Source organism: Bacillus sp. S2(2019), assembly GCF_005144805.1.
GTDB classification, from domain to species: Bacteria; Bacillota; Bacilli; order Bacillales; family Bacillaceae; genus Bacillus; species Bacillus altitudinis.
In genome coordinates this window covers 461,374-692,059 of sequence record NZ_SWFL01000001.1, presented here as the reverse complement: position 1 = coordinate 692,059, position 230,686 = coordinate 461,374, and the positions used below count along the sequence as shown (strand labels likewise).

Here is a 230,686-nt window from a genome sequence, read left to right as displayed (position 1 = left end):
GAGGGGGAGAAAAATATGAAGTCATTTTTACTAATTGGACAATCTAATATGGCGGGTCGAGGCTTTAAGCATGAAGTGCCGCCAATTTATAATGAAAGAATCATGATGCTGCGAAATGGAAGATGGCAAATGATGACTGAACCTATTCATTTTGATAGGTCGGTAGCTGGTGTAGGACTGGCGGCTTCCTTCGCGGAGACTTGGTGTAAGGATCATGAGGGAGAAAAAATTGGTCTTATTCCATGTGCCGAAGGTGGCAGTACCATTGATGAATGGTCACGAGATGGGGCATTATTTCGTCATGCAATAAATGAAGCTACATTTGCAAGGGAAGATAGCGAATTGGCCGGAATATTATGGCATCAAGGAGAAAGTGACAGCCAAGATGGGAAATACAAAGAATACGATGAAAAAATACGAAGATTATTTCATGAACTGAGAACTGAATTATCTGTACCTAACATTCCGCTTGTGATAGGTGGTTTGGGCGATTTCTTAGGAAAGACAGCATTTGGCGCAGGATGTGTGGAACATCAACTGATCAATGAGATGCTACAAAAATATGCAAATCATCATGAAAATTGTTATTATGTTACTGCGAAAAGCCTTATACCTAATCCGGACGGAATTCACATCAATGCGATGTCCCAAAGAATATTTGGTATAAGATACTATGAAGCATTTCGAAAAACAGAACATATACATGAACCATTACCAAATGAACATGAGCTAGTGAATGACTGTCATAATAGAATGAATACCTCAGCGGAGAATACATATATAGCACTAGAAAAATTCACGTTGGGCAAGATGACTTATGAAGAGTTGCTGGAGGCTTTAACGTAGGCAAAGCTCATAGTAGTCTTTGAATAAACAGAAACATGATATATCTTGTGAAAGGATGATTGTGGTGGTAAAAACAGATAAAGCTTCCTCCTGAATACAAGCAATTACATTCAGGAGGAGATAGAAAATGTTTAAACAAATAGATGAAAATTATCCGAGAAAAGAGCACTTTCATCATTATATGAAGGTAACCCGATGCACATATAGTCTGGTGATCGATCTAGACATCACGAAATTGTATGCAATATTAAAAGAAAAAAGGCTAAAAGTATATCCTGTGCAAATTTATTTGTTAGCAAGAGCTGTGCAAAAAATACCGGAATTTCGGATGGATCAAGTGAACGATGCACTTGGTTACTGGGAGATTCTCCATCCAAGTTATACGATTTTAAATAAAGAAACAAAGACGTTTTCAAGTATTTGGACGCCTTATGACGAAAACTTTGCTCGGTTTTATAAAAGCTGTGTAGCGGACATGGACACTTACAGCAAAAGTAACAACCTATTTCCGAAACCTCATATGCCAGAGAACATATTCAATATTTCAAGTCTGCCATGGATTGATTTTACTTCTTTTAACCTTAATGTATCTACAGATATAACTTATTTACTGCCAATATTTACGTTAGGTCAATTTAAGATGAAAGAAGGAAAAATCACCTTGCCAGTCGCCATTCAAGTCCATCATGCTGTTTGTGACGGCTATCATGCCGGCCAATATGTGGAATATTTGAGGTGGCTTATAGAACATTGTGAAGAGTGGTTAAGCGAGTCATTGTATAATTAATTTTCAAAAGGTGTAGTCATTTGATTTTTAGAAAAAGGCAGACTTTGCAGAGTCTGCTTTTTCTGTTGTGAGAAGAAATGTGTAAAATCGCGGTTACTCAATTGTTTTTTTTGCGGTTTCTTTTCGGTGCCTTGTAAACTCATACATGTGATAATAAATGTAATATAAGGGAAATTAGTGGAAGGGGAATAAGGGATGGAGAAAGTTCTTTCTTCACATGTTGGTGTGAAAATAAATGAATGGTATAAAATGATTCGGCAATTCAGTGTACCCGATGCAGAAATTTTGAAAGCGGAAGTTGAATGGGAAATAGATAGGATGGAAGAAGATCAGGATCTTCTTATCTATTATCAATTAATGTGTTTTCGACATCAACTTATGCTTGATTATATAAAACCTTCATTCGATCAATCAATTTCCGCGCTAGTCGATAAAATAGAGAATTCTAACCATCAACTGTCTGGAATGTTGCAATACTATAATGCCTTTTTTAGAGGCATGCATGAATTCAGTAAGAAAGAGTATGTACAAGCCATTCAATATTATAAGATTGCTGAGAGGCAGCTGGCACTTGTTGTAGATGAAATTGAACAAGCAGAATTCCATTTTAAAGTTGCTGAAGCATATTACATCATGAAACAAACCCATGTTTCTATGCACCATATTATAAAAGCCCTAGAGATTTATGATCGTTATGATCTTTATAAGGTGAGAAAAATTCAAAGTTTATTTGTGATCGCAGGAAATTATGATGATTTTAAACGATATGAGAAGTCGCTCCCCCACTTACATAAAGCACTAGATCTTGCTGAAGAAATAAATGATCAAAGATTAATCGCTAAAACTTATTTGAATCTTGGAAATACGTATGACAGGCAACAGGATTATATTAAAGCTGCTTCCTTCTATAAAAAAGGGTTGGATAAGATGACTGAAAACAATGAAGATATTAAACCAAGATTATTTTTTAGTTTAAGTTGGACTTTGTTTAAAAGTGATAAAACAAAAGAAGCACTTGAATATATTGCTAAAGGAATAAAAAGTGCAACAGCAGAAAATAATCTGTTTTATAAAACATTGCTCAATTCATTAAAGACAATTTATGTAGATGAAGGTATTGAAAATGTACGAAAAATGTTTAAAGGGTTAGAGGAAAAGAAGTTGTATCCTTATATTGAAGAGTTTGCTTTAAGCCTTGCAAATCTTTATGAAAAAAGGAATGATTCGGAGAGGGTAGCAGATTATTATAGAACTGCCATAAAAGCTCAAACCGAAATCCAAAAAGGGGAGTGTTTATATGAATATTAAAATGAAGATATTGATTAGCGCCACTTTATTGGTAGGTGCTGCTTTCCTAGGTTCTTTTAATTTCTCACAAGAATCAACTGATCGAAATACCACTGTATTTCCTCAAAAAACTGATCGAAACACGACGATGATCGATCCAAATTCAACATCTGAAAACTAATAGGCAAAATTAAAACAGACCCTGTATGGTCTGTTTTTTAAAATGAGGACGAACGGGGTTAGAACTTTTTATCCTCCAGGTAGTTTTTGAGTATTTTTAGAATTCTAATTATTATGGTGTTTTGCAGTGTTATGTTCTAATTTGTTTGTGGCATGAACTTAAATATCTTATGTTGTTTTAGCACTCTTTTCTAAGTAGCGTTAATGCTCTCATAAGTTTATATAAGGAGTGCGACCTTAAAAAGTAACTGAATCTGACTCTTCACGTTGGATTAAACTGGTTATTGGATGCAATTTTTATGAAAATCTAATTAAGAAAAAACGGGGGAGAATTTATGGACTTATTTTTGAAATTTTTTGCAGGACCATTGATTGCTGCTGCACTTACAACCTTCTTTGTTATGTTTAAGGAGAATAAGAGTGAAAAGAAAAAACACTTACAAAATATAACTTTTGAGCAACTTACTAAGGTATATAATAAATTGTTTATTCTTTATTACAAATATGATCATGTATTAGAGATAACAGAGGTTGAGGAAGTTTATGACGTTACTCCGGATGGGAAGGAACATACATATATTGTTCCTTCAATTGATAATTTTGATACTTGGGATAAAGTCATTAAAGAAGTGGAAGATATTGTTTATCCCAATATACACTTATTAATGAGAAAAGACGTACATTTATGGAACGAGTTTCTTGATTATAGCTTAAAAGAGCCCGAAAGAGATTATGAAATAATAGAACCGTATCTTAAGTTCAAAAAATTCTTCAAAGAAATCACCTTAAGTTACATTAAGTTGTACAATGTTTATCATATGGAAATCAAAAGTGTAAAAAGAGCAAGACATAAAGAATACAAAAAGAAGCTAAAAGACATAAAAAAGAACCTATTTTTATCTAAGAAACAAAAAAAATCCAAATTAAAAAAATTAAAAAATAAAGAAAAAGAAACACTAGAAAAAATAATTTAATTTAGTAAGAGAGGAAGTTTTTTGTGAAAGACATTCTGATCACGATTTTGACAAGTGGTTTTACAACCACAATTATTTTGGCATTATACAGGCACTTTTTAAATAGAAATATTGAGGCATTCAAGAATAATTTGTTATTTGACTCACAAAGGAAAGTTCATGACTTCCAACTATTTACTGAAAAGAAACATGAAACTTATCCTAAGTTATATGGCTTGTTTTACAAAGCTACAGATTCAATTTTCGCTGTTACAAATTGGTATCAACAATTTCCTAATTTTATGGAACACACAAAGACAGATTTAGAAAACTATCTAAGTAATCACGATCTATTAGAAAAAGATAAAGGTAGGATTTTTTACTTGTGGGAAACGGATAAAAGAGAAATGCAAAAAGAATTACATAATCTTATTCAGCACAAAAAGTTTTTTGAAGCAGATACTTTAAGATTAGAGGTTTACCAACTGTTTAGTGAAACATTATTATATCAATCGGAGATAGTGGCTGAACTCTGCGAGAAAATAGTTGGAGAACAAAGACAGTTGTTATTAGAACATGATTGGTACAAAGAAGTTGAACCAGCAGAGAAAAAAGAAATTAGAGAGAAAATAAAATTTCATAGAGAAATGCTTGAATCATTGAGAAAAGAATTGTTGGAGATAATGAAGAAAGAATTGACTGTTGGATACTATAAAAAATCGTGAAAGGAAATAGTCGTAACAAGCAAGGAGGAACCTTATCTGGCTCCTCTTTTTTATTTGGCTACTTCTTTAATTGGTAAGTGTTTTTCAAGCACCTCAAATGTGGCCTCAATACTTTTCAGTAATCCAATCATTGCTGCTTTAATTTCACTTGAAGTTGTGTACTTTCCCACACCAACAGTAACCATTCCATGTAATTTTCTTATTCCAGAATCTATACGGTAAGGAGGGTGATTGTGAGCAATATCATGCCTCATTTGCACACCAATTTGGAAATCATTGGAGTATTTTACTTTGTTTAAGTCTTTGTACAATGGACGGTTCACATTTTTTAATCTGTAAATTGCAGAATTAAAACTTACTAAGTCATCTTCTTTGATTTCAAAGTTATAAAGTTTGAACAACAAATGTCCAATCGTTTCATACAATGTGTAAGCCTTTAGAAAGAATGTGTCTACAAAGTATGTGAAATTGTAAAAGTTGCTGTAATGTTGTTCTTCAAAGTGAGGATAATATTGAACTGACTGACCGTTTTTCCCAGGAGACATATACCACTCATCATCTGGAATGCCTTTGTAATAGTAAAACATTGTGTAACCAAAATTTCGATTCACTGAGAGCAATCTATTCTCCAAAATAGCTTCCCAATGTTGTGTGTCCCAATTACCTATGTTCATAAAATGATCGTCTTTTTTTTGAAACATTCCCTTGGGGAGTTCAAATTCTTTCAACGGACTTTCTTTTGTACATTCATTTATATTTACTTCTGTAATTTCTTCAAATGGATTGATATTGATTTTTCTCTCCATCTTTTTCCCCGCTTCTTTTAAATTTATTAATTTAATGATAAGGGAACAAATTAATTTATTCCATGAGAAGTTACACAATCTCAAAATGTTTTTATCCCAAATATGAAGGAACCTTCGATAATGACAGGAGGATTTACGTAAAGCAATCTGAATTAAACTATCGGATACTCTGAGAAGTTAAAAGATAAAGCAGGATTAAAATATGGAAAAAGAATAATTTAATTAGACAGTGTGAATAGTGATATTAATGAAACCTTTTATAAAGCAAGTAATCAATGTGTCTTGCTTTCTTAATTTGAATTGTTCACTTCCAAATGTCTCATTTGGGATGCGTAATGAAATTTACTGTCCAATCCTTAATATTATGTTTTCATTCTCTCAAATGTGTTCCAGATTTATGAATATTCTCAAATGACAATTTAATTAACTCATCTAGTTGCTCAACATTCGTTCTCACTAGGAGATTATTGATCAAGTTTTTTAAGGCTCAAAATGATATTCAAAAAGGAGAATGTCTATATGATTATTAAAAGCTTACTATTCATAGTAAGCTTTGTATTATTGAGTGTATCAACTGTAGAAACGAGGGAGTTCATTGAAACAAAATCGATTCGAAATACTACAATGGAAGAACAACAAAAACTGACCGAAACACGACTTTAATTGACCGAAATGCAATATCACAAAACGTATAGATAAAAAGAAAACAGACCTTAAGGGGGTCTGTTTTTTCATTGCGAAGGATTTATAGTTGTCAATTTGTATTCATTATTAAAGTTCATGTACAGTGGTCAATGATATACTGATCTCATTAGAAACTAGGAGGTCCCCACTTTGAAACCATTTTGGGAGAAAGAAGAAGAGAGTCCTTTCACGTTAGAAAAGATAGATGAGGAAAAAATTCTTGAGGCAGAGGGAAGACTTGGTGTCACTTTACCTGATACATATAAAAAGCTCATTTTAGAATGGAACGGTGGTTTTACAGTTCGTAATGCTTTTCCAACGGAACAGCCGAATTCATGGGCAGAGGATCATGTTCAATTTGACCATCTAAGAGGAATCGCCAAAGGTGATGGAATTATGACTAGCCCTCAGTTAAGTGATGAATTGGAGCTGCCTGAAGGACTTATTTTCATCAGCGGAGAAGAAGATACATGGATCGCAATGGATTATCGACAAACGAAAGAGCACCCTCCTATTCACTATTTTGATTTAGAGATGGGAGTCGATTTTAAGCTGGCGGATACTTTCGATGATTTTATTGAGCAGTTATATACAGCTGAAGATGCGATGATCGAGGTAGTAGAAATTGATGAGGAATGCTCGGATTTGTATATCAGTAAAGAAGAGCTTGAACAAATTTTTGAGAGACAAGACCTTCGTCAGCAGAATCTCTTTAAAATGGCACATTATCCGATGGAAGAAATTGAAGAGATTGAATGGTTTTTCGATCGTATGAAACAATGCATCAAACAGATAAAAGATCAACATGTTTTGTATGAAGCAGCGACAACGATTCACTCCATCCTTCTGTTAAACCCGGATATGCAAAGAAATGACCTTATCAATCAAGAGCTGAAAGAAATAGCGGAGTTTCTAGAAAATAGTGGTGAGCCTAATACCGCTTTTTTGGGAGAAGATATTCATCCAGGGAATAAACGATGGTGAAAGACGAAAAGCCCCTGAAAAGGGCTTCTTTTTGTCATCTTATTGAAAGCCATATTTAAATAAAGTATAGTAAATTTATATGATAAAGAGGAGGATGGTTAAAGATGATGCATTCAGGAAGATTACGCCAGAAAACTTTGAACAATCAGTAATTTCATATGTTCAAAGGCTCTGTTTTCATCAAACGGAGTAAACGGGGTAGTCTGCACATTTTTAATGATCTTCAGCGGGAAAGTATGCAATTTCACTAGAAAAGAGGCAGCTAATCGATCTGTCTTTTTTTTGTATGTTTTTTTATGATGCAAAGAAAGGCATATGTCTAGCTTTGTTTACTCTGACCACATAAAGTAGCCTGTTTGTGGGTTTTGTGATGATATTCTTGATGCCTATTGATCATGACTAAATGAACAATTGGAGGATTGGATATGAATAGACTGGAATTAAAGCAGTTAGTCAAACATCACGGATTAGAGATTTTAGAGAATACCATCAAAATAAATGAATCAGGTGTGGATTTCCGTGTCGCTCACGTCGAAGATTTACATGGTGATCAATGGATAATAAGAATGCCTCGCAGACCTGAATCAATGAAACATACCTTACAAGAAAAAAAGACATTAGATTACATTAGTAATCAGGTTCACTTTCAGGTTCCTAAGTGGTCTATCTTTACAGAAAGTCTGATTGCTTATAAACAATTAGAGGGGGTACCGGCGGCTAGTATTGATGTGGAACAGCAATCTTATGAGTGGAGATTTGACCAAACGAATGTACCGCAAGCTTATTATGAATCATTAGGAAGAGTTTTAGCGAATGTACATTCCTTAGATCAACAGCCTTTTAAAACGATCGGTGTGGACATGCTCAGTGCTCATGAATTAAGAGGATCAATGAAACAGCGAATGGAACGTGTCAAATCGCAATACACCATTAACAGCGGTTTATGGGAGCGCTGGCAAGAATGGCTAGCTAAAGATTCTTTATGGCCGCCTTTTGTAGGAGTGAAGCATGGAGATTTGCATCCTGGTCACATTCTGATTGATGAAAATCAATGTGTTACCGGTGTGATTGATTGGTCTGAAGTGGGGGTTGGTGATGTATCTGCAGACTTTTTGTCGCATCAACTTCTCTTTGGGAAAGAAGGATTAACGAAACTTATCCATGCGTATGAAAAAGCAGGCGGGAGAACTTGGTCAGGAATGGATGAACATATAATAGAACTTCTGACGACAAGTGCGATCACTGTGGCCGAGTACGCACAGAGATCAGGATTGAAAGATATGTATGAAACGGCAGCATACATGTTGGCAAACGAAAGCTAATCAATCAGAACAAATCCAAAAAAAGCCCCTAAAAAGGGCTTTTTTTAATCTAATTCATGAAAAAACTGTTTGAGTTGATCAATGAAAACGGATTTGGATTTTCCTTTTTTATAAATGAACTCGATATTGATGTTGAAATTGATAGATGGCTCGATTGAAATTTGTTTTAATGTTCCTTGTTTTACTTCATTTCTAACACAATGATGAGGAAGAAACGATAGTCCCATTCCTTGTAGCACTAAATTTTTTGCAGTTTCCATATGATCAACCTCAATGGAAATGTTCGGTGTGATGTTGTTTTTTTGAAATAATCGGTGGAGCATCAACCAATCAAATGACCCATAGTCAAAGAAAATAAAAGGTTGTTCTTCTAGTTCATTCATATTGATGTTGCCTAGGCTGGCAAGCGGGTGATGAGTTGGGACGAACAGCCCGATTGGATCGCTGAAAATCGGGATTGATTCAATTTGAGGATGTGTTTCAGTCCTGACAATGCCAAAGTCTACTTGGTTGTTAATCACTTTTTGGACAACATCCTTTGAATGTCCTGTTACAATTTTCACTTTCAGGTTTTCGTATTTTTCTTTTAGGGCGGGCAATATGTTAGGCAATAGATTATTGGAAATAGAGGATGCGCATCCAATCGTCAATTCATAAGGGATCATCGTTTGTTTGAGACTATGCTTTGCTTCTTGATAAGAATGGAGAATCTTTTTGGCATGCGGGTAAAACTGTTCACCTTTTTCCGTCAGAGATAGTTTATTTCTCTGTCTATCAAATAATTTCAGGTCTAATTCTTTTTCTAACGATTGAATACGTGCCGAAACAGAAGGCTGGGTTAAATACAGTGCTTCTGCAGCTTTATTGATACTGCCTAGCTGGCATACATAAATAAACGCTTCTATATTCTCAATATTCATGTTATCCCCTTATATGACGTTCTTTAAATGTTTAGCTTCTCAAGCTCATACACTAATTTTACAGCTTCTTTCGCTAAAATGACAGTAGGGTCAATCACTTTCACAGCTTTGGTTGACCTTAGAACTAAAGGAATTTCTGTACAGCCGGCAATGATGGCTTCTGCTCCTTGATTGATTAAAATTTCTGCAGCTAACGCCAGTTCACTTTCGCCTTTACTCAATTTCCCTGCTTTCACGGCATAAATCCCATTCATCACGTTTTTCTGAAGATTTTCACTAGGAGTCATGACATCAATCTTGTGATGGGCACAAGCCTTTTGATAGAGCTGGGTTTTTAATGTGCCATCAGTACATAGTAAGCCCACAGACGTATAGTGATGTTTGTTCAGATGCTTTGCGGTTTCTAATGGCATATTCATGATAGGGATATGAGTGGATTGTTGTACGTTTTCTAAAAAGAAGTGAGCGGTATTGCATGCAATCAGAATAAAGTCCGCTCCTGCGCGTTCTAATCTTTTAGCTGATGCAATCATATATTCTGTAGGATCTTCGCCTTTCCCAAATATGGCATTGGTTCTATCAGGGATTTGCGGATCATTATCAGCAATTACATGGAGATGATCCTGATCTTTTATCGCTGGTGTATGAGAAATGATTTTTTTCATCAGATCAATCGTCGCTAAAGGGCCCATACCACCCATAATACCAATTGTTGTAGATATGCATATCACCACATTTCATTTTTTTCTATTATAAAAAAAGAAAGGATGGTGAGTGTTATAGAAAAGTTCTATTTGTATATAGAAGGTTGATCAAAAGCACCTTTCATTTTCTTCTGTATCTGTTTTACGGTATGAGTTGCAATCTAATCAAAAAACATTAGAATAAAGAAAAATTGATAAAGGAGCAACCATATGAATTTCAATTTGGATGAAGCTTTAGATATGTTGAGTCGAACTCCTCGTACATTAGAAAGTCTTTTGTCAGGTTTATCGAAGGATTGGCTTCACAGTCGTGAAGGGGAGGGAACGTGGAATCCCGTTGAAGTCATTGAACATTTGATTGAAGCAGAGAAATCCAACTGGATTCCTCGATTAAGTGTCATTCTTGCTGATGGAGAGAATACCCCATTTCCTGCATTTGACCGCTACGCCCATTTGAATCAAACTGAAAGACAGATAGAACAAGCACTAGCGGAGTTTCATCATGTGCGGATGGAGAATGTGGCATACATTCAGCGTATGACACATTCAAGTCTTGATCTAGAGAAAAAGGGCGTCCATCCAGAATTCGGCGTCGTGCAAGTGAGCGAATTACTTTCTGCGTGGGTTGTCCATGATTTCACCCATATCTCCCAAATTGTTCGGGTCATGGCTGAACGATATCGAACCGATGTAGGACCGTGGAGCGCTTATTTAGGGATTTTGAATAGGAAATAAATGTTTAATGACGCTTCGCGGCCCACTCAGATTGAAGAATGGCATATTGATACTCATCGACCCAATGTCCTTTTGACATATAATTTTGCAGCAAATGTCCTTCGCGTCTCATGTCTAAACGTTCCAGTACTCGAATAGATTTTTCGTTTCGTACATCTGTAAAGGCAATGATTTTATGCTTGTTCAGTGTAGTGAAAATATATTCGATCATTGAATTCAAGGCTTCATGAATATAGCCCTTTCCTTGAAATTCAGGCGCGAGTGTAAATCCTATTTCAACGATTCTAGGCTCGCTGCCGAGTGTATGAATGGCGCAATCTCCTATCAGCTGATTGGATTCAGATAAGGCAATCGCGTATTGAAACCACGTCCCTGGTTGATTAGGTTGTTGCGTCATTTGGTGTTGAACAAATGATTCAGCGTCTTCGTGCGTGTAGTTTTCCCAGGATTGAAATGTGGCAATAGAGGGGTTTGATCGGTATTGATAAAATGCTTCAATATCCTGCTGATCAAACTGACGAATCACGACCCGGTTTGTTCTTGTAAATATGCTGTTTGCATTCTTCATGTGTTACCCTCACTTTTTAGTTTGTTCTTGATTTGAAAAAGTCTATTAGCCATTCAGATAGCTGTTTTTGCGCTTTGGTCACAAATCGATCGGCATAATACGTTAATTCAAGATGCCGAACAGGAGCAGGGGCAGAAATAGGGATAGAGACAATATTAGGCCATGCTGAATGTTGCTTTAACAGCCCTCTTGGCTGGATGGTGGCGCCGATCCCGGCTTCAACCAACTGCAATAGTGAAGTGGCAGACCCAACATCCATGACCGTGTCCAATTCAAAACCGTGTTCTTTACATACGTCATCGACCAAATCTCTTCCTAGATAGCCTTTTGGATACATGACCAGTGCATGCTTTGTCAGCTCTTTTAGCGTCACTTCACGCCTTTTTGCCAGTTCACTGTCTGAATGAACAAACAATTCGTAGGGCTCATCGCCAAGTGGTATTTGAATCAGTCGTTTATCCGCAGGCCCGCGCAGCCCAATTCCGATATCGACTTTATGTGAGAGCACCTCGTCACGAACAAAGATGGTCGAAAAAGCCTTTAGGTTGATCTCTGGATACAGCGTTTTAAATTCTACAAAAAGCGGAACAAGCTGAAAGTCAAGATCAGAGGGAAGGACGGCAAGCCGAACGGTACCCCGCTGTTCAGATAACAGTTCTTTCATGGCATTTTTTGCATCTCGTTCAGCCTGAAGCATTTTCATGCCATATTGATAAAGAAGCGTACCAGCTTCAGTTGCAACTACTTTTTTACCGATTCGGTCAAAGAGCGGCATCCCAACTTCAGCCTCAAGCAGCTGAATCTGTTGGCTTAATGTAGGCTGTGATATACCTAGTTGCTCTGCAGCCTTTGTGAAATGTAAATGATCGAATACAGCCATAAAATAGGTAATGTGACGAGTATCCATATGCCATCCTTTCATTAATGATAGTATTTTCCTATCATCATAATACGAATTATTGTATTGATCAATGAATGAAGCGGATTTATACTCATAGTAACCTCAACAAGATGAGAGAGGAAGAAGAGTATTGATAAAAAAAATATTTTATTTAGCTGCTTTATTTTTAGCTGCCTTAAACTTGCGCCCAATCATTACATCCGTGGCTTCTATGATGAGCATGATTCAATCAGACCTTGGCGTTAGTGCACTCACGGCAAGTCTTTTAACCACTTTGCCGGTCTTGTGCATGGGAGTGTTTGCCCCTGTAGCAACGAAACTAAGCCGCCGGTTTGGATTAGAGAGAACTCTTTTTTTCTCGATTTTTCTTATCACAATTGCGACTGGACTGCGTGGTACAAGTCAAACGGTTACCATCCTTCTCGTGACTGCTTTTGCAGGAGGAGTTGGAATAAGTTTTGCCGGACCATTGTTGTCTAGTTTTATTAAAAAGTATTTCCCGAAAAGTCCTGGGATTGTCAGTGTGTACTCTATATCGATGACAGTTGGAGCTGCACTTGCTTCGGGCTTGACCATTCCGATTTACCTTCGCAGTGAGCATAACCTTCCACTTGCGTTATCTTGCTGGGCGGTTTTAGGCGTTATTGCACTGATTTTATGGCTCGGTCTAGCTCGTCAAAACCAACAAGCGGATCATGCAGATGTGCCGCTGAGATTACCGCTGCGAAACAAAAAAGCCATTCAATTCACCTTGTTCTTTGGCTTTATGTCTAGCATGTTCTATTCGTTAACAGCGTGGATTTCACCCATTGCGCTTGATTTTGGGAATAGTCCGCAGTATGCCGCCATGCTGCTTACGATATTTACGCTCATTCAGATTCCGGTGGCATTACTCGTTCCAAACATCGTCAATCGTCTAGGAAAGCCGAAATTATTTCTGATTTTATGCAGTTTGTCAGAGCTGATTGGCCTCATATTCCTTCTACTGCCAATGCCGATCCTGCCAGCTGTTATTTTTCTGGGGATTGGAGCAGGTGGATTATTTCCTTTAGCGCTTATGCTGCCTATTATTGAAACGCGTACACCAGAAGAAGCCGGTACATGGTCAGCGATGTCACAGATGGGCGGGTACATCATGGGAGGATTTGGTCCATTTTTAATCGGTTTGATTTTCGATATCAGCGGACATTTTCAAGCTGCTATTGTCGCAATGCTCGCCATCGTGATGCTGATGATTGGCGTGCAGTTATCGATGAAGTTAGGGAAAAAACGTGATGAGGTATCCAATTAAAGATCAATATACCGCTGCTTTTATATCATGACTCAATTGAAATCGCCATAGCCTATTCCTAAGTAGCTATGGCGATTATTTTACTCAATTTTTAAAAGATGCACCTGAATGAATTATCGTGCCAGATTTTTTTCAACTTTACGAGTGGCCATTTCTGCAGCCTCCATGATCATTTCACCTAATGTTGGGTGAGGATGAATCGTCATGGCTAAATCTTCTACTGTAGCACCAATTTCAATAGAGAGAGAAAGTTCTGATATAAGAGTAGATGCCTCTGCACCTACGATTTGTGCTCCTAAAATAAGGCCAGATTCAGCATGGGCCACAATCTTCACAAATCCTTCTGGTTCTTTTAATGCCAGTGCTCGACCATTAATAGAGAACATTGTTTTTCCAGTAACAGTCGGAATGGATTGCTGCTTGCAATCCGTTTCGCTCAGTCCAACACTCGTCAATTCTGGGCTGGAAAACACAACGAGAGGGATCGCTTTATAATCGATCATCGAAGGTTTCCCGGCGATTGCTTCTGCTGCCACCTTCGCTTCATAGGAAGCTTTATGAGCCAGAGCAGGACCCTCGGTGATATCACCAATTGCATAAATGTGCGGAATGGAAGTTCTGCATTGTTCATCAATTTTAACTAGTCCGTTAGGGGTAATGGACAAACCGATAGAATGGAGACCTAATGTTCCATCTGTATTCGGTTTTCTTCCGACAGTAATCAGTGCATAATCTGCTTTCAACGTGTAACTTTCTTTCTGTTTCTCATAATGAAGATCAATTCCGCTCATATGCTGCTCGGCACCTATGACGTTTGCTCCTGTAATCACGGTGATGTTATCTTCTTTCAATTGTCGAACAACAGGTGAGACAAGTTCACTTTCAAAACCAGGCAATACTTGATTGCCGCCTTCTAGAATGGTGACTTTTGATCCAAACCTTGCAAACATCTGTCCGAGTTCAACACCAATATATCCACCCCCAACTACGACAAGGCTTTTAGGGATTTCGGGAAGGGATAGTGCTTCAGTGGAAGACAATATACGACCTCCGAAAGGGAGTGATTTAATTTCAATTGGACGAGAGCCGGTTGCTAATATAAGGTGTTTGAAGTTGATTCGTTTTTCACCTTTTTCGGCATGTTGAATCACCGCTGTATGCTGATCGAACAAGCTTGCCTCGCCTTCCAAAATAGTAACTCCCGCTGACTTTAACAAAAATTGGACGCCTCCAGCTTGTTTTTCCACAACAGCTTTTTTGAACGCTTGAGCTTCATTGAAAGAACCGCCTTCTTGAAAACCACCCCATTGTGTGCTGAGTTTGAACCGCTCTGCTTCTGCTATTAGCGCTTTAGAAGGGATACAGCCTACATGGGTGCATACGCCACCTAACTGATCACGTTCTACTATCGCTGTCTTCATGCCGAGATGAGCTGAACGTAATGCCGCCACGTAGCCCCCTGGACCTGATCCAATCACTAATGTATCTACTGTTTCTAAATGAATCATTTCTTGCACCTCCAATTTCAAAATATGATGATCATAATATATTATAGTCATCATATTTTAGTGAAGTCAATCCCATTTGAGTGAGGAAAGATGGATTTTAGTCAATTGACACAAGATAATATGATAATTATAATATTTTAATAAATACACTTAGATGAGTTAAAAGGAAGGAGAAAAGAGGATGCCTTATCCGAAAGGTCATAAGTCAAAAGTGAGAGAGCAGATCATCGCTAGTGCTGCACGAGCATTTCGAACAAATGGCGTCCGTAGTATCAGTTTGCCATACATTATGAAAGGGGCAGGTCTAACTCATGGAGGGTTTTACGCTCACTTTAAGAACAAGGATCAGTTGGTGATAGAGACTTTTCATTTTGCTATTACTGATACGATCAAGCTGCTGCAAAGTGTTGCAGACAAGAAAACAGACCAGCCTCGAATTCAGACGATCATTGACTTTTATTTAAGTTCCGTTCACCGTGATCAGACGGAGATCGGCTGTATATTGCCTGCACTGGCAGGGGAGATTGCTCAATTATCGCAAGAGGTACGTAAAGCCTATACAGATGAATTGAAACGGTTTATGGCGTTTACAGCTGATACGGGACACATAGATCTCTCTACCAGTTACGCACTAGTAAGCAGCATGATTGGTACAATTGCTCTTGCACGAGCTGTCAATGATTCGCAGTTCAGTGATCAATTGTTAATGACAGGTAGAACACAGGCAAAACACATTTTAAATTCAAATTAAAAAACATAGGGGATGTTGCGATGTTGATTAGAGAAGCAAGCATAGAAGATTATCCACAATTAAGACAAATCTATTTAGAATCCCGACGTCAGAGCTTTCACTGGCTCAATACAGAAGAAATCAAACTGCAAGATTTTGATCAAGATACGCAGGAAGAGCAAATTTTCTTAGCTGAGGAGAGCAATAAAATCCTTGGATTCATCTCATTATATGTACCAGATCGTTTTATTCATCTCTTGTTTGTACATCCAGAAGCTGCTGGTCAAGGGGCTGGCGATCTGTTGCTGAAACATGCGATCAAAGTGCTCGGAACACCAGTCACCCTCAAATGTGTATCCGAAAATCACAAAGCTTTGTCTTTTTATCAAAAAAGAGGATGGAAGGCTGTTGTAGAGGAAGGGGAACCTGGGGCGAAATACTGGGTGCTTATTTATGAATAGAAGTCATGTTATCTATCATTCACACGGCCCTTTATAGGGCTTTTTTGCGGTTTATTTTCGGTGTCGAATGATTCATAAAATGATAATATATGTCATTGTAGGGAAAATAGAGGAAGGGGTAAGAGCTGATGGAGAAAGTGCTTTCTTCTCACGTCGGTTTGAAAATCAATGAATGGTATTATCATATTCAACGATTTAATGTACCGGACGCCGAAGCATATAAAGAAGAAATCAAATCAATGATTGATCATATGGAAGAGAATCAAGATTTATTATTGTATTTCTCACTCATGGAGTTCAGACATAAATTAATGCTAGATTACTTGAATCCTTTAGAAAATGGGAAAGAACGAGCGAACTTCAGGGAACTTGCAGTGAAGATAAAAAAAGATCAAGAGAAATTAACAGGATTGCTTGAGTATTACTTTAATTTTTTCTATGGGATGTATGAATTTGAAAACTACGAATACCTCAATGCGATTACCTTCTATAAGCGAGCAGAAAAAAAGCTGTCTCTTGTCAGCGACGATATTGAACGTGCCGAGTTCAATTACAAGATGGCGGAAATCTATTACCACATGAAACAAACCCACATGTCCATGCACCATATCGCACAGGCGATAGAATGTTACCGAGAAAAAGATACATACACAGTCAGAGAAATCCAGTGTTCTTTTGTCATTGGATTAAACTATATTGATATGGGCTGCCCCGAAAAAGCCATTCCACATTTTGAACGTGCGCTTGAACAAGCTGCCGATCACTCAACAAAAAGACTAAAAGGGTCAGCGCTCTATAATTTAGGGTTGAGTTATTTCCATCATGGTGACCTAGCACAAGCAATTGTTCACTTTAATGACTCGATTCGAGCATTTAAAGAGCAGGGGTACGAGCATTTAAATCGAATTTTAGACCCTCTCGTTATGTTATCAAAATCCTATTTTAAAAAGAACGAACAAGATCTAGGTACGTATGCATTACATAACGGTATAGAACTATCTGAAAAGCTGAAAGATCATGTGTTGTTACGTATCTTTACGTTTTTAAAATCACTATACGTTGACAACAATTTTGAACAACTAGAAAAAATTTCAGATTGGTTAGAGATGAAGTCCATGTATCCTGACCTTGAAGACTTAGCAAAAGATGCTGCAAAATATTATAATGAGATGGGAGATAAAGACAATGCGATGCATTTCTATGAAAAAATTCTTTATTTCCAAACTCAAGTAAAGCGGGGTGACTGTCAGTATGAAATTTAAAACGTTATCAGTAGTATGTGCAGTGATCAGTGTCATCAGTATTGTTAGTTATTTTACATCTGAAGTGACAGCAAGTCATGATGAAGCTAGGAGAGGTCATACGGCAAGTATCGGTTATACTGCTTAAATAAAAAGCCCCTTAAGGGCTTTTTATTTTAAGACGGTATATATGCTATGAATAAAGAATATTTTTCCCATAGAAAAGATATTGAGGAGGAAGTAAAATGACAATGTTAAAATCCAAATTATTTCGAAGGATTTTCATTATATTCTTTGCTTTAACCTTTATGATTAGCCTGTTTAATATGGCTGTATTTCCAGGGACGCCAGTGTCTTATTATGTTGGTCTGATTTGTAAGATGTTGTTAATCAGTTTGTTAAATGGTATGTTTTTCGGAATAATAATCTATTTGATTGTCAGTTTTCTTAAAGCCATTTCTTCAAAGGAAAACCAATAACAAGTGAGCGGCTAAAATCCGTTCTTTTTTTATGATTAAAAATTGGACATCTTATGAATGAGAATATGAGATTCAATTATTTTTAATATCCTAATGCATTATATTTTAAAGGGTGTTACCGTTGGATGTAAGGAATGATTGGCCAATCTTCCAATAAGAGTTGGAGGGGAATCATGAATTACAAAATTGAAATGTTAACGAATATGAGAATGGTGTATATGAGAAATGTAGGACCGTATGGCAGTAAAGAGAACGTGGAGATGATGAAGAAATTTAAAAAATGGATCAACGAACATCAATTCAATGATGAATTAAAGAAACATGGCATATACGGTGTCTCTCAAGATGATCCTGCCAGAACTTTATCTGAAAATTGCAGATATGACCTCATGTTCATGACAAATAGAGATTTCTCCAAAGATCAACTGGTTCAGACTGGTCATGTTGAAGGAGGAAAGTATGCTGTGTTCACGGTGACACATACAGCCGAAAAAGTGAATTTGTTTTGGAGACAATTACCTCAAATGATCCAACACAATCAATTGAACATACGCCAGGCACCTATTATGGAGAGATATAGAGAAGAAGAAGGCGAAGATAAGGTGTGTGAATTCTTACTGCCTATCTTTTAAACATTTTATCTAACTTCAATGAAAACAGACCTCTTGTGGTCTGTTTTCATGAATATAAAATCTACACGTTTAAATAATTTAGGACTCGTTCCTTTAAATAACGATATTGATCCTTATTCGTATCTTGAAATGCTTCTTCCCGATTTGAAGGTACATCCATATAAAAAATTTCTTCAGAGAATTGTGAAGAAGTAAAGTCAATTCTTGTTCCATTCACTACGTTGTAAAAGTGCCATCCGCTTTGTAATAAGGTCTTGTTTATTTTTCCGCCTAAAAGATCATGGACAACTAAAGAAGTGACGCCACATTGTCCGTTTGCTGGGTTGTCTTTACTCAATTTTGAACTAGATTGAGAGGACCAGGCTTTATATAAAGCATCAATGATTTCGTCTGTCGAGTAGAGGTTCATCCTAAAGATCCTTTCTATTTAAAGAGTGAGATAAATATAGCATCTGTTTAGTCTATAGTAGATTTTTTTCAATTAAAAACCAATAAAATCTTTTCGTTGAAGCACTTGATCCAAATGATATACTATGGCTAAAACAATGAAAGGTTATGTCAGGAGGAGCATGGTGTGATATTCATCATAGGAATTGTAATCGCTTTTATTGTTGCTATTTTAGGCTTTACTGTTTTCGTAGATGTAGGTAATGGGTTGGGAACAGCTTTTAGCATTATTGGGGGAATGGTCATTTTATTCATAGCGGGAAGGCTGCAAAGACAAAAAGAAAAGAATGATCCAAACATCTTATTAGATAAGATGATGATGCTCTTTCACGAAGACGGGTTTCAGTCCTCAACATACATCTTTTCGCAAAATGTTGATAAAGGATTTGCGATTGATGACGAGCGAAAGAAAATGCGCTTTATTACATATCAACCTGGCAGCTCATCTCAGAAATTCAGGTTTGAAGTCACTGAACTTTCCTTGCAAGAGTTGAAACAAGTTGACGTGTTAGAAGATGGTAAACCCATTGAACATTCTACTGAGAGTGATAATAATGAAGAGATTTCTACACTTCAATTAAGATTAACGATGAATGATCAAGTAGCATCAACGATTACGATCACCTTCCTGCAATTTGATGTGCCAGTTCGTAAGAGCACCGCTGAATATTTGATTGAACGAGAAAATCTGGAAGAGATTTATCATCAAATTGATTCAATGATGAAATCTGTATATTAACTAAATTCCTGTTCATAAAGAAGAAATCACATTTTGATGTGGTTTCTTTTTTTATCTCAATCAAGTCAAAGCCAGTCCAGTCATTGTAGTTGAATGTTTTTCACAAAAATGAATAAAGATAGACTAGACACGAAAACGAACATTGATATTGAAATGACTTATGTGATGAGGAGGAAGCATACATGCAAAAACTTTGCAGGGAAGTCTGGATCGAAGTCAATCTTGATGCGATTAAAAGAAATATCGAAGCCATTCAAGCGCATATTCCAAGAAAAAGTAAGATCATGGCTGTCGTGAAGGCGAATGCTTATGGACACGGTTCAGTGGAGGTAGCGCGGCAGGCACTAGAAAGCGGTGCGACGGAGCTCGCAGTTGCTAGCTTAGAGGAAGGCATTGTGCTGCGAAGAGCAAAAATTGAAGCACCGATTTTGGTTCTTGGATTTACACCGCTCGACTGTGTGAAAAGGGCCGCAGCCTGGAGAATTGATCTATCTGGCCTTCGTGAAGATTGGATTGCTCAAGCAAATGAGATCTTAGCGGAAGAAGAAAGCCAGCGCCAGCTTGGGATTCATGTCAATGTTGACACAGGGATGGGGCGATTAGGTGTACGGACAAAGGAAGAGCTGTTAGCGGTTGTGAAGGCGCTTGAAAAGAGTGAAAACCTGAGGTGGGATGGAATATTTACGCATTTCTCTACTGCGGATGAGCCTGATCCTGATTTTACGTTGCTTCAGCACAGCATCTTCATTGATTTTCTTCGGTTTTTGAAAGAAGAAGGGATCAAACTGCCGACCGTACATATGAACAATACAGCTGCTTCGATTGCGTTTCCTGAATTTAGCGCCGATATGATCCGGCTTGGTATCGGACTTTATGGATTGTATCCCTCGCAGTACATTGAAAGCTTAGACGCTGTTCAGCTAGAGCCCGCTCTTAGTTTAAAAGCAAGAATTGCGTTCGTGAAGAAAATGGTGACAAAACCAAGAACCGTCAGCTATGGGGCAACCTATGTAGCAAAGCCTGACGAAGTCATTGCGACCATACCGATTGGCTATGCAGATGGGTACTCACGTGCTTTATCCAATCGAGGGTTTATGCTTTTTCGCGGAGAACGAATGCCAATTGCGGGCCGAGTCACAATGGATATGACCATGATCAGCTTAGGAGAGATGAAAGCAAAGCAAGGCGAGGAAGTCGTCATTTATGGCCGTCAAAAGGGCGGAGAAATTTCTGTTGATGAAATTGCTGAAATGCTCAATACGATCAACTACGAAGTTGTCGCGACCTTAAGCCGCCGAGTCCCAAGGTTTTATCGTCGAGGCGGGAAGATTATTAAAATATCGACACCGGTGATGTATGTGTGAAGGTAAGGACAGCATGAAAGTCCAAAAATCCCCCTTTATATGGAAAGGGGGATTTTGAGTTTCATGTCTCATTACGACTTAAGCTCGATACTCTTTATCTAAAATAAGAATTGGTTTAATCGTAGATCCATTTTTAGAATCTTCAAAGGCTTGTTCAATCTCTTCTAATTCGTAGAATTTTGCTAGTTTCTCAACTGGGAATTGTCCATTTTTAAAGAACTTGACTAGTTTAGGAATGAATAGTTGAGGAACGGCATCTCCTTCTATCACACCTTTTAACGTGAGCGCATTGAGCATGAGATCATTGGTCACATTAAACGTTAAATCGCGTTTTCCTACTGCTACTGTTGCACAAGTTCCTTTGACACGCAGGCAGTGAAGGGCAGCTAGTGTGACTTCTGGTACTCCAGTTGTTTCAAATGAGTAATGTGCCCCTTTTCCTTCTGTGATCTCCTTAACTTTTTCAGCTGGATTCTCATGTTTACTGTTGATGACATGTGTTGCACCTAATTCTTTTGCTAGCTCAAGGCGGCTATCATGGATATCAACGGCAATAATCGGATCACAGCCTGCAATTTTTGCTGCCATTAACCCACTTAAACCGACAGCGCCTGTACCGAACACAACAAAGCTTGTACCTGGAGCTGGAGCAAGTGAATTTAAGACAGTACCGCTCCCAGTCATTAAGCCGCAACCGAATGGTCCTAAATAGCGTAAATCAGTTTCTTTGTCTACTTTCACCACATTTTTCTCATCAACCGTTGCATATGTACCAAATGACGATTGACCAAAAAATTGTGATACATCTTGATGATCATGTGTATGGATAGGCGTTTCATTATGTTTATTACGACCAGAAAAATTTAGTGGAATCATGTTTTCACATCCACCAGCGTTCCCGTCAAGACAATTATGGCAATGACCGCAATAAGCGAAACCAAGTACAACGTGGTCTCCTTCTTGAACGGTTGTGACATTAGAACCTGCTTTCACGACTATGCCAGAGCCTTCATGTCCTAATAAAGCAGGACGTGGAACAGGGAGCGTGCCATCTAATACAGTGGCATCCGTATGACAAACGCCAGATGCAACGATTTTGACAAGCACTTCATCTGCTTTTGGATCATCTAGTAATAGTGTTTGTTTCTCGAAATCTTTTTCATTTGTTGTGACCATCGCTTGAATTTCCATATCATGTGCCCTCTCTTTTTGTATAGTATGATATTCTGAAGAAAGGTTAGATCAAATGTCACAAAAAATTCATTTCTTTATGACTAAGTTGATTGTAGGACGAAAGATTTTTCGTTTCAATCAGCAAAAAAACTTTTTTGTATAGGTTTTCAACACAAATGAAATTATGTATCTCTAATCAACATTTTTTAAAAAGTGTCTAAAGGAGGGGCCCATGATCAAAAAAGAGGATCGCCGTGTTGAGCGAACAAAAGAAACACTTCGTCAAACATTCAAAATACTAGTAAAAGAAAAAGGATATTCGCACGTAAAAGTGAAGGATATTGTGGAAAAGGCAAACTATAATCGGACGACGTTTTATGTGCATTATGAAAGTAAAGATGAATTAGCAGCAGATGTTATTCACCGGGAAATGGTCGATTTCGAATATGAATTTTGTAAGCCGACTCGTGAAAATCCACTGTTGGATTTAACTCGCATGAAACCAGAAGGCACTGATGTATTTCAATATATCGTTGAAAATCGCGACTATTATGATTTATTAGTGATGGAAGACCGAATTCCACACATACAAGAACAATTGCTTAAGAAAATACAATATATTTTCCAAAATAGAATGTCGTTTGTGAGTGATCAGTATGCAGAAATCAACGACAGTTATTTTGTCCAGTATCGTTCATACGGCATCTTTGGTTTTATCATTGAATGGATCAGAAATGACTACAATGCATCTCCCTCAGAAATGGCACGCCGCATTATCAATTTATTATATATTCAGTCCTCACTTATGATTCAGTTGAAAGATGAAGAAGCGATTATGAAAAGGTAATGCTTAGGACGTATCTCTAGCGCACAACATTTTGAATGTATATAAAGTTTTGTTTAAAACTTCTTTAAATTGTAAACTTTGTAAAAAATAGCACGATAAAAGGAGGGAACATAACGAGTTGGAGGAATAGAAAATGAAAAAACGGTTTTTATTATTTATCACGGTACTCCTATTAATTAGTACTCTTAGTCCATTTAAAGTAAATGCAGAAAATTCAATTGGATGGACGAAACGAGCTGATTTACCAGAAGAACGTATTAATGCTGGTGTGGGAGTCGTTGATGGGAAGATTTATGTATTTGGTGGAGCAAGTGAAAAAAATAAGTTGAATAACCAAACATTTATGTATGATCCAAAAAAAGATGTTTGGGAAGAGAAAGCCAGTATGCCAAGAAATAGAACAGGTGGTACTTACGCTACTGTAGGTAAAAAAATCTATCTAATAGGTGGAATTAATGAAGAGACAGAAGTAGCTTATAACACTATAGATATTTATGATGCAGAACTTGATCAGTGGGCTGAAGAGCCGATTCGAATTCCAAGAGAGCCGGTTTTTTCAGCTTATAGTAAAGGAACTTTACAAGCAGTTGCAGTGAAAGAGAAGATATATATTGTATCTTCAAAAAACTCATATAAGAATAATGTCTATGAATACAATACAGTCTCTGATGAATGGAAGAGCTTGAACTCATCGGGTTTACCATCTCGGAATGGGAGAGCCATTTCTGCAATTGACGGAAAAATATATGTTGCAGGTGGCGAAAATTCGATAGGGCATAGTAGAGAAAAGTATTTGTTTCAGTATGATATTTCAACAGATACTTGGAAGAGATTAATTGATGTTCAGTTAACATCTTATATATATGAACCCTCCTATGAAACTTACAACGGCAAGTTCTTTATTATTGGTGGGCAATTATATGGTGATAGTTCAAAAAATATGGTAAACAAAGTTCAGATTTTCAATCCAAAAGATGGCCAATTTAAAAATTCAGCATATGATTTACCAGAAGGTAGAGTATCAGCTGTCGCAGCAATTGTTGATGACCAATTGTATGTCATTGGCGGACGTAACTATTCGGAATCTATGAGACATCTTTCTGTGAAAAGTGAATACAGATCCGTGATTTCTATTTCATTAAAAGACTTACAAGTGACTGAGGATGAAACAAAGCCGGATGATGGGATAGCAGAAGACCCAAAGGATCAAGATGGAACAAGACCAGATGATGGCACAACGGAAGATCCAAAAGACCACGATGGAACAAATCCCGGTGACGGAACAACGGAAGATCCAAAAGATCAAGATGGAACAAATCCCGGTGATGGGTCAACGGGAGAACCAAAAGATCAGGACGGAACAAAGCCAGATGACGGAACAACGGAAGAACCAAAAGATCAAGACGGAACAAAACCCGGAGAAGAAACTTCGAAAGGTATACTTTCTATTACCATGATCAATGGGTTACAAAAGGATTATCTGCTCTCAATGAAAGAAATCAACGATTTTCTTAACTGGTACAAAGAAAGAAGCTTTGGAATTGGGATGAACTTTTATGAGATCAATGATGAACACAATAAAGGACCTTTCACAAGTAAGAAGGATTACGTGGTGTACCAAAATATATTAATGTTTGATATCAAGCAATATTGATAAAATGAAAGCTGCTGATAATAGATTAGCAGCTTTTTATATTTTGTATTATTGTTAAAATTAGGATGAACATCATAAAAAAATAAGATATTTTTTTAAAAATCTGCTAAACATCCCATAACCACGTCCGATAATACAATTGTCAGGGTTGATAAGCCCTAGAATAAAGGACTTTTTTCAGACAAGGACGTCTGTCAGGTCCCACATACATGGAGGTAATAGGAAATGAGAATTAACCACAATATCGCAGCACTTAACACATTAAACCGTTTGTCTGCAAACAACGGTGCGAGCCAAAAGAACATGGAGAAACTTTCTTCTGGTCTTAAAATCAACCGTGCAGGAGATGACGCAGCAGGTCTTGCAATCTCTGAAAAAATGCGTGGACAAATCCGTGGATTAGAAATGGCTTCTAAAAACGCACAAGACGGTATTTCTCTTATCCAAACAGCTGAAGGTGCATTAACTGAAACTCATGCAATCCTTCAACGTATGCGTGAACTAACTGTTCAAGCAGGTAACACTGGTACTCAACAAACTGAAGATTTAACTGCTATTAAAGAGGAAATGGATGCGCTTATCGAAGAAATCGATGGAATTGGTGACCGTACTCAATTTAATGGTAAAAAGTTATTAGATGGTACTGGAGGAACATTTACTTTCCAAATCGGTGCTAACAAAGGTCAGTCTTTAGGAATCACAATTGACAGCATGAAATCCGCTGATTTAGGAACTACTGTAGCAATTAGTGCTATTGATGTAACTGATTTTGCTACTACATCTTTTGATAATCAACTTGATGGAATTGATGAAGCAATTACAGCTGTTTCTGCACAACGTTCTAAACTTGGTGCAGTTCAAAACCGTCTAGAGCACACAATCAACAACCTTGGTGCTTCTGGTGAAAACTTAACAGCTGCTGAGTCTCGTATCCGTGACGTTGATATGGCGAAAGAAATGAGTGAGTTCACTAAGAACAACATTCTTTCTCAAGCGTCTCAAGCTATGCTTGCACAAGCGAACCAACAGCCACAAAACGTACTTCAATTACTACGTTAATGAAAGGCCCCTTGATGGGGCTTTTTTTAATGCCGTTTTTTCTTCGTTTTTTCTCCTTAATTATGATTCTTAAACCCCTCTGATAAATCATGAAAAATGACCTTTAAATTTGGCATACTCTAGCGAAACAATCATAATGAATAAGACTTTTTCCTTATTTATTCCTTTTTTGTTAAACATATTCCATTAAAGTTCGATAAATGGATTGTAAGGCTTACAAAAAAATTCTAATTTAGAACTTTTGGACATGGATGTCTAATTGGTTCAAACACATGGAGGTCATTTAATATGAGAATTAACCACAATATCGCAGCACTTAACACACTGAACCGTTTGTCTGCAAATAATGGAGCAGGGCAAAAGAACATGGAGAAGCTTTCTTCTGGTCTTCGTATCAACCGTGCAGGAGATGACGCAGCAGGTCTTGCGATCTCTGAAAAAATGCGTGGACAAATCCGGGGGTTAGAAATGGCGTCTAAAAACGCACAAGATGGTATTTCTCTTATTCAAACAGCTGAAGGTGCATTAACTGAAACACATGCGATTCTCCAACGTATGCGTGAGTTGACAGTTCAAGCGGGTAACGTAGGTACACAGCAGACTGAGGATTTAACGGCGATTCAAGATGAGATTAAAGCACTTGTTGAAGAGATTGATGGTATCTCAAGCCGCACAGCATTTAACGGAAAGAACCTTTTAAATGGAGATGTTACAGACGGATTCCAATTCCAAATTGGTGCGAACAAGGAACAACATATTATTGTTGAAATTGGTAAAATGGATGCAGAAACATTAACAGTTAAAGATATTGATGTAAGTGTTGATGGCTTCAATTTTGATACTGAAATTGAAAAAATCGATGCGGCAATCGGCGCTGTATCTAAACAACGTTCATCACTTGGGGCGGTCCAAAACCGTCTAGAGCACACAATCAACAACCTTGGTGCTTCTGCTGAAAACTTAACAGCTGCTGAGTCTCGTATTCGCGACGTTGACATGGCGAAAGAAATGAGTGAGTTCACTAAGAACAACATTCTTTCTCAAGCTTCACAAGCAATGCTTGCACAAGCGAACCAACAGCCACAAAACGTACTTCAATTATTACGTTAATTAAAAGCCCCCGTTGAGGGGCTTTTTTTATGTTGATTTTAGCAACAGATGTAATTGAAAGTCAGGAACAGCTTCATAGAAGAAAGCTCGATTTAATTCATCATTCTTTTGATCCCACCTATGCCACCAGTGGCCGACCTCACCAGTGAAGTCAGCTTGAATCATGTCTTGCAGCTGCTCTAGGTTGATGATTTTTCTTGGTTCTATTAAGAATGAATGCATACGATGATATGCCTCAAGGTATTTAGTTTGTTTTGTTTGAACGGCATATTGTACATAATAATTGAAAAATTCTTGTACAAATGTCAGATGGGGAATGGGGGTTCCTTTTAACTCGACGCCTTCCCATGCCATATCCGCAATTGCACAAAGCCACCAGCCAAGCTCATTGGCGTGCTGCATTTGTTGTAAGGTATGCCGTTCAAAAGAAATAAGCTCATTTTCTTGTGCTTGTTTGAGCATACGCTCAAGTGTCTGTGCCTCAAGAGCTGCCTTTGTCATTCCCTGACCATGTATGGGATCTAATGTGCATAAGGCATCACCCATGACCAATAAGCCGCTTGGCCAATCTTCCATTTGTTCATAGTGGTTTCTGACACAAGCCGGAACTCTAAATCCTTTTGGTTTCGTATAGGGAATTAAATGAGTGATGGCTTCTGCTATCGAGGGATTGGTCAGCCTAGCGGTCTCTGCATCAAACTGATCAGCGTCTGTTGTTGGATAATGAGAATCGCCAGCTGCTGAGAGAAGAACCGCTACTAAATCATGATCTACTCGTTCAAACAGTCCTGTTGGAATTTTCTTCTTTGGCTGTCCAACGATGACCATTGGTTCCAGATTCGGTGCCTCAGGTGGTATTTGGTAGTATCTTGTGCTATAGCCAAGAGACACGATTAGCTCATCTGTCTGCGGCAAGGTTCGCCCTGCGCTTTTCAGCCATTTTGGCAATTTAGACATTCTTCCAGACGTATCAATGACTAAGTCCGCACTCATCTTGTTGATGATTCCAGGCTTTATTCTCCGATCTTTGACCTGTAATCCACTCACTTTAGTCGTTTCTTCTTCAAAAAAAAGAGCGATCGCTTCATGTTTTTCTAAAAATTGAACACGTTCCTCACGTAATATTCTTTGCATCAGCACCCACTCTAGCATGGCACGTCGTGTGACAGCTGTTTCTTCAGTATCCGTAAGTACTAACTCGCCATCTTTTGTCAAAAATCGAGATGTCTGATGCCATGTGTTGTACCCGCCCATTTCGAGTAATTCTTTTGTATAACCAGGAAATAGACGTTCCACTATTTGTTTGCCTAGTGGCAGCATTCTATGTGGATGAAAGGCTTGAGGCGTGCCAAGACGATTTTCAGGAGCGTCGGGCAATTCGTCCTTTTCAATAATCAATACTTCAAGGTAAAAACTTGATAAAACCTTTGCAGCGAGCATTCCCGTTATTCCGCCTCCGATGACGATCGCCCGCTCATACTTCATGGGTTGTGTCACAACATGCGCCTCCAGTGAATATATAAAATGGTTACATGACCATTTCATCATATGTTGATTTTATAAGTATAGCAAATTCTCGTTTTTTTGAATATAGAAAGGAATTGGCATACTTTTTACTCGTAAATATGAAAAAAACTTCAATCATGATCATTATTTTTAAAAAATAATGATCAAATTTAAGAGGAATGACCGATAAATACATTAAGGGGGTAGAGAGAATGGATATACTACAGAGTATTGTAACAGCAGCACCTTATATGATGAAGATTTTAAAAGATGAAGTGACGATGGGGGTCATTGATCGAGAAAAATTCTTGCTGTATTTGCCATCAAAAGATGTGGATTTTCAAATACGGACAGGAGATCCCATTAAACCAGATGATCAGAATATGAAAAATGCGCTTAGAGGCGAAACATCAAGTACATTTGTACCTGAATCGGTGTATGGGACGCCTTTAAATGCAATGGGATTGCCGATTTTCGATGAAAATCAACAAGTCATTGGTGCAATCGCTTTAGGTTTTCCGCTTAAAAATCAAATAGAGCTTGAGGCGTATATGGAGTCATTGAACGACATCATTCAAAGTATTCAAGAAAAAGTGCATGTGGTGGCGGCTCATTCAGAAGAGCTCTCTGCGACAAGTGAGGAAATGACATTCCAAACACAGCAAACACTTGAAAGCTCGAAAAAAACTTCAGATATTACAAAAATGATCAAAGGTATCTCTAAACAAACGAGTTTGCTAGGATTGAATGCTTCAATTGAAGCGGCCAGGGCAGGGAAAGAGGGGGCGGGTTTTAGTGTGGTAGCGAGCGAGGTTCAAAAACTCTCAAGCGAAACCTCACGTGCAACAGAAAACATAGAAAGCTCATTGCAAGGGATTTCCTCTAATATACATACGTTACTTGAGAGTATGGGCCATATGAAAGGGTCATCTTCAGAACAGGCTTTATTAGTGACGGAGTTTAGTGAAATTGTAGACAGGTTGACGACGGTTAGCAAAGAAATGAAAGAATTTATGCAAAAGGTGATGTCAACGTAAAAAACGAATCCAAAAAGGGTTCGTTTTTTTGCTGGCTCGTTATTTTCTATTTTTCTGATCAAAGCGATAATCGTATGTTTCACCTTTGACCACATTTAAAAACTCATGTCCAATTTGAACGAGCTGTGCATTTTCCCATTTGATCAGAGGATCTTTATCAGGGTACTTCCAGTAGATTGTTTTCTTGTGATGGGTGAGTTTGTTTTCAATTTCTGCTCTGACCGCATTCTCTTTTAGCTTTCCTCCGCTATGTCGATACGTGTTAATGGTATAGGTTCCATCAGGTGATGATATCGAGCGGATGAATGTTCCGTGAGACACGCCTTGAAGAGAGAAGCATTTCCAGTAAATAATTCCGGCGAAGCTAAGACATAAGATGGCAAGGATGATGGTGGTTTTCTTTTTAAACATGAATTCCTCCAGGTGTAGATCGCAATATTCTAATATATGAGAGAGATTACAAAAAGATTCATATAGTTCAAAAGTTCTATTCATTTCAATTATCGGTCATTTTTTCTCAACATTCAACAGTTAGCCCGTAAAGATAAGGAAAATTTAAGGATGCATTCAGATCACACTGGTGAATCGAAAACACTTTACAAAAGAATTTGCGATCAGTAGACTTATGCTCATATAGAGAAATGGGGCAGATGGAATGAATCAAATCATAGATACGTATCAAAATTATGAAGAGCTTTCCGCTCATGAAAGAAAAGGGATCGACTATCAGATTCTTCATCAGCGGAAAGGGGATCAGCTTCTCGTCCTGTCACCTCATGCGGGAGGAATTGAATCTGGCGTGAGCGAGCTGGTCCATGAAGTGGCAACAGATTATTCTATGTATTTATTCGAGGGCCTTAAAGTGAAAGGCAATCATGTTCTTCATATTACGAGCACACGTTTTGATGAGCCGATTTGTCTTTCTCAAGTGCATACACATCATTATACGTTTGCACTCCACGGCTATGGAGAAACAGACGTCCTACAAACTTTAGTTGGCGGTACCGACAGGGAAAAAGCTGCTGAAACAGTGAAGTGTCTCACACAAAATGGCTTCCATGCCTTACTTTTATCTGAATCGGATCAATTTGCTGGAACACATCCTCAAAATATTAATAATCAATGCCTCACAGGAAAAAGTGTTCAAATTGAAATTAGCCAAGCTCAGAGAAGAGCTTTCTTTCAAGACTTTAGGCGGAGCCGTAGGCGTGATACACAAACCGAACAATTTTATCAATACACAAATGTACTGAAACAAGTGTTAAGTCTTTATGAATAAACTTCTGACGTCACGTGTGCAGACGCTTTTGTTTGATACGCAGCTTCATTTTCTGCGACCTTGCCTGCTCTCATTAAATAAGAAGTGAATTCTTTTTGAAATTGAATGCCGGCTCTTCGCTGTTCAAATAGAGCAAGCCGTTTTTCAGCAAAAGCCCGAGTGACATGAAATGTTTGAGCAATATGCAAAATGGCTTGCTGCCTAAGGTTTGGGAGCGTCATTTGCAGCAGCATAAAAGTCGGAACACAAAAGTGATACATGAATTGTTTTGCTTGAAACTCTTGCAGTTCTCGAAAGAGCTTGTGCATGTTAAAGTGGTTGCCTGTATGCTTCAGCACATGACAAAGCTCGTGGGCGAAATCCTGCCACTGTTCTTCTGACGATAAGGCTCTGTTTAAAATAATACTGTAAAGACCTTGATGTTTGATCATCATGCTGCCAGTATCCTCGTAGTGTACCCATACATGAAATTCAGCTGCGATCCTATGCATGTCTACATAGGCAGGACCGCTTATTTGCAGTTGAGTGTATAACCGTTTAATATCTTCTTCTAAATGGGTTAAAAAATAAGTCATGTCAAAACCTCCATACAAACGTATGTTCTATTTTTGCCGTAAAAGAAAAGTCCATATAGGACTAAATGGCTAATAAAGCTATCGCTTACTTTTTATATCGGCTTATTTTTAACAATTTTAACATAAAATCAAAGAAAATTGGAAGTTTTTCCTGTTTTTTTGTTCTATTTTTTACAAAGATAAAACGGCGATTGAATTCAAATTTTACCATAGTCTTATGACGAAAACAAACAAATTTGTCTTACGTTTGCCACCGATTGATGAACAAGGTCAAACATCAATTTAACAAAAAGGAGTGCAAAACATGGTACAAATTTATCAAGATTTTATTCCAGTTGGAAACGGAAATCGGCCAGGATATGCTATGATGCCGCTTTATGTAACTGTGCATAACACAGCCAATACATCTAAGGGAGCTGACGCAAAAAGTCATGCGGCATATGTCAAACGCTCAACAACAGAGGTAAGCTGGCACTTCACAGTGGATGACAAGGAAATTTTTCAGCATCTCCCTTTAAATGAAAATGGGTGGCATGCTGGGGATGGGCATGGAGATGGCAACCGAAAATCGATTGGCATTGAAATTTGTGAAAATGAGGATGGAAACTTTCAACAAGCTGTCAAACATGCCCAGTGGCTTATTCAAAAGCTTTTAAAAGAACATGGCATTCCATTAGCAAATGTGGTGACGCATCAGCATTGGTCAGGAAAAACATGTCCACGTCTGCTGCTAGCTACATGGGATGAATTTAAAAGAGGAATTGAGACTGCAGATGATCCGGAAACGGTGATCACATATGTGGTGAAAAGCGGGGATACGCTAACGAGTATTGCTAAAGCCCATGGTGTCACAGTGAGTGATTTACAGACATGGAATCAGATTAGTGACCCGAACATGATTCGAGTTGGACAAGTTCTCAAAATTTATCATGCAGAAGAAAAGCTCAGTTATGAACTGCCGGATGGGGTGTTAAAGGTGACATCACCTCTGACAAAGGGGGAGCATGTACGTCTCGTCCAAAAAGCGCTTGCTGCTGTGTATTTTTATCCTGACAAAACAGCCGTAGATAAGGGCATTGATGGCGTTTATGGAGAAAAAACAGCCAATGCCGTCGCGCGATTTCAACTGATGAATGGTCTAACAAGTGATGGGGTATACGGTCCTAAAACAAAAGTGAAGTTGCTTCAACTATTAAATCAGTGAGTCTTTCTTTTTGGCCGCTTGAATGACGGCTTCACTTTTTTCATGTAATCGGCAGATATAAGGGGATGGCTTAAATTCAGCAAACTGAACATACCTCAATTGTTTAAGTTTCTTTTTCATATTGGCACCTCAATCGTTGCAGCAGTTGGTTTTATTGTATGCAAGTAGATGTGAAAACGGAAGTAGGACGCGGATGAAGTTCCGCGTCCTTTAGTGTAATCAAGCTTTTTTATTTTTATACTCATCTAGGAGCTGTTCATTCTTTTTAAAAATACGCTCCGTATGGGGACTTACTTTGTAATCAGCCATACTAATATGGCGCTTTTTCTTTAAAATCTTAAATGGGTTTTTCTTGCGATTGTTATTATCCCCTTGAAGTGCGTGTTCCATCTTCATCACCTTCCTCTTCGTCAGGCAAGATTAGGTCATAAATCGTTGTAAGTGAAGTCATTAATAAATAGTCGAATTCAGTGACAATATCCTCAGAGGTCAGCTTAATCACAAAGTGTGCATCCGCTACTGAAAACGGGATGAGAACCAATTTGCCGAAATCATCGTAATACACTTCCTGCCTGTCAAGCTTTGCTTGAATAAGCGCTCTCTGATCAAGTGTCCGCAGCAGGTCATTTTTTTGCTCCTGCGTATCATAAGGACAAAGAACTGCTTGAATATTCATTTTTTCTGCAAAAGAATAGATCAGTCGTTCAATTCCCTCTATATATGCTTCTATACTTCCATAATATACATGGATCGGTTCGTTTTTCAATAGGTATTGGTACGTTTTTAGTTTATTGAGGTAAGAATGAAGCAGGTCGTTATTTTGTTCTAGGAGTTGATGGGTGTCGGTTTCAAGTTCATGATTTCCGAGTTTTTTAATATAGGAGCTGAGGAAAATAAAGGCATCAGTTAATGCGAAAAAAACAGCAATAATCAGGTAGTGCATCCAATCGGTGAAGATTGAAGCAGGGTCATTTGTCCAGTACACAACAGCACCCGCTACATAAATCCAATACCACGTTTTACGAATCGCAAACATCTTTTCTTTTACTTTTTGTTCAAAGCGCCATACCGCAAATACATATACAGCAAGAGCACCTAGCAATAACCAAACAGTCAATTGAAAAAATAATAGCATGTTCTTCTCTCCCATAGACAGATGGATACTTATTTATTTCTATGGATATGATTGGAAACCCTGCTTCATGAAAAAATGGCTTGCAGAAAAAGAGCATTTGAGCATGCAAACAAATAAAAAAAGACCTGTCTAACAGGTCTTTGATATTAAAGAATCGCATTTAACACAAAGTATATAAGTGCCCCTAGAGTTCCCGAAATCGGTAATGTGATCACCCAAGTGACAAGCATACGTTTTGCCGTACCCCAGTTGACTCCTTTTACTCTATGTGCAGAACCTACACCTAGAATAGAAGATGAGATCACGTGAGTGGTACTAACCGGTAAGTGAATAAATGTTGCACCGAAGATAATAGCTGCACCCGTTAAGTCTGCAGATACTCCGTTTACTGGACGAATCTTCATGATTTTACCGCCGACTGTTTTAATAATCTTCCAGCCGCCAATAGACGTACCTAGTCCCATTGCAAGCGCACAAGAGAATTGTACCCAGAAAGGAATGTCGTCTGTTGTATGCAAATTACCTGCAATTAAAGCCATCGTAATAATTCCCATCGCTTTTTGCGCATCGTTTGTTCCGTGGGTATACGATTGCAGTGCAGCCGTTAAAATTTGAACACGTCGGAATTGTTTATTTGTTTTTGCGAGATTGTTATTTCGGAATATAATTTTGATAATGGTATACACGATATATCCTAAAACAAAAGCCAGGATAGGTGAAAGCAAAAGTGCTTGAATGATTTTAATGAATCCCGAATAGTTTAAAGCGCCAAAACCAGCAGAGGCAATAACAGCTCCTGCAATTGATCCGATCAGTGCGTGTGAAGAACTACTCGGAATCCCGTAATACCAAGTAAGCAAGTTCCAAGTTATCGCTGCAATTAAAGCAGCCAAAATGACGACAGATCCGTTTTGAAGTGTAAAAGGATCTGCGATGTCTTTTGTAATGGACTTTGCCACACCTGTAAATGTCATTGCTCCTAAGAAGTTCATAAACGCTGCCATAATAATAGCATGTCTAGGCTTTAACGCCTTTGTTGAAACAGAAGTAGCAATGGCATTTGCTGTATCGTGGAATCCGTTAATGAAATCAAAAGCAAGTGCACAAATGACAATAAGTATGGTAAGGATGAGTAATGTATCCATGTTTAACTAACCCCGTTACGCATTCTTCATAATGATTGTTTCTAGATTGTTGGCAACACTTTGACAGGAATCTGCGATTTCTTCAAGTGTTTCGTAAATTTCTTTGTATTGAATGACCTTAATTGGATCTGTTTCTTTTCCAAACAAGTTCTTTAGTGATTTGCGGTGAAGATTGTCACAATTATGCTCAATCTCTTTAATTTTGATTGCGTGCGGATGAATATCTTTCAAGCGATTATCAGCCAGTAATTCAATAGTCGTTAAAATTTCTTTCGCACATTCTCTGATGTAGTGGCTGAATTTGTCGATATGTTCGTCAGAGCTTGTAATTGAATAAATTTCTAAAGTTGCTGAAAAATGCTCAATGCCGTCTAAAACATCGTCGAGGCTATTCGTCAATTGAAGAATGTCTTCACGTTCAATCGGTGTAATAAAGGCTTTATTCAGCTCTTTAATCATGGTATGAACATGATTATCACCTTTTGTCTCATATTCCTTCAATGTGTCAGAAAATTCTTTCAGAGTGGTTTGATTTGTTACTTTATAGCTAACAAAATACTCAGCAGTTTCATCTAAATTTTTAGCAATTTCCGTTAACAAGACGGAAAACTTGTCTTTTTTCCTTTTTAACATGTAAAAACCCTCCATTGTATAAATGAGACAATGCACACATCAAATAATTATATATTCTTTTGTCGAAAAAAAACAGGTGTAGTCGAAAATTTCTTCACTTTTTCTATTTGATCTTATTCTGACCTAAAGATGTGATCTCAACTCACCTTTTTCAGAAAGGGGAAAAGAAAGCAAAAAAGCGGACCATTTTTGGCACCGCTTAAAAGTTAAGAAGCTGAATAAACAAGCTTAAACCGCTCACAAACAAGAAGCATATCTTCCTTAAATGTTAATCCGTACGGCTTAAGGGCTTCTGTGAAAAATTCTTCATGTTCTTTGTACCAATAGTCATATGAAAGATCGCCTTCACCTTCTGCTTTTGCAAATGATTCAGGAACCTCATTCATTGGCATGATATCTACTTGTGTGATCTCTATGATGGCTTTTGGTTCCTCCTGGCTGTCCAAAATGACCGCATATTGACCGGGTTTTGGAAGAGGCTCTTGTTCTTTTTCGTAAAAAAGGTATCCAGAACAAGTGGCTGTTTTTTTTCCTTGTTGTACAAGGTCAAGCAAGTGATCTGGATCTGCGCCAAATGCCCAAGCAGAAACAGAGGCGTGATCAGGAGTTTTTTCTGATTTTTCTTCCCAATAAGATTCCCAAAATAAAGTGCTTTTGTGGTTCATCCTTTTTCCCCCTTTGTTATGAGTTTATTATATCGTGAAGTTTCCTACTTGGAAATCGTATGTCTTTATTACTACGAACTGTGCATGTCATATGTTTTGAAAACATGCGTTTTGTTTGGCAGATATAGGATGATAGAATGAAAAATTTTGAAATTTTAGAATAATCTATTGTATTCTGGTCAAGAAGTCGGTAAGGTCAAAGTAAGAATATGGAAGGGGTGTTGTTCATGAAACGCATTTCTCTAACTGTTTTGTCCATATGTCTGTTTGTTTTCTCGTTTTTCCTGCCGGTCAGCCAAGTCACTGCAAACGAAACTCATGGGAATAAAGTAGCTGTTGGCAAAGATGGGATGGTGGCTACTGCACATCCGCTTGCATCGGAGATTGGTGCTGACGTATTGAAAAAAGGTGGGAACGCAGTGGATGCTGCTGTTGCCATTCAGTACGCACTTAATGTAACAGAGCCAATGATGTCTGGAATTGGCGGCGGCGGATTTATGATGGTTTATGATGGGAAGACAAAGGAAACATCCATCATCAATAGCAGAGAGCGAGCACCACAGGGCGCAACACCTGACATGTTTTTAACAGATGATGGAAAAGTGATTCCGTTTGCTGAGCGATCTACACATGGAAATGCGGTAGGTGTTCCAGGGACTGTAAAAGGTCTTGAAGCTGCATTAGATAAGTGGGGTACTCGTTCTATGAAGGAATTGATTGAGCCCTCCATTCAACTTGCAGAAGATGGTTTTGAAATTGATTCTGTCTTGGCAAAAGCGATTGATGATCATCAAGCAAAATTGAAAAAAACGGCCGCAGCGCCAATTTTTCTTCCAAATGATCAGCCGCTCGAAGAAGGAGATCTGCTTGTCCAGCCAGGTCTTGCAAAAACATTTAAACTTATTGCGAAAAAAGGAAGCAAAGCGTTTTATGAAGGAAAAGTAGCAAAGGCACTTGCAAATACAGTTCAAGATTTTGGCGGGACGATGACTTCAAAAGATATCAAACGTTATGAAGTCAAGACTGACAAGCCAATCTGGGGAGACTATAAAGGATATCAGCTTGCAAGCATGCCACCACCAAGCTCAGGCGGGGTGTTTATGCTACAAATTCTCAAAATACTTGACCATTTTAACCTGTCTCAGTATGACCCCAAATCATTCGAAAAATATCAGCTGCTTGCTGAAACAATGCACCTCTCCTATGCTGACAGAGCCGCATATGCCGGCGACCCCGAATTCGTAGATGTTCCACTAAAAGGACTACTAGACGATGATTACATTTCAGAAAGAGCCTCTCTCATTCAATTAGATCAAATGAATCGCAGCCCGAAAGAAGGAGATCCTTGGGCATATGAGGATGAAAAAAATCCATCCCCAATTGTTCCTCAGCCAGAAGATAAAACCATTGGTGAGACGACCCATTTTACTGTTGCAGATCAGTGGGGAAATGTTGTGTCATTCACCACTACCATTGAACAATTATTTGGTACAGGGATTCTTGTTCCAGAGTATGGATTTTTCTTAAATAATGAACTAACTGATTTTGATGCACGACCTGGCGGTGCAAATGAAGTCCAGCCAAATAAACGTCCATTATCAAGTATGACTCCGACGATCATTTTTAAAGATGGAGAGCCTGTCATGACTGTTGGATCTCCTGGTGGAACGACGATCATTGCTTCTGTTTCACAGACGATTCTCAATTTACTTGAATATGACATGGAGCTTCAGGATGCGGTAGAAGAGCCAAGAATCTACACAAACAGCTTAACTTCGTATCGTTATGAAGTAGGTGTCCCTCTAGATGTAAGAACAAAGTTAAATGATATGGGTCACCAGTTTGGCAGTTCACCTATTGATATAGGGAATGTGCAAGCTTTACTGATTGATCGAAAAGCAGGGACATTTACTGGAGTAGCTGATTCAACGAGAAATGGAACTGCTGTTGGTGTCAATCTAAAGGTAGCTGCAGATCAATAGCATTTCCCGGGAAAAGAAGCGCCTCATCAGGAAGGCGTTTCTTTTTTTCATTAAAATAAAAACACAGTTGACACCTGTGAATAGTTTGAATAATATATAGACTAACATCAATCATACATAGCTGATCGGACAACCGAAGGCTCTTGGCATTGACGTACAGGACTTTTTTGTACTTCAATCGCTGAGGGCCTTTTTTGCGTATAGAACTGAAAACGGCAAGGTTGGTGTCACTATTCAATGTGAAAGGGAGCGGATAACGTGAAAAAATGGATATGGATGTCTATTGCGATCACACTTTTCATCATCACAAGTGCTGCATGCTCAAATGCGAATGAAGCCTCAAATCAAAAGGGAAAGGTTGAGCTGTTGAATGTGTCATACGATCCTACCCGTGAATTGTATCAGGAATACAATCAAGCCTTTCAGACTTATTGGAAAGAAAAAACCGGTGAAGATGTGACAATACAGCAGTCTCATGGAGGGTCAGGTAAGCAGGGGAGATCGATTATTGATGGACTCGAAGCAGACGTGGCTACACTTGCTCTTGGGTACGACATTGATGCCATTGCAGATCGAGGGCTACTTTCAAAGGATTGGCAAAAAGAATTTCCGAATCAGTCCACACCTTACACGTCTACGATTGTGTTTCTTGTGAAGAAAGGGAACCCCAAAAATATTAAAGACTGGGATGACTTGCTTCAGCCAGGTGTATCTATCATCACACCAAATCCAAAAACGTCAGGCGGTGCAAGATGGAATTATTTAGCCGCATGGGCATATGCCGATAAAACCTTTCATGGGGATGAAGAAAAAACGAAGGATTTTGTGAAAAAGTTATATGAGCATGTTGAGGTACTCGATTCAGGTGCTCGTGGCGCCACAACAACTTTTGTCGAGCGCGGTCTTGGTGACGTGTTAATTGCTTGGGAAAATGAAGCCTATTTAACACTGCATGAATTAGGCAAAGACAAATTTGAGATTGTCAGTCCCTCCATTAGTATTTTAGCAGAGCCGCCCGTTGCCGTTGTCGACCAAAATGTGAAACGAAAAGGAACAGAGAAAGTGGCAAAGGCTTATTTAGATTATTTGTATTCTAAAAAAGGACAGGAAATTGCGGCGAAAAACTATTATCGACCAAGAAATCAAGAAGTGCTAAACAAATATAAAGATCAATTTAAAGAAATTGATATGGTGACCATTGATCAGGCATTTGGCGGATGGCGAAAGGCGCAGAAAAGATTTTTTGATGATGGCGGATTATTTGATCAAATATATAGCGGACAAAAATAGGGGGCGACGTGATGAAGAAAGGCTATGCTGCCGCCAATAAAAGAAAACGTGTATTGCCTGGATTCGGGCTGAGTCTCGGAGTGACACTTGTTTATGTCAGTGCGATTGTCGTGATTCCTTTATCTATGGTATTTATTTGGACGGCTTCATTAGGAGCAGAAGGAATTTGGAATGTCTTTAGTGATGCGCGGGTGCTAAAGTCGCTGCAGCTTACGGTTACGACTTCTTTTGCAGCTGCACTCATCAATGCAGGTTTCGGTGTACTGATCGCATGGGTTCTCACGCGGTACTCGTTTCCAGGAAAGAACATCCTGGATGCCCTCATCGATTTGCCGTTTGCTCTTCCAACGGCAGTGGCTGGCATCGCTTTGACGACTCTATATTCTCCGAATGGGTGGATTGGGCAATTTTTGCATGTGAAGGTGGCTTACACCCCGCTCGGTATTATTTTGGCACTGATTTTTATTGGCATTCCATTTGTCATAAGAACGGTTCAACCGGTCATTGAGGGGCTTGAGCAGGAAGTGGAAGAGGCTGCAGCCATACTTGGTGCTACAAGAAAACAGACCTTTTTTCATGTACTGCTGCCTGCCTTGTTTCCAGCGGTAATGACTGGATTTTCTCTTGCATTTGCAAGAGCACTCGGTGAATATGGCTCCGTTGTGTTTATAGCGGGAAATATTCCGTTTAAAACAGAGATTACACCACTGATGATCATGTCTAAGCTTGAGCAGTATGATTATCAAGGTGCCGCAGCCATTGCTTGTTTCATGCTGCTCTTATCATTTGTCATTTTGTTATTGATTCACGGATTGCAGTGGTTTGTCGAGCGGAAAAAACAAGTGGAAGTGAGGTGAGACGATTGGAAAGGGAGCTTCTTAAAGAGCACCGCATCAAGTACAGGAGTCCTGTGACGGAATCAAAAGCGGTGAAGAGTATGTTGATTGGTGTGGTGTATGCTTTTTTGATTTTGTTTTTACTCATGCCGTTGATTGCTGTGTTTTCAAAGGCTTTTGAGAAAGGATGGAGTTCTTATCTTCTTGCCATCTCACATCCAGACACGCTTGCGGCAATTAAATTGACTGTTTTCATTGTGATGATCACATTGCCGCTTCAAATGATTTTTGGGGTCAGTGCTGCTTGGCTCATCACAAAATTTCATTTCCCGGGAAAACGTTTGTTAACGACTGTCATTGATCTTCCGTTTGCGGTGTCACCTGTCATTGCAGGACTTGTATTTGTACTTTTATTTGGTTCAAATGGATTTTTAGGACCGTGGCTTTTAGCAAATGGATGGAAAGTGATTTACTCTGTACCGGGGATGATTCTTGCGACCATCTTTGTGACATTTCCTTTTGTTGCGAGAGAGTTAATTCCGTTTATGCAAAATGAAGGCATTCATGAGGAAGAAGCATCGCTTACGCTTGGTGCCAGTGGGTGGAAGACCTTTTTCCTTGTGACACTTCCAAATATAAAATGGGCCCTTTTTTACGGCGCCATTTTAGCAGGGGCAAGGGCGATTGGTGAATTTGGTGCAGTGTCAGTTGTATCCGGTCATATCCGCGGAATGACAAATACAATGCCGCTTCATATAGAAATTCTATACAACGAGTATCAATTCCAAGCGGCTTTTGCCGTGGCCTCTCTCATGGCGTTTGTTGCGGTCATCACATTAATCATCAAGCAGATCATTCAGCAGAGAGATCACAGGCTTGGCAAGCGTTCAAAATAAATGGAGGGATCATCCTTGGGGATTACAGCGAAACAAATATCAAAGCAATTTGGGCAGACGAAGGTTTTGCAAAACGTGGATTTGACGATCGGAAATGGGGAATTAATATCCTTACTAGGACCATCTGGATCAGGTAAGACGACTTTATTAAGAATTATTGCAGGGCTTGATGATGCGAATACAGGGCAGATCTTATTTGGAGAACAGGATTATACTCACATCCCAGTGCGAAAACGGAAAATTGGTTTTGTCTTTCAGCAATATGCGCTTTTTCGAAATATGACGGTATTTGATAATGTGGCTTTTGGATTGAAGATGAAACCTAGAGGTGAAAGGCTGCCTAAAAAAGACATCAAAGAGCGGGTGCATGAGCTGCTGAAAGTCGTTCAATTAACGCAGTATGCTCACCGTTATCCAGAGCAGCTGTCAGGTGGACAAAAGCAGCGTGTAGCACTTGCACGTGCGCTAGCCGTTAAACCGAAAGCTCTTCTCTTAGATGAACCTTTTGGTGCACTAGATTCAAAGGTGAGAAAAGAATTAAGACATTGGCTGAAAAAAGTTCATCAAGAATTTCAAATGACGACCATCTTTGTGACGCATGATCAAGAAGAAGCGTTTGATATCGCTGATCGTGTTGTGGTGATGAATGAGGGCAGAATCGAAAAAATCGGCACAAAAAAAGAAATGACAGAGCAGACAGACAACCTTTTTGTAGCTGAATTTTTAGATATAGGAAGCCATATTTAACAAGAAGTTGATGCGATGTAATGAAAGAGATGCGGCAAAAAGCTGCATCTTTTTTTATAAAAATTTTCCTAGGAACATTGACTTATAATTTCGAATATTATAATATCTTTACAAAGGTAACAGTATTGAACATTTTATAAAACATTTATTTGTAAGCGCTTCACAAAAGGTTCTATTTTAAAATGTTCATTCTTTTTGTTACATGTGTTCATATTTATACCAAATGAAAGGGGTGATTGTTTGAACAGCTTGTTTGAGTTAGATCAACAGCTGATTGAGCTGCAATACGAAGCATCTTCAAGTGAGGAGGTGACTGCCTATTTAGCAGAAAGGTTAGAAACTGGAGGGTATATTAAATCGAGCTTTTTACCAGCAGTGCTTGAAAGAGAAAAAACATATCCGACCGGTCTTCCTCTTGCGACCTTTGGGGTGGCCATTCCCCATACAGATCCTGAACATGTAAACAAACCGGCAATCAGTGTAGCGACATTAAAGGAACCTGTTATTTTTCATAAGATGGGAAGCCCTAATGAGACAGTTCAAGCCAAAATTGTGTTCGTTCTGGCAATCTCTGAACCTAGTAAGCAGCTCGTGATGTTAGAGAAACTGATGACGCTTTTCAGAAAAGAAGAAGTGATGACAAGTTTATCTCACATGACATCGTATGAAGAAGCCGTTGATGTACTTCAAAAAGAATTAAACCAATAGTTATTCAAGACATAATGTAAGCGCTTTATTTAAAATCAGGAGGTGGATGTATGATCAAGCAAGCCGTCGATTTCATCTTAGACTTAGGGCCAACAATTATGCTCCCAATTATTATGACGTTATTCGGTATGATTTTAAGGCAAGGATTTAAAAAATCCTTCCGTGCAGGTATTACGATCGGAATTGGATTTGTCGGGGTCAATCTGGTCATTAATTTACTTGTAAGCGGTCTTGGACCAGCAGCTAAAGCCATGGTCAATTCTCTTGGATTAAAGCTTGATATTTTAGATGTCGGTTGGCCGATTGGAGCCGCCATTTCATTTGGTACACCTGTTGCCCCTTTGATGATTCCTCTTGTGCTCTTGTTAAATGTCATTTTGCTGTCTGTTAACTTTACGAAAACATTGAATGTGGATATTTGGAATTTCTGGCATTTGATTTTCGCTGCTTCTGTTACTTACTACGCATATCATAATATGTTCTTAGCTCTTGCCGTTGGTTTAATCGTTTCTGCGATTACACTAAAACTAGCCGATTGGACGGCACCGACGATTGAACACCATTTCGGATTAAAAGGCGTATCGATGGCTCATGCTGAAACGGTCAACTTCGCTCCGCTCATGTATGCGTCAAACCGCGTGATTGATAAAATCCCTGGTTTAAACAAAATTCATGCGGATCCAGAAACTTTGAAAAAACGTTTTGGCATCTTTGGTGAACCGCTTGTGATGGGTCTTATACTTGGTATCATTATTGGTCTTCTTGGTGGCTATGATGCAAAAGGTGTCATGACCCTTGGAATTCAAATGGCTGCAGTGCTTGTGTTAATGCCAAGAATGGTTGCTTTATTAATGGAAGGACTTATTCCAATCTCTGAGGGTGCTCGTTCTTATATTCAAAAGCGTTTCCCTGGAAAAAATGTCTATATTGGTTTGGATACAGCGATTGTCATTGGTCATCCAGCGAATATGGCTGTAGCCCTTTTGATGGTGCCAATCACCATTTTGCTCGCTGTCGTCCTTCCTTACAATGGTATGCTGCCGTTTGCAGACTTATCGGTTCTGCCATTTACAGTCGTATGGGCAGTAGCAGCCGCTCGTGGGAATATTATTCGCGGCCTCATTAACAGTATTTTTACTTTAATGATTGTTTTCTTCATTGCAACGAACCTTGCACCACTCGCCACAACAATGGGGAAAGCAGTTGGTTTCGACTTCCCAGAAGGGGCAAATATGATCTCTGGTATTGATCTTGGTTCACACGTCATTCCTTGGATCATGGTGAGACTTCTTGATCCGAGCAACCCTTACTTCATTGCAGCGATTGTCTGTGCACTGGCATATGCGCTTCTTTGGTACTGGGTGCGAAATGATATTAAAAAGCAGTATGCAAAAGAAATGGGCTTAGATCAGAAAGATCAATAAACGAGCTGGAGGGATTCTCATGGCAAAAAAAATATTAGTATCTTGCGGAACGGCAGTTGCTACATCAACGGTTGTGGCAAAAAAGGTAGAAGAGACATTAAAGGAAAAAGGATACGATGTCATCGTTGAACAATGTAAGGCATCTGAGGTTCCGCAGAAAGCGGAGGGTGCTGATTTAATTGTGACGACAACGCCTGTTAGTGATACAAAAGGAACGCCTGTGATTCAAACGTTATCTTTTTTAACGGGATTTGGCATTGAAGAAGATATTGAAAAAATTATCGATCATATTAAGTGAACGATGATTGCGTGGAGGAGCTGCGAAAGCTCCTTCCATGTCATTTGAAAGGAGGAGCTCTCATGCAGCAGCATGCTTATAGCCGAACGTCTGCCATGTTTTCTATTTTCCTTCCGGCTTTGTTAATATGTGTGTTTTTTCTCTGGTCTCTTTATACGTTGATGTCGGCAGGACCTGAGCCATTAGCTGTGTTAGGTGTCTATACGCTGCCTATCCTTATGCTTTCTAGCATCACTGGCCTGAATCAGCCAACGAATATCATGATTAGTGAAGATGAGCTGAAAATAGGTGCTTTTGGCAGGTGGCACACATATGCCGTGTCCGATATTAAAGGGAAATTGTTTTTAAAACCATATCCTCATATCGGGAAAGTATATGTCAGAGTGGGACCTGCGCGAATATTTGGAGGACGCTACTGGATTTCAAGTGAGATGAGTGAGTACAAGCAGCTCGTTCAATCCTTGCAGAGTCTTGCGACATGTGATGAAAAGGAGGATGCGGCTAAATGAAATCAGCTGTCTTTTATTCTTCAGAGGACATTCGTTACGAGGAGCGGAAGCGGCCAGTCATTGGTGATGATGAAGTATTATTAAAAATGCGTGCCTGCGGGTTATGTGGGACGGATATTTATAAAGCGACACATGAGACGGTACCTCCTGGCACAGTGCTAGGGCATGAAATCGCTGGTGACATTATCGAAACAGGCCGTCATGTCACACATGTTCAAACGGGAGACAGGGTGTATGTAGCGCATCATGTCCCTTGTTTTACTTGTGACTTTTGTCAAAGAGGATTTTATACAATGTGCCCGCAATTTGCAGCCACAAATGTAGAGCCGGGCGGTTTTTCGGAATATATTCGTGTTCCTGCTTTACATGTGAAGCATACAATGGGCAAGCTCCCACATGACGTCTCATATGAACAAGGAGCGATGGTCGAACCGGTTGCCTGCTGTCTTCACGGCTTTGAAAGGGCGCCCGTTCATCCTGGAGATTCGGTCTTGATTCTTGGAGCGGGGCAAATAGGCTGCATTCAATTACAGCTTGCCAAATATTATTTGGCTGGAAAAGTGATGATCACAGACGTAAATGAGAACAGGCTCCTTCAAGCAAGAAATCTTGGGGCGGACGTCGCTTTTCATCCAGCATCTGAGCCAGTAGAAAACCGCGTCATGAAAGAAACAGATGGAAAGGGAGCGGACCTTGTCATTATTTCTGTGGGGAGCAGTGCGCTTTTAAAAGAAGCATTTCAAGCTGTTGCAAGAGGCGGAACGATTTTGGTCTTTGCTCACTTTCCGAAAGGGGATGTCTCCATTCCAGCAGAACGTTTCTTCCATGATGAAGTGAAAGTAGTCGGAGCTTATTCCTCGCATCCATATCATTATCGTGAAGCGCTGGAGCTCTTAAAAGCAAAGGTCGTTCATACAGAAAAAATGGTGACGCATCGATATCCATTAAGTCAGCTTCGTCAGGCGATAGAATGCGCTAGGCATCCAGAAGGTGAAAGCGTCAAAATCATGATGTATCCAGATGAATGAGAATGTACGAGATGGAGAGAAAGAGAAGGTCTTTGGAAAAGGGCTTTGCCTTTCTCTTTTTTTCTGAAAAAAGATGAAAACGCTTAAAAAATAAACGGAAATGCTTGACTTCAATGAGAGTTAAACGTATGATAATTACAAATGTAACACATAAGAACAAATGTAAAGGGGAGAGAAGAAATGCAAAAACAAATCACTGTGCCTGAACAGATTAGTCATGAGAAATTAGCAGATTTATATAAACAAATGTGGTTAGTTAGATATTTTGATGAAAAGGTCGATCAATTCTTTGCTAAAGGATTAATCCATGGAACGACCCATTTATGTGTTGGACAGGAAGCATCGGCTGTTGGATCTATTGCTGTGTTAAAGGATGAAGATAAGATTGTCAGTACACACCGCGGACATGGTCACTGTATTGCAAAAGGTGCAGAGGTCAATAAAATGATGGCTGAACTATTCGGACGTGAAACAGGTTACTGCAAAGGAAAAGGCGGTTCCATGCATATTGCCGACTTAGAAAAAGGAAACCTTGGGGCAAATGGAATTGTTGGCGGCGGTATTCCGCTTGCAACAGGTGCGGCGCTCACGTCCAAGATGAAAAAGGAAGGCTTTGTGGTCCTTTGTTTCTTCGGAGACGGCGCCACAAATGAAGGCAGCTTCCACGAAGCGCTGAACCTTGCTTCCATTTGGGATTTACCTGTTGTGTTTATTTGTGAAAACAACCAATACGGCATGTCTGGTCCTGTGAAAGAAATGATCAACATTGAAGACATCTCAACAAGAGCAGAAAGCTACGGAATGCCAGGGAAAACAGTTGATGGAAATGACATGGTTGAGATCATGAATACAGTAGATGAAGCGGTAAGCCGTGCAAGAGCTGGAGAAGGGCCATCACTCATTGAAATGAAAACGTATCGCTGGAAGGGTCACTCAAAGAGTGATGCGAAAAAATACCGTACACGTGAAGAAGAGACAGAATGGAGACAAAAAGACGGAATTAAACGCTTTAAGTCACTCTTAATGGAGCTAGATGTTCTGACAGAAGAGCAGGCTGCTCGTTTACAAGAAGAAGCGAAGCAAGAGATCGAGGCATCTGTTGAATTTGCGAAAAATAGTAAAGAACCATCAATTGACACACTATTAGAGGATGTATACGCCTAATTAGGAGGGGAATCACGTGACAAACACGACAGTGAGAGAGATTTCATATTTAGAAGCCGTTCGAGAAGCAATGAGTCAGGAAATGAGAAAAAATCAAGATGTCTTCATTTTAGGTGAAGATATCGGCGTATACGGTGGCGCATTTGGTGTCACGCGCGGGATGATCGAGGAATTCGGTCCAGAACGCGTCCGCAATACGCCGATTTCAGAGGCTGCCATCGCAGGAGGCGCAGTCGGAGCGGCTTTGACAGGGATGCGTCCGATTTTAGAACTACAATTCTCTGACTTTATTACAATTGCAATGGATCAGCTTGTAAACCAAGCAGCGAAAACACGTTACATGTTTGGCGGAAAAGGGAAGGTGCCACTTGTTGTCAGAACACCAGCAGGTTCTGGGACAGGTGCCGCAGCGCAGCACTCCCAAAGCTTAGAAGCGTGGATGGCTCATATTCCTGGACTAAAGGTGGTTCAGCCTTCAACAGCTTATGATGCAAAAGGACTTTTAAAAGCAGCAATGGATGATGACAACCCTGTCATTTTCTATGAACACAAGCTTTTATATAAAACAATTGGTGAAGTACCAGAAGAGCAGTACTCGATTCCTTTAGGGAAAGCGGATGTGAAGAGAAGCGGAAAGGACGTCACAATTGTCGCAACAGCCATTATGGTGCACAAAGCGCTCGAAGCAGCGAAGGAACTAGAAGCGGAAGGAATCGATGTCGAGATCATTGATCCGAGAACGCTCGTCCCATTAGATGAAGAAACCATTATTGAATCTGTGAAAAAAACAGGCAAATGTATCGTTGTGCATGAGGCAGTGAAACGAGGCGGCTACGGCGGAGAGATTGCGAGTATGATAGCGGAAAGTGAAGCCTTCGACTATTTAGATGCACCTATTAAACGACTTGGCGGTCTTGCCGTCCCAATACCGTACAACCCAACGCTGGAAAAAGCAGTCATTCCACAAGTGCCAGATATTATTGAAGCAGCAAAAGAGCTCGTGCGCTCTTAAGTAAAGGGGAGAAGATCATGCCAAAAGAGATATTTATGCCGAAGCTAAGCAGTACGATGGAGATCGGTACCTTGCTTCAATGGTTTAAAGAAGAAGGAGATTCGGTTGAAATCGGTGAGCCTCTATTTGAGATTATGACAGACAAAATCAATATCGAGGTTGAAGCCTATGATGATGGCGTTTTTCTAAAGAAATATTATGAAGCAGATGATCAGATTCCAGTTAATGCTGTCATTGGATATATCGGAGAGGCTAATGAGCAGGTACCGAGCGAGCCGCCAGCGCAGTCAGATGAAGCGTCTTCTGAAGACAGCGGAACGTCATCACCATCTGAACCATCTGTTTCGACTGACGTTGAACCAACGGTGAATGAGAAAGTACGCGCAACACCTGCAGCGAGAAAAACGGCAAAAGATCACCAAGTAGCCATTCACGAAGTATCTGGTACAGGACCAAAAGGCAGAATTCAAAAACGGGATGTCGAAGCGTCCCTTCATACGAACGAGGAAGGCCAGCGCATATCACCACTTGCAGGAAAAGTGGCTGCTCGTGAAGGGATCGACTTAGCGAATGTTGCTGGTTCTGGCGCCCACGGGAAAATCATGAAGAGTGACGTGACAGCAGCAGGGGCACAAAAAGCAGACGCTGCTCCAGTGAGAACACAAAAACTAGCCGGGATGAGAAAAGTGATTGCAGATCGCATGTCACAAAGTGCCTTTACAGCGCCGCACGTCACATTAACAAGTGAAATTGATATGACAAAAGCAAAAGAAGTGCGCAAACAGTTGCTCCCAGCGATTGAAAAAGAGACAGGCTACAGATTGTCGTTTACAGAAATCATCATCCATGCGGTCAGCAGTGTCCTCACGCGCCACCCGCAAATCAATATGACGTTTGAACAAAATGAGCTCCATTTCCATGAGGATGTGCACATTGGTCTCGCGGTTGCTGTGAAAGACGGCTTAATGGTTCCGGTCATCTCTCATGCAAATCAAAAAGGGCTGAAACAGCTCACAAAAGAAGCAAAAGAAATTGGTCGAAATGCTCGCGATCAAAAGCTGCTACCAGACCAGTTGAAAGGGTCTACATTTACCATTAGTAACTTAGGGATGTATGCCATTGACACGTTTACCCCAATTATTAATCAGCCGGAAGTGGCGATTTTAGGTGTTGGACGCATTCAAGAAAAACCTGTAGTGATCGATGGAGAAATTCAGGTGCGGCCAATGATGGGCGTCAGTTTATCATTTGATCATCGAGTGGTAGATGGTGCACCAGCAGCAGCCTTTTTAACAGACCTTAAAAAAGTGCTTGAACAACCATTTGAATTGCTAATGTAGGAGATGAATCGGATGACAAAAACGTATGATCTGACAGTCATTGGCGGAGGGCCTGGCGGATATACTGCCGCCCTTCAAGCCGCTGAACGTGGACACAAGGTTGCATTGATTGAAGAGGATTTTCTAGGGGGGACTTGTTTAAATCGAGGCTGTATCCCTTCAAAGACACTGCTCAAACATGCAGAAGTCATTGAATCCATTGAGAAAGCAAAAAGCTGGGGAATCGAAACAGGTGAGATGGTTCTTTCTTTCGATAAAATGAGAAAACGTAAAGATGATGTCATCGAAAAACTCAGGGGCGGAATCGCCTTTTTATTAAAGCAAGGAAAGATTGATGTATATAACGGCAGAGGGACAGCTGTGACAAAAAATCGCATTGACATTGAAAAACAAGATGGGTCAGAAACGATTGAAACAAAAGAGCTGATCATTGCCACTGGCTCATCACCTGCTATTCCGCCTATTCCAGGGCTCAAAGAGATTCAATTTGACACAAGTGATACGATCTTTGACATCCCAGATATTCCTGCATCTGTCGTCATCATTGGTGGAGGTGTAATTGGTCTTGAGCTGGCCTGTATCTTCCAGAGTCTCCAATCAAAAGTCACCATTATAGAAGCCGCTCCGTCGATTATTCCGCAGGAAGATGAAGAAGCGTCGAAATTACTAGAAAAAGAATTGAAGAAAAAAGGCATCCATATCGCAAAGAAAACGACGGTGACAGAGGTAACAGAAAGCGAAGGAGTCAAAGCGATTCATGCGACAGACGATAAAGGAGAGACGCACATCTTTACGGCTGAAAGACTGTTAGTTTGTGTCGGAAGAAGACCAAATGTATCTGCTGTCAGTCAGCTCGATCTTCAGCTGGATGGCCCTTTTATTAAAGTAAACGACGAGATGAAGACAAGTGCTGAAGGTGTATATGCAATTGGCGATGTAGCCGGCGGCTATCAGCTCGCTCATGCGGCGATGGCAGAGGCAGCCGTTGCAGTTAGCAATATATGCGGCGAGCCTGAAAGAATGAATCACGACATCGTTCCTAGATGTATTTATACATTGCCAGAGGTAGCGAGTGTTGGGCTGACTGAGAAAGAGGCGAAAGCGAAAGGGCTGAACGTGCGGGCAGAGCGATTTGATTTAGCTGCAAGCGGAAAAGCGTTGGCAGCAGGTGTTCAAACAGGTTTTATTAAACTCGTGTACGATACCGTTTATGGTGAAGTCATTGGCGCTACAATGGTTGGTCCGCATGTAACGGAGATGATATCAGAGGCTTCCTCATTTATGTATTTAGAAGGAACAGCTGAAGAGATGGCCAAAATGATTCACCCGCATCCTACCATCTCAGAAGGCTTTTATGAAGCAGCTCTTGATATTGTGAGTAAGCTGAGAAAATAAATGCCAAACAAGGGATAGGGAGGAGATCCGTGTGCACGTCCAGCTTCATCAGAAAGTGGCACTTGTGACAGATAGCACAGATGGATTTGGAGAAGCCATCTGCCTGGCTTTGGCCCGGGCAGGTGCACATGTTTTCATACACGCTTTTCGTGATGAATCAAAAGCAAAGTCGATTAGCAAAGACATTGAAAAATTAGGCGGCCAATCAACTGTTGTCATCAATCCGCTTGAGACACCGCGTGATGCTACGCTTATGCTAAGACAAGTCATCGATACATGCGGCAAGCTTGATATTTTAGTCAATCAAGCCGAGCAAAAAGCAGATGGGGGGATTGATGACGTAAGTCCTGAGATATGGGTCGATGAAGTGGAAAGATCCGTAAATACAGTCTTTCTTTCCAGTCAAGCCGCTGTGTGGCATATGGTGGATCAGAAGCAGGGCTGCATTATTAATATTTCCTCATCAGGGAGCATAACAGGTGACGGTGGGATCTCACATGCTACATCAAATAGTATGTTGAATGCCATGACAAAAGGATTAGCGCGCGAATTTAAAGACAAAGGCATTCGGGTATTGGCTCTACTTCCGCCGCCTCTCCATTTGCTTCCTGACAAAGAGCAAATCAAGGAGACGGTGGCTCATATGACGGTTTTCTTAAGTACATCGTACGGTGCATTTACAGATGGAGCAGCGATTATGCTTGATGGGGGTGAGAGCGCTGGCTAATCAACAAAAACCAGTTCTCATCGTAGGTGGTGCCCAAGGGATCGGCAAAGAAATTGCTCAGCGTTTTTTAAAAGAAGGGCATCGTGTAGCTGTGTCAGATATAGATGAACAGGGACTTTCGCTTTTAAAACAACAGCATCCTCAGCTGCTGACGTTCCAAGCTGATGTTTCATCGTGGGAAAGTGTTCAGCAGATGACGTCAGCAGCTGAAAGGGAGCTGGGTGGCATTGGGCATCTTGTCTATTCAGCAGGAATGACGAAATCCCTTCCTTTTTTAGAAGTTGATTTTTCACTTTGGAAAAAAACACTGGCTGTGAATCTATATGGTCTTTTCTACTGTATCAAAGCATTAGCACCCTATCTATGTGAGCGGAAAGAAGGCAGCGTCGTCATTATTGGATCAGGATCTGCGATAACAGGCTCTGGCGGCGGCATCCAGTATTACGCGTCAAAAGCCGGGGCATTTGGTCTCATGCGTTCGCTTGTAAAGGAATTGGGTTCCCATCATGTCCGCATCAATGTCATTGCACCACGCGTCATTGAATCTCAGATGCTTGATACGCTCTATCCGACTGAGCTTGAGAAAAGTCAGCTTCGATCACTTATTCCTATCGGGAGATTAGGAAAACCAGAAGATATTGCTGGAGTCACTTTATTTCTCGCAAGTGACGAGGGAAGCTATTTGCACGGACAGATACTCTTATTAGATGGCGGGAGAACGTATCAGCCTAAATATAGCGAGGGAAAAAGAGCGGAGAGTTGATCGCTCTTTTTGTCATTTTCATAACAATTGTTCCAATTAGAAACGAATGTTTGGTATACTGGTAATCATAGTATATTAAAAGGATGATGTCACATGCTGAATTGGGAAGAAAGACGACAGCTCGTCAAGGTTGCTCATCTTTATTATACAGACGGGTGGACGCAGCAGGAGATTGCAAAAAAACTCAATGTCTCAAGACCAGTCATTTCAAAGCTCTTACAAAAAGCAAAAGATGTGGGAATCGTTGAAGTGTACATTAAAGACGAAAGTATTCATACAGTGGAACTTGAAAAACAGCTGGAAACGACCTTTCAATTAACGGATGCTGTCGTTGTTCCAAGTGTCGGGACAATGTCTGAGATGGTCAAACGGGCAGTCGGTCAAGCGGGCGCCTATTATCTTTCTAAAAACATGAAAGGCGCTGAGAAAATCGGTATTTCATGGGGGACCACACTTGCCGAGCTAGTGAAGGAATATCCATTTGAACGAAGAAACGATGTCAAAGTCATTCCTTTAGAAGGCGGAATGGGCAGGCAGGCAGTCGACATTCATGCGAATCAGCTGGCATATGAGCTGGCAAAAAAGATGAATGGTACGTGCTCCTATTTATATGCACCTGCGATCTTAGAAACAGAAGAATTAAAAGAGCGGTTGATGGCGATGCAGGACATAGAAGCTGTGCTTGAAGAAGGCAGAAATGTTGATATTGCCCTGATCGGTATTGGGAATCCGCATAAAGGCTCTACATTAAAAACAGTCGGTTATTTAAAAGAAGAGGATTTGTCTGGTTTAAGGCAATCAGGAGCTGTTGGTGATATTGGTTTTCGTTTCTTTGATGGGGAAGGGAAACCAGTCCAAGATGAGCTTAACCAAAAGGTGATTGGATTATCGTTAGAACAATTAAAGAGCGTGAAAAAAGTCATCGCAGTTGTGGAAGGAACCCATAAGGCTGAAAGTATTTTAGGGGCCTTAAACGGCGGCTTTATTCAGGTGCTCGTCACCGATGAATTGACTGCGGCAGCTATTTTAAAGGAAGCATCTGTCCAATAAAAAGCTGACAGCCATCGTATTGTATAAAAAGAGCAACATCAAACGAGAAAGGAGCTGTGTATCTTGAAGAAAACCGAAATGGAAGCAAACCTACACTGTACTCGGTGCCAAGAAGAGACCCTCCACAGCATCGTTTATGTGAATGATCAGATGAAAAGCGTTGAGTGTACAGAGTGTCATCAGAAAATCAGTGTGCAAGTCGACATCATGAAGGAATTTTACAAAGAAGTATATGAAAAAATTGCCACAAAGCCGAAGCGGATGACGCAGGAGTATAAGGCGAATCTGAATGGATTTATTTCAAGACTCCCCATCCGGGTTTTAAGTAAGCCATACCGGCTGATGAGATATTTAAACGAATCTTATAAGGTCATTAAGCAATATAAAAAATAAAGCAGAGGCTATTTTAGCGCTCTGCTTTATTTTGTGTTTTTTTCATATAGTAATAAATCGGCAGTCCGGCAATGCCGATCAGCATGGAGATCAGGCAGCTTTGCCAATCGGTGATCATGGTGCTGATTAAGACAAAGAAAGAGCCGATAATCGCAATGATCGGTGTGAGCGGGTAAAGTGGTACGCTATAAGCGCGCTTCATTCCCTTGTTTTGTTTTCTTAGCTTAAAGACAGCGAAAAAGGCCATCACATAAAAGATGTAAATCATGAAAATTGAAACCTCTGACAGCTTCTCGGGATTACTGACGATCATAAACACAATGGCAATCAAAATCTGTACAAATACAGCGATCCAAGGTGTTTGAAAAGTAGGATGAATGCGTGAAATGGCTTTGGCAAATGGAATTTGTTTTCGTTCTGCCATCGCAAAAATGACACGCGGGAACGAAAGAACCTTTCCATTCAAACAGCCAAAGATACTAATGATGATTCCGATACTAATAATTTTACCGCCAATGGGACCAAAGAGCATTGTAGCAGCTGTGCTTGTTGCATTTTCACCTAGTTGAACGATTTGATCAGCTGGTAACACATGCAAAAGGGCGATGTTAATAAAGAGATAACATGCTGTGACAATTAAAATACCGCCTGCCATCGCGCGAGGAAGCAGTTTCTCTGGATTTTTCATTTCACCGCCAAGCGCTGCAAGCAAAATCCAGCCATCATAGGCGAATAATGTTGCCAAAATTGCTGCACCGAAGTTCATTTGTGCGATACTCTCATTGACGGCTGTGAAAATATGTTCATTTCCTTTCCATAAGCCAAACACAATAATTGCTGCAATTGGAACAAGCTTTCCGATCGTGGTCAGTCCTTGGACAAAACCACCGTATTTCGTTCCCATGATGTTGATCACACATAAAAAAAGAACGGTGATAATGCCAATGGTTGTAGCCCATAAAGAAGAAAGAGAAAATAAATTAGCTAATAATGAACCAAAATAAAGACCAAGAGCACCAATAATCGCTGGTCCGTAAATAATAATTTGCACCCAGCCACATAAGTAGCCCCAAAATTCACCGTATACTTCTTCTAGGTAGGCATATAAACCACCAGTACGTGGGATTTGTGTACCAATTTCAGCGACTGTGAGTCCGCCTGCAAGGGTTAAGATCCCGCCTAACAGCCATGCGGATAAGGCGATGCCTGAGCTTCCTGAATAAGAAAGGACGTTGCCAGGCTTCATAAAAACGCCAGATCCAATAATTGTTCCGATGACAAGAGATAGGGCAAAAAATAAGCCGATGTCTTGTTTTAACGCTGGTTGTTCTTTGTTCATTACACACGACCTCCTGCATCACTTTCGTACGTTACTGTGACATGTATTTTGTTCATTGTAATACGATTTTAGGAAAACAAGAATTAAAAAAATTTTCTGATTTTCGTATTTGTATTTAAAAGTGTTCGTTTATTGGAGATATTAGGATGAATGTTATCTTAAAAGCGAACAATATAAGAATATTTTTGATGTAATGTTAATTTAATAGGCGAAAGCCGAACGTCCAATAAAGATGCAGCCGAATGGTTGACTTTTCTTCTAAAATGACCTATTTTATTCATAAGGATATTATCTCGAATTCGAGATATTTTATAATAGGAGTGAACACGATGAAAATAAATGGGATTCACCACGTATCAGCACTAACAGCAAATGCTCAGAAAAACGTTGATTTCTACCGCCAAATCCTTGGCTTAAAACTGGTGAAAAAAACAGTCAATCAAGATGATCCATCGATGTATCATCTATTTTATGGAGATGAGGTCGCCTCACCTGGTACAGAGCTGACGTTTTTTGAAATACCGATGCTCGCCCGCCGGCTGGACGGAACAAATGCGATCTCACGCACAGGTCTGATTGTCACTTCAGAAGAAGCACTCACCTTTTGGGAAAAGCGCTTTGAAGAAAAAGGTGTAAAGAAAGAAACAGCTTCTTTAAGAGGCGGCAGACCTGCCTTGAAATTTACAGATCCAGAAGGACAGCAGCTGTTTTTGACTGTAGAACCAAGCGTGCAAGATGGAGCGAAGCCGCCAGTGCATGATGAGATTCCTGCTGATTTTGCGATCAGAGGTTTGGGACCAGTAGAATTAACAGTCGCAGAAGCAGATAAAACGATCAGTGTGTTAACGAGCATCCTTGGTTTCACAGAAAAAGCACGTGAACAATCAAATGATGGGGAAATCGTGACGATTTTTGAATCAGGACAAGGCGGAGCTGGAACAGAGATTCATGTCATTGAAAAAGCAGAAGGACCTGTTGAGCGATCTGGCAGAGGGAGTGTTCATCACGTAGCCTTTCGTGTAGCGGACGCAGAAGAGCTTGAAAAATGGCATGATAAAATAGCCAAAGCCGGTTTCACCAACTCTGGTGTTGTAGAACGTTTTTATTTTAAAGCCTTATATTTTAGAGAGCCAAACGGCATTTTGTTTGAAATCTCAACAGATGGTCCGGGATTCACAGTGGATGAAAGCGTGGATGAACTTGGTGATCAATTAGCACTTCCACCATTTTTAGAGCACAAACGAGCAGAAATTGAACAAAGATTGGTCCCAATCAAGTGAACATGAAAAAAGCAGCTCATAAAAATTGAGCTGCTTTTTTCGTTAAGAGCTGACTTGCTTTGATTCAGATTGTGTTAATGTCACTTGTTTTGTTTCTTCTGTTCCATTACGAACGAGTGTGATGCTGATGGTATCTCCTACTTTTGCATTCGTGTAAAGCTCGTGGCGTAATTCACTGCCGGTTGTCACTTTTTTGCCATTGATGGCGGTGATGACATCCTCTGCCTTTAATCCAGCTTTGGCAGCAGGTGAGCCAGCAGCGATTTCTTTTACGTACACGCCTTTATCGAGCTGACTGCTTGTCAGTCCAAGCGTTTCCTTCTGATAAGCATCTGGAACTTGTTCGAGATCCAGCATGCTGATACCGATATAAGGTCGTTCGATTTTTCCTTTTGTGAGAAGCTGCTCTGCAATTGGTTTGACATCATTGATTGGGAGCGCAAACCCGATACCTTCCACACCTGTTTCAGAAATTTTCATACTGGTGATCCCCACAACCTTTCCGTCTGTTGTTAACAGCGGCCCGCCGCTGTTGCCGGGGTTAATGGCGGCATCTGTTTGAATGACATTAATACTGCTTTCGCCAGCTGATGTATCCATAGACACTGTTCGATCGACACCGCTGACAATTCCTTGCGTCACTGTTCTTGATAAATCTTCACCAAGCGGGTTTCCGATTGCGATGACGGTTTCTCCTGCACGAAGGGATGAGGAGTCTCCAAGTTCAGCGACTTTTGTAACGCCACTGCTACTAATTTCCACGACAGCAAGATCAGTCAGCGGATCAGAGCCGACTACTTTTCCTTCCACCGTCTTGCCATTATGCAAGGAGACTGTTAATTTACTTGCTCCTTCAATCACATGGTTGTTTGTTAATACATAGGCTTTACTGCCCGATTTTTTGAAAATAACCCCTGATCCGGTACCGCTTTCTTGCTCTTGACTGCTACTGTTTTGATTTTGCTGTGATCCATCAAAAGGTGTGTTCATATCGCCAAAATCTGTGCTTGTTTGACTTTGTGTTTGATAGTTTGTAATGCCGACGATGGATGGTGATACGTTTTCGACCATACTGGAAATACTGCTGGTCGAATTGGATGTTTGTGACGCTGTTGTTTTTGACGAATTTGTACTTGTATCATTTGTCGATACAGCGGCTGTTTTCGTTGACGAATCAGTTGAATGATTTTCTGAATGCTGAGCATATGGAGTCAGAACGTAAACACCTAACGCTAACGTACCGCCTACAACCCCGCTGACAAATGGCTTTAGCCAGCCACTTGGCTTCTTCTGCTGTTTTTTCGGCTGTTCAATTGTTTGTAATTCATAAGAAGTGTGTTTTTCATCTTTGTGTTGTGTCATTAAGATCACTCTCTTTCATCGATTTTTACATGTATGTGTTCAAGATGTTTGACTGTATGTGGTGGATACTGACTTTATCGTAAGAAAAAAGTGTGGGATAAAAATGAAAACATTGTGGGAAATTGTTAAAATAAGTAGTGAATCTAAGCAAAATAGAGGAGATTAAACTGTGGAGACTATTGGAATCATTGGATATGGAAGCATGGCAGATATGATGGTACAAAAATGGCTGGACAAAGGAGTACTTCATGCCAGTCAGTTTATGATCCATACAAGAAGTGAAACGGAGCGTCTGCAACAGCTGAAAGAGAAGAACCAGCATGTCAACATTTGCTCTTTAGATGACATCTCTGCATCATGTGATGTCGTGTTTGTTTGTGTACCACCGCTTGCTGTACTTGATGTCTTAGATCAACTGAGCCTCGCAAAGACATCTCTTCATATCGTATCAGTGGCAGCGGCTGTCACGTTAGACAAATTAATGCAACATACGAATCAGCCGGTGTCTAGATACATTCCCACTTTGACATCAGCCGTAGGGACGGGTGTATCCCTTGTGGCGCATGGTGAAACCGCTGGGCAGGAGGCGCAAGAACGGCTCCACCGCCTGCTTTCAGCTTTTAGTATTGTCAGGGAAGTGGAAGAGGACCGGTTTGATGCGGCGAGTAATTTGACAAGCTCTTCTCCGGGCTTTATTGCAGCAATCTTTGAAGAAATGGCGAGAGCCGCTGTTCGGAATAGTGAGCTTTCTTTAGAAGAAGCCTATGAATTTTTAACATATGCGCTGCTAGGAACAGGTCAAGTTCTTGTTGAACGCGGACTGACATTTGCTGAAACGGTGAACAGGGTCGCAACAAAAGGCGGGATTACAGGAGAGGGCGCTGCAGTCATTCAGCAGCAGGCACCGCAAATGTTCGATGACTTATTTACACAAACGATGAAAAAATATGCGCAGCTAAAATCGCAAATCGATGAAGCAGACAAACACCACTAAAGACATAGCTAGTGGTGTTTTTTCTGTAAAATAAATCCTTTCGCATCAATGCTTTTGACCTGTATTACCTGAGTCTAATTTCCTTATTTTCAGACATTGTATTGAAAAATCAATCAAGTTCTCATATAATTTTTTAGAAAATTTAGAAAAATATACACAAATTTTAAGTTTAATTAAAGGGGGATGGGGATGAAGCTCTATTTATCAGTCGATATGGAGGGAATTACTGGTCTAGCTGATCATACATTTGTTGATAGCCGCCAGCACAATTATGAGCGCGGGAGAAAAATCATGACAGGTGAAGTGAACGCCTGTGTAGAAGCTCTTCTTACACATGGGGCGACCGATATTTTAGTGAATGATAGCCATTCTAAAATGAATAATCTGTTGATTGAAGAATTGCATGAGGAAGCATCTCTCATATCAGGTGATGTAAAGCCTTATTCAATGGTCCAAGGATTAGATCAAACGTATGATGCCGCTGTTTTTTTAGGCTACCATGCGAGGGCATCAATGAAAGGTGTGATGTCTCACAGTATGATTTTTGGTGTCAGACATTTTTACATAAATGATCATCCGATTGGTGAAATGGGCTTTAATGCGTATGTCGCAGGCTATTATGGTGTTCCGGTCATTCTTGTATGCGGAGACGATCAAGCGGCACTTGAAGCAGAAAAGCTAATGCCTGGCGTGAAAACAGTGGCGGTGAAAGAAACCATTTCAAGATCTGCTGTGAAATGCTTAACACCAGCGAAAGTGAGCACCCTCATCTCGCAGCAAGTTGAAGCTGCCATGAAACAAATTCATCAAATGAAGCCGCTCACGCCTCCTGAGCAGCCAGTGCTGAAAATCGAGTTTGCCAATTATGGACAAGCCGAATGGGCGAATTTAATGCCGGGTACGGCCATCATCGAAGGGACAACAACGGTGACGTACCAAGCAGAGAATATATTAGAAGCCTACCAAGCGATGCTTGTCATGACAGAGCTTGCCGCACGTACAACATTTTGTTAAGCGAGGGGGAGACAGCAGATGGCCAGCTTTTTGCTCAAGCGTTTGATTGCCATGATTGCCACGATTTTAACCATCACAACTTTAACGTTTATTTTAATGAAGGTCATCCCAGGATCGCCCTTCAATGAAGAACGAAATACAAACGAAACTGTCCAGCGAAACCTCGAAAGCTACTATCACTTAGACGAGCCACTCTATGTTCAATATATGATCTATTTAAAATCCATCGTTACTTTTGATTTTGGTCCTTCCATTAAAAAGCCTTCTGAAAGTGTCAATGATTTATTGGCGAGAGGTTTTCCAGTCTCATTAGAACTTGGTCTTATCTCTATTTTGATTGCTGTCATCTCCGGCATCTTGCTCGGAATCATGGCTGCCCTCCGGCATAATGGCTTGATTGATTATATCGCCATGACGATTGCTGTTTTCGGTATATCCATACCAAACTTTATCTTTGCTACCTTATTAATTCAGCAGCTTGCTGTGAATGTAAAGCTCTTTCCTACAGCGATGTGGACAAGTCCAATGCATATGGTGCTTCCTACCATTGCACTGGCGGTAGGTCCAATGGCGATCATTGCCCGGTTAACGAGATCGAGCATGATTGAAGTGCTGTCGCAGGACTATATTCGAACTGCAAAAGCGAAAGGACTTTCCCCTTATAAAATTGTGTTTAAACATGCCCTGCGGAATGCACTTTTACCTGTTGTCACGATCCTTGGCACACTTGTCGCAAGTATTTTAACAGGCAGCTTTGTCATTGAAAAAATCTTTGCGATCCCTGGAATGGGAAAATACTTTGTCGAGAGTATTAACAACCGTGACTATCCTGTCATCATGGGAACTACTGTTTTTTACAGCATCATCTTAATTACCCTTCTTTTCATTGTAGATGTGACATATCGTCTGCTTGATCCAAGGATCCAGCTGCATCAGAAAGGAGGAAAGGCATGAGCATACACCTTCAGCATGATCAAACGAATCAAGCGCATGAAGTGCCAGATGAATGGTTTGCTCCTAAAGAACAAAAGACATCTGAAGTCCATGCCATTAAAAGACCCTCACTTTCGTATTGGGCAGATACTTGGCGACGGTTAAAACAAAATAAACTCGCTATGTTTAGTTTATCGGTGCTGATTTTTCTTTTCCTCATGGCTGTATTAGGTCCACTTCTTGCGCCGAATAGTGTGACAGAACAGCGGCTTTCTATGCAAAACTTGCCACCGTCAGCTGCTCACTGGTTTGGAACAGATGAGCTTGGACGTGATGTGTTTACACGTACTTGGTACGGCGCACGCATTTCATTATTTGTGGGCGTGATGGCCGCTCTCATTGATTTTGCAATCGGTGTCATCTATGGCGGTATTGCAGGCTATAAAGGCGGGAAGTATGACCATGTCATGATGCGGATCGTCGAGGTGCTTTACGGTCTGCCGTATTTACTCGTCGTCATTTTATTGATGGTCCTGATGGGGCCTGGGCTTGTCACTATTATTGTGGCGCTCACTGTCACAGGCTGGATCGGGATGGCAAGAATCGTGAGAGGTCAAGTCCTTCAGCTGAAAAGCCAAGAATATGTCCTTGCCTCGAAAACCTTTGGCGCAAAAAGCTTGCGCATCATCCGCAGAAATTTACTGCCGAATACGATGGGACCGATTATTGTCCAGATGACGCTAACTGTACCGACAGCGATTTTTGCTGAAGCATTCTTAAGTTTTCTCGGTTTAGGGATTCAAGCCCCGTTTGCAAGCTGGGGTGTGATGGCCAATGACGCCTTGCCGACAGTGCTGTCAGATAATGGTCACTGGTGGCGTTTATTCTTTCCGGCATTTTTTATTTCGCTGACGATGTTTTGTTTTAATAATTTAGGTGATGGCTTGCAAGATGCGCTTGATCCGAAGATGAAGAGGTGATGGCGTGATGAAAAAAATGCTTCGGATTATCGATCTGCATGTTAGCTTTCGGACATATGGCGGTTCTGTTCAAGCGGTACGCGGAGTGAATGTGGATGTGTATGAAAAAGAAACCCTCGCCATTGTCGGAGAATCAGGCTGCGGAAAAAGTGTGACGTCTCAAAGTATCATGCGGCTTCTCCCTGCATACAGCGCACAAGTCGATCAAGGGGAAATTTGGTTTCGTGATCGCAACTTGCTGTCATTATCTGAAAAAGACATGCGCAGCATACGTGGTGTCGATATCTCCATGATTTTTCAAGATCCTATGACGGCACTCAACCCGACGCTGACAATTGGAGATCAGCTGATGGAGGCTGCAAAAGTGCATCAGAAGCTGACAAAAAAAGAAGTGAAAGAAGAGGCGCTTCGTATGCTTGATTTGGTGGGGATACCGCAGCCGAAAGAGAGGCTGAAGCAATATCCGCATCAATTCAGCGGCGGCATGAGACAACGGCTCATGATTGCAATGGCTCTTATTTGTGAGCCGAAGGTGCTGATTGCAGATGAACCGACAACTGCACTAGATGTCACCATACAGGCGCAGATTTTAGAACTATTTAAGGAGATTCAGAAAAAAACAGGCGTGACGATTATTTTAATCACACATGACCTAGGGGTCGTAGCACAAGTCGCTGATCGAGTGGCTGTCATGTACGGGGGGAAAATCGTTGAAGTTGGGACAAGGCGAGATATCTTTTACAGTCCGCAGCATCCCTATACAAAAGGGCTGCTGCAATCCGTTCCAAGGCTGGATATGAAAGATGAACTCATTCCTATTGAAGGAAGCCCGCCAGATTTATTTGCCCCGCCAAAAGGATGTCCATATACCGATCGATGTCCGTCTGCGATGAAAGTGTGTGATCATATTATGCCGCATGAAACGCAGCGTTCACCTACACATACAGTACATTGCTGGCTCCAAGATGAACGAGCGAAGCAAACGGTTTTATCTTCAACACAAAGGGGGAGTTTTTCATGAGAAAAACAGGTTGGATTCTCAGTATGTGCTTTATCGCAGTGATGCTGCTTGCAGGATGTACAGCCAATGAGCAAGCAGGCAAAGGATCTTCAAGCAAGGGCGAAGAGAAAGTTTTGACATTAAATAACGAAAACGAACCGACATCATTTGATCCGCCCATTGGTTTTAATAATGTGTCCTGGCAAGGGCTCAATAACTTAATGGAAGGATTAACGAGACTGAATGAGAAGCACGAACCATCTGCTGCCATGGCGGAAAAATGGGACATTTCAAAGGACGGAAAAACGTACACGTTCCATTTAAGGGATGGGATTAAGTGGTCAAATGGTGACCCAGTCAAAGCAAGTGACTTTGAATATGCGTGGAAGCGGCTGCTAGATCCAAAGACGGGCTCTTCTGCGGCATTCTTAGCTTATATGATTGAAGGGGGCGAAGCGTTTAACAGCGGAAAAGGGAAGAAAGAAGATGTAAAAGTCAAGGCTGTTAATGATCAAACGCTAGAGGTCAAGCTAGCATACCCGCAGAAATCTTTCTTAAATATGACGGCAAACCCTGCCTTTTTCCCAGTGAATGAGAAGGTAGCGGAAAAGGACCCGAACTGGGCCAAGGATGCGAAAACCTTTGTCGGCAATGGACCGTTTAAGCTGACAGAGTGGAAGCATGATGAAAGCTTTACAATGGAAAAAAGTGACACGTATTGGGGCAAACAAACGGTCAAGCTAGATCAAGTGAAATGGCTCATGATCAGTGATCGAAATACAGATTACCAAATGTATCAATCAGGAGATTTAGATACGGCCTTCGTTCCGGCAGAACAAAGTGAAGACCTGTTAAAAAGCAAAGATGTGCAAATTGAGGATCAAGCAGGGCTGTTTTTTTATCGTCTAAATGTCAACATGGAGCCTTTTCAAAATAAGAACATTCGCAAAGCCTTTCAAATGGCGATCAATCCTCAAGATATTGTAGAGTATGTGACGAAAAATGAAGAGAAGCCAGCACGTGCCTTCGTTTCACCAGGAATTTTAGATTCAAAGGGTGAAGATTTCAGAGAAGCTGGCGGCGACCTTGTCAAACATGATACGAGTGAAGCTGTAAAACTATTAGAAAAAGGGTTGAAAGAAGAGAACTATTCAAAGCTACCAGCCGTCACATTAACATATAGTACAAAGCCTGAAAATAAGAAAAAAGCAGAAGCCATTCAGCAGCAATTAAAAGAAGCGCTAGGGATAGACGTGAAGCTTGCCAACATGGAAGCAAATGTGTTTGCAGAAGATCAAAAGGCACTCAAATTCCAATTCTCGCAAAGTTCATTTCTAGCTGACTATGCAGACCCAATCAATTTCTTAGAGAGCTTCCAAACAGGAAATGCGATGAACCGGACAGGTTGGTCAAATGATACGTATGACCAGCTGATCAAAAAGGCGAGTCAAGAAGCAGATGAACAAAAGAGAAATCGTATGCTGCATGATGCCGAGGCACTTCTGATGGAAGAAGCACCGATCATTCCCATTCATTTTTATAACCAAGTCTATTTACAAAAAGAAGGCGTAAAGGGCATTGTCCGTCATCCTGTTGGTTACATTGATTTGAAATGGGCACAGGTAGATGGAGAGTAAATGAAAAGAATGAGAGAACGGGACGCTTTGAAAAAAGCGTCTCAGCGTGTAGACAAACCCTCGCATTCGGTGTCAGTCCTGCGCTTCGGTGCTCACGAATGTCAAATTCGCTCCGCGCCGATGCTCGTCCTTCCTAGGGCTGCAAAGGTTTTCTATCACGCTGAAAAGAAGACAAAGGGTTAAAATAAAGTTCATTTTAACCCTTCGTCAACAATCTGGGACGCTTTGAAAAAAGCGTCTGTTCCTTTATTTGTTCATCTTATGAAGAAGATGCCCATAGATTGAAAGAAACGAAGAGAAAGAGGGGATTGGCATGAACCATCTGCCAGTGGCACTTCAAACAGGAGATACAGTGGGAATCATTGCGCCAGCAAGCCCGCCTGATGAGCTGAAATTAGCAAGAGGTATTTCTTTTTTAGAAAGCTTAGGGCTAAAGGTGAAAAAGGGGAAGTATATCGACTCCCGGTATGGTTATTTAGCAGGTCATGATCATGAACGAGTGGAAGATATTCATCACATGTTTCAAGATCCAGACGTGAAGGCAGTGATTTGTGCTTGCGGAGGATACGGAACAGGAAGAATTGCAGAAGCCATTGATTATGACCTCATTCGCCGGAACCCAAAAATCTTTTGGGGATACAGTGATATTACGTTTTTACATACAGCGATTCAGCAGCAGACGGGTCTTGTGACCTTTCATGGTCCAATGCTCTCCTCTGATGTGGGACTTGAAGGGGTTCACCCGTATACAAAGGATACCTTTTTACAGCTATTCACTCCGAAAGCCATTTCGTATACGAACCACCTGTCACCTCTTCACACTTTTTATCATGGCACGGCTTCAGGCGAAATCACCGGAGGAAATCTTGCCCTTATTGTCACGACACTTGGTACACCTTTTGAAATTGATACAAAGGGGAAGCTTTTATTGATAGAAGATATTGACGAAGAACCATATAAAATCGATCGAATGATGCAGCACCTAGCCTCTGCAGGAAAATTACGTGATGCGGCTGGATTTATCATTGGTGATTTTCATCAATGTGAGCCGAAAAAGAAAGAGCAGTCGTTAACGCTCGATCAGTTATGGGAGACGTATATTGTTCCGCAACAGAAACCTGCACTTGGTGGTTTTCGGATCGGTCATTCATCTCCAAACTTCGCCATTCCAATCGGCGTGCACGCAACATTAGATGCTACAGGGAAAAAACTTCATATTTCCCCAGGTGTTGCAGCGAAAGAGGCGATCAAATGAAAATCGTAGATGTTCGCACATGCAGAACGAATGTACCGCTAAAGAAGCCTTTCAAAACAGCATTAAGAACGGTGTATGACGCCGCATCTCTTATTGTGATCATCACCTATGATCAAGGTGATGTCAGCTATGGAGAGGCAGTGCCGACATCGGTCATTACAGGTGAAACACTGGAAAGCATCGACTATGCTATTTGCGCTGTGATGAGGCCGATCTTGATTGGGGCCTCATTGTCACAATATGAACAAATCTTTTCAGCGATCGACCGTGTACTTGTAGGCAACACGAGTGCAAAGGCTGCAATAGATATGGCGATTTACGATGGTTTAGCGAAGCAGGCTGGCCTGCCGCTTTATCAATATCTTGGTGGTTATCGCGATCAGCTGGAAACGGATTACACGGTTAGTGTCAACCGTCCGCTAGAAATGGCAGAGGATGCGAAGCAATATGCAGCTGAAGGCTTTCGTACCTTAAAGATCAAAGTGGGAAAAGATGATATAGATACGGATATTCAGCGGATCAAACGGATTCGAGAAAAAGTCGGGTCGGATATTCAAATCAGGCTTGACGCCAACCAAGGCTGGACATGGAAGGAAGCGATTGTCGCCATTCGAAAAATGGAGGCACTCGATATTGAACTAGTCGAGCAGCCAGTGCCTAAAGAAGACATCGAGGGTCTGCGCCGGGTGACGGAAGCAACAGACACATTGATTATGGCAGATGAAAGTATTTTTAGCCTCCATGATGCCATCAAGGTGTTAGAAACGAGAAGCTGTGATCTCATCAACTTAAAATTAATGAAAACAGGGGGTATCAAAAAAGCGCTGAAAATCAATAGTTTAGCAGAAGCATACGGCGTCAAGTGCATGGTTGGCAGTATGATCGAGTCAAAACTAGGGATTACCGCAGCCGCTCATCTTGCTGCAAGCCAGCCGAATATTACCCGTTATGATTTTGATGCGCCGCTTATGCTCAAAGAGGACTTAATAGACGGAGGAATTGTCTATCAAGGAAAAGATATTCTCTTTCCACCGCATCATGGATTAGGCATTCAAGGAGTGAAAGGGGTCTTATGATGTTATATGAATCAAAGGTTCCAGTCGCAAATATATGGACAGCACCGCAGTCGCCGAGAGATATGGATCGACACGTTCTTCAAAGTTCCGTCCAGATCAAAGAATGGATTGATCAGCAAACATATGAACAGAAATTGGCCTTATGTGAAGAAAACCTTATTCAAACCCAAGTACTGCTTGGCGAACGAGTCATTGGGCTGGAGGAGACAGATGGCTGGATGAAAGTTGTCATCCCGCAGCAGGCAAGCCGGAAACACCCGCAAGGCTACCCAGGTTATATCCCTGTAGAGCAATTAAATGAAGTATCAGAGAGTGAACCAGCTGCTAGTCCCTTGATTGTTTGTCAGAAAAAAGCGGTTTTATATCAAAATGGAACACCGGATATGGAGGTTAGTTTTTTAACAGAACTAGCACCTGTTGAAGAAATGAGCGATTCCTTTGATGTTCTGACTCCAGTAGGAAGAAGAGAAATCAAAAAAGAAGATGTGCGCCGCGCTTCATCACCTTCTTCTATGAGCGGTAAGGATGCCTTAGCCATAGGAAAACAATTTATTGGACTGTCGTATTTGTGGGGCGGCATGAGCAGCTATGGCTACGACTGTTCGGGTTTTGTTTACAGCATGTACAAAGCGTGTGGATGTTTATTACCGAGAGACGCAAGTGACCAAGCAGTTCAAGGAACTCCAGTCGCATCAAATCATTTGGCGCCAGGTGATCTCATGTTTTTTGCCAATGACAATGGGAAGGGAGCAGTTCGCCATGTAGGGATGTATGCTGGAGATGGCATGATGCTTCATTCGCCTAAAACGGGCAGACAGATTGAACTTCTTACTCTTGCTGGTACTTCATATGAACAGGAATGGGCAGGAACAAGGCGGTATTTGAAAGCTGAGAGGGGGAGATGTGATGGGAAGTGAACCACTTCTGCAAGTCAACAACTTAAAAAAGCATTTTCATCTATCGAAAGGAAGAACGTTAAAAGCATTAGATGGTGTCACCTTTCAGCTGAAACATGGCGAAACCTTTGGTCTTGTTGGTGAGTCAGGCTGCGGTAAATCTACACTTGGAAAAGTGCTCATGCGGCTTTATGACCCGACAGAAGGTGAAGCTTTGTATGAAGGGAAAAGTCTCCATCACTTATCGAACCGTGAATCATTTGATTTCAATAGACAAATTCAAATGGTGTTTCAAGATCCGTATTCTTCTTTAAATCCTAGGCTCTCTGTAAAAGATATTATGCTAGAACCGATGGAGATCCACCAATTGTATGGCAGTCAAAAGAAAAGGCTCGCACGTGTGAAGGAACTGCTTGAAGCGGTGGGGCTAAGTCATGATTTTGCTACACGCTATCCTCACGAATTCAGCGGAGGACAAAGGCAAAGAATAGGGATTGCTAGGGCACTCGCCTTATCGCCAAAGTTTATTGTGGCAGATGAACCGATTTCTGCACTAGATGTATCCGTTCAAGCTCAGGTCGTGAATTTGCTGAAAAAACTGCAAAAAGAAGAAGGATTGACGTTTTTATTTATTGCCCATGATTTATCGATGGTCAAATATATCAGCGATCGAATCGGTGTCATGTACTTAGGACATCTTGTGGAAATGACTAGCAGTGATGCTTTATATAAAACACCGCTTCATCCATATACACAAGCATTGCTGTCTGCTATCCCGATTCCAGATCCTGATGTGGAAGATAAACGCAAGCGGTTTATTTTAAAGGGAGAAATTCCAAGTCCAGTGAATCCGCCAAGCGGCTGCGTATTTCGGACAAGATGTCCTGCTGCAATGGATGTATGTGCGGACAAAAAGCCAGTATTACAAGCAGTCGAAGATGGACATGAAGTGGCCTGTCATTTATATGATAGGAAATAGATAGAGGGAAGAAGACAAGCGTTTAAAAAGCCAGCGAGTAAACAAGCTGGCTTTTTGGCTTTTATGAACGCCTAATAGGTAATGTACAGCATCTAAAAGAGCCGCCGGATTTAATGATTTCTGAAAAATCTACTTCAATGACGGTGTAGCCGCGGGCTGTTAATGCAGCATTTGTTTCTTGGTTGATTGGTAAGCTGATGACTTTTTTCTGACCAATGGACAACACATTTGGTCCAAGTGTGAACTGCTCTTGCTCACTTATTTCAATGAGATCATAATGCTTTGTGAGCATCTGAAGATCCTTTTCCGTAAAAGCTTCAGGGTAAATCAAGATCTCATGATGAGAAAGAATATTCATCACACAATCAAGATGCAAAATGTGAGAAGGAAGATGAATAGGAATGATGTCGTGATTCGGCAGTTCTTTTTTGAGCTGCTGGATGGCGACTAGATTTGTTCTTTTGCTGATCCCCACAAATACACGGGTTTGGTCTATAAGCACATCGCCGCCTTCAATCGTTCCATCATCCAGCGTGATGGTTGTCCATCCTTTTGTCTGTGCCCATTCTTTTAAGGAATGTTCTTCTCCTTGTCTGACAGGGGCTGCCATGTTTGAAACAAATAAAGTCTGTCCAATTGTAAATCCAATATCCCGAGTGAAGACTTGTTCAGGGAAACGTTCATTTGCAGGAAGAAGGACAGGCCGGACATGATGGTTTTTCAGCGTTTGGATGAATTGCTTATGCTGCGTGAGGGCTTTGATTTGAGAAATATTTTCTCTTGCAAAATGCTTTTGGGTTTCATTGATGATCTGTTTAATTTCCATATAAATTGGACTGCATAAGAGGACTTCTTGTAAATCATCATATTCACTCATACATTGCGGCGTTTTGTACACTTTCTCTGATTTCATAGAATCCATCAAAGGGCCTCCTTGTTTATCGATAGTTATATTATTCCTCCTTCTAGTAAATGTTGAAACATTTCCGAAAGAAAATCTCTCATGAGAGACTAAAGCAAAAAGTTTAGACAAACCTAATAGAATAGTGTTTAATAAAAGTCGTTCCGCATCAACGAAAACAGCAAGAAGGAGCTATGACGATGAGTGAAGAAAATTTCAAATACTGCAAGGAATCAAAAGTTGTGAAAACCAGCAGGGTATTCCCCCTCGATACGAATAACCACCAAACGTTATTTGGCGGGAAATTAATGAGTTATATAGATGACATTGCTTCCATCTCGGCAGCAAGACACAGCCGTAGTGAAACAGTCACCGCATCAATGGATTCAGTTGATTTTTTAGAGCCGATTGGACAGAAAGAGTCCGTCTGCTTAGAATCTTATGTGACATGGGTCGGCACATCTTCTATGGAAGTATTCGTCAAAGTCATTAAGGAAAACTTGATGTCTGGAGAGCGCAGACTCGCAGCAACTTCATTTCTTACATTTGTCTCGCTTGATGAAAACGGGAAGCCAAAACGAGTTCCACAAGTCATGCCGGAAACAGAGGAAGAAATCATGCTTCATCAAACAGCGAAGCAGCGGGCAGAGGAAAGAAAAAGCCGCCGAAAGCATAGTAAAGCTTTGGCTGACGCACTTGGGACGGATAAGCCTTGGGCGTAAAAATCACCCTTTAAGCGGTGATTTTTTTCTATGTCGGTATCTTGCATGGCAAGATAGTGTGTGGTAAGATCAAACTATCTTGTCATGCAAGGTACTGAAAGCGGAGGATTGATGATGACGCAATCAACACAAATGCTAAAAGGAATTTTAGAGGGATGCCTACTGTCCATTATTTCTGAAGGTGAAATTTATGGATATGAAATGACAAAGAAGCTTGCGCACTATGGATTTGATCAGATTAGTGAAGGAAGTATTTATCCGATCTTGCTGCGTATGCAAAAAGAACAGCTGGTCAGTACGTCCACAAAAGCATCGGCGAGCGGGCCGAAAAGGAAATACTATACGCTCACACAAAGAGGCGAAGAAGCGCTGACAGATTTTATCATGCGATGGAAAGAGCTGTCAGAGAATGTAGAGCGATTATTACATAAAGGGAAGTGAGAAGTTGGTAACAAAAGAAACGAGACACATCTTATTAGAGCTGCAACTCTATCTCATATCAAAAGGGAAAAATCAGGACGAGATCGACGAAGTGATGGATGAATTAACGACACATGCTGTCGAAGCTGAGAAAGATGGGAAAACAGGGGAAGATGTATTTGGCGGAGATCCACGGGGCTTTGCTGACGAGCTAGCGAAAGAGCTCTCTAGAAATCATAAAGACTGGGTTCCGTTTGTCAGTGCTTTTTTAATTGGATCTCTTTTTTACATGATGTTAGCAGATGCCATTAGTCAAAGTTTATCGTATTCTTGGTATGCACTCATTGGTTATCCGCTCATCATAGTGGCCAATGTGATCATGACCATTGTGATGTTTAGAGCTTCTGCCTTTCAAACAAGCAGGAGGGCATTCTTTTACTTTTGGATATTAGGTGTTTTTCAGATGACAGCCTTGATCACAGTGAAATTATTGGACCAAAAACTTGGTACTCCTTTACTTGTGCTGACCTCGAGCCAAAGATGGGGCGTCATTCTTCTGTTGCTGCTGTGTATTGTCTTATTAAATGCCATATTAAAGGCGAATATGGTGTCGCTCATTCCGGTGATCTTCTTTGGACCGCAACTCCTATTCGAATGGCTTGGATGGACATCACCTCTCATGCTTCTTTTCACAAGTCTGGTATCCATTGTGATTTTAGTCTTGCTCACAATTGCTTTTTTACGGAAAACAAACAAGAAAAATGAACATTTAATGTAAATAGAGCACATCACTTGCGATGTGCTTTTCTTTTTCTAAAAAAATGTAGATATGGGATCACATTTTTCTTTACAATGAGAAGAGGACAAAAATGAAAAGGGGTTCTGTGATTGGATATTGTATGGGGGTATGTACTCGTTTTTATATTGGCTGCTTTACCTTTCTTTGAAGTGGTTGGTGTCGTTCCGCTGGGGATTTTAAGTGGTCTGCATCCTGTGACAACGGCAGTTATTGGATTCGTCGGCAACTTTCTTACCGTCTTGCTACTCATCGTCTTCGTGGACCGATTTAAAGCGTGGTGGCTGAAGAGGAAAGAGGAGAAACATGATGAAAAAGGAGAGAAAAAACAGCTGAAAGCCAGAAAGGTTTGGGAACGGTATGGTCTCCCTGGTCTGGCACTTATTGGTCCTTTTATTATTGGCAGTCATTTAGCGGCTTTTATGTGTATGAGCTTCGGTACGAAAAGAAAACAAGTCGCTGTGTGGATGACGGTCAGTTTAATCATGTGGACCGTATTAGCAGCTAGTTTAACGGGTGCGGGCTTCCATTACTTTGCCCCAGATTCAAATGGGTTGTTCGGGGATATTTTTAGCAAGTAAGCAGGGGGGATAAAAAATGGCACATCAAACACGGATCGTGCTTGAAACAGAGCGCCTCAGACTGAGAACAATGGATGAAGACGATGCGCCTTTTTTATATGAAAAGCTGTTCCAAGATGAAGAGGTCATGAAGTATTATCCTTCACTAAAGGATGAAAAGCAGACAAAAGAGTGGGTTGCTTGGAATCAAAAGAATGACCGCACGTACCATACATCCCTGTGGATCATTGAAGAAAAAGAAACGAAAGAACCACTTGGACAAAGCGGAATTGTTCTCCAAAACGTCGAAGGACAAACAGAGCTTGAAATTGGCTATATGCTAAAGAGATCGGCATGGGGAAAAGGATATGCTGTTGAGGCTGCAAAAGGCTGTCTTGCGTATGGTTTTGACGATATGAAGGTGAGGCGAATGGTCAGCTTAATTCGCCCTGACAATGAAGCGTCAGTCAAGGTCGCAATGAAAATGGGGATGAAAAAAGAAAAAACCATTTCAAAATGGGATCAAATGATTGATGTTTACAGTGTTACTCGTGACGGAAAAAGCGGCTCGCTTGAATCATAAGGAGAGCCGCTTTTTCTTTTGTTCTAACTGAAGTAAATATTTCTTTCGTTCGATTCCCCCGCCATATCCGCCAAGTTCACCGCTTGTTTGAATGACTCGGTGACAAGGAATGATGATGGCCAACTGATTGGCACCATTTGCATTTCCAACTGCCCGAACCAAATGGGGATCGCCAAGCATGATGGCAAGATCTCGATACGATCTCGTTTCGCCTGGTGGAATCTGTAAGAGAAGATCCCATACCTTTTTCTGAAAAGGGGTGCCATGTATAGCAAGTGGTACAGTAAACTGCGTGAGTTTCTTTTCAAAATATAAGGCCAATTCCTTAGCTAATTGCTGATGGACGTTTGTTTCTCCAACTAAAATACGGGCATGATGTTTTTTTCTGATGTTCTCAATTTCTCTTTCTAATCCTCGCCTGTCCATAAATTCAAGCAAATACACATGGGTTGCATCTGAAATGCTCATCATCCGCCCAATCGGAGTGGAAATAAAATTCGCATGCAAAATATTGACTTGCGCCTTTTTGGGTGGATTCCCCATGATTTTCGTAAAGGCATCATTGAAGGCACTGGAAGACTCGTAACCGAAGGTGACTTGCTGATCAATGACTTTTTTTCCGTTCAGAATCTCTTTAAACGCTAGTCCCATTCGGCGTGATCTAGCATATTGAACAAAGGTCATTCCATAGATTTCTTTGAATTTTCTCCGAGCTGTTGCAGAGTGAATACCTAATTGGCGAAAATCTTCTTCTTTCCACCGTTTCTCAGGACTCTCTTCAACTGCTGATACAAGTGTTTTGACTTCTTCTGGAATGCTGTTAGGATATGTTAAAGGCGTGCATCGCTTACACGGCCGATACCCTGCAAGCAGCGCCTCCTCTGCTGTAAAGAAAAACTCGCAGTTCTCATATTTTGGTTTTCTAGCAGTACATGTGGCATGGCAGAAGATGCCGGTTGTTTTAATACCAGCAAAAAACGTGCCGTCATATTGTGGATTCTTATCAACAAGTGCTTGATAAAATTCGTGTTTTTGTTCGTCGGTCATCATCATTTGATCCACCTCTTGTTTTATTATATCAGTGATGTGGTCGTTCCTCTTTCTAACATTTAGTATACTTCGCTTTCATCCACTTTCTTTCGAAAAATGAACAAGTATATTTGAAGGGGAAAAGCAAAGTGGTAGACCGGCATATCAGGGTGTGATACACTTTTTCATACAGAATCGGCTTTACGCTAGATCTGCTTATCATGAATTGGTTTTCTAGGGTTCCGTGCGGCAGCGCAGTCTGGACCGAGAGAAAACACATAGGGTCCTCTAAGAATGGGCCGTATGGACACGGAGGGATAAAAGCCCGGGAGATTTGATCAAACGATCGATTTCCGGGCTTTTTTTATTGCTTGGAATCGGTAAGAAAGGAAGAGATCGAATGAAATGGGGAAATGTTTTGATTGCAGCCGTATTTGAAGTCGGCTGGGTAATGGGGTTGAAATATGCTGACTCTATATTGGAATGGAGCGCAACCATCGTTTGTATTGTCGTCAGCTTTTATCTACTCCTGAAAGCCACGACTGTACTTCCAGTTGGCACACTTTACGCCGTTTTCACTGGACTTGGAACAGCAGGTACGGTCATAGTAGGGATGGTCATGGGTGAGCAGGTACAGCTAGTAAAATTACTTTTGATTATGGTCCTTTTAAGCGGTGTATTAGGACTCAAATTGACCACAGGTGAAAAGAAAGGGGAGGCTGAATCGTGAGCTGGCTTTTACTCATTGGGGCAGGCATCTTAGAAATGCTTTGTGTCACCATGATGAATCAATTCCAGAAAGATCGCCATGTCAAATGGATTTTCTTCATAGCAGCTGGCTTTTCGCTATCTTTTTTGATGCTGTCTCTTGCGATGAATACAATTCCGATGGGAACGGCGTATGCGATTTGGACAGGAATCGGAGCAGCTGGAGGAGCGATTGTTGGGATGCTGTTTTATGGTGAGTCGAAAGACGCAAAACGTATTTTATTTATCGCACTCATTTTATCAGCAGCGGTCGGGTTAAAAATCATTGAATAAGAAAAGGCTGGCAAACATGTGCCAACCTTTTTGCTACATCGAATGATGATTGGAATCGTTTTCATTTTTGCGGTAAAGCTGACTCACAAGCAGAAAACATACACCAAATGTAAGTAAAGGAATGAGTCTTTCTCCGGTCATAAATAGATAAATGCCCGTGATGAGACATACGATGCCGAGCCAAAAGCTCACTTTACCAAACAAAGTCATGTTTTTCATCTCCATCACTCCTTTTGTGATAAAAGGTCTATTCATATTATATCACGCTAGGTGCAGAATTGAATGAATATTCAATAAAAAACACGACGCTTAATTGCTTTTTCTCTTTCCAGTCCAGTATAATATTTCATTAGAATGAAAAATGTAAATGAGGTCATAAGACATGAGAACATTGATTACAGAGAAACTTGAATTACACAGACAAAAGCATGAGCAAAAAGGAAGGCTTTTAGTCAGCTGCCCGGATCAGCCTGGTATTGTGTCAGCTGTTTCTACTTTTTTATTTGAACATGGAGCAAACATCATTGAATCTAGTCAATACACAACAGATCATGAGAGCGGCCGGTTCTTTTTAAGAATTGAATTTGATTGGAAAGACATTTCTGCCAACTTAGATCAACTGAAAAGCAGCTTTGAGCCAATTGCGCAATCATTTCACATGACGTGGAGCATGTCGCGTGCAAGTGATCTGAAAAAACTAGCGATCTTTGTGTCCAAAGAGCTTCATTGTTTACATGAACTTTTATGGGAATGGCAAAGCGGTAATTTAATGGCTGAAATAGCGGTTGTCATCAGCAATCATGAAACGGCAAAAGATACAGTCGAAGCACTCGGCATTCCATTCCACTTCGTGAAAGCAAATAAAGACATTCGCCAAGATGCAGAAAAACAGCAACTTGCATTATTAGAAGAGTATGATATTGATGCGGTTGTGCTTGCTAGATACATGCAAATTTTGACGCCAGCCTTTATTGAACAGCACCCGAACAAAATCATTAATATTCATCATTCCTTCCTGCCGGCTTTTATAGGGGCTAACCCTTACAAGCGTGCATATGAGCGAGGGGTTAAACTGATTGGCGCGACTTCCCATTATGTCACCAATGATTTAGACGAAGGACCAATCATTGAACAGGATATTGAGCGGGTAGATCATAGAGATGATGCAGAGGCATTAAAAAATATCGGCCGCACGATTGAGCGCAGCGTGCTTGCCCGTGCTGTCAAATGGCATCTAGAAGATCGAATCATTGTCCATGAGAATAAAACGATTGTGTTTAATTGACCGCTTGACTTTTCTGAAGCAATTGGTGATAATATAAAAAAATTAACGAGCGTTGAGAAGGAATAGTAAGCAGGACCTGCTGTGTAAAGAGAGCAAATGACACGCTGAAACATTTGCCGCAGACAGCTGCTGAACCTACCCTTTGAGCCTTAGAGGAAAAATCTAAGCGCATGCCTGGCGTTACAGGAGTTGAGTGGAATAAGCAAACGTATGCTTATTCAATGAAGGTGGTACCACGGAAAATCCCTTTTTCGTCCTTTACATAAGGAGAAAAAGGGATTTTTTATGTGGTGAAAGGTATAGCGGAGGGAATCAATGATGAAAAAGCAAAGGATCGTCATAAAAATTGGTAGCAGTTCATTAACAGAGCAAAAGGGAGCCATTGATGAACAAAAAATGCAGGATCATGTCAAAGCCATCGCAAAGCTAAAAGAGGCAGGGCATGAAATCATCCTCATTTCGTCAGGTGCCGTTGCGGCGGGATTTGGCAGTTTAGGATATCCGTCAAGACCTGTGACCTTAAAAGGGAAGCAGGCTGCTGCTGCTGTTGGTCAAGGCTTGTTAATGCAGAAATATACAGAACTATTTTCACAGTTTCAGATGACGCCTGCACAAATGCTTTTAACACGTAATGACTTTTCAGATCGTACAAGATATCGAAATGCTTACGCAACGATGATGGAGCTGCTCGAAAGAAAAATTTTACCGATCATTAATGAAAATGATTCTGTGTCCATCGAGGAGCTTACCTTTGGTGATAATGACATGTTATCAGCACTGGTCAGTGGCTTAATTCATGCAGACCAATTGATCATTTTAACAGATATCAACGGAATTTATGATGCCAATCCAAGTGAGAATCCTGATGCGAAGCGGTTTGATGTGCTGACTCACATTTCAGATGAATTGTTCTCATATGCGAAGAGTACGGGTTCAAAGGTTGGAACAGGCGGGATGAAATCTAAGCTTTCAGCTGCACAAACAGCTCTCTCCCTTGGCGTTAAAGTCTTCATTGGCACAGGTACAGGGGAAGACAAGCTTCTTCACATTCTCGCTGGTCAAGGGGACGGCACATATATTGGTGAACAAGACTTATCATCAGTCAATAACCGTCGCCAATGGATTCAATTCCACTCACCAGTCTCTGGGAAGATCATGATTGATGCGGGGGCAGAGGCGGCGATTTTGCATAATGGAAGAAGTCTTCTTCCAGCTGGTGTCATTGATGTAGCTGGTGAATTTTCTAAAGGAGAGGTCGTCGAAGTTGTTGGTCCAAACGGGTTAGTCGGTAAAGGACAAACATTGTATGATTCAGATGAGCTTCTTGGCATTAAAGGGATGCGAAGTCATGAGCTTTCTCATGAAAAACCTGAAGTCATTCACCGAGATCACTGGGTTCAGCACATACAAAACTGAGGAGGGAAAACGATGAATGAAGTTCTAGAAAAAGCAAAAAAGGCAAGTGCAGCCAAAGATCAGCTGCTATTAAAAACAACTGAACAAAAGAATGCTGCATTAGACGCTATTGCAAAAGCATTAAAAGCATCTTCAGCTTATTTAATTGCCGAGAACCAAAAGGACGTTCAGGCGGCTATAGACAAAGAGTTCACGCCATCTGTGATCGACAGAATTACATTAACAGAAGAGAGAATTGAAGCGATTGCAGACGCTACGCATCAACTCATTCAGCTCAAAGACCCAATTGGTGAAACATTAGAAACCATTCAAAAAGAAAACGGGCTTTTCATTGAAAAAGTACGTGTACCTCTTGGAACGGTTGGGATGATTTACGAAGCAAGACCAAACGTGACAGTCGATGCGGCCACTCTTTGCTTGAAAACTGGAAATGCTGTGATTCTTCGAGGAAGTTCATCGGCCATTCATAGTAATAAAGCGATTGTGAAAGTCATTCATGAAGCGCTGCAACCAACGGATATTCCAGTAGACAGTGTACAATTGATTGAAGATACAGGCCGTGAGACAGCTAAAACCCTGTTCACTTTAAATGACTATCTAGATGTCCTTATTCCACGCGGTGGGAAACATTTAATTGATCTTGTTGTGAGAGAGTCTACTGTTCCAGTACTTGAGACGGGTGCAGGGAATTGTCATATTTACATTGATGAAACAGCCCAAAAAGAAATGGCTGAACAAATTGTTCTGAATGCGAAAACACAAAGACCATCTGTTTGTAATGCCATTGAGAGCATTGTCATTCATGAAACATGGGCAAAAGAACATGGCGCTTCGCTCTTTGAAGCACTTCAGACACATGGTGTAGAGATACGGGGCGATGAAGCAGTATGTGCACTTGCACCGAGTGCCACATTAGCTAAGGCCACTGATTTTGAAACGGAATTTTTAGCGCCGATTGTCAGTATTAAAACCGTCAAGACCATGGAAGAGGCGATACAGCATATTCAAATGTATAGCTCTAAGCATTCTGAAGCGATCATTACGGAAAACGAGCAGCATGCGGCACTTTTCTTAACAGCCGTTGACGCAGCCGCTGTGTATCATAATGCATCTACCCGGTTTACAGATGGCTTTGAATTTGGCTACGGAGCGGAAATCGGCATTAGCACACAAAAATTGCATGCTAGAGGACCAATGGGTCTGCCAGCCTTAACCTCTGAAAAATTTGTCATTCGTGGTCAAGGACAAATAAGAGAATAACCACTCCAAAAAGAGAGTCTTATCGCACAAGGCTCTCTTTTTCCTTTCATTTTTGTATTTCTCCGGTCAAGTATGATAAAATATGGTAATGTTTTATATTTTGAGAAGATTGGAGAAGGCAACGTATGGCGAAAATCATTCCCTCTTCGGATATTGGAGTGAAAATCAACAAGTGGTATGAATTAATCCGCAGATTTGATTCAGAACAAGCAGAACAGTTAAAGCAGGAAATTCGCACCTCTCTTGATTCAATGGAAGAAGATCAGAATTTGCTTCTCTATTTTTCTTTAATGGAATTCAGGCATGAGGTCATGCTCGATTATTTAAAGCCATTAAAGGAAGGAAAGCTTCGCGCCAACTTTTCCGAGCTTTCGAAAGAAATAGATGAGCATCAAACGCATGTCACAGGCATGCTTGAATATTACTATCATTTCTTCAGAGGCATGTATGAGTTCGGCCGGAGAGAGTACATTGCTGCCATATCGTCCTATCAAAAGGCAGAGCACAAGCTTTCTTTTGTATCCGACGATATTGAACGTGCAGAATTTCATTTTAAAATGTCAGAAATATATTATCACATGAAACAAACACACATTTCGATGCACCATGCCAAACTAGCGCTGGATGTCTATATTCAGCACGAACTATATGCGCTTCGTACCATTCAGTGTGAATTTATTGTAGCCGGTAATTATGATGATATGAGAAGGCATGAAAAGGCATTGCCACATCTCGAAAGAGCACTTGCAAGGTCAAGAGACTTTCAGAATGTGCGTTTTATTGCTTCTTCTTTGTTTAATATGGGCAACAGCTATTACAGAATGGGAGACTTGAACCGCGCACTCGACTTAATGAAAGAATCCATCTCATTATTTGATCAAAACCAATCTGATCATCTTCGTCGATCGATAGACCCTCTTTATACAGCCGCTCAGATCTTATACAAACAAGGTAAAAACAATGAAGCATTATATTACAGAGAAGAATGTATGAAACGAGCAGAAGCTCTGCAGGATGACATTCATATTCAGAAGACCATTTTTTTAGAAGCGTTGTACTTACGACAAGATGCAGAGCATATTAAACGAATTTTCCATTTTTTAGAATCTTCCTATGCATATCCAGATATAGAAGAGCTGGCTTTAGACACCGCAAAGTATTATAATGAAATGGAGGATTATGAAAAATCTTCCATGTTCTATGGGGAAGCGGAACATGCTCGTATCTATATTCAGAGAGGGGATTGTTTATATGAATTTTAAAAAATGGGCAGTCGTCTGTACAAGCATCACGATCTTGGCATTATGGATCACATCACCTAATGCCGACCCCGATAACAGAAACCATACGCTAGAAAAACCGAATCCGCAGCATAGCACGATCTAAAAAGCCCTTTTTAAAGGGCTTTTTTTATTGACCGCTTCAATCATCGTAGGTTGCACATTCATAAAAATAAAAAATGGAGGAAAGATGAAAGTGAGTGTTTTTCATTGACTCTTGAATTTAGATTGTGTACAATTTAATTGTAGAAAATATTAATAGAGCGAAAGAGGGTTATATTCATGTCAGAAGTTTTATTTACTGCAACAGTATCAGCTGTAGGAGGAAGAGAAGGTAAGGTTGTGTCAACAGATGGTGTACTAGAGCATGATGTAGCAATGCCAGGAACGCCAAGAGCGAAAAAGCTTGAGAAAGCAACGAATCCAGAGCAATTATTCGCAGCGGGCTATTCTGCATGTTTTGATTCAGCCCTTCAAATGGTCGCAAGACAAGAGCGTATCCGTTTTGAAAGTGAAGTAACGGCACATGTAAGCTTAATCAAAGACAGTTCAGACGGCGGTTTCAAACTAGGTGTTAAATTAGAAGTAAAAGGAACTGGAATTGAGCAATCTGCACTTGATGAACTTGTTCATAAAGCACACGGCGTTTGCCCATACTCAAAAGCAACGCAAGGAAACATTGAAGTAGAATTAGTAGCTGTCGCTCAATAATAGACATCAAAAAAAGGCTGAGGGAATATTCCCTCAGCCTTTTGATTGTGTTAATTTTTGCAGAAGCTCATGTAAAGAAGCGCGAAGTGTTTTCAGCTCTTCTTCTGATCTGCCTGTTCCAGACAGCATTTGAAATGGAATCGAAGTGGCCTTCTCTTGTAAAGCTTCTCCGTATTCTGTTAAACGAATTTGGACCGAACGCTCATCCTCTTTTGAACGTTCACGGATGATGAGTCCATTTTGTTCCATTCGTTTTAGCATAGGTGTGAGTGTACCGGAGTCTAAATATAAAAGCTCTCCCATTGTTTTCACATTTAATGTCCCATGCTCCCATAACAAAAGCAGTGCCAAATATTGCGGGTATGTGATATTTAACTCTTCTAATAATGGTTTATACTGCTTCGTCATTTCTCTTGAACTTGCATATAACAAGAAACAAAGCTGATTTTCCAGCTTCATATGTTCAAATTCATTTGTCATATCTGTCACCAACTATTTTTTGTCATACTTATCATTGTATAAGATTTTCTTCCTTTTTAAAATATATACAGACTAAAAATGAAAAATTCTTCAATGTGCCAAAAATGTTTGAGCAACGAATAGAACGTGAAAGGTATAAGTAGAAGAAGGAGGAGATCAAGATGAAACCATTATTTACTGCAAAAGTAAAAGCACAACACGGAAGAGCAGGACATGTTCGTTCTGATGATGGTGTGCTTGACCACAACATTGTGATGCCAAACGCAAAGAAAGATGGAGAAACTGGTACGAATCCTGAACAATTATTTGCAGCGGGTTATGCGGCCTGCTTCGGAGGGGCGCTTGAACAAGTCGCCAAGAAGCAAGGTGTCGAAATTGAATCAGAAGTAGAAGGACATGTCAGTCTATTAAAAGATGAAAGTGATGGCGGTTTTAAACTTGGCGTGAAGCTGATTGTTTCCGCTAAAGGGCTCGACCATGACAAAGCGAAAGAGCTTGTTGAGGCTGCACATGAATTCTGTCCATATTCAAAAGCAACAAGAGGAAACATCGAAGTAGAGCTCGAAGTGGCGGAATCATGAAAAGAAAAAAGGGCTAAAATTTAGCCCTTTCTCATTGACACCTGCTGTGGAGCAGGTGTCTTTTTTTAGTATTCTTTCTTTTTGTCGTATGTGTCCCATGCTTCAAATGGAGCAAGGGTTTTTTGAAGGGTCAGCTGGTAAAATGGAATGTTTCTTGATTCGTATTCTTTATTGATTTCTTCATAAATAAAGGAGTCATCAAAACCAGAAGTCGCTGCATCCTTGTGTCCAGCGGCAAAATATACGGCCTTTGGTCTAGCCCAATAGATAGCACCAAGACACATTGGACAAGGCTCACAGCTTGTATACAAAATACAGTCTTCTAATTGGTATGTATGTAGTGTTTGGCACGCCTTTCGAATAGCTGTCACTTCTGCATGTGCAGTTGGATCATTACTTGTTGTGACATTGTTGCTTCCCTCTGCAATAATCTGACCGTCTTTGACAATGACCGCTCCAAAAGGGCCGCCTGTGCCACTATTTACTCCTTCTACTGCAAGATCAATTGCGCGTTGTAAAAAAGCTTCGTGATTCATTGTCTTCCTCCCTTTGTTCGACTGACTTCTCTAGTATAAACGAATCATGATAGAAAAGGAATCATTGTAGGAGGAGATCGAACAGGACAATTTGCACATAAAAAACCCCTGCCAAATGTTCAGCAGGGGAAGAGTGAGTCCATTATGCGTGCTGCGCTAGCTTTTTACGAGCGACTTCAGCAGCTGTCACCATGTTTTTCAAAGCAGCAATGGTTTCAGGTTCTTGTCTTGTTTTCAGTCCACAGTCAGGGTTGACCCAGAAGCGATCTGTCGGACAGACGTTCAGTGCATCATCAATGATTTTACTCATTTCTTCAACAGATGGAACGCGCGGGCTGTGAATGTCATATACCCCAAGTCCAAGGCCTTTCAAATACGGGTGTTTTTCTAAATAATCGAGGAACCCGCCATGACTGCGTGAATGTTCAATCGTAATCACGTCTGCATCAAGGTCTTCAATCGTATCAACAATATCCTCGAAGTTGCTGTAGCACATATGTGTATGAATTTGCGTTTCATTTTGAACAGACGATGTCGATAGACGGAATGACTCTGCTGCCCAGTTTAAGTATGCTGCCCAATCACTCTCTTTTAAAGGAAGACCTTCTCTTAGCGCAGGTTCATCCACTTGAATCACTTGAATACCCGCTGCTTCTAACGCTTCTACCTCTTTGCGTAAAGCAAAAGCGATTTGGAAGGCAATGTCTTTACGAGAGATATCTGTTCTTGGGAAAGACCAGTTTAAGATCGTGACAGGCCCTGTCAGCATTCCTTTGACTTTTTTCTCCGTTAAGCTTTGAGCGTAAACCGTTTCTTTCACTGTCATTGGCTCTGTAAATTCTACATCTCCATAAATGATCGGCGGCTTCACGCAGCGTGATCCATAAGATTGAACCCAAGCGAATTTTGTAAAGGCAAATCCAGCGAGTTTTTCACCGAAGTATTCAACCATGTCTGTACGTTCAAATTCTCCATGAACGAGTACATCTAGGCCAATCTCTTCTTGAATATCAATCCATCTTTTTGTTTCTTTTTTAATAAATTCATCATACTCTGCATCTGTCCACTCATTTTTGCGCCATTTTTGACGAGCACTGCGCACCTCAGCTGACTGAGGGAAGCTTCCGATTGTTGTGGTTGGAAGAAGCGGCAGTTCAAGAGATTCATTTTGAATGCGTAGTCGTTCTTCAAAAGCAACTGGACGTTTAAAATCTTTTGATGAAAGATTATTGCGTTCTGCTGTCAGGTCCGCATTCGTTCCTTTCGCGAATTCTTTTAACGTCAGAAGTGCTTCATTTGCTGCATGGATGTCTGCATCAATGGCAGCCGCTCCTTTTGATAAGCCTTCTTTTAATAGCGTTAATTCAGCCAGTTTTTCAGTGGCATAAGAAAGTCCGTTTAATAGTTTTTCTTCAAGCTGTTCGCTTGGATGTTTTCCAACTGGGACATGTAGCAGGCTGCTTGAAGGCTGCAGCCATACTTCTTTTGGCTGCACGTCAGCAATCACTTCAGAAATAAACGATAATCTTTCTCCTAGATCTGATCTCCAAATATTTCTGCCGTCGATGATACCGGCTGCTAAAATTTTATCTTTTGGGAAGCCGTGTTTTTTCAATTGTTCAAGGTTTCGTCCTTGATCATGGACAAAATCAAGACCGATGGCTTCAACAGGATACGTCACAAGCTCTTCATAGGCATCTACTGAGTCAAAGTATGTTTGAAGGAGAACGTTTAAGGCAGGTACAGCTTCTTTAATCGTTTGATAGATGGCTTTTACTGCTTTCACGTCTTCACTTGAAGCTGTGACTAAAGCAGGCTCATCAATTTGAACCCATTTTACACCGGCTTCTTCAAGCTCTTTTAACAACTGAGTATAAAGCGGCACTAGGCGCTGCTGAATCTCTTTCACTTCATTGGCTTCATAGCCTTTAGAAAGAGAAACAAATGTATAAAGACCAAGAACGACAGGTTTTGTTTCAACACCAAACGCTTTTTTCACCTTTTCGTATGCTTCAAGCGGTTTGTTATGTGTGAGTTTGAATTCTGTGCTTTTTTCGTATTCTGGAACGATGTAGTGATAGTTTGTATTAAACCATTTTGTCATTTCACTTGAGACAGCATCTTTTGTTCCTCTTGCCATCGCAAAGTATGTATCTAGCGGGTCTTTCAAGCTGCGGAAGCGCTCTGGAATCCAATTGAACATAACGGCAGTATCCAGCACGTGATCATAGAAGGTGAAGTCGCCAGAAGGAACAACGTCAATTTGTTGATCAATTTGAGTTTTAATAGCGGCTAAAAATTGTTCATCGAGTGTGCTTAAGAGGGTTTCTCGGTCAGTTTGACCTTTCCAATAAGACTCAAGTGCTTTTTTCCATTCTCTGTTTAAACCAATTCGCGGGAAACCTAGATTACTTGTTTTAACAATTGTCAATTCCAATTCCTCCTCTAAATATAAAAAGACACTCACACTCATGATCAAGATTGATGAGGGCAAATGTCTGGTTTAAAAAGACAAAATGTGTGTGCGAAAGAAGGCGTAAGTATCAATGACGAACGCTTTTCCGACATCTCCTATCAACCGTAGGGGGTTTGATGTGATAGAGCGGCTGGTATCCTGGCTCGTGAATCTGCAAGCTTTTCATCCTTCCCATCCTCACGACAGTGGATTATTAACGAAAAGCTCTCCTCACTTACAGTGGCGGGACCGCGCCGGATTTTCACCGGTCTTCCCAATTAAAATTCGACGTGTGATCGAATTACCGACTCTCAAACTATGAATTTATTGTGTTCGATTATATAACGTTCACTTCATTTCGTCAAAGTAAATTTTGAATAATTTTAATTAAAAAAATCCTGAGAAAATTCTATCTTTTCTCAGGACCTAACATGTACCTATAGAGACAAAAGTTCTGCTTCTAATGTTTTCTCAAGAAGCACATCTGGTGCAGTTAAATATAAAAAACCATTTCCTACAAGGGTTTTCGATTGTTTTAGCGGAAGGGTTCTCCTTACGAGCTGAGCATATACCTCAGGTTCTGTCAGCTTACGCTGGAACGCTTCTTCTTCGGCATTTTTAATAATGGCGAGTGCACCGCTCACATGAGGGGCAGCCATGGAAGTGCCTGTTAGTCTTCCGTATTTATGGTTAGGGAGAGTAGATAAAATGTCTTCACCTGGAGCGACGAGGTCGATTTCTTTATTCGCATTGGAGAATTCAGAGGATTCTCTTGCAAGAGAGACAGAGCCGACGGCAATGACCTCGTTGTATGCAGCTGGGTAGGAGAACTCTTCAGTACGCTCGTCTCCGTCACCTTCATTTCCTGCTGCGCAGACAACAAGCACACCGCTGCTTACCGCATGTTGGATGGCCTTTTGCAGTTCTGGTTCATTGCTTGGCCCACCGAGAGACATGGAAATAATATCAACCTTCTGCTCAACCGCATAGTTAATGCCATTGATAATCCATTCGTATTTCCCGCTGCCATTTTTCCCTCCAAGAACTTTCACGATCAACAGCTTGGCTTCAGGGGCAACACCTAAAATGCCGCCATTTTGATCCGTTGCTGCAATCGTTCCTGATACATGGGTACCATGCCCGTTGTAGTCTTTTACATTCTCAGCATCTCCATTGTCATCATCGGTAAAGTTTTTTCCTCCGATAATCTGATCTTTTAAATCGGGATGCTCCGTGTCGCAACCTGTATCAAGGACAGCAATGGTTATGCCTTTTCCTTTGAAGCCACTTGACCAAAGTTCGGGTGCTTTAATCTCCTGAATACTTTCCGGCGTCTCTTTCGCTTCCATCACATTGGCTTTTACTTCATACGGAATTAAGCGAATTTCACCTTTCATAAGAAAGCCCTCCTTATTTTGTTTTCAAAGTAGATTCAGGTTGCGTAATGTTATTGTATAAAACAAATGTTTGATCGGAAAGGGTCAATTGTAATAATTTTTCAAATAATCAAATAATTATTCATTGTGCAGTTCTCCTCATATCTTGCCGAAAGAAGTCACCTTTTGAGGAAAACTCTTAGTATCATATGAAAAAGAAGGAAATGCTGCATAGTGAGCTTGCACCTGTATAGATGAAAATGGGTGAAAAGAACTAAAAAAGGCAGAGCGAAAAAGCAATCATATAAAAAGATAGATGATGACAGAAAAGAAAAAGGTACATGCCATGTGCGGATGATTGTTTTTCCATTATAATGATCGAAAGAATTTAGAATGTAAAAAGTATTTGACATTTTTTAAGTGGATGATATGATTGAAATGTAAAAAGTATTTGACATTTTGATTGGGAGGGGACTAACCGTTGGATGTTGTAAAAGTCGTGTATTCAGTCATCTTATTAGTGGTCGGATTGTTTATCTTTATCGCGCCTATGATTCAAAAGGGTGATGAAAGAAAGAGATTTATCTACTCAAAAGCGCAATCGTATGCATTTATGGTGGTCATCGGTATGCTTTTATTAGAAGTCGCAAAGTCTATATTTTTAACGACCCAGGGGAACAATTCTGATAAGGGGTTTGGGATTTCTCCCATCATGTTCCTAACTGTGATTTCGGTCATATATTTAGTTACATTACTCATATACAGAAAAAAATATGGTGATTAAATTGCAAAATCATATAAGAGAACTAAGGAAATCCATTAAATTATCCCAAGAAGAACTTGCTAAACGGTGTAAGGTCTCGAGACAAACCATCAATGCCATTGAAAACGATAAGTACGACCCTACTTTACAATTAGCCTTTGACATCGCCTCTGTTTTGAATACGACTGTAGATGAGCTTTTTGTCAGTCAACCTAAAAAGAAGTAAGGGACCAGCCTCAGAAAAGAGGCTTTTTTTGTTGATTTGTGTAATGTGAAAGGATCAGCTGAAAATAAAAATCAACCATATTACATAACAATTCCTCATTCATGAAAAATAAGATATGAAGATTGTGACTGTTCCAATGGAGAAAGGCAACATATAATAATGGAAAGACAAGCTTGCCTTTTAGATAGGAGAGATAGAGATGAACAAAGGGAAGATACTCGTGGTCGAAGATGAAAAGAAAATTGCAAGAGTGCTGTCATTAGAACTTGAATATGAAGGATATGAGGTCACAGTCCAAGATACAGGGATGAAAGGGCTCCAGGCGCTCGAGGAGGAGAGTTTTGATTTAGTGCTTCTAGATGTCATGCTTCCAGAATTAAGCGGACTTGAAGTGCTTAGAAGGGTTCGAAAGACAAATACGGCAACACCGATCATTTTGATTACCGCAAGAGGAAGTGTTCCCGATAAGGTCAGCGGTCTTGATCTTGGGGCAAACGATTATATTACAAAACCCTTTGACATAGAAGAATTATTAGCGCGAATTCGTGCACAGCTGAGGTTCAATCACAATGCGCAAGAGGAAAAGGAAATTGAGCTAAGTATTGCAGATTTAACGGTGAATGAGAAAACAAGAGAAATTCAAAGAGGCGGTCAGACGCTTGAGCTGACACCGAGAGAATATGACCTGCTTGTTCATTTATTGAAACATCAACAGCAAGTGCTCACAAGAGATCAGCTTTTAACAGCTGTTTGGGGTTTTGACTATTTTGGTGACACGAACGTGGTTGATGTCTATATTCGCTATTTAAGGAAAAAAATCGATTACCCGTTTGAAAAACAATTGATTCACACAGTGAGAGGTGTGGGTTATGTGATGAAAGGATAAAGCATGAGATTAAAAAATAAGATCCAGCTTTATACATCGTTGTCCTTGTTTTTAATGGTGCTGCTGTTTCATACAGCGATTTATTTTATTTTTTCGATGACCTTGACGCAAAAAGATATGTCCAGACTGTCGGAAGTAGCTGAAAATATTGCGATTGCACTAAAGAAGTCAGAAGAAGAGGGCCTTCCATCTTCAGAGCTTCTGAAAGCGTATCTGCCTCAAAATGGTATGATCCGTGTCGTCACAGAGAAAGGTGAATCAAAGCTGACCGTCACGAAGGATTCTACGTTTAGCTCACTTCCTTTTACATACGAATCTGGTCAGACAGCAGAAATTCAAGAATACAATAAGCAGTTGATTGCGTTTGCGGCTATCCCTGTCATTTGGACAAATGGGGACATTGTGTCGCTGCAAGTATATGAAGAAATTGAAAATACAGAAGAGAACTTGGCGTTATTAAAAATGATTTTAATCGCTACTGGCGTTTTGTTTATTGTGCTTTCTTATTTTGCAGGCCACATTTTAACAAAACAAATTGTCCGCCCAATTAGTCGAATGACCAATACGATGAAAGCAAGTATGAGAGAAAAGGCATTTAAACGAATTGAATTAACAGGCGATTCAAAGGATGAACTGTATCAAATGGGTCAAACCTTTAATGAAATGGCCGAAATTCTCGAGAAGCATTATGAGAAAGAGCAGCAATTTTTACACGATGCTTCTCATGAATTGAAAACACCCATTACCGTCATCATGAGCTACAGCAATTTACTAAAACGCTGGGGGCAAAGCCGGCCAGAGGTCGTAGAAGAATCCTCTCAAGCCATTCATGATGAGGCGAAAAAAATGAAAAGGCTGACAGATCAACTACTCACACTGGCGAAAAATGGGCAGCCGCTTTACTTGGACATGAAGCCGGTTGATCTTGGTCAATTGTGCAGCCAAGTCGGCCATACACTTGAAGTGGCAACCAATCGAACCATCCTTACTCATATACAAACAGATCAGCCTGTGATTGCTGAAGGGGACGAAGAGAAGATCAAACAGCTTTTGACCATCTTGATTGATAATGCGGTTAAATATAGTGCAGAGCCAGTTGATGTGAACTGCGGACGAGCAGGAGAGAAACCGTTTATTTCGGTTGTTGACAAAGGAATTGGCATAAAAGAAGAGGATCTGCCGAAAATCTTTGACCGCTTTTTCCGTGTGGATGAAGCGAGAAACAGTGAGACGGGCGGTACTGGACTTGGCCTGTCAATTGCGAAGCAAATTGCTGAAGAGCATGGGGCTGAGCTAAAGGTAGACAGCCGTATCGGTGAAGGAACCGTGATGACCATTCTTTTTCAGAAATAAGTAGGTCTTTTCTCATCAATTTCTCATTTCCTCCTTATAAAATAGGAAATAGGAAGGAGGCGCTGCATGTCTAGAAAACTGAAAATGCTGCTTACGCTCGCAGGATGTCTTTTCATTCTTGTGGCTTTTGCAATGCTGATGATTCAAACCATTGACAAAAAAATATTAAGCGAAGCAGACATTAAAAAAATCATCGCAAAAGACTACAATGGAAACATCACAAATATTGATCTGATCAACCATAAACAGGACTATACATTGACGCTTGAAAATTCAAATGGCATCTATCAAATCATTGCATCTTCCTCAAGCGGTCAAATGAAAGAGATGAAACAGTTAAAGAGCTATCAAAAACCAAATGAGAAAAATGCCGAACTCCAAGCAGAAGAGGTGGCAGTGAAAAAAGTGAAGGGTACCGTGATTCAAAAGAAAGAAAAATCGGATCGCTTTATCTTTACGATTCAATCAAAAAAAGAACTGTATCAAGTGGATGTTGAGAAAGACACGTTCAAGGTGATTGAAGCAGAAAAGAAAAAGCCAACCTCTAAAGAAAAGAAGCTCACAAAAATAACGGTAGAAGAAGCCATTCAGATTGCCGTAAAAGAAGTGGGCGGCACAGTGGATGATGCAGATCTTGAAACTTTTAGTGGAATGCTGGTGTTTGAGGTAGAGCTCGATTTGCCGGATGGAAGAGAGGCAGAGGTGTTAGTGAATGCCTATACAGGAGATATTGAAGGCATTACGTACGAAAACTAATCATTTTCTCATGATTTTCTCATGTTCCTTTCCTTCCTTTATCATCTTGTTTTTTTAAGATAAAGGAGAAATCAAACAGAGGAGGAATGAAACATGATAAAAAAAGTACTAGTAGCTACAGCATTCACAGGAGCACTTGTTGCAGGTGGTTTCACCCTTCAAGCGCAAAATACAAATCAAACGGCAAATGCCGAACAAGTGGTGCAAAAGAAATCTTCATTTGTCTCAAAGAAACAGGCTGAAAAAGCAGCATTAAAAGTTGTGAAAGGCTATGTAGATGATGTAGATCTTGAGCGTAAAAAAGGAAAATGGGTATATGAGGTCGAGATTAAAAAAGGCGGCTTTGAATATAAAGTATATGTCGATGCCAAAACAGGCAAAGCGCTCAATGATCCAGTCAAAGAAAAGAAACAAAATGTAAAAATCACCAAAAAACAGGCTGAACAAATTGCCCTTGCAAAAGTAAAAGGAACAGTCACAGATTCAGAATTAGATAAAGAAAATGGTGTGTACTTGTATGAAATTGAAATTACGACACCAAGCGGCGAAGAAGTTGATTTTGAGATTTCCGCTAAAACAGGCAAAATCCTCAAGCAAGAATGGGACGATTAAAATTTAGTTACTTTTACCGATAAGACAGTATGCGGTTGAGCCTTTAACATGAGAAAGGTTCAACCGCATATTTTATGCTCTAAATTCAATCTACTTGAGACTTTCACATAATGTTTTATGTATTTGTTCAATCAGTTTGTATATGTTCTAGCTTCGAAATTCGGATGGCTAAAGCTAAAGCAAGGATAAGCATGAAAAGAATCATGCCTATAACACCATTCCAACCGAAAAGTCCCCAAAAAACGCCTCCTATCGTCCCTCCAATACTTGATCCTAAATAGTAAAAGAATAGATATAGTGAAGATGCTTGAGCTCTATTTTTTTTGGCCTTTCTTCCCACCCAACTACTAGCGATAGAATGAGCTCCAAAAAAACCAAAGATAAAAATGGAAACACCAATTATTTTTAACGAAAGAGAACTGCATAAAGTCAGAACTGTGCCAAACATAAACAAAATTAAATTTAAGCTGATAATCCGTTGATAACTGTACCGATCTACAAGCCTTCCATTAAAGGAAGAGCTAATTGTTCCAACTAACATGACTATAAAGATCCAGCTCGTAACGGATGACTTTAGTCTATAGGGTGCCTCAGATAATACATAGGTGAAGTAGTTAAATAGAGCAACATTGCTTCCTAATAGTAAAAAACCAATGATAAACAATCCTAGCAACTGTTTATCTTTTAATTGTGACAAAAGGGAAACACCTAATTGTTTCAATTCCAATTCCCGCGGGGTGAAATGACCTGAAGGAGGTAAAAAACGAACAAAAACAAGGCTTGCAATAAAGCTAATGATTCCAATACCTCCTATGGCCATATGCCAATCCCAAAAATCAGTTAAAATTCCGGAAACAACTCTTCCGAAAACAGCTCCAATGGCATTTCCGCTTATATAGAGACCCATTGCAGCTCCAAGACTTGAAGATTCGATTTCTTCACCTAAATAGGCCATTGCAATAGATGGTAATCCCGCTAAAGCAATTCCTTGGAGCGCCCTTAAAATGAGTAAGGTATGATAATTGGGGCTAAAAGCGGTCATTAAACAGCAGATAGACGCTGCGATCATTGATATGGACATAATCCCCTTTCTTCCCCAGACTTCAGATAATGTTCCAATTACAATCATACTAAATGCTAAAAGCATTGTTGTAACAGAAAGGGAAAGACTTGCAACAGTAGGTGTGATATGAAATTTTTTTGTAAATTCGCTCATTAACGGTTGGACACAATAAAGAATAGCGAAAGTGTTAAAACCCGCTACAAAAAATGAAAGTGTTACTTTACGATAGGCGGTTGTATGATGTTGAATATAGCTCATTTAGCACACCATACTTTCCTGGATATTTGCATAGTGTAAGACCTTCTTTTTATCAAATTCACTTTCTCCGGAGAATGTTTGTATAAACAGACTAACATGGTGTGTTTATGTTGTATAATGCATTATGTATATGATATCCATGTTTATTAGTAATAGAATGGAGTGACAGCTTTTGGAATGGGAACAGCTCGAATATTTTCAGACATTGGCTAAATTAGAACATGTAACAAAAGCTGCTGTAGAGCTTTCGATATCACAACCGGCTTTGTCTAGATCTATTGCCAGATTAGAAAATCACTTAGGGGTTCAATTATTTGATCGTTATAAACGTTCAATAAAATTAAATGCGTACGGACGACGGTTTTTAATAAGAGTAGAAACAATTTTATATGAGTATCAAGAAGGGAAAAATGAAATCCAGTCAATCCTCAATCCATTTAAAGGGGAGGTATCACTTGGTTTTCTTCATACATTAGGGACGACAGTTGTTCCTCTTGCTATAAAAGACTTCCAATCTCAATATCCAGACATACATTTTCAATTAAAGCAAAACCATTCCTATTGGCTATTAGATCAATTAAAAAAAGGAGAGCTGGATCTATGTTTACTTGCTTCTGTTGAGATAGATGATACTCTACAGTGGATGCCCCTGTGGACAGAAGATTTATATCTTTTCGTATCAAACACACACCCGCTCTCAGCGGTGGAAGAGGTCAGATTAGAAGCGTTAGCAAACGAACCATTCATTGTTCTTAAACACGGTTACGCACTTCGTCGCACAGTAGAGGACCTTTTTTCATCGGCGCAAATTCAACCGGAAATTGTTTTTGAAAGTGAAGAAGTTGCAACAGCTGCGGGTTTTATTTCTGCTGGACTAGGGATATCAATCTTGCCGGATTTAAAAGGGTTGGATCAAACGAATATGACCAAAATACGTATTCAATCCTCTGGATGTAAACGTACCATTGGTTTAGCTTGGATAAAAGACAGATCTGTGTCCCCTGTTGTCCACACATTTAAGCAATATCTTCATGAAACTTATAAATAGAAATGAATGTAATCATGCCCTGATTCAAATCTTACCTTACACTTTTATGTGTAAGGTTTTTTCATTGGGACAAACTACTGGAAAGGAGGCGAGAGAATATGATGAAGAAAAAAGAAGAAGAACAGACGATGGATCGTGCGGAATATGTTCCCCATCCCGATGGAGAAGGATATGCTTTGTTTTTGCATGATTCCTTTCATCTCCTCTCCCAAGAGGATATGAATCAGCCAGAAGAGGAATAAAAGACATGAAAGGGCGATGGTCAACTTGTCTATCGCTCTTTTTTTGAAAAGTAAGCGAATACATCAGGAAACTTGGCATCTTGCTTATTGACATCATTGCGCTTTTTCTGTAATCTCAGTGTGTCAACAATATGAGACTTCGTTAGGTGAGGCTCCTGTATGGAGATACGCTGCTGCCCAAAAATGTCCAAAGACGCCAATGGGTCAACAGGAATCATCGACATAAGGTGATTTTTAATGCAGCTGGATGAATCCTATGCCATACAGTGCTAAAGCTCTACGATTGAAGGAGCAAGTGTTTATTTGTCATGCTTACAAAGCGCCTTCATTCGGTTGAAGGTGCTTTTTTATGAGAAAAGGAGGTGTGGGGATGGATCATCCCGATTCGAGACACATAGAGAGTATGTCAAAAGATCAGATTGACACATCAGATAGAGGAGATCCTGACCCCCGCACAATCTAAGGGATTCGGGTATCTCCTGATTTTGGGGAGGTAACAGCGATGATACAGAACATTACGTACGATGAACTCATTTTACGCATCATTATTTTACTAAGAGATGGAAAACGTAAAGAATTTAAAAACATTATGGAAGAACTTCAGCCTTATGATATGGCCTACTTATTCAAGGAGCTTCCAGAAAAACACCGCGGCCGCTTTCTCAGCTTTTTAACAGTCGATGACGTGACGGAAATGATGGGTGAACTGGAGCGGGAATATCAAGAGATTGTTCTTGAAAAAGTAGGGAAAGACAAAGCCACCTTCGTCACAAACAAAATGGATAACGATGATCTAGCCAACTTGTTTGATGAGATGGAGGATGAGCTGAAGGATCAGCTTTTATCTAACATGGAAGCAGAGGAATCCAAGGCCGTCCAGCTTCTCATGAATTACCCTGCTGAGACAGCAGGCCGGATCATGACCAATCGGTACGTTTGGATTCCGCAGCATTATACGGTTCAGGATGCCGTGGTGAAGCTGAAAAGCTTTGCTGAAATTGCAGAATCGATCAACTACTTATATGTCATAAATGATCAAAAACAGCTTGTAGGGGTACTCTCATACAGGGATCTTATTTTAGGTGAGCCGGATGAAAAAGTGCAGGATCTTATGTTTACAAGAGTCATTGCCGTTGGTGCCTTTCAAGACCAGGAAGAAATCGCAAAGCTCATTGAGCGATATGATTTCCTTGCCATCCCTGTTGTAGAAGAGAACAATGTCTTAGTCGGAATTGTGACAGTCGATGATATCATTGATGTTGTGATTCAAGAGGCAGGAGAAGACTATGAAAAGTTTGCTGCCTCTGGTAAAGATATCACATTCGACACACCGGCATTTGTGGCGGCATACCGCCGTCTTCCATGGCTCATTTTGCTTCTATTCATTGGGCTGATTTCAGGCAGTATCTTGAATTATTTTGAAGATACCTTGCAGCAAGTCGTTGCTTTAGCATTCTTCATGCCGATGATTGCAGGTATGACAGGGAATACAGGGACACAGTCTCTAGCGGTTGTCATTAGAGGATTGTCAAAAGAAGAATTAACGAAAAAAACCATTATGCGCTTGATTTTCAGAGAGCTGAGAACAAGTATTTATATTGGGATTGTTTGTTCAATCATTATTACGGTCGTTGCCATGGTATGGCAGGGCAATATGATTTTAGGTTTTGTTGTTGGTTCCTCGCTTCTTGCAACACTGATTATTGGGACAATGGCAGGTACGGTCGTGCCGATTATTTTACACAGATTAAACGTCGACCCAGCCATTGCATCTGGACCGCTGATCACAACATTGAATGATATTTTATCCTTACTCATCTATTTTGGAATTGCAACAGCATTTCTTCATACACTGATGTAGTCAAAAGACTGTAAAATGTAACGTTTTACAGTCTTTTTTGAATAAAGATTGCATATAGCGCTTCCATCCTTTACATTTTAAGGAGAAGGTGGGAGAGAAAAATGAAGAAGTTTTTATTCATTTTCATGTGCATTGTTTTGCTAAGTGCATGTTCAAGAGAAGACGAGGGGAAAGACAGAAGACTTGTGGCATCAGAGCATATGCTAGAAGCGATAACTGAAGGAAATAAACGAAAAATGGAAAATGTCTATGTCGAAGGCGCAGTCCCAAGCCCAAGTGACATTCTTAAATCGAAAAAGGAATGGGGAATTGAGACGCTTTCTTATGAAGATTTTCAATTGGAAGAAGCCAGCATCCACGTCTTTCATGCGAATTATAAAGATGCAAACACTGGAGAAAAAAAGGCGCTTGCCTTTCGGGTGAAAGAAGATCCTGAAAAAGGCGGCGTACGGATTGACTTTGTAGGGGTTGTTGAAGGAACTGATGCTTCATCTAAATAAAAAGAATCGTTCATATGCTTGGCATAAGTTGAGATAATGTAAAAGGATAGAAGAGCTGAAAGAATGTCGCTCTATCTATCCTCTTTTTTTATCACACATGATCTTATTTATGAAACAATGATCTGTCTCAGATCACTTATTCGTGATGCCCATTAACTCCATAAATTGTGACAGGGCACTGGTCATGTACGAATCACGTCGCCTGATCAACACAGTGGGCACGATTCGATGTGGTTCTGGTAATGGATGACAGGTAAATTTACCTTGTCCCCGAGATTCAACCATAGATTTTGGTAATACGGTCACTCCCAGCCCGCTTTCAACACATTTAAGAACGCCCTCTAACGTACCATATTCCATGACCTTCATAGGAGGATAGCCGTTGTTCTCTAGCCACTTTTGCCATCGTCCTAAATAAATACAATGGGCGAATGACGAGAGCAACGGCTCATGTAAAATAGATTCTACCTGGAATTGCTCCGTGGAGTAGCTTGTAATGAGAACGAGGGATTCTTCCAATACAGGATACTCGATGATTTCTGGATGAAGAATTGGCCCATCTACCAAGGCGCCGTCTACTTTGTAGTTGAGGATAGCGCTAACTTGATCGACTGTAGGTGCCATATACAAGCTCAATTCTACTTGTGGAAATTTTTTGTGATATTCTGTGAAAATGCTGGGCAATCTTGTAGATGCGGTGGACTCTATAGATCCAATGTGTAAAGATCCCCGCGGAGTAGAGGAAAGCTTTACTGCTTCTATCGCTTCTTCGTAATCGTATAGTAATTTATTTACATAGGGCAGCAGTTCACGTCCTGCAGGCGTTAAAGATATTTTTTTATGATATCGATAGAGAAGAGGTACACCTAACTCTTGTTCAAGACGTTGGATTCTTGCGGTGACATTGGACTGCACATAATTTAATTTTTGAGCAGCTTTTGTGATGCTTTGTTCAATGGCAACGGCTTTAAATACTTCCAAAGATTTAATATCCAAACTAACTCTCCTTTTTTGCATCACAAATTGTGATGATCTATATGCTATTTTTTGATTTTACGTGATCCAATGAAGTATGTAAACTGAATGATAGAAGAGGTTGATGCTCATTGCGTCCCTTTTATCTGATCGAGAGGAGAAAATGAGAATTTTTTAGCTGTGGCAATTAAAACAGACGTTTCCATTTAATAAGGAGGGGAATCGATTGATTTCAAAGGTAAATATCGAAGAAAAATTTTCGCAAATAAATGATTATTGGAATCCTAGAATAAGTGGAGAGTTGAACGACTCATACATGAAAATGGTGAAAATTAAGGGTGAATTCATTTGGCATCACCATGATGATGAGGATGAAATGTTTTTTGTGTGGAAAGGCAATCTAGTCATCCGTTTTAGGGATAGGGAAATAACGCTTAATGAAGGAGAATTTCTTGTGATTCCAAAAGGAGTTGAACATCAGCCAATTGCTGAAGAAGAAGTTCACTTGCTCTTAATTGAACCCAAAACGACGCTAAACACGGGGAATGTGCTCAATAAACGAACTGTTTCGATTCCTGAACAAATTTGAAAAACTAAATCGTTAAAGATCAAGTATCTTAGGTGATAAATAGTTGAATGGTTGTTTTAGCTAATAACGAGGCTGCAATTGCTGCCTCGTTTTGCTGTTTCAATGATTCATTGGTTTTCGTTGTCTGAAATAGACTCTTCTGCAAGAATCGGTCTTTGGGTAAGTTCGTGCTTTCATCGTTTCATATTCAGGTCGATCAGATGCTAAGTCTATTTTGCCAAGTAAGCGATTTTTATTTAGTTCATCGATTTTTGTACCGGAAGTGTGCATTAATTTGACCTTCCAGCATTTTTTTCTTATATTGTCCGCTTTTTAATGCCTGTTCTTTTTTCTTCATGTCTTTTAAAATTTCCGCTGTCTGCACACCATCTTCCCGTTTATTGGCGATATCCATTAAACGTTCTACATCAGAAAAAGAATATTTTCGTGTGCCTCTTGTTGAGCGCTGGGGGTAGATGAGTTTCCGTTCCTCATAATATCGGATTTGCCTGACGGAAAGCCCTGTTAATTCACTGACAATCCCGATTGAAATGACTTTTTTATCTTTATAAGATACATCTTCCTGCGTCATATCCTCACCCCTGCAAGTCTTTTCTTCATATTATATCGAACAGTCAGTAAAAAAACCTAACGTTTGTTAGATAATATAACACAAAAATGAAAAAAGTGAAAAACAATGGGAGGAAAATTAACATATAACGTGAAAATCATGTCACGTGAACATATGATAATAAAAAGAAAAAATGAGGAGGAGGCGCACTTGATGGAGAAAACACAGATCATCCGTATGGCAAAAGAAATCATCGCATTAGATGTGAAGAGGGATGAACTGCTGGAGCAGTTTATGCAGGCTGCGGGTCAGAATGCACATGCTCTTCTTAGAGCCGTACAAAATGATTTGTATAAAAAGTCCTCATAAGCACCCGATCCATATCCATTGATAGGAGGGGAGATGTCGTGCGGCGTATATTAAAAGAAGCTTTAGCGAAAGAAAGACATTATTATACGAAGCAGCTTTGCTCACTTGGGGTGTATAGCCCTGATATGACCAAGAACATGACAATTAGTGACTTAAAAAAAGAGTATCATTTCTTTTTCAACAAAACAGACCGCTATCTTTAACATCCCTTATCATGTGCACTGTCACATGAAGGGTTCTTTTTTTGCGTGTTTAATATTATAGCAATATTGAATTTTGTAGAAATTTGACGAATCAAATGTAAGAAAATATAGAGCCTTTACAGATTATGTTAAAATTTGTCGTAACTTGATGGTTTGCTGGAAAAGCTTTTTTTCGAGATGATTGTGAAAAATAAGAAGGATTTTAAAAGTTTATATCGAAATCTTATACATAACACGAATGGAGTCACTTATGTGGTTGAAAGGGTTTTCAAAAACGTACTTCTATTTTTTACGAAAGGCTCCAACTGCACCGCAAGAAAGCCTTGAAGTTAAAAAAATATTATAAGAGGTAGATATGTGATGAGACTATCGTTTAATGAAGAAGAAGTAGAACGTTCAATGACGCTTTACAAAGTTTTTGCAAGAGCATTTAAAAGCGTTTCCGAACACAGTATTAGAGACAGCAAGGAGCATGGATTCAATCCAACTGAATTTGCCGTTCTCGAATTACTGTATACGAGAGGTGCTCAAAAACTTCAGCAAATCGGCTCAAGACTCCTGCTTGTCAGCGGGAATGTGACGTACGTAATTGACAAGTTAGAACGAAATGGTTTCATTGAAAGAGAACAGGACCCAAAGGATAAACGGTCAGTTTATGCCCATTTAACGGATAAAGGGCGCAGTTATCTAGATAAAATTTATCCAATCCATTCTCTTCGAATTGCGCGGGCGTTTTCTGGTCTTTCGCGTGAAGAACAGGAGCAATTAATTAGTCTGCTGAAAAAAGCAGGTATTCACAGTCAGCATTTGTTATTTAGATAAAACGAAAAGGTGCCATGGTTGGCACCTTTTTTATGTATCCAGCTGATGAGCAGGATAGGCGATAAATTTTTCAATATCACTAGCTGGAAGTGGCTTGGCATAATAAAAGCCTTGTAGATCGTCACAGCCCTGCGTAGATAAAAGTTGTGCTTGTGCAAAAGTTTCAACACCTTCAGCAATGACTTCTAGAGATAGCTGGTGCCCCATTGCAATAATAGCCCCTGTGATTTGCTCAGACTTTGAATCACTCAAAATATCCTCGATAAATGATTTATCAATTTTCAGACGGTGAATCGGCAAATCCTTCAAATAGCTTAAAGAGCTATGGCCTGTACCAAAATCATCAATACTAATACGGACGCCAAGTTGTTTTAGAGATGTCAGTACTTGTTTTGACTGCTTGATGTTATCCATTGTCATGCTTTCTGTCACTTCAAGCTCAAGAAGTGATGGTTGAAGGTCGTATTTTTTTAGCGTTAGTTTGATCAAATCAATTAAGTCTTCAGAGTTAAACTGCTTAGCAGATAAATTGACCGCTACAGGGATTTTCAATTGCTTGTCATACCACAATTTTGCCTGCTGACATGCCGTGTCAATGACCCACCTTCCAATATCGATAATCAGGCCGGATTCTTCAGCAAGTTCAATGAAAGCCTCGGGTGATTTTAGAGAACCGTCTGGTGCTTTCATTCTTAAAAGGGCTTCAACACCTGTCATTTGTCTTGTTTTGGCGCTGATTTGCGGCTGATAATGAAGCACAAACTGCTTTCTTTGAATGGCATCTCGTAGCTCCAGTTCGCGATTGAGTCTGTCCTCACTCAATCTCTCCATAGATTCAGTAAAGAATTCATAGCGGCTTTGTTTATGTTTCTTTGATAAATACATGGCCATATCTGCTTTTCTCATCAATTCCATGCCATTCTTTCCGTTTTGCGGAGAGATGGCGATTCCAATACTAATGGATGTAATGAGCTGATGGTTTTGAATGAAAAAAGGTCGTTCAAATTGGCGAATGATGTTTTTCGAAAGCTGTTCAATTTTATGTGTACCATGCTCCAGGTGAGGGAAGATCATTAAAAATTCATCACCGCCAATTCTTGCAATAAAGCCATTGTCAGGCAAACATTTGGTTAGTCTGTTTGCGGCGGCTTTCAACAGCAGATCGCCTATGTTATGACCAAGGGCATCATTAATAATTTTAAACCGATTTAAATCAAGAAAAAGAACTGCCGTTGACGTTTTTGTCTCTTCTTGAGCGGATAAAACATCATTTAAATGATTAATTCCGTGACGACGGTTCGGAAGTTCAGTTAATGCATCATAATGTGCCATCACATGAATTTCTTTTTCAGCAATCTTCTGCTGGGTTAAATCCTTTAAAACGAGATAAATGCTGTCAAGTGTATGGTTGACGTGTACGGGTATGTATGTAACATGATAATAATAAAAACGATCTGCTGCTTTCAGTTCTGCTTCACGCGTAATTGCTTTTTTAGATTGATCAATAAAGTCTTCCCACATCTCAGTCGGCATGACATATTGACTCACATCATCACCAATCCAGGAATTGCACATTTTCAAAATGTGTTTGCCTGGATCATTCGCAGATATCACTTTTCGATCAACAGATAACACGATAATCCCATCTATATTATGTTTGATCAGTGATTGGAACCGCTGTTCATTTTCTTTTAGCTGATCGGATTGTGACATAATCCGGTGATCAATATAGGCGCCGAAAATCATAAGTGATTGGACGATAAGCGTCATCAGGCCGATGAAAATGGACAGGCTAAATGGTGACATTTCAAGAGAACCACCCGCAGCGGCATGACCATCTGAATGAAAAAACATCGTCGAAGACGCCATGCCTGTGTAATGCATGCCCGCAACAGCACCGCCCATCATCAGTGCACCCGCTATTTTTAACAGCTGATCTCCCCGCCTTTTCTCAGAGCGATGGAGCCGGAAAAAAAGGTGTAATGAAAAGAATGAAGCGAGCGCACCAATAAAAAACGAAAGAAAAAAGAGAACAGGGTCATAGCTGATGGTGACATTCGCCATTGATTCCAATCCGAGGTAGTGCATGCTGCAAATAGCTGAGCCCATCGTGATCGAACTAATCAAAAGTCGTCTTGTAGAAAGTTGTTGCTGAATACATATTGAAAATGCAATGAAAGAACCGATAAAAGAGGCCAAAATCGATAAAATGAGTAAGGGTGTTTCATATGTGATACCAGAGCGTAGGTGAAACGCCATCATGCCAATAAAATGCATTGACCATATTCCCATCCCCATGATCATCGCACCAATGATCAACCATACTCTTTTCTTTGCGCCGCTCGACTGGATCACCCGGCTGGCTAATTGAAGAGCTGAGTAGGAGGCGACAGCGGCGACAGCGACTGACAGAAAGACAAGCCATCCGTTGTAGCTTCCTGTTAAATGTGTCATGTAAGAAAACCTCCTGTATCTAAAAACAGACATATACTTAATATATCGGATCAAGTGGCGCCTGTGTTCACTTTTCCTTTACTTAAAAAGGGCATTCAGCATTTTTTTTGACCATTTTTTATAGTAAAATCAAATTTAATGTAAAAAAACGAAGAAAAGTGAATCATTTTTGGTTTTTTATTCGTTTAATAGGTGGCACGGTACGATTTGCAAGCATAGCCTGTCAAACTGATTATGTGTGAAAGGGATTGATAAACATCGAAGATTTTATTATTTCATTAGCTGATGCCTTTAAGAATTTGTCGTACTTCGGCATCTTTCTTGCATTATGCATTGAATTTGTTCCTGCTGAAGTGGTGTTGCCTCTTGCAGGTTACTGGGTTTCAAAAGGGGACATGGCCTTCATCGGTGTTGTGGCTGCCGGTTCTATTGGCGGTGTGGCAGGCCCCTTGACCTTGTACTGGTTAGGGCGTTACGGAGGCAGACCCTTTTTAAATAAATATGGGAAGTATTTCTTTGTGAAACCTGAGTCACTTGATAAATCGGATGCCTTTTTTGAAAAGCATGGCGGATTTGTTGCGTTTAGCGGCCGGTTTATTCCAGGGGTCAGAACCCTTATTTCCATTCCGTGTGGGATTGCGAAGATGAATGTGTGGGTTTTTTGCCTGTATACGTTTTTGGCGATTACGCCAATTACATTTGTATATGTGTATCTAGGATTTGTCCTTGGGGAGAACTGGCAAGAGGTTGGAACCATTTTAGAACCATATGTATTGCCGATTGGAATTGGTATGCTCTTATTGTTTGTTCTCTACGTGTGGCTGAAACGAAGAAAAAGAAAAACAGAAACACCAACGGCTTAATCAATGGGTGGAGATAAAAAGTCACCTGTTGACAATCCGGGGTCTGTTGATTATGATATAAGTAATCTAAATATTCTTAATCCCACCAAAGGGGAGTAGCGTCCGGTTTTTACCGGAAACAAAGTCGTCATTACATGGAACCTCATTCCATCGGCTTTGTTGGCATGATTATTTACATATCACATGTCTAGCAAGACCTTTGCCATTACAGGCAAAGGTCTTTTTTGCATTCATAAGCCTTTGTCTGTTGTGGGACAATAGATAAAAAATAAGGAGGAATGATGATGGATGCAGCAATTATTTTAGAGTACGGGTGGGTTCTTCTCGTATTGATTGGATTAGAAGGGATTTTAGCAGCTGATAATGCGCTGGTTATGGCTGTGATGGTCAAACACCTTCCTGAAAAACAAAGAAAAAAGGCATTGTTTTACGGACTTGCGGGAGCATTTGTCATGCGATTTGGTTCTCTTTTTCTTATTTCGTTTTTAGTAGATGTGTGGCAAGTTCAAGCCATTGGCGCAATTTATCTTCTATATATTTCGATTCACCATATTTTAAAATCGCACGTATTTAAGAAAAAGGAAGCAGACACAAACATGAAACAAAGCGGCTTTTGGGCAACCGTCGTGAAAGTTGAGCTTGCTGACATTGCATTTGCAGTAGATTCTATTTTAGCAGCCGTTGCATTAGCTGTGACTCTGCCAGTAACAAACCTTCCACAAATTGGTGGGCTTGATGGCGGTCAATTTATTGTCATTCTATTAGGCGGTATCATTGGTCTAGTGATCATGAGGTTTGCGGCGACTGTATTTGTGAAACTGCTTAAAACGAGACCAAGCCTAGAAACAGCAGCATTTGTCATTGTTGGATGGGTTGGCGTGAAGCTGACGCTCTATACACTTTCTCATCCAGCTATTGGGGTCGTGTCCTCTCATTTCATTCATTCAACATTATGGAAAATCATTTTCTGGACGGTCCTTCTCGCAATTGCAGCATTTGGTTGGTTTTTATCAAGTCCATCAAGAAAAGGCAGCCAGCAAAACGAGGAAAAACAAGAGATGCGGCTGGAAGAGTAGGTTTTTTGAAAGAAATATCATTTCATTTTCATAACACGTATATTACAAAAAAGGGGGGGATACCCCCTTATTTCTTTGCTTTTAAACGAAACGTTGTAAAGTAGATAAAGAAATACATGTCACAATTGAGTAACAGGAAATGAATTCCTCATTTCTTCCTTTGCGCTTCCCTCATAAATTAGCTATCATAAATGAGTAATATAGGGAGAACTGAGGTGAAACCATTGCTTAGCCTTTTGTTTAAAAAGGGAAAGAAAAAGCAAACATTAGAGCAGTCGGCAATCAACATCCAACAGGGTGATACCGAGCTGCAAAATGCATTAATAGAGCAATACAAACCATTTGTCGCTAAGACGGTTTCATCCGTTTGTAAACGATATATAGATGAAAAAGATGATGAATTTAGCGTAGGCTTAATTGCCTTTAATGAAGCGATAGAAAAATACTCTGCCGAAAAAGGCAACTCACTCCTTGCATTTGCGGAGTTAATTATTAAAAGAAAAGTAATCGACTATATTCGAAAAGAAGCAAGAAACGCGCCAACGGTTCAAATGGACCTTCAAGAAAGTGAGAATGGCGAGTACTCGCAAAGCATGATTGAAGCAGAGCTTTCTGCAAATGAATATAGGCGTTTAATTGAACAAGAACATAGAAGAGAAGAGATTGAACATTTTAAAGAACGATTGAAAGTATATGGTCTTACGTTTCAAGAACTGCTTGAGCATTCACCAAAGCATGCGGATGCGAGACAAAATGCCATTAAAGTGGCCCATACACTCGTTAAGCACGATGAACTGAGAACCATTTTATTTCAGAAAAAACAATTGCCAGTCAAACAGCTGGAAAAGCTAGTGGAAGTCAGCCGCAAAACGATTGAGAGAAATAGAAAATATATTATTGCGATGGCGATCATTATGACAGGTGATTATGTGTATTTGAAAGATTACCTTAAAGGGGTGCTTAATTCATGAGAAGAGGCATTATAGTAGAGAAAAACAAAAAATATGTCACACTGCTGACCCCTGATGGACAATTTCTGCGGACAAAGTATGAACAGCAAGACTATGAAATCGGTCAAGAAGTGACGTTTCCGAATGAATCACGTCTCGAAAGAAAAAGAGCCGGTTTTTTTGACCTGCTTCGTTTACGTCCGTTAAATGCAGGAATTCTATCAATTGCAGCAATTATTGTCGTGATTTTCACTATGATGCCATCTTTCTCAAGTCAAAAAGCATATGCATATATGACGATTGACATTAACCCAAGCTTTGAGCTGAAACTCGATCACAATTATCAAGTGATCGGTGTCACTCCGCTGAATAAAGATGCGAAGCAAGTACTGGCCAGTATGAAAGATTTAGAAAAAAACGACATGACCAAAGTCGTGCAGGAAATCATCGATGATTGTGATAAAAAGGGATACGTGAACCACTCTAAAAGCATTTATATTTCAACTGTTTATGAAAACAAGCAGGATCATACATACAAAACAAACGTAAAAAGTAAAATCAGCACCATCTCGGGGGAATATCAAAAGCGCAATTATAAGCTGGAAACTGTGGAAGGTGACCTGGAAACAAGAGAAAAGGCACAAAAAGCAGGCATTTCAACAGGAACTTATATTAGAAATCAAGAAATGCAAGACAACGAACAAGAGGACGTTAAAAAAGAAGATGAAGATCCAGCAGATGACGAGGCTGTCAAAGAAGAAGAGCCGAAAAATGCTGATGAAGATCAAAAAGACGAAGACAAAAAAGAAGACATCAAGACAGACGATAGCGATGAGATGCAGCCTGATAAAGAAGCTCCTGAAGGCGAAGACAAAGAGCAGAAGGAAGTTGAGAGGGAAGAGCAAGGAGCTGTTCAAAAGCCTCACCAAACAAGCCCTAATCTTGACAACAAAGAGAAAAAGGGAAAAGAAGAAAAGGATCGCTCTTTTGAAAAAGACAAAGAGCAAAAAAAAAATCACTCGACTGATCCAGATGAAAAAAAACATCCAAACGGCACATCACGTGGTGATACTGAAAAGCATGTAAAAAAAAACGACAGTGGTCAGAATCGTCCGTACGGCGAACGTAACAGAAATGACGTCAAACAAAAAGGAAAAAACACACCGCCCTCATACCGTGGAAACCGGGATGAACCTACATATGAACAGTAAAAAAACGCCAGAATAGATCCGGCGTATTTCACCATGTCTTTATTTAGTTGAATGGCCCATTTGAGATTGCGCCTGCTGTACGAGTCTTTTTGTCATCTCGCCGCCAACAGAACCGTTTGAACGTGCGACTGTATCTGAACCGAGATTCACGCCAAATTCTTGAGCGATCTCGTATTTAAATTGATCTAAAGCTTGTTCTACTCCAGGAACAAGAAGTTGATTTCGATTTGCCATCACATATTCCTCCTTTCACCTCATGTTTGTTGCGCCTTCTTATTTTGAAAAAAACAGCCTGCAATTATGCTGGCAATTGCTGCACAAAAAAGCCGAGGTGATGAAGGTCACCTCGGGCTCAGTTTTAAGCCTTTTTCAGCTGAAGCGTATTCAACATCATTTCTTGCGCTGTGCTTTGCAAGTGAGAAGTGAAAACGGAGAACACGGTAGAACTGATAATGCCTTTAATCAAATGCCATTGCGGCTTCGTCAATTCTGTGAACTCTTCGTGGAGTTTGTCCGTCTGCTCTTCTGTCATTTCTCGTAAATTTGTTTCCTTTAATGGAAAATGTGTATGGTGATAAATAAAATCAAGGACGTGCGCATATGCTTCATAAAAACGGATGGGGCTGATAATATCATCCGTTCGATCTGTGATCGTATTAAATAAGGCAGATAAGATCGTGCGAATAGAATCAAAATCAAATACTGATTTTAAATCCCGGACAATTAATAAAATAACGACTTGATCAATGGAGTACTTCTTGCCAAGCTCTGGATGGCCGATCATATCTTTAATATCGCGCTTGATCCAGTTTTGAATGGCTGTCGATTTAAGAGAAGTCAGCTCACACAAGTTGCCAAGCTCAACGATTTCGTTCGTTGAAAGCCCGTGCTCTGATTTTTGCTTCCGCCGTTCGAGTTTTTCAAAAAACGAAGGGATTCTTAATTCATCATATTCATGTTCCTTATCGCTTTTTACAGATAAATTCAAAAGCTGAAGCGGAGTCAGATCTCCCTCGCCTTTTAGAGAATACAGAAGTCTCGTCATGTCAATTCTCGTTAATTTAAAAGTCACCATGTTCCACCTCATTTTGTACGTCAAAAACGTGATTATTGATCTAATTCAACATCATAATCTCTTTTTAATGAAAATGCAAAATAAACTAAAATAGGACCGGTGCGTCACAATTTGTTCACTTGTTTGCGGATGCAAGTAGCGTAATCATTGAAATGACGAGGTTTTAGCCAGTATGATAAACATAGAAAACGATTCCTTTTTCCTTGCAATTTGAGACGTTTATTTTTATAATTTTATTAATAAGTTCAAATGAACTTAATATGACAGCGGAGGTTATGTATGGGTAAAAGAATATTTCTGTTTATATTAACGAACATTCTTGTTATCACTACGATTGGTATTGTCCTATCGGTTATTAGTGCAGCAACTGGTGTTGGTTCTTATATAGGAGCAGACGGAAGACTTAATATCCTTTATCTTCTTGTATTCAGTGCAGTTGTTGGTTTTGTAGGCTCGTTTATGTCACTAGCGATGTCTCGCTGGATGGCAAAAATGATGATGGGTGTGCGTGTGTTAAATCCAGAAAAGGATTCTTTAACATATGATGAGCAGCAGCTTGTTGACCGCGTTCACAGACTATCAAGAGCAGCAGGCCTTTCTAAAATGCCTGAGGTCGGTATTTACCAATCATCTGAAGTAAATGCATTTGCGACAGGTCCTTCTAAAAGAAGATCGCTTGTTGCCGTATCAACTGGATTGCTTCATGAAATGGATGATGCAGCAGTTGAAGGGGTTATCGCTCACGAAGTCGCTCACGTAGCGAACGGTGACATGGTTACAATGACGTTACTTCAAGGAATCGTCAACACGTTTGTTGTCTTCCTTTCAAGAATTGCGGCATGGATTGCAAGCCGTTTCGTTCCACGTGAAGAGCTTGTGCCGATTGTTCACTTTATCGCTGTGATCGTCTTCCAAATTATTTTCTCTATCTTAGGAAGCCTTGTCGTATTTGCTTACTCTAGACATCGCGAATTCCATGCAGACCGCGGCGGTGCGGACCTTGCAGGAAAAGATAAAATGATTCATGCGCTTCGTTCACTAGAGGCGTATACATCAAGAATTAAAGATGATGATCAAACAGCTGTTGCTACACTGAAAATCAGTGGTAAAAGAAAAGCTTCTCTTTTCTCAACACACCCTGATTTAAACGAAAGAATTAGAAGACTCGAAGCAAAATAAGAAAGATCAAAAGACATTCTGCGTAAGGATGTCTTTTTCTTTTTGATGAAAAAGTAAATAAAGCACAAAATACCTTTAAAATCTTCTCTCTTTTCATTAAAATGATAAAGTATTCGAAAAGAAAGATAAAAGAAGGAATAACCATGAATCCAATGAAAAAACTAATTGACCGGCTGTCGGCTTTTCAGCTGATTGCCCTTTACTATTTTCTTGCTGTGACCGTGTCGTTCATTCTACTCAGTCTGCCAGTGGCTCACCAAGAAGGAGTCAAATGGACATTTATTGATGCGCTGTTTACAGCTGTGAGTGCTGTCAGTGTCACGGGTCTGACTGTTGTCGATACGTCACAAACATTTAGTGTGACCGGGATGTGGATCCTTGCATTTGTTTTGCAAATCGGGGGTATCGGCATTATGACACTTGGTACATTCGTCTGGCTGGTTATGCGAAAAAGGATCGGCATTAAAGAAAGAAAATTAATTATGGCAGACCAAAACCAGAGCAACTTATCAGGAATTGTGAAACTCATGAAGCAGGTCTTATATTTAATCTTGCTGATTGAGTTTGTAGGCGGTCTGATTTTAAGTATGTATTTTCTAAAGTATTACGATGTGCAAGGCGCTTTTTTACACGGGTTTTTCTCTAGTATCAGTGCAACAACCAATGGAGGCTTTGATATTACAGGGAATTCGTTAATTCCTTATAAAGATGACTATTTCGTCCAATTTATCACGATGCTGCTCATCATTTTTGGCGCTATTGGCTTTCCAGTACTTGTCGAAGTAAAGGATTATTTATTCAATCAAGACCGAAAACATGCATCGTTTTCATTGTTTACGAAAATTACAACGATTACGTTTGGTCTCCTTGTTGTCGTTGGGGCAATTGGGATTTATGCACTTGAAGCCCGGTTTACTTTTCTAGGGAAGAGCTGGCATGAAATCTTGTTTTATTCTTTGTTTCAATCAACAGCTACCAGAAGTGGCGGGCTTTCGACATTAGATATTACGCAATTGACAGAGCCGACACTGTTATTTTTATGTTTGCTGATGTTTATCGGGGCATCTCCAAGCTCGGTAGGGGGCGGAATTCGGACAACTACGTTTGCCCTTAATTTACTTGCTTTGTTTCACTTTGCGAGAGGAAATAAGTCCATTAAAATCTTTAAAAGAGAGCTTCATCAAGCGGATATTAATAAATCCCTCATGGTGACGATGATGGCCTTTATTTTAGTGTTTGGTGCTACGTTTCTGTTAACTTTATCAGACCATCATACACTTCTTGAAACTTTATTTGAAGTTTGTTCTGCCTTTGGAACAACGGGACTGTCGCTCGGAATTACGTCTGACTTGTCGGTATTTGGTAAGTGTATTATTATGGTGGTCATGTTTATAGGACGGATTGGAATTCCAAGCTTCTTGTATTTAATTGGTCGCCGGGAAAGTGAAGCGAATTATCATTATCCGAAAGAGCGTGTGATCATCGGCTAACCAGCATTCCTACTGAATGCTGGTTTTTTTATTTCCATTATATAACTGGCTAAATCACAAAGGATGTTCGCAATCTATAGGTAAGAGGTGAAAGAGACGTGCTGGATGTGTTATGGAAAGCAATTGTAATGCTGCTCGTTGGTACTTTGCTGCTGAGAATAGCAGGGCCCAAATCCATTAGTCAATTAACGGTTCAACAGACAGTCATCATGATTTCGATTGGATCGATTATTATCCAACCCTTTATTGAGCATAATTTACTTGAAACCATTTATGCGGCCGCCATTTTTATTGTGGCGCTTGTGATTATGGAAAAGCTGTCGATCCAATTTGATTTTTTTGAAAAGTTGGTTTCAGGGAAGTCTGTGGTGATTTTAGAGGATGGAGAAATGCTTGATCACAAGCTAAAAAAAACGCGGCTGACAAGGGACCAATTCAAAATGCGCTTAAAGCAGCAGGGCATCACAGACATCAGCAGTCTCAAAAAAGCAACGCTAGAAGCGAATGGGCAAATTGGATATGAGTTAAAGCCTGAGGAAAAACCAGTGACAGTCAAACAAATGAAAGAGCTATTTGATCAATTGAGCGAAGAACTAAACATGTTAAAAAGGAATGATGACAGATGAAAAGAAAAACAGCAAAAAATGAAGCACTCACGAATAATATGACGCCTACAGAAAGCATGGCACACGATCAAGGACAAACACAATTTGACGAGCAATCAGAAGACCGCCAGGCGAACCGAAATTCTCATCAAGGTAAACAAGGGGGGGCATCTCGTGACTAAAAAACATGTGAAAAGTAAAGATATGAAAGACCATAAAAAACCGATGAACCCCGATATCTTGGAAGAGGAATTTGGCAGCGAGCTGGGAGATATAAACAGCAGTAAATGGATTGATACCTTAATGAAGCCTAAAAAAAACGATGTATGTCATACTGAACAGAAAAACAAAAAATAAATAGAAAAAAACGATCCTGAGAGATCGTTTTTTCTATTTAATATAACTGTTTTGTCTGCCAGTAATGGTTCGCATCAGACTGGTCATTTTGAGCTCGATGACTGGTTGTGCAACAGTTTTAACAAATGTACTAGATAGGGTAAAGGTTAAGAGGACCGTAAGTAGCAATAGAATCAATACACTTGCCGTATTTAGAGCCCAATCATCAAACCAAGTCGTTCTTAAAAGCTTAATCACAAAGCCATGAAGTAAATAGACATATAAAGTTCTTGTGCCCCATTTGGTAAAAAAGAACCGGCGGGTTGGGACTAATGCAAAGAAACTAAAGGTAGCAGCAAATGCAAGTAAATACCATGCCATTCGTTTCATCGCTGCAATGAGTCCTTCATCTCCAAGAGAAGCGTACGATTGTGACCCAAATAAAAAGGAATAATCGAATTCATAAAAATAGCAAAACATGAACACGGCCATCAGTACAAGAAGTGCAGTCAGTTTCCCTTTGCTTGTTCGGATAAATTCAAAGTGCTGCTTTTTTAAATAAAAGCCAGCTAAAAACATCGGCAAAAAGACAAACGTACGAGATAGGCTGAGCGTATCACTAATGCTGTCCACGTAACCGACAAGTAACGCCATCGATAAACTAACGATCATTGCCCAGTGGAATGGCAGTTTTGAAAAAGGAATGAGTAGTAAGTTCCAAAAGAATAAACTGATTAAAAACCATAAAGACCATTGTGGATCAATCGGATTTAAGTTAGAGATGCTTTGATCCTGTAAGAAATAATAATACACAGAATAGATGACCTGAAAAATCAAATATGGGATGATCAGCTTAACTGCGACTTTTTTCATAAAACCTGGTTTTCTAAAACCTTTGGCAAAGAAGCCAGACACCAATATAAAAGCGGGCATATGGAATGTATAAATAAATTTATATAAGTAGAGTATCCAGTCATTATCATGTATGAATGACCGTAACAAATGACCAAAAACAACTAGAAAAATCAGAAGAAATTTTGCATTATCGAAATAACTGTCTCTCGTTGACGTCATAACATCACCTTTCCTGCTTCATTTCGAACATAAACGTTCTAAGTGCACTGTTCCCTCATTTGCCCCATTTTAAAATACAAATTGGCTCATTTCGCTATTTGATGTGAAATTGTAGAACGGTTGTAAAAGAAGCGTAAGAAAAGAGAATCGTTATACAATCGTGTCATCCAAATGAAACAAATGAAGCAAGCCTCGTGTAAAAAGTTCTCTTTTTTTATGAGTCGAATGAAGGAACAATGAAAATCTTGTAGAAATATTGTAGAGGAATGAGGCTGGAAAAGGAGTGTAAGAGAATGACTGAAACGCTCGATGGCGCGAAAAATATCAGAAAATTAGAAAAAGAGAACGAATATTTGCGAAATGAATTGATACAGCACAAAATGCTGTTAAATAAGACGTTAGATGCCATTTTTATATTTGATCAGCACCTCAACATTATTCAAGCCAATGAAGCGACATGCCGGCTTGTGCAAACACCGAAAGAAGACCTCCTCAATAAATCCGTTCTAGATTTCCTATACGGCATCCCGAAAAACAAAATTGACTGCTCGCTTGAGATTTTTTTTCGAAAAGGAACGTTAAAAAGAGAGATCTCCATTCAACTTGAAAATGGAGAGACAAAATATATTGAATTTGTGGCGGAGCACGACGTGGTGAATCAACAATATATTGTCGTCATGCGTGATATTTCTTCAAAGAAAATATTAGAGCGAGAACGTTCGATGAATGAGCAGCTGTTTAAAGATTTATTTGATCGAGCGATTGACGGTATGGTCATTTTTGATCAGGATGGTTGTATGATTGACGCCAATCACTCTTTTTGCCAGAGCTTTGAACTTCAAAAAACAGATTTAACAGACCGCTACTTAAATGAATTTGTTGAAGAAGAAAACCTTCCAGCGCTCCAGCAGCTCTTAACTTCATTGAAAGAAACAGGGAAAGCAAAGGGAGAACTTCCTGTTACCCTTCAATCTGGGCAGCACAAATTATTCGAACTGACCATCACATCCAATGTGATGAGCGGTTTTTACATGTCCATCATGCGTGATATTACAGAAAAAAGATTAATGGAAGAAAAGCTGCTAAAAAGTGAAGAACGTTTTAGAGAAATATTCGAAAATGCGATGGATGCCATCATCATTTGGGCGGATGATGGAGAAATTGTCAGGGCAAATGAATCAGCCTGCCGAATTTTTGAATTACCGATGCATCAGCTGATTGGCAAGAAACTCATGGATTTTCTAGTCAAATCTGATCGCAGATACCGGCCGACAAGAAGACGGTATATCAGGAATCTTGAAATCAGAGAAGAACTCCTCTTTAGAATGGCGAATGGCCAATTCAAAGAGCTTGAGTTCACCTCTAAGCATGCGGTATTAGAAGGGCAGCACTTAACCATTTTACGGAATGTCAGTGACAGAAAGCGAATGGAAGAGGAGCTGCGAGAAAGTGAGCTCAAATTTCGTAAAGTATTTAATGGCTCTATGGATGGCATTGTTCTTTTCGATAATCAATACCGGATTATAGATGTGAATCCTTCCGCAAGTGAACTGCTTGGCCTCAAAGATGATCACTTAACGGAAATGAACCTTTTTCATATCCTTGCGCCATATCAAATTGAAAATTTGGCGCAGCCAGCTCAGGCGATGTCATTAGACGAGATGGACAATGAAGTTCCATTTGTGCTGAACCATCCAGATCAACGTATTTTGGAGTTTTCTTTTAAACGAAATATTATTCATAACATGAATTTGGCCATCTTTAGAGATGTGACTGAACGCAAGGAATTAGAGGAGCGGGTAAGAAAATCGGATACGCTTCATGTTGTCGGAGAGCTTGCCGCAGGAATTGCTCATGAAATTAGAAATCCAATGACGGCTTTAAAAGGCTTCATTCAGCTGCTCAAAGGAAACATTGAAGGGGAGTATTCGCTCTATTTTAATGTCATCACATCAGAGCTAAAAAGAATCGAATCCATCATTACAGAATTTTTGATTTTAGCGAAACCGCAGGCCATCATCTATGAAGAAAAAAATGTCGTGCAAATTGTCAAAGACACGATGGACCTTCTTCACGCACAGGCCAATCTTGGCAATGTACAAATGCATTTAGATGTGCTGGATGATATTCCGCTCATCTACTGTGAACAAAATCAATTGAAGCAAGTCTTTATTAACATTTTAAAAAATGCGATTGAAGTAATGCCTCAGAAAGGAAATGTATACGTGAGCATTCAAAGGAAGGGGGAGGAGCACATTGTGATTTCTCTTCGTGATGAAGGCTGCGGCATGACAGAGGATAAACTAAAGCGTCTCGGAGAACCATTTTATACAACAAAAGAAAGAGGCACTGGACTTGGGTTAATGGTTAGTTATAAAATTATTGAAGAGCATCAAGGAACCATTGAAGTAGAGAGTGAAGAAGGGGTCGGAACAGTGTTCCATCTCACGCTTCCACTCCGGCAGCAGAAACAAGAAGGGGAGCTTTAATGTGTATTATACAGTCTATACCGCACCAATCGGGGCATTATATATACTAGAGAAAGATGGTGCCATCATTGAAGTGAAGTTTGATGATGAATCGTTTTTGGTCAAAGAACAGAGAGACCATTTTAAACAAGAAGACACGCCTGTATTAAAAGAAGCGAAAAAACAGCTGGATGAATATTTTAAGGGCGATCGGAAAGTGTTCGATCTCCCGCTCAAGCAAGCAGGCTCTCCGTTTCAAGAGCAAGTGTGGGAGGCACTTTCTACTATTCCGTATGGTGAATCAAAGAGCTATGCTGATATTGCAGAAGCGATCGGTAATCCAAAGGCTGTCAGAGCCATTGGACAAGCTAATAGACGCAATGCATTGCCTATTTTTATCCCGTGTCACCGGGTCATTGGAAAAGACAGGACTCTGACTGGTTATGCAGGGACGAAGACAGGGATGAAAGCGATCCTGTTAGAATTAGAAGGCATCCCATTTGTTCAAAAATAAATGAATTGACCTGTTCCAAATGTTTAGTGAGCGACATATCCTTTTATTAAGCTAAAAAAGTTGGTCTAGGGAAAAAGGAGGCTACTAACATGTTATGGGGCAAAAAAGATAAAATGTACGCCGTCACATCACTATGTGTCAAAATGAACGTGTTGACAGAAGAACAGAAAAAAGAAATATTAGCAAAAACGAACGAAACAAAAAAGCGCGGTGCTCTTAAATGATAAGAACCCGCGCTTTTGTTTGATTAAAGTGACACGCTTTCAGTGAATAGTGCATCAATCTCTTCTGTATAGTTGGAAGTGATAATGCCTTTTTCTGTAATGATTCCGGAAATGAGGTGGTGAGGAGTGACATCAAAGGCAGGGTTAAATACCTGCACGTCAGGAGGCGCAATTTGGATGCCGTTTAATTCCTTTACTTCCTGTGGGTCGCGTTCTTCAATCGGAATATCTGATCCATCCTTAGTTGACACATCAAAGGTCGAAAGAGGCGCTGCCACAAAAAATGGAATTTGAAAGTGTTTAGCTAAAATAGCCAGACTTAACGTTCCAATTTTATTTGCTGTATCACCGTTTCTAGCGATTCGATCAGCACCAACAATCACGGCAGAAATTTGTTTTTCTTTCATCGTATGGGCTGCCATATTATCCGTGATAAGCGTCACATCTACGCCGCCCTGCATCAATTCCCATGTCGTCAGACGAGCGCCTTGCAGGACAGGACGTGTTTCACATGCGTAAATGTGAAGATCGAGGTTTTTCTTTTTCGCTAAATAAAAGGGTGCAAGCGCTGTTCCGTACCGGCTTGTGGCAATGGAGCCTGCGTTGCAAATGGTCATAATTCGATCACCAGATTTAAAGAGCTGAAGAGCATTTTGACCGATTTGCCGGCATGTTTCTTCATCTTCGATTTGAATTTGAATGGCTTCATGGACAAGATCAGTTTTGGCTGCATTCACCGAAGCAGCACGCTCAATGCGCTGATAAAGCCGGTCTAATGCCCAGGCAAGATTCACAGCGGTTGGACGAGCACTGTTTAAATATTCTTTCAGGCGAGCGACTTCTCGCTTAAAGAGATCAATGTCTTCTGTATCAATCTCTTGTGCACTGAGTGCGAGCCCAAAAGCCGCTGTAATGCCAATAGCAGGTGCTCCGCGCACTTTTAGCGTCACAATGGCATCATACACATCTTCTTTTGTATATAAATGCTCAAACACGGTTTCAGCGGGTAATTTTTGCTGATTCAAAATGTTGATACGGTTTTCTTCCCATTCGACGGAACGGGGAACTTCAAATTCTTTAGACAAAACTCGTCACTCCTTTACAGTTTGCTGGAATAATGCGACGAGGTCAGACGCTGTTTCCACTGCTTGATATTGTTTGATGAATGTTTTTCCTAGTGTAAGTGCTGCTTTTTTCTGCTGAAGCCTTCTAGAATGTGATGGAATCGCATCGAGATCAGCCGCATGTGCAAGACCGATGGTTCGGCGAACAAGCTCACAGCCAGCAAAGCCGGTGGCTTCTTTTAAAATACGGTCAAACGTTGTTTCTAAAAAGCTGTCCGATACACTAAACGCTTCAATACTGTCTTCTTTCCATGCTTTTGTGAACACTTCTTTGAATGTTGCCCACACATTGACGACATGATCAAAAAGGTGCTGCTGATCCTGCTCATTCTCATGAGATAAAGCATTTATGAACAGATTGGCAATAAAGTGACCGATATCGAATCCGAAAGGACCGTAAAAAGCGAACTCTGGATCAATGATTTTCGTTTCCGTTTCGTTTGCAAAAATACTGCCTGTATGAAGATCTCCATGTACCAGTGTTTCAGCAGAGGTTAAGAAGATCCGTTTCAATTCGGCTGCTTTTGCTTGCAGTTCAAGATCAGCCCATAGTGCTTGTGCCTCTTCTCTTAATTCCTCTTCGAAGTCATTCGTTTCGCTGTCAAAGAAAGGATCTGTGAAGACGAGTTTTTCTGTAATGTCACAAAGATCAGGGTTCGTAAACTGTTTCACGAATTGTTTTTTGATTTTAGGATTTGTGGCAAAGTCAGACGTGTAAAATAGTGTTTTGCCTAAAAATTCTCCGACATGATCTGATAAATACGGATAATGTTTTCCGGCAATTAGCCCTTTTCTGACGATTTCAAGGTGTGATAGATCCTCCATTGCCGTCACTGCAAGAGCTGTATCCGAATAATAGACGGCTGGTACAAGATGAGGTGCATACTCTGATTGCTTGATGAGTGCTGCACTTTCAATTCTTGCACGATCTAATGTCAGCGGCCAGCTTTCTCCAACGACTTTTGCGTAAGGAAGGGCCTGTTTGATAATCAGTCCTTTTGCTTGTTTGTGATCATAAATATGAAAGACGTAATTTAAATTTCCGTCACCGATTTCAGTGCATGTTAAATGACTGCTCTCCTGAATCAATCCAAGTCTAATGGCAAGTGCAACTGCCGAACTCTCTGTTAATTCTTCATATGATGCCGTAAGTGTAACCAATTGCTTCCCCTCCAAATCATATAAAAAAGCCTCTTTCTCCTGAGAGAAAGAGGCTTGATGGCGTGTATGCTCGAAGCCTCTCTTATCTCTCAGCACATACGTCTGATGGAATTAGCACCGTGCCCTATAAGACAATGAATTGTCTTGGCGCTGTTCTTGCTGCGCCCCACTTCACAGTGGTATTAACGGTCGGTTGCTGTTGGGGTCAAAAGGCCAAATCCCTCGCCCAACTCTCGATAAGAGAAATCAATATGTAATTGTTTCATGTCTGCTTGCATTTCTTAATTCTAGATATTATCAGAGCTGCAGTTCACATGTCAATCTTTTTTCAAAATTGCTTTACAATTCATAAAACAATCCATTACAGTGATTGTATTGTCACGTAACTTGAATAGAAGGTGAAAAAATGGAATTCCAGCAATCAGATGTATTGAAACATTTACCGAAACAATTTTTTGCGTCGCTTGTACAAAAAGTACAGAAAAAAGTGCAGGAAGGGGCAGATGTGATTAATTTAGGTCAAGGAAATCCTGATCAGCCCACTCCTCCACATATTGTGAAAGCGATGCAGGAAGCGGTAGCAAAACCTGAAAATCATCAATACTCCTCATTCCGCGGGACAGCGAAACTAAAAAAAGCTGCAGCTGCTTTTTATGAAAGAGAATATGGCGTCACGCTTGACCCAAAGACAGAGATTGCCATCTTATTTGGAGGGAAAGCGGGACTAGTCGAGCTGCCGCAATGTTTACTGAATCCAGGTGATACGCTGCTTGTTCCAGACCCAGGATATCCTGATTACTGGTCAGGCGCTGTGCTTGCCGGAGCTCATATGGTCACAATGCCTCTTCTTGAACAAAATGACTTTTTGCCTGACTACCACCAACTGTCTGATGAAGATAAGGATCAAGCAAAATTGATGTACTTAAATTACCCAAATAATCCGACTGGTGCGACTGCAACCCGGACATTTTTTGAAGATACTGTTGCGTTTGCGAGTGAAAATAAGATGTGTGTTGTCCATGATTTTGCATATGGCGGCATAGGATTTGATGGCGAAAAGCCCCTCAGTTTCCTGCAAATAGACGGAGCAAAAGAGACAGGTATTGAAATCTATACATTGTCCAAAACGTATAATATGGCTGGCTGGAGAGTCGGTTTTGCAGCAGGGAATGCCTCTGTTATCGAAGCCATTGAGCTTTATCAGGATCACCTGTTTGTGTCACTGTTTAAAGCAACTCAAGATGCAGCAGCAGAAGCACTTTTAAGCGATCAAACGTGCGTCCAAGTACAAAATGATCGGTACGAAAAAAGACGAAACACTTGGATTGCTGCATGCAAAGAGATTGGCTGGGACGTCAGTGCGCCAAAGGGCTCGTTTTTTGCTTGGTTAAAGGTGCCTGAAGGGTATACATCGGAAACTTTTTCTGATGTATTATTAGAAAAAGCACATGTTGTTGTGGCACCCGGGAATGGCTTTGGTGCTCACGGTGAAGGCTACGTCAGAATCGGACTTTTAACAAGTGAGGAGCGACTAAAGGAAGCCGCTGATCGTATCGCTGCCTTGCAGTTATTTGAAAAAAAGCCATTGACAACGTAAAAAAATGGTGCGATAATTCAGGCAATATTTAAGAAAATTGAATATTCTTATCAAGAGTAGGCAGAGGGACTAGCCCAATGAAGCCCGGCAACCGACTTCCATGAAGCACGGTGCTAATTCTTGCAGCAAGCGCTGAGAGATAAGATTCGGATGAATGAGACGAAACCTCTTTAACGCGCTGATCAAGCACTTAAAGAGGTTTTTTATTGACCATATACAGGACGCAATCGAAAGGGGATTCCTAGTGAGTGAACTACTGGCAACATACGTACTAACACATCGAGAGGATGAACAAATAGACCGAAAAGCAGAGCAGATCGCACTTGGGTTAACGGTCGGGTCATGGACGGACTTGCCGCAGCTCAAAAAGGAGCAGCTGAAAAAACATAAAGGCCGTGTGGTGAGCGTAAAAGATCAGTCTCCCGCAAATGGTGGTCTGTATCAATCAGAGGTGACCATTGCTTATCCTGAGGCAAACTTTTCAGCTGATATACCAGCGGTGTTGACGACGATTTTTGGTAAACTTTCACTGGATGGAAAAGTAAAGCTAGTCGATATCGAATTTTCGGAAAGGTTTAAACGCTGTCTGCCAGGACCGGTATTTGGCATTGAGGGGATACGAAAGAAAGTAGGCGTGTTTGATCGGCCACTATTGATGAGTATATTTAAAGGCGTGATCGGCCGTGATATGGAGGATTTAAAAGAACAGCTCCGCTTACAGGCTTTAGGTGGAGTAGACTTCATCAAAGATGATGAGATTTTATTTGAAAGCCCATTAGCGCCTTTTGAAGATCGAATCAAGGAAGGAAAAAAGATATTAAAAGAAACATATGAAGAGACAGAACATCGCACGCTTTATGCTGTTAATTTAACTGGTAGAACTTTTGATTTGAAAGATAGAGCAAGAAAGGCAGCCGAACTCGGGGCTGATGCGCTTTTATTCAACGTTTTTGCCTATGGACTTGATGTCATGCAAAGCTTGGCTGAAGATCCAGAGATCCCATTGCCGATCATGGCACATCCGGCAGTGAGCGGTGCAATGACATCCTCTCCAGACTATGGATTCTCGCATTCCCTTCTTTTAGGCAAATTAAATCGATATGCTGGCGCTGATTTAAGTCTTTTTCCCTCTCCTTATGGATCAGTCGCCCTTCCGAAAAAAGATGCCATGGGCATTTTCGAAGCATGTGTGAAAGAGGATACAGTTCAACAAACATTTCCTGTTCCTTCAGCAGGCATTCACCCGGGTATGGTGCCGATCTTAATCAAAGATTTTGGACTTGATCATGTCATTAATGCAGGCGGGGGAATTCACGGACATCCGCGGGGAGCAATCGGAGGAGGGAAAGCCTTTCGTTCAATCATTGATGCGGTGGTCAAAAAAGAGTCTATCGAAGAAAAAGCATCAACTTGTCAAGACTTACAAGCAGCACTTGATCTTTGGGGAAGGGTAGCAGAATAAATGAAAAAACCAATTGTATGTTGTGATTTTGATGGCACGATTACGAAAAATGATAATATCATTCGCATCATGAAGCAGTTTGCTCCAAAAGAATGGACGAAATGGAAGGATGGTGTTCTAGCAAAAGAGATCACGATCCAAGAAGGCGTCGGACAGATGTTTCAGTTACTGACGAGTGATCAGAAAGAAGCCATTCGGTCATTTATTTTAGAGGATACAGAGATTCGTGAAGGATTTGAACAGTTTGTCGATGATGTCAAAAAAGCAGACATTCCTTTCTATGTACTCAGCGGCGGTATGGACTTTTTTGTCTATCCCATCCTTGAAGGGATTGTCGAACAAGAGAATATTTATTGTAACCATGCATCATTTAAAGAAGACCATATTCAAATTGAATGGCCGCATGCCTGTGATTCAGAATGCCAAAATGGCTGTGGCTGCTGCAAGCCTTCCATTATTCGAGAGCTGACGCAGGAAGATGATTTTATTATCATGATTGGTGATTCAGTGACTGATATTGAGGCAGCGAAACATGCGGATCTCACGTTTGCACGTGATTATTTACTGAACGAATGTAAAGAGCTAGGGCTCGTACATAAAGAGTATGAAACATTTGTTGATCTAAAAGCGCAATTTGATCAAATAAAGGAAGTGAAGGAATGGCAGACGAGAAGAGTAAACGCTGGAAGGAACTAGCAGACGTCAAACGTGAATTGGCACAAAGAGACTGGTTTTACGGAACGAGCGGCAATTTATCGATAAAAGTGTCGGATGATCCCATCACGTTTTTGGTGACGGCAAGCGGCAAAGATAAACGAAAAGAAACCGACGAAGATTTTGTTCTTGTTGATGCAGCAGGTCAGCCGGTTCATCCGAATCAGCCGCTCAGGCCATCAGCTGAAACACTGCTTCACACATACGTTTATGAGCGGACGAAAGCAGGATGTTGTCTTCACGTCCACACGATCGATAACAATGTCATTTCTGAGCTGTATGGCGATAAAGGAGAAATTCGTTTTAAAGGCAACGAAATCATCAAAGCGCTTGGTTATTGGGAAGAGGATGCAGAAGTTGCTGTTCCTATTATTGAAAACCCAGCTCATATTCCGCACCTTGCAGAGCAATTTGCAGTGCACCTGACGGACGATGCTGGTGCTGTACTCATTCGTAATCATGGCATCACCGTTTGGGGGAAAACCGCATTTGAAGCCAAACGAGTCTTAGAGGCTTATGAATTTTTATTTACCTATCATTTGAAAGTAGCGCTTTATCAAAAGCAGCTTGTTAAATAAAAAGGAGGAAACACACATGGCGACCATTTACATTCATAATGAAGAGAACACGTTACTTGAGAACGAACAAGAGGTCCAGGCGTATTTAGAACAGCAAGGGGTCATTTATGAACATTGGGATATTGAAAAACTACCAAAACAGTTATCAGAAAAGTACGATTTAACAGATGATGAAAAGGAAGAAATTTTAACTGTGTTTCAAGAGGAAATAAAGAGTATTTCCGAGCGAAGAGGATACAAAGCGCAGGATGTGATTTCATTATCAAATGCGACTCCTAATCTGGATGAACTGCTTCAAAACTTTAAACGTGAGCATCATCATACGGATGATGAAGTCAGATTTATCGTGAGCGGTCATGGAATCTTTGCCATTCAAGGCAAAGACGGCGTCTTTTTTGATGTGAGACTGAATCCAGGTGATTTAATTTCTGTGCCCCCGAATATTCGTCACTACTTTACACTTCAAGAAGATCGTCAAGTCGTCGCCGTTCGCATATTTGTCACAACTGAGGGCTGGGTGCCAATTTACGAAGAAGAAACGGTTTAATAGTGGGAGCTGATCATTTCGCATGAGGCGGAAGATCAGCTTTTTTTTAGGAAAATAGACATAAAATGAGAGAGAAAATAGTTGATTTTGGTCTTCTGCATAGGATAAAATTCTGTTTAATCAATGTGTCAGTCCTGTCCAATTTTGAAGTTTACCCCCAGAATTCATTGGGTAAAAGGTCTTTAGGCTGTAAAAAATTAAATAAAATAAGCATATTTAATTTAATTTACAAATAAAGTATAATTTTGGTGTCGGATCATTTAGAGCGTAGACAGACGAATTCATAGCGGGAGCTGAGATCATGAATATTTATGTACGGAAAGAACAGCTATTAATGTCAATTGATGAAAAGAGAAGACAAATGGTAGAAGCTGCTCAAGTAGAAGGCTATACAGGTGAGACGACAATTAAATATAGTCAAGAACTGGACAACCTGATGAATGAGTATCAGTATCTTCTTTTTCATGAACAACAATCTGTTGCTTCCTTTCATGATCTTGTATCACAAATGAGTCTCCTTTCTGTCAATCGTCCTTCTTATTGACATCAAAAAACCGGTCTTGCCATTAGCAAAACCGGATGAATGCTTCAGCTATTAGTGTGCAGAAGGGAGCATGATGATCACGGTTGTTCCTTTATTCACTTCGCTCTCGATATCGATTGTCCCCCCATACATCGAAATGATTCGTTTACACACAACAAGCCCAAGACCTGTTCCTTTTTCCTTCGACGTAATAAAAGGGAGGAAGATATGTTTCAGCATCTCTTCTGGTATACCTTCACCTGTATCTTTCACTTTTATGATGACCTGTTCTTTTTCAGCCTCAATGACAATCTTCAAATGACCGCCATTTGGCATCGCTTCTAACGAGTTTTTCGCTACATTCAATACCACTTGTTTAATGTGATCCTTCGTGCAATACACGCCAACATCTTGAATGGTATTGATTTGCAAATCAACCTCGACATTATAAAGATTCGCCTCAGAAAATACAATTGGCATGATCTCACTCACAATTTCTTTCACAGAATTATTTTGCCACTTTTCAGCCGTTGGTTTTCCAAGCACAAGAAACTCACTGACGATTTGGTTAATCCGTTTAATTTCTTCCTCGATGACAGAAAAATAAAGCTGATCCTCTTCTGAACGATACTTCTTTTGCAAAAGTTGAATAAACCCGCTAATGCCTGTTAATGGATTGCGAATTTCATGAGCTGTACTTGCCGCAAGTGTTCCAATGAGTTCAAGCTTTTGTGCTTCATTTTGGTGGCGTTCCTGCTGGGTTTGTCGTCTTAAAATGATATATTGGACGAGTGTGAATAAGATATTTAAGAGAATAAATGCACTGGATAAAGGAAACAGCATCACAGACAGTACTTCACTTGTTGTCGCACGCTGCGGAAAAACCTCCAGCTTCCAGCTGTTTTCATCTAAATATGTAGACACGGTGCTATCACTTTCAGATGCTGGCTGTGGACCACTTGTAAACACAACGTCTCCATTTTGATTCAGCATCTTAAAATGAAGCTCTGGGTTTAATACATTCATAATATTTCTTAAATAATCAATTTGAATCGCAGCGACTAGCACATCCGTGACTTCGTCGTTCTCATTCAAAACAGGGACACAAATGGAGAGAATCCGCTGCTTAGTAATGCGGCTTACATAGTTATCTGTGATGACGGTCTGTTTTGTGACTTGAATACGTTTAAAGTAATCTCTAAATGACAGGTTGATTTTTTCTTTTAATGGTGTGGTGCTGGCTGTGACATTTCCTTTTTGGTCTAGGAGATACAGGCCTGAAAAACGAGGTTCTTGTTTATAGATTTTCTCTAGGATGTTTTGTACTCTTTTCGTTTCAAGCGGCTGGTCAAATCCCATGGCAAGGGAAGTTAATCTTGCTTCTGTTTCACTGATTAAATAATTCATTTGGTTTTTGTGAATATTTAACATAAGTGTAGCGGTTTGTTTGTTTTTTACATCAATTTTCTCAGTTTCTTTTTCGTAGATAAAATAACTAATGATGAGGGTTGGAATCACGACCAAAATAAGGTAAAGCTTGATCTTCTTCCAAAACCCTTTCAGTATACTCATGATTCATCGCTCCAACGTATTACCTAATAGACTTATTATAGCATTGAACCTATCTTTATTACGATGACTTGTGAGATTTTTAAAAAATTAGGTGATTCGTTCTGGTCTCTTTTTCATGCTAAAAATGGTTCAACATGTTGACATTTTACTTATTGTTTATTAATGTCACATTAGTGGGTTGCATTTCATAAAGGATGATAAAAAATGGAAAATCATAATGTTGAGAAATCTTTGAAATTATTTATTGTACTATCACGTGCCTATCGCTCCATTAATCACCACATGAACAAACATATTGTGAAGCACGGTCTGAATCCAACTGAATTTGCTGTATTAGAATTGCTGTATCATAAAGGTGATCAGCCGCTTCAGCAAATAGGTGATAAGATCTTACTCGCAAGCGGAAGCATCACGTATGTGGTTGATAAATTGGAGAAAAAAGAACTCCTTAGCCGGAAAGCTTGTGCAGAAGACCGCAGAGTGACATTTGCACATATTACGGAGCAGGGAAGAGCTTTACTTGATGACATCTTCCCAGATCATGCAAAAGAGATTCACGAGATGATCAGTGTGCTTAGTGAAGAGGAGAAGGATGCCTGCATCGATATGCTCAAACATGTAGGACTGCGTGCCAAGCATTTATATGATCATAAAGAATAAACACATAAAAAAGGAAGCCGCTGGCTTCCTTTTTAGTATGTAGACTAATCCTCGCATATGGTGTCAGTCCTACGCACCGATAAACGACAAGCGCTTTCAATCGCGCTCATAAAAAAGACAAAGGACTAAAATAAACATCATTTTAGCCCTTTGTCATGATCTGAAAGGAAGCTGCTGGCTTCCTATTTATTTTGCTTTTTTCTCAATTGGCAAAATAAGAACTTCGACGCGTCTGTTTTTACTTCTGCCTTCTGCGGTATCGTTAGAGGCAATCGGTTTAAATTCACCGTAACCTTTTGTGCTAAAGTTCTCTTGGTCTAGGTTGCTGTTTTCAAGGAGAATATTTAAAAAGTTGACCGCACGAATGGCGCTTAAATACCAGTTGGATTCAAATTCAGAATTCCGAATCGGAACGTTATCTGTATGTCCGCTAATGACGATATCACGAGCAGGGTTAATGACGAGCAGCTTGGATATTTCTTTGGCTAACGGAACATCCTGCGAGCGGATCACCGCTCGCCCAGAATCAAAGAAGATGCTGTCTTCAATTGTAATAAGCAGACCTTCATCCGTCAGCTTTGTTTCAAGCTTCGAACCAAGTTTTTTATCCGCAATGAATGAATCTACTTGCTTTTTAACCTTTGTTAAAACCGCTTGGTCACGAGCTTTCGCTTTTGCTTCTTCTTCTTCATCTTCTGCGGATTTTTTGGTTTGATTGCTGTTTTCTGTTTCCTCGGTGCTCTGCATGCTTGATTGGTCCATTACGCCAGTGCCGCCAGTAAAGACAACATTAAACGATTTAGCCATCTGTTCATATTTTGCCGCATCAATGGAGCTAGATGCAAACAGCACAATGAAGAGGGCGAGAAGAAGCGTAAGAAGATCGGCGTAAGGGATCAGCCAAGACTCATCTACATGGTCTTCATGATCATGGTTTTTACGTTTCCTAGCCATTCTGTTTTTCTCCTTCTTCAATGACAAGATTTGCACGTTCTTTTGCTGGTAAGTACATCAGAAGTTTTTGCTCAATGACCTTTGGAGACTGGCCTTCAAGGACAGAAAGAATCCCTTCAATCATAATGAGACGAAGCTTTACTTCTTCCTTTGATTTACGCTTCAGCTTGTTGGCAAATGGATGCCACAACACATACCCTGTAAAAATCCCAAGCAGTGTGGCGACGAAGGCAGCACTGATCGCATGTCCAAGTGCTTCAATGTCTCCCATGTTTGCAAGTGCGGCAATAAGTCCGACAACGGCACCAAGTACCCCTAGAGTCGGAGCGTATGTACCAGCTTGTGTAAAGATTAATGCGCCTGACTGATGTCTCTCCGACATGGCATCGACTTCTTCTGTTAAGACGTCGCGAATAAATTCAGCACTTTGACCGTCAACTGCCATGCTTAAGCCGTTCTTTAGAAAATCGTCATCGACTTCCTCAAGATTTGCCTCTAATGCCAAAAGACCTTCACGACGAGCAATTTGTGCCCAGTTTGAAAATAGAGGAATCATTTCTTGTATCGTTGGAAGCTTGCTATCTTTGAAAATTTTGCCGAATAATTTTGGTGTTTTCTTAATTTCACTAGATGGGAAGGCAATGACAACAGCTGAAATTGTCCCAACCACAATGATCAATATAGCCGCCGGGTTGATAAGAGCGGTTAGACTCACACCTTTCAAAACCATACCGACACTCAGTGCAATAAATGCTAAAATAATACCAATTAACGATGTTTTGTCCATTATCTCACCAAATCCTTTAACTATCTTTTTCTATAGTTAATATCGGTGTCTTCTAGAAGGGTTTTAGTCAGAATATAAAATTAAGACAGTTTATGTGAAGAAATTTTGACGAAAGCGCTTTCTGAAAGCCGTAAAAAAAGAAACTCCCTCATATAAAAGGGAGTTTTCAGCGTGTAGACAAACCCTCGCATTCTTTGTCAGTCCTGCGCTCTGGTGCTCACGAATGCCAAATTCGCTCCGCGCCAGTACTCGTCCTTCCTAAGGCTGCAAAGGTTTTCTATCACGCTGAAAAGAAGACAAAGGGCTAAAATCAAGTTCATTTTAGCCCTTTGTCAACAATCTGGAAACTTCATCTTTTTTGAGCTGTTTCATCTAAGAGCAATTCTTTTAATTTTTCTTCATGTATGATTTTGATCAAATCGTAGTTCCAATTGATCATGTGATCCATGTGATCCACCTCTTTTTCTTTTATCGTAAAGGAAAAGAGGCGGGGGAGCGTCGGCGCTCAGATGGAATTTAGACACTGCCACATGATGGAGCTGAAGATCCTCCTTAGGATGTACTTAGCTCTTTTTCACAACAATTTCGTCATGTTCAACATCGACTGTAAATCCAGTAAGTTGTTCTTCTTCAAGCAAGATGTCCGTCATTTGATCCTCAACATGCTCTTGAATCGTTCTTCGTAACGGACGAGCCCCAAATGCTGGATGATAACCAAGTTCAGCGATTTTTTCTTTCGCTTCGTTTGTGACGTGAACAGTTAGATTTTGTTCTTTTAACTGCTCTGACAAATCTTTGAGCAGAAGATCCACAATTTTGACTAAATCGTCTTTATCTAATGAATCAAACTGAATGATGCTGTCAAAACGGTTCAAGAATTCCGGTTTGAAATAAGCGCTCAGTGAATCAATCAATGATTGTTCTTCGATGGCTTCTTCTTGTTCAGACTGGAACCCGACTTTGACCGCTTTTTTATCTGTGCTGCCAGCGTTACTTGTCATAATGATGACTGTGTCTTTAAAGCTGACGGTTCTGCCTTGGCTGTCTGTTAGCCGGCCATCTTCCATGATTTGAAGGAACATATGCTGGACATCAGGGTGCGCTTTTTCGATTTCATCGAGCAAAATGATGCTGTATGGTTTTCTGCGAACCTTTTCCGTGAGCTGTCCGGCTTCATCATGTCCAACGTAACCAGGAGGAGAACCGATGATTTTGGACACGGAATGTTTCTCCATGTACTCACTCATATCTAAACGAATGATCGCTTCTTTTGAGCCAAATAATTCTTCCGCTAATGTTTTAGACAATTCGGTTTTCCCGACGCCTGTTGGCCCAACGAAAAGGAAGGAGCCAGTTGGTCTATGTTTTGATTTTAAGCCGGCTCTGCTTCTTTTTACGGCTTTCGCCACTTTTTCAACCGCATGTTCCTGACCAATGACGCGGGCTTTTAAGCGGACATCAATTTCTTTCATTTTTGTTTGTTCGTCTGCTTGTAGTTTGCCGACAGGGATACCTGTTTTTTGTTCTACAATCGACTGAATGTCCTCAGCTGTGACGACATGTTCTTTGTCATTTGTTTTGTTTTGCAATCTCGCTTCAATCGCTTCTTCTTCGTCTCGAAGCTTCGCTGCTTTTTCATAGCGTTCTTCATTTAAAGCAGCTTGTTTTTCAGCGGCAATTTGCGCAAGACGGTTTGTTAATTCATCTTCACTTACTGCATCAATGGAGAGATTCGCTTTTGAACCTGCTTCATCCATTAAATCAATGGCTTTATCTGGCAAGTGGCGGTCTTGAATATACCGCGAAGATAATTGAACACACGCTTTAATGGCTTCGTCAGAATAGGTGACGCCATGATAGGCTTCATACTTATCCTGAATGCCTTTTAAGATCTCGAATGCTTCATCCTGTGTTGGCTCATCAACGATGACAGGCTGGAACCTGCGTTCAAGGGCAGCATCTTTTTCAATCTGACGATACTCTTTTAATGTTGTCGCACCTACTAGCTGCAGTTCCCCTCGAGCTAAAGCTGGTTTCAAAATGTTTCCGGCATCCATTGACCCTTCGGCAGAGCCTGCGCCTACAAGAAGATGAATTTCATCAACGAATAAGATGATATTTTTACGGCTTTGCAATTCTTTAATTAATTGCTTCATCCGTTCTTCAAATTGACCACGTACACCTGTGTTTGCCACAAGTGAAGAGACATCTAATAAATAAACTTGTTTGTTCTTTAATTTATTTGGTACATCTCCATTTGCAATTTTTAGTGCTAGTCCTTCGGCTATGGCCGTTTTACCAACACCAGGTTCACCAATGAGGACAGGATTGTTTTTATTTCTTCTATTTAAAATCTCAATGACTCTTGTGACTTCTTCATCACGGCCAATGACAGGATCGATTAAACCAGCATGTGCGCCATCCGTTAAGTTCCGGCCAAGCTCATCGAGTAAGCCTTTTTGTTTAGGCCGCTCTTGGCTCGTCGCATGTCCTGCTTGCTCAGAGAAGAATGAACCGCCTCCGAAAAGGTTAGGACCCATTTTCATTTTTGACTGTTCCATCAAAGAGGTATAGCAGTCTTCACATAAAACCATTTGGCTACGGGACGAATTTACTTGCATATTCAGGCGAATCGTTGCTTCATTTACTTGACAATGTTGACAACGCATGAGCCATGACCTCCTTAAAATAAAGTTTGACTTTATTTGACCAATGAATGTTAAATAAAATGGTCTGTTGTTTGACCATCTTTGACTATAGTATACTCTGACCTATTTTGACTTTCAACTGTTTTGCTCATCGCTGAATGAAAAAGCCTTTTTTGCATTTAATCATGGTTTGTCCTTCTTTTCAAGGAACTTGTCTCATAGGATAAAAAAGAGACAATCGAAAGTGATGGGTGCGGAGGGGTCATATGAAACGTTCAAATGAATCCGCTTTTCAGCTTGCCTTTGTATATGTAGGAACAGTGGTTGGAGCTGGGTTTGCGACAGGAAAAGAAATCGTAGAATTTTTTGTTCGTTTTGGCTGGATTGGATTGATCGGGATTTTGATTAGCGGTGTTATTTTTACCGGCCTTGGCGCAAAAATGATGCTGATTTCCAAACGAATTGAAGCGGAGTCTTATCAAGATATGAATCGGTTTTTATTTGGAGCTGCTGCGAGTCGATATATTAACATCGTCATGTTTTTTATATTACTAGGTGTGACGTCAGTGATGATTTCTGGAGCAGGCGCTATTTTTGAAGAACAACTTGGCATCTCAAAAGAATATGGTATTTTTTTAACGATTATTTTAAGTGTCATTGTCCTTTTTAAAGGGTCAAAAGGGTTATTTGGTGTCAATGTACTTGTCGTTCCAATGCTGATTTTCTTTTCGCTGATTGTGTTTCTAGACTCATTTGTGTTTAGTAGCGGTGAAAGCCACGTTCTGGGGCTGCAAATGGGAGAGGGCGAATGGATGTTGTCTGCGATTTCATATGGTGCATTTAATTTAGCGCTGTCTCAAGCCGTATTAGTGCCGGTCGCAAACGAAATGACATCCGAAGCCGTTATAAAAAAGGGAGCGGTGCTTGGAGGTCTGATGTTGACACTCATTCTGCTCGCCTGCTTTTTATCCCTTTCTTCATTAGATATGCTGGAGGCGTATGATATTCCGATGGCCCAAGTGGTGTATCAAGTCGCAAACTCTATTCATCTCATCTATTTATTCGTGATCTTTGGTGAAGTCTTTACATCCGTTATAGGGAATTTATACGGTCTCGAAAGACAGGTGAGGGCGTATATCCGATTGAACAGTATGTATACGATATCCTTTATTCTGCTTTGCTGTTATGTCATCAGTAAAATTGGATACGGCACACTCATTTCAACGGTTTACCCTGTTTTTGGCTATGTCAGTATCTTTTTTATCCTCTTTCTTTGTCTGAAAAAAGTGCCTGCATCACGTGATAAGTAAAGAAGGGATAGCTTGTACACCAATTATGTGGTACACTATCCTCTGTGAAAATTGAACAAAAATCCGTGAAAACGGGAGAGGTTCTAGCAAAACCCTCTATAAAAAACTAAGGACTTGCCGTATCCTTGGATGTGGCATTTTTTATTTTTTATGGCTGGGACACCTCATACACATGTAAAGGTGTCTTTTCTTTTGAGAAAATAGGGGTTTTCATGAACCTTTCAGATGCAGCTTTGTGCAGTGGTACGGGTCTGCAAAAGGAGGAAAAGGAAAAATGAAAAATGAAAAAGCGGTCGTTGTCTTTAGCGGGGGACAGGACAGTACAACATGTTTACTATGGGCACTTCAACAATTTAAAGAGGTTGAAACGGTAACCTTTCATTATAATCAGCGTCATCAAGAAGAAATTGATGTCGCCAAAAGAATTGCTGACAAGCTAGGTGTGAAAAATCATCTATTAGATATGTCTCTTTTAAATCAGCTTGCACCCAATGCCTTAACAAGAGATGACATTGATATTGAAGAAAAAGAAGGAGAACTGCCTTCCACATTTGTTCCGGGGAGAAACTTAGTTTTCTTATCCTTTGCATCCATTCTTGCGTATCAAATTGGAGCACGTCATATTATCACGGGTGTGTGTGAGACAGACTTTAGCGGCTACCCAGATTGTCGAGATGAGTTTGTGAAATCTTGTAACGTCACCGTGAATTTGGCAATGGAAAAACCATTTGTCATCCATACGCCGCTCATGTGGCTGAATAAAGCTGAAACGTGGAAGCTGGCTGATGAACTGAATGCGCTAGATTTTGTGAAAAATGAAACGCTCACTTGCTATAATGGCATCATTTCTGATGGCTGCGGGGAATGTCCTGCATGTAAGCTTCGGAAAAATGGCTATGACACGTATATGGACATGAAGGAGGCAAACTAAATGCTTTCTCAAATCTATCCACAGACGAATCATCCATTTTCGTTTGAATTAAATAAAGATATGAATGTATCGGCAGCCCATTTTATCCCGAGAGAAGATGCTGGCGCTTGTAGCCGCGTACATGGTCATACGTATACAATTAACATTACAATTGCAGGAGATCATCTAGATGATTCAGGTTTCCTTGTGAATTTTAGCACGCTAAAAAAACTCATTCATGGACAGTACGACCATACACTGCTCAATGATCATGAAGAATTCTCATCAAATGATCCATACGCGATGCCAACCACTGAGGTTGTCGCAAAGACTGTGTATGATAAAGTGGCCGCATATTTAACGACTTTAGCGAACAAGCCGACATGTGTTCAAGTTTTTGTCAGAGAGACACCAACAAGCTACTGCATTTACCGTCCGAAACGAGTTGAGCTCAATGACTAAAGCGATTCCTGTCTTAGAAATCTTTGGTCCAACCATTCAAGGAGAAGGAATGGTCATTGGCCAAAAAACCATGTTTGTCAGAACGGCTGGCTGTGACTACTCTTGCAGCTGGTGTGATTCATCTTTTACATGGGATGGATCAGCTAAGCATGATATTCAGTGGCTTCAGGCAGAGGATATTGTAAAAGAGCTGAAGAGAATAGGTGGAAAGGCATTTTCTCATGTCACCATTTCAGGTGGGAATCCTGCGCTTTTAAAACAAATGGAATCACTTATTGATTTATTGCATGAAGAAGGAATTGATACGGCGCTTGAAACGCAGGGAACGATGTATCAAGATTGGTTTTTGAAGATAGATGATTTAACCATTTCTCCAAAGCCACCAAGTTCTAATATGAAAACCGATTTCACGAAACTAACGCGTATCATAGATGAATTGAAAAATGGAAACAGGTTGCATCATGCAAGCCTGAAGGTCGTGATCTTTGATGATCTTGATCTAGCCTATGCAAAGGATGTTCATGCGAAATACCCAGAACTCCCCTTTTATTTGCAGGTGGGAAATGATGATACAACAACAGCTGATGATGCGTACTTATTAACGCACTTATTAAAGAAATACGAAATGCTTGTAGATCAAGTAGCGCAAGATCCTGATTTGAATCGTGTGAGAGTCCTACCACAGCTGCACACGCTATTGTGGGGAAATAAACGAGGCGTATAGAAAGGAAGAGACAAAATGACGACAAGAAAACCAGAAGAATTAGAAGGTGTCACTTTACTAGGAAACCAGGGGACGAATTACTTGTTTGACTATGCACCACAAGTGCTTGAAACGTTCCCGAATAAACATACGAATAGAGATTATTTTGTGAAATTCAACTGCCCAGAATTCACATCACTTTGCCCGCAAACAGGGCAGCCAGATTTTGCGACCGTGTATATCAGCTACATCCCAAATGAAATCATGGTCGAAAGTAAATCATTAAAATTATATTTGTTCAGCTTCCGTAACCACGGTGACTTCCATGAGGATTGTATGAATATTATCATGAACGACCTCATTGAATTAATGGACCCAAGATATATTGAAGTATGGGGCAAATTTACACCAAGAGGCGGTATTTCAATTGATCCGTATACGAACTACGGAAAACCTGGGACAAAGTATGAAGAGATGGCATCGTATCGTATGATGAATCACGATATGTATCCAGAAACGATTGATAATCGCTAATAAATAAGAAAAGACATGTGGATGACATGTCTTTTTTTATGGAATAGATTATGATGGCACATAAAAAAAGAGAAGAGTCATGTCACTCTTCTCATACCAATAGGAATAGAACTTGCTAGGACGGCTGGGGGCTACCAGCTCGTATGTATAGTATACATGACAGAACGTATGTTTGTAAAGGTGTATCATGCTTTTATTCTTCATATATTTACTTTAAGATAAAATTGAAACGAGCGAATGAAAATGGAGGCGTTTGTGTTGGCAAACAAAGAAGACAAAACAGAGAAGCTGCTAATGGAATTAAGGGAAGAGCTTCATATGCTTGAACATCAAAACAAAGAACGATATAAATGGAGTGCCTCCACATTACTTGGAGTGATCGCCCTTTTAATTGATAAAGGCGTGATAACACCTGAAGAAGTTGATATGTACAAAACAAAAGCGGAAATGCAAACCTTTCACGCGCAAAAAGACTGACGCCTTCATCAAATGATGTAAGAGAAAATAAGAAAAAGACATAATAAATTGATGATTCAATTTATTATGTCTTTATTTCTGCAATTCTTTTTCATCGTATTAAACGAGCTTATACATTAATACATCATCCCAGTATTCATGATCATTTATTTTAAATTCATTGATTTTACGCCCTTCTTCTAAAAAGCCCATCTTTTTATACAAAGAAATAGCTTTTTGGTTTGTGGAGAAAACGGCTAAACTAACCTTTTCAATTGAAGGGTTCTTTTCTGCCCAATTTAATAATGCTGTTAGTAACATTTCCCCTATGCCTAAACCTCTATAGCTCTTATCAACCATCAAGCCGAAAGAACCAACGTGAGAAGTTCTTTTTCTATTTGATGATTGTTCAAAGGCTATCCATCCAATGACTTGATCGCCAGTTTGGGCAACTATGTACGTCTCATTTTCGTTTTCTATTCTTTTCTGTATCCATTCCTTGTGTTCTAACAAGGTTTTTTTGTATTCTTCCGGCGTTGTCAGTAAATAATCTGACTCAGCAATCACTGATTTTTGAATTTCTAAAGTAGTTTCAGCATCTTCTATTTTTCCAAAACGTACAATGATATCATTTGAATGTTGCATATTAGTTTCTCCTATCTAGAGCTAATATTGCATCAGATCACTTTTTTTACATAAAACATAAAAAGTAAGGTATTGTGATCAGCTCTGCTTCGTATATCCTTATGTAACGGTAGGCTGAATTGAGGATTGCAAATTAATGTACGGAGTCTTTGATGATTTTATAGTTTTTATGATTAACGACTGTTAGTGAATCCAGTTCTAAATCTCTATAGTTGTCCATAATGGTGACATCCACAATAACAGAGTTTTCATTCACTTTTTCAACTACACCTGTTAAACCATTTCTAAATTCGATCACATTCCCAATTTTTGCAATCTTCAACCGATCCCTCTCCTTTAAAAACAGATTTCATTCCCTATTAAAAAGTATTTTGCAATATTTTCATACCAATGTAAAGGATAAAGACGTTTTTCTTTCGTTTTCGTTGTACGCTTTGAAAACGAATGGTATATTTAATATTTGATCAAGGCTGAAAAGGAGCGATTTTTTTGACTGAAGAACACATCAACACAATACTAGAATCATTACGGAATGGTACTGAAAAACAAGTGACCATTCAAAAGGATGATTTTTTAACATTTCGTTCTGTATTGGTCAATCAAGATGATTTTAAACATTTTCGCGGAATCGCCAAGCATGGTGGAGATGTTATTTTTGAATATCTTAAAGAAGCAAGAAGCTAAAGCTTTTTCTCATTCATGAGAAAAAGCTTTTTATTTTGGTTCTTTTGTCACACTTCAAACCAGCTTGATACATATGAAAAGAAAATGTAATAACCCATAATCAGGAGCATAAGGATGATTATAGGCTAAAAAGAGACTATATTAAACGCTTACATTACCAGTTCATGCGTATTTCAACTAGGACATGCCATTTAATGACGGAATTTGGACAGGCATGAAAATCTTTGTGCGTGAAAATAGAAGAAGCTCTTGTTAGAGTGGACAAGTATCTTACAGCCTACATTGATTAAAGGAGGAATGAGGCGAATGATCAAAATTCATACAGCTCTTTTTGCCATCCTTATGCTCATCTCAGCGATCAAGATGGACAATATACAAGAGCAAGAAGGCACATTAAGTCAGAAACTTGAACAAGCACCTGTAAAGCATCAGTTTTCATATATAGATCAAGATGAAAAGCATACTGTGATCCCAGCGTTTTCAGAGGAGAAACATCAGCCGAAAGTGAAAATGCTAAGCACGTCAACAGAGGAGAAGGCATCAAAACCGAAGCCGAAGCCGAAGAAAAAGGAAACGGCAAAGCCAGCAAGCTCAAGAAATCAATCACACTATTCTAATGAAGAAATGGACTTGCTTTCTCGGTTGGTACATGCCGAAGCAAAAGGTGAATCTTACGCCGGGAAAAAAGCGGTAGCAAGCGTCGTCTTAAACCGCGTGGAACACCGCTCTTTTCCTGACAGTGTCAGAGGTGTGATTTATCAGCGAAATGCCTTCCAGCCCGTATCGAATGGAAGTATCAATGATAAGGCAGACCAGGATTCCGTAAAAGCTGTGAAGCAGGTTGTCAAAGAAGATGACAGAACAACAAAGGCGATTTATTTTTATAATCCAAAAACGGCGACAGATAACTGGATTCGTTCTCGTAAAATTGTAGAACGCATTGGCCGTCATGTGTTTGCAGTGTAAAGAAAAGCAGCGATCAATCAGTCGCTGTTTTTTTGTCTTCAATTATTAAAATATTTTCAGGACTTGTCTCATAGAATGTGAAAAGAATTTGCTTTTAGACAAGGGGAGGCTACATGAATCGATTTGTAAAAGGGGTCATTCTGCTATCTGTCGCAGCTTTCATTGCTGAGTGTATCGAGTTTTTAGTCAATATGATTTTAGCGAGAGAGCTTGGAGAACATGGAATGGGTTTATATATGAGCATCCTTCCCATCATCATGCTTGTGCTTGTGATCGCCAGCTTAGAGCTGCCAGTCTCCATTTCTAAATTCATTGCAGAATCGCATGAGCGGCTTCATAAAAGTATGCTTCGCCATGCATTTAAAATGACGCTTGTGGTGACATGCACAACAACGGCAATAGCAGCCATTGTACTGCCTTTCATTCCTGTATTTCAATCGTATCATCCGCTGATGAAGGGCTTGGTTCTGTCACTTATTCCGATCATCGCATTTACTTCCATTGCACGCGGCTATTTTATGGGCAAGCAGCAAATGGGCAGAATTGCTCTAGCCAATATGCTGAAAAAAACAATCCAGCTTATCTGTTTGTTTTTGTTTTTTCATTGGTATTCGTTTGATATTGAAACAGCGGTGCTTATCGCGATTGGTGTGATTGTTGCAAGTGATCTCGTCGTCTTTATCTATTTATATTCCCAATACGTCATGGCGAAAAATGCTGTGAATGTCAGATCGGTTGAGTTAAGAGGGATTGACGTCAGAAAACGTTTGTTAGCAGTCTCCATTCCGACAACAGGTATGCGTATCTTTCATGCCATTGCCAATGCGATTGAACCGTTTTTAATCAAAGGAGCCCTCGTTGCAGCGGGCATTTCTGGTACGCTTGCTGTAGATCATTACGGAATGCTTGCTGGCGTAGCGATGTCGATCGGTTTTTTTCCGGCGTTTATCGCTCATTCCATTATGATTGTGATGATTCCGAATGTATCAGAAGCCTATGCCTTGGGGCAGTATGATCTCGTGAAAAAACGTGTCAGACAAGCGATTCTCATTACGTTTGGATATGGGGTGCCAGCCGTGATGATCATGTATTATTTCGCTTATCCGCTCACGCAGCTCTTTTTTGACTCACCTCAAGCAGCCGTTTACTTGCAGCTGCTATGGCCTTACTTCTTATGCCACCTGTTCGTGATGCCGTTTCAAGCTTGCTTAATTGGTATGGGTCTTATTAAAGATGTGTTCCTACATAATATATGGGTGCACGTGGTGTCGTTCTCTATGGTGTATTTCCTAGGATCCATCGAATCCTTAAATATGATGGGTGTTATCTTAGGAATGAACACGGGGATGCTGCTATTAACGGCTTTGCATTATGCGACGATTTGCAAGGAACTCGGCGTCTCCATGTTTCTTACATTGAAAAAAGCTTGAATGTCATGTGCAGCTAGCGGGCAAGCTATAGGAAAATCAGGAAGGAAGATGCTGATGAATCGTAAATATCTACCCGCCAGTCTTCTCATGATGACCCTTCTTTTATTTCTGATGAACATAGAGGCTGAAGCAAAAGAGCCTGTCATGGCGCCGAGGATAGAAGCTCCTACATTAACAGGTGAAACGCAGGTGATCCCGGTGAAAGGGAAGCGGACCATTCTGCATTTTTGGACAACGTGGTGCCCATCCTGCAAAATGGAGCTTCCAGCCTTTGAACAGATTGTGAAAGAAAATCAAAGTGATGTAGACATACTGACTGTTAATTTACTTGGTGCTGAGCAAAGCAAGCATGCTGTTGCCCAATTTGTGAAAGACAGAAAGTTTACATTTCCGATCGTTCTCGATGAGCACGGCGAAATGATGAAGAAATACCAAATCATGACGATCCCGACGACTTTTTTCATCAATGAAAAGGGTGAAGTGGTCAAAAACCATGTAGGTCCGCTGACGAAAAAACAAATCAAAGAGTGGACAAATTCTTAGAACACAAGCTTTCTGTAAAGAACCAATGGTCGATCCGTTGGTTCTTTTTTGTGTTCAATTACCTTTCAGATGAATAAAATGTGCTCAGAAAGAGGAAGAAATGTCGGGTGCTAATAATGATAATTATTATCAAAAAGAAATTATAATAATTATCAATTGAAAATTGATCAGAACCTGTTATAATGAGTTACAGACCTATAAAAAGCTTGAAATAGCAGAAAATATAGATGATAAACGGAACGGGCAACGATTGATAATGTGAAAATCATTATCAATTAGAGAGGAGAAAGTAATCATGAATGAGAATACAGCACTTTATCAAACGACAGATCAAAAGGGATCTAACTCGCTCTTTCATAAATGGGCACAGCACGGAGAATTAATCGCAGCAGGCATTTCGGGGATTCTCATCTTGATTGGATGGTTTCTAAAGGATGAAACGATGTGGAGTATTCCTCTTTTCATTCTTGCTTTTGTTATTGGTGGTTTTGCAAAGGCAAAGGAAGGTATTGAAGAAACCATTTCATCCAAGACATTAAATGTAGAACTTTTAATGATATTTGCTGCGATAGGCTCAGCGATCATTGGCTACTGGGCAGAGGGCGCCATTTTAATTTTTATTTTTTCGCTCAGCGGTGCGCTAGAAACGTATACGTCAAATAAAAGTAAAAAAGACTTAACGGCCTTAATGAGTATCGCTCCAGATGAAGCCACTTTAATTGAAGAAGATGGCACCACCATCCAAATCGCTGCTTCTTCACTTACGCCAGGCGACCGTATTTTAATCAAAGCGGGCGAACGAATTGCAGCAGATGGTGTGATCATGAGCGGAAGAACAAGTGTAGACGAATCTGCCTTAACGGGTGAATCGGTGCCTCAGGAAAAAGGGCAAGGGGAAGATGTGTTTGCAGGAACAGTGAATTTAAATGGTTCATTAACAGTAGAAGTAACAAAACATAATGAAGAAACACTTTTTCATAAAATCATTAAGCTTGTGGAATCTGCACAAGAAAGTGTATCGCCAAGCCAAGCATTTATTGAAAAATTTGAAGGTGCATATGTAAAAGGTGTACTCATCACTGTGGCGATTTTAATGTTCCTGCCTCATTTTGTACTTGGCTGGAGCATGAGTGAAACGTTTTACCGTGCGATGGTGTTTATGGTGGTTGCCTCGCCTTGTGCACTTGTTGCCTCAATTATGCCAGCAGCTCTTTCACTCATCTCAAACGGTGCAAGAAACGGTATGCTTGTAAAAGGAAGTGTCTTTTTAGAAAAACTGGGCACAAGTACGATGATTGCATTTGATAAAACGGGTACGATTACAAGTGGAAAACCAGCTGTTGAAAAAGTGGTCTTGGCAAAAGGGCAGGATGAATCGACCTTTTATCAAACGCTCTATCAAATTGAAAGTCAGTCAAACCATCCATTAGCTAAAGCCATTTCTGATATGGCAAAAGAGCATCATACAGGGCGGTCAGCCCACGTAACCATTGAAGAAACATCAGGTTTTGGTGTGGAAGCACAATTAAATGAGGACACATGGCGGATTGGGAAGAAAGATTTTGCCGGAAAAGCTTCAATGGATCGTGACATTGAAGAGAATGGTGATGTTCTTTCATCCAAAGGATATACAGTTGTCTATGTTCAAAAAAATCAAGAAGTTGTCGGCTGTCTCGGTTTGAAGGATCAAATCAGACCTGAAGCCAAAAAAATGATTCAGGAGCTGAATGATTTAGGCATCCAAACCGTCATGCTCACAGGGGATCAGCAAAAAACAGCTGAAGCGATTGCAGAGGAAGCAGGCATCCAAACCGTTGTCGCTGAATGTCTTCCAGATGAAAAGGTACATGAAGTCAATCAACTGAAAAAACAAGGTGATTCGATCATTATGGTCGGAGATGGAATCAATGATGCACCTGCACTCGCCACAGCAGATGTTGGCGTCGCAATGGGCGGAGGCACAGATGTTGCTTTAGAAACAGCAGATCTCATTTTAATGAAAAATAACTTAAACAACTTGACAAAGATGATCCGTCTTTCAAGAAAGATGAACCGAATCATTAAACAAAACATCATCTTTTCATTAACTGTTATTTGTTTGTTAATCTGTGCGAATTTCTTACAAGTTCTTGATTTACCTTTTGGTGTCATTGGACATGAAGGCAGTACGATTTTGGTTATTTTAAACGGACTTCGTTTGCTTCGTGCTTCTTAAGCAAATCACAAAAGCGCACTGGCTTTAGGTCAGTGCGCTTTTGTGCGAAATACAGTGAAAACTGATACAATAGATCAGTAGTCAAACGTGTGAGGAGGATCACGATGAATCGAATGAAAAACTTGTCTTCTTGGCTTAAGAAAAAAGACATTCAAGGTGCATTTATACATACAAAGGAGAATGTATTCTATCTATCTGGATACTTTACAGAGCCGCATGAAAGAGTGATGGGGCTGTTTGTTTTTCAGGAAGCAGATCCATTTTTCATTTTGCCTAAGATGGAAGTTGAGCAAGCAAAAAATGCGGGATGGGCTGGAGATCTCATTGGATATGAAGACCATGAAAACCCCTTTGATTTCATACAAAAGGCACTAGGAAAACGAGGAGTAAAAGCGACTCGCCTAGCGATTGAAAAAGAATCCATTCCTTTGCAAAGAGCAGAGCAGCTTCAAGCTGTCACTGGGGCAGAAACATTTGTCCGGGCAGAAGATGTGCTCAATCAGCTAAGACTAATTAAAGACGAAGCTGAAATTGAAACATTGAAAAAAGCTGCTCAATTGGCAGACGAAGGCGTCAAAATTGGGGTACATGCCCTAAAAGAAGGGGTGACGGAAACCGAAGTTCTTGCTGTCATCGAATATGAACTGAAGAAAAAAGGCATTCAGGGCATGTCCTTTTCAACCATGGTACTATTCGGAGAAAAATCAGGAGAACCTCATGGAAATCCGGGGCAGGCAGCCTTGAAAAAAGGTGATTTTGTTTTATTTGACCTTGGCGTGATTGTGGATGGCTATTGTTCAGATATTACAAGAACCTTCATCTATCAAGAAGCGTCTGAACAACAAAAGGATATTTACAACACCGTCTTGAAAGCCGAATTGGCAGCACTTGATATGAGCAAGCCGGGTGTGAGAATTGGTGACCTTGACTTAAAAGCAAGAGGGCTGATCGCAGAAGCAGGGTATGGCGAATACTTCCCGCATCGTCTAGGGCATGGACTCGGGGTTTCTGTTCATGAGTTCCCTTCTATGAGTCAAGCAAATGATGACCTTCTAAAAGAAGGGATGGTCTATACGATCGAGCCGGGTATTTATGTACCAGGAGTCGGCGGGGTTAGAATTGAAGACGATGTTCTCATTACAAAAGATGGCCCAGTCACGTTAACCAATTATCCAAAAGAGTTGACGATCATCAAGTAATGAAAAAAATCACGATGAACGTCCAAGTATTGGGAGCGTCATCGTGATTTTTTTGTCACTCTTTGCGATCCTTATCAACAAAAAAATCATCAATTGATTGAAACGGCTTGATTTTATGTTCTTTTCCTAAAGGATGTAGTGCGAATCGAGCAGAAAACAAAATAGTCAAACATAATATGATCCATATGATAATACCCATCTTGAATTCCCCTTTCCACCCAGTGATTTGTTCAGCTCACATACATCTTAAAGTATGAAACGCTTACCATATCAAGAGAAAGTAGGAGAAAAAATGCCTAACATAAGGGATATTGCGAAAAGGGCGGGTGTATCTGTTACCACTGTATCACGAGTGATGAATGATCATCCTTATGTCAAAGAAGAAAAGCGAGAGCGCGTACTTAGTGCGATGAAAGAGCTCAAATATACACGGAATATTCAGGCAGTACATTTAGCAAAGGGATATTCCAATATGCTTGGAATTGTACTTCCGACAATTGATCACTCCTATTTCAGCGGAATTGTCACAGGGATTGCAGAGAAAGCACAGGAGTGCGGAATGCATTTTGCCTTGTTTCAAACAGGATATGACCCAGTAAAGGAAAAAGAAGCATTAATGAGCTTAAAAGAGCAACGTGTGGATGGTTTAATCTTTTGCTCAAATGCGTTAAGTGATCGAGACATTTTAAAGTGGCAGGAATCTGGTCCTATTATCTTTTGTCATCCTACTCCGCATGATCCATGTTCATCGGTATCGATTGCGCATGATCAGGCTTTTAAGGAAGGGCTTGAACACTTAGCGGCATGTGGTCATGAGCGAATCGCAATCGTTCTTGCTAGAACAGAAGGGGAGAATAGCCAAGTTCGCATTCAGACTTATCAAGAAATGATGCGGTCGCTTGGGCAGGACATTGATGATGAATGGATCATTGAAGGAAAACTGACCATTTTTGATGGCAAGCAATTATTTACAGAATGGAAAGAGATGAAAAATCGTCCGACAGCCTTACTGATCACAAACGATGATGTATCAGCAGGTTTTTTACTAGAAGCACAGCGTCACCACATAAACGTTGGAGAATCACCAGCCATACTTGGCTTTCAAAACGATCAATTGAGTGAAGCATTGGGGATTTCTAGTATAGACATTCCCCTCAAACAAATGGGGCAGGAAGCATTTGACTTGTTCAAGCAAGCATTACAAGGTGAGGCACCAGAAAAAAGAGTGCTGTCATATCGACTCGTTGAGCGCACAACGACTATTTTGAAAAACAATCGTTGACGCACGTTTCATCTGTTTTGTACGATAAGAAGGATTGAATAAGAAGGAGGTGGGGATGTTCATGGAATCCTTCACCGTTGATAAAGCGTTAAATAATAATGTCATCATCGCAAAACACCCTTCTTTAGGCGAAGTGGTCCTGATTGATAAAGGGATCGGCTTTGGGAAAAAATCGGGTGACGTTCTCGATCAAGCGGCATTTGAGAAAATGTTTGTGTTAAAGAATACAAAAGAGCAAACAGAATACAAACAATTGCTGCACCACATAAATGAGGACATGATTGAGCTTGCCAATGACGTCATTTATCATATACGAGAAAAAATGGGGCATCGTTTAAATGAGCATATTCATATTGCACTGACAGATCATATTGCCTTTAGCTTTAAGCGAGTTAAGCAAGGCTATGATATCACCAATCCTTTTATGCTTGAAACGAAATCCTTATACCCGAAAGAATACGAGGTCGCAAAGGAAGTCGTGGAACTGATAAATGCGCGGCCAGATGTTGAAACAAAGCTGCCCGAAGGAGAAATTGGGTTTATTGCGCTCCACATTCACTCTGCTTTAACGAACCGGCCTTTATCCGAGGTCAACCGTCATTCGCAGCTCATGACACAAATGGTCCAAGTCATAGAAGATGCATTTCATATGAAAGTAGATAGAGAAAGTATTCATTATTTACGCTTACTGCGCCATATTACGTTTTCGATTGAGCGTATTAAACGGGAAGAATCATTAGAGGAGCCAGAAAAGTTGCTTCATCTATTGAAAAATGAATATCCTTTATGCTACAATACTGCTTGGAAAATGATCAAAATTTTGCAACATGCATTGAAAAAGCCTGTACAAGATGCCGAAGCTGTCTACTTGACACTACACCTGTACAGATTGACGAATAAAATTTCATAGTTTCCTTGAAACGTGTAACTGATTCGATCAGGCATGAGTGACTTAAGGTAAATACAGGATAAGATCCTGTTATTTGCGCAACCTTATATCACCATGCCTTTTTTGTGTTCTGAAAGTGAAATGTAAACGGTTAATTATGAAATGTACGTCAATATGTGATTGAAATGTATGTTGTAAGCGAAAACAAAAGGAGGTTCAACCAGTGTTTAAATCACTTTTTGGTGTGTTGCAAAAAATTGGACGAGCACTTATGCTTCCAGTTGCGATCCTTCCTGCTGCTGGTATTTTACTAGCACTCGGAAATGCGATGCAAAATCCGCAGCTGATTGATGTCGCTCAATTTTTAAGCAATGATACAATTCAGCTTGTTGCTAGTGTTATGGAGAATGCAGGGAATATTGTCTTCTCGAATCTTCCGCTCCTATTTGCTGTAGGGGTTGCCATCGGTCTTGCCAATGGAGACGGTGTGGCAGGGATTGCCGCGATCATCGGTTACCTTGTCATGAACGTAACGATGAGTGCCGTATTAATGGCCAACGGTTCCATTCCATCCGATTCAATCAAATTGGCTAAGTTCTTTAAGGAAAGTCATCCAGCGTATGTGAATATGCTCGGCATACCGACCTTGTCTACCGGCGTGTTTGGCGGGATTATTGTCGGGGTATTAGCGGCTTATATGTTTAATAAATTTTACAAAATTGAGCTTCCGCAATATCTTGGCTTCTTTGCTGGTAAGCGTTTTGTTCCAATCGTTACGTCGATTTCAGCACTTATTTTAGGGCTTTTGATGCTCGTCATTTGGCCGCCAATCCAAGGTGCATTGAACTCATTTTCAACTGGACTGCTTGCAGCGAATGAGCCGCTAGCTGCCTTTGTATTTGGTGTCATTGAACGCTCATTAATTCCGTTTGGTCTACACCACATATTCTACGCACCATTCTGGTATGAATTTTTTAGCTATAAGAGCTTATCAGGAGATATTATCCGTGGTGACCAGCGTATTTTCATGGCGCAAATCAAAGATGGTGTTCAGCTGACAGCCGGGACATTCATGACAGGGAAATATCCGTTCATGATGTTTGGACTTCCAGCAGCAGCACTTGCGATTTACCATGAAGCAAAACCTAAGAATAAAAAACTTGTAGCAGGAATTATGGGGTCAGCGGCCCTTACTTCTTTCCTAACAGGGATCACTGAACCGCTTGAATTCTCATTCTTGTTTGTTGCACCGATATTATTTGCGATTCACTGTGTATTTGCTGGATTATCCTTTATGATAATGGATATTCTAAACGTGAAAATCGGGATGACCTTCTCAGGAGGGTTAATCGACTTCTTCCTATTTGGTATCCTGCCGAATAGAACCGCTTGGTGGCTTGTTATTCCAGTCGGTCTCGTACTGGCTGTCATTTACTACTTCGGATTCAGATTTGCGATTCGCAAGTTTAATCTGAAAACGCCAGGACGAGAAGATGAAGCAGCTGACGGTGCAAGCAGCGCTCAATCTGGAAAAGGCGATGACTTACCTTATGAAATTCTTGAAGCAATGGGTGACCAAGAAAACATTAAACACCTAGATGCTTGTATTACGCGTTTACGTGTCACTGTAAATGATCAGAAAAAAGTGGATAAAGACCGCTTGAAAAAGCTTGGCGCTTCAGGTGTCCTTGAAGTCGGGAATAACATCCAGGCCATCTTTGGACCACGGTCTGATAATTTAAAAACACAAATGCAGGACATTATTGCAGGGCGCACACCTCGACCAGCGAAAGACCCTTCTGCAAAAGAAGAAGTCAGTCAGCAGGTTGAAGAAGTTATTGCAAAACCGCTTCAAAACGAACAAGGGGAAGAAATGTTTGCTTCACCAATTACAGGGGAGCTGCATCCAATTACAGATGTGCCAGATCAAGTATTCTCAGGGAAAATGATGGGTGACGGGTTTGCTATCTTGCCAAAAGAGGGAATAGTGGTTTCACCAGTAAGAGGAAAAATCTTAAATGTGTTCCCAACAAAACACGCCATCGGCCTCCAGTCTGATGGTGGACTTGAAATCTTGATTCACTTCGGGATTGATACAGTCAGCCTCAAAGGAGAAGGATTTGAAGCATTTGTACAAGAGGGAGATCAAGTAGAAATCGGTCAAAAACTTTTAGAGGTTGATATTGATAAAATTAAGTCAGAAGTACCATCTTTAATGACGCCAATTGTATTTACAAACTTAAGTGAAGGACAATTTATTGACCTTCAAGAATCCGGTGAAATCAAAGCTGGCCAAGAAAACATCATGAAAATTTCAAAATAATTTTCATAACTGCCGTTCTTGTTAGATGACAAGCTCGGCAGTATGATATAATATTGTGGATGTATGAAATGTATAAAAAGGAGATTGATAAAAATGGCTCAACAAACATTCAAAGTAACTGCAGATTCTGGAATTCACGCACGTCCTGCAACAGTTCTTGTACAAACTGCTAGTAAATATGATGCTGATATCAACTTAGAATATAATGGTAAAACAGTGAACCTGAAATCTATTATGGGTGTAATGTCTCTAGGAATTGCGAAAGGTGCTACAATCACAATCTCTGCTTCTGGTTCTGATGAAAATGATGCACTTGCTGCGCTAAAAGACACAATGAAAAGTGAAGGCCTAGGCGAGTAATGCAACAACTGAAAGGAATCGGTGCTTCAGCAGGCGTTGCGATTGCAAAAGCATATCGTCTAGAAGAACCAGATTTAACAGTTCACCAAAAAGACATCAATGATCCAGAGACAGAAGTGAAACGCTTTGAAGAAGCAATTCATGTTTCAAAGCAAGAACTTGAAGCAATTAAAGAACATGCGCTAAAAGAACTTGGCCAAGATAAAGCGGATATTTTTTCTGCACACCTTCTTGTGTTAAGTGATCCAGAGCTGCTCAACCCAGTGAAGGATAAAATCACATCGGATAAAGTAAATGCTGAATTTGCTTTAAAAGAAACAGCAACAATGTTTGTTACAATGTTTGAAGCAATGGACAATGAATACATGAAAGAACGTGCAGCGGATATTCGCGACGTTACAAAACGTGTCACTGGTCATTTGCTAGGCGTTGACATTCCAAACCCAAGTATGATTTCTGAAGAAGTCATTATCATTGCTGAAGATTTAACACCTTCTGATACAGCTCAGCTGAACAGACAATTCGTCAAAGGTTTTGCGACAGATATCGGTGGTCGTACTTCTCACTCAGCGATTATGGCAAGATCAATGGAAATCCCAGCAGTTGTTGGGACGAAAGAAGCAACAAAAACGGTGAAAAACAATGATCTGATCATTGTTGATGGTATTAGTGGAGACGTCATCATTCAGCCTTCTGAAGATGAAGTGAAAGCGTATCAAAAAAAGCATGAAGACTACTTAGCTCAAAAAGCGGAATGGGCGAAACTTGTTGACCAGCCAACGGTCACAAAAGACGGCGTTCACGTAGAGTTAGCTGCGAATATTGGAACACCTGAAGATGTGAAAGGTGTACTTGAAAATGGCGGCGAAGCAGTTGGATTGTACCGTACAGAATTTTTATACATGGGCAGAGATCAGCTCCCAACAGAAGAAGAGCAGTTCGATGCGTATAAAACCGTTTTAGAGAAGATGGAAGGCAAGGCTGTGGTTGTCCGCACACTAGATATTGGTGGCGATAAAGAACTTCCTTACTTGCAGCTTCCAAAAGAAATGAACCCGTTCCTTGGTTATAGAGCGATCCGCCTTTGCCTTGAAGAGCAGGAGATTTTCAGAACACAGCTACGCGCGTTACTTCGTGCAAGTACATACGGAAACTTGAAAATCATGTTCCCTATGATCGCGACGTTATCAGAATTTAGAGAAGCAAAAGCTATTTTACTTGAAGAAAAAGAAGCATTGGTTGCTGCTGGTACAGAAGTATCTGATTCCATTGAAATCGGAATGATGGTAGAAATTCCATCAACAGCTGTTATCGCAGATCAATTTGCAAAAGAAGTAGATTTCTTCAGTATTGGAACAAATGATTTGATTCAATACACAATGGCTGCTGATCGAATGAACGAACGAGTGTCTTATCTTTACCAGCCATACAATCCAGCTATTTTACGCCTCATAACGCTTGTGATTGAAGCAGCGCATAAAGAAGGTAAATGGGTTGGCATGTGCGGTGAGATGGCAGGAGATGAAATCGCAATCCCGCTCCTACTTGGACTAGGATTAGATGAATTTTCAATGAGCGCAACATCGATTCTTCCAGCAAGAACGCAGTTAAGCAAGCTTTCTAAGGAAGAAGCTGCATCATTTAAAGAGCATATTTTATCACTGAGTACAACTGAAGAAGTGGTTGATTTCGTGAAAAAAACGTTTCAACATAACTAGGTGATGTAAACCAGACAGGTCAAACTGTCTGGTTTTTTTGTCGAATTTTATCATAATCAGTCATATCGCTTGCAGAGAAGGGCATCCTAACATAAAAAATGGAGGTGACCAGTTTGTCTTTCTCTAACTATAAGCCAGGTGATCAAGTATATGTCATTTATCGAAATCCACATGCAGCCAATGTTGCACAAATTAAAGAAGCGGAAATCGTTTCACACCCTTACAATGAACAAGAGCTTGCGCTATTTCTACTTGAAACATATCACCCATTAGCCCCTGATGATGCCGTATTTCCAACATACGAAGAAGCAGAAGCCCTTTATCAAGATCTGTTTGAATAAGGGAGATTTTAGAAAGGATAGAAGCCATCCTGAGAGGTTAAAGTAACGGTATGAACCTATAAGGTAAGGATGTGCTAAATATGATCAAACCGTTCGTTCCCCAGCTTGTGTATATTGAACCTCGGGCGCTAGAGTACCCATTAGGACAAGAGCTGAAAGAAAAATTTGAAGGTATGGGAATTGAAATTAGAGAAACAACCTCACACAACCAAGTGAGAAATATTCCGGGGAAAAATGATTTACAAAAGTACCGTAATGCAAAATCGACGCTCGTTATCGGCGTGAGAAAAACCTTGAAATTTGATACATCTAAACCATCTGCAGAGTATGCCATTCCGTTTGCAACAGGATGCATGGGGCATTGCCATTATTGCTACCTGCAAACGACGATGGGGAGTAAGCCGTACATTCGCACATATGTCAATGTAGAAGAAATCTTAGATCAGGCTGAACAGTACATGAACGAGCGTGCACCTGATATCACGCGGTTTGAAGCTTCATGTACATCCGATATCGTAGGAATTGACCATTTGACTCACACACTCAAACGAGCGATTGAATACTTTGGTCAAACCGATCTTGGCAAACTACGCTTTGTTACAAAATTTCATCATGTAGACCATTTGTTAGATGCAAAACACAATGGACGAACAAGATTCCGTTTTAGTATCAATGCCGATTATGTCATTAAATATTTCGAACCTGGAACATCACCACTCGATCAGCGGATTGAAGCGGCTGTAAAGGTAGCAAAAGCAGGCTATCCACTTGGCTTTATTATTGCCCCTATTTACATTCATGAAGGGTGGCAAGAGGGCTATAAAGTCCTATTTGAAAAACTCGATGCAGCTCTCCCTGAAGAAGTGAGACAAGATATCACCTTTGAAATGATTCAGCACCGTTTTACAAAACCGGCGAAGCGTGTCATCCAAAAAAACTATCCGAAAACAAAACTAGAACTAGATGAAGAAAAGAGAAGATATAAGTGGGGTAGATATGGAATTGGAAAATATATCTATCAAAAAGATGAAGAACAAGAACTTAGACAGACATTAGAATCATATATCGAACAGTACTTTCCGTCTGCAAAAATTGAATATTTTACTTAAAACAAGTCATTATGGCTTGTTTTTTCTATTTAAATTTTCTTACAACTATTGAATGCGGTACCAATTTTGCCGATATACACATTAAGATGCGAAAGTAGGATGTAGGGGTGATGAGATGTTTAAGAAACTTCAAGTGAGAATAGCTGTTTTCATCTCAGTTATTTTAATTTTAACCGTTGTCGCAGTTCAAGTGGGTTCCAATTTAGTATTAAGACCATTGATTGAACGAGATGCGAAAACAACGACAGCAGCAACGGCAGAAAGCATGAGAGACATCATAGCACTAAAGCTTGAGAATTACGGTGATACGATTAACAAATTGGCAACAAGTACACTTACTGAAGATTTTGCACAGAAACAAACAAAGCAGACATTGGCATTTGAAAACGATGAATTAAAAGGATTGCAGGAGCAGGATGAACTCATCTCGCTTGCCTATATAGGAACAAGTGATGGTAAAATGTTCGCTTTCCCGGAGTCCGATTTTGGTGAAGGGTATGATCCGTCTAAACGAGACTGGTATATTCAAGCAGCTGAAAAGCCTGACGAAGTCCTATGGACAGATCCGTACATTGATAAAGCAACAAATGAAATGGTCGTTTCAGCCACGAAGGCGATCGTACGAAACGGGAAAGTAGTCGGTGTCGCTGGACTTGACTTGAAACTGGCTTCCATTCAGTCTTATATAAAAGAACAAAAGATTCCTTATATGGGAACGGCTTTCTTAGTTGACGGCACAGGGACCATTTTGGCACATCCAACAGAGCAAGGAAAAAATATCTCAAAAGTCGCTTCTGTGAAAAAAGCGATCGACAACTCGGGTATTGATGATGACAAACAACTGACCGTCATCTCAAAAATTAAAGAGGCAAACTGGACGATCGGTGTGAGCTTCGAGAAAAAGAAACTTCTTTGGATCACTGAACAAATGAATCAGACAAGTATCATTATTTCTGTCATTGCCATTATACTTGCCATGATTCTAAGCTACTTATTGGCTAGAAGCATTACAACACCAATTAAACGCCTCATCGAGCATGTTCGTAAAGTGTCTGAAGGCGATTTAACCAGCTCGCTTGAGTCGAAGTCTCAGGATGAGATAGGTTTCCTTACGAAAAGCTTTAATCAAATGACTGAAGGCATCAGGGATTTAATTGAAAAAGTGAAAGAGTCTTCAGATCAGGTTGTGAAATCAACGGATGAAGTGACACAAATTTCAAACGAGACCTTGCTATCTAGTGAACAGATTGCAACGGCTATTCAAGAGGTCGCTGTAGGAGCGACGAAACAAGCATCAGAAGCGGAAACCATTAATGAAAAATCGGAGCATTTGTATGAAAAAGTTCGTCATATGGGTGAGCTTGCCACGCAAATGCAAACCAACTCAAAATCATCGGAAGATGCAAGCTATAGAGGACTTGATGCTCTTGGTCTGCTCGTCCAAAAATCAACACAAGCGAATGAAGAATCGAAGAAGGTAGAGCAAATGCTGCTTGACCTTGAGCATAAAACGAAAAATATTGAAAACGTCGTAACAGCGATCTCTGAAATCTCAGATCAAACGAATTTACTCGCACTGAATGCAAGTATTGAAGCAGCGAGAGCAGGAGAAAGCGGAAGAGGATTTGCTGTTGTTGCAGAAGAAGTCAGAAAGCTGGCTGAGCAATCTGCGGAATCAACGAAACATATTAGTGAAACCGTAAAACTCATTCAAGATGAGTCGAAAAAGGCAGCTGAAGCGATGACAGCAGCAAGCAAAATGAATGAAGAACAAGGTGATGCCATCAATTCAACAGGAGAGGCACTCAGCAGTATCACGATGGAAATGCAGGCACTTGTCGGCTCCATTGACAGCATTCATACACAAATCAATGAAATGACTGAAGAACAACAGAAAATGAATGATTCCATTCAAAGTATTGCGGCCATTTCACAAGAATCCGCAGCTTCAGCTGAGGAAGTACATGCTTCCACAGACGAACAAGTACAAGCTTTAGAAAGAACGAAAACATCAACAGAAATGTTGAACGAATCAAGTCAGGCACTGCGTCAGGCAGTCAATCGGTTTAAACTATAATCTTGCAGAAAAGAACCTTGCCATGTGAGCAAGGTTCTTTTTGTATGATAAAATATGAACAGAGGAGGGTGCCAACATGCATGTTAATCTATCTGGAAAAAAAGCATTGGTCGCTGCAAGCAGTCAAGGTATCGGTAAAGCCATTGCCTTTCATCTTGCAAAAGAGGGAGCAGATGTGATGCTCTCGGGAAGACATGAGCACACGCTGCAAGAAGCGGTTAAAGAATTATCCCCGCTTGTAAAAGGGAAGCTGACGTATCAAGTATGTGATGTATCTGATGCCGAGCAAATTAAAGCGCTTGTCGTCGCAGCAGCAGGTGATGAAAAACGTCTTGATATACTAGTGAACAATACAGGCGGTCCTCAAACAGGAACACTTGAAACCTTAACGGATGAAGATTGGATGGAATCATTTCAGCTTCATTTACTCAGCTATATTCGGTTATTAAAAGAAGCCTTGCCGTATTTAAAAAAACAAGGTGCACGAGTGTTAAATATTGCATCTATGTCGGTCAAAGAACCGATCCCAGGCTTGATGCTGTCGAATACATTTAGACCGGCCATTACCGGCTGGACAAAAACAGCTGCCCAGGAGCTTGCCAAAGATGGTATTTTGATCAATACCTTAGCCCCGGGGAAAATTGAGACAGAGCGTGTGAAACAGTTGGACAAACACCGTGCACAAGAGGAGCAACAATCGGTTGAAGAGATCAAAGCACAAGCTGAACGTATGATTCCGCTGGGCCGTTACGGACAGCCAGAGGAATTTGCAGCATATGCGGCTTTTCTTTTATCTGAAGCCAATACATATATGACAGGTCAAACCCTCATCATTGATGGTGGATTGACAAAGTCTCTATAAGGGGGAATTCTTGATGGCACAAATCAAAACAGTTGGTTTTATTGGAATCGGTGTAATGGGACGTAGTATGGCAGGGCATTTAATGAATGCTGGCTACGAAGTTCTCGTTTATACAAGAACAAAAGCAAAGGCAGACACATTGGTTCAAAAAGGTGCTCTTTGGAAATCGACCGTAAAGGAGATCGCAAAGGAGGCAGATGCCGTCATCACAATGGTCGGGTATCCATCAGATGTAGAAGAAGTCTATTTAGGAGAAGATGGACTCGTGGCACATGCTGCGCCTGGTACATACCTCATTGATATGACCACATCGAAACCTCAGATGGCAAAAGAAATTGAATCGAAAGCGAAGGAAAAAGGACTATTTGCATTAGATGCGCCGGTCTCTGGCGGAGACGTTGGAGCCCAAAACGGCACGCTGGCCATTATGATTGGTGGAGAAAAAGAAGCCTATGAAGCGTGCCTGCCGCTATTTCAGCAAATGGGAGAAAATATTCAATATCAAGGACCTGCAGGAAGTGGTCAGCATACAAAAATGTGTAACCAAATTGCTATCGCAGCAGGGATGGTAGGTGTGGCTGAGGCAATGGCCTATGCTGAAAAATCAGGACTTGATCCAGAGCAGGTACTTAAAAGCATTACAACAGGAGCAGCCGGCAGCTGGTCTTTGTCAAACCTTGCGCCAAGAATGCTGAAAGGTGATTTCGAGCCAGGATTTTATGTGAAGCATTTTATCAAGGATATGGGCATTGCACTTGAAGAAGCAGAGCTGATGGGAGAAGAGATGCCAGGCCTTTCACTAGCGAAGTCATTATATGAAAAACTCAGCGAACAGGGCGAAGAAAACAGCGGAACACAAAGCATCTATAAATTATGGGTGAAATAAAAAAACTGCCCCGCCTAGGTGGAACAGTTTGTAGCGTGTAAACAAGCCCTCACATGGCTGAAAAAAGAAGACAAACTAAAAACCTGTCCCAAATAGAGACAGGTTTTTTTGATCTTATTTTCCGATGAATTGCTGCGTCCAGTAGTTACCAGATTTCACATAACCTACACCGATATGTGTATAGTTTTTGTTTAAAATGTTCGCTCTGTGACCTTCACTGTTCATCCAAGCTGTTACTACTTCTTGAGGTGATCTTTGACCTTGCGCAATGTTTTCACCTGCTGTTTTGTACGTGATACCAAATTGCTTCATTTGATCAAATGGAGATCCGTAAGTTGGGCTTGTATGAGAGAAATAGTTTTTATCTTTCATATCTTGTGATTTAGCGCGAGCAGATTTGCTTAATTTAGAATCAACAGAAAGAGCTTTTAAGCCTTGTTTTGCACGCTCTTTATTTGTCAGTTCAACCACTTCTTGTTCAAATGCATTTAAGCTGCTGTCTGCTTTTGTTGCAGTTGTGTCTTTTTGATCAGATTTTGAACTGTTGTTCGTTGTGTTTTCTTTTGCTGGTGTGCTTGGTTTAGAAGCAGCTGGTTTTTTCACTGATTCTTGTTTTTGCTCATTTTTTGCTTTGTTTACTTCTTTCACCACTTTTGTTCCAGTAACAGGTTGACCACTTTTGATCAGCTTGTTTAATAGAGCTTCGATCTCTTTTTGATTTGAAGTGCTTAGCTTGTTTACATCTGAAGAGATATGTAATTTTGCAGCTAATGTATGAAGATCAATGGCTTGATGCTGTACGTTTATGACTTGTTTCAGGTTAAGCTCTTTCGCATCAGCTGAATGCCCTCCAGTGAACGTGATCAATGCAGCAGCTGTCAGCGCTGAAAAAATGAATGATTTCTTTTTCATTTTGTAACTCCTCCTAAAATCTTTGTTTTGTTTTCTCACAGAAAATCATAACATGGACTTTTTGTTATAAACGTACCAGCATCCTCCATTGACAACGCCCATTTGTCATTTTTGTTAAAGTCATAGAAAGAATCTCCTCATATCAATGAATGGAGAATCTTTCTATTTAAAGAAAACGACATAAACATACCAATATTTTAAAGTGTTAGTATATTTTTTTGCAGAATAGGGATTGACAGCTTTTTTTCACTTGTTTCGCTGTAACAACTATTACAAAAGTGTTACAATAATGAGTGGTAATTGTAAAAGATTGAAAGGATGAGAGGAGCTACATAAGTGGGAGAGAAACAGCATCAAGGTGCTGCCGAGCAGAAAAAAATGAAGCGCCGGAACGCCTGGAGAATTAATCTCTTTTTCTTCGCTGTATTTAGTTTATTTGCTGGACTTGTCATCAAGCTCGGCGTGCTGCAAATCGTCAATGGTGAGGATTATAAAAAGCAAGCCAACCGAACTGAGGTCAAAACAGCATCATACCCGTCTCCAAGAGGAAAAATGTATGACGCGAGAGGAAGGGTCGTTGTTGATAACGAAAGTGTACCTGCCATCGTTTATACATCAGAAAGCGGTGTGAAAGCGGAGGATAAGATTAAAGTAGCAAGAAAACTTGCGACTTATATAAAAATGGATACAGATTTTTTGAGAGAGCGTGACATTCGAGATTTTTGGCTGGCCAGCCACCCGAAAGAAGCGGATAAGCTCATTTCAAAAGCAGAGCAAAAGAATCTTAAAGCAAAAGATGTCTATCCACTTCAAGTAGAGCGTGTGCCTAAGAAAGAAGTCAAGGCGATCGAAAAAGATGATGAGGAAAAAGCAGTTGCAGCGATCTACCGCAGGTTTACAGGCGGATATGCCTTTGAACCTCAAATCGTGAAAGCGATGGACCCGAACGAAGAGAAAAAAGGGGACGAAAAAGTTGCGCTGCTTGATGAAACAAAAGAATCAAAACAGACATCATCCGTAAGTTTGACATACGAAGAGATCTCACTTGTATCAGAGCATCTTGATGAACTGCCTGGTGTAAATGTCATCAATGACTGGACAAGGAAATATCCGTATGAAAAAACCCTTTATAATGTCCTTGGCGGTGTCACCACCCCAGAGCAAGGCATTATAAAAGAGCGTGAAGATTACTATATGGCAAGAGGTTACTCGAGAAATGACCGAGTAGGAAAAAGTTATTTAGAATATCAATATGAGGATTTTCTCAATCCAGAAAAAGCAACTGTTCAATATACACAGGTCGGCGGCAAACTGCTTGATGAAATCAAGCGGACAGAAGGACGAAGAGGACTTGACCTTGCACTCACATTTGATATGGAGCTGCAAAAGGAAGTCGACAAAATCGTTGAATCAGAGCTAAGATCCGCTAGTGCAAGAAACTATATGATGGACCGTGCCTTTGTTGTGATGATGGACCCTAACACAGGTGATGTTCTCGCGATGTCAGGGAAGAAAATGGACGGCAGGGACGTCACAGATTATGCGATCGGAACATTTACGACACAGTATGAAATGGGCTCTGTTGTCAAAGGAGCTACTGTCCTCTCTGGTTATCAAGATGGCATGTCACACAACCAATCCTATATGGATACACCGCTGTATTTTGCGGGAAATGGAAAACCGAAGAAATCATATAACAATCTTGGCTGGGTTAATGATCTTCGAGCGCTACAAAAAAGTTCAAACGTCTATATGTTTCATGTAGCGATGAGAATGGCAGGAATCACCTACCAAAAGAATGGCCCGTTACCGGCAAGACCTGAACACTTACAAAAAATGAGAAACTACTATGCGCAATTCGGTCTTGGCGTGAAAACAGGCATCGACTTGCCGCAGGAATCAAGCGGAATGCAGACGCATCCTCAGACAGTCGGCGGACTCTTGCTTGATGAAGCGATTGGTCAGTATGACACGTATACACCACTTCAAGTCGCACAATACATGTCGACCATCGCAAATGGAGGTAACCGTATTCAGCCAAGAGTGGTGAAAAGTGTTCACTTTCCAACGAATAAGGAAGAAGTAGGTCCTGTTGTGAAGAAATATGAGCCGAAGGTGCTAAACACCATTAACAACTCGAAAGCAGATATCGACCGCGTCAAAATGGGACTAAAAATGGTCACATCAACAGGCGGGACTGCCGCTGGCCGGTTCGGTCAGCATGATGTCGCAGGGAAAACGGGTACAGCCCAAACCTTCTACTATGGTGCCAACCGGAGCTGGTGGGGGAATGCCACGTACAACTTAACCTTTGGAGGATATTATCCTTCTTCCAATCCGAAAGTGGCATTTAGTGTCGTCACACCGTATGTATCAGATAAAGATCCTGTCATTAAAACCATTCCAAGTAAAATTGTTGATAAGTACGTTGAATTACAAAAGAAATATGAAAAGCAATAAACAGCAGGGAGCACAGCAAGAGAAAGTGCTCCCTTTTTGCTGAAAATATGGACGTTTCACACGAGATTGGGAGGAAAATACGGTTTTTCTAGCGAATCCTTTTTATACATCAAACTAAGGACAACCCTAAAAAAATTAAAGGAGGGTCGGACGACGATGGAACAAAAAATGAAAGATTCGAATCAGCTGTACTCGAATATTGATTTACATGCCGTTCTTTCTTCTAATGGCCGCTTTCTCTACATTTCTTCCAATTGTAAGCAGCTTTTGCTCTATGAACAAAAGGATTTACTAGGGTGTTTTTTGAAAGACTTTGTTCATACCGAAGATCAATTTCTCGTCGAAAGTTATTTCTATAATCAGCACATGCTAGAGATTTGCCACTTTAGACTGCTTAGAAGTGATCTTACAGCTGTATGGGTAGAAGCAAGCATTGATTTTGTTGCTTGTGATGGGTTAGACAACGATTTGAGTAGAGAAATGATCCTGAAAATGAGGGTAATGAATACAGAGCCTCAAAAAGCAGCATTTCAACCAACAGAAGTGTCAGAACAGTCGTTAGGCAGTCTACCGGCTTTCCAAGATGTCAGTGAAGCTGAAAATCTGATTGCCATGCTGCCAAATCCGTTATGTATTACGGCGCTTGGGAAAATTGTGTATGCCAACGATGCGATGCTGCAATTAATGGGTGTATGTACAAAAGATGAAATGATCGGAAAGTCTGCGTTTGATTTTATTGCCGAGGAGTACCATGACATTGTGAGAAGCCGAATCAACAGACTGCAGCAAGGCCTTCCAGTCGGAATGATTGAACAAATATGGAAAAGACAAGACGGGAGCATGATTCATATTGAGGTGAAGTCATCTCCGGCAATTTATCAAAATCAACGGGCAGAACTTTTACTCTTAGTGGACATCTCTTCCCGTAAAAAATTTCAAACCGTTCTTCAAAAAAGCAGAGAGCGGTATCAACTGCTTATCCAAAATTCGATTGATACCATTGCCGTCATCCACGATCATAAATGGGTATTTATGAATGAATCAGGTATTAAATTATTTGAAGCCGAACATTACGATAAATTAATCGGAAAAGATATCTTTCATCAAATCCATTCATGTGATCAGCAAAAAGTCAAAAAGAGCTTATCACGTATTATCGAAAGAGCATCAGATTCTGAGATTGTGACGATGAGCTGCCATACGTTTAAACACCGGTTGATTTATACAGAAATGGTTTGTATCCCTACCACATTTTTTGGTGAAACAGCCGTTCAAATTATTTTAAGAGATATATCTGAACGAAAACAGACAGAAGAACTCATGCTGCGCTCTGAAAAATTATCAATCGCAGGTCAATTGGCAGCAGGCATTGCACATGAAATAAGGAATCCACTGACGGCGATTAAGGGCTTTTTACAGCTCATTAAACCAAAAACAAAAGACCGTGATCAATATTTTGAAATTGTCTTCTCTGAGCTGAGCCGGATTGAAATCATCTTAAGTGAGCTACTAATGCTTGCGAAGCCGCAGCAAACGGCATCAATGCAGACGCTTGATTTGAAAAAAATCATTAGCGAAGTCACCGCTCTGTTAGAAACACAGGCGAACTTAAATGGAATTTTGATGAACACAAGTGATATTGAGGAGGATCTCCTGATGAATGGGGATCAAAACCAGCTGAAGCAGGTGTTTATCAATTTAATCAAAAATGCCGTCGAATCCATGCCGGACGGAGGGAAGGTAGACATTACCGCCAAAGCCGAAAAAGAAGGAATACTTGTCACGATTAGAGATGAAGGAATTGGTATTCCTGAATCGGTCATGAAGCGGATCGGTGAACCTTTTTTAACGACAAAAGAAAAGGGAACAGGGCTTGGGCTCATGGTGACATTTAATATTTTAGAAAATCACAACGGAACCATCCGGGTAGATAGCCACCCAGAGAAAGGGACTGTGTTTCACATCATGTTTCCCGCAAAATAAAAACAACGGCAAGAGAGCCGTTGTTTCATCCGTCTGTTGATTGTATGGAACGCTTTTCAAGTACAAATTGTTCGAGACGGTCAAGTCCTTCTTTTAACGTTTCAAGTGAATATGCATAGGAAAGGCGCACATATCCTTCTCCGAGTGAAGAGAAAGCAGAACCAGGTACGACCGCAAGTTTTGTACTTTCTAACAACTCCATGCAAAAATCAAATGAACTCATCCCAAACGATTCAATGGAAGGGAAAATATAAAAAGCGCCGGAAGGCTTAATGACCGGAAGCCCCATAGAAATGAGTCGATCATATACATAGTCGAGCCTTTTCTTATATTGCTCTCTCATAATCAGTGCATCATCCACACCATTTGTCACTGCTTCAAGTGCCGCCTTTTGTGAGATAGCCGAGGCACAAGACACGTTATATTGATGTACTTTTAATACATGTTTAGCAATAGGAGCGGAAGCAAATAAAAAGCCGATTCTCCATCCGGTCATGCTATGAGATTTTGACAGTCCATTGATGACAATCGTCTGTTCCTTTAAGAAAGAAGCAATGGAATGATGCGGACGATCAAATGTCAGCTCACTATAAATTTCATCAGATAGAATAAAAATATCCTTTCCTTCAAGAAGCTGTGCAATTTCTTTCAATTCTTCTTCTAATAGCGTGACCCCAGTTGGATTTGAAGGGTATGGAAGGACAACACACTTTGTCTTTTCCGTTAATGCATCTTCAATCAGCTTGGCGTTTAATTTAAAACCGGCATTTGTTGTGTCAATATGCACGGGCACCGCACCGCACATCCGAATGATCGGTTCATAGCCAGGGTACACAGGGCCGGGCAGGATGACCTCATCGCCTTCAGTCAAAATGGTTCGAAACGCAGCATCAATTGCTTGACTCGCACCTGTTGTCACAATGATTTCTGTCTCTGCATCATAATCAAGATGGACTTTCTTTTTGATGTACTGCTGGATCGCTTGTCTTAGCTCTAAAAATCCAGCATTATGAGTATACGAGGTGAAATTCTCGTCAATGGCTGTTTTGGCAGCTGTTTTGACATGATGCGGCGTATAAAAATCGGGCTGACCTATGGTCAATGAAACGACATCCTCATATGAAGATACGAGATTTGAAAATGTTCGAATGCCTGAAATTTCAATATCCTTTACTCTTGGATTCAGCAAATGCTCCATTTCTCATCACCTTAAAAATTTATGTTTTTATCCTATTTTACCATTCACTGCATAAATGTCACCTGCGGAAAGGCTTCGGATATCGTTATATGTAGTCTATTCTCCTATCCATCACAGCATGAGTGATATATGAAGAAAGAGCAACATTTATTATAGCGTAACCTGCTCGGAAAATACAGCGCTGCTTAAGATGATTAGAATAAGGCAAAACGGTATAAACTGAAAGAACGAGAGAATCAAGTCATGGGAATTGCTTTCACAGGCATACGATCTCCTGAAGGAGGACGATAATAGATGGATCAATCAGCAAAGACATCGAAAATAGCCTTTTTATCCGTCATGAGTAATACGTTTGTTGTGGTCCTTAAAATCATTGTAGGGGTGTTAACTGGATCTGTTGCGGTTTTATCAGAAGCCATTCACTCTTTTCTCGATTTAATGGCCTCTTTTATTGCATTTATCTCTGTTCGTATTTCAAGAAAGCCGGCAGATTCAAAACATCCTTATGGACATGGGAAAGTTGAGAATATTTCTGGAACGATTGAAACTTTGTTGATTTTTGTTGCTGGGATTTGGATCATTTATGAATGTGTTCATAAATTAATGCATCCCGAGCCTGTTAAACTGCCGGTACTTGGTATTGTGGTCATGCTGATCGGGGCACTTATCAATTTTGTTGTGTCGAGAGTTGTGAACAAAGAGGCAGAGCGAGTACATTCTGTTGCTATGAAATCGAATGCACTGCATCTTTTAACAGATGTGTTTACGTCACTAGGGGTCGCCATTAGTTTATTGCTTGTTGCATTAACGGACTGGTATTTCCTCGATCCGATTATTGGAATGGTGCTAGCGCTCTATATTATGCGTGAAGCGTTTAAACTCATGAAGGAAGCCTTCCCGCCGCTTGTCGACGCCCGGTTAACCCCCGAGGAAGAACAAGCGATTGAATCAATCATTCAAGGATTCAGTCAAGAGTTTATCGAATATCATGACTTTCGAACAAGACGATCCGGTGCTGAAGAATATATTGATTTTCATTTGATTGTTCATGGAAAAACAACCATTGAAGATGTTCACCAATTATGTGATCGAATTGAAGAGAACATTCAGCAAGCGTTTCCGCATGCACAAATCTTTATTCATGTAGAACCTGAAAGTGAAAGAAGCACACAAACGTAAAAAAGGCGATACCACCTCTTTGAAGGTTGTATCGCCTTTTTTTACGCTTCATCTATGAAATGAAATCAATATCCATAAGCAGTATCGTAATCTTCATACCAAGAGATATAAGCAGCATCTTCATTAGATAAACCATGTTTCATATCTAAAAAATCAGCTTCGCAAATATCTTCAATCACAGTCATTTCGTTGTTCTTTAATAGTACGACAGTTCCCATCATGAACACCTTTCTTTAAAAAATCCTTGACTATTGTACCATGTGAAACGTGATTGTCAACAGAAGAATCGAAATGAGAGGAAAATATCACAAAATGTTAAAAAATCAGGCGTTGAAAGAACTAGATGTGCCATAATTTTCGTGAATTTTCAGTATTTATTCACATAAATCATCATTGAAAAATGATCTAAAATTCATGTAAAAATGTAAAGCTCCATTGATCTTGCGATATTCATAAGATATAATAACGAATGATTATAAGAAATTTATAGAAAACATACATAATAAAGGAGAAATAGGATGGAAACAAACATGTCAGAAGCACCTATTCAAGAAGAAAAACATCCTGAACTAGCTGGAGTAGGTTATCGTTTTCTTGCTCATCTTTTAGACGGTGTCATTATTAGTGTACCATTTTCAATCATTGTATTTATTCTCGCAACACTCTTTTTTGTCTCAAGCCCTGAGGCGGCATTTTTAATGTATGATGATAGCTATTACTATTCTTCAACGGTGATCACGGATGAAGAATGGGCAGTCATTGTGGGCCTTCTCTTTTTCTATGGCGTAACGACCTTAATCGGTATCGCGGTGACTTGGCTTTATTATGCGATCATGGAATCATCAAAGTTGCAAGGAACTCTTGGCAAGATGGCTCTTGGCATCAAAGTGACAAAAGTAACGGGTGGAAAAATAACATTCGGGCGCGCGACAGGCCGCTTTTTTGCAAAAGGCTTTTTGTCTCCAATCTTATTCATTGGCTACATCATTGCGTTTTTCACAGAAAAAAAACAAGCACTTCACGACTTGATTGCAAGTACCATTGTCGTAAAGAAATAATGAAGAGAAGCACCTCTGCTAAATAGTAAGGGGTGCTTTTTGTATAGATTGCTTGTATGGAAGAGGGAAACGTCACATAAAGTAGAATGATAGTGAAAATAAAAGCAGAGAAGGGAGTCAATCTATTGAAAAGAGGGAAAATGACCGTTCAGAAAAAAGGGGTAAGCTTCGGGCTCTTTTTCACCGCACCTGTTTTGGCCTGGGCATTGTATGATTTTGCAAATACGATATTTTCATCGAATATGATCACCATTTTCTTCCCATTTTACTTGCAGGAGACGATAGGCGACAGTGCGAGGATGGATCAAATCGCTAGTACATTTATTTCTTATGCGAACGCACTTGCAAGCTTTTTCCTCGTCATTTTTACGCCTTTATATGGTGTGCTGATTGATCGTACAGGGAAAAAGAAGCGGTATATCACGGTGTTTACCCTGATTTGTATTGCCTGTACCTTTATGATGGGGATCTTTGCTGGGATTGATTTCTCAAGCGAATGGTTTGGTCTTCCTGTCTCCTTATTGGTGGTGGTTACCTTGTTTGTCATCGCCAAATTTTTCTATCACTCTAGTCTTGTTTTTTATGACACCATTTTGCCCGATCTTGGGACAAAGGATGAAATCCCCCTCATTTCTGGATTCGGTATTGCTGTCGGCTATTTAGGTACACTTGTCGGCCTTTCTGTTTATTTACTTGTAGGAAATGACCAGTTTCATGAAGCATTCATTCCGACAGCCCTTTTATTCTTTCTCTTTTTTCTGCCCTTTCTCTTTATTATAAAAGATCCTCAACCTCTCCCGCAGCAAGAGAAAAAGTCGTCTTTTTTCAGCGGGTATAAAGAGATTATTCGTACATTTAAAGAGATGAAGCAGTACAAACCGGCCTTTATTTTTATGATCGCTTTCTTTTTTATGAATGATGCGTTGCAGACAGCGATTGCGATGATGGCTGTTTATGCAAAAATTATCATTGGTTTTACGGCAGGTCAATTTATTTTGCTGTATCTTGTGTCCACGATTTCAAGTATCATTGGCTCGTTTCTATTCGGATATGTCACAAAGGCCATCGGGGCAAAGCGCTCGATTACAGTCGTGTATGTCATTTTAATTGTGGCGCTCATTCTAGCTGTGACAGCGACAACGGAATGGGTCTTCTGGGTAGCAGGCAGTTTATTCGGCATTTCACTTGGCGCAAGCTGGGGATCATCACGAATCCTCATTATTGAGCTGACGCCTAAAGAAAAACGAGGACAATTTTTTGGTCTCTTTGCGTTTTCGGGAAAGGTGTCTTCAATCGTCGGTCCCATCATTTATGGCTCCGTCACACTTCTATTTGCAGCACATGGGAATCTCGCAAGCCGTCTTGCATTAGGGTCTTTGCTCATCCTTGCAGCCATAGGACTTGTGATTCATCAATTCGTGCGAGAGAAAGCGTAAAGAAACGTCAACTTTTTACCCATGCTGCCGATATAAAAAGTACAATCTTATATTGAAGAATAGAGGGATTTCCGTGGCTTTAAACAAACAAGAAATTTTACTTGACTCTGGTACTAATGAATTGGAAATTGTGAAGTTTGAAATTGGTTCAAATCAATTCGGCATTAACGTCATGAAAGTAAGAGAAATTATTCAGCCAGTTGAGGTGACAGTTGTACCGCACTCTCACCAAGATGTAGAAGGGATGATTAGTTTACGAGGCGAGATTTTACCAGTCATCAATCTATTTTCCTTTTTTAATGTCGAGTCAGATCAGTCAGAACAAGAGAAATACATTGTGACTGAATTCAACCAACGGAAATTTGTGTTCCATACAGGAACGGTATCACAAATTCACCGCGTCAGCTGGGAAGAGATTGAAAAACCAACTGCACTCAATCAAGGAATGGACCGTCATTTAACAGGGATCATCAAGCTTGACGAGAAAATGATTTTCCTTCCAGATTACGAAAAAATCATCTATGATATTGAATCCGCATCTGGTGTAGACACATATCATATGTTTGACGGTGAGAAAGACGAGAGAAGAACAGGGAAGAAGCTGTATGTTGTTGAAGATTCTCCGCTTCTTATGCGCTTATTAACAAATGAATTAACCGAGGCAGGCTATAAAAACATTGTGACCTTTGAAGATGGAAAACAAGCATATGACCATGTCATGGATCTTGTCAGTAAAGGCATTAGTGTGACAGAAGAAATTGATATGATTATTACAGATATAGAAATGCCAAAAATGGATGGACATCGATTAACAAAACTGCTGAAGGACAATCCTTTAACACAGTCCATTCCAATTCTCATTTTCTCTTCATTAATTACGGACGATCTGCGTCATAAAGGGGAAACCATCGGTGCAGATGATCAAATTAGTAAACCAGAAATTCATCAGCTGATTGAAAAAGTAGATCATTTTATTATCTAAAGAAAAAACCACTCGCTTTGAGTGGTTTTTCTGTTTAAAAATAACTTTCTCCGAGCCGTTTGAAGACGGGTTTTGTATAATGTGATTTTTGTTTTGTGGCGGCAGGTTTTTCTTTTAAACCGACATACGTTTGAAGTATTTGTTTCGCTCGATTTAATGACATATTCGCTTTTGGATTGCGATATGATTGATTTAAATTTCCTAAGTGTGGCAAAAATTCGAAGTCTTCTTTAGTTGGTGGCAGATGAAAATAATAATCTCCAATTTCAATCAGCACGTCGGACTGTTGTTGACTATATCTGGGATTGTTAGAGAAATGTAGGCCCACTTTTCTTCCTTTACCTTCTTGCAATAGTTTTTGCAGCGCACGTTTTTTCAAAAGATAAAGAAACTTGGGATTTGGTGCGGTTTTAGCATGGCGGTTAACAGTATAAATGGCTTTTGCGATGTTTTCTGCTGTAGGTTCTATGTCTTTAGTATGAGCATAATCGTCCATTTTTTCTCTCCTTTGTCTTTCGTCTTCCTGTGCTTAGTATAAATTATACGTTTTTATTAGTAAATTGCAAATAGTCTTATTGTAAAAAGCAATGAGATTACATGGTTATTATTTAAAATAGCCAAAAATCATAATGTTGAAACCTTGCTGAAATTTGAAGAGGTCGACACATCTTTCTATCACTTTTATGATGAATGTCTCGCTGTTTTAGATGAAAAGCATACCATTATGTTAAATATTCAAGTGGTAGGAATTGGCTGAGCATTGGTAGAAGATGCAGTAGGGGTGCATAAGTTAAAAGATGGTTTGTTTTCGATCATTAGAGGATATAGTGAAATGTATACAAAGTGAACTATTATAACAAGATAACTACCTATTTGAATCAATGGGTAGTTTATCAATGTATAGATGATTCATCATGTAAAATTTACCATATGCAAGACAATCAAAGTCGAACATATGGCTTAAAAACATGGACTATTTCGTATGGCTAGAATAAGCACAGTAAAAACAGCCGTTAAAATCAGTTTCACTCGTCATTTTTTTGGCTTCATCCATGGCGCTTTCACTGTTCATGTGCAGACCAATCAACGTACGGCTTGCTGCATCACCTAAAAATGCGCAGTCTTCTGTATGTACAACATATTGTCCTTGTTCATTTTTTGAATGAATAAAATAATAGCTTTTTAGCATATCCCTCACCTCCAACCTGACTATATTACTATAAAACTTCCAATATTGTAAAGAATTTTTATTAAAAATGTTGCATTTATACACATCCCTTTTATTTCATAAAAAGAAAAATTTGTTGTAAGATAAGAAGATCAAAGTCAATGAGAACAGAAAGGACGGTTTAGATTGAAAGGTATTTTAACGCCTTTATTGGTCGCTTTTGTGGTTGGAGGCATTGTGTACATGGTAGATGATCGGCCGATTCATCCTCTTCTTCTTTTTCTCATCTTATTTATTAGCATTTATACAGTCGATAGAATCGTTCATTTTGCTTCAAATCATTTCGATGAGCAGAAAAAATAATCGTCGTTTATCTTGTTACTTCCATGAAAAAAGGACTTTCTATAGAAGAAAGTCCTCAGCGTGTAGACAAACCCTCGCATTCGTTGTCAGTCCTGCGTGCTGGTGCTCACGAATGTGAAATTCGCTCCGCGCCAGTACTCGTCCTTCTTAGACTGCAAAGGTTTTCTATCACGCTGAAAAGAAGAAAAAGGGCTAAAATAAACATTATTTTAGCCCTTTTTGCTTCATCTATTGTACTCCCTGTCCTTTTAATTCACGTTGCACATCTAAATCGGCAGCTTCTCTGCTGAACTTTGGCAGTGTAATGAAGTAAAAAAGGAAGACGAGTAAAATAATAATACCCATTCCGTAATAAATGTAAGAAACATTGGTGATGAGCTTTGGAAATAACACGGCAATTAAACCTAGCGTCATTGATTGTGCAAACATGGTGAGCGGATCAACCCACCCTGATACGCGTCCCATCAGACGAGGGTGAACAATTCTTGGGAGCCAGCCTCCAATGACAATGTTGACTGGACCAATACATGTACCAATGACAAATGATGTGACATAAAATAACCATAATGTATGGGTAGAACCAAGGACAAAAATTAAAATACCTGCAACTAGAATTGGAATCGACATGAGATATTGCATCTTTACCTTTTTTGCAAGAATAGAGCCAAGTAAGCTTCCAACTAGAAGTCCGGCACCGATTGCGATCGTAAAAAAGGATGTATGCAGTTCAAAATGGTCCGGTGAAAGACCGTATTTCATTGTAAACATCGGAAGAACGGCAAATGCGCCATTCACAAGACCAAAAACAAAAAAGCCAAAAATTAAAGAAGCCAATAATTTATTTTTTAAAATATAGAGAATGCCTTCTTTAAAATCTTTTAGAGACGTCTTAACGGTCATGCCTTTCCAGCCTGCTTGTCCATTAGGCTGTCGTGCTTCAATTGGAATATTGCATGATCGAATAAGAATACCGGAAATAATAAAACTGACCAAATCAATGGTAATGGCACCGTGAAGTCCAATCGTTTTATACATAATGGCACCAATTCCAACACCAAATACCATAAACAAACTAAACAGCATCTGATTTAAACCAGCAGCTTTTGCATATTGATCTTTATTTAAAATGGCCTGAACGAGAGAGGCTTCAGCTGGATAGAAGAACTTCGTAATGGCGCTTCGTATAAACAAGATCAAGAAAATAAGCGGCAGTGAATTAAAATAAATGACGATAAATAAAACGATCGTCAGCCCAGCTCGTATCCAATCACAATTCTCTGCGACTTTTTTACGATCAAAACGGTCTGCGACCACACCGACCATAAAAAAGACAAAGATCGTAGGCAGTGAATACATTAGCTCTGCTAAAGTGGCGTAAGCGGGCTGATGACTAAAATGATCGAGCAAATAAAAGGCAAACGCCATATTGCCTACTGTTGTCCCCATTTGCGAGGCAAGTGCTGCAAAAAAGAGACGAACAAAATTTCTGTTTTTAAAAATATCCATAAATACGCTCCTTAACCTGAAGATCCCACTTTCTATCATATAAAATTTTAACCATTCGTACAATTGATTTCTCCTACTGGCTAATGGTCACAGGTGTTCCATTTGGAACTATTGAAGCAAGTTCGATGACATTCTGATTGTACATGCGAATGCACCCTCTAGACACAGCTTTACCAATTGAAGACGGGTTATTCGTTCCATGGATGCCGTAATGAACTTTTGAAAGGCTCAGCCAATAGGCGCCAAAGGGACCTCCTGGGTTTGGCTGTCTGTTGACAATATAATAAGAACCTGTCGGTGTCATGTTTAATATTCTGCCAGTTGCGATCGGGTATGAGCGCAAGAGCTGTGATCCAGAAAACAGTACGAGACGTTTCGCTGAAATTGACACAGATATACGGTAAGGGATCGTGTTAGGATCCGGTAACCCAGGGATGATGATGACTTCATTTTGTTCTGGCTCGCGGGTTTGAAGTGACGGATTTGCAGCCTTTAAAGCATCTGTCGTTGTTCGAAAATCAAGTGCTATTGAAGCAAGTGTTTCTCCACTTTTTACCGTGTATCGCAGCACGAAAGCACACTCCTTTTACTCAAATAAAAGAAGCCATGATCCCCGCCTCACATATACTATATGGACGGGATCAGGCCCAGTAAGGTTTCTCCTAACATTTGTCATGAGAATGATCTTTGTTTATACATATGCAGGAAAAGGTGATTTGGCTTCTCTTTACACGTGAGATGTTAAGGTGAAAAAAGTGATTTCAGGTTTGGCTAAAAACCGAAGCGGCAGTCTAGTTGTCCCAAGCCCGCGGTTGACATAGATACGGTGCTGATAGCTACCGTATAAGCCTTCGACATATGTACGCCCAAAAGGTGCTGTGAGAATCGGTCCATAGAAAGGAAGCTGTATTTGACCACCATGCGTATGCCCAGAAAGCTGCAAGTTAATAGGTGTTGTTTCAAGCTCTAGTGCGGCATCAGGCTCATGCACAAGCAATAACGTAAAGAGATCAGAAGAGACTTCTCGTTTGATGAAATGGTAATCAGGCATACTCATCATGAGGTCATCCAGTGTAGCGATCTGTATGCGTCTGCCTTCTTTTTCTAAGTGAAACACTTCATTTTTACATAATGTAAAACCGCAGGCTTTCATCGTTTCCTCATATAGATCGATGCCAAATGGTCCGTAGTCATGATTTCCGCATATGGCAAACTTTCCAAACGGAGCATCAAGCTTAGACAAAGAGGCTTTGGCTTTTTCATGTTCTTCAATCGATGATTCAAAATCAACAAGATCACCTGTAAACACAATGAGATCGGGAGATGCAGCGTTGATTTTTTGGACAACAGTCTCTAAATCTTTTGCCGGGAATGTATCACTTAAATGAACGTCACTAAATTGCGCAATTTTAAATTGGTCAAAAGAAGCCGGTAGCTGAGCATCATGAATAGTGAGTGATACGGTGTCGATCATGCGCGGTTCAATGTACCGAGCATAGCCATAACCGGATGTGGTCGCCAAAAGTCCGAGAATACTCGCACCAGCTGCTCCTTTTAAAAACTGCCTACGGGAAAGTTGCTTCATATAAGACTCCTTTAAAAATAAAATTAAGTATAGCATGATTTTTGATGAATCTCCCATATGGTGTATGGAGGGGAAATCATGATATGATAGACGGATAATGAATGAATAGTCATTCAAAACCACAAAGGGGGAGAACAAATGACGAAGCAAACAGTGATTGTCACAGGGGGATCAAGCGGAATGGGGAAGGCGATGGCGACTCATTTGGCACTCGGGGGCTGGAATGTTGTGATTACTGGAAGAACAGAAGAGACCCTTGAAACAACGGCAAATGAAATCAAACAGCAAGGTGGTTCGATCGCTTATTTTCAAATGGACGTGCGACATCCAGAAGATGCTGATCAAATGGTAAAGTTTGCAGTAGATACATTTGGTGATGTGGATGCACTCATCAATAACGCAGCAGGCAACTTTTTAGTTCCAGCAGAAAAACTGTCTCCTAACGGCTGGAAAGCGGTCATTGATATTGTGCTAAATGGCACCTTTTTTTGCAGCCATGCAGTGGGCAACTATTGGATTCGTCAAAAGAAAAGCGGAAGTATGATCAACATGGTCGCCACATATGCATGGGGGGCTGGTGTTGGTGTAGCGCATTCAGCAGCCGCAAAAGCAGGCGTACTATCACTTACCCGAACGCTTGCAGTCGAATGGGGAAAGCAATATCGCATTCGCGTAAATGCCATTGCGCCGGGGCCCATTGAAAGAACAGGTGGTGCTGATAAACTGTGGGAATCTGAAGAGGCTGCCCAAAGAACATTAGATAGTGTTCCGCTCGGTAGACTTGGCACACCAGAAGAAATTGCAGAACTTGCGAGTTTCTTATTATCTGAGCATGCATCTTATATTAATGGAGATTGTATCACGATGGATGGGGGGCAATGGCTCAACCAATCACCATTTTGAATGACCGTGTAAGACCTGCTTTTGATATGGTATAATCACACAAAGAGAGAAGCAGGTGATGAAAATGGTCGATCCATTGGATATTTTAACGAATATTGAAGATGTTTTCCCGCACTATCAAGCGATCTTCAGTGCGGAGGAACAAAAAGTGATAGGCTATGAGATTCTTGGAAGAATGAAGCTTGAGTCGGGAACAGTTAGTCTAGGCTCCTTCTTTACGGATTCATCTATTCCTGACGAATATAAATTGGAAGTAGATCACAAAGTATTAAGTCAAGCGCTTGATCTCTTCACAACCGCAGATGAAGATTTGCTCATCTTTATTAATCATGATGCGAACGTCCTCATGCTTGATCATGGCGAAAGTTTTTTAGAACTTTTAAAAGAATATGAAGCAAAGGGTATTCAGCTTAGCCGGTTTGTCATTGAAATTACTGAACATACGTTTAGCGGCGACATTGAACAGCTTTACCATACGTTAACGTATTATCGTACATATGGGATCAAAATCGCCGTATCTAATATAGGAAAAGAAAGCAGCAATCTTGACCGGATTGCTCTGCTTTCACCTGATCTATTAAAAATAGATCTACAGGCTTTAAGAGCTTCGTCTCCATCTCCTTCCTATGAATATGTGTTATACAGCATTTCACTTCTTGCAAGAAAAATAGGAGCGGCTTTAATCTATGAAGACATTGAAGCGAATTTTCAGCTGCAATATGCATGGAGAAATGGCGGAAGATATTTTCAAGGCTTCTACCTTCACGAGCCTGCGGCACAATTAATTGACCGGAACAAACGAAAAGAACAGCTTAAAGAAGAATTTCAGCAATTCATTGCCCATGAGAAAAAGAAACTCCAAGCTGTCTATGAACATTCTGAAACCTTTTATAAGCGAATACATCAAGCCGTCAGTACGTTAAAAAAATCATGCAGCACAAATGATGAACTTATACAAAAACTGGCACATGAACTAACCGATTGCAGCTTTCGCATTTATATGTGTAATGAAGAAGGGTTTCAAATCACTGGGAATGTGTTTAAGAAAGAGAAAGAATGGCTGTTTCAGCCAGAGTATATAGAGAAAAACTGGAGCTGGCGCCCTTATTTTCTAGCGAATATTCTTCAAATGAGAATTAGCGGAAAAGGATTTTTCAGCGATATCTACAGTGATTTAGAAACTGGAGAACGAATACGTACGTTTTCTTATCCGTTAGAGGGAGACGTGTATTTGTTTGTAGATCTTCCGTATGCGTATCTATATGAGCAGGAAGGATTAATTTAAAAGCAGCCGTCATGGCTGTTTTTTTATTAGAAAAAAGATAGAAAAAATGGTTGACAATGAAACTGATAATCATTATCATTTAGTTATAGAGAGAAGCTACTCTCTGTTCCCCAACCCCTCTATCAGATCAAGATCCAAAAAACTTGGCGCTACCCCCGCCAAGTTTTTTTTGTGCGCCAATCATTCCCTTCATGCATAGGACATCCCAATTCATCCATACACCTTAAATGATGATAGTTAGACAGTAGGAGGGAAAAGTCATGATCAAACGTGACAAGCGGCTGCTGATTGATTTACCAATGCCTGATCACCCAGATGCAAATGGTGCAGCGGCTGTGCAAGAATTACTCGGCGGAAAATTTGGTGAAATGTCCACATTAAATAACTACATGTTTCAATCGTTTAACTTTAGAGGGAAACGAAAGCTCAAACCATTTTATGATCTTGTATCAAGTATTACAGCTGAAGAATTCGGTCATGTAGAGCTTGTGACAACTGCAGTCAATCTCATGATTACGGGAACCACCCATGGGGGCGATCCAGATACGACCCCGATGAAAGCGGCTGTTGATAAACGAAATACGCAGCATTTTATCCAAACGGCACAAACAGGCTATCCGTTTGACTCCATGGCAAAGCCGTGGACAGGTGAGAATGTGTTCTCAAGTGGTAATCTGATTCTGGATCTTCTTCATAACTTCTTCCTAGAGTGCGGAGCTCGTACGCATAAAATGCGCGTATATGAAATGACGGATCACCCTACGGCAAGAGAAATGATCGGTTATTTACTTGTCAGAGGCGGCGTACATGTTGTGGCGTATGCAAAAGCCCTTGAGGTAGCGACAGGAGTAGATGTTGGGAAGATGCTGCCGATTCCAAATCTCGACAATAAATACTTTGATTCTGCAAGAAAGTTTGAAGATCAAAATGTTCATACAAAGCTGTATACATTTAGTGACACAGATTATAAAGATATCAATCAAATTTGGAAAGGAAACCATCCAATTGATGGAAAGCCGCTGACAGTTATTGAGGGTACGCCAAAAGGTGCACCCGTGCCAGATTATAGAGATTTGCCGGAAGAGTTTGCTCCAGGTATTTCAAAAGAAGATTTTGACGAAATTGCAAAACGCCTGATGAGATCGGCTGGTTTATAAAAAACAAGATGCATGAGATAAGAAAAAAGACTCAAAATAAAAAAACAGATTCTTTTTCTTTTTTTGAATTCAAGAGGAAAAATATCATCTGAGAACACTTTATGGTATGATGCTTTGTAGGACTTGTGTATAATCAATACGGGTTCATCTTGAGTTGTTTTTTTGAAAGGAGTCTTTTTTTAGAATGTCACAATTAATGGGTATCATTACAAGGCTGCAAAGTCTTCAAGAGACAGCAGAAGCTGCAAACGAGCCGGCACAGCGTTATTTCGAAGTGAACGGTGAGAAAATCTGTAGTGTTAAGTATTTCGAAAAGAATCAAACGTTTGAATTGACTGTTTTTCAACAAGGGGATAAGCCTAACACTTTCCCATTTGACAACATTGATATGATTTCGATTGAGATTTTTGAGCTTCTACAATCCTAAGCTGAATCGTATGAAATGTTTTTTCTAAGAATTCCTTCGTTGATTGCGGAAGCATACACTTCATAAGTGATGAACAAATGGAAGATGATCATTCAGTGCAATATTCGGATAAGAGACCATTAAAAAGGAGTTCCTTTCTGTGAGTGATTCTTTTTTCTTTAATCTTTCTGAAGAGCATTTAGCGTTTTCTGATGTTGTCATGAGAATGAAAGACTTTATTCAAAAAGACCCGAGATCTGTTTATGTACTATCAATTGGTACGGACTCTCAGGTCAATCAGAATGTCACAACATTTATGACTGCAATTCATCTTCACCGGATCGGCAAAGGAGCTTGGGGCTGTCTCACGCAGCAAGTGTTGAATCGGCCTGTACAAAGTCTTAGAGAAAAAATTTCATTAGAGACAGCGTTTAGCCAAAAGGTATGTGCAGACATCCTTGAGGGACCTTTAACAGAACTGATGGATTTGCTTCTTCCGTTTGCTGAGGAAGGGGCAGACCTTCGTTTTGAAGTCCATCTAGATATTGGCAAAAAAGGAAGTACAAAAGAGCTGATCCAGGAAATGACCGGAATGATCACAGCCATGGGAATTGAAGCAAAAATAAAACCCGACTCATACGCAGCATTTTGCTACGCCAATCGATACACAAAATAAATTCCGTCATTTTTCTCCAAACGTTGTCGAAACGTGCGGTTGACGATTCGATTCTAGTTCCTTATTCTAGCTGTATAGAGAGGAAGCAGACATTCAAACGCCTGCTAATCAATATAAAAGCATATATGAAACAGGGGGCCTGATGTTGAATGAGCGTCATCGAAAATCGTTTTAATGAAGAAGAGAAAAAGCTATTATTAAACGTATTACTGAATCAGGAATATGCTGTCGAATTACTAAGCAGTGAGATCAATGATATAGAATGTGGAACAAAAAATGTCGACGACAATACGTATAAGAAATTGATCACATTGTATGACAGAGTAAGGTTTGAGAATTAATATCGATTGAACATTCTATTAGATACTCTACGCTGAGTATCTTTTTTATGCAGAAAAAAATCTTTCGACAAAATTCGTTTTAGTTTATGCTTAATGTTAAAGGGGAATGTATGATTGATGATTGAGAGAAAAGGGGTCGAAGAAACATGATAGAGATAGAACCGGCTCAATTACTTGAGTCAACAGTAGCTGAGCATATGATTGATGCAGATAAAGTGGCACACGTTCAAATTGGAAATAATCTTGAGCACGCCCTATTGGTCCTGACAAAAACAGGATATACAGCCATACCTGTTCTGGATGCTTCTTATCACCTTCATGGGTTAATTGGAACAAATATGATTATGGATAAAATCTTTGGCTTAGAACGAATTGAATTTGAAAAGCTCGACCAATTGAAGGTAGAAGAGGTCATGCTATCAGATATTCCAAGACTGAAAACGACCGATCCTGTTTTAAAAGGTGTTCACGCTGTGACGAATAATGGATTTGTTTGTGTGGAAAATGAAGAGCAAGTATTCGAAGGGATTTTCACTCGGCGTGTTGTATTAAAGCGCTTAAATGAAGTCATTCATTCCGCAAAAAAATGAGCTGCAGCCCAGCTTATTTTTTTTGCCTTCATAAGCTATTATTTATATAATGACTATATAAAATAAGAAAAACTTATCGAGAGAAGGAGGGCGCCCATGCAGCTTCAAGAGTTACATATGCTTGTTGTACTTAGTGAGGAATTGAATATGAGAAAGGCTTCAGAGCGGCTCTTTGTCTCTCAGCCTGCCTTATCTCAAAGGCTGCAAACGATTGAAAAAGAGTGGGGAACCAAAATCTTTTTTCGTTCACAAAAAGGCTTGACAGTCACTTCAGCTGGCGAACAGATCATTCAATTCGCCAAAGAGGTCACGACTGAGCAGGATCGAGTGCGAGAGAGAATTGACGAGCTTGAAGGAGACATTCACGGTACACTCAAGCTTGCAGTTGCGTCCATTATTGGTCAGCACTGGCTGCCAAAGGTGTTGAAGCGGTATGTCGAGAAATACCCAAATGCCAAAGTATCTCTTGTGACAGGCTGGAGCAGTGAGATGCTTAAAAGTCTGTATGAAGACCATGTCCACATCGGCATCATTCGCGGGAATCCTGATTGGAAGGGCACAAAGGAATACTTAATGACCGATCATTTATATTTAGTCGATTCTGTCATCAAGGACGTGGATGAGTTAATTGAGACAGAACGCCCGTTTATTCAATTTAAAAGTGATAGCACCTATTATCAAGAAATTCAGCACTGGTGGCATCAAAAGTTTAAAGTGTCGCCAAAACAGACGATTCTTGTGGACCAGATTGAGACATGTAAACAAATGGCCTATCACGGTATCGGCTACGCCATTTTGCCTTCGGTCACCCTATATGATCATGAGAAAAGCGTACACAAAACCCCGCTCGTAGACGCAAATGGAGAGCAAATCGGACGTGACACGTGGCTGTTAGGATATGAAGCCTCTTTTCAGTTAAAACAAGTTCAAGCATTTGTTGGTGTGGTGAAAGAAATGCTTGAAAGTGAGGCAGTGTAAGTACTTCTGGAAGAGGAGGTGCTTTTTTAGGATAAGTAGTTTGATTAGGTTTCTAATAGATTTACCTGTTTCATACTGAAAAAACAGAAAGCTGGAAGAAATGATGAGAAATCAACGAAAAAAGAAGACGGATATACCGAAGTGGGGAACTTATTTACGCGAGAGATGGCGTGGACGTTTTGCAAGTCATCTTTCTTTAGAAGAACAAAAAGAGATTGGGATGGATGGCTTCCTATGGCACTTATGTAGCTGGGGAAAAGTTGAATGCCTTGAAAAAGAGGCAGCGATCAACGCCTTTCATCAGCAATCAAAGCATACATGTACTCTTTTTTATCAATTTACTCAAGAAGCGTATCTGTTTGAAAACGCCGCTGACCTGTCAGTGAAGGAATTGCCATATACAGACGGACACATGGACTATAGCGATCTGTATGTCATGGATTGGGAAGAAAATTGGACATTTGTGATGACGCACGAAACCGATTGCGGTCCATATTTTATTCAGAAATAAAAAAAGAGTACATCACAAAGAGATAGAGTGATGATCAATTAAAGCCGCCTTCCAATTGGAATGAGCGGTTTTTTGATGTACGTCATGTGTATTTTGAACAGCACCTTTTCATAAAACATTTGACAATGAAAATCATTATCATTTAAAGTGTACATATAATAATTGAAAATGATTATCATTTAGATGAGGTGACCAATAGATGAAAGCACTAATTGCATTTGCGAGTATGTCTGGCAATACGGAAGATATGGCAGCGATCTTAAAACAAACGCTTGAAGGAAAAGGGATAGAGACAGAGATGATGGAATTTGACGACACAAGTGCAGAAGATCTTTCTTCATACGATTATGTCATGATCGGCTCTTACACATGGGGTGACGGTGATTTACCTTATGAAGCTGAAGATTTTTATGAAGAGGTCTCATCCCTTGAACTTTCTCACATCAAAGCGGCGGTATTTGGATCAGGCGATTACAGTTATCCGAAGTTTTGCGAGGCTGTTCATACCTTTCATGACATGCTGAAATCGACAGGTGCATCCGTATTTCCTGAAACATTGAAAATGGAACTTGCGCCAGATACAGATGAAGATGTGGCGTGCTGTGAGGAGTTTGCAACGAGCTTTTTAACGTGGGCATCATTGTCTGAGAAAAGAGTTGAAAATCATGTTTCATAAAGGTGCGACAGCTGTTGCTGCGTCTAAAAGTGGCGGCTACTTTGTTGCTGTCAAACGAGAAGGTATTTTTCATTACAGTGTGGAGGGCGGATGGCAGCAGCTTTTTAAGCTTAAGCATAAAATCCACGCTATCAGTTATATTGGTCCGTATTTGTTCGGTGTTGGTGAAAATGGAACTGTCATACGATCAGGAGATGAGGGCCACACATGGGCGCTATCATCTTTTCCGACAAATGCAGTTGTTTGGTCTATTACAGGACGCAAAGATGGGTTTGTATGCGCACATGGAAAGCATAGTATTTATGTGTCAACCGATTTCGGAATTTCCTGGGAAATTATGAAGCCATTTGCTCATGTAAATCAGCCCCCTGTGATTCGCTCATTATGTGTAGCCGGTGATTATCTTTATATTGGAACACAGATTCATGAGGTGCATGGAGGAATATGGGTGTATGACTTGCAAAGTGAACAGATTTTTCTCCTAAACAGAGAAGAGCACCGAATGACTGCTTCTATGTTGCTTTGCGGGGAACACCTCCTTGTCTGTGCGATGGGCTCTAAAAAAGGGAAAAGAGGATCTGTTCAAATTTTAGACTTACATACAAATATGCTGCATGATATTCAATCACAAGCTTTTGCGCGAGAGGAATCATTTTTGGATGTGTCAGAGGATAACGGCATTGTGTACGTGACCACCTCACAGGACGAGCATGGATTTTCTAAGGTGTATCAGCTTGATATAGAGCAAAAAGAGCTCAAGTGGTTTGATACGATCAAAGGGCATGGTTTTCGTGTCGCCAATCAAAAGGAGAATTTTTTCTGTGCGGGTTTATATGAAAGTAAGTTTGTCAGGCCTTATGAGGAACCTGCACTGATTCATTAATAAGGAGGAAGAAAAAGTGACGAAAAAAGTTTTATTGGTGTATGCCACAATGTCAGGAAATACAGAAGCAATGGCTGATTTAATCGAAAAAGGGTTAAAGGAAGCTGGGGCTAGCGTGGACCGGCATGAAGCGATGGATATTGATGCTGAACTTCTTCATGATTACTCGCACATTCTGTTAGGTGCATATACTTGGGGAGATGGTGATCTTCCAGATGATTTTATTGATCTATATGAGGAAATGGAAGAGCTGGATTTGACGGGTAAAGCATTTGCTGTATTCGGTTCTGGAGATACATCTTATGAACATTTTTGCGGAGCTGTGGATTTAATTGAAGAAAAAGTGAAAGAACTGGGCGGTGATATCGTCCTACCATCCATCAAAATTGAGCTGAATCCAGAAGGAAACGAGGAAGAGGAATTGATTTCTTTTGGTAGACAATTTGTTCATCTTCACCAGCAAGAAGCGGGATAAAGAGGCCCGCTTGTTTTATTTGCCAAGGCGCAGACGATTCTTTCACTTGTCATTAAAACTCTCCTTTGGTACAGTAATGAAGTATAAATTAAGAGGAGGACATACATACATGAAACAAATGGACGCTAATGAAATTATTTCATTTATTCAAAATAGTACAAAATCAACACCTGTGAAAGTCTACATTAAAGGGGACTTAGAAGGTATTGAATTTGGTGAACATGCAAAAACATTTATCACAGGTAACACTGGTGTTGTCTTCGGTGAGTGGAGCGAAATTCAAGAAGCTCTAGCATCAAACAAAGACAAAATTGAAGATGTTGTCGTGGAAAATGACCGTCGTAACTCTGCGATTCCTATGTTGGATTTGAAAAACATCAAAGCACGTATTGAGCCAGGTGCAATCATTCGTGATCAAGTGGAAATTGGCGATAATGCAGTCATCATGATGGGTGCTTCTATTAATATCGGTTCAGTCATCGGTGAAGGTACGATGATTGATATGAACGTTGTTCTTGGCGGCCGTGCGACAGTAGGTAAGAACTGTCATATCGGTGCGGGATCTGTTCTTGCAGGTGTTATTGAGCCGCCTTCTGCTAAGCCAGTTGTAGTAGAAGATGATGTTGTCATCGGTGCAAACGCTGTTGTTTTAGAAGGTGTGACAATTGGAAAAGGTGCAGTTGTAGCAGCTGGAGCGATCGTTGTGAACGATGTCGAGCCTTACACGGTTGTAGCAGGTACACCTGCAAAGAAAATCAAAGACATTGATGAAAAAACAAAAGGTAAAACTGAAATCAAACAAGAACTGCGTCAGCTTTAATTGACACAATTCGCAGCTGAAGACATAGACGTGGATGATATATCCACGTCTTATTCGTATAGAGGAAAGGAAGCGAGTTCACTTGTTAAATCGTGAGCAATTAATATCCATTCGAAGAGATTTGCACCAAATTCCTGAGCTTGGTTTTAAGGAATTTAAAACACAAGCTTACCTCATCAAGCATCTCGAATCGTACCCAACAGATCGAATTGAGATGGAAACATGGCGGACTGGACTTTTTGTGAAAGTAAAAGGGACAAATCCTGCGCGTGTCTTTGCGTATCGTGCAGATATGGACGGATTATCTATCCCTGAAGAAACGGGCTACCCATTTCAATCGGTACATGAAGGCTACATGCATGCATGTGGACATGATCTTCATATGACCATTGCTCTTGGTATCATTGATCATTTCGTGCATCAGCCAATCAAAGAAGATCTGCTATTTATTTTCCAACCGGCAGAAGAAGGGCCAGGCGGAGCTGAACCAATGCTTGCAAGTGATGTTCTAAAAAAGTGGACGCCAGACTTTATTACAGCGCTGCATATTGCACCTGAATATCCAGTCGGCACGATTGCAACAAAGCCGGGCCTATTATTTGCTAATACGAGTGAGCTTGTGATCGATCTTGAAGGAAAAGGCGGGCATGCCGCATACCCTCATTTAGCAAATGATATGGTGGTGGCTGCAAGTGCACTAGTAGGGCAGCTGCAATCGGTGATTTCACGTAATGTGGACCCTCTTGATAGTGCCGTCATTACAGTTGGCACGATTACAGGTGGCACTGCTCAAAATATCATTGCGCAGCACGCAAAGCTTGATGGAACCATTCGCACGCTCTCGCCAGAGTCTATGGAAAAGGTGAGAAAACGAATTGAAGCACTTGCAAAGGGAATTGAAATTGGCTATGAATGCAAGGCGACAGTTCGATACCCTTCATCTTATTACGAAGTGGACAATTCAAAGGATTTGACAGAAGAATTTATGTCATATGTAGCCGAAGAAGGTCTTGCGAACGTCATTGAATGCAGAGAAGCGATGACAGGAGAAGATTTCGGCTACATGCTGAAAAAATACCCTGGGTTCATGTTTTGGCTAGGGGTAGATTCAGAATATGGTCTGCACCATGCAAAACTCACGCCTGACGAAAATGCGATTGAAACAGCTGTGAACGTCATGACGGCTTATTTTAAAAAGCAAGCAGGTGAATGAATAATCAAATGGTCTCCTGTACACCTTATGAACAGGAGGTGTTCTTGATTATGACAAGAATTGGTGTAGAACCATCTTTATCCGATGTAGAAGAACTTTTGAAGCAAAAAGGGTATGATGTCGTACGAATTCAAAATGAACAGCAAATGGATCAGTGTGACTGTTATGTGGTCACAGGGTTAGATTCAAATGTTCTTGGCATTTCAGACACAACGACAAAGGCATCTGTTATTACAGCGTCAGGTATGACGGCTGATGAAATTTGTCAAGAAGTAGAACAGCGTGTTCAATAAAACTAACAAAAAAGAACCAGGATATTAATATCCTGGTTCTTTTTGCTCTTTGGCTAGATCGAGTACGTCTTTCATTTTTTTACGCAGAATTCGTTCGACACGCCACTGCTCCATCGTTTCAGTTTTTGCAATGATGCGAAGGACGAGGGATGAGGAGCCAAATGATTCCACTCCAACGACTTGAGGACCTTCGATGATTTGCGGCATGCTCTCACGAACTTCATCACAGGCTGTTTGCAAAGTGCTGATCATCTGATCCACATTTTCATCTGGGGATAATTCGATATCAACGAGTGCCTGCATCGTCCCTCGTGAATGATTGCTTACATTCAGTATACTTCGGTTCGGAATGAAATGAAGAGTGCCATCAAAGCTTCTAAGCTGTGTTGTTCTCAGTCCAATTTGTTCAACGATCCCATCGAAACCAGCAACCGTTATATACTCGCCGACATCAAATTGTTTTTCGAGCAGTATGAAGAAGCCTGTCACAATATCACTCACCAATCCCTGAGCGCCAAATCCAATGGCAAGTCCTACAACACCTGCGCCAGCCAGCAAGGCGGTTGGGTTATAGTGAAATAAGTCGAGGATCATCACAACTAGAATAAAAATCAGCAAGTAGGCGAAAATATTTAAGGTAAGACTTTGCAGCGTTTGAGCTCGTGATAAAGAGACATCGTGCTTCTCAGAGAATGCTGAATAGGCACGCTTAATCATCTTATTTCCAATCGCTCTGATGATAAAATAAATCACAAAAATAGCAATGAGTTTTAGCAAAATCATACTGATATTCATGATGATGGAAACCCAATCTACTTGTTCAAGTGCTTTCATGATCTTCAAAACCTTTCTATGTATGTGCGAAATGAGAAGCTAATCATTTGTTCCCTTATGCAAGTCATGTTAAACTTTTAATAGTTGGAGCGAGAGATTGTGACAAATCGTTAATTAAATTTATTATTAATTAATATTGACTAAAAATCGCTTAAGTATTATAATTATATTTGTGAAGTTATTAACTAAATGAGAATTCAACCTGTTGATTCTCATTTTATATACAGCTAAGAAGTCTGTATAAAGATATTATTTTTGGAGGGATTTACATATGGCAGAGCGTTTTGTAGGAAAACAAGCTCCACGTTTTGAAATGGAAGCAGTACTTGCTAATAAGGAATTTGGTAAAGTGAGTTTAGAGGAAAACATCAAGAATGACAAATGGACAGTTCTTTTCTTCTATCCAATGGATTTCACTTTTGTTTGTCCAACTGAAATTACAGCAATGAGCGATCGTTATGATGAGTTTGAAGATTTAGATGCAGAAATCATCGGTGTATCTACTGATACAATCCATACGCATCTTGCTTGGATCAACACAGATCGTAAAGACAATGGTCTTGGAGAATTAAAATACCCACTAGCTGCTGATACAAACCACACAGTATCTAGAGAATACGGTGTTTTAATTGAAGAAGAAGGAATTGCACTTCGTGGTCTATTCATCATTAACCCAGAAGGCGAACTTCAATATCAAACAGTATTCCACAACAATATCGGTCGTGATGTAGATGAGACACTACGTGTTCTTCAAGCATTACAAACTGGTGGACTTTGCCCAGCGAACTGGAAGCCTGGTCAAAAAACACTTTAATTGATAGTTGAAGAAACAGTCTAACTGGTGTTAGACCTTCAGATTGTTGACAAAGGGCTAAAATGAACTTGATTTTAGCCCTTTGTCTTCTTTTCAGCGTGATAAAAAACCTTTGAAGTCTAGGAAGAACGAGTACTGGCGCGAAGCGAATGTGACATTCGTGAGCACCAGCACGCAGGACTGACAAAGAATGCGAGGGTTTGTCTACATGCTGGGGTCTAACTGATGTTAGACTTTTTTGTTTCGAGACATACAATGGATGGAGGCGCTTCAAAATGAAATTACGTCAACCAATGCCGGAACTAACTGGTGCAAAAGAATGGTTAAATGGAGAAGTAACAAGAGAAGAATTAATTGGTGATAAACCAACATTGATCCACTTCTGGTCAGTTAGCTGTCACCTTTGTAAAGAGGCGATGCCGCAAGTGAACCAATTCCGTGATGAATACAAGGATCAACTAAACGTGATCGCAGTTCATATGCCACGTTCAGAGGATGACCTAGATCTAGAAAAAATCAAAGAGGTTGCAAATGAGCATGAAATCACACAGCCAATCTTTGTAGACAGCGACCATAAATTAACAGAAGCATTTGAGAACGAATATGTACCAGCTTACTATGTATTCGATAAAACAGGTGCTTTACGCCACTTCCAAGCTGGCGGAAGCGGTATGAAAATGCTTGAAAAACGTGTCAATCGAGTTCTTTCTGAGTCTGAAAAGGCTGCAGAATAGGCTTTCCCCCCATGAATGGGGGTTTTTTCATGGGGAAAAATAGGAGACATATTGCACTGGATGAATATGATTGTAGGTGGAATGCCTAAGAAAAGAGAAAATGAGGGATTTCATTAAAAAAATTTCCTAAAATAAAAAGGTATTATGACCTATTTACATTTTTATTTTGAAATGAAAATGTAAAGATTTTAACTTTTTACTATTCAGAACGTTTTTGCACAAAAGAAATTTCAGTTTGGTAAATAACTATATAAATCAAGTAGTATAAGCATTTATTCAAAATTTTTACAATATTTTAAAGGTGGTCAAAAGCCTATAGTGGCAATGAAATGGGTGCCGATTTTTCTTCTTTGGCAAAATTTTAGTTGGAAATACCTATCTGATAGCAAACTGTAAAATGATAAAAAAATAGTTGATAAAATTAGTTTTCTAATCTAATATTTACTATAGAATATTTTTTATATGATGAGGGGGAAATCCATTGTTTAATGAGAGGGAAGCGTTACGTTTACGATTGGAACAATTAAATGAAGCAGAAGTAAAGGTCATCCGTGAATATCAAATTGAACGAGATGCGATTTACGCAAAACTAAGAGAATTAGACCGTCAAGGTACAGGTCTCGTCACAGATACAAAAAAAGAAGTACGTACAGAGAGAAAAACAGATTCACTGCCTGTATTAGCTGAGCTGGCTGCACAAGAAATGAGAAGCTACAATCAGCCTGCGCAAACGCAGTCAAACGTTACATCATCTTTAGGAACAGGTCAGCTAAATGGTGCACCTGTAGGTATTCCTGAAGGATCTACAAGACGCAGAAGAGGCACAGCTAGACCTGGATCAAAGGCAGCTAAGCTTCGTGAAGCTGCAATCAAAACATTAAAGCGTCATAATGCGGCGATTAAAAGCTCTGAACTTCAAAAAGAGATTGAAAAAGAGAGCGGTCTTGAAATTCCAAATATGACAACGTTTATGCAAAGCTTAATTAAAATGTACCCAGAAGTGAAGAAACCTTATCGCGGACAGTATATTTTAGAAGGCGACATTCAAACAGAAGACGAATAAATAAAAAAGAAACTGCTGGGCGTAAATGCCAGCAGTTTTTTCTTGCGTACGTGATGAATGAATCACTTTTTTTGATCAACTGTATAGACAATCTTTCGTTCTTTGGGCATGTTGTCGCGCTGTTTTTTAAATCCATCGATCTTCACTGTCATGACCTCTCCACTCCGCTGCACCGCATCAACTTTTGCCTGGAGCGTTTCTACTTGTTCGTTTAGTTTCTTCAAAATCGGTCCTATTTCTTCGGTTGTTTGTAAAATAGGGTCTTGTGAGAACGGCTCGGCATTTGTTTGGGCTGACTGGTCGATATCAGCAAAATGAGAAGCGATCCATTCCTCGCTTTCGGCCAACTGTTTTTGGTAGCTCGTGAGCGTTTCATAAAAAATGGCTTCTTTTGCTTTTTCGATTTGCAGTAATTTTTCTTGTGTTTCATAAAAACGCTCCTGTAGATGCCGGACGCCTTCTTGTAATAAATGAAGCTCTGCGTTTTTATCGCCTAGAGTTTGCTGCAGTTTTTCAATCACAGCGGATAAAGTATTTCCTTTTTTCTCCTCTTTTGCAAGCTGTTTATCTTGGTCTAGTAATCGCTCCTGTAGTTGCTGAGACATTTCCTTATATTTTACAACCTTCAAATGCAATCGGTGCTTTTCCTCTGTTTCTTTTCGTCTATGATAGGTTTCCTTTTGCAGCATTTCATGAAGAAGGACGATTTTATGTAATAATTCCGATTTGCTATAAGAGAGATCTTGTATTTTAGATGATGCTTCGTCTTGGTCAATGGTCATTTCATCCAATTGTTGTTTTAATTGAGTGAAATCCTTTTTCATCTCATGATATTCTTGAGATAGCTTCTTGTTTTTAGCATAGGTATACGTGGACTGTAAATCTGAAATTATCTGTTGATATTTGGCCGTTTCAGCTTTTAAAAATAGATTTTCTTGAGACAGATCATGGAATAGGGGAGAAGCATGGCGCCGGTTCATAGGTAGACCCTCCTTATTCATGTTATCAATAAAGTATGCGAAATGTGTGCGATTAGAACAACCATATCAAAGGGGATGAGATGATGAGAATAGTGAATGTGATACTAGCCGGAGGTGCTTCTAGGCGTTTTGGAGAGCCAAAGGCAAGTCATGTCTATCAGGGGAAACCACTATATGAACATGTGAAAGAGCAACTTTTGAAAGGGGAAACCGTCATCATCAGTCACCCTAAGCTTCTGCCTTTTTTCAAAGCAAGAGGGGAACAAGCTGTTTGGTTAGATGATGAACAGGTGCGTGGGTATGGCCCGCTTGCAGGTATATATACCGCTATGCAAAAGCAAGAAGCAGAGTGGTATTTAGTGACGGCATGTGATATGCCATTCATACGAAAAGAGACAGCCGTCGCTTTATCTTCTTATTGCCATGAAAATGTAGATGCTGTGGTTCCGATGGTGCAGGGAAGATTACAGCCGTTATTTGCGCTTTATCACCGCCGCAGTCTTCCGTTTATTTCTGCGTGTTTAAAAGAGAATCAATTAGCTATCAAAGACTTATTACAAAAACTTCACGTCCAGGTTGTTCCAGCCGACGAACTGAACGTGGCACCAAATGAATTTCATAATATCAATAAAAGAAGCGATTTACCTGAAAACGGTATGATATGATACATAAAAACGAGAAGGAGAGAACAATATTGAACGAGCGATATTCAAGGCAAATCTTGTTCCCTCCGGTAGGCGAAAAAGGGCAGTCTGCACTTGCCGAAAGTCATGTCCTTATTGTTGGAGCTGGTGCACTTGGAACAGCATCTGCTGAAGGGCTTGTCCGATCTGGAATTGGTACTTTGACGATTGTAGATCGTGATTATGTCGAATTCTCAAATTTACAACGGCAGCAGCTGTACACTGAACACGATGCAAAGATGCATGTGCCAAAAGCGGCAGCAGCTAAAAAACGTCTCCAAGAGATCGACCATGAAGTGACCATTCACGCTCTTATTGAAGATGCAGGAGTAGAGCTGTTAAGACCTTTATTCCGAAAAGCAAATATCGTCATTGATGCGACTGATAATTTTGAGACAAGAATGGTGATGAATGACTTATCATTAGAAACAAATACGCCTTGGATTTACGGTGCCTGTGTGAGCAGTCAGGGAATGTATATGACCATTTTGCCAGGCAAAACACCTTGCTTATCATGTGTATTTACCTCAGTGCCTGTTGGGGGTTTGACATGTGATACAGCTGGTATTATTTCTCCGGCTGTCCAAATGGTGTCGGCTTATCAGCAAACAGAGGCATTAAAATATTTAACAGGGCATGAAGAGCAAATGGAGCGAAAGTTTGTCACGTTTGATTTGTGGCAGTCGTCTTCGTTTAAAATGGATGTATCTCGTACGAAGCAGGAGAGCTGTCCATCTTGCGGCATAAATAGAACGTATCCATATTTAGATGAACAGCGAAAAAAAACAGCGATTCTTTGCGGGCGTGACACCATTCAGATCATATCGAAGGATTTAGAAAACCTTTCATTTCAGCATGTAAAAGAGCGTCTGTCCTCTATTTGTGAGGTGGAAGTGAACGATTTTTTAATTCATATACGCTATGAAAGACACCGTATCGTTTGTTTTAAAGGAGGACGTGTATTAATCCATGGGACAAATGATGAAAGAGTAGCCAATTCATTACTAGCAAGACTGCTAGGCATATAGGAGTGAGAAGTGATGGAAAGACGACAGCCAATTCCAGTAGAAGAGGCAGTAAAGAAAGTCCACCAATTTCAAAAACATGGACAAGTCGAATGGGTTCCTTTAAAGAACAGCCTTGGAAGATGGATTGCAGAGGATATTTTAGCAGATCACGATGTTCCTGCCTTTGATCGTTCTCCGTATGATGGTTTTGCACTTCGAGCAGAAGATACAAAGGAAGCATCGAGCGAGCATCCGATTGAATTTGAGGTCATTGATCATATAGGGGCAGGTATTGTTTCTGCAAAAACGATCGGTCCTTTTCAAGCGATTCGCATCATGACAGGAGCAAAGATTCCAAAAGGAGCAAATGTTGTGATCATGCTCGAATTGACGAAAACGTTTGAAAAAGACGGTAAATCAATGATGTCACTTAAAAGACCGCTGAAAAAGGGGGACAATATTTCTCGGCAAGGAGAAGAGACCCTCAAAGGGAACGTCATGATCAAAAAAGGCTCAAAAGTTACCCCAGGCGTGACGGCGATATTGGCAACGTTCGGGTATGCGGTTGTGCCAGTCGTCAAAAAACCGGTGATCGGTATCATCTCAACAGGTACCGAGCTCCTACAAGTAAGTGATGCCATGGTGGACGGTAAAATTAGAAATAGTAACCTAAGCATGGTATACGCTCAGGTTCTTGAAGCTGGAGGAGAACCGCTTGATTTAGGCGGTGTATCCGATGATTTTGATCAAAGCTATGAAGCCGTAAAATCAGCCTTAAGCAAAGTTGATATGCTCATCACAACAGGTGGTGTATCGGTAGGTGATTTTGACTTTTTACCTGCTATTTATGAAAAACTAGGTGCAGAGGTGTTGTTTAATAAAGTCGCCATGAGACCTGGAAGTGTGACGACCGTTGCTGCGTTGTCAAATGGTCAATTGCTTTATGGGCTGTCAGGAAATCCGGCTGCCTGTTTTGTTGGCTTTGAACTATTTGTCAAACCGATCATTTATAAATGGTGTTTGAAAGAAAATCCATTCCCCGTTTTTGCTGAGGCGAAGCTGACACATGATTTTCCAAAAGCCAATCCGTTCACACGATTTGTTAGAGCATCACTTGATTTCACTGGCAGCCAGCTGAGTGTGACGCCAACCGGTCTTGATAAATCTAGTGCGGTGACATCTATTGCTCATGCTGATTGTTTCATTGTTTTGCCAGGAGGAACAAGAGGGTTTAGTGCAGGTGACCAGGTCAGCGTTCTGCTATTTCACCACGAAGGCGGTGCTCCATGTTGGATGACAAATTAAACATTCTACAAGTCGTGGGCTATCAAAATAGTGGTAAAACGACGCTGATCGAAAAATTATGTCAGCTGGCGGATGAAGAAGAAATGCAGCTAGGCTGCTTCAAACATCACGGACATGGTGGAAAGCCAGACCGTCTGTTCAAACAAAAAGATACGGACCGATATGTTCAAGCGGGTGCATTTGCCGCAGGTGTGGAGGGAGAAGGTGAATGTCACTTTTTCATACGGCACATGACATTCACACAACTAATCAACATGTGTCAGCATCTTCCTTTAGACGCCGTCTTGATCGAAGGATACAAACAGGCGCCTTACCGCAAAATCCTGTGTGTCAAAGACGAACAGGAACTCATTGATCTTTCGACACTTTCTCATATACAAGCAGCCATTTATTTCAATAAAGAAATACAATTCACTGAGAAATACCCGTTTCCTGTGTTTTCAGCATTTGACAAGCGCGGGATCACATTTGCTTTTAATTTATTGAAGGGGGAAGCCTCGTATGAATGAACTTTTTAAGATCACAAAAGAGCCGATTGATGTGAATGAATTGATTCAGCATGTCACAAGACGCAAAGCGGGAGCCATTACGACATTCATAGGCACGGTAAGAGAATGGACAAATGGCAAAAAAACGCTGCGTTTAACATATGAAGCATACATACCAATGGCGGAAAATATGTTGAGTCAAATTGGACAAGAAATTAAAAAACGCTGGCCCGATACAGAAGCTGCTATTGTGCATCGTATTGGCACTCTTGAGATATGTGACATTGCAGTGGCAATAGCTGTTTCATCACCTCATCGGAAAGCTGCATACGAAGCCAATGAATATGCGATTGAACGAATAAAGGAAATAGTTCCTATATGGAAAAAGGAATACTGGGAAGATGGAGAGGCTTGGATAGGTGATCAGCTTGAAACCGTTTCATACCCGGAAGGAAAACCTAGTACTCTCCAACTTAACGAGAAAGAAGGGAAGCGGCATGATTAGCGTATTATTGTTCGCCGGCCTTGCTGAGAAGGCCGGTAAACAACAAATCATCATTCAAAAAGATCAAACAACGGTTGATGAGATTAAAATAGAATTACAGGAGGTATATGGTGTTGATACTGCACAAAACGTGATGGTTGCAGTCAACGAAATATATACGAGGGGAAATGCTGAAGTGCGTAGCGGGGACACTGTTGCACTCATTCCTCCTGTAAGTGGTGGATAATAGATATTAGAGGATTTGGTTATGGCCAGCGGCTGTAACCAATTTTTTTATGTGTGAAAAGATTGTAGAGGTACTTGGGTATGATCTTCGTAAATAAAACATCCCCGGCGTGCTTTAGAAATGTGAGGATCGAGCTGTTGAATGAGATCATACAATTCGCTGATTCGTCTCACATTGAAATCTGTTTGAGCTTGAAGCTGTTCTTTTAGTTCTTTTGTGCTCACGATGCTTCCCTTTTTTTCTTTAATAATATCTACACACCTTGCTGCGTAGTATATTTTGTCATTAGAAGGTCTGCTCTCTTTCATATCAAGTAATTTGAGCTCATGATAAATCAGTTCTCTTTCCTTTCTAAAGTATTGCCATGCTTCTTGTTCCTTTTCATAAAGTAAAATCAATTGCATTTTCAATTTTTCTCTTAACATTCACTTGACTCCATTTCCACTATCATTTAACCTACCTCTATTTTACATTATATGAAAAAATAACATTTGATCAAGTAAAATCCTTTTATTTTTATTTTTTTAATATGAAAGTATTGATACTAAAGGCTCATCTGTTCTATAAAAGGCGCTAAACATAGTCCTATAAAGCCGGGATTCATTGAAATTACTAGGAATATTTTAATAAAAAATTGTTGTGTCTAACTGAGACCATCTGAATCCAAAGGAAAAGGATATTTATTCCGAAAGACATGTTGTTTACTTCATAAACTGTTTTTCAGTCAGTAAAATCATGATTTTTTCATATGAATATGGTCGGATCAAGGTATCATTTGAAGGATGTCGTTCATGAAAATAGAATAATAGATTCAATCCTATCACTATGAAAATAAGAAAATCAAATGATCTATCACTTATTGGCAATCTTTTGATAAAATAGAAACAACAAGAGTATGAAAAAACGTTTCGATACTTACAAGCACATGGAGAGGATGACATTTGATGAAAGAAACAACGCCAAAACCCACAATGATTGGAGTAAGCACAAGACCATCAGAGCATTTAAAAAGAGTGTGGGAGCAGCCATTCGTTTGGTGGCCTTTATCATGTGTGCTTGTATTAACAGTTGTTGTCACTTATTTGTCTCAGCTAGTGAATGAAGGATTGTGGGCAGATTTAATTTTACCAATCCCTTTCGTTTATGTGATCACGCTCATTGGTCTGGTCATTGGGATTGTCATTAATACTGCCGTATACAAGTTCATCGTCTTTTTAGCAAAAGGTGATGCAACATTTCATCAGCTGTTTTCAGGTGTACTGTATATCACGCCTATTACGATCATTGGTACGATTATTTCTCATTTGGCGATCATTTTTTTTCATGTGCCAAAAGATATCACGGTTACCTCATTAAACGCATTCATTCGAATGTCTGGTCCATGGCATGCCGTGTTAGCCAATATCGATCTTTTTGTGATCTGGAATCTTGTTTTAACAGGCTTTTTATTGATCAAAGTCGGCCGCATTTCGCCAAGAATATCTTGGATTATTGTGAGTGTCTTTTATGTATTATCTTTAATTTTTCAATATGTAGGAACCACAATCACCATCAACATGCAGTAAGCTGGGGGTAGAATGTTTTTATGAGAAAGAAAATCATTATCGGATCCATTATCATTATTGTGATTGGTCTATTCATTGGATTTAATATTGCAAAAAACCAATCAAAGCCTGCCTCTACGGCATCATTTAAAACAGTCCAACTTGCATCAAAAGAAATAACTTCTACGGTGATGACGCCTGGAACACTTTCATTCTCGGAGGAGCAATTCATTTATACAGAAGAAGAGAAGGGAAGCCTGAATCATATCGCTGTGAAAGAAGGAGAAAAGGTGAAAGTTGGAACACCGCTCCTTACATATGAAAATAAGGAACTGGAGCTTGAAGAACAGCAGCAAGCACTTGCGGCTGAATCAAATACACTAAAGCTTGAACAATTACAAAATAGACTCAATACATTAGATGAAAATCAGGGGAAAAAGGCGGGCTCTGATTCGAAAAACGAGCGAGATCAGCTTGAACTCGAACTCAAAGCCGCTGAATTAGAGCAAAAACAAGCGGAGCTTAACCAAGAAAAAGTAAAGGCACAAATAGAAGATTTAACGATACATAGCAAAATTGAAGGAACAGTCATCTCCATCGAGCAAGATGCTGGCACAGGGAAACTAGAAGAGAGGCAGCCGGTGATCCATATTGGCAATGAGAAAAAAATGATCGTACGAGGCTTAATCACTGAGTATGACGCTATGAAAGTCAAAAAGAAACAAAAAGTAAAGGTAACGTCTGATGTCATTCGCGGAAAGAGCTGGCAAGGAGTGGTGAAAAAAGTGGGCGCTGTGCCTGCCCAGTCAACAGCAGAAACAGCTGCTAGTGATCAAACGGTACAATATCCAGTCGAAATTGAAATAAAAGGGAAAAAGCCGGATGCAAAACCAGGCTTTAAAATGATCATGGAAATTGAAACGGACAAGCGTCAAGTGCTCACAATTCCTGAAACAGCCGTGAAAAAAGAGAAAGATGGATCATACGTTTATGTTGTTGAAAAGAATGCACTGAAGAAAGTAAAAGTGACATTAGGTGAAACGTCAGGTCAAGATCTTGAAGTGACGAAAGGTTTAACAAAAGAAGATCAAATCATTGCAGAGCCATCAGATGATATGTATGACGGAATGGAAGTGAATGCTGAATGATTCAGCTTTCAAATGTGACAAAAAGCTACGAAGTCGCTGAGGAGACATTTGATGTATTAAGTGATGTGAACCTTGTCATTGGTAAAGGCGAGTATATGTCCATTATGGGCCCGTCCGGTTCTGGAAAATCAACGTTAATGAATATCATTGGCTGTTTGGACCACCCGACCTCCGGACAGTACCATTTTCAAGGTATGGAGCTGTCGGCAGCAAAGGATCAAGAACTCGCAGTGATTCGAAATCGATCCATTGGTTTTGTTTTTCAACAATTTTATTTACTGCCTAGATTAAATGCGAGGCGAAATGTTGAACTTCCGATGATTTACGCTGGTATCAGTCAAAAGGAAAGAAAAGAACGTGCGGAAATGGCACTTGAAAAGGTTGGTTTGGCAGATCGAATGAAGCATATGCCAAACGAGTTGTCAGGGGGTCAAAAGCAAAGAGTAGCCATCGCACGAGCGATTGTCAATGAGCCGAAGCTCATCTTGGCAGATGAACCAACAGGCGCTCTTGATTCAAAAACGAGCGGCTCGATTATGGAACAGTTTACAAAGCTCAATGAGGAAGGAACAACGGTTGTGCTCGTTACTCATGAAGAAGAAATAGCTGCGTATACAAACCGGATAGTCGTTGTAAGAGATGGACGCCTCGTTCAAGATAGATTGATACAAGGAGACGCAATGAATGAAACTCTTTGAAAATATCAAAATAGCGCTGAATTCTGTCCTAGCTCATAAATTGCGGTCTATTTTAACAATGCTTGGCATTATTATTGGGGTTGGATCAGTGATTGCAGTCGTTGCCATCGGTCAAGGCGGAGAGCAAATGCTGAAAGAATCAATTTCAGGGCCAAACAATACCATTGATATGACCTATACACCCTCTGATGAGGAGTTAAATGCGAATCCTAATGCGTTATTTGAAGCCACATTTACTGAAGAAGACATTCAAAGTGTTCAAGCATTGAATGGGGTTAAACAGGTTGCCTCCTCCACTGCACAAGGCATGCAATTAAGATTCCAAGATACAACAATAGATGCAACGGTCAATGGGATTAATGAAGGCTACACGAATGTACATTCTTTACATATAGCAGAAGGACAGGACTTACGTGAAATCGATTTTAGGAGCGGAAGAAGGGCAGCTGTTATTTCAGAAGGGATACAAAAAGAATTGTTTAATGGAGAGAAGGCAGTAGGCGAGTTGATTTGGATGAATGGACAGCCGGTTGAGGTGATCGGAGTTTTAGCAAAACAGGAAGGGCTGTTTTCATTTGATATGAATGAAATATATGTCCCTTTTGCAATGCTGACAACTGCATTTGGTGTGAAAGAATATGATAAGTTGTCTATTCAAGTCGCACATGCTGATCAAATGAAAGAAGTGGGAAAGAGTGCGGCTGCACGCTTAAATGAAAATCACCATACAGACGATGCTTACGAAATGATCAATCTGGAAGAGATTGCAGCAGGCATTGGTCAAATTACGTCTGTCATGACAACAATCATTGGCTCAATTGCTGGAATCTCATTACTTGTTGGCGGCATTGGTGTCATGAATATTATGCTCGTATCTGTCACAGAAAGAACAAGAGAAATCGGAATTCGAAAGGCACTTGGGGCAACTAGGGCTCAAATACTCGTTCAGTTTTTAATTGAGTCTGTCGTCCTGACACTGATCGGTGGGTTACTTGGAATCGCTCTTGGCTTAGGAGGTGCTTCACTTGTGTCACTGTTTGCAGGATGGCCTTCTCTTGTATCGTGGCAAATCGTATGTGGAGGCGTCCTATTTAGTATGCTCATTGGTATTATTTTTGGACTGATTCCTGCCAATAAAGCAGCGAGGCTCGATCCGATTGAATCACTTAGATATGAATAATCCTAAAGTTAACGTACGAGGTGCTGACAAGAAGGTAGAACGAGATATATTGCCTGCTGCTCCGCACCTGAAGCTTTTATGCAAAACGCATAAAGGCTTTTTTTCGTTCAATTGAATGAAATGAAAAATGATAGAAATGCTAATATCATGACTTTCTTCTCAATGTCACATATTTTTCAGTTTACAAATGGTACATATAAAGGTAAGATGACCATTGTGAAAGATTTTGATAGTTATTGAATGTATTTGATTGTTTTGTATTGATAATGTTGAAAAAAGCGATTACAATAAAGGTGCGCGCAAAATGAATACGTTTTCAAAAGGGGGTGTTTTCAATGCTAACACCAGAAAGACATCAACTCATTATCGACTATTTAGAAGAAAACGATGTCATCAAAATACAGGACTTAACGATTATGACGGATGCGTCTGAATCTACAATTAGAAGAGATTTGTCAGCCCTCGAAGAAAAAGGCTTTCTTAAAAGAGTTCACGGAGGAGCAGCTAAAATATCTAGTATTCGTCTTGAACCAGATGTGTTTGAGAAATCTGCCAAAAACCTTCATGAAAAGTCATTGATTGCAGAGGCAGCTGCATCACTTTTAAAACAAGGCGATTGTATTTACTTAGATGCTGGTACGACAACACAGCAAATGATTGACTTTATCGATCCAGATCAAGATATCGTGGTGGTGACAAATGGTGTCATGCACATTGAAGCACTCATGAGAAAAGGCATTTCTTTTTACCTGATAGGCGGATCAGTGAAACATCGAACAGGAGCCATGGTGGGAGCCGCAGCTTTGACAGCTATGGAAAATTACCGTTTTGACAAGAGCTTTGTTGGGACGAACGGCATTCATCCCGAGGCAGGGTTTACAACACCTGATCCAGAAGAAGCGCTCATTAAAAAAAGAGCTATAAAGCAGGCGAAAAAAACCTACATCTTAACAGATGCCTCAAAGTTTGGCGAAATATCGTTTTCAACCTTTGCTAGTTTACAGGAAGCCACCATTATCACAAACGACGCAAAAGAGGATTCATTCGATAATTACCATGAAAAAACGGTTATAAAGGTAGTGAAAACATGATTTATACAGTTACTTTAAACCCATCAGTTGATTACATCGTACACGTGGAGGATTTTGCGGTCGGTGGTTTAAATCGTTCAACCTATGACAAAAAATATCCAGGTGGTAAAGGAATCAATGTCTCAAGGCTTTTAAAACGGCACGGTGTTGAATCAAAAGCACTTGGATTCATTGGCGGTTTTACAGGCAAATATATTCAAGACTTTTTACAAAACGAACAATTACAAACAGCCTTTCATGAGGTGTCAGAAGATACACGTATCAATGTGAAACTAAAAACAGGCGAAGAAACAGAAATCAACGGGCTCGGTCCAAGTATTACTGAAACGCAGTTCGATTCGTTTTTATCCCAATTCACTTCATTAACAGAAGGCGATGTCGTTGTATTAGCAGGTAGCATTCCTTCTTCACTGCCTCATAACACATATGAGCGCATTGCTGAGGTATGTGCGAAGCAAGGGGTAAGAGTAGTACTTGATATTTCTGGAGAAGCCTTAAAAAAAGCAGCAGATCTGAAACCATTCTTAATGAAACCAAACCATCATGAGTTAGGTGAAATGTTTGAAACCAGTATTTCATCTGCAGAAGAAGCCATTCCTTATGGGAAAAAGCTGTTGGAACAAGGTGCTGAACATGTCATTGTATCTATGGCTGGAGACGGCGCTCTCTTATTCAGTAAGGAAGGGATCTTTCAATCTAATGTTCCAACAGGCAAGCTGATCAACTCAGTTGGTGCAGGGGATTCAGTCGTTGCAGGATTCTTAGCTGGCGTTTCTAAAGGCCTTTCCATAGAAGAATCATTTAAGCTTGGCGTCACATCAGGAAGTGCTACAGCATTTTCTGAGGAACTTGGAACAAAAGAGCTTGTCGATACATTATTGCCACAAGTAAAAGTCACACGCATTTAAAGGAGGAGTCATCATGAAAATTACAGAACTACTCACGAAGCATACGATTAAGCTTCAATTAGACAGCCAGCAAAAAGAAGCCGTTATTGAAGAACTGGTCACTGTATTAGATACAGCTGGTAAATTAAATGATAAAGAAGGCTACAAAGCAGCTGTTGTTAATCGTGAAAAACAAAGCTCTACGGGAATCGGAGAAGGAATTGCGATTCCTCATGCGAAAACAGCAAGTGTGAAAGAACCTGCCATTGCATTTGGTCGTTCAACAGCTGGTGTAGATTATGAATCATTAGACGGACAGCCAAGTCATCTTGTCTTTATGATTGCAGCAACTGAAGGCGCAAACAACACGCATTTAGAAGCACTTTCTCGTTTATCCACACTTCTCATGCGTGAAGAGATCCGAAAGCAGCTTCTTGAAGCGGCTACTGAAGATGAAATCATTGAAATTATCAATACACATGATAAAGACGATGAAGAAGAAGAGGAAGTCAAAGAGGAACCGGCTGCACCGGGAAAACCTGCTAAAATTTTAGCGGTGACAGCTTGTCCAACAGGCATCGCGCATACATTTATGGCCGCAGATGCTTTGAAAGAAAAAGCAAAAGAAATGGGCGTTGACATTAAAGTTGAGACAAACGGCTCTAGTGGAATTAAACATGCCCTGACAGCAAAAGAAATTGAAGAAGCGCCAGCTATTATTGTGGCAGCTGATAAACAAGTTGAAATGGAACGCTTTAAAGGCAAACATGTCATTGAAGTACCTGTGACAGCTGGAATTCGCCGTCCGCAAGAATTGATCGAAAAAGCCATCAATCAAGATGCGCCGATTTATAAAGGTTCAGGCGGCAGTTCTTCCAAAGATGAAAATGAATCGTCAGGTAAGGGAAGAAGTGGATTCTATAAGCACTTAATGAGCGGTGTAAGCAACATGCTTCCGTTTGTTGTTGGGGGCGGTATCCTCGTTGCGATTTCATTCTTCTGGGGAATTAACTCAGCTGACCCTAAAGATCCTTCTTTCAATTCATTTGCAGCTGTATTAAAAGGGATTGGCGGAGATAATGCACTTGCCTTAATCGTTGCTGTATTAGCTGGATTTATCGCAATGAGTATTGCAGACCGTCCAGGTTTCGCACCAGGTATGGTTGGCGGATTCATGGCCTCTGCAGCAGGTGCTGGATTCTTAGGTGGATTGATTGCTGGTTTCCTTGCTGGTTACATTGTGGTGCTGCTCAAAAAAGTATTCACTTTTGTACCACAGTCGCTCGATGGTATTAAACCAGTTCTGCTCTATCCATTGTTCGGTATTTTCTTTACAGGGATTATCATGCATTACATCGTCAACACGCCTGTTAAAATGGTCATGGACGGATTAACACACTGGCTTGAATCACTTGGTACTGGAAACCTTGTATTAATGGGGATTATTTTAGCTGGTATGATGGCCATTGATATGGGTGGTCCGATTAACAAAGCGGCCTACACATTTGGTCTTGCGATGATTGCTGCTGGCAACTATGCACCGCATGCTGCGATTATGGCAGGTGGAATGGTGCCGCCGCTAGGAATTGCTCTAGCGACAACGATCTTTAGAAACAAATTCTCTAAACGTGACCGTGAAGCAGGTATTACATGTTACTTCATGGGAGCTGCGTTCATTACGGAAGGGGCGATCCCGTTTGCAGCGGCAGATCCTCTGCGCGTCATTCCTTCGGCTGTGATTGGTGCAGCAGTTGCAGGTGGATTAACAGAATTCTTTAGAGTGACGCTTCCTGCACCGCACGGCGGACTATTCGTTTTCTGGGTAACAAACCATCCAGTTCTTTACATCATCAGCATCTTAATCGGTGCCATTGTTACAGCGCTACTTCTCGGAATTTTAAAAAAACCAGTCCGACAAGAAGCTTAATTTGAAAAGAAGCATCGTGAAGAGCGGTGCTTCTTTTTGTTTAATCATCAGCAAATTAGGAAAAAATATCTAATTGAATGGTTGTCTTGTGAATTTTTAAATGACATGTGATAAAGTAAAGTTATTCAATTCGCGTTTCAAGTCTTTTAGCAGAAAGTCTTAGGAGGAAGCAGTATTTTGAACGAAGAAAACAAACAAAACGAAAATGACATTCAATCTGATGAGAAACAAGCCAAAAAAGAGAAGAAAAGTTCTCTGTTTGAATGGATCAAAGCCATTTTAATTGCACTTGCCCTCGTCCTCATCATCCGTACGTTTATTTTTGAGCCGTATGTGGTGGAAGGAGAGTCAATGGAACCAACCCTTCATGATGGAGAAAAGCTGTTTGTTAACAAAACCATCAACTATCTCGGTGGAGTCAAACGTGGTGACATCGTGATTATTAATGGAAAAGACGGTCAGAAAATTCATTATGTCAAACGATTGATCGGCCTTCCAGGCGACACGATTGAAATGAAGGATGATACGCTTTACATTAATGGTAAAAAAGTAGATGAGCCTTATTTAAAAGAGAACAAGGCACATGCTAAAGAGTATGAGGTGCATTTAACAGGAGATTTTGGTCCAGTGAAAGTACCGAAAAACGATTACTTTGTTATGGGTGACAACAGACTGAATTCTATGGACAGTCGAAATGGACTCGGACTCATTGAAAAGGATCGGATTGTCGGCACATCAGAATTTGTTTTCTTCCCATTTGGCGATATTCGACAAACACAATAAATACACCTTTCTCATTGCGTAAGAAAGGTGCTTGAATGGACGACCCTTCATGTAGGGTCGTTTTTAATTTGGTGTGAGCATCGTGACAATGATGACAATGGCCAAAACAGAAGCGAAAACGGACCCGGTAATCGCCAAAACAGAACGGAATAATCCAATTTTCACATTGTCTTTTCCGCGCTTTTGTAAAAAGCGTTTTGAAAAGATATGGACCAGTGTGTAAATGAGGACAAGCCCAATATAAAGGCCAAAGTCTCTTGCATTAAAGCCTGTTGCCGATAAATAAATGCCCATAAAGAAAATTAATAAACAGTATTCCATGAGTGTGAGTAATCTCAAATCGCCCGAACTCCTTCAACAAAAACATTCCCACTTATTATACCATATTGGACAAAAAGCCTTTGTTCTTAGCGAGAGACGTTTCTATCAATCGTTATTCATGTTATACTTCATATTGATGAATGAGTGATGGAGGATTAATAAATGATTGCAGTGAATAATGTTAGTTTGCGATTTGCTGATCGTAAATTATTTGAAGAAGTAAATATTAAGTTCACTCCTGGCAACTGCTACGGACTAATTGGTGCCAATGGAGCTGGTAAATCAACGTTCTTAAAGATTCTTTCTGGAGAAATTGAGGCTCAAACGGGCGATGTTCATATGAGCCCAGGTGAACGTTTAGCGATTTTAAAACAGAACCACTTTGAATACGAAGAGTTTGAAGTGTTAAAAGTCGTCATCATGGGTCACAAACGTCTATATGATGTGATGCAGGAAAAAGATGCGATTTATATGAAACCTGATTTCTCAGATGAAGACGGGATTCGTGCAGCAGAGCTTGAAGGTGAGTTTGCTGAGTTAAACGGGTGGGAAGCAGAAAGTGAAGCTGCGATCCTATTAAAAGGTCTTGGTATTCCAGAGAGCTTGCAATCGAAGAAAATGTCTGAGCTTGGCGGATCTGAAAAGGTAAAAGTGCTTTTAGCACAAGCTTTATTCGGTAAGCCTGACGTTCTACTTCTCGATGAGCCAACGAACCACTTGGACTTACAAGCCATTCAGTGGTTAGAAGAGTTCCTCATTAACTTTGAAAATACCGTCATCGTCGTATCGCATGATCGTCATTTCTTAAACAAAGTATGTACGCATATTGCAGACCTTGACTTTGGAAAAATTCAAGTGTATGTCGGAAACTATGATTTCTGGTATGAATCAAGCCAGCTGGCATTAAAACTCAGCCAGGATGCCAACAAGAAAAAAGAAGAACAAATTAAGCAGCTTCAAGAATTCGTTGCTCGGTTCAGTGCGAACGCATCTAAATCGAAGCAAGCGACATCAAGAAAGAAATTGCTTGATAAGATTTCGCTAGATGACATTAAACCATCTTCTCGTAAATATCCTTATGTTCATTTTGCGCCAGAGCGTGAAATCGGAAATGATGTCCTTCAAGTAGAAGGTCTATCAAAAACGATTGACGGTGTAAAAGTACTGGATAACGTCAGCTTTATTATGAATCGTGAGGATAAAATTGCGTTCTTAAGTCGTAATGAACTTGCTGTCTCTACTTTATTTAAAATCCTTGCTGGTGAAATGGAGCCAGACAGCGGGACGTTTAAATGGGGCGTGACAACATCTCAAGCCTTTTTCCCTAAAGACAATAGCGAATATTTTGAAGGAAGCGATTTAGATCTTGTTGATTGGCTTCGTCAATATTCTCCTAATGATCAAAGTGAAAGCTTCCTGCGTGGTTTCTTAGGCCGTATGCTTTTCTCTGGGGAAGAAGTGAAGAAAAAAGCAAGCGTCTTATCAGGTGGAGAAAAGGTTCGTTGTATGTTATCAAAAATGATGCTGTCTGGAGCGAATATTTTGCTGTTAGACGAGCCGACGAACCATTTAGACCTAGAGTCCATCACAGCGCTAAATAACGGTCTAATGAGCTTTAAAGGGGCTATGCTCTTCTCATCTCATGACCATCAGTTTGTTGAAACAGTTGCAAACCGTATTATCGAAGTGACGCCAAATGGCATCGTTGATAAACAAACAACTTATGATGAGTTCTTATCAGATCAAGAGATTCAAAAAAGACTACAAGAGCTGTATGCATAAACATAAAGAAAAGACATCCACATGAGGATGTCTTTTTTCTTTAAAAAGCCCAATTTCCATTTCGGAAAATCGGTTCACGTTTACCATCTTTTGTGATCCCATCAATATTCATTTCCTTTGAACCAATCATGAAATCGACGTGTGTAATACTGCTGTTCACACCAGCTGCATCTAATTCCTCTCGTTTCATCTCTTTACCGCCTTCGATATTAAATGCATAACCGCTGCCGATGGCAAGGTGATTGGATGCATTTTCATCGTAAAGTGTATTGTAATAGAGGATATTTGAGTTAGAAATTGGTGAATCATCTGGTACAAGGGCAACCTCACCTAGATAATGTGAGCCTTCATCTGTTTCAACGAGAGAGGTTAAAATGTCTTCGCCCTCTTTTGCTTTCACATCTACAATACGCCCATTTTCAAAGGTTAACGTAAATTCATCGATAATGTTTCCTGCATAACTAAGTGGCTTAGTGCTAGAGACAGTTCCGTTTACACCATCTTTTTTAGGTACGGTAAAGACCTCTTCTGTCGGCATATTGGCCATGAATGATACGCCGCGTTCACTCACGCTGCCAGCACCTACCCAAATATGCTGCTCTGGAAGTTCAATCGTTAAATCTGTACCTGGTGCTTCATAGTGCAGCTTGTGGTAGTGACGTTCATTTAATATTTTTACTTTTTCATTTAGTGATTCATCATGCTTTTTCCACGCTTCAACAGGATCTGGCTGATCAGCGCGGGCGACTTTAAAGATTTGTTCCCATAATAATGCAACAGCTTCTGCATCTGCATGCTCAGGGAAAATCTTTTTCGCCCAATCTTTTGATGCAGCACCGACGACTGTCCATGCAACTTTGTCAGATTGAACGTATTGACGATATGTATGAAGTGCTGAACCTGCAGCTTTTTGCTGTGAAGCAATTTTTTTCGAGTCAATGCCACTTAGAAGATCAGGGCTTTCTGACAAGATCGTAATAAAAGCACCGCCACGTTTTGCGATGGTTTCCATCATCTGTGCTTCCCATTCTGGAAATTGCTCAAACACATCTTGTGGGGCATGTTCATATTTTAAACGGGTCAGAACACCATCACTCCAGCGGATATGTACGTTTTTCGCTCCGCGCTCATATGCGTGTTTTGCCACAAGGCGGACAAGGTCTACAGATTCAGTGAACGCAGATACGACCACTTCTTGACCACTTTGAACATTTACACCTACTTCAACGATGGTTTTTGCATATTGATCTAGTTGTTTTTCGAATGAACTCATAAAAAACCCTCCTTTAGTCATGTTCATCATATCAGATTTAAGACCGAAAAGGAAAATGGGGAGCCGTCCCGAAGCAAAATAAAAAAGCCGCTTTCGTGCGGCTTTTTTAGCGGTTCAGTTGTTTCACAGGCTGTGCATTAGAAGGGGGCATATGTGAAAACGACAGGCTCATTCCTCCTAAAATAATACCGGTTAAAATGACTGTGACAACGACCCGTTTACCTAAATCAAGCAACATGTTCTTCCTCCTTCACGTTTATCCATTCATCACGATATGATCGAAATGATGAAAAAAGAAGTAGAACATGAAGATTATTTTAATGTTTTTTGCAATTTGTCGATGACTTCTAATGAACGACCCGTTCCAATTGCGACAGATTCAAGAGGATTTGCTGCGATATGAACTGGGACGACAATTTCTTGAGAGAGCCATTCTTGAATGCCGTTTAATAGTGCACCACCGCCAGTTAGAATGACGCCTCGATCTACGATATCACCACTCAGTTCTGGAGGGCTGTCTTCTAATGTAGCCCGAATCGCCTCTAAAATATGAAGAAGTGATTCACGCATAGCACCTTGAATTTCTGTTGATTCAAGTGTAATTGTTTTTGGAAGACCTGTGACAAGGTCGCGTCCACGTACTTCTAATGACTCAGGTTCGTGTTCAATGAGTCCATAACCAATTTCCATTTTTACCTGTTCAGCTGTCCGTTCACCGATCAGTAAATTGTATTTCTTTCTCACAAAAGTAATGATATCTTCATCCAGTTGATCTCCGCCAATTCGGATCGAGTGGCAAGAGACAACCCCGCCAAATGAAATGATCGCTACCTCTGTCGTTCCTCCGCCAATATCTACAACGACGTTGGCAACAGGCTCGTCCACCGGGAGATCAGCACCGATTGCAGCTGCGACGGGTTCTTCAATTAAATGCACATGCTTTGCCCCGCAATTTTTGACAGCATCGCTGATCGCGCGGCGTTCGACAGCTGTTGAACCTGATGGTGTACAAACAACCACAGTCGGCTTTCTAAAGGTAAACCCAATATTTTTTCCTGCTTTTTTCATAATTTGTTTGAGTAAATCGGTTGTCATATCGTAATCAGCGATGACACCATCTTTCATCGGACGGATCGCTACTATTTTTCCAGGTGTTTTCCCAATCATCTCTTTTGCTTCTGACCCCACTGCAAGGACAGTTTTTGTTTCCGTATCTACTGCCACAACGGATGGTTCATTGAGAATAATTCCTTTATTTTTACTGTAAACCAATATGTTAGCTGTTCCTAAATCAATTCCAATTTCGGCATTTTGAAACATGTTTTCACCCAATCTCTATTTTTGCTGTTTTAAACAATTTTACATTTAAAAGTTCAAAGGGTTGAGGTCATTTGTGGGGGTGTGTGATCACCTTGAAATGAATCTGTAAAATTCAAGTCTCATTTTGACATTCACAATAAATTTTCCCTTTGGTTTTTCGATTTTGAAAAAAATTTTTATGCAGGAGAAACCTTTTAAGAATCTCTTACGTCTACGATATATCAATTGGTGAAAAACAGATTGATCTTGAGCTAATGAAAGAAAGAGGGAACGAAATTGAAATCTATCGGAGTTGTAAGAAAAGTAGATGAACTAGGGCGTATTGTGATGCCAATCGAATTGAGAAGAGCACTTGATATCGCTATTAAAGACAGTATGGAATTTTTTATAGATGGAGATAAAATCGTCTTGAAAAAATATCAGCCAGAGGGCGTCTGCCTGATGACTGGTGAGATTACTTCTGAGAACCACGAGTATGGAAATGGTCAAATTACATTAAGCGCTGAAGGCGCAGAACTACTGCTAAAAGAGCTTCAAGAAGCCCTTCAGCAGTAAATAAAAATAGCCTGTTCTCTCCCATTGTGCTGAGAGCAGGCTATTTTTTCTAAAAAAGTTCCTTAAAAATGCCACATCTTCCTCAAAAAATAAGTGGAAAATGGTACAATTGACAAAGAATCTCAGGGCGGCAGGTGGAATTATTTGAACAAAACATATCAAGTACGGATCCTGTTATCCGTTCTTGCATTTATATTAATTTTGAGCTGGGATTTCTTTTATTATCTTAGCGGCTATCACATTAATTGGCCGCTCGATCTAGCCTTTACAGTCGTTGTTTTGGCCGGTATTTGGAGCATCTCAGGCTATGTGGACCGGTTGAATTTGCTTGTATCAGATTTAAATAAACGAGAAAAAGAAGCACACGAACTGACAGAGCGGCTGAATCGAATCACAGATAACTTGCAAGAAATCGTTTTTGAAACCAATGAAAAAGGTGAAATCATTTTTTTAAATCAAGCATGGAAACAAATGACGGGTTACGACATAGAGGAGTGTCTAGGTACGATGTACAATCAGTACTTTGATCAAGAAGAGCATGTCGTTCAGCATTTGTTGTCTGTGATCAAAGAGCATAAGGATGAGGGACGGGTGGAGCTGCAGCTTCTCCATAAAGAAGGAAAAAAGGTATGGGGAGATGTGCATTATAAGCTTTATTTCGATGAACAGCACCAGTTTACTGGAGGTATTGGAACGGTTGCAGATATCACGAAACAAAAGCAGGCAAAGCTTGAACTTGAAAGATCAAATCAGCAATTGCAAATGCAGGCACAAAAGCTGGCTGTTGCAGGACAAATAGCCGCTGGCATTGCCCATGAAGTCAGAAATCCGCTCACCTCAGTCAATGGATTTTTGCAGCTGATGAAAACGCAATATCCTGAAAGAACCGATTATTTTGATATCATCTTTTCTGAAATTAAACGCATTGATTTTGTTTTAAGTGAACTGCTTGTCTTAGCAAAACCTCAATCGGTTCAATTTCAAGAAGTACAGCTCCATGATTTGCTAGAGCAGGTGATTACCTTATTAAAGACCAATGCCGTTCTTTCAAATATTGATCTCAAACAGCCATTTAAAAAGCAGGATGCTGGCACGATATTAGCAGACGCCAATCAAATGAAGCAGCTGTTCATTAACTTAATCAAAAATGCGATCGAGGCGATGCCTGAAGGCGGCAATATATACATATCAACAGAAAAAGTGATGAATGAATGGAAAATCACGATTCAAGATGAAGGAAAAGGAATGTCCGAAGAGGACATTCTGAAAATATATGATCCTTTCTTTTCGACTAAAAAAGAAGGTACAGGACTTGGTTTAACGATCTGTGCGACGATCTTAAAAGATCACCATGGAAGAATGGATGTAAAGAGCGAGCTTAGCAAAGGGACGGCTTTTGATATTTACTTACCTGTGTATCAAAAAAGCAGATAGTAGCAAGGTGAGAGGATGTGATGTGTGATGACGAAGGAGACAAAGACGTTATTTGTGTATGGGACATTTTTAAAGCACGAAAAGTATCACGAGACATTGATGAAAGAAAGCAGTCCATTAGCAGCATCTGCTTGGATAAAAGGGAGACTGTACGATACAGGTGAGGGTTACCCTGTGTGTGTTGTCTCGGAACAAAACACAGTATATGGAGAATTGTATGAGGTCAGTGATGAAACGCTGCATAAGATAGATGAGCTAGAGGAAGGGTATGACCAGCAGGAAATAGAGGTTATGACAGACCAGGGACCAAGGTCAGCCGTTGCTTATACAATATGTAAGCAGAAGGCTTCGAGCCTAAAGGAGATTGAAAGCGGCTGCTGGAAGTCATATCAATTATGGGAGCGCAAACCGTCTTCCTTCTATTATTTTGCCTATGGGTCCTGCATGGATGATGCAAGGTTTAAGCTTGCGAAAGTGGATCATTATTTCAAACAAATCATCGGCGGCGGCACACTTGATCGTTTTACCACAAGGTTTACATTGGTGCGTCCTGATGGATCAAGAGCAGATATGGTAGAAGACGGCGGAGAAACAGAGGGTGTTCTATATGAAGTACCTTTTGATGCCATTCGTTATTTGTACAAACGAGAAGGTGTAAATGAAGGGACTTATCGTCCAGCATTTGTCGATGTCACAGTAGGTGATCAAGTGTATGAGGACTGCTTAACGTTTCTCGTTTTAAAAAAGAGCGAAGAAATTGCGCCTCCTGGTCATTATCGCAGTGAAATCGAAAAAGGAGCAGACCTTTACTTAAGTGAAGCATTCCGTAAAAAAATACGGTCACATATGGATTCATTAATCAAACCGTAGTAAAATGCATGGTAAGTGATATAAAAGGAGTCTGAACATGAAAAAGGAATATGCAGTCATTGGTCTTGGACGCTTCGGCGGAAGTATCTGCAAGGCGCTAAGCGAAGAAGGACTTGAAGTCATGGCCATGGATATGAATGAAGATCGTGTGAACGAATATGCTAAAATTGCATCACATGCCGTGATTGGTGATTCGACGGACGAATCTGTTTTAAAGAACCTAGGCATTCGCAATTTTGATCATGTGATCGTTGCGATAGGTGAAAACATTCAGGCGAGTATTTTAACAACGATTATGCTGAAAGAACTTGGTGTCAAAATGGTCACAGTGAAAGCTCAAAATGACTACCATGAAAAGGTTTTGAATAAAATTGGTGCGGACCGTATTGTCCATCCTGAACGAGACATGGGCAGACGGATTGCACATAAAATTATTTCTAACAACGTGCTTGATTATTTAGAGCTGTCAGATGAGTACAGCCTTATTGAAATCGTAGCCAACAGCAGACTTGCTGGGCACTCTTTGTTAGATCTCGACATTCGTGCAAGGTACGGGATCAATATCGTGGCAATTAAGCGCGGGAAAGAAGTGATCGTTTCACCGCTCGCAGATGAAATGATTCAAAAAGAAGATATTCTCATTGTCATTGGGGCAGTGGCAGATATCGGGCGCTTTGAAAAACGGGAAATGCAGAACGACTATTAAACACTCCGAGAAGGGGTGTTTTTTGCTTTAGAAGTGTACATATGGGGCGGACATTGTGGGAGAGAACAAAGTGGAAAAGAGCCGTTTACTTTCTAAAAGAACAGCAAAATAGAACATGGTTATTTTTCAGCCAATTATCACTATTCAGAAATAAAAATCAATCTTTTGATATGGTTGATTTTCTCTAAATGTCATTGACTGGACAAACAGATTCGTTTACGATAAGAAACATTATATTGTTTACTCGGAGGAGGCAGTGTCGTTGGATAAGGAGCTTTTCAGACATCAAATTGAGGTAGCTGCAAAGAGAAAAAAAGCAGCCCTAGTGATTAAACATGCGAAGGTTATGGACGTGTTTAACCAGGAATGGATAGACGCTGATGTCGCTGTTGAAAATGGAAAAATAGTAGGAATTGGGGAGTATGAGGGAGAACAGGAGCTGGATGCAACAGGTCAAATGCTTGTTCCCGGTTTCATTGACGGCCACGTTCATATCGAATCCTCGATGGTGACTCCTGCTGAATTTTCCAAAGCTGTCGTTCCTCACGGAGTGACAACTGTTGTAACAGACCCGCATGAAATTGCCAATGTATCCGGTGTTGCAGGTATCCGTTTTATGCTCGAAGAAGCGAGAAAAGCTGCTCTAAATATATATTTCATGCTGCCATCCTGTGTACCGGCAGTCAGCTTTGAACGATCAGGTGCTACACTAAAAGCAAAAGATTTAAAGCCTCTTTATCAGGAGAAAGAAGTGCTTGGCCTTGCCGAAGTGATGGATTATGTTGCGGTGGAGCAAGCGGAAGAAGATATGCTTCAAAAACTGCTTGATGCTCACCATGAACATAAACTCATTGATGGCCATCTAGCAGGATTAACGGAACGATTAATTAATGTGTACCGAACAGCTAATGTCCAAACGGATCATGAGGTGACAACAGCTCAAGAGGCCCTTGAACGTGTCAAAAGAGGCATGTATGTTATGCTCAGAGAAGGCTCTGTTGCTAAAAACGTGAAAAACGTATTACCTGCTGTCAATGAGAAGAATGCGAGACGCTTTTTCTTTTGTACGGATGATAAGCATTTAGATGATTTAATGGCTCAAGGAAGTATTGATGAACAAGTACGGATGTCGATACAAGAAGGATTGGACCCCTTTTTAGCATATCAAATGGGAAGTTTAAACGCAGCGGAGTGCTTCGGTCTCAAAACAAAGGGAGCGATTGCACCAGGCTTTGACGCGGATTTTATGCTCATTTCTGACTTACATGAGGTAAAAATTACAAGCGTCTTTATCGCAGGAGAATTGGTCTCTGAACATGGAGAATATTTGCCAAGTGTCGACAAGATCACGCCAAATTCTTCGCTCATGCAATCGGTACATGCAGTGGACGTTCAAGAGAAAGATTTAACGCTGCCTATAACAGATCATCAAAAGATGAATGTCATTCGCATTATACCGAATCAGCTTGAAACGAAATTAGAACAAATATCTCCATCTGGAAGCGATGGACAATTTACGAGTGATATTGATCGAGATGTATTAAAAATAGTACTTGTCGAACGCCACAAAGGTCTATCTGAAATTGGGATAGGGGTTGTCAGCGGATTCGGCTTAAAAGAGGGGGCAATTGCAACAACAGTTGCCCATGACTCGCATAACTTAATTGCCGTTGGAACAAATGATGCTGATATGATCAAAGCCATTGAAACGTTAAAAGAAGCAGGGGGCGGTTTGACCGTTGTAAAAGACGGAGAAGTTCTTCATACGCTTCCATTACCGATTTCCGGTTTGTTATCAGATCAACCTGCACATACGGTCAATGAAAGCCTTCATGCACTTTATGATGCTTTAAAGGAAACAGGCTTTGCCTTAGACTTTAATCCGTTTTTGACATTATCCTTCTTAGCACTGCCAGTCATTCCTGATGTGAAAATGACAACACAAGGATTGTTTGATGTGAGAAGTTTTCAGCATCTCCCCATTCAATCGTAAAACAATGATTGAACCCGCACGTATCGTACAGATATGCGGGTTTTTTTTATTGCGCATAAAAAAGAGACACAGCCAATTGGCTGTGTCTCCTTGTACGTCATTACACTTCCATAATAATCGGTAAGATCATTGGGCGGCGTCTTGTTTTTTCATAAAGGAAAGGAGCAAGAGTGTCAGTAATCTCGTTCTTAATTTCTGACCATTGAGTCGTCTTGCGTTCCATTACTTTTTCAAGATGCTTTGAAATGAGATCTTGCGCGTCATTAATGAGGTCTCCAGATTCTCTCATGTAGACAAAACCTCTTGAGATTAAATCAGGACCTGCAGAAATTTTGAATTCTTTCATATCCATGCTGACAACAACAATGACAAGACCTTCTTCTGAAAGAATGCGGCGGTCTCTTAACACGATGTTGCCGATATCACCAATACCGCTACCGTCGATATACACGTTGCCTGATGGAATTTTGCCAGCGACACTTGCTTCGTCACCTTTCAGTGCAAGAACTTCACCGTTATCCATGATAAAGCAGTTTTCCTCAGGGATTCCGCAATCATTCGCAAGTTTAATATGCGTTTTTTGCATGCGATACTCACCGTGAATCGGCATGAAGAATTTTGGTTTAATTAAACGGAGCATTAGCTTTTGTTCTTCCTGCCCGCCGTGTCCAGAGGTATGAATATTATTGAGTGAGCCATGAATGACTTCAGCACCAGCACGATAAAGCTGGTTAATAGTCCGGCTTACGCTAATATTGTTACCTGGGATCGGTGAAGACGAGAAGACAACAGTGTCTCCAGGGTTAATTGAAATCTGGCGGTGCGTACCGTTGGCAATACGAGAAAGAGCGGCCATCGGTTCGCCCTGACTACCAGTACAAAGAATGGTTACTTTGTTTGCTGGAAGGCGGTTGATTTCATTGTGTTCAATGAACGTGTTTTTTGGACATTTGATATATCCGAGCTCTTGTCCAATATCAATGGCAGACTCCATGCTACGTCCAAACACAGCGACTTTTCGGCCATTGGCAACAGCTGACTCGATGACTTGCTGAAGTCTGTGAATGTTAGATGCAAATGTAGCAAAGATAATACGTCCATCTACTTTTCTGAAGATGTCATCAATGCTTTCACCTACACGTCTTTCGGACATCGTAAATTCTGGAATTTCACTATTTGTACTGTCAGATAGAAGACAAAGAACGCCTTCTTTCCCGATCTCAGCCATTTTCGTTAAATTGGCAGGCTCGCCAACAGGAGTAAAGTCAAACTTGAAATCGCCTGTATGTACGATGTTACCAGGAGGTGTCTTCACGACAATTCCATAAGAATCTGGGATACTGTGCGTCGTTCTAAAGAAAGACACAGCTGTTTTTCTAAATTTGATCGTATCTTCTTCTTCAAAGATGTGAAGTTTGGTCTGTCTTAAAAGACCATGCTCTTCCAATTTGTTACGAAGTAGGCCGATTGCGAGTTTGCCTCCGTAAACTGGAATATTCACTTGCTTGAGAAGGTAAGGGATACCGCCGATGTGGTCTTCATGTCCGTGAGTAATAAAAAGACCTTTGATTTTATCTTCGTTTTTAACTAAATACGTATAGTCAGGGATGACGTAATCAATTCCAAGAAGTTCATCTTCAGGGAACTTAATACCAGCATCAATCAAAATGATTTCATCTTGAAATTGAACGCCATACGTGTTTTTACCGATCTCGCCTAATCCGCCGAGCGCAAAAACTGCCGCCTGATCGTTTTTTACAAATTTCATTCCTCTCATAGCTCCAATACTTTAAAATTTTCACTTTCTCGTTCATAGTCTAAAAAAGCACCGTCTACAGGCTGAATGAATTCAATATTGTAGTTATGTTTTTTCAACTTATCGCGTACGTCTCTTTCAGAAACCGCTTCAACGTATAGTGAATCTGTGTGTTCTCTCACAGGTACCTCAGTCGTACTTGCCTGAAAAAATACCTTATATATCATCCAAATCTCTCCTTAAATACCGTATGTTACACTCGCTTATTCTATTATATTAAAAAAACGCGCATAAGAAAAGTCTCAGAGAAAAAAGGACCTTCAGCAAATGTGCGGAAGATCCTTTTAAGCAATCGATTTTTTACGAAGCATGTCCTTCCATTGTCTTCGAATTTTCTTGCGCAGACGACGAAGCATCACGGATCGCCTCCTTTCGGTATGAGTTTCATTCAGCCATTTGTTCCGTTCTCTCTATATACTTGTATTATATGATGTTTCCACTTAATGTTACATGGTTATATGTGGGAAATGGGCGTTTTAAGAGGAAGTGGTTTCGTCAGTGAAGATCTTTCTGTATGATGAAGGGGAGAGGGTATACATAACAAGAGACAGGAGACGAGATATGAATAAAAAAGTCATCTTCTTTGATATCGACGGTACTTTATATGACCATGATAAAAAAATACCTGAATCAACGAAGCGAGCTGTTCGTTTATTAAAAGAAAAAGGGCATCATCTCTTCATTGCATCTGGCCGTTCGCCTTTTCTTATCCAGCCTATTTTAGAAGAAATAGGGCTTGACTCATTTATTGCTTATAACGGTCAGTATGTCATGTACGAAGGAGAAGTCATTTATGGCAATCCGCTTAAGCAAGAGCTGATGGATAAAATTTATGAAACAGCGGATCAACATGATCATCCGCTTGTTTTCATGGGAGAGAAGACGATGAAGGCGTCTGTGCCGAACCATCCATTTATCCATGAAGGGATTGGCACTTTAAAAACAGAGCATCCCGAGCACGATTTGTCATTCTTTAAAGAAAACGTCATTTATCAAATGCTGCTATTTTGTAAAGCAGAAGAGGAACATCTATATGAAGCGTTCCGTGAAGAAATTGATCTCGTCAGGTGGCATGAGCTGTCTACGGATGTCCTGCCAAAAGGTGGATCAAAGGCTGAAGGAATTAAACGAGTCATTGAAAGACTCCCGTACGATCAAAAGGACACAATTGCCTTCGGTGACGGGCTGAACGATCGAGAAATGATTTCGTTTGTTGGAACAGGCGTTGCGATGGGGAATGCAGTCAATGAATTAAAAACATTAGCTGACTTTGTCACCAAACCTGTAGATGAGGATGGCATATTCCACGCTGTGACTGAATTAGGCCTTATTGATGAATAAAAAACAAGACCCGCTGATGGACGGGTCTTGTTTTTATGTTATGATCTACCGATCGCAACCGCGTTGTCTGGCTCGGCGAATGGATGATCTTTTTGAATATGATCATAAAACATAATGCCATTTAAGTGGTCAATTTCATGCTGAAAAACGATGGCCGGAAACCCTTTTAGTCGAATATCAATGTCTTCACCTTCAAGCGTTGTACCTTTCACCCTGATTTTTTCATAGCGCGGGACGAATCCAGGGATGGCTTCATCAACAGATAAACAGCCTTCACCAGTAGCTAAATAAGCTCTTTTGACTGAATGGCTAACAATGCGAGGATTGAATAATGCATAGCTGTAAAGTTCTCCGCCCTCGTCTTCACAGTGAACAGCGATCATTCGTTTACTGATATTGATTTGCGGAGCTGCTAGGCCAACACCGGGTCTAAGTTCATATTTTTCAGCAATGTCTGCATCCTGACTGTTTTTGACAAATTCAATCATGTCAGCTAATTGCTGTTTTTCTTCTTCTGTTGGCGGGAGTTCGACCGCTTCAGCTGTTTGTCTTAAGACGGGATGCCCGTCTCGTACGATATCATCCATGGTAATCACAAAACTTCACTCCTATTTCCTTTGTATGTAAAGTATATAAAATGATACACAACATATGCAATGAAATAAAGAAGACCGGTCGTATGAGACCGGTCAGAGGCTTATTCAGCCATTAGCAGCAGCCACCGCCGCCTAAGAATGCTGCGCCAACAATGATCAATAGAATGAATAGGACGACGATTAAAGCGAATGTACGTCCACCACCGTAACCGCAACCGTATCCACCACCATAACTTGGATAGCAACAACCGCCGCCGTATCCATAACCGTAACCGCCGTATCCACCATACATACTTCCATGACTATAATTAGACATACTTTTGACCTCCTTTGGAAATACACTCGGCCTCTCATAAGTGAAGGCGAAGCGTGTAATATAAACTATGTATGAATGCACTATTTGTATAGTCATGAGCCTAGAGCATGAAAAAAATCTTCTTTCCCCTCAAAAAACCAACCTCTTTCCTTGTCACAACCGCCCTGAAAAATTATAGTGGTATGTGGAGATGTAAAGGGGGACCTTGTAATTGAAACAGATGAAAAGAAGAATAAAAGCAGGTGCAGCTTTAGCGGGGATATGTACCCTCTTGCTTGCGGGCTGCGGAGGTCAAAATCCGCTTTATGAGATGCAAGATGCCATGACGAAAATGAGCGAAAAAGAAGCATCCTTTGAAAAAGAACAAGGTGCACTGCAAAGCTATGAGAAAAAAGAGCAGCAGTTGTATAAAAAAATGATTCAAACAACAAAAGACCACACAAAAACAGTCTCAAACTTGTCTGATCAAGCATTAGCATCGGCAGAAAAGCGTGAAGAACATTTAAAAACAGAAAAAGACAGCATGGATCAATCGAAAAAAGAATTTCAATCTGTAAAGGAATTCGCTGAACAGATAAAAGATGCGGAAGTAAAAGACAAAGCAGAACAAACAGTCAAATCAATTGAAAAAAGATATGCATCGTATGATCAGCTTTACCGTGAGTATCAAAAGGCGCTGAAACAAGACAAGCACTTGTATGAATCTTTAAAAAGAAAAGACTTAGGATACGCTGAACTGAAATCCAAACTGAAAACAGTCAATCGTTCCTATAGTAAAGTGAGAAAAGAAAGCAAGAAGTTCAATCAATATACAGATCAATTGAACGAATATAAACAAGCTTTATACAAAACAGCTCAGAAAGAATCACAAAATAGCTAAAAACAGTACTTGCATATTTGCTAGCTCTGTTTATCGCTGCTACTCACAAAGTGCCTGCGTGCCGTTACTCGTTTTTCCAAGATATCAAACTGAAAAGAAGAGAAAGGGTTAAAATGAAGTTCATTTTAGCCCTTTGTCCATCACGATCAAAAGAGCTAAAAATAGCTCTTTTTTTATTTTTCGACAAAAACAAACATGTGCTATTGTAGTACAGTGATCCACTCTATACTAGTACAGTTTGTGCTGTTGATTAAACAGATTGATACAGGTCACCATAAAAAGTAAAGCGAATACATTTATTTAAATAAAGCCGTTAAATCAATTGACGGACTATTTTTCTTGTTGTAAACTATTCCTTGTTAACAGAAGTTGTATTAGTTTTTTGTGAACTATCGTTAATACAGTTAGAAAAACTCAAAAGCAAGCGATCATCCAATGTTTCGACAATGATCTTTGTGGCTATTATATACAGGAGTCATATGAGCATTTTGGGTTATCCTATATCTGTATGTATAAATGGATTCACGACAAATTGACTGTTAAAAGAAAGGAAGAGGTGACTTTAGAATGGCTGCAAAAACAAAAAAAGCAATTGTTGATAGCAAAAAGCAATTCGATGCCATCAAAAAGCAGTTTGAAACGTTCCAAATTTTAAACGAAAAAGGCGAAGTCGTAAACGAAGCGGCAATGCCAGATCTTTCAGATGACCAATTAAAAGAATTAATGCGCCGTATGGTGTTTACACGTGTATTAGATCAACGTTCAATTTCATTGAACCGTCAAGGACGTCTTGGCTTCTATGCGCCAACAGCTGGACAAGAAGCTTCTCAGCTTGCAACTCACTTTGCACTTGAGAAAGAAGATTTCATTCTTCCAGGATATCGTGATGTACCACAATTAATCTGGCATGGTCTTCCACTAACAAAAGCATTCTTGTTCTCTCGTGGACACTTTGTTGGGAACCAAATGCCTGAAGATGTGAATGCACTTTCTCCGCAAATCATTATCGGTGCACAAATCATTCAAGCTGCTGGTGTAGCTCTTGGTTTGAAAAAGCGCGGTAAAAATGCTGTTGCAATCACTTACACTGGTGATGGTGGAGCTTCACAAGGTGATTTCTACGAAGGTATTAACTTTGCAGGGGCTTACAAAGCGCCAGCGATTTTTGTTGTCCAAAACAACAGATATGCGATCTCTACACCTGTTGAAAAGCAATCTGCTGCACAAACGATTGCACAAAAAGCAGCTGCAGCTGGTATCGTAGGCGTACAAGTTGACGGTATGGATGCATTAGCTGTATACGCAGCGACTGCTGAAGCTCGTGAGCGTGCTGTAAATGGTGAAGGTCCAACATTAATTGAAACTCTTACATTCCGTTACGGCCCACATACAATGGCTGGTGACGATCCAACAAGATATCGTACAAAAGAAGATGAAAATGAGTGGGAGCAAAAAGATCCATTGGTACGCTACCGCAAATTCTTGGAAAACAAAGGCCTTTGGTCTGAAGAAGAAGAGAATAAAGTCATCGAAGATGCAAAAGAACAAATCAAACAAGCAATCAAAGAAGCTGACGAACAGCCTAAGCAGAAAGTCACTGATTTGATTGAAAACATGTACGATGTGAAACCATTTAACTTGGTTGAACAGCTTGAAATCTACAAACAGAAGGAGTCGAAGTAAGCCATGGCGCAAATGACATTGATTCAAGCGATCACTGATGCGTTACGCACAGAACTGAAAAATGACGAAAACGTTCTTGTTTTCGGAGAAGACGTTGGTAAAAACGGCGGCGTATTCCGTGCGACTGAAGGATTGCAAAAAGAGTTTGGTGAGGATCGTGTATTCGATACTCCACTTGCTGAATCTGGTATTGGCGGTCTTGCAATTGGCCTTGGACTACAAGAATTCCGCCCAGTAATGGAAATTCAATTCTTCGGATTCGTTTACGAAGTATTAGATTCTGTTTCTGGACAAATGGCTCGTATGCGTTACCGTTCTGGTGGACGCTGGCATTCTCCAGTGACAATCCGTTCTCCATTTGGCGGAGGAGTTCACACACCTGAGCTTCACGCTGATAGCTTAGAAGGTCTTATTGCACAACAGCCTGGTATCAAGGTTGTTATTCCTTCAACACCTTACGATGCAAAAGGACTATTAATTTCTGCAATCCGTGACAACGATCCGGTTGTATTCCTTGAGCATATGAAACTTTATCGTTCTTTTCGTCAGGAAGTTCCTGAAGAAGAGTACACAATTGAAATCGGTAAAGCTGACGTGAAACGTGAAGGTTCTGACCTTTCAATCATCACTTACGGTGCAATGGTTCACGAATCACTTAAAGCTGCTGAAGAACTTGAAAAAGAAGGCGTTTCTGCTGAGGTCGTTGACCTTCGTACAGTGAGCCCGCTTGATATTGAAACAATCATCGCTTCTGTTGAAAAAACAGGTCGTGCGATCGTTGTTCAAGAAGCACAAAAACAAGCTGGTATTGCAGCAAACGTAGTAGCTGAAATCAATGATAGAGCAATTCTTAGCCTTGAAGCACCAGTACTTCGTGTAGCTGCACCTGATACTGTATTTGCTTTCTCTCAAGCTGAGAGCGTATGGCTTCCAAACCATAAAGACGTGCTTGAAACAGCTAAGAAAGTTCTTGAATTTTAATTAAATGACAGAGGGGAAAAGAATTTATTTCTCTTCCCCTTTATCAATTACATGACCGTGTAATGTTGACAGAACAAGGGTTTAACATAATCTAGGAGGCGAAAAACAGTGGCATTTGAATTTAAACTTCCGGACATCGGAGAAGGTATCCACGAAGGTGAGATCGTTAAGTGGTTTGTAAAACCAAACGACGAAATCAATGAAGATGACGTTTTAGCAGAGGTACAAAATGATAAAGCAGTTGTAGAAATTCCTTCACCTGTTAAAGGAAAAGTATTAGAATTAAAAGTTGAAGAGGGAACAGTTGCAACTGTAGGACAAACAATCATTACGTTTGATGCACCTGGTTACGAAAATCTTCAATTTAAAGGCAGCGAAGAAGAAGGCGAAGCGAAAACTGAAGCTCAAGTACAAGGTACTGCTGAAGCTGGTAACGAGCCTGAAAAGAAAGAAGTTGCTCAAGAAGAAGCGGCAGCAGCAACTGGTGCTGGCGCACAAGAGCAAGTAGATGCTGATCCTAACAAACGCGTTATTGCTATGCCATCTGTACGTAAATATGCGCGTGAAAAAGGCGTTGAAATTTACAAAGTTGCAGGTACTGGTAAAAATGGCCGCGTACTAAAAGAAGATATCGACAGCTTCCTTAATGGCGGTTCTGCAGCAACTCAAGAAGCAGCACCTCAAGCAGCTGAAAGTGCGAAAGAAGAAGCAGCTCCAAAAGCGGCAGCAGCTCCAGTTCTAGAAGGAGAATTCCCAGAAACTCGCGAGAAAATGAGCGGAATCCGCAAAGCGATCGCGAAAGCAATGGTGAACTCTAAGCACACAGCTCCTCACGTAACATTAATGGATGAAGTTGATGTAACAAACCTTGTTGCACATCGTAAACAATTCAAACAAGTTGCAGCTGATCAAGGAATCAAGTTAACTTACTTGCCTTACGTTGTAAAAGCTCTAACTTCTGCTTTGAAAAAGTACCCAGTACTTAACACTTCTATCGATGATAAAACAGATGAAGTTGTTCAAAAGCATTACTACAACATCGGAATTGCAGCTGATACTGAAAAAGGCTTGCTTGTTCCAGTTGTGAAAAATGCAGATCGCAAAGCGATTTTCGAAGTATCTAACGAAATCAACGAGCTTGCAACAAAAGCACGTGATGGTAAATTGGCTCCAGCTGAAATGAAGGGTGCATCTTGCACAATCACAAACATCGGTTCTGCTGGTGGACAATGGTTTACTCCAGTCATCAACCACCCAGAAGTAGCGATCCTTGGTATTGGCCGTATCGCTGAAAAAGCGGTTGTTCGTGATGGCGAAATCGTTGCAGCTCCAGTCTTAGCTCTTTCCCTAAGCTTTGACCACCGTATGATTGATGGAGCTACTGCGCAAAATGCCCTTAACCACATCAAGCGTTTATTGAATGATCCACAATTAATTTTAATGGAGGCGTAAATTCATGGTAGTAGGAGATTTCCCAATCGAAACAGATACTCTTGTCATCGGTGCAGGTCCTGGTGGATATGTAGCTGCTATTCGTGCTGCACAGCTAGGACAAAAAGTAACAATCGTTGAAAAAGGAACACTTGGCGGCGTATGTCTAAACGTCGGCTGTATCCCTTCAAAAGCATTGATCAATGCTGGACATCGTTTCGAGAATGCAAAGCATTCTGAAGACATGGGTATCAAAGCTGAAAACGTAACAGTTGATTTCACAAAAGTTCAAGAGTGGAAAGCTTCTGTTGTAAACAAATTAACAGGTGGAGTTCAAGGTCTTCTAAAAGGAAATAAAGTAGACATCGTCAAAGGTGAAGCTTATTTCGTAGACAGCAACTCTGTACGTGTCATGGATGAAAATTCAGCGCAGACTTATACATTTAAAAATGCAATTCTTGCAACTGGATCTCGTCCAATCGAATTGCCTACATTTAAATACACAGACCGCGTGATCAACTCAACTGGTGCTTTAGCGCTTAAAGAAGTACCTAAAAAGTTAGTTGTCATCGGTGGTGGATACATCGGTACTGAGCTTGGTACTGCTTATGCGAACTTTGGAACAGAAGTTGTCATCCTTGAAGGTGGAGACGAAATCCTTCCAGGTTTTGAAAAGCAAATGAGCTCATTAGTGAAACGTAACCTGAAGAAAAAAGGAAACGTTGAAATTCACACAAACGCTCTTGCAAAAGGCGTTGAAGAAAAATCTGACGGTGTCACTGTTACTTTCGAAGTAAAAGGTGAAGAAAAAACTGTCGATGCTGACTACGTACTTGTGACTGTTGGTCGTCGTCCAAACACAGATGAGCTTGGTCTTGAGCAAGTTGGTGTTGAATTGACAGACCGCGGAGTTGTCAAAACTGACAAACAATGCCGTACAAGCGTTTCAAACATCTATGCAATTGGTGACATCGTTGATGGACCACCACTTGCACACAAAGCTTCTTACGAAGGTAAAATTGCTGCTGAAGCAATCGCTGGAGAGCCAGCTGAAATTGATTACCTTGGTATTCCTGCTGTTGTATTCTCTGAGCCAGAACTTGCAACTGTTGGATACACTGAAGCAGAAGCAAAAGAAGAAGGAATCGATATCGTTGCAGCGAAATTCCCATTCGCAGCAAACGGACGTGCACTTTCTCTTGATGCAACTGATGGCTTCATGAAGATGATCACTCGTAAAGAGGATGGTCTTGTGATCGGTGCACAAATTGCAGGTGTTGGCGCTTCTGATATGATTTCAGAGCTTAGCCTTGCAATTGAAGCTGGTGTGACAGCTGAAGATATCGCAATGACAATTCACGCTCACCCAACTTTAGGTGAAATCACAATGGAAACGGCTGAAGTAGCAATCGGAAGCCCAATCCATATCGTAAAATAATGAACGTTGAAACCCTCTCCACACGGAGAGGGTTTCAGATTGTTGACAAAGGGCTAAAATGAACTTGATTTTAGCCCTTTGTCTTCTTTTCAGCGCGATAGAAAACCTTTGCAGCCCTAGGAAGGACGAGTACTGGAGCGGAGCGAATTTGACATTCGTGAGCACCAGCACGCAGGGCTGACAAAGAATGCGAGGGTTGGTCTACACGCTGAAGCCCTCTCCACACGGAGAGGGTTTTTTTATGTATGTGAAACCTCGCTGAAAACGAAAAACCCTCATGAGCTGAGGGCTTTTTTCATATGGATATATAAGTGCAAAGTCGAACCGTTAATTTGTATTCACTCGATCTAATGCTTGGCATATGGGTGATAAGATATCCTCTTTACTTCGGACATTACCTTCCACCTTCACAATGACCTTTTCATTATTGACAAGTAAAATAGCCGGCAGTTCGTCTACTTCATTTTTCCAGCCTTTACGATCTTCTTTGACAATCATCTTGGACATTTCCTTCGGATATTCATTTTTTAAATCGAGCACTGCGTCATAATAAGGACTTTCTTTATCAAGATTTTCTGCATCAGTAAAAAAGAGAATTCTTGGCTTTTGAATATGACTGACCTGGTCTGTCTGATTCGGTATGATATACGCAAATGAGCATGAACTAAGTACAAAGAGCATAGGGAATATAATGAGAAGGGTCCTCATAAAATTCAATCTATTCACCTCAAAATCCTTTGGGGTTGTACCAACATTTTTAGGAGCCAGTTCCCTGTTAGTCACTCTAGTGTATCACGTCCTTTTTGACAATTTTCGATTGTTACTCAATTGTTACAGAATTGATATGAAGCAAAATACATTTGAAACGTTTCCTCAATATGATGAGAAAAAAACATATTTTTATAAAAAATGATTAATTGTGTCATACAATTAACCGTTGACAACTTAAATGTGACATCATATTATAGAGATATGAAATAGATTAAACGCTTTCAAACTTTGAGTAAAGAAAAGGGGAATGTACAAGTGGGTACAATTATTTGTCAAGATTGCAATGAAACCATTGATCAATTTGAAAATGAAAAAGTGACAACACTTTATGGAACATGTGGTCACTGTCATTGCTGTGATGAAGCCTCTGAATAAATAAAAAAGCATGCAGCTCCAATTGGGGCTGCATGTTTCTTTTTTATAAAATGGCTTTTTGTTCTTTAATGACACGAATCATATCTAGTGTGGAATCTTCTGGTCCTTGAACAGGAAGACCGATTTCGATATTTTTAAAGATATAGGAGATATTTTCTTCTGTGATGATTTCTCCTGGTATAAAAATAGGAATACCAGGCGGATAAACCATGACAAATTCTGCAATGATCCGGCCAGCCGCTTCTTTAAATGGAATGACTTCCGTTGTTGCGTAAAAAGCGTCACGGGGCGTCATCGCAAGCGAAGGGATTTCAGGCAGTAACACTTCTGTCACGGCTTGTTTGCCGCCTTGACGTGCAGAGGTGGCCGCAATTTCCTTCATAGCCGTTACAAGTGTATCAATCGTCTCATCACAATCGCCAGGCGTCACGATACATAAAATGTTGTATAGGTCAGAGAGCTCTACTTCAATTCGGTAGCTTTCTCTTAGCCATTTCTCCACATCATGGCCATTGAGTCCAAGGTCTTTAATGGAGATGATTAATTTTGTTGGGTCATAATCGTAAGTAGAAGGTGAACCGAGAATTTCTTGACCAATACAAGTAATACCTTCAATTTCGTTTAAACGAGTTCTTGCTGATTCAGCTAATCGAATGGCTTCATCTGCAAGTGCCTTTCCTTCAGTCGCTAATCGCTTTCTAGCGACATCCAGGGAGGCTAAAAGTAAATAAGAAGTAGACGTAGTTGTCAGCATGCTTAAAATAGATTGTACTCGATCCTTTGAAACAAGCCCTTCTTTTATATTTAAAATCGAGCTTTGGGTGAGAGAGCCACCAAGTTTATGCACACTTGTTGCTGCCATATCAGCTCCCGCCTGCATCGCAGACAATGGAAGCTCATCGTGAAAATGAATATGCACACCATGTGCCTCATCTACAAGAACAGGTACGTCATATGAATGAGCAATGTCTACAATGGTTTTTAAATCAGCTGAAATGCCAAAATACGTTGGGTTAATCACAAGCAGCCCTTTCGCATCTGGGTGTTTAGTCAGCGCTTTTTTAGCTGACTCTGGCGTGATGCCATGAGAGATGCCAAGCTCTTTGTCAATTTCCGGGTGAATAAAAACAGGTACTGCACCAGAAAATACAATAGCAGACATAATCGACTTATGGACATTACGTGGAACAATAATTTTGTCTCCAGGACCACAGACGGTCATCACCATTGTCATGATCGCGCCGCTTGTTCCTTGTATAGAGAAAAACGTATGGTCGGCACCAAATGCTTCTGCTGCAAGCTCCTGTGCTTCTTTGATCATTCCTCGAGGCGAATGTAAATCATCAAGAGGTTCTATATTAATAAGGTCAATGCTTAATGCATTGTCTCCAATGAATGCTCTAAATTCAGGGTCCATTCCGGCTCCTTTTTTATGGCCTGGAATGTGAAATTGGACTGGATTGGTTGAAGCGTGTTTTTTTAGTCCAGTGTATAAGGGTGTATCATGTTGTGACAATTGCTTTCCCACCTTCATCGAAATACCTGCTATTATTATCCCAATAACAGCAGATTTCATTGCATAAAACAAAAGAATTATATTATGAACTGATCGGAATGTAAAGCATAAAATCAATCGGATTCTGATCAAACAGATGCTATAATAAAAGTTCAAATAAGAAATGTGGATTAAAGTGAGGGACAAGTAAATGGAATATCAATATCCAATGGACGTCGACTGGACAACTGAAGAAAAGATGGCGGTCATTTCATTTTTTCAAGCCGTTGAAAAAGCCTATGAAACAGGAATTGCGAAACAAGCGTTACTAGAGGCTTATAAACGATTTAAAGAAGTTGTACCATCAAAAGCAGAAGAAAAGACGCATTGTGCGGCGTTTGAAAAGGGAAGTGGGTATTCCCCTTATCGAACAGTAAAAAGCGCAAGAGAGGCTGAAGAAACAGCTATGATACGGATGTAAAAAACGAGCCAATATAGGCTCGTTTCAGCGTGTAGACAAACCCTCGCATTCGTTGTCAGTCCTGCGCGCTGGTGCTCACGAATGCCAAATTCGCTCCGCGCCAGTGCTCGTCCTTCCTAGACTGCAAAGGTTTTCTATCACGCTGAAAAGAAGACAAAGGGCTAAAATAAAGTTCATTTTAGCCCTTTGTCAACAATCTGAAACGAGCCAACATAGGCTCGTTTTTTTATACAGATTCTTTTTGTGTAAAGCGGTATAGATAAGTTACTGTGCGGAAGGCATCTTCAATTTTTGATAAGAATTCTTCATTATTCATTTGAACAACTTCTTCTCTAGGAAGCTGGATGCCGCAAAGGAGTTCGGCCTTTTTGACTGTTTGAACACGTTCAAATAGTGTTCTCAGCTGTTCAGCATCAAGTTCGCTGTGGCGGAGGACGTCCGGTTTCATATGATCCTTAGACCAAACAAAGTCTTGCGGTATTTTCTTTTGGATCGTGTCCAGCTCTTTTTCAAATAATTGCCCATATTCACCTTTTACTGGAGATTCATAAATGAGCGCAAACCATACAAATACATGAGTTTTCCAAAGCCCAATTTGAAAATGAGGGAGCTTTTTATACCCACGCTTACTGTTAGCGAAAGCCACCCAAGTGTCATTTGGCGGGTTGACTGATCTTCTTGCATGTTTTGCCACGTGGACAAACATTTCGTCTCCTGTAATAGAAGAAAGCAGCGGTGCAAAATGTTCACCAAGTGCTTCAAGCTTTGGACGGACTCTCTCTTTTAATACGGTCATCCGTTCATCTAAACCGTCTACTGTGAATGTTTCAAAATCTTCATCTCTAAAACGCATTTCACTCATGTTATGCCTCCTGTATCTTTTCGCTGATCATATTTTATCATAGCTTGGGTCAAGCTCAAAAAAAGATGCACTTTAAAGAGAAAGATAGCAGGGATCTTGGTTCGGCGTTTAAAAACATCGATTTTGTGGTACATAACAAATAGGTAAAAACACAATTTTCAGAATGTCGTTGCGGTTATGCGATCGCTTCATACGATATAAGCAAGAACCATTTCTCTTATCGATTGTATTTTTTATCAATGAAAACTGACAAGGAATGAATCATTCTCTGGAAGGGGCGTTGACCAATGAAGCAAATCGTGAAGCATGGGTATAGACAAGAGAAGAAGAATCGCATCGCTGTGTGGAGATTAGAGGTTGATTATGAGCTTTCTACGCTTCATGAAGCCATCGAGCAAAAAGACGATATCCAAGTAGAACGCAGCAAACGAAAGCTTGAGCGCCTAAGAAAAGAATGGGAGCAGCTTCAAGGGTAAAACAAGGTGAGGTAAAAACGAACCAATTCATCGGTTCGTTTTTGTATGAAGCTGCTTTTTTCTTGCTTTTACGTACATAATATCAGTATGCTAATACAAATAGGTACTACATAGAAAAGAGGTTTACAGTCCGATGACAAACTGGGTGGAAATTGACCGACTTGCAAAGCTTTGGGTAAAAGAAGCGGGTAGCCGCATTAAAGCATCCATGCAGGAAGGTCTATCAATTGAAACAAAATCAAATCCAAATGATCTTGTCACAAACATCGATAAAGAAACAGAACGTTTCTTCATTGAAAAGATACAGTCGACATTTTCAGATCATCATATTTTAGGAGAAGAGGGCCAAGGGGAAGAAGTGACCTCTCTTGACGGGATAGTATGGATCATTGATCCAATTGATGGCACCATGAACTTTGTCCATCAAAAACGAAATTTTGCCATTTCAATTGGGATATTTGAACATGGTGTGGGGAAAATCGGTCTTATTTATGACGTCATCCATGACGAGCTCTATCATGCAGTCAAAGGAGAAGGGGCATATATGAACGATATCTTACTCCCGCCTCTAAAAGATGTCGCCATTGAAAAAGCCATTGTCGGCATTAACCCAACATGGGCGATTGAAAGCCCCCATTTTGACGCTAAGCCGTTTGCCCGTCTCGTACGGGCTGTGAGAGGAACAAGAACGATTGGGTCAGCTGCACTTGAACTAGCTTATATTGCAAGCGGAAGAAGCGACGCATATGTCACGTTAAGGCTAGCGCCTTGGGATTATGCTGCTGGATGTGTGTTACTTGATGAGGTAGGCGCTGTTTACTCTAATATTCACGGAGAACGCTTGACGTTTCTAGAGAAAAATAGCATTGTTGCTGGAAATCGATCCGTCTGTGAAAAAATCTTGCATGATTACATAAAAGGAAGCGGAAATAAAAAATAAACAACATCACTTCATGAGAATGAAGTGATTTTTTGTTTTTCCTGAAACTTTTTGGTAAGGCAGATGTCTAAACGAATGAGGCCTTAATTTGATGTAAAGGATTGTGTAGCAATGTTTGATTTGTTTAGTGATTTATCCCTCCATTTTGAAAGGTTTTTTATTTTAAATGAGTACAGTATCCACATGATTCAATGGTGTGTGCTTGGACTATTTGTCCTTTTCATTACACTTCCCATATGGAAAGAAAAGAAGAGTAGTTATGTATTTTATGCTGGAATCGTATTAAGAGTAGTTCTGCTAGGGAGTATGACACTTGAGATGATCCACCAAGTGCTAGCTAGACAGTATACGATCGAAACATTTGAAGTGATGACAGATTTCATGCAATTTCTCATCTATGGATATGTCTTGCTTGCATCACTTTTCTATGTGATTTCTCTTCCTTATTTAAAAAATAAAGGCATGTTTTTTGCGTTTGATTTATCTGTGTTACTTCTGCCTTTATGTCAAACGGTATTTATTGTGTTAGTTGAGAGCAAAAAGTTCTTTCTCAGCGGTGATGCGGAGCTGATATGGAGAGATTTGATCATCATTTTGCTTATGATTGGCTTTGCCGCTTTGGTACTTCACCTATTCTTTCGTTTGTTTTGGCATCAGAAGTGGAAAGAATTGCTGTTTTTCTATGGCCTGATTTTCGCTGCGCTGCTGTATATTTTTTATCCTTCTATCTCGAAGTATGAGCTACAATCTTCGTTTAAATCCATTGTGATTTTAGTAGCGGCCGCAGGAAGCTTTATGACATTACATTTGTTATGTGCGTTACTACAAAACAAGGGGAAGTTGAGACAGTGGGGTGCTTGGGGAATTGTCGTCTTTTTTACGCTAATGCTGAACCCGATCCTAAATCTCCCACATATCATGTTTCAATTTACTAAAACGGAACTGACAGATACTTTTTCAGAAGAATATCGCCCTTTATCTGAAGCAAGTGCGAAAGCATTCGCTTCAAAGTTTGTACCAGCGGACACTACATTATATTCAACGACTATCGCCGAAAAGTAAAACGAACTTTTACGGATGTAGAAAAAGCTGATTTTTTAGAGCAGCAGATATTCTTGACACCTGAAGAGCATTTAGAAACTCAAGCTGATATTCAAAGGCTGTGGAGCCATATCAATCAATTGAAGGATTCTTACCGAGAAGTCCTCATTTTAAGAGATATTCAGGAATTATCGTATGAAGAAGTAGCGGAAATTTTGAATTGGACTTTGTCTAAAGTGAAGACAACCCTTCATCGAGCAAGATTAGAGCTGAAACGAAAGCTACATTGTGAGGAGTTCAACAAATGAGCTGTTATTTGATTGAAGAACTATTACCACTTTATATAGAAGGGGACACGAGTGAAGAAACAAATCAATTAGTGAATGAGCACTTACGTTCATGCGAAAAATGCCTTCATCTATATGAAGAAATGAAAGAACCAGTCTCTATTGCAAAGTCAACAGATTTCATACCGTTCATAGATGAAAAAGAAGAAAAAAGAAAGTTTGAAAGGCGCTACTATGGAAAACTGTTATTACGGGCAAGTATCGTTTTTAGTATCGTCTATCTCATCATGCTCTTGATCTATTGGATATAAGAAAGAACCCCCATCTGGATGAACCGGATGGGGGTTTTTTGAGCTTAGTTCAATTTTTCTTTAGCAATTTGAACTGCATCATAGAACGTTTTTAATTGCTCTTGAGGAATTTTCTTAAGCAATTGGTTGAAAACAAGTAATTCAGTAGAGCTGAATCCAAGACCTTTAGCGATTTTAGAATCAATTACAACGTTTCCTTTTTTGTCTAGAACAAGTGCATCACCAGCAAGATCAACAATTCTGATCACTGATTTGAAAAGCTTTTCGAATTTAGTTGCTTCTTCTTTAGTAAGACCAAGTTCAACAGCTTTTTCTGCATCAAAAACTAATTTTCCTTTTTCGTTTTTAGTGATGCTTTCACTGAAAACGATTGTAAGAACAGCTGCGCGATCTAAGAATTTCTCAGCAGTCGCTGCTTCTTCTTCAGTCAAACCGAGCTCAACAGCTTTTTTCACATCAAATGTGTAGTTGTTGTCTTCCTCAACAAATGAATTGATGAGAATGCTGATAACACGCTCGTTTTTCTCCAATAAATCTTTAATAATTTGTTGCTGCTCAAAAGGAATCCCTTTGAAAGTTGCAGCACTTGCTTGCCCAGGAGCTACTGTTGTGAAAGTAAAAATGATAGCTAAAGCGAAAAATACAACAGAGCTGAGCGATTTGCTCAAAAACTTCTTCATGCTTCTTTTCTCTCCCTTTTCTGTTAAATTTTGTTGCAAGAACAGCATACCATGATAAACTTTGTGGAAGAATAGGAAAAATGTAACTTTGTGTTTGTTTTTGGAGAACTATAAAAGTTCTTGTCGAAAAATGGAAGAGTTCAGATTGCTTATATTTGCCAACTCTATATGAAGTTTTTAGTTGAATCACTAGGGTTACATAGGTGGTTAGTCTTGTTTTTACCCAAAATAAAAGCCTTCTACATGTAAAATGTAAAAGGCTTTTCATAAATTTTATGATTGTACGTTTAATTTTCGTTTTAATGTAAATCCTGTACCCATGAAAATCATGGCGAACACAATACTTAAGCATGTTCCCAGTATGCTTTTTTCTGCAACAGACACTCCAATAAACGCCATACTGACGACGGCAAGTAATGCACATAATAATAGAAGCCATTTGATTTGTTTCATTTGTCTCCATCCCTTTTTTTTAGAGTTAATATAAGTTTACAGAAAAACGATCGGCATTTAAAGGGGATTGTGATATAATATGAAAGTTATCTAATTATTTTAGGAGATGAAAATGTGAAACTTCGAAAAGACCTTCGCAACATCGCAATTATTGCCCACGTTGACCATGGTAAAACGACGCTTGTTGACCAATTGCTCCATCAAGCTGGTACTTTCCGTGCGAATGAAAATATCGCTGAGAGAGCCATGGATTCAAATGATTTAGAGCGAGAGCGCGGTATTACGATCTTAGCTAAAAATACTGCGATCCATTATAAAGATACACGCATTAATATTTTAGATACACCAGGACACGCCGATTTCGGTGGTGAAGTTGAGCGTATCATGAAAATGGTAGATGGTGTACTTCTCGTTGTGGATGCATATGAAGGTTGTATGCCTCAAACACGATTCGTGCTAAAAAAAGCACTTGAGCAAAACTTAACACCAATTGTTGTTGTCAATAAAATTGACCGTGACTTTGCTCGTCCAGCTGAAGTAGTCGATGAAGTCATTGACTTGTTCATTGAATTGGATGCAACAGAAGAACAGCTTGAATTCCCAGTTGTATATGCATCAGCAATCAATGGTACAGCAAGTAACGATGCTAGTAAGCAAGATGAAAATATGGAATCGTTGTTTGAAGCGATTGTCAACCATATCCCATGCCCAGTCGACAACCATGAAGAGCCGCTTCAATTCCAAGTGGCGCTACTTGATTACAATGATTATGTTGGAAGAATTGGAATTGGCCGTGTATTTAGAGGAACGATGCAAGTAGGACAGCAAGTTGCTCTAATGAAAGTGGATGGCAGTGTAAAACAATTCCGCGTGACAAAGATTTTTGGTTTCCAAGGGTTAAAACGAGTGGAAATCAATGAAGCGAAAGCTGGAGATCTTGTCGCAGTATCTGGTATGGAAGACATCAACGTAGGAGAAACAGTCTGCCCGGTAGAACACCAAGAGGCTTTGCCGATCCTTCGTATTGATGAGCCGACACTTCAAATGACATTTGTTGTCAATAACAGCCCGTTTGCAGGCCGTGAAGGAAAGTACGTGACATCACGTAAAATTGAAGAGCGTTTAGAACAGCAGCTTCAAACAGACGTAAGTCTTCGTGTAGATCCAACGGATTCACCTGATGCTTGGGTTGTATCAGGACGCGGTGAGCTTCATTTATCAATTCTGATTGAGAATATGAGACGTGAAGGATTTGAACTGCAAGTATCGAAGCCAGAAGTTATTGTAAAAGAAGTAGATGGTGTTCGATGTGAGCCTGTAGAGCGTGTTCAAATTGATGTACCTGAAGAGCATACTGGCTCTGTTATGGAATCAATGGGTGCAAGAAAAGGTGAAATGATTGACATGATCAATAATGGTAACGGTCAAGTTCGCCTGATCTTTACAGTTCCATCACGTGGTTTAATCGGATATACAACTGAATTTCTTTCATTAACTCGTGGTTTTGGTATTTTGAACCATACATTTGACAGCTACCAGCCGATGCAGTCTGGTCAAGTTGGCGGACGCCGTCAAGGTGTACTTGTTTCAATGGAAACAGGTAAAGCAACTGCTTACGGAATCCAAGGCGTTGAAGAGCGCGGTGTGATTTTCGTTGAGCCGGGTGTTGAAGTATACCAAGGAATGATTGTTGGTGAGCATAACCGTGAAAACGATCTTGTTGTCAACGTGAGCCGTATGAAACAACAAACAAACGTACGTTCAGCGACAAAAGATCAAACGGTTAGTATGAAAAAACCACGTATTATGTCACTTGAGGAATCTCTTGAGTACTTAAATGAAGACGAATACTGTGAGGTTACACCGGAATCGATCCGTTTAAGAAAGAAAATTTTAGATAAAAACGAACGTGAGAAAGCTGCGAAGAAGAAAAAGCTAGCAGGATTATCTTAATTCCATGAAGAATTAAAAAGATAGAACCCTGAAAGATAAGGGGAGGGAATCTTTTTGAATGATCAGGAAGTAAGTGAGAATCTATCCTTTTTCGCGATGCTGTTTCGTGTCGATGAAAATCCGCAAACAGGGATGTGGCTCCTATATGGCACCATCCTTGTTTTAGCGATTATTGTTTTTAAACTCGGCTTTGCTAGACGTTTACCGATTTTAAAAGCACTTGTCATTTATTTGTTTTTGATTTTTGGCTGCACGTTTCTCACATTTCTAGGAATCTTCTTGCCAGTAGCAGAAGGCCTGGTTGTGGCAGCTGTCATTTTGATTATTTATAAAATACGGCTGCATCGTGCGAAAAAAGAAGGAACAGTGAGTACGTAAAAAAGACCTGAACTTGTGTCAGGTCTTTTTTATGTCTTCTGTTCTTTTTTTCCTTTTTTCTTCTTTTTCTCTTTCGTCGCAGGATCTTGATAAAGAGAGAATCTGCCTGTTTTGATGCGTGCCTCTGTCTTTACTTTAATTCTTTCTTGGCAGTCATCGCACATATATGTATGAATCGGTCGATTTCTTAACCGTTTAGCAACAAGTGTATCATCATTAATGGTTTCAAGCTTTTCACATAATGAGCACTTCACTCTCATCATTTTCACCTCACTTTGGTCATGCCTTCATTATAGCATGTTTTTTGAGCCACTTAAAATCAGCATAAAAAAGGCTTATATCACAAGAGATATAAGCCGTTCTCATTATTTCTTCTGATTCATATGATGGTTTGATTGATCGTTTTGATTTTTTTCTAATTGCTTTTGATCTTGTTGTTTGAGCTGATGATTCGGATCATTCGTCGGATCTGTTTCGTTACGGTCGATTTCATTTCGAGGCATTTCTGGCATAACACGGCCCACAATGGCTGCTAGTTCATCCATAATTCCGCTTACTGGTCTGCCAGCTTGAATTTCTTTGCCCATTTCCTTTAAACGGCTCACTGTATCTGGATCAGCGACGACAACAGCATTCGCACCTTCTGGGTCATTTTTCAGAGCTTTGGCGACTGAATATTTAATGGTTTCAACTTTGCTTCTATCTAAATCATCTTTTACATCAATGCCAACGACAGCGTACTTGCCGATGACGATCGCTGTTGCGTCATTTACATCTGCTACATGCTCAGTCACATTCACTAGGTGTTTTGCCACATCTGTTGATGGGCGGGCTTTGTCAGTGTTTTTCTTGGATGAGTCTGATACTCTTACTAAATGCTTGTTTCCGTCTTGATGTTCTTGTGCCAAAGGCTTCTCTTGATGTTGGCAAGCGCCTAATAAAAGAATGGTTTGAACCATGAATAACGTCAAAAATAGTCGCATGTGTATTCCCTCCTTCACAAACTGCATGATTTATTTTATTGTTGAATTAACCTTCTAACTTTATTCATGAAAACATATATTTTAACAATCGTTTTTGGAAAGACAAGGATGAATGAAACCCCGATCAGGAGGCGAAGGACCTGAGTAAAATTTATGTATTAGACACAAATGTGTTATTACAGGATCCGAATTCAATCTTTTCATTTGAAGACAACGAGGTCGTGATTCCGGCCGTAGTGTTAGAAGAAGTTGACTCGAAAAAAAGATATATGGACGAGGTTGGGCAAAATGCACGACGTGTCTCACGTTTAATCGACGGCTTGAGATCGAAAGGCAAACTGCATGAAAAAATTACGCTGGAGTCAAAAGGAACACTTCGTATTGAGCTGAATCATCGCTCTTTCCATGAACTTCAAGAAATTTTCATCGAAAAAACAAACGATAACCGGATTTTGGCTGTTGCCAAGAATTTGAGCTTAGAGGAAGAAACAAAACCGGATGGCCGGCCTGTTATTTTGGTCAGCAAAGATGTCCTGGTGCGAGTAAAGGCGGATGCCATTGGTCTGCAAGCAGAGGATTTCTTAAGCGATCGTGTGCTGCAAAATGAAGACATTGATAACGGCTATCATGAGCTCTATATTCCGACTGA

Annotated in this window: 248 protein-coding genes, 1 pseudogene, 6 riboswitches and 1 other annotated feature (1 of these 256 cut by a window edge); of the genes and pseudogenes, 182 read left to right on the top strand and 67 right to left on the bottom strand. The window is 40.2% G+C overall.

What is annotated here, in order from left to right; all coding sequences use genetic code 11:
- The first annotated feature begins 15 nt into the window (after positions 1-15).
- The 6 genes from FBF75_RS03520 to FBF75_RS03495 all read left to right on the top strand — a co-directional run bounded on the left by FBF75_RS03520 (position 16) and on the right by FBF75_RS03495 (position 4,778).
- Positions 16-846, top strand: coding sequence for a sialate O-acetylesterase (locus FBF75_RS03520; protein WP_136944440.1), 831 nt, complete (start codon positions 16-18; stop codon positions 844-846).
- 127 nt (positions 847-973) lie between these two features.
- Positions 974-1,633 carry a type A chloramphenicol O-acetyltransferase gene (catA, locus tag FBF75_RS03515; RefSeq protein WP_136944439.1) on the top strand — a complete coding sequence of 220 codons (660 nt, stop codon included), beginning with the start codon at positions 974-976 and terminating at the stop codon, positions 1,631-1,633.
- 195 nt (positions 1,634-1,828) lie between these two features.
- Complete coding sequence (locus FBF75_RS03510) at positions 1,829-2,941, top strand: Rap family tetratricopeptide repeat protein (protein ID WP_060780974.1); 1,113 nt, start codon at positions 1,829-1,831, stop codon at positions 2,939-2,941.
- A complete protein-coding gene (locus FBF75_RS19775; protein ID WP_136944438.1) occupies positions 2,931-3,101 on the top strand; it encodes a RapH phosphatase inhibitor in 171 nt (56 codons plus the stop codon). The genes FBF75_RS03510 and FBF75_RS19775 overlap by 11 nt, the downstream gene beginning before the upstream one ends.
- 334 nt (positions 3,102-3,435) lie before the next feature.
- Complete coding sequence (locus FBF75_RS03500; protein WP_058213856.1) at positions 3,436-4,074, top strand: hypothetical protein; 639 nt, start codon at positions 3,436-3,438, stop codon at positions 4,072-4,074.
- Positions 4,075-4,097: 23 nt separating this feature from the next.
- Positions 4,098-4,778: a hypothetical protein gene (locus FBF75_RS03495; RefSeq protein WP_058213855.1), complete on the top strand. Its 681-nt coding sequence runs from the start codon at positions 4,098-4,100 to the stop codon at positions 4,776-4,778.
- A gap of 50 nt (positions 4,779-4,828) precedes the next feature.
- On the opposite strand, the gene FBF75_RS03490 is transcribed toward FBF75_RS03495, so the two are convergent.
- A complete protein-coding gene (locus FBF75_RS03490) occupies positions 4,829-5,584 on the bottom strand; it encodes a Cthe_2314 family HEPN domain-containing protein (RefSeq protein WP_058213854.1) in 756 nt (251 codons plus the stop codon).
- An 834-nt stretch (positions 5,585-6,418) separates the two neighbouring features.
- Between FBF75_RS03490 and FBF75_RS03480 the strand changes: the two genes are divergently transcribed.
- The gene (locus FBF75_RS03480) at positions 6,419-7,252 is read left to right on the top strand and encodes an SMI1/KNR4 family protein (protein WP_058213853.1); all 834 of its coding nucleotides are present in this window, start codon (positions 6,419-6,421) and stop codon (positions 7,250-7,252) included.
- 425 nt (positions 7,253-7,677) lie between these two features.
- Entirely contained in the window at positions 7,678-8,574 is an 897-nt protein-coding gene (locus FBF75_RS03470; protein ID WP_046343313.1) for a macrolide 2'-phosphotransferase, read from the top strand.
- Positions 8,575-8,618: 44 nt separating this feature from the next.
- On the opposite strand, the gene FBF75_RS03465 is transcribed toward FBF75_RS03470, so the two are convergent.
- A complete protein-coding gene (locus FBF75_RS03465; RefSeq protein ID WP_035700384.1) occupies positions 8,619-9,494 on the bottom strand; it encodes a LysR family transcriptional regulator in 876 nt (291 codons plus the stop codon).
- Between the two features lie 23 nt (positions 9,495-9,517).
- Positions 9,518-10,216: a cysteate racemase gene (cuyB, locus tag FBF75_RS03460; RefSeq protein ID WP_035700385.1), complete on the bottom strand. Its 699-nt coding sequence runs from the start codon at positions 10,214-10,216 to the stop codon at positions 9,518-9,520.
- 192 nt (positions 10,217-10,408) lie between these two features.
- Here cuyB and FBF75_RS03455 point away from each other — a divergent pair, with 192 nt between their 5' ends.
- Positions 10,409-10,933 carry a DinB family protein gene (locus FBF75_RS03455; RefSeq protein ID WP_065460206.1) on the top strand — a complete coding sequence of 175 codons (525 nt, stop codon included), beginning with the start codon at positions 10,409-10,411 and terminating at the stop codon, positions 10,931-10,933.
- A gap of 4 nt (positions 10,934-10,937) precedes the next feature.
- On the opposite strand, the gene FBF75_RS03450 is transcribed toward FBF75_RS03455, so the two are convergent.
- Together FBF75_RS03450 and FBF75_RS03445 are read right to left on the bottom strand one after the other, a co-directional pair.
- Positions 10,938-11,501 (bottom strand): GNAT family N-acetyltransferase, encoded by a 564-nt coding sequence (locus tag FBF75_RS03450; RefSeq protein ID WP_035700391.1) that lies wholly within the window; start codon positions 11,499-11,501, stop codon positions 10,938-10,940.
- Between the two features lie 16 nt (positions 11,502-11,517).
- The gene (locus FBF75_RS03445) at positions 11,518-12,423 is read right to left on the bottom strand and encodes a LysR family transcriptional regulator (RefSeq protein WP_019743043.1); all 906 of its coding nucleotides are present in this window, start codon (positions 12,421-12,423) and stop codon (positions 11,518-11,520) included.
- Positions 12,424-12,535: 112 nt separating this feature from the next.
- On the opposite strand from FBF75_RS03445, the gene FBF75_RS03440 reads away from it, so the two are divergent.
- Positions 12,536-13,693, top strand: coding sequence for an MFS transporter (locus tag FBF75_RS03440; protein WP_035701038.1), 1,158 nt, complete (start codon positions 12,536-12,538; stop codon positions 13,691-13,693).
- 113 nt (positions 13,694-13,806) lie between these two features.
- Here FBF75_RS03440 and lpdA (FBF75_RS03435) read toward each other — a convergent pair whose 3' ends face one another.
- On the bottom strand, positions 13,807-15,201 hold the full coding sequence (lpdA, locus tag FBF75_RS03435) for a dihydrolipoyl dehydrogenase (RefSeq protein WP_136944437.1): 1,395 nt from the start codon (positions 15,199-15,201) through the stop codon (positions 13,807-13,809).
- Between the two features lie 181 nt (positions 15,202-15,382).
- Between lpdA (FBF75_RS03435) and FBF75_RS03430 the strand changes: the two genes are divergently transcribed.
- The 4 genes from FBF75_RS03430 to FBF75_RS03415 all read left to right on the top strand — a co-directional run bounded on the left by FBF75_RS03430 (position 15,383) and on the right by FBF75_RS03415 (position 18,744).
- Positions 15,383-15,952: a TetR/AcrR family transcriptional regulator gene (locus FBF75_RS03430; RefSeq protein WP_136944436.1), complete on the top strand. Its 570-nt coding sequence runs from the start codon at positions 15,383-15,385 to the stop codon at positions 15,950-15,952.
- Between the two features lie 20 nt (positions 15,953-15,972).
- Positions 15,973-16,392 carry a GNAT family N-acetyltransferase gene (locus FBF75_RS03425; RefSeq protein WP_007498913.1) on the top strand — a complete coding sequence of 140 codons (420 nt, stop codon included), beginning with the start codon at positions 15,973-15,975 and terminating at the stop codon, positions 16,390-16,392.
- Positions 16,393-16,520: 128 nt separating this feature from the next.
- Positions 16,521-17,654, top strand: a complete 1,134-nt coding sequence (locus FBF75_RS03420) for a response regulator aspartate phosphatase (RefSeq protein ID WP_136944435.1) — start codon at positions 16,521-16,523, stop codon at positions 17,652-17,654.
- 631 nt (positions 17,655-18,285) lie between these two features.
- Positions 18,286-18,744 carry a GyrI-like domain-containing protein gene (locus FBF75_RS03415; RefSeq protein WP_136944434.1) on the top strand — a complete coding sequence of 153 codons (459 nt, stop codon included), beginning with the start codon at positions 18,286-18,288 and terminating at the stop codon, positions 18,742-18,744.
- Between the two features lie 61 nt (positions 18,745-18,805).
- Here FBF75_RS03415 and FBF75_RS03410 read toward each other — a convergent pair whose 3' ends face one another.
- Positions 18,806-19,153 (bottom strand): YunG family protein, encoded by a 348-nt coding sequence (locus FBF75_RS03410; RefSeq protein ID WP_136944433.1) that lies wholly within the window; start codon positions 19,151-19,153, stop codon positions 18,806-18,808.
- A gap of 165 nt (positions 19,154-19,318) precedes the next feature.
- On the opposite strand from FBF75_RS03410, the gene FBF75_RS03405 reads away from it, so the two are divergent.
- On the top strand, positions 19,319-19,930 hold the full coding sequence (locus tag FBF75_RS03405; RefSeq protein WP_136944432.1) for a hypothetical protein: 612 nt from the start codon (positions 19,319-19,321) through the stop codon (positions 19,928-19,930).
- A 182-nt stretch (positions 19,931-20,112) separates the two neighbouring features.
- Entirely contained in the window at positions 20,113-21,294 is a 1,182-nt protein-coding gene (alr, locus tag FBF75_RS03400; protein WP_136944431.1) for an alanine racemase, read from the top strand.
- A gap of 78 nt (positions 21,295-21,372) precedes the next feature.
- Here alr and FBF75_RS03395 read toward each other — a convergent pair whose 3' ends face one another.
- Positions 21,373-22,485: an NAD(P)-dependent alcohol dehydrogenase gene (locus FBF75_RS03395; protein WP_007498906.1), complete on the bottom strand. Its 1,113-nt coding sequence runs from the start codon at positions 22,483-22,485 to the stop codon at positions 21,373-21,375.
- A gap of 214 nt (positions 22,486-22,699) precedes the next feature.
- Between FBF75_RS03395 and FBF75_RS03390 the strand changes: the two genes are divergently transcribed.
- From FBF75_RS03390 to hag (FBF75_RS03375), 4 genes are all read left to right on the top strand, one after another.
- Positions 22,700-23,314 carry a TetR/AcrR family transcriptional regulator gene (locus FBF75_RS03390; protein ID WP_058213846.1) on the top strand — a complete coding sequence of 205 codons (615 nt, stop codon included), beginning with the start codon at positions 22,700-22,702 and terminating at the stop codon, positions 23,312-23,314.
- A 133-nt stretch (positions 23,315-23,447) separates the two neighbouring features.
- Complete coding sequence (locus FBF75_RS03385) at positions 23,448-24,968, top strand: Kelch repeat-containing protein (protein WP_058213845.1); 1,521 nt, start codon at positions 23,448-23,450, stop codon at positions 24,966-24,968.
- Between the two features lie 225 nt (positions 24,969-25,193).
- Positions 25,194-26,027 (top strand): flagellin Hag, encoded by an 834-nt coding sequence (gene hag / locus FBF75_RS03380; protein ID WP_039168771.1) that lies wholly within the window; start codon positions 25,194-25,196, stop codon positions 26,025-26,027.
- A 288-nt stretch (positions 26,028-26,315) separates the two neighbouring features.
- On the top strand, positions 26,316-27,137 hold the full coding sequence (gene hag, locus FBF75_RS03375) for a flagellin Hag (RefSeq protein WP_008346306.1): 822 nt from the start codon (positions 26,316-26,318) through the stop codon (positions 27,135-27,137).
- A 27-nt stretch (positions 27,138-27,164) separates the two neighbouring features.
- Here hag (FBF75_RS03375) and FBF75_RS03370 read toward each other — a convergent pair whose 3' ends face one another.
- Positions 27,165-28,634, bottom strand: a complete 1,470-nt coding sequence (locus tag FBF75_RS03370; protein ID WP_074042085.1) for an NAD(P)/FAD-dependent oxidoreductase — start codon at positions 28,632-28,634, stop codon at positions 27,165-27,167.
- 221 nt (positions 28,635-28,855) lie between these two features.
- On the opposite strand from FBF75_RS03370, the gene FBF75_RS03365 reads away from it, so the two are divergent.
- Complete coding sequence (locus FBF75_RS03365) at positions 28,856-29,680, top strand: methyl-accepting chemotaxis protein (protein WP_019743472.1); 825 nt, start codon at positions 28,856-28,858, stop codon at positions 29,678-29,680.
- Positions 29,681-29,719: 39 nt separating this feature from the next.
- Here FBF75_RS03365 and FBF75_RS03360 read toward each other — a convergent pair whose 3' ends face one another.
- Positions 29,720-30,091, bottom strand: a complete 372-nt coding sequence (locus tag FBF75_RS03360) for a DUF5412 domain-containing protein (RefSeq protein ID WP_017359605.1) — start codon at positions 30,089-30,091, stop codon at positions 29,720-29,722.
- A 244-nt stretch (positions 30,092-30,335) separates the two neighbouring features.
- On the opposite strand from FBF75_RS03360, the gene FBF75_RS03355 reads away from it, so the two are divergent.
- On the top strand, positions 30,336-30,959 hold the full coding sequence (locus tag FBF75_RS03355; protein WP_047945590.1) for a poly-gamma-glutamate hydrolase family protein: 624 nt from the start codon (positions 30,336-30,338) through the stop codon (positions 30,957-30,959).
- Here the strand turns inward: FBF75_RS03355 and FBF75_RS03350 are convergent.
- Positions 30,950-31,534: an ImmA/IrrE family metallo-endopeptidase gene (locus tag FBF75_RS03350; protein ID WP_008346294.1), complete on the bottom strand. Its 585-nt coding sequence runs from the start codon at positions 31,532-31,534 to the stop codon at positions 30,950-30,952. The genes FBF75_RS03355 and FBF75_RS03350 overlap by 10 nt on opposite strands.
- A 304-nt stretch (positions 31,535-31,838) precedes the next feature.
- Between FBF75_RS03350 and FBF75_RS03345 the strand changes: the two genes are divergently transcribed.
- Positions 31,839-32,738: an N-acetylmuramoyl-L-alanine amidase gene (locus FBF75_RS03345; RefSeq protein WP_136944430.1), complete on the top strand. Its 900-nt coding sequence runs from the start codon at positions 31,839-31,841 to the stop codon at positions 32,736-32,738.
- Here the strand turns inward: FBF75_RS03345 and FBF75_RS19910 are convergent.
- The 6 genes from FBF75_RS19910 to FBF75_RS03320 all read right to left on the bottom strand — a co-directional run bounded on the left by FBF75_RS19910 (position 32,727) and on the right by FBF75_RS03320 (position 36,316).
- Positions 32,727-32,858, bottom strand: coding sequence for a hypothetical protein (locus FBF75_RS19910; protein ID WP_255201815.1), 132 nt, complete (start codon positions 32,856-32,858; stop codon positions 32,727-32,729). The two genes, FBF75_RS03345 and FBF75_RS19910, sit on opposite strands and share 12 nt — an antisense overlap.
- A gap of 99 nt (positions 32,859-32,957) precedes the next feature.
- Positions 32,958-33,134 (bottom strand): type II toxin-antitoxin system SpoIISB family antitoxin, encoded by a 177-nt coding sequence (locus FBF75_RS03340; protein ID WP_008346289.1) that lies wholly within the window; start codon positions 33,132-33,134, stop codon positions 32,958-32,960.
- The gene (locus tag FBF75_RS03335) at positions 33,103-33,873 is read right to left on the bottom strand and encodes a type II toxin-antitoxin system SpoIISA family toxin (protein WP_025207199.1); all 771 of its coding nucleotides are present in this window, start codon (positions 33,871-33,873) and stop codon (positions 33,103-33,105) included. The genes FBF75_RS03340 and FBF75_RS03335 overlap by 32 nt, the downstream gene beginning before the upstream one ends.
- Before the next feature lie 146 nt (positions 33,874-34,019).
- Entirely contained in the window at positions 34,020-35,018 is a 999-nt protein-coding gene (locus FBF75_RS03330; protein ID WP_017359158.1) for an inorganic phosphate transporter, read from the bottom strand.
- 15 nt (positions 35,019-35,033) lie between these two features.
- Positions 35,034-35,651, bottom strand: coding sequence for a DUF47 domain-containing protein (locus FBF75_RS03325; RefSeq protein WP_017359157.1), 618 nt, complete (start codon positions 35,649-35,651; stop codon positions 35,034-35,036).
- 206 nt (positions 35,652-35,857) lie between these two features.
- Positions 35,858-36,316 (bottom strand): ASCH domain-containing protein, encoded by a 459-nt coding sequence (locus FBF75_RS03320; protein ID WP_025207200.1) that lies wholly within the window; start codon positions 36,314-36,316, stop codon positions 35,858-35,860.
- Positions 36,317-36,543: 227 nt separating this feature from the next.
- Here FBF75_RS03320 and ggt point away from each other — a divergent pair, with 227 nt between their 5' ends.
- From ggt to FBF75_RS03230, 18 genes are all read left to right on the top strand, one after another.
- Positions 36,544-38,298 carry a gamma-glutamyltransferase gene (gene ggt / locus FBF75_RS03315; protein ID WP_008346275.1) on the top strand — a complete coding sequence of 585 codons (1,755 nt, stop codon included), beginning with the start codon at positions 36,544-36,546 and terminating at the stop codon, positions 38,296-38,298.
- A gap of 258 nt (positions 38,299-38,556) precedes the next feature.
- Positions 38,557-39,588, top strand: a complete 1,032-nt coding sequence (locus tag FBF75_RS03310) for a sulfate ABC transporter substrate-binding protein (RefSeq protein ID WP_412055251.1) — start codon at positions 38,557-38,559, stop codon at positions 39,586-39,588.
- Positions 39,589-39,599: 11 nt separating this feature from the next.
- Complete coding sequence (cysT, locus tag FBF75_RS03305) at positions 39,600-40,445, top strand: sulfate ABC transporter permease subunit CysT (protein ID WP_019743464.1); 846 nt, start codon at positions 39,600-39,602, stop codon at positions 40,443-40,445.
- A 5-nt stretch (positions 40,446-40,450) separates the two neighbouring features.
- Entirely contained in the window at positions 40,451-41,320 is an 870-nt protein-coding gene (gene cysW, locus FBF75_RS03300; RefSeq protein WP_056704886.1) for a sulfate ABC transporter permease subunit CysW, read from the top strand.
- 15 nt (positions 41,321-41,335) lie between these two features.
- Positions 41,336-42,067, top strand: a complete 732-nt coding sequence (locus FBF75_RS03295) for a sulfate/molybdate ABC transporter ATP-binding protein (RefSeq protein ID WP_025207205.1) — start codon at positions 41,336-41,338, stop codon at positions 42,065-42,067.
- Positions 42,068-42,307: 240 nt separating this feature from the next.
- The gene (locus FBF75_RS03290; RefSeq protein WP_136944429.1) at positions 42,308-42,775 is read left to right on the top strand and encodes a PTS sugar transporter subunit IIA; all 468 of its coding nucleotides are present in this window, start codon (positions 42,308-42,310) and stop codon (positions 42,773-42,775) included.
- 50 nt (positions 42,776-42,825) lie between these two features.
- A complete protein-coding gene (locus FBF75_RS03285; RefSeq protein WP_007498866.1) occupies positions 42,826-44,199 on the top strand; it encodes a PTS galactitol transporter subunit IIC in 1,374 nt (457 codons plus the stop codon).
- A 19-nt stretch (positions 44,200-44,218) separates the two neighbouring features.
- The gene (locus tag FBF75_RS03280) at positions 44,219-44,497 is read left to right on the top strand and encodes a PTS sugar transporter subunit IIB (protein WP_008346262.1); all 279 of its coding nucleotides are present in this window, start codon (positions 44,219-44,221) and stop codon (positions 44,495-44,497) included.
- 62 nt (positions 44,498-44,559) lie between these two features.
- Entirely contained in the window at positions 44,560-45,006 is a 447-nt protein-coding gene (locus FBF75_RS03275) for a hypothetical protein (RefSeq protein WP_008346260.1), read from the top strand.
- A complete protein-coding gene (locus FBF75_RS03270; RefSeq protein WP_136944428.1) occupies positions 45,003-46,034 on the top strand; it encodes an alcohol dehydrogenase catalytic domain-containing protein in 1,032 nt (343 codons plus the stop codon). Before FBF75_RS03275 ends, FBF75_RS03270 begins: the two co-directional genes overlap by 4 nt.
- A 180-nt stretch (positions 46,035-46,214) precedes the next feature.
- The gene (gene pdhA, locus FBF75_RS03265; RefSeq protein WP_074042080.1) at positions 46,215-47,198 is read left to right on the top strand and encodes a pyruvate dehydrogenase (acetyl-transferring) E1 component subunit alpha; all 984 of its coding nucleotides are present in this window, start codon (positions 46,215-46,217) and stop codon (positions 47,196-47,198) included.
- Between the two features lie 31 nt (positions 47,199-47,229).
- Positions 47,230-48,210 (top strand): alpha-ketoacid dehydrogenase subunit beta, encoded by a 981-nt coding sequence (locus FBF75_RS03260; RefSeq protein WP_026050078.1) that lies wholly within the window; start codon positions 47,230-47,232, stop codon positions 48,208-48,210.
- Between the two features lie 17 nt (positions 48,211-48,227).
- Complete coding sequence (locus FBF75_RS03255) at positions 48,228-49,550, top strand: dihydrolipoamide acetyltransferase family protein (RefSeq protein WP_136944427.1); 1,323 nt, start codon at positions 48,228-48,230, stop codon at positions 49,548-49,550.
- Between the two features lie 12 nt (positions 49,551-49,562).
- Positions 49,563-50,945, top strand: a complete 1,383-nt coding sequence (lpdA, locus tag FBF75_RS03250) for a dihydrolipoyl dehydrogenase (protein ID WP_008346251.1) — start codon at positions 49,563-49,565, stop codon at positions 50,943-50,945.
- A 31-nt stretch (positions 50,946-50,976) separates the two neighbouring features.
- Positions 50,977-51,672: an SDR family NAD(P)-dependent oxidoreductase gene (locus FBF75_RS03245; protein ID WP_052320225.1), complete on the top strand. Its 696-nt coding sequence runs from the start codon at positions 50,977-50,979 to the stop codon at positions 51,670-51,672.
- A complete protein-coding gene (locus FBF75_RS03240) occupies positions 51,650-52,435 on the top strand; it encodes an SDR family NAD(P)-dependent oxidoreductase (protein ID WP_008346247.1) in 786 nt (261 codons plus the stop codon). The genes FBF75_RS03245 and FBF75_RS03240 overlap by 23 nt, the downstream gene beginning before the upstream one ends.
- Positions 52,436-52,528: 93 nt before the next feature.
- Positions 52,529-53,485: a sugar-binding transcriptional regulator gene (locus tag FBF75_RS03235; RefSeq protein WP_007498849.1), complete on the top strand. Its 957-nt coding sequence runs from the start codon at positions 52,529-52,531 to the stop codon at positions 53,483-53,485.
- Positions 53,486-53,548: 63 nt separating this feature from the next.
- Complete coding sequence (locus FBF75_RS03230; protein WP_008358910.1) at positions 53,549-53,878, top strand: hypothetical protein; 330 nt, start codon at positions 53,549-53,551, stop codon at positions 53,876-53,878.
- A 13-nt stretch (positions 53,879-53,891) separates the two neighbouring features.
- Here the strand turns inward: FBF75_RS03230 and FBF75_RS03225 are convergent, their stop codons facing one another.
- Positions 53,892-55,217, bottom strand: coding sequence for an APC family permease (locus FBF75_RS03225; RefSeq protein ID WP_136944426.1), 1,326 nt, complete (start codon positions 55,215-55,217; stop codon positions 53,892-53,894).
- A 329-nt stretch (positions 55,218-55,546) separates the two neighbouring features.
- Between FBF75_RS03225 and FBF75_RS03220 the strand changes: the two genes are divergently transcribed.
- On the top strand, positions 55,547-56,497 hold the full coding sequence (locus FBF75_RS03220; RefSeq protein ID WP_046526586.1) for a ring-cleaving dioxygenase: 951 nt from the start codon (positions 55,547-55,549) through the stop codon (positions 56,495-56,497).
- A 42-nt stretch (positions 56,498-56,539) separates the two neighbouring features.
- On the opposite strand, the gene FBF75_RS03215 is transcribed toward FBF75_RS03220, so the two are convergent.
- The gene (locus FBF75_RS03215; protein ID WP_017359140.1) at positions 56,540-57,859 is read right to left on the bottom strand and encodes a S1C family serine protease; all 1,320 of its coding nucleotides are present in this window, start codon (positions 57,857-57,859) and stop codon (positions 56,540-56,542) included.
- Between the two features lie 169 nt (positions 57,860-58,028).
- Here FBF75_RS03215 and proG point away from each other — a divergent pair, with 169 nt between their 5' ends.
- The 10 genes from proG to FBF75_RS03165 all read left to right on the top strand — a co-directional run bounded on the left by proG (position 58,029) and on the right by FBF75_RS03165 (position 68,623).
- Positions 58,029-58,853 carry a pyrroline-5-carboxylate reductase ProG gene (gene proG / locus FBF75_RS03210; protein ID WP_136944425.1) on the top strand — a complete coding sequence of 275 codons (825 nt, stop codon included), beginning with the start codon at positions 58,029-58,031 and terminating at the stop codon, positions 58,851-58,853.
- 189 nt (positions 58,854-59,042) lie between these two features.
- Positions 59,043-59,867, top strand: coding sequence for a M55 family metallopeptidase (locus FBF75_RS03205; RefSeq protein ID WP_008346235.1), 825 nt, complete (start codon positions 59,043-59,045; stop codon positions 59,865-59,867).
- Between the two features lie 18 nt (positions 59,868-59,885).
- The gene (locus FBF75_RS03200; RefSeq protein ID WP_008346233.1) at positions 59,886-60,821 is read left to right on the top strand and encodes an ABC transporter permease; all 936 of its coding nucleotides are present in this window, start codon (positions 59,886-59,888) and stop codon (positions 60,819-60,821) included.
- Positions 60,818-61,780 (top strand): ABC transporter permease, encoded by a 963-nt coding sequence (locus FBF75_RS03195; RefSeq protein WP_017359137.1) that lies wholly within the window; start codon positions 60,818-60,820, stop codon positions 61,778-61,780. The genes FBF75_RS03200 and FBF75_RS03195 overlap by 4 nt, the downstream gene beginning before the upstream one ends.
- A gap of 7 nt (positions 61,781-61,787) precedes the next feature.
- Positions 61,788-62,801: an ABC transporter ATP-binding protein gene (locus FBF75_RS03190; protein WP_136944424.1), complete on the top strand. Its 1,014-nt coding sequence runs from the start codon at positions 61,788-61,790 to the stop codon at positions 62,799-62,801.
- Entirely contained in the window at positions 62,798-64,417 is a 1,620-nt protein-coding gene (locus FBF75_RS03185; RefSeq protein WP_136944423.1) for a peptide ABC transporter substrate-binding protein, read from the top strand. The genes FBF75_RS03190 and FBF75_RS03185 overlap by 4 nt, the downstream gene beginning before the upstream one ends.
- Positions 64,418-64,730: 313 nt before the next feature.
- Complete coding sequence (locus FBF75_RS03180) at positions 64,731-65,672, top strand: S66 peptidase family protein (RefSeq protein WP_050827190.1); 942 nt, start codon at positions 64,731-64,733, stop codon at positions 65,670-65,672.
- Positions 65,669-66,748 (top strand): dipeptide epimerase, encoded by a 1,080-nt coding sequence (locus tag FBF75_RS03175; RefSeq protein ID WP_136944422.1) that lies wholly within the window; start codon positions 65,669-65,671, stop codon positions 66,746-66,748. Before FBF75_RS03180 ends, FBF75_RS03175 begins: the two co-directional genes overlap by 4 nt.
- On the top strand, positions 66,748-67,665 hold the full coding sequence (locus tag FBF75_RS03170) for a C40 family peptidase (protein WP_046343344.1): 918 nt from the start codon (positions 66,748-66,750) through the stop codon (positions 67,663-67,665). Before FBF75_RS03175 ends, FBF75_RS03170 begins: the two co-directional genes overlap by 1 nt.
- Positions 67,655-68,623: an ABC transporter ATP-binding protein gene (locus FBF75_RS03165; RefSeq protein WP_046343347.1), complete on the top strand. Its 969-nt coding sequence runs from the start codon at positions 67,655-67,657 to the stop codon at positions 68,621-68,623. Before FBF75_RS03170 ends, FBF75_RS03165 begins: the two co-directional genes overlap by 11 nt.
- A 61-nt stretch (positions 68,624-68,684) precedes the next feature.
- On the opposite strand, the gene FBF75_RS03160 is transcribed toward FBF75_RS03165, so the two are convergent.
- A complete protein-coding gene (locus tag FBF75_RS03160) occupies positions 68,685-69,545 on the bottom strand; it encodes a dimethylarginine dimethylaminohydrolase family protein (protein WP_046343349.1) in 861 nt (286 codons plus the stop codon).
- 179 nt (positions 69,546-69,724) lie between these two features.
- Between FBF75_RS03160 and FBF75_RS03155 the strand changes: the two genes are divergently transcribed.
- The 5 genes from FBF75_RS03155 to FBF75_RS03135 all read left to right on the top strand — a co-directional run bounded on the left by FBF75_RS03155 (position 69,725) and on the right by FBF75_RS03135 (position 72,605).
- Positions 69,725-70,246 carry an acyl-CoA thioesterase gene (locus FBF75_RS03155; RefSeq protein ID WP_008346212.1) on the top strand — a complete coding sequence of 174 codons (522 nt, stop codon included), beginning with the start codon at positions 69,725-69,727 and terminating at the stop codon, positions 70,244-70,246.
- A 114-nt stretch (positions 70,247-70,360) separates the two neighbouring features.
- Positions 70,361-70,687 (top strand): PadR family transcriptional regulator, encoded by a 327-nt coding sequence (locus tag FBF75_RS03150; RefSeq protein ID WP_052320600.1) that lies wholly within the window; start codon positions 70,361-70,363, stop codon positions 70,685-70,687.
- A 4-nt stretch (positions 70,688-70,691) separates the two neighbouring features.
- A complete protein-coding gene (locus FBF75_RS03145; RefSeq protein ID WP_017359130.1) occupies positions 70,692-71,444 on the top strand; it encodes an HAAS domain-containing protein in 753 nt (250 codons plus the stop codon).
- 110 nt (positions 71,445-71,554) lie between these two features.
- On the top strand, positions 71,555-72,043 hold the full coding sequence (locus FBF75_RS03140) for a small multi-drug export protein (protein ID WP_019743449.1): 489 nt from the start codon (positions 71,555-71,557) through the stop codon (positions 72,041-72,043).
- Positions 72,044-72,059: 16 nt separating this feature from the next.
- Positions 72,060-72,605 (top strand): GNAT family N-acetyltransferase, encoded by a 546-nt coding sequence (locus FBF75_RS03135; protein WP_065460236.1) that lies wholly within the window; start codon positions 72,060-72,062, stop codon positions 72,603-72,605.
- Here the strand turns inward: FBF75_RS03135 and FBF75_RS03130 are convergent.
- Positions 72,600-73,658, bottom strand: coding sequence for a bifunctional transcriptional activator/DNA repair enzyme AdaA (locus tag FBF75_RS03130; protein ID WP_065460239.1), 1,059 nt, complete (start codon positions 73,656-73,658; stop codon positions 72,600-72,602). The two genes, FBF75_RS03135 and FBF75_RS03130, sit on opposite strands and share 6 nt — an antisense overlap.
- A 199-nt stretch (positions 73,659-73,857) precedes the next feature.
- A riboswitch (guanidine-I (ykkC/yxkD leader) is annotated at positions 73,858-73,968 on the top strand.
- A gap of 66 nt (positions 73,969-74,034) precedes the next feature.
- Between FBF75_RS03130 and FBF75_RS03125 the strand changes: the two genes are divergently transcribed.
- The gene (locus FBF75_RS03125; protein ID WP_017359127.1) at positions 74,035-74,364 is read left to right on the top strand and encodes a DMT family transporter; all 330 of its coding nucleotides are present in this window, start codon (positions 74,035-74,037) and stop codon (positions 74,362-74,364) included.
- Entirely contained in the window at positions 74,361-74,675 is a 315-nt protein-coding gene (locus FBF75_RS03120; protein WP_017359126.1) for a DMT family transporter, read from the top strand. Before FBF75_RS03125 ends, FBF75_RS03120 begins: the two co-directional genes overlap by 4 nt.
- A gap of 33 nt (positions 74,676-74,708) precedes the next feature.
- Here the strand turns inward: FBF75_RS03120 and FBF75_RS03115 are convergent, their stop codons facing one another.
- A complete protein-coding gene (locus tag FBF75_RS03115; protein ID WP_017359125.1) occupies positions 74,709-74,894 on the bottom strand; it encodes a hypothetical protein in 186 nt (61 codons plus the stop codon).
- 163 nt (positions 74,895-75,057) lie between these two features.
- Between FBF75_RS03115 and purU the strand changes: the two genes are divergently transcribed.
- From purU to FBF75_RS03085, 6 genes are all read left to right on the top strand, one after another.
- Positions 75,058-75,960, top strand: a complete 903-nt coding sequence (gene purU, locus FBF75_RS03110) for a formyltetrahydrofolate deformylase (RefSeq protein ID WP_007498809.1) — start codon at positions 75,058-75,060, stop codon at positions 75,958-75,960.
- 43 nt (positions 75,961-76,003) lie between these two features.
- Positions 76,004-76,222: a binding site (T-box leader), on the top strand.
- 56 nt (positions 76,223-76,278) lie between these two features.
- Positions 76,279-77,376: a glutamate 5-kinase gene (gene proB, locus FBF75_RS03105; protein WP_046344969.1), complete on the top strand. Its 1,098-nt coding sequence runs from the start codon at positions 76,279-76,281 to the stop codon at positions 77,374-77,376.
- A 12-nt stretch (positions 77,377-77,388) separates the two neighbouring features.
- Entirely contained in the window at positions 77,389-78,636 is a 1,248-nt protein-coding gene (locus FBF75_RS03100; RefSeq protein WP_017359123.1) for a glutamate-5-semialdehyde dehydrogenase, read from the top strand.
- A gap of 125 nt (positions 78,637-78,761) precedes the next feature.
- Positions 78,762-79,898 (top strand): response regulator aspartate phosphatase, encoded by a 1,137-nt coding sequence (locus FBF75_RS03095; RefSeq protein ID WP_008346192.1) that lies wholly within the window; start codon positions 78,762-78,764, stop codon positions 79,896-79,898.
- The gene (locus FBF75_RS03090; RefSeq protein WP_017359122.1) at positions 79,888-80,022 is read left to right on the top strand and encodes a hypothetical protein; all 135 of its coding nucleotides are present in this window, start codon (positions 79,888-79,890) and stop codon (positions 80,020-80,022) included. The genes FBF75_RS03095 and FBF75_RS03090 overlap by 11 nt, the downstream gene beginning before the upstream one ends.
- Positions 80,023-80,198: 176 nt before the next feature.
- Entirely contained in the window at positions 80,199-80,627 is a 429-nt protein-coding gene (locus FBF75_RS03085) for an organic hydroperoxide resistance protein (protein WP_007498801.1), read from the top strand.
- 33 nt (positions 80,628-80,660) lie between these two features.
- Here FBF75_RS03085 and FBF75_RS03080 read toward each other — a convergent pair whose 3' ends face one another.
- On the bottom strand, positions 80,661-81,107 hold the full coding sequence (locus FBF75_RS03080; RefSeq protein ID WP_008346188.1) for a MarR family winged helix-turn-helix transcriptional regulator: 447 nt from the start codon (positions 81,105-81,107) through the stop codon (positions 80,661-80,663).
- A 161-nt stretch (positions 81,108-81,268) separates the two neighbouring features.
- On the opposite strand from FBF75_RS03080, the gene ohrB reads away from it, so the two are divergent.
- Positions 81,269-81,688 carry an organic hydroperoxide resistance protein OhrB gene (gene ohrB, locus FBF75_RS03075; protein WP_008346186.1) on the top strand — a complete coding sequence of 140 codons (420 nt, stop codon included), beginning with the start codon at positions 81,269-81,271 and terminating at the stop codon, positions 81,686-81,688.
- Between the two features lie 65 nt (positions 81,689-81,753).
- On the opposite strand, the gene guaD is transcribed toward ohrB, so the two are convergent.
- From guaD to FBF75_RS03060, 3 genes are all read right to left on the bottom strand, one after another.
- The gene (gene guaD / locus FBF75_RS03070; RefSeq protein ID WP_008346184.1) at positions 81,754-82,224 is read right to left on the bottom strand and encodes a guanine deaminase; all 471 of its coding nucleotides are present in this window, start codon (positions 82,222-82,224) and stop codon (positions 81,754-81,756) included.
- Between the two features lie 142 nt (positions 82,225-82,366).
- Positions 82,367-84,655, bottom strand: a complete 2,289-nt coding sequence (gene metE, locus FBF75_RS03065; protein WP_017359121.1) for a 5-methyltetrahydropteroyltriglutamate--homocysteine S-methyltransferase — start codon at positions 84,653-84,655, stop codon at positions 82,367-82,369.
- Positions 84,656-84,811: 156 nt separating this feature from the next.
- Positions 84,812-85,004: riboswitch (cobalamin riboswitch) on the bottom strand.
- Between the two features lie 112 nt (positions 85,005-85,116).
- Positions 85,117-86,076 carry a S8 family peptidase gene (locus FBF75_RS03060; protein WP_007498796.1) on the bottom strand — a complete coding sequence of 320 codons (960 nt, stop codon included), beginning with the start codon at positions 86,074-86,076 and terminating at the stop codon, positions 85,117-85,119.
- 460 nt (positions 86,077-86,536) lie between these two features.
- Here FBF75_RS03060 and FBF75_RS03055 point away from each other — a divergent pair, with 460 nt between their 5' ends.
- The 6 genes from FBF75_RS03055 (at position 86,537) to FBF75_RS03030 (ending at position 90,651) form a co-directional block, all read left to right on the top strand.
- The gene (locus FBF75_RS03055) at positions 86,537-86,839 is read left to right on the top strand and encodes a hypothetical protein (protein ID WP_008346180.1); all 303 of its coding nucleotides are present in this window, start codon (positions 86,537-86,539) and stop codon (positions 86,837-86,839) included.
- 1 nt (position 86,840) lies between these two features.
- A complete protein-coding gene (locus tag FBF75_RS03050) occupies positions 86,841-87,044 on the top strand; it encodes a helix-turn-helix transcriptional regulator (RefSeq protein ID WP_008346178.1) in 204 nt (67 codons plus the stop codon).
- 199 nt (positions 87,045-87,243) lie between these two features.
- Positions 87,244-87,930 carry a response regulator transcription factor gene (locus FBF75_RS03045; RefSeq protein WP_008346176.1) on the top strand — a complete coding sequence of 229 codons (687 nt, stop codon included), beginning with the start codon at positions 87,244-87,246 and terminating at the stop codon, positions 87,928-87,930.
- Between the two features lie 3 nt (positions 87,931-87,933).
- Positions 87,934-89,283, top strand: coding sequence for a sensor histidine kinase (locus FBF75_RS03040; RefSeq protein WP_136944421.1), 1,350 nt, complete (start codon positions 87,934-87,936; stop codon positions 89,281-89,283).
- A 66-nt stretch (positions 89,284-89,349) separates the two neighbouring features.
- Entirely contained in the window at positions 89,350-90,039 is a 690-nt protein-coding gene (locus tag FBF75_RS03035) for a PepSY domain-containing protein (RefSeq protein WP_008346172.1), read from the top strand.
- Between the two features lie 93 nt (positions 90,040-90,132).
- Positions 90,133-90,651, top strand: coding sequence for a PepSY domain-containing protein (locus tag FBF75_RS03030; protein WP_008346169.1), 519 nt, complete (start codon positions 90,133-90,135; stop codon positions 90,649-90,651).
- A gap of 127 nt (positions 90,652-90,778) precedes the next feature.
- On the opposite strand, the gene FBF75_RS03025 is transcribed toward FBF75_RS03030, so the two are convergent.
- Positions 90,779-91,972, bottom strand: coding sequence for an MFS transporter (locus FBF75_RS03025; RefSeq protein WP_136944420.1), 1,194 nt, complete (start codon positions 91,970-91,972; stop codon positions 90,779-90,781).
- A gap of 172 nt (positions 91,973-92,144) precedes the next feature.
- On the opposite strand from FBF75_RS03025, the gene FBF75_RS03020 reads away from it, so the two are divergent.
- The 4 genes from FBF75_RS03020 (at position 92,145) to FBF75_RS03005 (ending at position 95,623) form a co-directional block, all read left to right on the top strand.
- The gene (locus tag FBF75_RS03020) at positions 92,145-93,020 is read left to right on the top strand and encodes a LysR family transcriptional regulator (protein ID WP_136944419.1); all 876 of its coding nucleotides are present in this window, start codon (positions 92,145-92,147) and stop codon (positions 93,018-93,020) included.
- A 98-nt stretch (positions 93,021-93,118) separates the two neighbouring features.
- Positions 93,119-93,262: a hypothetical protein gene (locus tag FBF75_RS19615; RefSeq protein WP_008346168.1), complete on the top strand. Its 144-nt coding sequence runs from the start codon at positions 93,119-93,121 to the stop codon at positions 93,260-93,262.
- Between the two features lie 131 nt (positions 93,263-93,393).
- Positions 93,394-93,557, top strand: a riboswitch (M-box (ykoK) riboswitch).
- A gap of 207 nt (positions 93,558-93,764) precedes the next feature.
- On the top strand, positions 93,765-95,123 hold the full coding sequence (mgtE, locus tag FBF75_RS03010) for a magnesium transporter (protein ID WP_007498785.1): 1,359 nt from the start codon (positions 93,765-93,767) through the stop codon (positions 95,121-95,123).
- A gap of 101 nt (positions 95,124-95,224) precedes the next feature.
- Positions 95,225-95,623 carry a hypothetical protein gene (locus FBF75_RS03005; protein WP_136944418.1) on the top strand — a complete coding sequence of 133 codons (399 nt, stop codon included), beginning with the start codon at positions 95,225-95,227 and terminating at the stop codon, positions 95,621-95,623.
- A gap of 132 nt (positions 95,624-95,755) precedes the next feature.
- Here FBF75_RS03005 and FBF75_RS03000 read toward each other — a convergent pair whose 3' ends face one another.
- Entirely contained in the window at positions 95,756-96,619 is an 864-nt protein-coding gene (locus FBF75_RS03000; RefSeq protein ID WP_019743439.1) for a LysR family transcriptional regulator, read from the bottom strand.
- A 205-nt stretch (positions 96,620-96,824) separates the two neighbouring features.
- Between FBF75_RS03000 and FBF75_RS02995 the strand changes: the two genes are divergently transcribed.
- Positions 96,825-97,187, top strand: a complete 363-nt coding sequence (locus tag FBF75_RS02995) for a cupin domain-containing protein (RefSeq protein ID WP_136944417.1) — start codon at positions 96,825-96,827, stop codon at positions 97,185-97,187.
- A 241-nt stretch (positions 97,188-97,428) separates the two neighbouring features.
- On the opposite strand, the gene FBF75_RS02990 is transcribed toward FBF75_RS02995, so the two are convergent.
- Entirely contained in the window at positions 97,429-97,758 is a 330-nt protein-coding gene (locus FBF75_RS02990; RefSeq protein WP_007498778.1) for a MerR family transcriptional regulator, read from the bottom strand.
- Positions 97,759-97,950: 192 nt separating this feature from the next.
- On the opposite strand from FBF75_RS02990, the gene FBF75_RS19610 reads away from it, so the two are divergent.
- The 3 genes from FBF75_RS19610 to FBF75_RS02980 all read left to right on the top strand — a co-directional run bounded on the left by FBF75_RS19610 (position 97,951) and on the right by FBF75_RS02980 (position 99,131).
- The gene (locus FBF75_RS19610) at positions 97,951-98,106 is read left to right on the top strand and encodes a hypothetical protein (RefSeq protein ID WP_008346151.1); all 156 of its coding nucleotides are present in this window, start codon (positions 97,951-97,953) and stop codon (positions 98,104-98,106) included.
- 38 nt (positions 98,107-98,144) lie between these two features.
- Entirely contained in the window at positions 98,145-98,309 is a 165-nt protein-coding gene (locus tag FBF75_RS02985; protein WP_008346148.1) for a hypothetical protein, read from the top strand.
- A 357-nt stretch (positions 98,310-98,666) separates the two neighbouring features.
- Positions 98,667-99,131 carry a MarR family winged helix-turn-helix transcriptional regulator gene (locus tag FBF75_RS02980; RefSeq protein WP_088004396.1) on the top strand — a complete coding sequence of 155 codons (465 nt, stop codon included), beginning with the start codon at positions 98,667-98,669 and terminating at the stop codon, positions 99,129-99,131.
- Between the two features lie 30 nt (positions 99,132-99,161).
- Here FBF75_RS02980 and FBF75_RS02975 read toward each other — a convergent pair whose 3' ends face one another.
- Positions 99,162-101,585: a bifunctional diguanylate cyclase/phosphodiesterase gene (locus tag FBF75_RS02975; RefSeq protein WP_136944416.1), complete on the bottom strand. Its 2,424-nt coding sequence runs from the start codon at positions 101,583-101,585 to the stop codon at positions 99,162-99,164.
- Positions 101,586-101,833: 248 nt separating this feature from the next.
- Between FBF75_RS02975 and FBF75_RS02970 the strand changes: the two genes are divergently transcribed.
- From FBF75_RS02970 to FBF75_RS02955, 4 genes are all read left to right on the top strand, one after another.
- Complete coding sequence (locus FBF75_RS02970; RefSeq protein WP_007498772.1) at positions 101,834-102,448, top strand: DedA family protein; 615 nt, start codon at positions 101,834-101,836, stop codon at positions 102,446-102,448.
- Positions 102,449-102,526: 78 nt separating this feature from the next.
- A riboswitch (yybP-ykoY riboswitch) is annotated at positions 102,527-102,637 on the top strand.
- A gap of 95 nt (positions 102,638-102,732) precedes the next feature.
- Complete coding sequence (locus FBF75_RS02965; protein ID WP_035700518.1) at positions 102,733-103,524, top strand: TerC family protein; 792 nt, start codon at positions 102,733-102,735, stop codon at positions 103,522-103,524.
- A gap of 215 nt (positions 103,525-103,739) precedes the next feature.
- Entirely contained in the window at positions 103,740-104,495 is a 756-nt protein-coding gene (gene sigI, locus FBF75_RS02960; protein ID WP_008346139.1) for an RNA polymerase sigma factor SigI, read from the top strand.
- The gene (locus FBF75_RS02955) at positions 104,492-105,685 is read left to right on the top strand and encodes an anti-sigma factor domain-containing protein (protein WP_136944415.1); all 1,194 of its coding nucleotides are present in this window, start codon (positions 104,492-104,494) and stop codon (positions 105,683-105,685) included. The genes sigI and FBF75_RS02955 overlap by 4 nt, the downstream gene beginning before the upstream one ends.
- Before the next feature lie 39 nt (positions 105,686-105,724).
- Here the strand turns inward: FBF75_RS02955 and FBF75_RS02950 are convergent, their stop codons facing one another.
- Both FBF75_RS02950 and FBF75_RS02945 read right to left on the bottom strand, forming a co-directional pair.
- The gene (locus tag FBF75_RS02950; protein ID WP_008346135.1) at positions 105,725-105,919 is read right to left on the bottom strand and encodes an alpha/beta-type small acid-soluble spore protein; all 195 of its coding nucleotides are present in this window, start codon (positions 105,917-105,919) and stop codon (positions 105,725-105,727) included.
- A gap of 124 nt (positions 105,920-106,043) precedes the next feature.
- Positions 106,044-106,760 (bottom strand): DUF1836 domain-containing protein, encoded by a 717-nt coding sequence (locus FBF75_RS02945; protein WP_046343373.1) that lies wholly within the window; start codon positions 106,758-106,760, stop codon positions 106,044-106,046.
- 279 nt (positions 106,761-107,039) lie between these two features.
- On the opposite strand from FBF75_RS02945, the gene htpX reads away from it, so the two are divergent.
- The 5 genes from htpX to FBF75_RS02925 all read left to right on the top strand — a co-directional run bounded on the left by htpX (position 107,040) and on the right by FBF75_RS02925 (position 110,391).
- Complete coding sequence (htpX, locus tag FBF75_RS02940) at positions 107,040-107,939, top strand: protease HtpX (RefSeq protein ID WP_007498762.1); 900 nt, start codon at positions 107,040-107,042, stop codon at positions 107,937-107,939.
- A 143-nt stretch (positions 107,940-108,082) separates the two neighbouring features.
- On the top strand, positions 108,083-109,429 hold the full coding sequence (locus FBF75_RS02935; RefSeq protein ID WP_007498761.1) for a TrkH family potassium uptake protein: 1,347 nt from the start codon (positions 108,083-108,085) through the stop codon (positions 109,427-109,429).
- A gap of 98 nt (positions 109,430-109,527) precedes the next feature.
- Positions 109,528-110,055 (top strand): DUF421 domain-containing protein, encoded by a 528-nt coding sequence (locus tag FBF75_RS02930; protein ID WP_019743078.1) that lies wholly within the window; start codon positions 109,528-109,530, stop codon positions 110,053-110,055.
- Positions 110,052-110,216, top strand: a complete 165-nt coding sequence (locus FBF75_RS19605) for a hypothetical protein (protein ID WP_008346124.1) — start codon at positions 110,052-110,054, stop codon at positions 110,214-110,216. The genes FBF75_RS02930 and FBF75_RS19605 overlap by 4 nt, the downstream gene beginning before the upstream one ends.
- Complete coding sequence (locus FBF75_RS02925) at positions 110,209-110,391, top strand: hypothetical protein (protein WP_058213829.1); 183 nt, start codon at positions 110,209-110,211, stop codon at positions 110,389-110,391. Before FBF75_RS19605 ends, FBF75_RS02925 begins: the two co-directional genes overlap by 8 nt.
- A 33-nt stretch (positions 110,392-110,424) precedes the next feature.
- On the opposite strand, the gene FBF75_RS02920 is transcribed toward FBF75_RS02925, so the two are convergent.
- The gene (locus FBF75_RS02920) at positions 110,425-111,444 is read right to left on the bottom strand and encodes an acyltransferase family protein (RefSeq protein WP_007498757.1); all 1,020 of its coding nucleotides are present in this window, start codon (positions 111,442-111,444) and stop codon (positions 110,425-110,427) included.
- Between the two features lie 293 nt (positions 111,445-111,737).
- Here FBF75_RS02920 and FBF75_RS02915 point away from each other — a divergent pair, with 293 nt between their 5' ends.
- The 3 genes from FBF75_RS02915 (at position 111,738) to FBF75_RS19905 (ending at position 114,650) form a co-directional block, all read left to right on the top strand.
- Positions 111,738-113,933: a PAS domain-containing sensor histidine kinase gene (locus FBF75_RS02915; protein WP_024719640.1), complete on the top strand. Its 2,196-nt coding sequence runs from the start codon at positions 111,738-111,740 to the stop codon at positions 113,931-113,933.
- Position 113,934: 1 nt separating this feature from the next.
- Entirely contained in the window at positions 113,935-114,426 is a 492-nt protein-coding gene (locus FBF75_RS02910; RefSeq protein WP_017359455.1) for a methylated-DNA--[protein]-cysteine S-methyltransferase, read from the top strand.
- An 89-nt stretch (positions 114,427-114,515) separates the two neighbouring features.
- Positions 114,516-114,650 (top strand): hypothetical protein, encoded by a 135-nt coding sequence (locus tag FBF75_RS19905; protein ID WP_017359454.1) that lies wholly within the window; start codon positions 114,516-114,518, stop codon positions 114,648-114,650.
- A gap of 23 nt (positions 114,651-114,673) precedes the next feature.
- Here FBF75_RS19905 and mtnA read toward each other — a convergent pair whose 3' ends face one another.
- Both mtnA and mtnK read right to left on the bottom strand, forming a co-directional pair.
- Entirely contained in the window at positions 114,674-115,735 is a 1,062-nt protein-coding gene (gene mtnA / locus FBF75_RS02905; RefSeq protein ID WP_096881330.1) for an S-methyl-5-thioribose-1-phosphate isomerase, read from the bottom strand.
- 6 nt (positions 115,736-115,741) lie between these two features.
- A complete protein-coding gene (gene mtnK, locus FBF75_RS02900) occupies positions 115,742-116,935 on the bottom strand; it encodes an S-methyl-5-thioribose kinase (protein WP_017359452.1) in 1,194 nt (397 codons plus the stop codon).
- Positions 116,936-117,341: 406 nt separating this feature from the next.
- Here mtnK and FBF75_RS02895 point away from each other — a divergent pair, with 406 nt between their 5' ends.
- The 6 genes from FBF75_RS02895 to FBF75_RS02870 all read left to right on the top strand — a co-directional run bounded on the left by FBF75_RS02895 (position 117,342) and on the right by FBF75_RS02870 (position 122,377).
- Positions 117,342-118,532, top strand: coding sequence for a pyridoxal phosphate-dependent aminotransferase (locus tag FBF75_RS02895; protein ID WP_052320890.1), 1,191 nt, complete (start codon positions 117,342-117,344; stop codon positions 118,530-118,532).
- Positions 118,533-118,576: 44 nt separating this feature from the next.
- Positions 118,577-118,678, top strand: a riboswitch (SAM riboswitch).
- Positions 118,679-118,776: 98 nt separating this feature from the next.
- On the top strand, positions 118,777-119,994 hold the full coding sequence (gene mtnW, locus FBF75_RS02890) for a 2,3-diketo-5-methylthiopentyl-1-phosphate enolase (RefSeq protein ID WP_136944414.1): 1,218 nt from the start codon (positions 118,777-118,779) through the stop codon (positions 119,992-119,994).
- Positions 119,995-120,690, top strand: coding sequence for a 2-hydroxy-3-keto-5-methylthiopentenyl-1-phosphate phosphatase (locus tag FBF75_RS02885; RefSeq protein WP_017367123.1), 696 nt, complete (start codon positions 119,995-119,997; stop codon positions 120,688-120,690).
- Positions 120,654-121,286 carry a methylthioribulose 1-phosphate dehydratase gene (locus FBF75_RS02880; protein ID WP_048002296.1) on the top strand — a complete coding sequence of 211 codons (633 nt, stop codon included), beginning with the start codon at positions 120,654-120,656 and terminating at the stop codon, positions 121,284-121,286. Before FBF75_RS02885 ends, FBF75_RS02880 begins: the two co-directional genes overlap by 37 nt.
- Before the next feature lie 16 nt (positions 121,287-121,302).
- Complete coding sequence (locus tag FBF75_RS02875) at positions 121,303-121,833, top strand: 1,2-dihydroxy-3-keto-5-methylthiopentene dioxygenase (protein ID WP_019743068.1); 531 nt, start codon at positions 121,303-121,305, stop codon at positions 121,831-121,833.
- 301 nt (positions 121,834-122,134) lie between these two features.
- On the top strand, positions 122,135-122,377 hold the full coding sequence (locus tag FBF75_RS02870; protein ID WP_008346101.1) for an aspartyl-phosphate phosphatase Spo0E family protein: 243 nt from the start codon (positions 122,135-122,137) through the stop codon (positions 122,375-122,377).
- Between the two features lie 51 nt (positions 122,378-122,428).
- Here the strand turns inward: FBF75_RS02870 and FBF75_RS02865 are convergent, their stop codons facing one another.
- Positions 122,429-123,928 (bottom strand): ATP-binding protein, encoded by a 1,500-nt coding sequence (locus FBF75_RS02865; protein ID WP_008346092.1) that lies wholly within the window; start codon positions 123,926-123,928, stop codon positions 122,429-122,431.
- Between the two features lie 204 nt (positions 123,929-124,132).
- Between FBF75_RS02865 and mhqR the strand changes: the two genes are divergently transcribed.
- Positions 124,133-124,588 (top strand): MarR family transcriptional regulator MhqR, encoded by a 456-nt coding sequence (gene mhqR / locus FBF75_RS02860; protein ID WP_003211701.1) that lies wholly within the window; start codon positions 124,133-124,135, stop codon positions 124,586-124,588.
- Positions 124,589-124,774: 186 nt separating this feature from the next.
- Here the strand turns inward: mhqR and motB are convergent, their stop codons facing one another.
- From motB to FBF75_RS02845, 3 genes are all read right to left on the bottom strand, one after another.
- Positions 124,775-125,542 (bottom strand): flagellar motor protein MotB, encoded by a 768-nt coding sequence (motB, locus tag FBF75_RS02855; RefSeq protein WP_019743067.1) that lies wholly within the window; start codon positions 125,540-125,542, stop codon positions 124,775-124,777.
- Positions 125,535-126,329 (bottom strand): flagellar motor stator protein MotA, encoded by a 795-nt coding sequence (motA, locus tag FBF75_RS02850; protein ID WP_008346088.1) that lies wholly within the window; start codon positions 126,327-126,329, stop codon positions 125,535-125,537. Before motA ends, motB begins: the two co-directional genes overlap by 8 nt.
- 563 nt (positions 126,330-126,892) lie before the next feature.
- On the bottom strand, positions 126,893-128,998 hold the full coding sequence (locus FBF75_RS02845) for an ATP-dependent Clp protease ATP-binding subunit (RefSeq protein ID WP_136944413.1): 2,106 nt from the start codon (positions 128,996-128,998) through the stop codon (positions 126,893-126,895).
- A 245-nt stretch (positions 128,999-129,243) separates the two neighbouring features.
- On the opposite strand from FBF75_RS02845, the gene FBF75_RS02840 reads away from it, so the two are divergent.
- The 6 genes from FBF75_RS02840 to FBF75_RS02815 all read left to right on the top strand — a co-directional run bounded on the left by FBF75_RS02840 (position 129,244) and on the right by FBF75_RS02815 (position 133,373).
- Entirely contained in the window at positions 129,244-130,287 is a 1,044-nt protein-coding gene (locus tag FBF75_RS02840; RefSeq protein WP_045035132.1) for a YkvI family membrane protein, read from the top strand.
- Between the two features lie 71 nt (positions 130,288-130,358).
- A riboswitch (PreQ1 riboswitch) is annotated at positions 130,359-130,403 on the top strand.
- A gap of 158 nt (positions 130,404-130,561) precedes the next feature.
- A complete protein-coding gene (queC, locus tag FBF75_RS02835; protein WP_008348090.1) occupies positions 130,562-131,218 on the top strand; it encodes a 7-cyano-7-deazaguanine synthase QueC in 657 nt (218 codons plus the stop codon).
- Positions 131,219-131,659 carry a 6-carboxytetrahydropterin synthase QueD gene (gene queD, locus FBF75_RS02830; protein WP_136944412.1) on the top strand — a complete coding sequence of 147 codons (441 nt, stop codon included), beginning with the start codon at positions 131,219-131,221 and terminating at the stop codon, positions 131,657-131,659. It abuts the gene before it with no gap.
- On the top strand, positions 131,652-132,383 hold the full coding sequence (gene queE / locus FBF75_RS02825) for a 7-carboxy-7-deazaguanine synthase QueE (RefSeq protein ID WP_008348085.1): 732 nt from the start codon (positions 131,652-131,654) through the stop codon (positions 132,381-132,383). The genes queD and queE overlap by 8 nt, the downstream gene beginning before the upstream one ends.
- Before the next feature lie 15 nt (positions 132,384-132,398).
- Positions 132,399-132,896 (top strand): preQ(1) synthase, encoded by a 498-nt coding sequence (queF, locus tag FBF75_RS02820; protein ID WP_003211403.1) that lies wholly within the window; start codon positions 132,399-132,401, stop codon positions 132,894-132,896.
- A 258-nt stretch (positions 132,897-133,154) separates the two neighbouring features.
- Positions 133,155-133,373 (top strand): nitrile hydratase subunit beta, encoded by a 219-nt coding sequence (locus tag FBF75_RS02815; RefSeq protein ID WP_136944411.1) that lies wholly within the window; start codon positions 133,155-133,157, stop codon positions 133,371-133,373.
- 99 nt (positions 133,374-133,472) lie between these two features.
- Here the strand turns inward: FBF75_RS02815 and FBF75_RS02810 are convergent, their stop codons facing one another.
- A complete protein-coding gene (locus FBF75_RS02810; protein WP_035392243.1) occupies positions 133,473-133,997 on the bottom strand; it encodes a GNAT family N-acetyltransferase in 525 nt (174 codons plus the stop codon).
- Positions 133,998-134,130: 133 nt separating this feature from the next.
- Entirely contained in the window at positions 134,131-134,319 is a 189-nt protein-coding gene (locus FBF75_RS02805; protein WP_003211747.1) for a YkvS family protein, read from the bottom strand.
- 167 nt (positions 134,320-134,486) lie between these two features.
- Here FBF75_RS02805 and FBF75_RS02800 point away from each other — a divergent pair, with 167 nt between their 5' ends.
- From FBF75_RS02800 to FBF75_RS02725, 16 genes are all read left to right on the top strand, one after another.
- The gene (locus FBF75_RS02800; RefSeq protein ID WP_008348081.1) at positions 134,487-134,681 is read left to right on the top strand and encodes a hypothetical protein; all 195 of its coding nucleotides are present in this window, start codon (positions 134,487-134,489) and stop codon (positions 134,679-134,681) included.
- 306 nt (positions 134,682-134,987) lie between these two features.
- Entirely contained in the window at positions 134,988-135,647 is a 660-nt protein-coding gene (locus FBF75_RS02795) for a cell wall hydrolase (protein WP_050827216.1), read from the top strand.
- Positions 135,648-135,760: 113 nt separating this feature from the next.
- Positions 135,761-137,077 (top strand): polysaccharide biosynthesis protein, encoded by a 1,317-nt coding sequence (locus FBF75_RS02790; protein WP_017359440.1) that lies wholly within the window; start codon positions 135,761-135,763, stop codon positions 137,075-137,077.
- A 54-nt stretch (positions 137,078-137,131) separates the two neighbouring features.
- A complete protein-coding gene (gene stoA / locus FBF75_RS02785) occupies positions 137,132-137,620 on the top strand; it encodes an endospore biogenesis thiol-disulfide oxidoreductase StoA (RefSeq protein WP_017367131.1) in 489 nt (162 codons plus the stop codon).
- A 295-nt stretch (positions 137,621-137,915) separates the two neighbouring features.
- On the top strand, positions 137,916-139,835 hold the full coding sequence (locus tag FBF75_RS02780) for a heavy metal translocating P-type ATPase (RefSeq protein WP_035392241.1): 1,920 nt from the start codon (positions 137,916-137,918) through the stop codon (positions 139,833-139,835).
- 104 nt (positions 139,836-139,939) lie between these two features.
- Entirely contained in the window at positions 139,940-141,034 is a 1,095-nt protein-coding gene (locus FBF75_RS02775) for a M24 family metallopeptidase (RefSeq protein WP_074042063.1), read from the top strand.
- A 292-nt stretch (positions 141,035-141,326) separates the two neighbouring features.
- Positions 141,327-142,316, top strand: a complete 990-nt coding sequence (locus tag FBF75_RS02770; protein ID WP_136944410.1) for a LacI family DNA-binding transcriptional regulator — start codon at positions 141,327-141,329, stop codon at positions 142,314-142,316.
- A 55-nt stretch (positions 142,317-142,371) separates the two neighbouring features.
- Positions 142,372-143,226 (top strand): glucose PTS transporter transcription antiterminator GlcT, encoded by an 855-nt coding sequence (gene glcT / locus FBF75_RS02765; RefSeq protein ID WP_017359435.1) that lies wholly within the window; start codon positions 142,372-142,374, stop codon positions 143,224-143,226.
- 202 nt (positions 143,227-143,428) lie between these two features.
- Entirely contained in the window at positions 143,429-145,528 is a 2,100-nt protein-coding gene (ptsG, locus tag FBF75_RS02760; protein WP_136944409.1) for a glucose-specific PTS transporter subunit IIBC, read from the top strand.
- A gap of 93 nt (positions 145,529-145,621) precedes the next feature.
- Positions 145,622-145,888 (top strand): phosphocarrier protein HPr, encoded by a 267-nt coding sequence (locus FBF75_RS02755; protein WP_003211078.1) that lies wholly within the window; start codon positions 145,622-145,624, stop codon positions 145,886-145,888.
- A complete protein-coding gene (ptsP, locus tag FBF75_RS02750; RefSeq protein WP_008348058.1) occupies positions 145,888-147,606 on the top strand; it encodes a phosphoenolpyruvate--protein phosphotransferase in 1,719 nt (572 codons plus the stop codon). Before FBF75_RS02755 ends, ptsP begins: the two co-directional genes overlap by 1 nt.
- 113 nt (positions 147,607-147,719) lie before the next feature.
- Positions 147,720-147,947 carry a transcriptional regulator SplA domain-containing protein gene (locus FBF75_RS02745; RefSeq protein ID WP_008361179.1) on the top strand — a complete coding sequence of 76 codons (228 nt, stop codon included), beginning with the start codon at positions 147,720-147,722 and terminating at the stop codon, positions 147,945-147,947.
- An 80-nt stretch (positions 147,948-148,027) separates the two neighbouring features.
- Positions 148,028-149,056 carry a spore photoproduct lyase gene (splB, locus tag FBF75_RS02740; RefSeq protein WP_007498710.1) on the top strand — a complete coding sequence of 343 codons (1,029 nt, stop codon included), beginning with the start codon at positions 148,028-148,030 and terminating at the stop codon, positions 149,054-149,056.
- A 115-nt stretch (positions 149,057-149,171) separates the two neighbouring features.
- Entirely contained in the window at positions 149,172-151,133 is a 1,962-nt protein-coding gene (locus FBF75_RS02735) for a methyl-accepting chemotaxis protein (protein ID WP_035392234.1), read from the top strand.
- 76 nt (positions 151,134-151,209) lie between these two features.
- Positions 151,210-151,995, top strand: a complete 786-nt coding sequence (locus tag FBF75_RS02730) for an SDR family oxidoreductase (protein WP_017367137.1) — start codon at positions 151,210-151,212, stop codon at positions 151,993-151,995.
- Between the two features lie 13 nt (positions 151,996-152,008).
- Complete coding sequence (locus tag FBF75_RS02725; protein ID WP_136944408.1) at positions 152,009-152,881, top strand: NAD(P)-dependent oxidoreductase; 873 nt, start codon at positions 152,009-152,011, stop codon at positions 152,879-152,881.
- Positions 152,882-152,995: 114 nt separating this feature from the next.
- Here the strand turns inward: FBF75_RS02725 and FBF75_RS02720 are convergent, their stop codons facing one another.
- Positions 152,996-153,793, bottom strand: coding sequence for a CAP domain-containing protein (locus FBF75_RS02720; RefSeq protein ID WP_007498701.1), 798 nt, complete (start codon positions 153,791-153,793; stop codon positions 152,996-152,998).
- A 336-nt stretch (positions 153,794-154,129) separates the two neighbouring features.
- Between FBF75_RS02720 and FBF75_RS02715 the strand changes: the two genes are divergently transcribed.
- A complete protein-coding gene (locus FBF75_RS02715; protein ID WP_081114194.1) occupies positions 154,130-156,253 on the top strand; it encodes a peptidoglycan D,D-transpeptidase FtsI family protein in 2,124 nt (707 codons plus the stop codon).
- Between the two features lie 156 nt (positions 156,254-156,409).
- Entirely contained in the window at positions 156,410-158,236 is a 1,827-nt protein-coding gene (locus FBF75_RS02710) for a PAS domain-containing sensor histidine kinase (protein WP_008348043.1), read from the top strand.
- A gap of 25 nt (positions 158,237-158,261) precedes the next feature.
- Here the strand turns inward: FBF75_RS02710 and FBF75_RS02705 are convergent, their stop codons facing one another.
- A complete protein-coding gene (locus tag FBF75_RS02705; RefSeq protein ID WP_019743910.1) occupies positions 158,262-159,434 on the bottom strand; it encodes an aminotransferase A in 1,173 nt (390 codons plus the stop codon).
- Positions 159,435-159,728: 294 nt separating this feature from the next.
- Between FBF75_RS02705 and FBF75_RS02700 the strand changes: the two genes are divergently transcribed.
- On the top strand, positions 159,729-160,613 hold the full coding sequence (locus FBF75_RS02700; RefSeq protein ID WP_136944407.1) for a cation diffusion facilitator family transporter: 885 nt from the start codon (positions 159,729-159,731) through the stop codon (positions 160,611-160,613).
- Between the two features lie 65 nt (positions 160,614-160,678).
- On the opposite strand, the gene FBF75_RS19600 is transcribed toward FBF75_RS02700, so the two are convergent.
- Positions 160,679-160,831 carry a hypothetical protein gene (locus FBF75_RS19600; RefSeq protein ID WP_017367142.1) on the bottom strand — a complete coding sequence of 51 codons (153 nt, stop codon included), beginning with the start codon at positions 160,829-160,831 and terminating at the stop codon, positions 160,679-160,681.
- A 300-nt stretch (positions 160,832-161,131) separates the two neighbouring features.
- Here FBF75_RS19600 and FBF75_RS02695 point away from each other — a divergent pair, with 300 nt between their 5' ends.
- The 3 genes from FBF75_RS02695 to FBF75_RS02685 all read left to right on the top strand — a co-directional run bounded on the left by FBF75_RS02695 (position 161,132) and on the right by FBF75_RS02685 (position 164,089).
- Positions 161,132-161,671: an RDD family protein gene (locus tag FBF75_RS02695; RefSeq protein WP_007498690.1), complete on the top strand. Its 540-nt coding sequence runs from the start codon at positions 161,132-161,134 to the stop codon at positions 161,669-161,671.
- 125 nt (positions 161,672-161,796) lie between these two features.
- Complete coding sequence (locus FBF75_RS02690) at positions 161,797-163,107, top strand: MFS transporter (protein WP_026050080.1); 1,311 nt, start codon at positions 161,797-161,799, stop codon at positions 163,105-163,107.
- Between the two features lie 73 nt (positions 163,108-163,180).
- Complete coding sequence (locus tag FBF75_RS02685; RefSeq protein ID WP_008348035.1) at positions 163,181-164,089, top strand: chemotaxis protein; 909 nt, start codon at positions 163,181-163,183, stop codon at positions 164,087-164,089.
- Between the two features lie 34 nt (positions 164,090-164,123).
- On the opposite strand, the gene FBF75_RS02680 is transcribed toward FBF75_RS02685, so the two are convergent.
- The gene (locus FBF75_RS02680; RefSeq protein WP_007498684.1) at positions 164,124-164,585 is read right to left on the bottom strand and encodes a YkyB family protein; all 462 of its coding nucleotides are present in this window, start codon (positions 164,583-164,585) and stop codon (positions 164,124-164,126) included.
- Positions 164,586-165,062: 477 nt separating this feature from the next.
- The gene (locus FBF75_RS02675) at positions 165,063-165,278 is read right to left on the bottom strand and encodes a hypothetical protein (protein WP_058337408.1); all 216 of its coding nucleotides are present in this window, start codon (positions 165,276-165,278) and stop codon (positions 165,063-165,065) included.
- Between the two features lie 165 nt (positions 165,279-165,443).
- On the opposite strand from FBF75_RS02675, the gene FBF75_RS19595 reads away from it, so the two are divergent.
- The gene (locus FBF75_RS19595; RefSeq protein ID WP_164999005.1) at positions 165,444-165,620 is read left to right on the top strand and encodes a hypothetical protein; all 177 of its coding nucleotides are present in this window, start codon (positions 165,444-165,446) and stop codon (positions 165,618-165,620) included.
- A 228-nt stretch (positions 165,621-165,848) separates the two neighbouring features.
- Here the strand turns inward: FBF75_RS19595 and FBF75_RS02665 are convergent, their stop codons facing one another.
- The 3 genes from FBF75_RS02665 to FBF75_RS02655 all read right to left on the bottom strand — a co-directional run bounded on the left by FBF75_RS02665 (position 165,849) and on the right by FBF75_RS02655 (position 168,711).
- Positions 165,849-167,126 carry an MFS transporter gene (locus tag FBF75_RS02665; protein ID WP_008348012.1) on the bottom strand — a complete coding sequence of 426 codons (1,278 nt, stop codon included), beginning with the start codon at positions 167,124-167,126 and terminating at the stop codon, positions 165,849-165,851.
- A 73-nt stretch (positions 167,127-167,199) separates the two neighbouring features.
- Positions 167,200-167,697, bottom strand: a complete 498-nt coding sequence (locus tag FBF75_RS02660; RefSeq protein WP_019743906.1) for a L,D-transpeptidase family protein — start codon at positions 167,695-167,697, stop codon at positions 167,200-167,202.
- A gap of 156 nt (positions 167,698-167,853) precedes the next feature.
- Positions 167,854-168,711 carry a metallophosphoesterase gene (locus tag FBF75_RS02655; protein WP_136944406.1) on the bottom strand — a complete coding sequence of 286 codons (858 nt, stop codon included), beginning with the start codon at positions 168,709-168,711 and terminating at the stop codon, positions 167,854-167,856.
- Between the two features lie 138 nt (positions 168,712-168,849).
- Here FBF75_RS02655 and fadH point away from each other — a divergent pair, with 138 nt between their 5' ends.
- The 15 genes from fadH (at position 168,850) to FBF75_RS02580 (ending at position 179,918) form a co-directional block, all read left to right on the top strand.
- On the top strand, positions 168,850-169,614 hold the full coding sequence (gene fadH, locus FBF75_RS02650; RefSeq protein ID WP_019743904.1) for a 2,4-dienoyl-CoA reductase: 765 nt from the start codon (positions 168,850-168,852) through the stop codon (positions 169,612-169,614).
- Positions 169,615-169,678: 64 nt separating this feature from the next.
- Positions 169,679-170,899 (top strand): EAL domain-containing protein, encoded by a 1,221-nt coding sequence (locus FBF75_RS02645; protein ID WP_076822023.1) that lies wholly within the window; start codon positions 169,679-169,681, stop codon positions 170,897-170,899.
- Positions 170,900-171,159: 260 nt separating this feature from the next.
- Positions 171,160-172,056: a manganese catalase family protein gene (locus tag FBF75_RS02640; RefSeq protein WP_007498675.1), complete on the top strand. Its 897-nt coding sequence runs from the start codon at positions 171,160-171,162 to the stop codon at positions 172,054-172,056.
- A 184-nt stretch (positions 172,057-172,240) separates the two neighbouring features.
- Positions 172,241-172,483, top strand: coding sequence for a YkuJ family protein (locus FBF75_RS02635; protein WP_003212254.1), 243 nt, complete (start codon positions 172,241-172,243; stop codon positions 172,481-172,483).
- Positions 172,484-172,622: 139 nt separating this feature from the next.
- Positions 172,623-173,138 (top strand): ribonuclease H-like YkuK family protein, encoded by a 516-nt coding sequence (locus FBF75_RS02630; RefSeq protein ID WP_008348001.1) that lies wholly within the window; start codon positions 172,623-172,625, stop codon positions 173,136-173,138.
- Positions 173,139-173,287: 149 nt separating this feature from the next.
- Positions 173,288-173,479: an antirepressor AbbA gene (abbA, locus tag FBF75_RS02625; protein ID WP_008347999.1), complete on the top strand. Its 192-nt coding sequence runs from the start codon at positions 173,288-173,290 to the stop codon at positions 173,477-173,479.
- Positions 173,480-173,625: 146 nt separating this feature from the next.
- Positions 173,626-174,069, top strand: a complete 444-nt coding sequence (cbpB, locus tag FBF75_RS02620; protein WP_007498671.1) for a cyclic-di-AMP-binding protein CbpB — start codon at positions 173,626-173,628, stop codon at positions 174,067-174,069.
- Between the two features lie 96 nt (positions 174,070-174,165).
- A complete protein-coding gene (locus FBF75_RS02615; RefSeq protein WP_007498669.1) occupies positions 174,166-175,047 on the top strand; it encodes a LysR family transcriptional regulator in 882 nt (293 codons plus the stop codon).
- A 103-nt stretch (positions 175,048-175,150) separates the two neighbouring features.
- Positions 175,151-175,558, top strand: coding sequence for a DUF4275 family protein (locus FBF75_RS02610; protein ID WP_017367152.1), 408 nt, complete (start codon positions 175,151-175,153; stop codon positions 175,556-175,558).
- 199 nt (positions 175,559-175,757) lie between these two features.
- Positions 175,758-176,234 carry a flavodoxin gene (locus FBF75_RS02605; protein WP_017367153.1) on the top strand — a complete coding sequence of 159 codons (477 nt, stop codon included), beginning with the start codon at positions 175,758-175,760 and terminating at the stop codon, positions 176,232-176,234.
- A complete protein-coding gene (locus FBF75_RS02600) occupies positions 176,224-177,117 on the top strand; it encodes a WD40/YVTN/BNR-like repeat-containing protein (protein WP_008347991.1) in 894 nt (297 codons plus the stop codon). The genes FBF75_RS02605 and FBF75_RS02600 overlap by 11 nt, the downstream gene beginning before the upstream one ends.
- Before the next feature lie 16 nt (positions 177,118-177,133).
- Positions 177,134-177,592 (top strand): flavodoxin, encoded by a 459-nt coding sequence (locus FBF75_RS02595; protein WP_008347989.1) that lies wholly within the window; start codon positions 177,134-177,136, stop codon positions 177,590-177,592.
- 109 nt (positions 177,593-177,701) lie between these two features.
- Positions 177,702-178,412, top strand: a complete 711-nt coding sequence (dapD, locus tag FBF75_RS02590; protein WP_008347987.1) for a 2,3,4,5-tetrahydropyridine-2,6-dicarboxylate N-acetyltransferase — start codon at positions 177,702-177,704, stop codon at positions 178,410-178,412.
- 34 nt (positions 178,413-178,446) lie between these two features.
- Entirely contained in the window at positions 178,447-179,625 is a 1,179-nt protein-coding gene (locus tag FBF75_RS02585) for an N-acetyldiaminopimelate deacetylase (RefSeq protein ID WP_051005660.1), read from the top strand.
- Between the two features lie 50 nt (positions 179,626-179,675).
- Positions 179,676-179,918, top strand: a complete 243-nt coding sequence (locus FBF75_RS02580) for a YkuS family protein (RefSeq protein ID WP_003211408.1) — start codon at positions 179,676-179,678, stop codon at positions 179,916-179,918.
- Positions 179,919-179,942: 24 nt separating this feature from the next.
- On the opposite strand, the gene FBF75_RS02575 is transcribed toward FBF75_RS02580, so the two are convergent.
- A complete protein-coding gene (locus FBF75_RS02575; protein WP_035700594.1) occupies positions 179,943-180,752 on the bottom strand; it encodes a mechanosensitive ion channel family protein in 810 nt (269 codons plus the stop codon).
- A gap of 271 nt (positions 180,753-181,023) precedes the next feature.
- On the opposite strand from FBF75_RS02575, the gene ahpA reads away from it, so the two are divergent.
- From ahpA to FBF75_RS02560, 3 genes are all read left to right on the top strand, one after another.
- Positions 181,024-181,566 (top strand): biofilm-specific peroxidase AhpA, encoded by a 543-nt coding sequence (ahpA, locus tag FBF75_RS02570; protein WP_007498654.1) that lies wholly within the window; start codon positions 181,024-181,026, stop codon positions 181,564-181,566.
- A gap of 275 nt (positions 181,567-181,841) precedes the next feature.
- The gene (locus FBF75_RS02565) at positions 181,842-182,300 is read left to right on the top strand and encodes a TlpA disulfide reductase family protein (RefSeq protein WP_008345174.1); all 459 of its coding nucleotides are present in this window, start codon (positions 181,842-181,844) and stop codon (positions 182,298-182,300) included.
- Positions 182,301-182,781: 481 nt separating this feature from the next.
- A complete protein-coding gene (locus FBF75_RS02560; RefSeq protein WP_007498648.1) occupies positions 182,782-183,363 on the top strand; it encodes a Rok-like winged helix domain-containing protein in 582 nt (193 codons plus the stop codon).
- A 62-nt stretch (positions 183,364-183,425) separates the two neighbouring features.
- On the opposite strand, the gene FBF75_RS02555 is transcribed toward FBF75_RS02560, so the two are convergent.
- Entirely contained in the window at positions 183,426-184,343 is a 918-nt protein-coding gene (locus tag FBF75_RS02555) for a coiled-coil domain-containing protein (protein WP_025207264.1), read from the bottom strand.
- 83 nt (positions 184,344-184,426) lie between these two features.
- Between FBF75_RS02555 and FBF75_RS02550 the strand changes: the two genes are divergently transcribed.
- The 6 genes from FBF75_RS02550 to moaD are packed head-to-tail and all read left to right on the top strand — an operon-like array spanning position 184,427 to position 188,557.
- Positions 184,427-185,008, top strand: coding sequence for a molybdenum cofactor guanylyltransferase (locus FBF75_RS02550; protein WP_169476038.1), 582 nt, complete (start codon positions 184,427-184,429; stop codon positions 185,006-185,008).
- A gap of 29 nt (positions 185,009-185,037) precedes the next feature.
- Positions 185,038-186,054, top strand: coding sequence for a ThiF family adenylyltransferase (locus tag FBF75_RS02545; protein WP_060832295.1), 1,017 nt, complete (start codon positions 185,038-185,040; stop codon positions 186,052-186,054).
- 9 nt (positions 186,055-186,063) lie between these two features.
- The gene (locus FBF75_RS02540) at positions 186,064-187,338 is read left to right on the top strand and encodes a molybdopterin molybdotransferase MoeA (RefSeq protein WP_169476036.1); all 1,275 of its coding nucleotides are present in this window, start codon (positions 186,064-186,066) and stop codon (positions 187,336-187,338) included.
- Positions 187,320-187,847 (top strand): molybdopterin-guanine dinucleotide biosynthesis protein B, encoded by a 528-nt coding sequence (gene mobB / locus FBF75_RS02535; protein ID WP_046527034.1) that lies wholly within the window; start codon positions 187,320-187,322, stop codon positions 187,845-187,847. The genes FBF75_RS02540 and mobB overlap by 19 nt, the downstream gene beginning before the upstream one ends.
- Positions 187,840-188,331, top strand: a complete 492-nt coding sequence (locus FBF75_RS02530; protein WP_008345161.1) for a molybdenum cofactor biosynthesis protein MoaE — start codon at positions 187,840-187,842, stop codon at positions 188,329-188,331. The genes mobB and FBF75_RS02530 overlap by 8 nt, the downstream gene beginning before the upstream one ends.
- On the top strand, positions 188,324-188,557 hold the full coding sequence (gene moaD / locus FBF75_RS02525) for a molybdopterin converting factor subunit 1 (protein WP_008345159.1): 234 nt from the start codon (positions 188,324-188,326) through the stop codon (positions 188,555-188,557). The genes FBF75_RS02530 and moaD overlap by 8 nt, the downstream gene beginning before the upstream one ends.
- Positions 188,558-188,604: 47 nt before the next feature.
- Here moaD and FBF75_RS02520 read toward each other — a convergent pair whose 3' ends face one another.
- A complete protein-coding gene (locus FBF75_RS02520) occupies positions 188,605-188,982 on the bottom strand; it encodes a Rok-like winged helix domain-containing protein (protein ID WP_008345156.1) in 378 nt (125 codons plus the stop codon).
- A 519-nt stretch (positions 188,983-189,501) separates the two neighbouring features.
- Between FBF75_RS02520 and yknW the strand changes: the two genes are divergently transcribed.
- The 8 genes from yknW (at position 189,502) to lepB (ending at position 197,815) form a co-directional block, all read left to right on the top strand.
- Positions 189,502-190,122: a YknW family membrane protein gene (gene yknW, locus FBF75_RS02515; RefSeq protein WP_008345152.1), complete on the top strand. Its 621-nt coding sequence runs from the start codon at positions 189,502-189,504 to the stop codon at positions 190,120-190,122.
- Between the two features lie 20 nt (positions 190,123-190,142).
- On the top strand, positions 190,143-191,249 hold the full coding sequence (locus FBF75_RS02510; RefSeq protein WP_136944404.1) for an efflux RND transporter periplasmic adaptor subunit: 1,107 nt from the start codon (positions 190,143-190,145) through the stop codon (positions 191,247-191,249).
- Complete coding sequence (locus tag FBF75_RS02505; protein ID WP_007498627.1) at positions 191,246-191,947, top strand: ABC transporter ATP-binding protein; 702 nt, start codon at positions 191,246-191,248, stop codon at positions 191,945-191,947. Before FBF75_RS02510 ends, FBF75_RS02505 begins: the two co-directional genes overlap by 4 nt.
- Positions 191,934-193,127, top strand: a complete 1,194-nt coding sequence (locus FBF75_RS02500) for an ABC transporter permease (RefSeq protein WP_024719554.1) — start codon at positions 191,934-191,936, stop codon at positions 193,125-193,127. Before FBF75_RS02505 ends, FBF75_RS02500 begins: the two co-directional genes overlap by 14 nt.
- A 335-nt stretch (positions 193,128-193,462) precedes the next feature.
- Positions 193,463-194,218 (top strand): DeoR/GlpR family DNA-binding transcription regulator, encoded by a 756-nt coding sequence (locus FBF75_RS02495; protein ID WP_024719553.1) that lies wholly within the window; start codon positions 193,463-193,465, stop codon positions 194,216-194,218.
- Positions 194,215-195,126, top strand: coding sequence for a 1-phosphofructokinase (gene pfkB, locus FBF75_RS02490; protein WP_046343437.1), 912 nt, complete (start codon positions 194,215-194,217; stop codon positions 195,124-195,126). Before FBF75_RS02495 ends, pfkB begins: the two co-directional genes overlap by 4 nt.
- Before the next feature lie 13 nt (positions 195,127-195,139).
- Entirely contained in the window at positions 195,140-197,032 is a 1,893-nt protein-coding gene (locus FBF75_RS02485; protein ID WP_008345139.1) for a PTS fructose transporter subunit IIABC, read from the top strand.
- A gap of 210 nt (positions 197,033-197,242) precedes the next feature.
- Positions 197,243-197,815, top strand: a complete 573-nt coding sequence (lepB, locus tag FBF75_RS02480; protein ID WP_035392647.1) for a signal peptidase I — start codon at positions 197,243-197,245, stop codon at positions 197,813-197,815.
- Between the two features lie 63 nt (positions 197,816-197,878).
- Here the strand turns inward: lepB and FBF75_RS02475 are convergent, their stop codons facing one another.
- On the bottom strand, positions 197,879-198,154 hold the full coding sequence (locus tag FBF75_RS02475; RefSeq protein ID WP_008345136.1) for a hypothetical protein: 276 nt from the start codon (positions 198,152-198,154) through the stop codon (positions 197,879-197,881).
- A gap of 144 nt (positions 198,155-198,298) precedes the next feature.
- Here FBF75_RS02475 and FBF75_RS02470 point away from each other — a divergent pair, with 144 nt between their 5' ends.
- On the top strand, positions 198,299-199,918 hold the full coding sequence (locus tag FBF75_RS02470) for an ABC-F family ATP-binding cassette domain-containing protein (RefSeq protein ID WP_007498620.1): 1,620 nt from the start codon (positions 198,299-198,301) through the stop codon (positions 199,916-199,918).
- Positions 199,919-199,958: 40 nt separating this feature from the next.
- Here FBF75_RS02470 and FBF75_RS02465 read toward each other — a convergent pair whose 3' ends face one another.
- The 3 genes from FBF75_RS02465 to mreBH form a co-directional block, all read right to left on the bottom strand.
- Entirely contained in the window at positions 199,959-201,191 is a 1,233-nt protein-coding gene (locus FBF75_RS02465; protein WP_136944403.1) for an aminopeptidase, read from the bottom strand.
- A gap of 106 nt (positions 201,192-201,297) precedes the next feature.
- Entirely contained in the window at positions 201,298-201,429 is a 132-nt protein-coding gene (locus FBF75_RS19590) for a protein YkpC (RefSeq protein ID WP_003210922.1), read from the bottom strand.
- Between the two features lie 74 nt (positions 201,430-201,503).
- Entirely contained in the window at positions 201,504-202,511 is a 1,008-nt protein-coding gene (gene mreBH, locus FBF75_RS02460) for a rod-share determining protein MreBH (protein WP_017359401.1), read from the bottom strand.
- Between the two features lie 276 nt (positions 202,512-202,787).
- Between mreBH and FBF75_RS02455 the strand changes: the two genes are divergently transcribed.
- From FBF75_RS02455 to ade, 5 genes are all read left to right on the top strand, one after another.
- Complete coding sequence (locus FBF75_RS02455; RefSeq protein ID WP_017359400.1) at positions 202,788-203,066, top strand: AbrB/MazE/SpoVT family DNA-binding domain-containing protein; 279 nt, start codon at positions 202,788-202,790, stop codon at positions 203,064-203,066.
- A 144-nt stretch (positions 203,067-203,210) separates the two neighbouring features.
- Positions 203,211-204,500 (top strand): ATP-binding protein, encoded by a 1,290-nt coding sequence (locus FBF75_RS02450; protein ID WP_017359399.1) that lies wholly within the window; start codon positions 203,211-203,213, stop codon positions 204,498-204,500.
- A 27-nt stretch (positions 204,501-204,527) separates the two neighbouring features.
- Positions 204,528-205,370, top strand: coding sequence for a gamma-glutamylcyclotransferase family protein (locus tag FBF75_RS02445; RefSeq protein WP_136944402.1), 843 nt, complete (start codon positions 204,528-204,530; stop codon positions 205,368-205,370).
- Between the two features lie 37 nt (positions 205,371-205,407).
- Complete coding sequence (locus FBF75_RS02440) at positions 205,408-206,076, top strand: potassium channel family protein (RefSeq protein ID WP_008345123.1); 669 nt, start codon at positions 205,408-205,410, stop codon at positions 206,074-206,076.
- A 262-nt stretch (positions 206,077-206,338) separates the two neighbouring features.
- On the top strand, positions 206,339-208,069 hold the full coding sequence (gene ade, locus FBF75_RS02435; RefSeq protein WP_136944401.1) for an adenine deaminase: 1,731 nt from the start codon (positions 206,339-206,341) through the stop codon (positions 208,067-208,069).
- Between the two features lie 100 nt (positions 208,070-208,169).
- Here ade and rnjA read toward each other — a convergent pair whose 3' ends face one another.
- Together rnjA and FBF75_RS02425 are read right to left on the bottom strand one after the other, a co-directional pair.
- A complete protein-coding gene (rnjA, locus tag FBF75_RS02430; protein WP_008345116.1) occupies positions 208,170-209,837 on the bottom strand; it encodes a ribonuclease J1 in 1,668 nt (555 codons plus the stop codon).
- Positions 209,838-209,842: 5 nt separating this feature from the next.
- Positions 209,843-210,052 (bottom strand): DNA-dependent RNA polymerase subunit epsilon, encoded by a 210-nt coding sequence (locus tag FBF75_RS02425; protein ID WP_008345114.1) that lies wholly within the window; start codon positions 210,050-210,052, stop codon positions 209,843-209,845.
- A 394-nt stretch (positions 210,053-210,446) separates the two neighbouring features.
- Between FBF75_RS02425 and FBF75_RS02420 the strand changes: the two genes are divergently transcribed.
- Entirely contained in the window at positions 210,447-211,226 is a 780-nt protein-coding gene (locus FBF75_RS02420; protein WP_024719544.1) for a Cof-type HAD-IIB family hydrolase, read from the top strand.
- A gap of 38 nt (positions 211,227-211,264) precedes the next feature.
- On the opposite strand, the gene def is transcribed toward FBF75_RS02420, so the two are convergent.
- Positions 211,265-211,822, bottom strand: coding sequence for a peptide deformylase (def, locus tag FBF75_RS02415; RefSeq protein ID WP_008345111.1), 558 nt, complete (start codon positions 211,820-211,822; stop codon positions 211,265-211,267).
- A gap of 112 nt (positions 211,823-211,934) precedes the next feature.
- Complete coding sequence (locus FBF75_RS02410) at positions 211,935-212,114, bottom strand: YjcZ family sporulation protein (protein ID WP_026050085.1); 180 nt, start codon at positions 212,112-212,114, stop codon at positions 211,935-211,937.
- A 235-nt stretch (positions 212,115-212,349) separates the two neighbouring features.
- Between FBF75_RS02410 and FBF75_RS02405 the strand changes: the two genes are divergently transcribed.
- The 5 genes from FBF75_RS02405 (at position 212,350) to lpdA (FBF75_RS02385) (ending at position 218,551) form a co-directional block, all read left to right on the top strand.
- On the top strand, positions 212,350-213,018 hold the full coding sequence (locus FBF75_RS02405) for a YkyA family protein (protein ID WP_017359395.1): 669 nt from the start codon (positions 212,350-212,352) through the stop codon (positions 213,016-213,018).
- Positions 213,019-213,585: 567 nt separating this feature from the next.
- A complete protein-coding gene (pdhA, locus tag FBF75_RS02400) occupies positions 213,586-214,701 on the top strand; it encodes a pyruvate dehydrogenase (acetyl-transferring) E1 component subunit alpha (protein WP_007498599.1) in 1,116 nt (371 codons plus the stop codon).
- 3 nt (positions 214,702-214,704) lie between these two features.
- Complete coding sequence (gene pdhB / locus FBF75_RS02395; protein WP_007498597.1) at positions 214,705-215,682, top strand: pyruvate dehydrogenase complex E1 component subunit beta; 978 nt, start codon at positions 214,705-214,707, stop codon at positions 215,680-215,682.
- Positions 215,683-215,790: 108 nt separating this feature from the next.
- Entirely contained in the window at positions 215,791-217,134 is a 1,344-nt protein-coding gene (locus FBF75_RS02390) for a dihydrolipoamide acetyltransferase family protein (protein ID WP_008345100.1), read from the top strand.
- Positions 217,135-217,138: 4 nt separating this feature from the next.
- The gene (gene lpdA / locus FBF75_RS02385) at positions 217,139-218,551 is read left to right on the top strand and encodes a dihydrolipoyl dehydrogenase (RefSeq protein WP_003211097.1); all 1,413 of its coding nucleotides are present in this window, start codon (positions 217,139-217,141) and stop codon (positions 218,549-218,551) included.
- A 327-nt stretch (positions 218,552-218,878) separates the two neighbouring features.
- On the opposite strand, the gene FBF75_RS02380 is transcribed toward lpdA (FBF75_RS02385), so the two are convergent.
- Positions 218,879-219,259, bottom strand: a complete 381-nt coding sequence (locus FBF75_RS02380; protein WP_223255627.1) for a hypothetical protein — start codon at positions 219,257-219,259, stop codon at positions 218,879-218,881.
- A gap of 318 nt (positions 219,260-219,577) precedes the next feature.
- Between FBF75_RS02380 and FBF75_RS02375 the strand changes: the two genes are divergently transcribed.
- Positions 219,578-219,697 (top strand): GapA-binding peptide SR1P, encoded by a 120-nt coding sequence (locus tag FBF75_RS02375; protein ID WP_003212464.1) that lies wholly within the window; start codon positions 219,578-219,580, stop codon positions 219,695-219,697.
- A gap of 43 nt (positions 219,698-219,740) precedes the next feature.
- On the opposite strand, the gene FBF75_RS02370 is transcribed toward FBF75_RS02375, so the two are convergent.
- Complete coding sequence (locus FBF75_RS02370) at positions 219,741-221,213, bottom strand: aminotransferase class I/II-fold pyridoxal phosphate-dependent enzyme (RefSeq protein ID WP_017367175.1); 1,473 nt, start codon at positions 221,211-221,213, stop codon at positions 219,741-219,743.
- Positions 221,214-221,403: 190 nt separating this feature from the next.
- Here FBF75_RS02370 and FBF75_RS02365 point away from each other — a divergent pair, with 190 nt between their 5' ends.
- Positions 221,404-221,673, top strand: a complete 270-nt coding sequence (locus FBF75_RS02365) for a UPF0223 family protein (RefSeq protein ID WP_008345089.1) — start codon at positions 221,404-221,406, stop codon at positions 221,671-221,673.
- A gap of 226 nt (positions 221,674-221,899) precedes the next feature.
- On the opposite strand, the gene FBF75_RS02360 is transcribed toward FBF75_RS02365, so the two are convergent.
- On the bottom strand, positions 221,900-222,535 hold the full coding sequence (locus FBF75_RS02360; protein ID WP_008345087.1) for a DUF1054 domain-containing protein: 636 nt from the start codon (positions 222,533-222,535) through the stop codon (positions 221,900-221,902).
- Positions 222,536-222,822: 287 nt separating this feature from the next.
- Between FBF75_RS02360 and FBF75_RS02355 the strand changes: the two genes are divergently transcribed.
- From FBF75_RS02355 to FBF75_RS02335, 5 genes and pseudogenes are all read left to right on the top strand, one after another.
- Entirely contained in the window at positions 222,823-223,011 is a 189-nt protein-coding gene (locus FBF75_RS02355; protein WP_008345085.1) for a hypothetical protein, read from the top strand.
- 133 nt (positions 223,012-223,144) lie between these two features.
- Positions 223,145-223,951 carry an inositol monophosphatase family protein gene (locus FBF75_RS02350; RefSeq protein WP_008345083.1) on the top strand — a complete coding sequence of 269 codons (807 nt, stop codon included), beginning with the start codon at positions 223,145-223,147 and terminating at the stop codon, positions 223,949-223,951.
- Between the two features lie 183 nt (positions 223,952-224,134).
- Positions 224,135-225,013: a hypothetical protein gene (locus FBF75_RS02345; RefSeq protein WP_240692308.1), complete on the top strand. Its 879-nt coding sequence runs from the start codon at positions 224,135-224,137 to the stop codon at positions 225,011-225,013.
- Positions 224,989-225,300: pseudogene (locus FBF75_RS02340) on the top strand (sigma-70 family RNA polymerase sigma factor); the annotation flags it as partial. The gene FBF75_RS02345 and the pseudogene FBF75_RS02340, both read left to right, overlap by 25 nt.
- Positions 225,297-225,590 carry an anti-sigma factor family protein gene (locus tag FBF75_RS02335; protein WP_136944400.1) on the top strand — a complete coding sequence of 98 codons (294 nt, stop codon included), beginning with the start codon at positions 225,297-225,299 and terminating at the stop codon, positions 225,588-225,590. The pseudogene FBF75_RS02340 and the gene FBF75_RS02335, both read left to right, overlap by 4 nt.
- Positions 225,591-225,634: 44 nt before the next feature.
- Here the strand turns inward: FBF75_RS02335 and FBF75_RS02330 are convergent, their stop codons facing one another.
- On the bottom strand, positions 225,635-226,270 hold the full coding sequence (locus FBF75_RS02330; protein WP_035700632.1) for a hypothetical protein: 636 nt from the start codon (positions 226,268-226,270) through the stop codon (positions 225,635-225,637).
- A 273-nt stretch (positions 226,271-226,543) separates the two neighbouring features.
- The gene (locus tag FBF75_RS02325; protein ID WP_008345070.1) at positions 226,544-226,723 is read right to left on the bottom strand and encodes a DUF5325 family protein; all 180 of its coding nucleotides are present in this window, start codon (positions 226,721-226,723) and stop codon (positions 226,544-226,546) included.
- A gap of 114 nt (positions 226,724-226,837) precedes the next feature.
- Between FBF75_RS02325 and typA the strand changes: the two genes are divergently transcribed.
- Complete coding sequence (gene typA / locus FBF75_RS02320) at positions 226,838-228,676, top strand: translational GTPase TypA (protein ID WP_008345068.1); 1,839 nt, start codon at positions 226,838-226,840, stop codon at positions 228,674-228,676.
- A gap of 96 nt (positions 228,677-228,772) precedes the next feature.
- Positions 228,773-229,054, top strand: a complete 282-nt coding sequence (locus FBF75_RS02315; protein WP_045034298.1) for a YlaH-like family protein — start codon at positions 228,773-228,775, stop codon at positions 229,052-229,054.
- Between the two features lie 29 nt (positions 229,055-229,083).
- Here the strand turns inward: FBF75_RS02315 and FBF75_RS02310 are convergent, their stop codons facing one another.
- Positions 229,084-229,314: a YlaI family protein gene (locus tag FBF75_RS02310; RefSeq protein ID WP_008345063.1), complete on the bottom strand. Its 231-nt coding sequence runs from the start codon at positions 229,312-229,314 to the stop codon at positions 229,084-229,086.
- 105 nt (positions 229,315-229,419) lie between these two features.
- Positions 229,420-230,037: a YhcN/YlaJ family sporulation lipoprotein gene (locus tag FBF75_RS02305; RefSeq protein WP_008345059.1), complete on the bottom strand. Its 618-nt coding sequence runs from the start codon at positions 230,035-230,037 to the stop codon at positions 229,420-229,422.
- A 140-nt stretch (positions 230,038-230,177) separates the two neighbouring features.
- Here FBF75_RS02305 and FBF75_RS02300 point away from each other — a divergent pair, with 140 nt between their 5' ends.
- Positions 230,178-230,686, top strand: partial view of a PhoH family protein gene (locus FBF75_RS02300; RefSeq protein ID WP_025207279.1) — the start only. It continues 814 nt past the right edge of the window; 509 of the gene's 1,323 nt are visible here — the first part of the coding sequence; it begins with the start codon at positions 230,178-230,180; its stop codon lies off the right edge, out of view.

Excerpts from the sequence above, each read along its gene's own strand:
- FBF75_RS03095 (WP_008346192.1), top strand. The coding sequence starts at position 78,762 with ATGGCGAAAATCATTCCCTCTTCGGATATTGGAGTGAAAATCAACAAG.
- FBF75_RS02990 (WP_007498778.1), bottom strand. The coding sequence starts at position 97,758 with ATGACGCAGGAAGATGTATCTTATAAAGATAAAAAAGTCATTTCAATC.
- FBF75_RS02330 (WP_035700632.1), bottom strand. The coding sequence starts at position 226,270 with ATGAAGAAGTTTTTGAGCAAATCGCTCAGCTCTGTTGTATTTTTCGCT.
- FBF75_RS02865 (WP_008346092.1), bottom strand. The coding sequence starts at position 123,928 with ATGAGTATACTGAAAGGGTTTTGGAAGAAGATCAAGCTTTACCTTATT.
- motA (WP_008346088.1), bottom strand. The coding sequence starts at position 126,329 with ATGGACAAAACATCGTTAATTGGTATTATTTTAGCATTTATTGCACTG.
- FBF75_RS03170 (WP_046343344.1), top strand. The coding sequence starts at position 66,748 with ATGTTATATGAATCAAAGGTTCCAGTCGCAAATATATGGACAGCACCG.
- FBF75_RS02420 (WP_024719544.1), top strand. The coding sequence starts at position 210,447 with ATGAATAAAAAAGTCATCTTCTTTGATATCGACGGTACTTTATATGAC.
- FBF75_RS03390 (WP_058213846.1), top strand. The coding sequence starts at position 22,700 with ATGATCAAAAAAGAGGATCGCCGTGTTGAGCGAACAAAAGAAACACTT.
- FBF75_RS02790 (WP_017359440.1), top strand. The coding sequence starts at position 135,761 with ATGAATCGATTTGTAAAAGGGGTCATTCTGCTATCTGTCGCAGCTTTC.
- FBF75_RS02915 (WP_024719640.1), top strand. The coding sequence starts at position 111,738 with ATGACTGAAACGCTCGATGGCGCGAAAAATATCAGAAAATTAGAAAAA.
- FBF75_RS03465 (WP_035700384.1), bottom strand. The coding sequence starts at position 9,494 with ATGAATATTGAGAATATAGAAGCGTTTATTTATGTATGCCAGCTAGGC.
- FBF75_RS02365 (WP_008345089.1), top strand. The coding sequence starts at position 221,404 with ATGGAATATCAATATCCAATGGACGTCGACTGGACAACTGAAGAAAAG.
- FBF75_RS02495 (WP_024719553.1), top strand. The coding sequence starts at position 193,463 with ATGCTAACACCAGAAAGACATCAACTCATTATCGACTATTTAGAAGAA.
- FBF75_RS03320 (WP_025207200.1), bottom strand. The coding sequence starts at position 36,316 with ATGAACCACAAAAGCACTTTATTTTGGGAATCTTATTGGGAAGAAAAA.
- queD (WP_136944412.1), top strand. The coding sequence starts at position 131,219 with ATGCTTTCTCAAATCTATCCACAGACGAATCATCCATTTTCGTTTGAA.
- stoA (WP_017367131.1), top strand. The coding sequence starts at position 137,132 with ATGAATCGTAAATATCTACCCGCCAGTCTTCTCATGATGACCCTTCTT.
- FBF75_RS03410 (WP_136944433.1), bottom strand. The coding sequence starts at position 19,153 with ATGAACCTCTACTCGACAGACGAAATCATTGATGCTTTATATAAAGCC.
- glcT (WP_017359435.1), top strand. The coding sequence starts at position 142,372 with ATGTTCATGGAATCCTTCACCGTTGATAAAGCGTTAAATAATAATGTC.
- pdhB (WP_007498597.1), top strand. The coding sequence starts at position 214,705 with ATGGCGCAAATGACATTGATTCAAGCGATCACTGATGCGTTACGCACA.
- FBF75_RS19590 (WP_003210922.1), bottom strand. The coding sequence starts at position 201,429 with ATGTTGCTTGATTTAGGTAAACGGGTCGTTGTCACAGTCATTTTAACC.
- FBF75_RS03415 (WP_136944434.1), top strand. The coding sequence starts at position 18,286 with ATGAATTACAAAATTGAAATGTTAACGAATATGAGAATGGTGTATATG.
- FBF75_RS02615 (WP_007498669.1), top strand. The coding sequence starts at position 174,166 with ATGCAGCTTCAAGAGTTACATATGCTTGTTGTACTTAGTGAGGAATTG.
- FBF75_RS02675 (WP_058337408.1), bottom strand. The coding sequence starts at position 165,278 with ATGCTAAAAAGCTATTATTTTATTCATTCAAAAAATGAACAAGGACAA.
- FBF75_RS02895 (WP_052320890.1), top strand. The coding sequence starts at position 117,342 with ATGGAATTCCAGCAATCAGATGTATTGAAACATTTACCGAAACAATTT.
- pfkB (WP_046343437.1), top strand. The coding sequence starts at position 194,215 with ATGATTTATACAGTTACTTTAAACCCATCAGTTGATTACATCGTACAC.
- FBF75_RS02755 (WP_003211078.1), top strand. The coding sequence starts at position 145,622 with ATGGCTCAACAAACATTCAAAGTAACTGCAGATTCTGGAATTCACGCA.
- FBF75_RS02870 (WP_008346101.1), top strand. The coding sequence starts at position 122,135 with ATGAATATTTATGTACGGAAAGAACAGCTATTAATGTCAATTGATGAA.
- FBF75_RS03430 (WP_136944436.1), top strand. The coding sequence starts at position 15,383 with ATGCCTTATCCGAAAGGTCATAAGTCAAAAGTGAGAGAGCAGATCATC.
- FBF75_RS03425 (WP_007498913.1), top strand. The coding sequence starts at position 15,973 with ATGTTGATTAGAGAAGCAAGCATAGAAGATTATCCACAATTAAGACAA.
- FBF75_RS03060 (WP_007498796.1), bottom strand. The coding sequence starts at position 86,076 with ATGAAAGGTGAAATTCGCTTAATTCCGTATGAAGTAAAAGCCAATGTG.
- hag (WP_008346306.1), top strand. The coding sequence starts at position 26,316 with ATGAGAATTAACCACAATATCGCAGCACTTAACACACTGAACCGTTTG.
- FBF75_RS02735 (WP_035392234.1), top strand. The coding sequence starts at position 149,172 with ATGTTTAAGAAACTTCAAGTGAGAATAGCTGTTTTCATCTCAGTTATT.
- FBF75_RS02380 (WP_223255627.1), bottom strand. The coding sequence starts at position 219,259 with ATGAGGACCCTTCTCATTATATTCCCTATGCTCTTTGTACTTAGTTCA.
- FBF75_RS03205 (WP_008346235.1), top strand. The coding sequence starts at position 59,043 with ATGAAGCTCTATTTATCAGTCGATATGGAGGGAATTACTGGTCTAGCT.
- FBF75_RS03360 (WP_017359605.1), bottom strand. The coding sequence starts at position 30,091 with ATGTTTAAAAAGAAAACCACCATCATCCTTGCCATCTTATGTCTTAGC.
- FBF75_RS02950 (WP_008346135.1), bottom strand. The coding sequence starts at position 105,919 with ATGGCAAATCGAAATCAACTTCTTGTTCCTGGAGTAGAACAAGCTTTA.
- FBF75_RS03215 (WP_017359140.1), bottom strand. The coding sequence starts at position 57,859 with ATGACACAACACAAAGATGAAAAACACACTTCTTATGAATTACAAACA.
- FBF75_RS03510 (WP_060780974.1), top strand. The coding sequence starts at position 1,829 with ATGGAGAAAGTTCTTTCTTCACATGTTGGTGTGAAAATAAATGAATGG.
- FBF75_RS02310 (WP_008345063.1), bottom strand. The coding sequence starts at position 229,314 with ATGAGAGTGAAGTGCTCATTATGTGAAAAGCTTGAAACCATTAATGAT.
- FBF75_RS02725 (WP_136944408.1), top strand. The coding sequence starts at position 152,009 with ATGGCACAAATCAAAACAGTTGGTTTTATTGGAATCGGTGTAATGGGA.
- FBF75_RS03235 (WP_007498849.1), top strand. The coding sequence starts at position 52,529 with ATGCTGAATTGGGAAGAAAGACGACAGCTCGTCAAGGTTGCTCATCTT.
- queF (WP_003211403.1), top strand. The coding sequence starts at position 132,399 with ATGACGACAAGAAAACCAGAAGAATTAGAAGGTGTCACTTTACTAGGA.
- FBF75_RS03340 (WP_008346289.1), bottom strand. The coding sequence starts at position 33,134 with ATGAAGATGGAACACGCACTTCAAGGGGATAATAACAATCGCAAGAAA.
- FBF75_RS03220 (WP_046526586.1), top strand. The coding sequence starts at position 55,547 with ATGAAAATAAATGGGATTCACCACGTATCAGCACTAACAGCAAATGCT.
- guaD (WP_008346184.1), bottom strand. The coding sequence starts at position 82,224 with ATGAATCACGAAGCTTTTTTACAACGCGCAATTGATCTTGCAGTAGAA.
- FBF75_RS03035 (WP_008346172.1), top strand. The coding sequence starts at position 89,350 with ATGTCTAGAAAACTGAAAATGCTGCTTACGCTCGCAGGATGTCTTTTC.
- FBF75_RS02885 (WP_017367123.1), top strand. The coding sequence starts at position 119,995 with ATGAAAAAACCAATTGTATGTTGTGATTTTGATGGCACGATTACGAAA.
- FBF75_RS03085 (WP_007498801.1), top strand. The coding sequence starts at position 80,199 with ATGTCAGAAGTTTTATTTACTGCAACAGTATCAGCTGTAGGAGGAAGA.
- FBF75_RS03325 (WP_017359157.1), bottom strand. The coding sequence starts at position 35,651 with ATGTTAAAAAGGAAAAAAGACAAGTTTTCCGTCTTGTTAACGGAAATT.
- FBF75_RS02810 (WP_035392243.1), bottom strand. The coding sequence starts at position 133,997 with ATGCAACATTCAAATGATATCATTGTACGTTTTGGAAAAATAGAAGAT.
- FBF75_RS02845 (WP_136944413.1), bottom strand. The coding sequence starts at position 128,998 with ATGCGTTGTCAACATTGTCAAGTAAATGAAGCAACGATTCGCCTGAAT.
- FBF75_RS03125 (WP_017359127.1), top strand. The coding sequence starts at position 74,035 with ATGAAATGGGGAAATGTTTTGATTGCAGCCGTATTTGAAGTCGGCTGG.
- motB (WP_019743067.1), bottom strand. The coding sequence starts at position 125,542 with ATGGCTAGGAAACGTAAAAACCATGATCATGAAGACCATGTAGATGAG.
- FBF75_RS03330 (WP_017359158.1), bottom strand. The coding sequence starts at position 35,018 with ATGGATACATTACTCATCCTTACCATACTTATTGTCATTTGTGCACTT.
- FBF75_RS02355 (WP_008345085.1), top strand. The coding sequence starts at position 222,823 with ATGAAGCAAATCGTGAAGCATGGGTATAGACAAGAGAAGAAGAATCGC.
- pdhA (WP_007498599.1), top strand. The coding sequence starts at position 213,586 with ATGGCTGCAAAAACAAAAAAAGCAATTGTTGATAGCAAAAAGCAATTC.
- mreBH (WP_017359401.1), bottom strand. The coding sequence starts at position 202,511 with ATGTTTCAAAATGCCGAAATTGGAATTGATTTAGGAACAGCTAACATA.
- cysT (WP_019743464.1), top strand. The coding sequence starts at position 39,600 with ATGAAGAAAGGCTATGCTGCCGCCAATAAAAGAAAACGTGTATTGCCT.
- FBF75_RS02945 (WP_046343373.1), bottom strand. The coding sequence starts at position 106,760 with ATGGTGACTTTTAAATTAACGAGAATTGACATGACGAGACTTCTGTAT.
- FBF75_RS03355 (WP_047945590.1), top strand. The coding sequence starts at position 30,336 with ATGAATCAAATCATAGATACGTATCAAAATTATGAAGAGCTTTCCGCT.
- FBF75_RS02585 (WP_051005660.1), top strand. The coding sequence starts at position 178,447 with ATGATATATCCACGTCTTATTCGTATAGAGGAAAGGAAGCGAGTTCAC.
- hag (WP_039168771.1), top strand. The coding sequence starts at position 25,194 with ATGAGAATTAACCACAATATCGCAGCACTTAACACATTAAACCGTTTG.
- FBF75_RS19775 (WP_136944438.1), top strand. The coding sequence starts at position 2,931 with ATGAATATTAAAATGAAGATATTGATTAGCGCCACTTTATTGGTAGGT.
- FBF75_RS03190 (WP_136944424.1), top strand. The coding sequence starts at position 61,788 with ATGAAAAAAATGCTTCGGATTATCGATCTGCATGTTAGCTTTCGGACA.
- FBF75_RS03040 (WP_136944421.1), top strand. The coding sequence starts at position 87,934 with ATGAGATTAAAAAATAAGATCCAGCTTTATACATCGTTGTCCTTGTTT.
- FBF75_RS02705 (WP_019743910.1), bottom strand. The coding sequence starts at position 159,434 with ATGGAGCATTTGCTGAATCCAAGAGTAAAGGATATTGAAATTTCAGGC.
- ptsP (WP_008348058.1), top strand. The coding sequence starts at position 145,888 with ATGCAACAACTGAAAGGAATCGGTGCTTCAGCAGGCGTTGCGATTGCA.
- FBF75_RS02665 (WP_008348012.1), bottom strand. The coding sequence starts at position 167,126 with ATGGATATTTTTAAAAACAGAAATTTTGTTCGTCTCTTTTTTGCAGCA.
- FBF75_RS02955 (WP_136944415.1), top strand. The coding sequence starts at position 104,492 with ATGAGAAGAGGCATTATAGTAGAGAAAAACAAAAAATATGTCACACTG.
- FBF75_RS02305 (WP_008345059.1), bottom strand. The coding sequence starts at position 230,037 with ATGCGACTATTTTTGACGTTATTCATGGTTCAAACCATTCTTTTATTA.
- moaD (WP_008345159.1), top strand. The coding sequence starts at position 188,324 with ATGATTAGCGTATTATTGTTCGCCGGCCTTGCTGAGAAGGCCGGTAAA.
- FBF75_RS03025 (WP_136944420.1), bottom strand. The coding sequence starts at position 91,972 with ATGAGCTATATTCAACATCATACAACCGCCTATCGTAAAGTAACACTT.
- FBF75_RS02485 (WP_008345139.1), top strand. The coding sequence starts at position 195,140 with ATGAAAATTACAGAACTACTCACGAAGCATACGATTAAGCTTCAATTA.
- FBF75_RS02345 (WP_240692308.1), top strand. The coding sequence starts at position 224,135 with ATGATTCAATGGTGTGTGCTTGGACTATTTGTCCTTTTCATTACACTT.
- lpdA (WP_008346251.1), top strand. The coding sequence starts at position 49,563 with ATGACAAAAACGTATGATCTGACAGTCATTGGCGGAGGGCCTGGCGGA.
- FBF75_RS02465 (WP_136944403.1), bottom strand. The coding sequence starts at position 201,191 with ATGAGTTCATTCGAAAAACAACTAGATCAATATGCAAAAACCATCGTT.
- FBF75_RS02600 (WP_008347991.1), top strand. The coding sequence starts at position 176,224 with ATGTTTCATAAAGGTGCGACAGCTGTTGCTGCGTCTAAAAGTGGCGGC.
- FBF75_RS02795 (WP_050827216.1), top strand. The coding sequence starts at position 134,988 with ATGATCAAAATTCATACAGCTCTTTTTGCCATCCTTATGCTCATCTCA.
- FBF75_RS03490 (WP_058213854.1), bottom strand. The coding sequence starts at position 5,584 with ATGGAGAGAAAAATCAATATCAATCCATTTGAAGAAATTACAGAAGTA.
- FBF75_RS03240 (WP_008346247.1), top strand. The coding sequence starts at position 51,650 with ATGGGGGTGAGAGCGCTGGCTAATCAACAAAAACCAGTTCTCATCGTA.
- FBF75_RS03365 (WP_019743472.1), top strand. The coding sequence starts at position 28,856 with ATGGATATACTACAGAGTATTGTAACAGCAGCACCTTATATGATGAAG.
- FBF75_RS19615 (WP_008346168.1), top strand. The coding sequence starts at position 93,119 with ATGATGAAGAAAAAAGAAGAAGAACAGACGATGGATCGTGCGGAATAT.
- FBF75_RS03520 (WP_136944440.1), top strand. The coding sequence starts at position 16 with ATGAAGTCATTTTTACTAATTGGACAATCTAATATGGCGGGTCGAGGC.
- FBF75_RS19605 (WP_008346124.1), top strand. The coding sequence starts at position 110,052 with ATGAAAAGAAAAACAGCAAAAAATGAAGCACTCACGAATAATATGACG.
- FBF75_RS03155 (WP_008346212.1), top strand. The coding sequence starts at position 69,725 with ATGAGTGAAGAAAATTTCAAATACTGCAAGGAATCAAAAGTTGTGAAA.
- FBF75_RS03450 (WP_035700391.1), bottom strand. The coding sequence starts at position 11,501 with ATGAAGAATGCAAACAGCATATTTACAAGAACAAACCGGGTCGTGATT.
- FBF75_RS02510 (WP_136944404.1), top strand. The coding sequence starts at position 190,143 with ATGAGAAAGAAAATCATTATCGGATCCATTATCATTATTGTGATTGGT.
- FBF75_RS03500 (WP_058213856.1), top strand. The coding sequence starts at position 3,436 with ATGGACTTATTTTTGAAATTTTTTGCAGGACCATTGATTGCTGCTGCA.
- queE (WP_008348085.1), top strand. The coding sequence starts at position 131,652 with ATGACTAAAGCGATTCCTGTCTTAGAAATCTTTGGTCCAACCATTCAA.
- FBF75_RS03350 (WP_008346294.1), bottom strand. The coding sequence starts at position 31,534 with ATGACTTATTTTTTAACCCATTTAGAAGAAGATATTAAACGGTTATAC.
- FBF75_RS02780 (WP_035392241.1), top strand. The coding sequence starts at position 137,916 with ATGAATGAGAATACAGCACTTTATCAAACGACAGATCAAAAGGGATCT.
- FBF75_RS02520 (WP_008345156.1), bottom strand. The coding sequence starts at position 188,982 with ATGTTAAGAGAAAAATTGAAAATGCAATTGATTTTACTTTATGAAAAG.
- FBF75_RS19905 (WP_017359454.1), top strand. The coding sequence starts at position 114,516 with ATGTTATGGGGCAAAAAAGATAAAATGTACGCCGTCACATCACTATGT.
- FBF75_RS19910 (WP_255201815.1), bottom strand. The coding sequence starts at position 32,858 with ATGAAAAAGAAACTTAAACAATTGAGGTATGTTCAGTTTGCTGAATTT.
- FBF75_RS03270 (WP_136944428.1), top strand. The coding sequence starts at position 45,003 with ATGAAATCAGCTGTCTTTTATTCTTCAGAGGACATTCGTTACGAGGAG.
- FBF75_RS03420 (WP_136944435.1), top strand. The coding sequence starts at position 16,521 with ATGGAGAAAGTGCTTTCTTCTCACGTCGGTTTGAAAATCAATGAATGG.
- dapD (WP_008347987.1), top strand. The coding sequence starts at position 177,702 with ATGAAACAAATGGACGCTAATGAAATTATTTCATTTATTCAAAATAGT.
- FBF75_RS02605 (WP_017367153.1), top strand. The coding sequence starts at position 175,758 with ATGAAAGCACTAATTGCATTTGCGAGTATGTCTGGCAATACGGAAGAT.
- FBF75_RS02505 (WP_007498627.1), top strand. The coding sequence starts at position 191,246 with ATGATTCAGCTTTCAAATGTGACAAAAAGCTACGAAGTCGCTGAGGAG.
- FBF75_RS03385 (WP_058213845.1), top strand. The coding sequence starts at position 23,448 with ATGAAAAAACGGTTTTTATTATTTATCACGGTACTCCTATTAATTAGT.
- queC (WP_008348090.1), top strand. The coding sequence starts at position 130,562 with ATGAAAAATGAAAAAGCGGTCGTTGTCTTTAGCGGGGGACAGGACAGT.
- FBF75_RS03130 (WP_065460239.1), bottom strand. The coding sequence starts at position 73,658 with ATGATGATGACCGACGAACAAAAACACGAATTTTATCAAGCACTTGTT.
- FBF75_RS03255 (WP_136944427.1), top strand. The coding sequence starts at position 48,228 with ATGCCAAAAGAGATATTTATGCCGAAGCTAAGCAGTACGATGGAGATC.
- FBF75_RS03100 (WP_017359123.1), top strand. The coding sequence starts at position 77,389 with ATGAATGAAGTTCTAGAAAAAGCAAAAAAGGCAAGTGCAGCCAAAGAT.
- FBF75_RS02500 (WP_024719554.1), top strand. The coding sequence starts at position 191,934 with ATGAAACTCTTTGAAAATATCAAAATAGCGCTGAATTCTGTCCTAGCT.
- FBF75_RS02440 (WP_008345123.1), top strand. The coding sequence starts at position 205,408 with ATGAAAAAGGAATATGCAGTCATTGGTCTTGGACGCTTCGGCGGAAGT.
- ahpA (WP_007498654.1), top strand. The coding sequence starts at position 181,024 with ATGGCAGAGCGTTTTGTAGGAAAACAAGCTCCACGTTTTGAAATGGAA.
- lpdA (WP_136944437.1), bottom strand. The coding sequence starts at position 15,201 with ATGATTCATTTAGAAACAGTAGATACATTAGTGATTGGATCAGGTCCA.
- FBF75_RS02770 (WP_136944410.1), top strand. The coding sequence starts at position 141,327 with ATGCCTAACATAAGGGATATTGCGAAAAGGGCGGGTGTATCTGTTACC.
- FBF75_RS02315 (WP_045034298.1), top strand. The coding sequence starts at position 228,773 with ATGCTGTTTCGTGTCGATGAAAATCCGCAAACAGGGATGTGGCTCCTA.
- FBF75_RS03335 (WP_025207199.1), bottom strand. The coding sequence starts at position 33,873 with ATGCTATTATTTTTTCAATTGACTGTTTGGTTATTGCTAGGTGCTCTT.
- FBF75_RS03195 (WP_017359137.1), top strand. The coding sequence starts at position 60,818 with ATGAGCATACACCTTCAGCATGATCAAACGAATCAAGCGCATGAAGTG.
- FBF75_RS02700 (WP_136944407.1), top strand. The coding sequence starts at position 159,729 with ATGGATCAATCAGCAAAGACATCGAAAATAGCCTTTTTATCCGTCATG.
- FBF75_RS02350 (WP_008345083.1), top strand. The coding sequence starts at position 223,145 with ATGACAAACTGGGTGGAAATTGACCGACTTGCAAAGCTTTGGGTAAAA.
- htpX (WP_007498762.1), top strand. The coding sequence starts at position 107,040 with ATGGGTAAAAGAATATTTCTGTTTATATTAACGAACATTCTTGTTATC.
- FBF75_RS02360 (WP_008345087.1), bottom strand. The coding sequence starts at position 222,535 with ATGAGTGAAATGCGTTTTAGAGATGAAGATTTTGAAACATTCACAGTA.
- FBF75_RS02655 (WP_136944406.1), bottom strand. The coding sequence starts at position 168,711 with ATGAAGCAACTTTCCCGTAGGCAGTTTTTAAAAGGAGCAGCTGGTGCG.
- proB (WP_046344969.1), top strand. The coding sequence starts at position 76,279 with ATGAAAAAGCAAAGGATCGTCATAAAAATTGGTAGCAGTTCATTAACA.
- FBF75_RS03030 (WP_008346169.1), top strand. The coding sequence starts at position 90,133 with ATGATAAAAAAAGTACTAGTAGCTACAGCATTCACAGGAGCACTTGTT.
- FBF75_RS02530 (WP_008345161.1), top strand. The coding sequence starts at position 187,840 with ATGAATGAACTTTTTAAGATCACAAAAGAGCCGATTGATGTGAATGAA.
- FBF75_RS03080 (WP_008346188.1), bottom strand. The coding sequence starts at position 81,107 with ATGACAAATGAATTTGAACATATGAAGCTGGAAAATCAGCTTTGTTTC.
- FBF75_RS02635 (WP_003212254.1), top strand. The coding sequence starts at position 172,241 with ATGTCACAATTAATGGGTATCATTACAAGGCTGCAAAGTCTTCAAGAG.
- mobB (WP_046527034.1), top strand. The coding sequence starts at position 187,320 with ATGTTGGATGACAAATTAAACATTCTACAAGTCGTGGGCTATCAAAAT.
- FBF75_RS03135 (WP_065460236.1), top strand. The coding sequence starts at position 72,060 with ATGGCACATCAAACACGGATCGTGCTTGAAACAGAGCGCCTCAGACTG.
- FBF75_RS03090 (WP_017359122.1), top strand. The coding sequence starts at position 79,888 with ATGAATTTTAAAAAATGGGCAGTCGTCTGTACAAGCATCACGATCTTG.
- FBF75_RS02645 (WP_076822023.1), top strand. The coding sequence starts at position 169,679 with ATGGTCGATCCATTGGATATTTTAACGAATATTGAAGATGTTTTCCCG.
- FBF75_RS03115 (WP_017359125.1), bottom strand. The coding sequence starts at position 74,894 with ATGAAAAACATGACTTTGTTTGGTAAAGTGAGCTTTTGGCTCGGCATC.
- FBF75_RS03455 (WP_065460206.1), top strand. The coding sequence starts at position 10,409 with ATGAATTTCAATTTGGATGAAGCTTTAGATATGTTGAGTCGAACTCCT.
- FBF75_RS02680 (WP_007498684.1), bottom strand. The coding sequence starts at position 164,585 with ATGGACGATTATGCTCATACTAAAGACATAGAACCTACAGCAGAAAAC.
- FBF75_RS02445 (WP_136944402.1), top strand. The coding sequence starts at position 204,528 with ATGACGAAGGAGACAAAGACGTTATTTGTGTATGGGACATTTTTAAAG.
- FBF75_RS03160 (WP_046343349.1), bottom strand. The coding sequence starts at position 69,545 with ATGGATTCTATGAAATCAGAGAAAGTGTACAAAACGCCGCAATGTATG.
- pdhA (WP_074042080.1), top strand. The coding sequence starts at position 46,215 with ATGCAAAAACAAATCACTGTGCCTGAACAGATTAGTCATGAGAAATTA.
- FBF75_RS02880 (WP_048002296.1), top strand. The coding sequence starts at position 120,654 with ATGGCAGACGAGAAGAGTAAACGCTGGAAGGAACTAGCAGACGTCAAA.
- mgtE (WP_007498785.1), top strand. The coding sequence starts at position 93,765 with ATGATACAGAACATTACGTACGATGAACTCATTTTACGCATCATTATT.
- fadH (WP_019743904.1), top strand. The coding sequence starts at position 168,850 with ATGACGAAGCAAACAGTGATTGTCACAGGGGGATCAAGCGGAATGGGG.
- FBF75_RS02975 (WP_136944416.1), bottom strand. The coding sequence starts at position 101,585 with ATGACACATTTAACAGGAAGCTACAACGGATGGCTTGTCTTTCTGTCA.
- splB (WP_007498710.1), top strand. The coding sequence starts at position 148,028 with ATGATCAAACCGTTCGTTCCCCAGCTTGTGTATATTGAACCTCGGGCG.
- FBF75_RS03470 (WP_046343313.1), top strand. The coding sequence starts at position 7,678 with ATGAATAGACTGGAATTAAAGCAGTTAGTCAAACATCACGGATTAGAG.
- FBF75_RS03445 (WP_019743043.1), bottom strand. The coding sequence starts at position 12,423 with ATGAAAGGATGGCATATGGATACTCGTCACATTACCTATTTTATGGCT.
- FBF75_RS02875 (WP_019743068.1), top strand. The coding sequence starts at position 121,303 with ATGGCGACCATTTACATTCATAATGAAGAGAACACGTTACTTGAGAAC.
- abbA (WP_008347999.1), top strand. The coding sequence starts at position 173,288 with ATGAGCGTCATCGAAAATCGTTTTAATGAAGAAGAGAAAAAGCTATTA.
- FBF75_RS02580 (WP_003211408.1), top strand. The coding sequence starts at position 179,676 with ATGACAAGAATTGGTGTAGAACCATCTTTATCCGATGTAGAAGAACTT.
- FBF75_RS02425 (WP_008345114.1), bottom strand. The coding sequence starts at position 210,052 with ATGATATATAAGGTATTTTTTCAGGCAAGTACGACTGAGGTACCTGTG.
- FBF75_RS03285 (WP_007498866.1), top strand. The coding sequence starts at position 42,826 with ATGATCAAGCAAGCCGTCGATTTCATCTTAGACTTAGGGCCAACAATT.
- FBF75_RS02410 (WP_026050085.1), bottom strand. The coding sequence starts at position 212,114 with ATGTATGGTGGATACGGCGGTTACGGTTATGGATACGGCGGCGGTTGT.
- ggt (WP_008346275.1), top strand. The coding sequence starts at position 36,544 with ATGAAACGCATTTCTCTAACTGTTTTGTCCATATGTCTGTTTGTTTTC.
- FBF75_RS02550 (WP_169476038.1), top strand. The coding sequence starts at position 184,427 with ATGAGAATAGTGAATGTGATACTAGCCGGAGGTGCTTCTAGGCGTTTT.
- FBF75_RS02565 (WP_008345174.1), top strand. The coding sequence starts at position 181,842 with ATGAAATTACGTCAACCAATGCCGGAACTAACTGGTGCAAAAGAATGG.
- FBF75_RS19610 (WP_008346151.1), top strand. The coding sequence starts at position 97,951 with ATGGAGAAAACACAGATCATCCGTATGGCAAAAGAAATCATCGCATTA.
- FBF75_RS03345 (WP_136944430.1), top strand. The coding sequence starts at position 31,839 with ATGGTACAAATTTATCAAGATTTTATTCCAGTTGGAAACGGAAATCGG.
- FBF75_RS03280 (WP_008346262.1), top strand. The coding sequence starts at position 44,219 with ATGGCAAAAAAAATATTAGTATCTTGCGGAACGGCAGTTGCTACATCA.
- FBF75_RS02695 (WP_007498690.1), top strand. The coding sequence starts at position 161,132 with ATGGAAACAAACATGTCAGAAGCACCTATTCAAGAAGAAAAACATCCT.
- FBF75_RS02730 (WP_017367137.1), top strand. The coding sequence starts at position 151,210 with ATGCATGTTAATCTATCTGGAAAAAAAGCATTGGTCGCTGCAAGCAGT.
- FBF75_RS03395 (WP_007498906.1), bottom strand. The coding sequence starts at position 22,485 with ATGGAAATTCAAGCGATGGTCACAACAAATGAAAAAGATTTCGAGAAA.
- FBF75_RS02710 (WP_008348043.1), top strand. The coding sequence starts at position 156,410 with ATGGAACAAAAAATGAAAGATTCGAATCAGCTGTACTCGAATATTGAT.
- FBF75_RS02720 (WP_007498701.1), bottom strand. The coding sequence starts at position 153,793 with ATGAAAAAGAAATCATTCATTTTTTCAGCGCTGACAGCTGCTGCATTG.
- FBF75_RS03150 (WP_052320600.1), top strand. The coding sequence starts at position 70,361 with ATGACGCAATCAACACAAATGCTAAAAGGAATTTTAGAGGGATGCCTA.
- FBF75_RS02555 (WP_025207264.1), bottom strand. The coding sequence starts at position 184,343 with ATGAACCGGCGCCATGCTTCTCCCCTATTCCATGATCTGTCTCAAGAA.
- FBF75_RS02840 (WP_045035132.1), top strand. The coding sequence starts at position 129,244 with ATGAAACGTTCAAATGAATCCGCTTTTCAGCTTGCCTTTGTATATGTA.
- FBF75_RS02610 (WP_017367152.1), top strand. The coding sequence starts at position 175,151 with ATGAGAAATCAACGAAAAAAGAAGACGGATATACCGAAGTGGGGAACT.
- purU (WP_007498809.1), top strand. The coding sequence starts at position 75,058 with ATGAGAACATTGATTACAGAGAAACTTGAATTACACAGACAAAAGCAT.
- FBF75_RS02325 (WP_008345070.1), bottom strand. The coding sequence starts at position 226,723 with ATGAAACAAATCAAATGGCTTCTATTATTATGTGCATTACTTGCCGTC.
- cbpB (WP_007498671.1), top strand. The coding sequence starts at position 173,626 with ATGATAGAGATAGAACCGGCTCAATTACTTGAGTCAACAGTAGCTGAG.
- FBF75_RS03225 (WP_136944426.1), bottom strand. The coding sequence starts at position 55,217 with ATGAACAAAGAACAACCAGCGTTAAAACAAGACATCGGCTTATTTTTT.
- FBF75_RS02470 (WP_007498620.1), top strand. The coding sequence starts at position 198,299 with ATGATTGCAGTGAATAATGTTAGTTTGCGATTTGCTGATCGTAAATTA.
- rnjA (WP_008345116.1), bottom strand. The coding sequence starts at position 209,837 with ATGAAATTTGTAAAAAACGATCAGGCGGCAGTTTTTGCGCTCGGCGGA.
- ohrB (WP_008346186.1), top strand. The coding sequence starts at position 81,269 with ATGAAACCATTATTTACTGCAAAAGTAAAAGCACAACACGGAAGAGCA.
- catA (WP_136944439.1), top strand. The coding sequence starts at position 974 with ATGTTTAAACAAATAGATGAAAATTATCCGAGAAAAGAGCACTTTCAT.
- yknW (WP_008345152.1), top strand. The coding sequence starts at position 189,502 with ATGAAAGAAACAACGCCAAAACCCACAATGATTGGAGTAAGCACAAGA.
- FBF75_RS02640 (WP_007498675.1), top strand. The coding sequence starts at position 171,160 with ATGATCAAACGTGACAAGCGGCTGCTGATTGATTTACCAATGCCTGAT.
- lpdA (WP_003211097.1), top strand. The coding sequence starts at position 217,139 with ATGGTAGTAGGAGATTTCCCAATCGAAACAGATACTCTTGTCATCGGT.
- mhqR (WP_003211701.1), top strand. The coding sequence starts at position 124,133 with ATGGAAAATCATAATGTTGAGAAATCTTTGAAATTATTTATTGTACTA.
- FBF75_RS02575 (WP_035700594.1), bottom strand. The coding sequence starts at position 180,752 with ATGAAAGCACTTGAACAAGTAGATTGGGTTTCCATCATCATGAATATC.
- FBF75_RS03165 (WP_046343347.1), top strand. The coding sequence starts at position 67,655 with ATGGGAAGTGAACCACTTCTGCAAGTCAACAACTTAAAAAAGCATTTT.
- FBF75_RS03200 (WP_008346233.1), top strand. The coding sequence starts at position 59,886 with ATGGCCAGCTTTTTGCTCAAGCGTTTGATTGCCATGATTGCCACGATT.
- FBF75_RS03180 (WP_050827190.1), top strand. The coding sequence starts at position 64,731 with ATGAACCATCTGCCAGTGGCACTTCAAACAGGAGATACAGTGGGAATC.
- FBF75_RS19600 (WP_017367142.1), bottom strand. The coding sequence starts at position 160,831 with ATGGGAACTGTCGTACTATTAAAGAACAACGAAATGACTGTGATTGAA.
- FBF75_RS03175 (WP_136944422.1), top strand. The coding sequence starts at position 65,669 with ATGAAAATCGTAGATGTTCGCACATGCAGAACGAATGTACCGCTAAAG.
- FBF75_RS02775 (WP_074042063.1), top strand. The coding sequence starts at position 139,940 with ATGAATCGAATGAAAAACTTGTCTTCTTGGCTTAAGAAAAAAGACATT.
- FBF75_RS03045 (WP_008346176.1), top strand. The coding sequence starts at position 87,244 with ATGAACAAAGGGAAGATACTCGTGGTCGAAGATGAAAAGAAAATTGCA.
- FBF75_RS02335 (WP_136944400.1), top strand. The coding sequence starts at position 225,297 with ATGAGCTGTTATTTGATTGAAGAACTATTACCACTTTATATAGAAGGG.
- FBF75_RS03005 (WP_136944418.1), top strand. The coding sequence starts at position 95,225 with ATGAAGAAGTTTTTATTCATTTTCATGTGCATTGTTTTGCTAAGTGCA.
- alr (WP_136944431.1), top strand. The coding sequence starts at position 20,113 with ATGCAAAAACTTTGCAGGGAAGTCTGGATCGAAGTCAATCTTGATGCG.
- FBF75_RS03275 (WP_008346260.1), top strand. The coding sequence starts at position 44,560 with ATGCAGCAGCATGCTTATAGCCGAACGTCTGCCATGTTTTCTATTTTC.
- FBF75_RS02965 (WP_035700518.1), top strand. The coding sequence starts at position 102,733 with ATGGATGCAGCAATTATTTTAGAGTACGGGTGGGTTCTTCTCGTATTG.
- FBF75_RS02920 (WP_007498757.1), bottom strand. The coding sequence starts at position 111,444 with ATGACGTCAACGAGAGACAGTTATTTCGATAATGCAAAATTTCTTCTG.
- FBF75_RS02935 (WP_007498761.1), top strand. The coding sequence starts at position 108,083 with ATGAATCCAATGAAAAAACTAATTGACCGGCTGTCGGCTTTTCAGCTG.
- FBF75_RS03185 (WP_136944423.1), top strand. The coding sequence starts at position 62,798 with ATGAGAAAAACAGGTTGGATTCTCAGTATGTGCTTTATCGCAGTGATG.